At 35.5% G+C, this 230,686-nt stretch carries 195 protein-coding genes, 1 tRNA gene and 1 pseudogene (2 of these 197 cut by a window edge); 120 read left to right on the top strand and 77 right to left on the bottom strand.

Translation table 11 applies throughout. From position 1 onward, the window contains the following. Positions 1-872: the 3' portion of an MFS transporter gene (locus ABD745_RS14555; RefSeq protein ID WP_344831339.1), read on the top strand. 292 nt of this gene lie to the left of the window's left edge; only the last 872 of its 1,164 coding nucleotides appear in the window; its start codon lies off the left edge, out of view; its stop codon occupies positions 870-872. A gap of 132 nt (positions 873-1,004) precedes the next feature. Here ABD745_RS14555 and ABD745_RS14550 read toward each other — a convergent pair whose 3' ends face one another. Beyond that, the gene (locus ABD745_RS14550) at positions 1,005-1,601 is read right to left on the bottom strand and encodes an FMN-dependent NADH-azoreductase (RefSeq protein WP_344831337.1); all 597 of its coding nucleotides are present in this window, start codon (positions 1,599-1,601) and stop codon (positions 1,005-1,007) included. A 92-nt stretch (positions 1,602-1,693) separates the two neighbouring features. Between ABD745_RS14550 and ABD745_RS14545 the strand changes: the two genes are divergently transcribed. From ABD745_RS14545 to ABD745_RS14505, 9 genes are all read left to right on the top strand, one after another. After that, the gene (locus ABD745_RS14545; RefSeq protein WP_344831335.1) at positions 1,694-2,065 is read left to right on the top strand and encodes a winged helix-turn-helix transcriptional regulator; all 372 of its coding nucleotides are present in this window, start codon (positions 1,694-1,696) and stop codon (positions 2,063-2,065) included. A 517-nt stretch (positions 2,066-2,582) separates the two neighbouring features. Then, positions 2,583-3,311 carry a pirin family protein gene (locus ABD745_RS14540; RefSeq protein ID WP_344831332.1) on the top strand — a complete coding sequence of 243 codons (729 nt, stop codon included), beginning with the start codon at positions 2,583-2,585 and terminating at the stop codon, positions 3,309-3,311. A gap of 176 nt (positions 3,312-3,487) precedes the next feature. Beyond that, on the top strand, positions 3,488-4,039 hold the full coding sequence (locus ABD745_RS14535; protein ID WP_344831330.1) for an NADPH-dependent FMN reductase: 552 nt from the start codon (positions 3,488-3,490) through the stop codon (positions 4,037-4,039). 209 nt (positions 4,040-4,248) lie between these two features. After that, complete coding sequence (gene purM, locus ABD745_RS14530; protein WP_344831328.1) at positions 4,249-5,241, top strand: phosphoribosylformylglycinamidine cyclo-ligase; 993 nt, start codon at positions 4,249-4,251, stop codon at positions 5,239-5,241. Positions 5,242-5,317: 76 nt separating this feature from the next. Next, positions 5,318-5,881: a phosphoribosylglycinamide formyltransferase gene (gene purN, locus ABD745_RS14525; protein ID WP_344831325.1), complete on the top strand. Its 564-nt coding sequence runs from the start codon at positions 5,318-5,320 to the stop codon at positions 5,879-5,881. A 398-nt stretch (positions 5,882-6,279) separates the two neighbouring features. Then, positions 6,280-7,797 carry a bifunctional phosphoribosylaminoimidazolecarboxamide formyltransferase/IMP cyclohydrolase gene (purH, locus tag ABD745_RS14520; protein ID WP_344831323.1) on the top strand — a complete coding sequence of 506 codons (1,518 nt, stop codon included), beginning with the start codon at positions 6,280-6,282 and terminating at the stop codon, positions 7,795-7,797. 127 nt (positions 7,798-7,924) lie between these two features. Beyond that, positions 7,925-9,163 carry a phosphoribosylamine--glycine ligase gene (purD, locus tag ABD745_RS14515; RefSeq protein WP_344831321.1) on the top strand — a complete coding sequence of 413 codons (1,239 nt, stop codon included), beginning with the start codon at positions 7,925-7,927 and terminating at the stop codon, positions 9,161-9,163. 223 nt (positions 9,164-9,386) lie between these two features. Continuing rightward, complete coding sequence (guaA, locus tag ABD745_RS14510; RefSeq protein ID WP_344831318.1) at positions 9,387-10,916, top strand: glutamine-hydrolyzing GMP synthase; 1,530 nt, start codon at positions 9,387-9,389, stop codon at positions 10,914-10,916. Between the two features lie 427 nt (positions 10,917-11,343). Next, the gene (locus ABD745_RS14505; RefSeq protein WP_344831314.1) at positions 11,344-12,843 is read left to right on the top strand and encodes a carbon-nitrogen hydrolase family protein; all 1,500 of its coding nucleotides are present in this window, start codon (positions 11,344-11,346) and stop codon (positions 12,841-12,843) included. 57 nt (positions 12,844-12,900) lie between these two features. On the opposite strand, the gene ABD745_RS14500 is transcribed toward ABD745_RS14505, so the two are convergent. Continuing rightward, positions 12,901-13,056, bottom strand: coding sequence for a bacteriocin-like protein (locus tag ABD745_RS14500; protein ID WP_344831309.1), 156 nt, complete (start codon positions 13,054-13,056; stop codon positions 12,901-12,903). A 153-nt stretch (positions 13,057-13,209) separates the two neighbouring features. On the opposite strand from ABD745_RS14500, the gene ABD745_RS14495 reads away from it, so the two are divergent. After that, complete coding sequence (locus tag ABD745_RS14495) at positions 13,210-14,859, top strand: ABC1 kinase family protein (RefSeq protein WP_344831305.1); 1,650 nt, start codon at positions 13,210-13,212, stop codon at positions 14,857-14,859. Between the two features lie 296 nt (positions 14,860-15,155). Beyond that, entirely contained in the window at positions 15,156-16,508 is a 1,353-nt protein-coding gene (locus ABD745_RS14490; protein WP_344831300.1) for a DEAD/DEAH box helicase, read from the top strand. A 60-nt stretch (positions 16,509-16,568) separates the two neighbouring features. Here ABD745_RS14490 and ABD745_RS14485 read toward each other — a convergent pair whose 3' ends face one another. The 4 genes from ABD745_RS14485 to ABD745_RS14470 form a co-directional block, all read right to left on the bottom strand. Beyond that, complete coding sequence (locus ABD745_RS14485; protein ID WP_344831295.1) at positions 16,569-17,225, bottom strand: GDSL-type esterase/lipase family protein; 657 nt, start codon at positions 17,223-17,225, stop codon at positions 16,569-16,571. A 77-nt stretch (positions 17,226-17,302) separates the two neighbouring features. Further along, the gene (locus ABD745_RS14480) at positions 17,303-17,764 is read right to left on the bottom strand and encodes a lipocalin-like domain-containing protein (protein ID WP_344831293.1); all 462 of its coding nucleotides are present in this window, start codon (positions 17,762-17,764) and stop codon (positions 17,303-17,305) included. Positions 17,765-18,012: 248 nt separating this feature from the next. Continuing rightward, positions 18,013-19,176, bottom strand: coding sequence for an iron-containing alcohol dehydrogenase (locus ABD745_RS14475; protein WP_344831291.1), 1,164 nt, complete (start codon positions 19,174-19,176; stop codon positions 18,013-18,015). 306 nt (positions 19,177-19,482) lie between these two features. Continuing rightward, the gene (locus tag ABD745_RS14470) at positions 19,483-19,884 is read right to left on the bottom strand and encodes a winged helix-turn-helix transcriptional regulator (protein WP_344831288.1); all 402 of its coding nucleotides are present in this window, start codon (positions 19,882-19,884) and stop codon (positions 19,483-19,485) included. 100 nt (positions 19,885-19,984) lie between these two features. Between ABD745_RS14470 and lpdA the strand changes: the two genes are divergently transcribed. Beyond that, positions 19,985-21,385, top strand: a complete 1,401-nt coding sequence (gene lpdA / locus ABD745_RS14465) for a dihydrolipoyl dehydrogenase (RefSeq protein WP_344831285.1) — start codon at positions 19,985-19,987, stop codon at positions 21,383-21,385. Positions 21,386-21,434: 49 nt separating this feature from the next. Here lpdA and ABD745_RS14460 read toward each other — a convergent pair whose 3' ends face one another. Genes ABD745_RS14460 through ABD745_RS14445 form a run of 4 tightly spaced genes read right to left on the bottom strand, consistent with a single transcriptional unit; the run spans position 21,435 to position 23,703 of the window. Continuing rightward, the gene (locus tag ABD745_RS14460) at positions 21,435-22,037 is read right to left on the bottom strand and encodes a hypothetical protein (RefSeq protein WP_344831283.1); all 603 of its coding nucleotides are present in this window, start codon (positions 22,035-22,037) and stop codon (positions 21,435-21,437) included. A 32-nt stretch (positions 22,038-22,069) separates the two neighbouring features. Further along, positions 22,070-22,474 carry a hypothetical protein gene (locus ABD745_RS14455; RefSeq protein WP_344831280.1) on the bottom strand — a complete coding sequence of 135 codons (405 nt, stop codon included), beginning with the start codon at positions 22,472-22,474 and terminating at the stop codon, positions 22,070-22,072. A gap of 53 nt (positions 22,475-22,527) precedes the next feature. Next, positions 22,528-23,193 (bottom strand): hypothetical protein, encoded by a 666-nt coding sequence (locus tag ABD745_RS14450; protein ID WP_344831278.1) that lies wholly within the window; start codon positions 23,191-23,193, stop codon positions 22,528-22,530. A gap of 60 nt (positions 23,194-23,253) precedes the next feature. Continuing rightward, positions 23,254-23,703 (bottom strand): SLATT domain-containing protein, encoded by a 450-nt coding sequence (locus ABD745_RS14445; protein ID WP_344831276.1) that lies wholly within the window; start codon positions 23,701-23,703, stop codon positions 23,254-23,256. Between the two features lie 118 nt (positions 23,704-23,821). On the opposite strand from ABD745_RS14445, the gene ABD745_RS14440 reads away from it, so the two are divergent. Further along, positions 23,822-26,356, top strand: a complete 2,535-nt coding sequence (locus ABD745_RS14440; RefSeq protein WP_344831275.1) for a phosphoenolpyruvate carboxylase — start codon at positions 23,822-23,824, stop codon at positions 26,354-26,356. Between the two features lie 151 nt (positions 26,357-26,507). On the opposite strand, the gene ABD745_RS14435 is transcribed toward ABD745_RS14440, so the two are convergent. Beyond that, on the bottom strand, positions 26,508-28,115 hold the full coding sequence (locus ABD745_RS14435) for a S8/S53 family peptidase (protein WP_344831273.1): 1,608 nt from the start codon (positions 28,113-28,115) through the stop codon (positions 26,508-26,510). Positions 28,116-28,201: 86 nt separating this feature from the next. On the opposite strand from ABD745_RS14435, the gene ABD745_RS14430 reads away from it, so the two are divergent. The 3 genes from ABD745_RS14430 to ABD745_RS14420 all read left to right on the top strand — a co-directional run bounded on the left by ABD745_RS14430 (position 28,202) and on the right by ABD745_RS14420 (position 31,304). Then, on the top strand, positions 28,202-29,329 hold the full coding sequence (locus ABD745_RS14430) for a DegT/DnrJ/EryC1/StrS family aminotransferase (protein WP_344831271.1): 1,128 nt from the start codon (positions 28,202-28,204) through the stop codon (positions 29,327-29,329). Positions 29,330-29,796: 467 nt separating this feature from the next. Continuing rightward, positions 29,797-30,819, top strand: coding sequence for a UDP-glucose 4-epimerase GalE (gene galE / locus ABD745_RS14425; RefSeq protein ID WP_344831269.1), 1,023 nt, complete (start codon positions 29,797-29,799; stop codon positions 30,817-30,819). Between the two features lie 32 nt (positions 30,820-30,851). Next, on the top strand, positions 30,852-31,304 hold the full coding sequence (locus ABD745_RS14420; protein WP_047398369.1) for an adenylyltransferase/cytidyltransferase family protein: 453 nt from the start codon (positions 30,852-30,854) through the stop codon (positions 31,302-31,304). A 49-nt stretch (positions 31,305-31,353) separates the two neighbouring features. On the opposite strand, the gene ABD745_RS14415 is transcribed toward ABD745_RS14420, so the two are convergent. The 5 genes from ABD745_RS14415 to pnuC all read right to left on the bottom strand — a co-directional run bounded on the left by ABD745_RS14415 (position 31,354) and on the right by pnuC (position 37,284). Continuing rightward, entirely contained in the window at positions 31,354-33,870 is a 2,517-nt protein-coding gene (locus ABD745_RS14415; protein WP_344831266.1) for a TonB-dependent receptor domain-containing protein, read from the bottom strand. Between the two features lie 168 nt (positions 33,871-34,038). Beyond that, positions 34,039-35,064, bottom strand: coding sequence for an endolytic transglycosylase MltG (mltG, locus tag ABD745_RS14410; protein WP_344831263.1), 1,026 nt, complete (start codon positions 35,062-35,064; stop codon positions 34,039-34,041). Positions 35,065-35,093: 29 nt separating this feature from the next. Then, on the bottom strand, positions 35,094-35,861 hold the full coding sequence (gene dapF, locus ABD745_RS14405) for a diaminopimelate epimerase (protein WP_344831261.1): 768 nt from the start codon (positions 35,859-35,861) through the stop codon (positions 35,094-35,096). Between the two features lie 104 nt (positions 35,862-35,965). After that, positions 35,966-36,610 (bottom strand): hypothetical protein, encoded by a 645-nt coding sequence (locus ABD745_RS14400; RefSeq protein ID WP_344831259.1) that lies wholly within the window; start codon positions 36,608-36,610, stop codon positions 35,966-35,968. Positions 36,611-36,615: 5 nt separating this feature from the next. Continuing rightward, entirely contained in the window at positions 36,616-37,284 is a 669-nt protein-coding gene (gene pnuC, locus ABD745_RS14395) for a nicotinamide riboside transporter PnuC (RefSeq protein WP_344831257.1), read from the bottom strand. Positions 37,285-37,448: 164 nt separating this feature from the next. Here pnuC and ABD745_RS14390 point away from each other — a divergent pair, with 164 nt between their 5' ends. The 6 genes from ABD745_RS14390 (at position 37,449) to ABD745_RS14365 (ending at position 44,124) form a co-directional block, all read left to right on the top strand. Then, the gene (locus tag ABD745_RS14390; protein WP_052185923.1) at positions 37,449-38,969 is read left to right on the top strand and encodes an amino acid permease; all 1,521 of its coding nucleotides are present in this window, start codon (positions 37,449-37,451) and stop codon (positions 38,967-38,969) included. Positions 38,970-39,031: 62 nt separating this feature from the next. After that, a complete protein-coding gene (locus ABD745_RS14385; RefSeq protein ID WP_344831254.1) occupies positions 39,032-40,045 on the top strand; it encodes a WD40/YVTN/BNR-like repeat-containing protein in 1,014 nt (337 codons plus the stop codon). A gap of 3 nt (positions 40,046-40,048) precedes the next feature. Beyond that, the gene (locus ABD745_RS14380; protein ID WP_344831251.1) at positions 40,049-40,447 is read left to right on the top strand and encodes a hypothetical protein; all 399 of its coding nucleotides are present in this window, start codon (positions 40,049-40,051) and stop codon (positions 40,445-40,447) included. A gap of 96 nt (positions 40,448-40,543) precedes the next feature. After that, entirely contained in the window at positions 40,544-41,455 is a 912-nt protein-coding gene (locus ABD745_RS14375; RefSeq protein ID WP_344831248.1) for a sialate O-acetylesterase, read from the top strand. Positions 41,456-41,544: 89 nt separating this feature from the next. Next, a complete protein-coding gene (hemN, locus tag ABD745_RS14370) occupies positions 41,545-42,903 on the top strand; it encodes an oxygen-independent coproporphyrinogen III oxidase (protein ID WP_344831245.1) in 1,359 nt (452 codons plus the stop codon). A gap of 3 nt (positions 42,904-42,906) precedes the next feature. Then, positions 42,907-44,124, top strand: coding sequence for a hypothetical protein (locus tag ABD745_RS14365; protein WP_344831242.1), 1,218 nt, complete (start codon positions 42,907-42,909; stop codon positions 44,122-44,124). Between the two features lie 18 nt (positions 44,125-44,142). Here the strand turns inward: ABD745_RS14365 and ABD745_RS14360 are convergent, their stop codons facing one another. Beyond that, on the bottom strand, positions 44,143-45,504 hold the full coding sequence (locus tag ABD745_RS14360) for a PQQ-dependent sugar dehydrogenase (protein WP_344831239.1): 1,362 nt from the start codon (positions 45,502-45,504) through the stop codon (positions 44,143-44,145). A 215-nt stretch (positions 45,505-45,719) separates the two neighbouring features. Between ABD745_RS14360 and secD the strand changes: the two genes are divergently transcribed. The 6 genes from secD (at position 45,720) to ABD745_RS14330 (ending at position 52,876) form a co-directional block, all read left to right on the top strand. After that, positions 45,720-48,629 carry a protein translocase subunit SecD gene (secD, locus tag ABD745_RS14355; RefSeq protein WP_344831236.1) on the top strand — a complete coding sequence of 970 codons (2,910 nt, stop codon included), beginning with the start codon at positions 45,720-45,722 and terminating at the stop codon, positions 48,627-48,629. Between the two features lie 220 nt (positions 48,630-48,849). Next, positions 48,850-50,082 carry a TCR/Tet family MFS transporter gene (locus tag ABD745_RS14350; RefSeq protein ID WP_344831232.1) on the top strand — a complete coding sequence of 411 codons (1,233 nt, stop codon included), beginning with the start codon at positions 48,850-48,852 and terminating at the stop codon, positions 50,080-50,082. A 488-nt stretch (positions 50,083-50,570) separates the two neighbouring features. Further along, positions 50,571-50,906, top strand: coding sequence for a Sec-independent protein translocase subunit TatA/TatB (locus ABD745_RS14345; RefSeq protein WP_344831230.1), 336 nt, complete (start codon positions 50,571-50,573; stop codon positions 50,904-50,906). A gap of 1 nt (position 50,907) precedes the next feature. Beyond that, a complete protein-coding gene (locus ABD745_RS14340; protein ID WP_344831226.1) occupies positions 50,908-51,474 on the top strand; it encodes a phosphatase PAP2 family protein in 567 nt (188 codons plus the stop codon). After that, the gene (locus ABD745_RS14335; RefSeq protein WP_344831223.1) at positions 51,471-52,286 is read left to right on the top strand and encodes a tetratricopeptide repeat protein; all 816 of its coding nucleotides are present in this window, start codon (positions 51,471-51,473) and stop codon (positions 52,284-52,286) included. Before ABD745_RS14340 ends, ABD745_RS14335 begins: the two co-directional genes overlap by 4 nt. A 125-nt stretch (positions 52,287-52,411) precedes the next feature. After that, complete coding sequence (locus ABD745_RS14330; protein WP_344831221.1) at positions 52,412-52,876, top strand: tRNA (cytidine(34)-2'-O)-methyltransferase; 465 nt, start codon at positions 52,412-52,414, stop codon at positions 52,874-52,876. A 2-nt stretch (positions 52,877-52,878) separates the two neighbouring features. Here the strand turns inward: ABD745_RS14330 and ABD745_RS14325 are convergent, their stop codons facing one another. Then, a complete protein-coding gene (locus ABD745_RS14325) occupies positions 52,879-53,352 on the bottom strand; it encodes a 23S rRNA (pseudouridine(1915)-N(3))-methyltransferase RlmH (RefSeq protein WP_344831218.1) in 474 nt (157 codons plus the stop codon). 125 nt (positions 53,353-53,477) lie between these two features. Between ABD745_RS14325 and ABD745_RS14320 the strand changes: the two genes are divergently transcribed. Together ABD745_RS14320 and ABD745_RS14315 are read left to right on the top strand one after the other, a co-directional pair. Next, entirely contained in the window at positions 53,478-54,500 is a 1,023-nt protein-coding gene (locus ABD745_RS14320) for a DUF4421 family protein (RefSeq protein ID WP_344831214.1), read from the top strand. A 3-nt stretch (positions 54,501-54,503) separates the two neighbouring features. Beyond that, on the top strand, positions 54,504-55,517 hold the full coding sequence (locus ABD745_RS14315) for a YihY/virulence factor BrkB family protein (protein WP_344831210.1): 1,014 nt from the start codon (positions 54,504-54,506) through the stop codon (positions 55,515-55,517). On the opposite strand, the gene nhaA is transcribed toward ABD745_RS14315, so the two are convergent. The 3 genes from nhaA to ABD745_RS14300 form a co-directional block, all read right to left on the bottom strand. Next, entirely contained in the window at positions 55,514-56,692 is a 1,179-nt protein-coding gene (gene nhaA / locus ABD745_RS14310; RefSeq protein WP_344831207.1) for a Na+/H+ antiporter NhaA, read from the bottom strand. The genes ABD745_RS14315 and nhaA overlap by 4 nt on opposite strands. A 3-nt stretch (positions 56,693-56,695) precedes the next feature. Continuing rightward, entirely contained in the window at positions 56,696-58,906 is a 2,211-nt protein-coding gene (locus tag ABD745_RS14305; protein ID WP_344831205.1) for a RelA/SpoT family protein, read from the bottom strand. Between the two features lie 116 nt (positions 58,907-59,022). After that, positions 59,023-59,388 (bottom strand): hypothetical protein, encoded by a 366-nt coding sequence (locus ABD745_RS14300; protein ID WP_344831202.1) that lies wholly within the window; start codon positions 59,386-59,388, stop codon positions 59,023-59,025. Positions 59,389-59,649: 261 nt separating this feature from the next. Here ABD745_RS14300 and ABD745_RS14295 point away from each other — a divergent pair, with 261 nt between their 5' ends. Beyond that, complete coding sequence (locus tag ABD745_RS14295; RefSeq protein ID WP_344831200.1) at positions 59,650-60,909, top strand: photosystem II stability/assembly factor-like protein; 1,260 nt, start codon at positions 59,650-59,652, stop codon at positions 60,907-60,909. Positions 60,910-60,949: 40 nt separating this feature from the next. Here ABD745_RS14295 and acs read toward each other — a convergent pair whose 3' ends face one another. From acs to ABD745_RS14250, 9 genes are all read right to left on the bottom strand, one after another. Then, on the bottom strand, positions 60,950-62,857 hold the full coding sequence (acs, locus tag ABD745_RS14290; RefSeq protein ID WP_344831197.1) for an acetate--CoA ligase: 1,908 nt from the start codon (positions 62,855-62,857) through the stop codon (positions 60,950-60,952). Positions 62,858-62,916: 59 nt separating this feature from the next. After that, entirely contained in the window at positions 62,917-64,803 is a 1,887-nt protein-coding gene (locus ABD745_RS14285) for an AMP-binding protein (protein ID WP_344831194.1), read from the bottom strand. A 109-nt stretch (positions 64,804-64,912) separates the two neighbouring features. Next, a complete protein-coding gene (locus ABD745_RS14280; protein ID WP_344831192.1) occupies positions 64,913-65,275 on the bottom strand; it encodes a response regulator transcription factor in 363 nt (120 codons plus the stop codon). 8 nt (positions 65,276-65,283) lie between these two features. Continuing rightward, positions 65,284-67,983, bottom strand: a complete 2,700-nt coding sequence (locus ABD745_RS14275; protein ID WP_344832323.1) for an ATP-binding protein — start codon at positions 67,981-67,983, stop codon at positions 65,284-65,286. Continuing rightward, the gene (locus ABD745_RS14270; RefSeq protein WP_344831187.1) at positions 67,976-68,170 is read right to left on the bottom strand and encodes a hypothetical protein; all 195 of its coding nucleotides are present in this window, start codon (positions 68,168-68,170) and stop codon (positions 67,976-67,978) included. Before ABD745_RS14270 ends, ABD745_RS14275 begins: the two co-directional genes overlap by 8 nt. Positions 68,171-68,231: 61 nt before the next feature. Beyond that, positions 68,232-68,459 (bottom strand): DUF6814 family protein, encoded by a 228-nt coding sequence (locus tag ABD745_RS14265; protein ID WP_047398396.1) that lies wholly within the window; start codon positions 68,457-68,459, stop codon positions 68,232-68,234. A gap of 43 nt (positions 68,460-68,502) precedes the next feature. Continuing rightward, positions 68,503-70,083 (bottom strand): MFS transporter, encoded by a 1,581-nt coding sequence (locus ABD745_RS14260; RefSeq protein WP_344831179.1) that lies wholly within the window; start codon positions 70,081-70,083, stop codon positions 68,503-68,505. Positions 70,084-70,134: 51 nt separating this feature from the next. Further along, complete coding sequence (locus tag ABD745_RS14255) at positions 70,135-71,514, bottom strand: porin (RefSeq protein ID WP_344831174.1); 1,380 nt, start codon at positions 71,512-71,514, stop codon at positions 70,135-70,137. A gap of 250 nt (positions 71,515-71,764) precedes the next feature. After that, on the bottom strand, positions 71,765-72,181 hold the full coding sequence (locus ABD745_RS14250) for an IS1/IS1595 family N-terminal zinc-binding domain-containing protein (RefSeq protein ID WP_344831171.1): 417 nt from the start codon (positions 72,179-72,181) through the stop codon (positions 71,765-71,767). 160 nt (positions 72,182-72,341) lie between these two features. On the opposite strand from ABD745_RS14250, the gene ABD745_RS14245 reads away from it, so the two are divergent. From ABD745_RS14245 to argH, 8 genes are all read left to right on the top strand, one after another. Continuing rightward, entirely contained in the window at positions 72,342-72,941 is a 600-nt protein-coding gene (locus ABD745_RS14245; RefSeq protein ID WP_344831169.1) for a GNAT family N-acetyltransferase, read from the top strand. Then, positions 72,913-74,106 (top strand): argininosuccinate synthase, encoded by a 1,194-nt coding sequence (argG, locus tag ABD745_RS14240; RefSeq protein WP_344831167.1) that lies wholly within the window; start codon positions 72,913-72,915, stop codon positions 74,104-74,106. Before ABD745_RS14245 ends, argG begins: the two co-directional genes overlap by 29 nt. A 129-nt stretch (positions 74,107-74,235) precedes the next feature. Next, positions 74,236-75,210, top strand: coding sequence for an N-acetyl-gamma-glutamyl-phosphate reductase (gene argC / locus ABD745_RS14235; protein ID WP_344831164.1), 975 nt, complete (start codon positions 74,236-74,238; stop codon positions 75,208-75,210). 262 nt (positions 75,211-75,472) lie between these two features. Beyond that, positions 75,473-76,612, top strand: coding sequence for an aspartate aminotransferase family protein (locus ABD745_RS14230; RefSeq protein ID WP_344831162.1), 1,140 nt, complete (start codon positions 75,473-75,475; stop codon positions 76,610-76,612). Positions 76,613-76,626: 14 nt separating this feature from the next. Beyond that, on the top strand, positions 76,627-77,583 hold the full coding sequence (locus ABD745_RS14225) for an N-acetylornithine carbamoyltransferase (protein ID WP_344831160.1): 957 nt from the start codon (positions 76,627-76,629) through the stop codon (positions 77,581-77,583). 54 nt (positions 77,584-77,637) lie between these two features. Beyond that, positions 77,638-78,432, top strand: coding sequence for an acetylglutamate kinase (argB, locus tag ABD745_RS14220; protein WP_344831157.1), 795 nt, complete (start codon positions 77,638-77,640; stop codon positions 78,430-78,432). Beyond that, on the top strand, positions 78,407-79,489 hold the full coding sequence (locus ABD745_RS14215; protein WP_344831154.1) for a M20 family metallo-hydrolase: 1,083 nt from the start codon (positions 78,407-78,409) through the stop codon (positions 79,487-79,489). The genes argB and ABD745_RS14215 overlap by 26 nt, the downstream gene beginning before the upstream one ends. A 249-nt stretch (positions 79,490-79,738) precedes the next feature. After that, positions 79,739-81,043 (top strand): argininosuccinate lyase, encoded by a 1,305-nt coding sequence (gene argH, locus ABD745_RS14210; RefSeq protein ID WP_344831151.1) that lies wholly within the window; start codon positions 79,739-79,741, stop codon positions 81,041-81,043. Positions 81,044-81,203: 160 nt separating this feature from the next. On the opposite strand, the gene ABD745_RS14205 is transcribed toward argH, so the two are convergent. Continuing rightward, positions 81,204-81,665: an Lrp/AsnC family transcriptional regulator gene (locus tag ABD745_RS14205; protein ID WP_081986772.1), complete on the bottom strand. Its 462-nt coding sequence runs from the start codon at positions 81,663-81,665 to the stop codon at positions 81,204-81,206. Between the two features lie 250 nt (positions 81,666-81,915). Between ABD745_RS14205 and ABD745_RS14200 the strand changes: the two genes are divergently transcribed. From ABD745_RS14200 to ABD745_RS14175, 6 genes are all read left to right on the top strand, one after another. Continuing rightward, the gene (locus tag ABD745_RS14200) at positions 81,916-82,806 is read left to right on the top strand and encodes an aspartate carbamoyltransferase catalytic subunit (RefSeq protein WP_344831146.1); all 891 of its coding nucleotides are present in this window, start codon (positions 81,916-81,918) and stop codon (positions 82,804-82,806) included. A gap of 161 nt (positions 82,807-82,967) precedes the next feature. Continuing rightward, positions 82,968-84,053 carry a carbamoyl phosphate synthase small subunit gene (locus ABD745_RS14195; RefSeq protein ID WP_344831143.1) on the top strand — a complete coding sequence of 362 codons (1,086 nt, stop codon included), beginning with the start codon at positions 82,968-82,970 and terminating at the stop codon, positions 84,051-84,053. 33 nt (positions 84,054-84,086) lie between these two features. After that, positions 84,087-84,533: an IS200/IS605 family transposase gene (tnpA, locus tag ABD745_RS14190; RefSeq protein WP_344831141.1), complete on the top strand. Its 447-nt coding sequence runs from the start codon at positions 84,087-84,089 to the stop codon at positions 84,531-84,533. A gap of 181 nt (positions 84,534-84,714) precedes the next feature. Then, a complete protein-coding gene (carB, locus tag ABD745_RS14185) occupies positions 84,715-87,894 on the top strand; it encodes a carbamoyl-phosphate synthase large subunit (protein ID WP_344831138.1) in 3,180 nt (1,059 codons plus the stop codon). A 157-nt stretch (positions 87,895-88,051) separates the two neighbouring features. Then, on the top strand, positions 88,052-88,606 hold the full coding sequence (locus ABD745_RS14180) for a hypothetical protein (protein WP_344831135.1): 555 nt from the start codon (positions 88,052-88,054) through the stop codon (positions 88,604-88,606). Positions 88,607-88,609: 3 nt separating this feature from the next. Continuing rightward, the gene (locus ABD745_RS14175) at positions 88,610-89,050 is read left to right on the top strand and encodes an SRPBCC family protein (RefSeq protein WP_344831132.1); all 441 of its coding nucleotides are present in this window, start codon (positions 88,610-88,612) and stop codon (positions 89,048-89,050) included. An 82-nt stretch (positions 89,051-89,132) separates the two neighbouring features. On the opposite strand, the gene ABD745_RS14170 is transcribed toward ABD745_RS14175, so the two are convergent. From ABD745_RS14170 to ABD745_RS14130, 9 genes are all read right to left on the bottom strand, one after another. Next, positions 89,133-89,600 (bottom strand): hypothetical protein, encoded by a 468-nt coding sequence (locus ABD745_RS14170; protein WP_344831129.1) that lies wholly within the window; start codon positions 89,598-89,600, stop codon positions 89,133-89,135. Between the two features lie 130 nt (positions 89,601-89,730). Then, positions 89,731-90,513, bottom strand: coding sequence for an L-fucose dehydrogenase (locus tag ABD745_RS14165; RefSeq protein WP_344831126.1), 783 nt, complete (start codon positions 90,511-90,513; stop codon positions 89,731-89,733). 202 nt (positions 90,514-90,715) lie between these two features. Continuing rightward, a complete protein-coding gene (locus tag ABD745_RS14160) occupies positions 90,716-91,540 on the bottom strand; it encodes an amidohydrolase family protein (protein WP_344831121.1) in 825 nt (274 codons plus the stop codon). A gap of 27 nt (positions 91,541-91,567) precedes the next feature. Beyond that, the gene (locus tag ABD745_RS14155; protein WP_344831116.1) at positions 91,568-91,897 is read right to left on the bottom strand and encodes an L-rhamnose mutarotase; all 330 of its coding nucleotides are present in this window, start codon (positions 91,895-91,897) and stop codon (positions 91,568-91,570) included. Then, positions 91,894-92,745, bottom strand: a complete 852-nt coding sequence (locus ABD745_RS14150; RefSeq protein WP_344831111.1) for a fumarylacetoacetate hydrolase family protein — start codon at positions 92,743-92,745, stop codon at positions 91,894-91,896. The genes ABD745_RS14155 and ABD745_RS14150 overlap by 4 nt, the downstream gene beginning before the upstream one ends. Before the next feature lie 159 nt (positions 92,746-92,904). After that, positions 92,905-93,669, bottom strand: coding sequence for an SDR family NAD(P)-dependent oxidoreductase (locus tag ABD745_RS14145; protein ID WP_344831108.1), 765 nt, complete (start codon positions 93,667-93,669; stop codon positions 92,905-92,907). A gap of 274 nt (positions 93,670-93,943) precedes the next feature. Then, a complete protein-coding gene (locus ABD745_RS14140) occupies positions 93,944-95,584 on the bottom strand; it encodes a UxaA family hydrolase (protein ID WP_344831104.1) in 1,641 nt (546 codons plus the stop codon). Positions 95,585-95,719: 135 nt separating this feature from the next. Next, positions 95,720-96,997 carry an L-fucose:H+ symporter permease gene (gene fucP, locus ABD745_RS14135; RefSeq protein WP_344831101.1) on the bottom strand — a complete coding sequence of 426 codons (1,278 nt, stop codon included), beginning with the start codon at positions 96,995-96,997 and terminating at the stop codon, positions 95,720-95,722. Between the two features lie 411 nt (positions 96,998-97,408). Beyond that, positions 97,409-98,257, bottom strand: a complete 849-nt coding sequence (locus ABD745_RS14130) for a hypothetical protein (protein WP_344831097.1) — start codon at positions 98,255-98,257, stop codon at positions 97,409-97,411. Between the two features lie 122 nt (positions 98,258-98,379). On the opposite strand from ABD745_RS14130, the gene ABD745_RS14125 reads away from it, so the two are divergent. From ABD745_RS14125 to ABD745_RS14095, 7 genes are all read left to right on the top strand, one after another. Further along, the gene (locus ABD745_RS14125) at positions 98,380-99,531 is read left to right on the top strand and encodes an ABC transporter ATP-binding protein (protein ID WP_344831095.1); all 1,152 of its coding nucleotides are present in this window, start codon (positions 98,380-98,382) and stop codon (positions 99,529-99,531) included. Positions 99,532-99,554: 23 nt separating this feature from the next. Continuing rightward, positions 99,555-101,432, top strand: a complete 1,878-nt coding sequence (locus tag ABD745_RS14120) for a hypothetical protein (protein WP_344831092.1) — start codon at positions 99,555-99,557, stop codon at positions 101,430-101,432. 67 nt (positions 101,433-101,499) lie between these two features. Beyond that, positions 101,500-102,009 carry a methylated-DNA--[protein]-cysteine S-methyltransferase gene (locus tag ABD745_RS14115; RefSeq protein ID WP_344831088.1) on the top strand — a complete coding sequence of 170 codons (510 nt, stop codon included), beginning with the start codon at positions 101,500-101,502 and terminating at the stop codon, positions 102,007-102,009. Positions 102,010-102,037: 28 nt separating this feature from the next. Next, a complete protein-coding gene (locus ABD745_RS14110) occupies positions 102,038-102,643 on the top strand; it encodes a DUF2911 domain-containing protein (protein ID WP_344831084.1) in 606 nt (201 codons plus the stop codon). Between the two features lie 3 nt (positions 102,644-102,646). Further along, positions 102,647-103,171, top strand: a complete 525-nt coding sequence (locus ABD745_RS14105; RefSeq protein WP_344831082.1) for a GNAT family N-acetyltransferase — start codon at positions 102,647-102,649, stop codon at positions 103,169-103,171. Position 103,172: 1 nt separating this feature from the next. Continuing rightward, positions 103,173-103,541 carry a cupin domain-containing protein gene (locus ABD745_RS14100; protein WP_344831078.1) on the top strand — a complete coding sequence of 123 codons (369 nt, stop codon included), beginning with the start codon at positions 103,173-103,175 and terminating at the stop codon, positions 103,539-103,541. A gap of 2 nt (positions 103,542-103,543) precedes the next feature. Continuing rightward, positions 103,544-103,774 (top strand): hypothetical protein, encoded by a 231-nt coding sequence (locus ABD745_RS14095; RefSeq protein ID WP_344831076.1) that lies wholly within the window; start codon positions 103,544-103,546, stop codon positions 103,772-103,774. A 49-nt stretch (positions 103,775-103,823) separates the two neighbouring features. Here the strand turns inward: ABD745_RS14095 and ABD745_RS14090 are convergent, their stop codons facing one another. Together ABD745_RS14090 and ABD745_RS14085 are read right to left on the bottom strand one after the other, a co-directional pair. Continuing rightward, positions 103,824-104,567: a dienelactone hydrolase family protein gene (locus ABD745_RS14090; protein ID WP_344831073.1), complete on the bottom strand. Its 744-nt coding sequence runs from the start codon at positions 104,565-104,567 to the stop codon at positions 103,824-103,826. Positions 104,568-104,892: 325 nt separating this feature from the next. Continuing rightward, positions 104,893-105,321 (bottom strand): type I restriction enzyme HsdR N-terminal domain-containing protein, encoded by a 429-nt coding sequence (locus tag ABD745_RS14085; protein ID WP_259130840.1) that lies wholly within the window; start codon positions 105,319-105,321, stop codon positions 104,893-104,895. A gap of 7 nt (positions 105,322-105,328) precedes the next feature. On the opposite strand from ABD745_RS14085, the gene holA reads away from it, so the two are divergent. From holA to ABD745_RS14035, 10 genes and pseudogenes are all read left to right on the top strand, one after another. After that, positions 105,329-106,366, top strand: a complete 1,038-nt coding sequence (gene holA, locus ABD745_RS14080; protein WP_344831066.1) for a DNA polymerase III subunit delta — start codon at positions 105,329-105,331, stop codon at positions 106,364-106,366. Positions 106,367-106,525: 159 nt separating this feature from the next. Further along, on the top strand, positions 106,526-107,467 hold the full coding sequence (gene trxB, locus ABD745_RS14075) for a thioredoxin-disulfide reductase (RefSeq protein ID WP_344831061.1): 942 nt from the start codon (positions 106,526-106,528) through the stop codon (positions 107,465-107,467). A gap of 219 nt (positions 107,468-107,686) precedes the next feature. After that, positions 107,687-107,771 (top strand) — tRNA-Ser (locus ABD745_RS14070). Between the two features lie 770 nt (positions 107,772-108,541). Then, positions 108,542-109,315 (top strand): SDR family oxidoreductase, encoded by a 774-nt coding sequence (locus ABD745_RS14065; RefSeq protein WP_344831058.1) that lies wholly within the window; start codon positions 108,542-108,544, stop codon positions 109,313-109,315. 10 nt (positions 109,316-109,325) lie between these two features. After that, positions 109,326-109,760, top strand: coding sequence for a DUF2147 domain-containing protein (locus ABD745_RS14060; RefSeq protein WP_344831055.1), 435 nt, complete (start codon positions 109,326-109,328; stop codon positions 109,758-109,760). 222 nt (positions 109,761-109,982) lie between these two features. Further along, a complete protein-coding gene (locus tag ABD745_RS14055; protein WP_344831053.1) occupies positions 109,983-110,339 on the top strand; it encodes a hypothetical protein in 357 nt (118 codons plus the stop codon). A 7-nt stretch (positions 110,340-110,346) separates the two neighbouring features. Then, complete coding sequence (locus ABD745_RS14050; protein WP_425549800.1) at positions 110,347-111,255, top strand: helix-turn-helix domain-containing protein; 909 nt, start codon at positions 110,347-110,349, stop codon at positions 111,253-111,255. Between the two features lie 211 nt (positions 111,256-111,466). Continuing rightward, positions 111,467-111,619: pseudogene (locus ABD745_RS14045) on the top strand (aldo/keto reductase); the annotation flags it as partial. An 89-nt stretch (positions 111,620-111,708) separates the two neighbouring features. Continuing rightward, entirely contained in the window at positions 111,709-112,278 is a 570-nt protein-coding gene (locus ABD745_RS14040; RefSeq protein WP_344831046.1) for a Crp/Fnr family transcriptional regulator, read from the top strand. A 78-nt stretch (positions 112,279-112,356) separates the two neighbouring features. Continuing rightward, positions 112,357-113,217, top strand: coding sequence for an SDR family oxidoreductase (locus tag ABD745_RS14035; RefSeq protein WP_344831044.1), 861 nt, complete (start codon positions 112,357-112,359; stop codon positions 113,215-113,217). Positions 113,218-114,227: 1,010 nt separating this feature from the next. On the opposite strand, the gene ABD745_RS14030 is transcribed toward ABD745_RS14035, so the two are convergent. From ABD745_RS14030 to ABD745_RS14010, 5 genes are all read right to left on the bottom strand, one after another. Continuing rightward, positions 114,228-114,767, bottom strand: coding sequence for a hypothetical protein (locus ABD745_RS14030; RefSeq protein ID WP_344831042.1), 540 nt, complete (start codon positions 114,765-114,767; stop codon positions 114,228-114,230). A gap of 71 nt (positions 114,768-114,838) precedes the next feature. Beyond that, positions 114,839-116,269, bottom strand: a complete 1,431-nt coding sequence (locus tag ABD745_RS14025; RefSeq protein WP_344831040.1) for a hypothetical protein — start codon at positions 116,267-116,269, stop codon at positions 114,839-114,841. 299 nt (positions 116,270-116,568) lie between these two features. After that, positions 116,569-118,137: a tetratricopeptide repeat protein gene (locus tag ABD745_RS14020; RefSeq protein ID WP_344831037.1), complete on the bottom strand. Its 1,569-nt coding sequence runs from the start codon at positions 118,135-118,137 to the stop codon at positions 116,569-116,571. Positions 118,138-118,477: 340 nt separating this feature from the next. Further along, complete coding sequence (locus tag ABD745_RS14015; protein ID WP_344831035.1) at positions 118,478-119,107, bottom strand: response regulator transcription factor; 630 nt, start codon at positions 119,105-119,107, stop codon at positions 118,478-118,480. Then, the gene (locus ABD745_RS14010; RefSeq protein ID WP_344831032.1) at positions 119,100-121,103 is read right to left on the bottom strand and encodes a tetratricopeptide repeat-containing sensor histidine kinase; all 2,004 of its coding nucleotides are present in this window, start codon (positions 121,101-121,103) and stop codon (positions 119,100-119,102) included. Before ABD745_RS14010 ends, ABD745_RS14015 begins: the two co-directional genes overlap by 8 nt. 319 nt (positions 121,104-121,422) lie before the next feature. On the opposite strand from ABD745_RS14010, the gene ABD745_RS14005 reads away from it, so the two are divergent. From ABD745_RS14005 to ABD745_RS13980, 6 genes are all read left to right on the top strand, one after another. Continuing rightward, complete coding sequence (locus ABD745_RS14005) at positions 121,423-122,049, top strand: carboxypeptidase-like regulatory domain-containing protein (protein WP_344831029.1); 627 nt, start codon at positions 121,423-121,425, stop codon at positions 122,047-122,049. A 21-nt stretch (positions 122,050-122,070) separates the two neighbouring features. Next, a complete protein-coding gene (locus ABD745_RS14000) occupies positions 122,071-122,868 on the top strand; it encodes a hypothetical protein (protein WP_344831026.1) in 798 nt (265 codons plus the stop codon). 220 nt (positions 122,869-123,088) lie between these two features. Continuing rightward, entirely contained in the window at positions 123,089-124,279 is a 1,191-nt protein-coding gene (locus ABD745_RS13995; protein ID WP_344831023.1) for a serine hydrolase domain-containing protein, read from the top strand. A gap of 33 nt (positions 124,280-124,312) precedes the next feature. After that, positions 124,313-124,816 (top strand): RidA family protein, encoded by a 504-nt coding sequence (locus ABD745_RS13990; RefSeq protein ID WP_344831021.1) that lies wholly within the window; start codon positions 124,313-124,315, stop codon positions 124,814-124,816. A 191-nt stretch (positions 124,817-125,007) separates the two neighbouring features. Then, positions 125,008-126,009, top strand: a complete 1,002-nt coding sequence (locus ABD745_RS13985) for an alpha/beta fold hydrolase (RefSeq protein WP_344831019.1) — start codon at positions 125,008-125,010, stop codon at positions 126,007-126,009. 127 nt (positions 126,010-126,136) lie between these two features. Further along, complete coding sequence (locus ABD745_RS13980) at positions 126,137-127,468, top strand: hypothetical protein (protein WP_344831017.1); 1,332 nt, start codon at positions 126,137-126,139, stop codon at positions 127,466-127,468. A gap of 300 nt (positions 127,469-127,768) precedes the next feature. Here ABD745_RS13980 and ABD745_RS13975 read toward each other — a convergent pair whose 3' ends face one another. Continuing rightward, positions 127,769-128,374, bottom strand: coding sequence for an FMN-dependent NADH-azoreductase (locus ABD745_RS13975; protein WP_344831014.1), 606 nt, complete (start codon positions 128,372-128,374; stop codon positions 127,769-127,771). Between the two features lie 96 nt (positions 128,375-128,470). On the opposite strand from ABD745_RS13975, the gene ABD745_RS13970 reads away from it, so the two are divergent. After that, complete coding sequence (locus tag ABD745_RS13970; RefSeq protein WP_344831012.1) at positions 128,471-128,839, top strand: winged helix-turn-helix transcriptional regulator; 369 nt, start codon at positions 128,471-128,473, stop codon at positions 128,837-128,839. Between the two features lie 177 nt (positions 128,840-129,016). Here the strand turns inward: ABD745_RS13970 and ABD745_RS13965 are convergent, their stop codons facing one another. Beyond that, positions 129,017-130,312, bottom strand: coding sequence for a tyrosine-type recombinase/integrase (locus tag ABD745_RS13965; protein ID WP_344831010.1), 1,296 nt, complete (start codon positions 130,310-130,312; stop codon positions 129,017-129,019). Between the two features lie 318 nt (positions 130,313-130,630). On the opposite strand from ABD745_RS13965, the gene ABD745_RS13960 reads away from it, so the two are divergent. The 3 genes from ABD745_RS13960 (at position 130,631) to ABD745_RS13950 (ending at position 132,264) form a co-directional block, all read left to right on the top strand. Then, a complete protein-coding gene (locus ABD745_RS13960) occupies positions 130,631-131,008 on the top strand; it encodes a hypothetical protein (RefSeq protein WP_344831008.1) in 378 nt (125 codons plus the stop codon). Positions 131,009-131,498: 490 nt separating this feature from the next. Then, a complete protein-coding gene (locus ABD745_RS13955) occupies positions 131,499-131,948 on the top strand; it encodes a helix-turn-helix domain-containing protein (protein WP_344831006.1) in 450 nt (149 codons plus the stop codon). Continuing rightward, complete coding sequence (locus tag ABD745_RS13950) at positions 131,929-132,264, top strand: helix-turn-helix domain-containing protein (RefSeq protein ID WP_344831003.1); 336 nt, start codon at positions 131,929-131,931, stop codon at positions 132,262-132,264. The genes ABD745_RS13955 and ABD745_RS13950 overlap by 20 nt, the downstream gene beginning before the upstream one ends. A 274-nt stretch (positions 132,265-132,538) precedes the next feature. Here the strand turns inward: ABD745_RS13950 and ABD745_RS13945 are convergent, their stop codons facing one another. From ABD745_RS13945 to ABD745_RS13920, 6 genes are all read right to left on the bottom strand, one after another. Continuing rightward, positions 132,539-133,642 carry a metallophosphoesterase gene (locus ABD745_RS13945; protein ID WP_344831002.1) on the bottom strand — a complete coding sequence of 368 codons (1,104 nt, stop codon included), beginning with the start codon at positions 133,640-133,642 and terminating at the stop codon, positions 132,539-132,541. Positions 133,643-133,657: 15 nt separating this feature from the next. Beyond that, positions 133,658-135,391 carry a RagB/SusD family nutrient uptake outer membrane protein gene (locus tag ABD745_RS13940; protein ID WP_344831000.1) on the bottom strand — a complete coding sequence of 578 codons (1,734 nt, stop codon included), beginning with the start codon at positions 135,389-135,391 and terminating at the stop codon, positions 133,658-133,660. A 10-nt stretch (positions 135,392-135,401) separates the two neighbouring features. Next, on the bottom strand, positions 135,402-136,154 hold the full coding sequence (locus ABD745_RS13935; RefSeq protein ID WP_344830997.1) for a SusC/RagA family TonB-linked outer membrane protein: 753 nt from the start codon (positions 136,152-136,154) through the stop codon (positions 135,402-135,404). After that, positions 136,151-138,523, bottom strand: coding sequence for a SusC/RagA family TonB-linked outer membrane protein (locus ABD745_RS13930; protein ID WP_344830994.1), 2,373 nt, complete (start codon positions 138,521-138,523; stop codon positions 136,151-136,153). Before ABD745_RS13930 ends, ABD745_RS13935 begins: the two co-directional genes overlap by 4 nt. Before the next feature lie 90 nt (positions 138,524-138,613). Further along, complete coding sequence (locus ABD745_RS13925) at positions 138,614-139,441, bottom strand: FecR family protein (protein ID WP_344830992.1); 828 nt, start codon at positions 139,439-139,441, stop codon at positions 138,614-138,616. A gap of 83 nt (positions 139,442-139,524) precedes the next feature. Next, entirely contained in the window at positions 139,525-140,013 is a 489-nt protein-coding gene (locus tag ABD745_RS13920) for an RNA polymerase sigma factor (protein ID WP_344830988.1), read from the bottom strand. Positions 140,014-140,249: 236 nt separating this feature from the next. On the opposite strand from ABD745_RS13920, the gene ABD745_RS13915 reads away from it, so the two are divergent. The 8 genes from ABD745_RS13915 (at position 140,250) to ABD745_RS13880 (ending at position 147,160) form a co-directional block, all read left to right on the top strand. Next, positions 140,250-141,548, top strand: a complete 1,299-nt coding sequence (locus tag ABD745_RS13915) for a T9SS type A sorting domain-containing protein (RefSeq protein ID WP_344830984.1) — start codon at positions 140,250-140,252, stop codon at positions 141,546-141,548. A gap of 329 nt (positions 141,549-141,877) precedes the next feature. Beyond that, entirely contained in the window at positions 141,878-142,432 is a 555-nt protein-coding gene (locus ABD745_RS13910) for a TetR/AcrR family transcriptional regulator (protein WP_344830980.1), read from the top strand. A gap of 77 nt (positions 142,433-142,509) precedes the next feature. Beyond that, complete coding sequence (locus ABD745_RS13905) at positions 142,510-142,863, top strand: DoxX family protein (protein WP_344830976.1); 354 nt, start codon at positions 142,510-142,512, stop codon at positions 142,861-142,863. After that, positions 142,864-143,289 carry a hypothetical protein gene (locus tag ABD745_RS13900; RefSeq protein WP_344830973.1) on the top strand — a complete coding sequence of 142 codons (426 nt, stop codon included), beginning with the start codon at positions 142,864-142,866 and terminating at the stop codon, positions 143,287-143,289. A 20-nt stretch (positions 143,290-143,309) separates the two neighbouring features. Beyond that, positions 143,310-144,683 (top strand): aldehyde dehydrogenase family protein, encoded by a 1,374-nt coding sequence (locus ABD745_RS13895; protein WP_344830967.1) that lies wholly within the window; start codon positions 143,310-143,312, stop codon positions 144,681-144,683. Between the two features lie 10 nt (positions 144,684-144,693). Continuing rightward, positions 144,694-145,362, top strand: coding sequence for a potassium channel family protein (locus ABD745_RS13890; protein ID WP_344830964.1), 669 nt, complete (start codon positions 144,694-144,696; stop codon positions 145,360-145,362). 7 nt (positions 145,363-145,369) lie between these two features. After that, positions 145,370-146,386, top strand: coding sequence for a bestrophin family protein (locus tag ABD745_RS13885; RefSeq protein ID WP_344830961.1), 1,017 nt, complete (start codon positions 145,370-145,372; stop codon positions 146,384-146,386). A gap of 39 nt (positions 146,387-146,425) precedes the next feature. Continuing rightward, positions 146,426-147,160 carry a hypothetical protein gene (locus ABD745_RS13880; RefSeq protein ID WP_344830957.1) on the top strand — a complete coding sequence of 245 codons (735 nt, stop codon included), beginning with the start codon at positions 146,426-146,428 and terminating at the stop codon, positions 147,158-147,160. 221 nt (positions 147,161-147,381) lie between these two features. Here the strand turns inward: ABD745_RS13880 and ABD745_RS13875 are convergent, their stop codons facing one another. Further along, positions 147,382-147,999: an RNA polymerase sigma factor gene (locus ABD745_RS13875; protein WP_344830954.1), complete on the bottom strand. Its 618-nt coding sequence runs from the start codon at positions 147,997-147,999 to the stop codon at positions 147,382-147,384. A gap of 244 nt (positions 148,000-148,243) precedes the next feature. Here ABD745_RS13875 and ABD745_RS13870 point away from each other — a divergent pair, with 244 nt between their 5' ends. The 17 genes from ABD745_RS13870 to ABD745_RS13790 all read left to right on the top strand — a co-directional run bounded on the left by ABD745_RS13870 (position 148,244) and on the right by ABD745_RS13790 (position 170,681). Further along, the gene (locus tag ABD745_RS13870; RefSeq protein WP_344830949.1) at positions 148,244-149,191 is read left to right on the top strand and encodes a FecR family protein; all 948 of its coding nucleotides are present in this window, start codon (positions 148,244-148,246) and stop codon (positions 149,189-149,191) included. A gap of 57 nt (positions 149,192-149,248) precedes the next feature. After that, positions 149,249-152,533: a TonB-dependent receptor gene (locus tag ABD745_RS13865; RefSeq protein ID WP_344830946.1), complete on the top strand. Its 3,285-nt coding sequence runs from the start codon at positions 149,249-149,251 to the stop codon at positions 152,531-152,533. A gap of 297 nt (positions 152,534-152,830) precedes the next feature. Then, positions 152,831-154,144, top strand: a complete 1,314-nt coding sequence (locus tag ABD745_RS13860; protein WP_344830943.1) for a hypothetical protein — start codon at positions 152,831-152,833, stop codon at positions 154,142-154,144. A 76-nt stretch (positions 154,145-154,220) separates the two neighbouring features. Beyond that, the gene (locus tag ABD745_RS13855) at positions 154,221-155,138 is read left to right on the top strand and encodes a T9SS-dependent choice-of-anchor J family protein (protein ID WP_344830938.1); all 918 of its coding nucleotides are present in this window, start codon (positions 154,221-154,223) and stop codon (positions 155,136-155,138) included. A gap of 179 nt (positions 155,139-155,317) precedes the next feature. Continuing rightward, positions 155,318-156,058, top strand: coding sequence for a hypothetical protein (locus ABD745_RS13850; protein ID WP_344830936.1), 741 nt, complete (start codon positions 155,318-155,320; stop codon positions 156,056-156,058). Between the two features lie 4 nt (positions 156,059-156,062). After that, a complete protein-coding gene (locus tag ABD745_RS13845; RefSeq protein ID WP_344830935.1) occupies positions 156,063-157,424 on the top strand; it encodes a S41 family peptidase in 1,362 nt (453 codons plus the stop codon). A gap of 12 nt (positions 157,425-157,436) precedes the next feature. Beyond that, the gene (locus tag ABD745_RS13840; protein ID WP_344830934.1) at positions 157,437-157,697 is read left to right on the top strand and encodes a hypothetical protein; all 261 of its coding nucleotides are present in this window, start codon (positions 157,437-157,439) and stop codon (positions 157,695-157,697) included. A 347-nt stretch (positions 157,698-158,044) separates the two neighbouring features. After that, entirely contained in the window at positions 158,045-159,217 is a 1,173-nt protein-coding gene (locus ABD745_RS13835) for a TolC family protein (RefSeq protein WP_344830932.1), read from the top strand. Between the two features lie 2 nt (positions 159,218-159,219). Then, positions 159,220-160,146 carry an efflux RND transporter periplasmic adaptor subunit gene (locus ABD745_RS13830; RefSeq protein WP_344830930.1) on the top strand — a complete coding sequence of 309 codons (927 nt, stop codon included), beginning with the start codon at positions 159,220-159,222 and terminating at the stop codon, positions 160,144-160,146. Between the two features lie 4 nt (positions 160,147-160,150). Continuing rightward, positions 160,151-163,189: an efflux RND transporter permease subunit gene (locus tag ABD745_RS13825; protein WP_344830928.1), complete on the top strand. Its 3,039-nt coding sequence runs from the start codon at positions 160,151-160,153 to the stop codon at positions 163,187-163,189. Positions 163,190-163,295: 106 nt separating this feature from the next. After that, positions 163,296-163,724, top strand: a complete 429-nt coding sequence (locus ABD745_RS13820; protein WP_344830923.1) for a PepSY-like domain-containing protein — start codon at positions 163,296-163,298, stop codon at positions 163,722-163,724. A gap of 149 nt (positions 163,725-163,873) precedes the next feature. Then, entirely contained in the window at positions 163,874-164,458 is a 585-nt protein-coding gene (locus ABD745_RS13815) for an HD domain-containing protein (RefSeq protein WP_344830920.1), read from the top strand. Positions 164,459-164,613: 155 nt separating this feature from the next. Continuing rightward, on the top strand, positions 164,614-165,669 hold the full coding sequence (locus ABD745_RS13810; RefSeq protein ID WP_344830918.1) for a 3-oxoacyl-ACP synthase III family protein: 1,056 nt from the start codon (positions 164,614-164,616) through the stop codon (positions 165,667-165,669). Positions 165,670-166,005: 336 nt separating this feature from the next. After that, on the top strand, positions 166,006-166,989 hold the full coding sequence (locus ABD745_RS13805) for an L-histidine N(alpha)-methyltransferase (RefSeq protein ID WP_344830916.1): 984 nt from the start codon (positions 166,006-166,008) through the stop codon (positions 166,987-166,989). 15 nt (positions 166,990-167,004) lie between these two features. Then, complete coding sequence (gene egtB / locus ABD745_RS13800; RefSeq protein WP_344830914.1) at positions 167,005-168,192, top strand: ergothioneine biosynthesis protein EgtB; 1,188 nt, start codon at positions 167,005-167,007, stop codon at positions 168,190-168,192. A 6-nt stretch (positions 168,193-168,198) separates the two neighbouring features. Beyond that, entirely contained in the window at positions 168,199-169,119 is a 921-nt protein-coding gene (locus tag ABD745_RS13795; protein ID WP_344830912.1) for an ABC transporter ATP-binding protein, read from the top strand. Next, on the top strand, positions 169,116-170,681 hold the full coding sequence (locus ABD745_RS13790) for an ABC transporter permease/substrate-binding protein (protein ID WP_344830910.1): 1,566 nt from the start codon (positions 169,116-169,118) through the stop codon (positions 170,679-170,681). Before ABD745_RS13795 ends, ABD745_RS13790 begins: the two co-directional genes overlap by 4 nt. Positions 170,682-170,773: 92 nt before the next feature. Here the strand turns inward: ABD745_RS13790 and ABD745_RS13785 are convergent, their stop codons facing one another. Further along, positions 170,774-171,913: a serine hydrolase domain-containing protein gene (locus tag ABD745_RS13785; RefSeq protein ID WP_344830907.1), complete on the bottom strand. Its 1,140-nt coding sequence runs from the start codon at positions 171,911-171,913 to the stop codon at positions 170,774-170,776. A gap of 232 nt (positions 171,914-172,145) precedes the next feature. Between ABD745_RS13785 and ABD745_RS13780 the strand changes: the two genes are divergently transcribed. The 5 genes from ABD745_RS13780 to ABD745_RS13760 all read left to right on the top strand — a co-directional run bounded on the left by ABD745_RS13780 (position 172,146) and on the right by ABD745_RS13760 (position 179,423). After that, positions 172,146-172,688: a flavin reductase family protein gene (locus ABD745_RS13780; RefSeq protein ID WP_344830904.1), complete on the top strand. Its 543-nt coding sequence runs from the start codon at positions 172,146-172,148 to the stop codon at positions 172,686-172,688. Between the two features lie 79 nt (positions 172,689-172,767). Beyond that, positions 172,768-173,541, top strand: coding sequence for an exodeoxyribonuclease III (gene xth / locus ABD745_RS13775; protein WP_344830901.1), 774 nt, complete (start codon positions 172,768-172,770; stop codon positions 173,539-173,541). Between the two features lie 495 nt (positions 173,542-174,036). After that, the gene (locus ABD745_RS13770; RefSeq protein WP_344830898.1) at positions 174,037-176,958 is read left to right on the top strand and encodes a SusC/RagA family TonB-linked outer membrane protein; all 2,922 of its coding nucleotides are present in this window, start codon (positions 174,037-174,039) and stop codon (positions 176,956-176,958) included. A 12-nt stretch (positions 176,959-176,970) separates the two neighbouring features. Further along, a complete protein-coding gene (locus ABD745_RS13765) occupies positions 176,971-178,509 on the top strand; it encodes a RagB/SusD family nutrient uptake outer membrane protein (protein WP_344830895.1) in 1,539 nt (512 codons plus the stop codon). 308 nt (positions 178,510-178,817) lie between these two features. Beyond that, positions 178,818-179,423: a DNA-3-methyladenine glycosylase gene (locus tag ABD745_RS13760; protein WP_344830892.1), complete on the top strand. Its 606-nt coding sequence runs from the start codon at positions 178,818-178,820 to the stop codon at positions 179,421-179,423. A gap of 115 nt (positions 179,424-179,538) precedes the next feature. On the opposite strand, the gene ABD745_RS13755 is transcribed toward ABD745_RS13760, so the two are convergent. From ABD745_RS13755 to ABD745_RS13745, 3 genes are all read right to left on the bottom strand, one after another. Then, positions 179,539-179,808 carry a heme oxygenase gene (locus ABD745_RS13755; RefSeq protein ID WP_344830890.1) on the bottom strand — a complete coding sequence of 90 codons (270 nt, stop codon included), beginning with the start codon at positions 179,806-179,808 and terminating at the stop codon, positions 179,539-179,541. A gap of 130 nt (positions 179,809-179,938) precedes the next feature. After that, a complete protein-coding gene (locus tag ABD745_RS13750) occupies positions 179,939-180,154 on the bottom strand; it encodes a CsbD family protein (protein ID WP_344830888.1) in 216 nt (71 codons plus the stop codon). A gap of 105 nt (positions 180,155-180,259) precedes the next feature. Continuing rightward, positions 180,260-180,820: a helix-turn-helix domain-containing protein gene (locus tag ABD745_RS13745; RefSeq protein WP_344830887.1), complete on the bottom strand. Its 561-nt coding sequence runs from the start codon at positions 180,818-180,820 to the stop codon at positions 180,260-180,262. A 167-nt stretch (positions 180,821-180,987) separates the two neighbouring features. On the opposite strand from ABD745_RS13745, the gene ABD745_RS13740 reads away from it, so the two are divergent. From ABD745_RS13740 to ABD745_RS13730, 3 genes are read left to right on the top strand one after another with little or no spacing between them, the layout of a single operon-like run. After that, positions 180,988-181,119 (top strand): hypothetical protein, encoded by a 132-nt coding sequence (locus ABD745_RS13740; protein ID WP_344830885.1) that lies wholly within the window; start codon positions 180,988-180,990, stop codon positions 181,117-181,119. Next, entirely contained in the window at positions 181,120-182,148 is a 1,029-nt protein-coding gene (locus ABD745_RS13735; protein WP_344830883.1) for a glycoside hydrolase family 130 protein, read from the top strand. 26 nt (positions 182,149-182,174) lie between these two features. Then, positions 182,175-184,442, top strand: a complete 2,268-nt coding sequence (locus tag ABD745_RS13730; protein WP_344830882.1) for a glycosyltransferase — start codon at positions 182,175-182,177, stop codon at positions 184,440-184,442. 95 nt (positions 184,443-184,537) lie between these two features. On the opposite strand, the gene ABD745_RS13725 is transcribed toward ABD745_RS13730, so the two are convergent. Continuing rightward, positions 184,538-186,673, bottom strand: coding sequence for a catalase (locus ABD745_RS13725; RefSeq protein ID WP_344830880.1), 2,136 nt, complete (start codon positions 186,671-186,673; stop codon positions 184,538-184,540). Positions 186,674-187,043: 370 nt separating this feature from the next. On the opposite strand from ABD745_RS13725, the gene ABD745_RS13720 reads away from it, so the two are divergent. Both ABD745_RS13720 and ABD745_RS13715 read left to right on the top strand, forming a co-directional pair. Then, complete coding sequence (locus ABD745_RS13720; protein WP_344830878.1) at positions 187,044-187,703, top strand: DUF6766 family protein; 660 nt, start codon at positions 187,044-187,046, stop codon at positions 187,701-187,703. Between the two features lie 108 nt (positions 187,704-187,811). Continuing rightward, complete coding sequence (locus ABD745_RS13715) at positions 187,812-188,081, top strand: heme oxygenase (protein WP_344830876.1); 270 nt, start codon at positions 187,812-187,814, stop codon at positions 188,079-188,081. A 292-nt stretch (positions 188,082-188,373) separates the two neighbouring features. Here ABD745_RS13715 and ABD745_RS13710 read toward each other — a convergent pair whose 3' ends face one another. Genes ABD745_RS13710 through ABD745_RS13675 form a run of 8 tightly spaced genes read right to left on the bottom strand, consistent with a single transcriptional unit; the run spans position 188,374 to position 206,167 of the window. Further along, the gene (locus ABD745_RS13710; RefSeq protein ID WP_344830873.1) at positions 188,374-188,928 is read right to left on the bottom strand and encodes a hypothetical protein; all 555 of its coding nucleotides are present in this window, start codon (positions 188,926-188,928) and stop codon (positions 188,374-188,376) included. Next, positions 188,925-190,154, bottom strand: coding sequence for a condensation domain-containing protein (locus tag ABD745_RS13705; protein WP_344830870.1), 1,230 nt, complete (start codon positions 190,152-190,154; stop codon positions 188,925-188,927). The genes ABD745_RS13710 and ABD745_RS13705 overlap by 4 nt, the downstream gene beginning before the upstream one ends. 17 nt (positions 190,155-190,171) lie before the next feature. Then, a complete protein-coding gene (locus ABD745_RS13700) occupies positions 190,172-191,440 on the bottom strand; it encodes a condensation domain-containing protein (protein WP_344830867.1) in 1,269 nt (422 codons plus the stop codon). 4 nt (positions 191,441-191,444) lie between these two features. Then, positions 191,445-193,841, bottom strand: coding sequence for a glycosyltransferase (locus tag ABD745_RS13695; protein ID WP_344830864.1), 2,397 nt, complete (start codon positions 193,839-193,841; stop codon positions 191,445-191,447). Next, positions 193,834-194,625: an alpha/beta fold hydrolase gene (locus tag ABD745_RS13690; RefSeq protein ID WP_344830861.1), complete on the bottom strand. Its 792-nt coding sequence runs from the start codon at positions 194,623-194,625 to the stop codon at positions 193,834-193,836. The genes ABD745_RS13695 and ABD745_RS13690 overlap by 8 nt, the downstream gene beginning before the upstream one ends. Next, positions 194,616-194,915: a phosphopantetheine-binding protein gene (locus tag ABD745_RS13685; RefSeq protein WP_047400786.1), complete on the bottom strand. Its 300-nt coding sequence runs from the start codon at positions 194,913-194,915 to the stop codon at positions 194,616-194,618. The genes ABD745_RS13690 and ABD745_RS13685 overlap by 10 nt, the downstream gene beginning before the upstream one ends. Further along, positions 194,903-199,138 carry a type I polyketide synthase gene (locus ABD745_RS13680; protein WP_344830859.1) on the bottom strand — a complete coding sequence of 1,412 codons (4,236 nt, stop codon included), beginning with the start codon at positions 199,136-199,138 and terminating at the stop codon, positions 194,903-194,905. Before ABD745_RS13680 ends, ABD745_RS13685 begins: the two co-directional genes overlap by 13 nt. A gap of 18 nt (positions 199,139-199,156) precedes the next feature. Continuing rightward, complete coding sequence (locus ABD745_RS13675; protein WP_344830856.1) at positions 199,157-206,167, bottom strand: SDR family NAD(P)-dependent oxidoreductase; 7,011 nt, start codon at positions 206,165-206,167, stop codon at positions 199,157-199,159. Positions 206,168-206,819: 652 nt separating this feature from the next. On the opposite strand from ABD745_RS13675, the gene ABD745_RS13670 reads away from it, so the two are divergent. The 4 genes from ABD745_RS13670 (at position 206,820) to ABD745_RS13655 (ending at position 210,975) form a co-directional block, all read left to right on the top strand. After that, the gene (locus tag ABD745_RS13670) at positions 206,820-208,235 is read left to right on the top strand and encodes an aldehyde dehydrogenase family protein (protein WP_344830851.1); all 1,416 of its coding nucleotides are present in this window, start codon (positions 206,820-206,822) and stop codon (positions 208,233-208,235) included. Positions 208,236-208,295: 60 nt separating this feature from the next. After that, on the top strand, positions 208,296-209,111 hold the full coding sequence (locus ABD745_RS13665; protein ID WP_344830844.1) for a helix-turn-helix domain-containing protein: 816 nt from the start codon (positions 208,296-208,298) through the stop codon (positions 209,109-209,111). 183 nt (positions 209,112-209,294) lie between these two features. Further along, a complete protein-coding gene (locus ABD745_RS13660) occupies positions 209,295-210,125 on the top strand; it encodes an alpha/beta fold hydrolase (RefSeq protein WP_344830840.1) in 831 nt (276 codons plus the stop codon). Positions 210,126-210,186: 61 nt separating this feature from the next. After that, positions 210,187-210,975 carry an SDR family oxidoreductase gene (locus tag ABD745_RS13655; protein WP_344830836.1) on the top strand — a complete coding sequence of 263 codons (789 nt, stop codon included), beginning with the start codon at positions 210,187-210,189 and terminating at the stop codon, positions 210,973-210,975. A 252-nt stretch (positions 210,976-211,227) separates the two neighbouring features. Here ABD745_RS13655 and ABD745_RS13650 read toward each other — a convergent pair whose 3' ends face one another. From ABD745_RS13650 to ABD745_RS13625, 6 genes are all read right to left on the bottom strand, one after another. After that, positions 211,228-212,646 carry a sugar MFS transporter gene (locus tag ABD745_RS13650; RefSeq protein WP_344830833.1) on the bottom strand — a complete coding sequence of 473 codons (1,419 nt, stop codon included), beginning with the start codon at positions 212,644-212,646 and terminating at the stop codon, positions 211,228-211,230. Positions 212,647-212,859: 213 nt separating this feature from the next. After that, positions 212,860-215,319, bottom strand: a complete 2,460-nt coding sequence (locus ABD745_RS13645; RefSeq protein ID WP_344830828.1) for a glycoside hydrolase family 3 C-terminal domain-containing protein — start codon at positions 215,317-215,319, stop codon at positions 212,860-212,862. 13 nt (positions 215,320-215,332) lie between these two features. Then, positions 215,333-216,361, bottom strand: coding sequence for a nucleoside hydrolase (locus ABD745_RS13640; RefSeq protein ID WP_344830823.1), 1,029 nt, complete (start codon positions 216,359-216,361; stop codon positions 215,333-215,335). Positions 216,362-216,554: 193 nt separating this feature from the next. Then, positions 216,555-217,433 carry an alpha/beta hydrolase gene (locus tag ABD745_RS13635; protein ID WP_344830820.1) on the bottom strand — a complete coding sequence of 293 codons (879 nt, stop codon included), beginning with the start codon at positions 217,431-217,433 and terminating at the stop codon, positions 216,555-216,557. Between the two features lie 438 nt (positions 217,434-217,871). Beyond that, on the bottom strand, positions 217,872-220,163 hold the full coding sequence (locus tag ABD745_RS13630; RefSeq protein WP_344830817.1) for a glycoside hydrolase family 3 protein: 2,292 nt from the start codon (positions 220,161-220,163) through the stop codon (positions 217,872-217,874). An 11-nt stretch (positions 220,164-220,174) separates the two neighbouring features. Further along, positions 220,175-222,445 (bottom strand): TonB-dependent receptor, encoded by a 2,271-nt coding sequence (locus ABD745_RS13625; protein ID WP_344830815.1) that lies wholly within the window; start codon positions 222,443-222,445, stop codon positions 220,175-220,177. Positions 222,446-223,053: 608 nt separating this feature from the next. Between ABD745_RS13625 and ABD745_RS13620 the strand changes: the two genes are divergently transcribed. Both ABD745_RS13620 and ABD745_RS13615 read left to right on the top strand, forming a co-directional pair. Further along, positions 223,054-223,803 (top strand): NUDIX hydrolase, encoded by a 750-nt coding sequence (locus tag ABD745_RS13620; protein WP_344830812.1) that lies wholly within the window; start codon positions 223,054-223,056, stop codon positions 223,801-223,803. 1 nt (position 223,804) lies between these two features. Further along, positions 223,805-224,266, top strand: coding sequence for an NUDIX hydrolase (locus ABD745_RS13615; protein WP_344830809.1), 462 nt, complete (start codon positions 223,805-223,807; stop codon positions 224,264-224,266). A 6-nt stretch (positions 224,267-224,272) separates the two neighbouring features. On the opposite strand, the gene ABD745_RS13610 is transcribed toward ABD745_RS13615, so the two are convergent. After that, positions 224,273-224,506: a hypothetical protein gene (locus ABD745_RS13610; protein WP_344830807.1), complete on the bottom strand. Its 234-nt coding sequence runs from the start codon at positions 224,504-224,506 to the stop codon at positions 224,273-224,275. A gap of 159 nt (positions 224,507-224,665) precedes the next feature. Between ABD745_RS13610 and ABD745_RS13605 the strand changes: the two genes are divergently transcribed. The 5 genes from ABD745_RS13605 (at position 224,666) to ABD745_RS13585 (ending at position 229,515) form a co-directional block, all read left to right on the top strand. After that, entirely contained in the window at positions 224,666-227,557 is a 2,892-nt protein-coding gene (locus tag ABD745_RS13605) for an AsmA-like C-terminal region-containing protein (RefSeq protein ID WP_344830805.1), read from the top strand. 14 nt (positions 227,558-227,571) lie between these two features. Continuing rightward, positions 227,572-228,183 carry an alpha-ketoglutarate-dependent dioxygenase AlkB family protein gene (locus ABD745_RS13600; protein ID WP_344830802.1) on the top strand — a complete coding sequence of 204 codons (612 nt, stop codon included), beginning with the start codon at positions 227,572-227,574 and terminating at the stop codon, positions 228,181-228,183. Positions 228,184-228,311: 128 nt separating this feature from the next. Continuing rightward, positions 228,312-228,530, top strand: coding sequence for a hypothetical protein (locus tag ABD745_RS13595; protein WP_047400810.1), 219 nt, complete (start codon positions 228,312-228,314; stop codon positions 228,528-228,530). A 337-nt stretch (positions 228,531-228,867) separates the two neighbouring features. Next, positions 228,868-229,095, top strand: coding sequence for a glutathione synthase (locus ABD745_RS13590; protein WP_344830797.1), 228 nt, complete (start codon positions 228,868-228,870; stop codon positions 229,093-229,095). 96 nt (positions 229,096-229,191) lie between these two features. Next, complete coding sequence (locus ABD745_RS13585; RefSeq protein ID WP_344830795.1) at positions 229,192-229,515, top strand: winged helix-turn-helix transcriptional regulator; 324 nt, start codon at positions 229,192-229,194, stop codon at positions 229,513-229,515. A gap of 5 nt (positions 229,516-229,520) precedes the next feature. Here the strand turns inward: ABD745_RS13585 and ABD745_RS13580 are convergent, their stop codons facing one another. Then, positions 229,521-229,979 (bottom strand): VOC family protein, encoded by a 459-nt coding sequence (locus tag ABD745_RS13580; RefSeq protein WP_344830792.1) that lies wholly within the window; start codon positions 229,977-229,979, stop codon positions 229,521-229,523. Positions 229,980-230,145: 166 nt separating this feature from the next. Between ABD745_RS13580 and ABD745_RS13575 the strand changes: the two genes are divergently transcribed. Then, positions 230,146-230,686 carry the 5' portion of an SDR family oxidoreductase gene (locus ABD745_RS13575; RefSeq protein WP_344830789.1) on the top strand. 461 nt of this gene lie beyond the right edge of the window, so 541 of the gene's 1,002 nt are visible here — the first part of the coding sequence; its start codon is at positions 230,146-230,148; the stop codon falls past the right edge of the window.

Genomic DNA, 230,686 nt, shown 5'->3' with positions numbered 1-230,686 from the left:
ATGATAAATCGTTACTGTTTCCAATATTAATGATTTTAGTAGCGTTCACAGGCTCAGGTTTTGGACTAGCCATTACGACTTTGAATCCTTTAGCAGCAAGTTTATTTGAAAAAAATAAATCCTTCGCAATTTTAATACTGCAATTTTTGGTAGGCTTGGGAACTTCAACTTCTCCAATGATGATGAATTTAATTGGAAATGTAGAAAACTGGATGTACGTTCCGGCAAGTATCTTTGTTTTGGTTTCAATAATTTTTATTCTCTTTTTATTTTTAAAACTGGAAAAAGGAACATTTTTCGAGCTTCCCAAACATTTTAAAATTCCTTCAAAATTATGGATCTTCTTTATCGCGATCGTTTTGTACGGCTTTATTGAAGGTACTTTCGGGAGTTTTGGAGCGATAATTCTTAAAAATCAAGGATTAGATAATAAAGCGAGTTTAGGATTATCACTATTCTGGGGCGGAATAGCTTTAAACCGTCTGCTTTTTGGGATTTTCTCAAAAAATAATGATCTGTCTTACTTATTTCTGTTTTCACCTTTAATCGTCGCGGGATTACTTTTACTATTATTATTGTATCCAAATGTCAGTCTAATTGTATTAATGATGTTCTTGATAGGGTTTTTCATGGGAAGTATATTTCCGGGATCTATCGGTTGGGGAACGGTGGAATTTCCGACCTTGTCCGTTTTAGTATCCGGATTTTTAATGGCAGCAAACCAAATCGGAACTGGAATTATCACCAATGTTTTAGGAAATTTTTCTAATCAAACCAATATTATTTTTCAGTTTTTAATCATTTGTATGGTTCTCATTTGCGTTTTACTTTTTTATTTAAAGCGAAATTCTAAAATAAAAGAAGCCTTTTAAAATAATAAAAGCGGATCAATTTGAATCCGCTTTTTAATTTACTATAATCAGATTGGCTTTAGTTTAGCCCAAACTTAATATTCTTAACAATTTAATTTAATCTTAATGGTTAAGTTTCATCATTAATTTCAATTAAACTAATTCTTCAATTTGCGCCACCGTTTTCGCTAAATTTTCATCTTTCAATTGAGGAACCATCATTCCCTGAGATTTGAAAACTTCCACATCAGTAATTCCGATGAAGGCGAATAAAGTTTTTAAATAGTGCTCCATATTTTCGATTAGCCCGTTTTCATAAACGCCGCCTATTGCAAAATTTAAGTATAATTTTTTGCCATGAATTAGACCTTTTGGAGTTCCGTCAGCATAAGAAAATGTTTTTCCGCCAACCGCAATACTGTCTATCCATGATTTTAGCGTTGATGGAAAAGTGAAGTTATAAAAAGGAACACCGATCACGATAATATCAGCTTCCTCAATTTGTTTTAAAGATTCTTCCGAATATTTTCCAGCTTCCTTCTCTTGCTCATTTTTTTCTTCATCCGGAACTCTTGAAGCACTAAAATGATGAATTTCCAAATGCGGAATCGGGTTTGCTGCCAAATCACGGGTAACAACTTTGCTGTCAGGATTTTTTTCTAACAATTGATTGATAACAGCTTGGGAAAGTTTGTTGCTTATAGAATTTTCTCCACTGATACTGGTTTGAATATTTAAAATGTTTGCCATTTTGTTTTAACTTTTTTTGTTTTTTATTACTGACAAAATTATTGTAAATTTACTTTCTAAAGTATAGTAGTTACCTAAAGGAAAGTGAAAAAATGGAAAAACAACACAATCATAAAGACTGTATGCAGGCATTGAAGCCTGTCCGCGACACCTTAGATGTTATCAATGGGAAATGGAAACTACAGATAATCATCTCTTTAAATCACGGGAATAAACGTTTCACAGAGATTGAAAGAAGCATTCCGAAGTTGACATCCAAAGTTTTAGCCAAGGAATTAAGGGAACTCGAGCAAAATGGGTTAGTTGAAAGAATAGTCAAAGACACTTATCCCGTAAGCATTGAATATTTCCCTACTGCACACACAAAAACACTTGGTCCAGTCGTAGAATCCCTGAAAGATTGGGGCGAAAATCACCGTAAACATATTTTCGGAAGCCCTGAAGAGGTCGAGAAAAACGAGTAAATATATAAGCAGCTATTCCTGAATTAAAGCATAATATTTGTCATTCAGAACGAAGCGTAGCGGAGTGAAGAATCTCATGTCTCATTACTAATTATTCTTTTTTCGGAGCTGTTTCCCGCTTTCCGCTATATCTTTTTCGCCAACGCTTTTTTTAAGCCAATTCAGAAAAAGGATGCCGCTGCAATCGCGGCTAGCATATTTGTCGTCTTTTTTAATAATACACGGTAACCACTCACTTTGTCATTCCGTAGGAATCTCAACAATCATTATTACAAATAAACTTTACAAAATAAGTTTAGATTCCACGCTCAACTCCGTTCCGCTCTGAATGACAAAGACACCGTTTATTTTGCTGAGTGAAACGCCTTTGCGAACTTAAAAAACATGCGAATTGTCTTAAACTCTTTTCGTCCCTTGCGTTTAAAACAAGCATCAAAAGTCTCTTCACCTTTCTTATCCTACGTCAACATTTTCCCAGTCTGCAAGACGTAAATTTGTACTATAAATAATTAACAATATGAAAACAGTATATCATAAAGCAGATACAAGAGGACATGCAGATCATGGCTGGTTAAATAGCTACCATACATTCAGTTTTGCGAATTATCAGAATCATGAAAGAACGCATTTCGGAGTGTTGAGAGTGTTAAATGACGACACCGTTTCTCAGGGAATGGGTTTCGGAACGCATCCTCACAAAAACATGGAAATCATTTCAATTCCGTTAGAAGGCGATTTGGAACATAAAGACTCGATGGGAACGACTGCTGTTATCAAAAAAGGAGAGATTCAGGTGATGAGTGCGGGAACCGGTGTAATGCACAGCGAATACAACAAAAATAAAGATGAAGCTGTAAAATTTTTGCAAATCTGGGTTTTCCCGAAAGAAGAGAACGTTGAACCGAGATACGACCAAAAAAGTATCAAAGAAGGCGAAAAAATCAATGGATTTCAACAGATTTTATCTCCAAACAAAAATGACGACGGAGTTTGGATTCATCAGGATGCTTGGTTTAATTTAGCTAATTTCACGAAAGGAAACGGCAAAAATTATACGCTTAACAAAAAAGGAAACGGCGTTTATGCTTTTGTATTAAAAGGAAGCGCAAAAGTTGGCGACAGAATTTTAAATGAAAGAGACGGATTAGGAATCTGGGATACTCAAAGTTTCAATATTGAAGCGGTTGAAGACACAGAAATCCTTTTAATGGAAGTCCCAATGGAATTACCCGCATATTTAAAATAATAAGTAAAATATTTCGCAGCATAAAAGATTCCCCCTTCTCTGGAGAGGTGGCGAAAATTCAGAAAAAATTTTTGACGGGGTGGTTTAAAAGATAAACATTAGCAAAAAAACTCCGATCTTTGCATCAAAAATTAAGAGAAAAATAAAACAACAATACTTAAACAGATAAAAATATAATGAAAATTTTAGCAGTAGCAGGAAGTAATTCTGATGCATCAATCAATAGACAATTGGTAACTTATGCCACAACATTATTCGAAAACGCAGAAGTTGAAATCGTTGACATGAATGATTTTGAAATGCCAATTTACAAACATCAAAGAGAAGTAGAAAGTGGAATTCCACAGCAGGCAGAAGATTTCGCATCAAAAATTGATAATGCGGATGTACTTTTGGTTGCTCTTTCTGAGCATAATGGGACGTATTCCACAGCATTTAAAAATGTGTTCGACTGGACTTCAAGAATAAAGCCCAGAGCAGTATGGAACGAAGTTCCGATGTTATTGATGGCTACAGCTCCGGGAGCAAGAGGTGGATTAGGTGTTTTAGAAGCTGCAACAAAGCGTTTTCCTCTTCACGGAGGAAATATCGTTGATACTTTTACGCTTCCTTTCTTCAATGATAATTTTGACAAAGTCGCTCAAAAGATCTCTAACGAAGAAAAAGACAGTGAGTTAAGAGAAAAAATTAAGAAGATTTCGGCTATTGAATCTATCCTTGAAAAATAGGTTTGAATATTAATATAAAATTAATATCTTTGCAAAAAGAAAAAAGATGAAAATTCAGACCACTTTTAAAGAATGTTTCTCAGAGAAAGGGAATATTGTGGACTCTGAAATTCTGAGATAAAATAACGGCCGATAATCTACCAAGATTGTCGGCTTTTTTGTTTTCTTAATTTGAATAAAAAGTTTGAAATAAATTTCTAAAAGTAGACATGAGCAACACGTACAAATCAGCAGGAGTAGACAAAGAGGAAGGATACAAAACCGTTGACAAGATCAAGAAAGCGGTTGGGGAAACTCACAATTCCAATGTATTGAATCATTTGGGAAGTTTTGGGGCTTTCTATGAGATCGGAGGATACAAAAATCCTGTTTTGGTTTCAGGAACCGATGGTGTGGGAACGAAGCTGAAAGTGGCTTTAGATTCAAAAAAATACGATTCTATCGGGGTAGATTGCTTCGCGATGTGTGCGAATGACATTCTTTGTCATGGTGCAAAACCATTGTTCTTTTTAGATTATCTGGCTTGCGGAAAATTAGATTCTGAAATTGCTGCTGAGATCGTTTTAGGAATGGTTGAGGCTTGCAAAGACAACAACTGTGCATTGATCGGTGGAGAAACTGCAGAAATGCCGGGAATGTACCAGCCGGGAGATTATGATGTTGCAGGATTCTGTGTAGGAATCGTTGAAAAAGATCAGATTATTGATGGTTCTAAAATCAAACCTGGTGATAAAATTATTGCTCTTCCAAGTTCAGGATTCCATTCAAACGGATTTTCTTTGGTAAGAAAAGTATTCCCGAATTTTGAAGAAGAATTCGAAGGAAAGCCTTTATACGAAACACTTTTGGTTCCGACTAGATTATATTATAAAGATATTCACAAAGTGATTGAAGAAGTACAGGTTGCTGGTATTGCTCACATTACGGGTGGTGGTTTATATGAAAATATTCCAAGAATTATCGGTGACGGACTTTGTGCGACTATCGATGCTTCGAAAATCAAAATTCCAAGCATTATGTTGGAATTGGAAAAAAGAGGTGGTGTAGCTCGTGAAGAAATGTTCGGAACATTCAATATGGGTGTCGGAATGATCGTTGTCGTTGACGCAGAACATGCTGAAAAAGTATTACATCTTCTTGATGACGCTTACGAGATCGGAGAAATCACGGAAGGAAGCGAAAAGATAAATTTATCAATATAACAATTTATCGATGTACCAGTGTACCAATTAAATCCATTGTTACATTGTTAAACTGATACATTGTTACATTAATTTTATGAAAAACTTAGTTATACTGGTTTCAGGTTCAGGATCTAATCTTCAGAGAATTATCGATACCATTAATAATGGAGAAATCCAGAATGCAAAAGTATCTTTAGTTGTTGCAGACAGAGAATGTTTCGGGCTGGAAAGAGCAAAAAATCATAACATAGATAATGTTCTGATTCCTAGAGGAAAAAATTTCAGCAGTGAATTGAGTAAAATAATCCCTGAAAATACAGATTTAATCGTACTGGCGGGATTTTTATCCATATTAAAACCTGAATTTTGTGAAAATTGGAACGGAAAAATAATCAATATCCATCCGGCTTTGCTTCCAAAATATGGAGGAAAAGGGATGTGGGGACATCATGTTCATAATGCGGTTATTGAAGCTAAAGAAAAAGAAAGTGGAGCAACTGTACATTTTGTAACTTCAGGAATTGATGAAGGGGAAGCCATTCTTCAAAAATCATTTGAAGTTACAGAAGATGATACTCCCGAAACCGTAGCGGAAAAAGTTCATTTAATTGAATACGAGATTTTTCCTATAGCTATCAATAAAGTATTAGGAAACTAATTAAACATACAGATTGTCATTCCGCAGGAATCTAAGCACAGTTTTTATCTTTTTAAAAATGATAAAAAAGGTGAACAATTAAACAGTTAGTATTAGAGATGTCATGCTGAGCTTGTCGAAGCATCTCTTTAATCAATAAAAAGACACACTTAGATTGATCAAAAATATTTCGAAAAACAAGGAAAAATCTAAGTAAAATAAAATAATCGGAGGTGAAAGAACCGGTTAACAGTTTGAAATAGCTGTAAAAAGTAAATGAAAAGTAAAAGTTCTTATGCTAAAAAGAGTCCCGAACGGATGCTTTAAATCAGAATAGGATGAAATCCTACCGTATTGATGCATTAAGAACGATTTAAACAAGCATAGGAGAAGATCCTATGAAAAAAATCGAAAGTAAAATGAGTAAAAAGAGAGTTTTAATCAGTGTTTCTGACAAAAGCGGATTGATTGAATTTGCACAGTTTTTGGAAGCCCATAATTATGAATTAATTTCTACAGGAGGGACGTTCAAACATTTGAAAGATGCTGGTTTAAATCCAATTCAGATTGATGAGGTTACCAATTTCCCTGAAATGTTGGATGGTAGAGTGAAAACTTTACACCCGAAAGTTCATGGAGGATTATTGGCTGTTCGTTCAAACGAAGAGCACATGAACACGGTTCAGGAGCACGGAATTGATTTGATCGACATGGTTATCGTGAATCTTTATCCTTTCTTTGAAAATGTAAACAAAGACATTTCTCTTCACGAAAAGGTAGAATTTATTGACATCGGAGGTCCTTCAATGCTTCGTTCTGCAGCTAAAAACTTTGATTCTGTTACGGTAATTACTGATGTTGAAGATTATGCAACAGTAAAAATCGAAATGGAGCAAAACGGTGACACCTACATCGAAACGCGTAAAAAGTTGGCAGGAAAAGTATTCAACCTTACTTCTGCTTATGACGGAGCTATTTCAAGAATGCTTTTAGAAGAAGATTATCCGACTTATTTGAATGCTTCTTACAAAAAAGTTTCTGACTTAAGATATGGTGAAAACCCTCATCAGACGGCAGCTTATTACGTTTCTACTTTCGAAAATGGAGCGATGAAAGATTTCGAACAATTGGGAGGTAAAGAATTGTCTTTCAACAATCTTCGCGATATGGATCTTTGCTGGAAAGTAGTAAACGAATTCAAAGAAGAAATGGCTTGTTGTGCAGTAAAGCATTCTACACCTTGTGGCGTTGCGATCGGAACTTCGGCTTTGGAAACATATCAGAAAACTTTCGAGTGTGATCCGGTTTCTATCTTTGGCGGAATTGTTGCTACCAACTACAAGGTTGACGCGGCAACAGCTGAAGAATTAAACAAAACTTTCCTGGAAATTGTAATGGCTCCTGATTTTGATGAGGATGCTTTAGAAATTTTAAGAAAAAAGAAAAATTTAAGAATTATAAAAATCGTTAACCCTGTTTCTGACAAACAGACTTGGGTGAAGGTTGACGGTGGAATTTTAGTTCAGGATAACGACAGTATCTTCTCTGATGATATTAAAGTTGTTACTGAAACGCAACCGACCGAAGAGCAGAAAAAAGCATTGCTTTTCTCTCAGAGAGTAGTGAAATACGTTAAATCAAACGCAATTGTTGTTTCAAACGGTATCCAAGCTTTCGGAATCGGAGGCGGACAGGTAAACAGAATCTGGGCAACTCAGCAGGCTATCGAAAGAGCAAAAGAAAAATTCACGGGAGATTTAGTGTTGGCTTCTGACGCGTTTTTCCCTTTCCGTGACGTAGTTGATTTCTGCGCTCAGGAAGGTATCACAGCGATTATCCAGCCGGGAGGAAGTGTGAAAGATCAGGACAGCATCGATGCAGCAAACGAGCACAAAATTCCGATGATGTTTACTGGAATCAGACATTTTTTCCACTAAAAGATTAAGAGATTCAGAAATTTAGCAATTAAGAGACTACTGATGCTAATTTCTTAATTCCTTAATCTCTCAATTTTTTAATTTTAAATTATATATTTGTAAAATAGACTTGTTAATTAAATAAAATATGAGAATATTAATCATAGGTGAAGGTGGAAGAGAGTCAGCTTTGGCTGCAAAGCTTCAGAACGACTCGAGAGTTTCTAAAATGTTTTTTGCAAACGGAAACGCAACTACCGATGTAATAGGGAAAAATGTTCATTTATCAGAGATTAAAGAACTTAGAGATTTTGCTATTAAAGAAAAGGTAGATTTAACTATCGTAGGTCCTGAAGCACCGCTTGTAGCTGGTTTGAAGGATGAATTTAAGAAGCACGACCTTAAAGTTTTCGGTCCGACTCAAAAAGTAGCCAGCCTGGAAGGAAGTAAGGCTTTCTCTAAGAAATTTATGCAGACCTATGATATCAAAACGGCAAAAGCTGTGGTATTTGATTCATATAACGAAGCTAAAGCATATGTTCAGACTCAGGAATTTCCTTTAGTAGTGAAAGCTAGCGGTTTAGCTGGTGGAAAAGGTGTTGTAATTTGCGATACTCTGGAAGAAGCTGAAGCTACCATCCACGATTTCATGATTCGCAGAATTTATGGAGATGCGGGAATTCGTTTAGTTATCGAAGAATTTTTACAAGGTTTTGAAGCTTCAATTATTGCTTTCTCAAACGGCGAAAAGTTATTCCCTTGTGTTGCTGCTAAAGATTATAAAAAAGCTGGGAACGGTGATACAGGACCAAATACAGGAGGTATGGGTTCAGTGGCACCAAGCCCGGAATTTACAGCAGAACATCAGGCAGATTTCGAGAAAAATATTCTAGAACCTACTATTGCAGGTCTTAAAGGGGAAGGTTTCAGCTTTAAAGGAATCATTTTCTTCGGATTAATGGTCACTAAAAACGGAACTTATCTTCTTGAATATAACATGAGATTCGGTGATCCTGAAACTCAGGTGTTGATGGCTTTAATGGAAAATAATCTATTAGACGTTATTAATGACTGTATGGAAGGAAGAGACATTGAGCTTAAATTTAAAGACGAAAAAGCGGTTTGTCTTGTAATGTGTTCGGGAGGTTATCCAAGAAACATTGAGACAGGTTTTGAAATCGTTGGCGAAGACAAAATGAAGCACAGCAAACTTTTGTATGCCGGAGCTATCAAAAAAGGTGACAAAGTAGTTTCAAACGGTGGTAGAGTTCTAAACATCGTAGCTACGGGAGCAACTTACGAAGATGCCCGCAAGAAAGTTTACGAAGATGCAAGTCACGTGCATTTCGATTACGGCTTCTACAGAGAAGACATCGGAAAGTTTTAAAATAAAATCACAAAAAAAGATTTGGAGCAATTTCCAAGTCTTTTTTTGTAAAGATTTCATCAATAGGATCAGGCTTTGCCCGATTAAAAAAGTTGGAATATAGAACTCGGCTTTAGCCAAAACTTAATTAAGAGTTATATTGAGCCCTGAAGGGGGCGAAACTATAATAGCTCCGGGTGAAACCCGGATAAAATAATTCAACAATAATTTATCAATTCAAAAAATGAACAACGGTATTATCATATTAGATTTCGGATCTCAGTACAACCAGCTTATCGGAAGAAGAATCCGTGAGATGGGTGTATATTCTGAAATTTTGCCTTTCAATACACCATTAGAAACTATTTTAGAAAAACAGCCGAGAGGAATTATCCTTTCCGGTGGACCAAGTTCTGTGAATGCAGAAAATGCTCATTTAGTTAAAAAAGAATTATACGAGCAGGGAATTCCGGTTTTAGGAATTTGCTACGGAATGCAGTTGACAGCACATCTTTTGGGTGGAAAAGTTCATAAAGGCGTAAAAGGTGAATATGGAAAAGCTCATTTAGATATCATTAAAGAAAGCTCTTTGTTAAAAGGAGTTACAAACAATTCTATTGTGTGGATGAGCCACTTTGACGAGGTTGGGGAATTGCCTGCAGGTTTTGAATTAAATGCAAAATCTGGTGTAATCGCTTCGATTTCAAATGAGGATAAAAAAATATATTGTGTACAGTTCCACCCGGAAGTTTCTCACACAGAAGAAGGTGGAAAAATGTTGGAGAATTTCGTTTTTGGAATTTGTAATGCAGAGAAAAACTGGAAACTGACCAATTATATTGATAAAACAATCACAGAAATCCGTGAAAGAGTAGGTGATCAAAAAGTGATCCTTGGACTTTCAGGAGGTGTAGATTCTTCTGTGGCAGCGGTTTTAATTCACAGAGCAATCGGCGATCAGTTGCAATGTATCTTTGTTGATACCGGTTTATTGAGAAAAGATGAAGGCAAAAAAGTAATGGATAATTATGGAGAACATTTCCATATGAACATTAAACTGGTTGATGCTTCTGAAAGATTTTTATCAAAATTAGCAGGAGTTGATGATCCTGAAGCAAAAAGAAAGATCATAGGAAATGAATTTATTCACGTTTTTGACGAAGAATCTCATAAAATTGAAGGGGCAAAATTCTTAGCTCAGGGAACAATCTATCCGGATGTTATTGAAAGTCAGTCTGTAAACGGACCATCTGCAGTAATCAAATCTCACCACAACGTTGGTGGGCTTCCTGAAGAAATGGAGTTTGAATTATTAGAGCCTTTAAGAGAATTATTTAAAGATGAAGTAAGAAAAGTAGGAGAAGAATTGGGTATTCCTCATCATTTGGTACACAGACATCCTTTCCCTGGTCCTGGTTTGGGAATCAGAATTTTAGGAGCTGTTGATGCTGATAAAGTTAGAATTTTGCAAGAAGCTGATGATATTTTCATCGAAGAACTGTATAAAAATGATTTGTACGAAAAAGTTTCTCAGGCTTTCGTGGTACTTCTTCCGGTAAAATCAGTCGGAGTGATGGGCGATGAAAGAACTTACGAATACACAGCGGTAGTTCGTTCTGCAAACACCATCGACTTCATGACAGCAACTTGGAGCAGACTTCCTTATGAGTTTTTAGATACTGTTTCAAGCAGAATCATCAACGAAGTAAGAGGGATCAACAGAGTAGCTTATGATATTTCAAGCAAACCACCTGCAACAATCGAGTGGGAATAATTTTGACTTGAATTTTAAATATAAATCCTGCCTTTGGGTGGGATTTTTGTTTTAAGCTTAAAATTGCTTTAATGAAAATACAATCAGTAAAATATTTATACAAATTAATAAACAATAAATAGCTTTAAACATCCAGCGCTTATGAAAAATAAGATAGTTTAATATCATTGACAACATTAAATAAAAATAAACAAAACTTTTTGCATCACCAATATTGATATTTGAATTAAATAATAAATTCAAATTATGTGAAACATTAATTGATGAATCAGCATAGAAAATTCTTAAGGCAAAAATAATTGTAATACTTATAGTTTGAATTAACGCGTAGATTTTCATTTGTTATAAGAAATTTTTAATAAAATCTTTAATTGTATTAAATCGGATTTGTTTAAATTTTCCCTAAATTTAAGTAAAATTACTTCAAATGCAAATAGAAACGAGAACCCTTACGGTTCAGGATTACGATGGATTGGTAGAAACGATGAGGCGTGCTTATCCTCAAATGTCGGAATACGTATGGTCTAAAAAAAGCATCGAAAAATTAACCAAAATATTTCCTAAAGGCCAGATCTGTATAACAGTAGACGGAAAATTGGCTGCAGTTGCGCTTTCCATTATTGTGAATTATGACGAATTTGGAGACGATCATACCTACAGTGATATTACAGGAAATTATACTTTTAATACCCATTTATCAACCGGAAATGTCTTATATGGAATTGAAGTTTTTGTCGATCCCGAATTTCGCGAACTGAGATTAGGAAGAAGATTGTATGATGCACGAAAAGAGCTTTGTGAATTATTAAATCTGAGATCAATAGTTTTAGGCGGAAGGATCCCGAATTACCATAAACACAGTGAATTATCACCAAGAGAATATATCCGAAGAGTAAGAGATAAGGAAATTTACGATCCTGTTTTATCTTTTCAATTGTCTAATAACTTCTTGCCAATCAGAGTTTTAAAAAAGTATTTGCCGGAAGATGAATCTTCCAAAGAAAATGCGGTTTTGCTTCAATGGAATAATATTTATTACAGCAAAAAGCCAAACACAATGCAGGACAGTATCATTCGTTTGGGATTGGTTCAATGGCAGATGAGACATTTTAAGGATATTGACGCTTTCTACGAACAGGTTGAGTTTTTTGTTGATGTAATGGGAGATTATAAAGCGGATTTCGTTCTTTTCCCTGAATTATTCAATACACCTTTATTGGCGCCGTTCAACAAACTTTCTGAGAGAGACAGTATGATTGAGTTGGCAAAATTATCGGAAGAAATTAAGATGAAAATCTCCGATTTGGCAATCAGTTATAATGTCAATATTATTTCCGGAAGTATACCGGTTTTTGAAAATAATGATTTGTATAATGTAAGTTATCTTCTTCACAGAGACGGAAGAGTCGATGAATACCGAAAAATTCACATCACGCCAAACGAGAAAAAATACTACGGAATGAAAGGCGGAAACGAGATCAGGGTTTTCGACACAGATTGTGGGAAAATCGGTCTTGTCATTTGCTATGATGTTGAATTTCCGGAACTTCCAAGGATTTTAGCAGATCAGGGAATGAAAATTCTTTTTGTTCCTTATTTAACTGATACTCAGAATGCTTACATGAGAGTTCGTCATTGTGCAGCAGCGAGAGCGATCGAAAACGAATGTTATGTTGCCATTGCGGGTTGTGTAGGAAATCTTCCGGGTGTTAATAATATGGATATTCAGTTTGGTCAGGCTGCAGTTTTCACGCCTTCTGATTTTGCGTTTCCATCGAATGCAGTGAAAGGAGAAGCAACCCCAAACACAGAAATGACCTTAATTGTCGATGTAGATTTAAATTTATTAAAGGATCTTCACCATAACGGCTCAGTCCAGGTGATGAAAGACCGAAGAAGAGATTTGTACGAAACGTATCTAAAATAAAAAAACGGAATGCAAGACTGCATTCCGTTTCTATTTTGTTGTTTTTTAACTTAAATATTAAGCTAATTGCGGACAAAGTACAGCAGGACAAATTAATCCCGGACATCTTGGTCTGCCGTCGTCCGGACAGCATTTGTATGAACAATTTCTGATAATTCCGGCTCCTGAAATACTTTTCATTTGCTCTCTTGAGATTTTCTTTAAATTTTTCATTTTAATAATTTTAGAGGTTAGTTTTAGTATTTGGTAATTGTAAAGTTAAAAAAATCCTGCTAATAAAATTTGATCTTAAAAAGTTTTGATATAAATTAATCTGAACATTAATAGGAATAATTTTTGAATTAAATTGCACTTACATTTCAAGATATGTTTGACAAGCAGCAAAGAAAACTGAAAAGATCCGCCAAACTGATTTCCGTGTTGAGTAAATACGGTTTTAAAGATATGTTGGCGAGAATGAACAGCGGAAATAAACAGGTAGAAATTCCCAATAATTCTGATGAAATTGTTTCGAAAGGAACAGTTTATGAAAGAATACGGTTGGTTTTGGAAGAGCTGGGACCTACTTTTGTGAAGCTTGGTCAGACCTTCAGCAACAGGGAAGACCTTCTTCCGCCGGAACTCATTCAGGAACTGCAGAAATTACAGGATAAAGTGGACGTGGTAGAAATGAATGTTGAGGAGATCATAGAAAATGAATTTGATATTTCCATTAAAGAACATTTTCTTGATATTCAGAAAGATCCATTGGCTACAGCTTCGATAGCGCAGGTTTATAAAGCCACTTTGCTCGATGGAAATGAGGTGATTTTAAAAATTAAAAAACCTGATGTTCAGACTGTTATTGAAGATGATTTATTATTAATTAAAGATCTTGAAAAACTTGTTTCGTCATACTCGGAAATAGGAGAGAAGCTGAATCTGAAACAGGCGATTTCGACTTTTGAAAAATCTTTGTTAGAAGAGGTTTCCCTGATTAATGAAAAGGAAAATATTCTGCAATTCAGAAGAAATTTTAAAGATAGCAAAGAAACATATGTTCCGAACGTTTACGGAGAATTTTCCAATAATAATGTTCTTTGCATGGAATTTATTGACGGAATAAAAGTTATTGATAAACCGTCACTTTTAGAAAATAATATTGATCCGGTAAATGTTTCAGAGGTTGGTTTGAGGCTTTTCGTTTCACAGATTTTAGATTACGGTTTCTTTCATGCAGATCCGCATGCGGGAAATATTTTAGTGAAAAAAGATGGAAAAGTTGTTTTTATTGATTTTGGTGCGGTAGGGAAAATTCCGCCGAACGATAAAGAAGTCCTTGAAAATTTAATTATAAGTTTCGTTGCCAAAAATCCTCACAAGATTGTAAGATACCTCAAAAAAATGGCAATCAGCTATCAGATCCCTGATGAAAGGAGGTTTGAAAACGATGTAGATGACATTCTGAATTTTGTTCACAGTTCTTCGTTAAAGGAGATTGATCCTCATTTAATTATAAACAAAATGAAAGATGTTTTGAAAGATAATCGACTTAATATGCCCGATTATTTTTATCTTTTGTTTAAAGGAATTGGCTTAATAGAGGGAGTCGGACGAACCATAAATCCAGATTTGGATATCGTAAAAAGTCTCAGTCCTTACACGAAAAAAATATTCACCAAAAAGATCAACCCAAAGAATCTTTTAAAAACCGGAATGGACAGAATGATGAATTTCACAGATAATGTGGATGAAATCCCGAAAGAATTGCGTTCTGTTTTACAAAAATTAGATGAAAATAAATTTACTATTTCAAGTGAAATTAAAAATATTGATAAGACGAATCAAATTATAAAATCCAGTATTGTTAATCTTATTTTAGCAATGATTTTAGGGGCAAATATTATTGCAACTGCCATTGTTTTTGTTTCTGAAGCGGGACCGAGAATTGGCGAAATGTCTGTGGTTGCAGTGTTGGGATTTGTTTTTTCGATATTACTGATGATTATACTTTTGTTGAGAATTACCCGAAAATAATTTATTTGTGAAGATTTCGCAAAGAAAAAATAAGCACAAAGTTTGTCATTTAGTAGGAATTTCTACAATATTTAAAGCTTGGCTGAGATTATTTTTATAAAGTGTGAGATGCTTCGACAGGCTCAGCATGACATTCTTAATCTAACTTTTAGAAGCTAATTTTTAACGGTGTCATGCTGAGCCTGTCGAAGCATCCGATTAAACTCAAAACTGAAAATTTTAAACTGAAAATTTTCACATCAGAGAGCATCTTTAACTTAAATTTTACAAATAAATTAATTGCCTATCTTTGCAAAATGGAAAAACTCACTTTTGCAGATTTTGACCTTCCGGTTAAAGTTCTTGATGTTTTAGCGGATCTGAATTTATTTGAACCTACACCGATTCAGGAAAAGAGTATCGGACCGATCCTTTCCGGGAGAGATGTAATGGGAATTGCACAGACCGGAACCGGGAAAACATTAGCTTATCTTCTGCCTGTTCTTAAAACCTGGAAATATAATAAAAGCGGAAATCCTACCGTTTTAATATTGGTTCCTACAAGGGAACTGGTAGTTCAGGTATCTGAAATTGTTGAGAAATTAACGGAAAATATTACTGCAAGAGTTATCGGAATTTATGGTGGAAAGAATATCAATACGCAAAAACTGTTGTTTAATAACGGCTGCGATATTTTGGTAGGAACTCCGGGTAGAGTAATGGATCTGGCGATTGATAATGCCATTTCCCTGAAAGAAGTTCAGAAACTGATCATTGATGAGTTTGATGAGATGCTTAATTTAGGTTTCAGACCGCAATTAACTCACATTTTTGAAATGATGAAAGATAAGAGACAGAATATTCTTTTCTCTGCAACCATGACAGACGCAGTAGACGAAATGCTGGATCAGTATTTTGCAGGTCCCATCGAAATTTCATTGGCAAAATCAGGAACTCCGCTTGAAAAAATTGAGCAGAGAGGTTATAAGGTAGAGAATTTCAATACGAAAATCAATTTGCTGGAGCATTTGCTGAAAAATGATACGGATATGTCTAAAGTGTTGATTTTTAATAATAATAAAAAACATGCAGATTTATTATTTACAAAAATTGATGAGCTTTTTCCCGGACAGTTTGACGTTATTCACTCTAATAAATCTCAAAATTACAGGTTAAAAGCTATGAAAAGCTTTGAGAACGAGGAGATTAGAGGTTTGATAACGACGGATGTTATGGCAAGAGGGCTTGATATTTCGAATATTACACACGTTATCAACTTTGAAACACCTGAAGTTCCTGAACAGTATATTCACAGAATCGGTAGAACGGGTAGAGCTGATAAAGACGGTAAAGCTGTTACTTTTGTAACGAAAAAAGAAGAAACTTTGATTCTTGACATCGAATTGCTGATGGATAGAGATTTGAAATACGTTGATTTCCCTGAAGAAGTGAAAATTAATCCTAAAAAGATTGCTTCTGAAGAAGATACGATCATAATGAAAAATCCAGCACAAGTAAAATTGAATGACGGTGGAGGAGCTTTCCATGAGAAAAAAGATAAAAATAAGAAGGAAAACTGGGGTGGACCTTCAAAAAGAAAAGCACCGAAAAAATTCGGGGCAAACAGAGCCCAACAAAAAGCAATTTCAAAGTCTAAAAGAAAGAAATAAAATAATAAAACTCCCGAATTTTCGGGAGTTTTTGTTTATAATAAGAATTTTTTTGCTAATTTATTTCATATAAGGATTCATCACAGAAGTCCAGAGTTGATAACCTTCCGGAGTCATATGAAGCATATCTTCTACAAAAAGATCTTTTCTTACATTTCCATTTGAATCCTGCATCACTTTTGTAATATCGATGAATTCTGCATTTGGTTCTTTTTTCATAAAAGCTGCAATTTGTTTGTTCGCTTCTTTCATTTGTGGCCAAAGCTTTTCGCGACTTGGAGAATATTTTATAGAAATATAATCAACTTCGATATTCGGGAATTTCTGACGGATCTTTTTGTAAAATGTTTTAAACCTGCCAACCACAACTTCAGCTTTTAATTGATGATTATCTGCAAAATCGTTTTCACCGCAGTAGACAATGATTTGTTTTGGCTGATAAGGATTTAAAAGATCATTAGCGTAAAAGTTAAGATCAGTAAGTCTTGAACCTCCAAAACCTCTGTTAATGATTGTTTTATCGGGGAAATAATTGGCAACATCCGTCCATTTTGTAAAAGATGAGCTTCCAACCAAAAGAATAGCATCTTTTTTTGGAGCAGTTTCCTGATCTAATTTTTTGAAATTCTGAATGTCCTGCCAGAACATGGGTTCTTTTTCCTGTGAAAAGAAAAGGGCAAAAGTCAGCAATAAAAATGCTGATAACATCTTCTTCATTGTTTTAATAATTTTTAGTTAGTATTAAAATTTTTCTTTTTCATAAAAAACTCCCGAAAAATTCGAGAGTTTATTTTTTATCTTTTATAAGAAACATATTCTGCATCTGGAACCAGATCTCCATTTTGATCGATATTGTCATACATTTGTTTTATCCTCATTTCTGAACTTGTAAGAATCACAATCTGATATTTTCTTGGACTGTCATTATTATAATTAATGACTAAATTTTTGGTATCAGTATCGTAGCTGTAAGTTCCTGAACTAAAACCATTTACATTACAACTGGCGCCCACTCCGGAATAAGAAGTAAAAGCCGTGGAATAATCTGTACCAAAATATGTATTGTTTTTAGCTTCACATCCTGTTGGAGTATATGTACTAATTACTGTTTTATCATCTTTTCCAGAGATAACTTCTCTTTTACTGATCTTCCAATCACCTTTCATCATATCCATTTCATAACCCTGGATATCATCATCTGAACAAGAAGTAAGCGCTAACGCTGAAAAGGCAAATAAAAGTAATTGTTTTTTCATTTTCACAAATTTAAGAATATGCTAAAATATAAATAAATTTGAAATATTTATAATGAAATTAAACTTTTTTAAACGAATGTTTGTAAATAAATGAATTTTACTTAGGGGATGGAAGATAATTGTGGAAAGAACTTAAAATTATAGATTTAAAATTGAAATTATTTAAAGATTATTATGATTAAACTTTAATAATCACAGCTTAAATCATAAAAGCAGTCTTTAGCTTTTAGCTCCCATCTCCAGTTTTATTAATAACTCATTTCAACAATCTTATAAGCGTCTTGTGGAGTCAGTTTTTTGTATTCTCCTAAACCTAGCCAATTCCTTTCTGTAAAGGCTTTTTCAACTCTTTCTGCGGTTCCCTTGTAGTCTTCCGTATATTCTGAAAGCTTAGTCTGAATATGTAAGCTATGGAAAAATTCTTCTAATTTTTTAATTCCTGCTTCGGCTTTTTCTTCAACAGTTCCGTCTTTTATTCCCCAAACTCGTTCCGCATATTGAGCTAATTTTCCTTTTTTAGACTCAAAATTATAACGGTAATGAGACGGAGCGATTACAGCCAATGTTCTTGCATGATCAATTCCGAAATAAGCCGTTAATTCGTGTCCCATTGCATGAACTGCCCAATCTGTAATGACTCCTTTCTGAATTAAGCCATTCAAAGCCATTGTACAGCACCACATGAAATTTCCTGCAGCATCATAATCAAAATCATCTGCCAAAACTTTCGGAGCAGTTTCCTGTAAGCTGATTAAAATACTTTCTGCGATTCTTTCCTGAAGATCAGCTGAAGAAGGTGCCGTCATATATTGTTCTAAAACGTGAGTGTAAGCATCTGTTAGTCCGTTTACGATCTGTCTTGGAGGAATTGATCTTACTACCTCCGGATCTAAAACCGAAAACTGTGGGAAAAGCCCAGGACCGCCTGCAGATAATTTTTCATTCGTTTCTCTTCTTGAAATTACATATCCCGAATTCATTTCAGAACCCGTTGCGGGTAATGTCAGAACACTTCCGAAAGGCATTCCTTCTCCTTCAAAAGTTCTTACAGGTTTTTTCAGGATTTCCCAAGGTTCGCCTGCGTAATTTGCCGCTGCAGAAAGGAATTTTGTTCCGTCAATCACAGAACCGCCGCCGACAGCCAGAAGGAAAGTAATGTTTTTTTCTTTGATGAAACTTAAAGCATTAATCAGTACTTCATATTCAGGATTGGCAGGAACTCCACCGAATTCGAATAATTCATGATCTTTCAAAGCTTCTTTCACCTGATCGTAAACGCCGTTGTTTTTGATGCTTCCGCCACCGTAAATCATTAAAACTTTGGCATCTTGTGGGATTTCCTTTGAAATTTTAGCGATTTCACCTTTCCCGAAAAGTATTTTTGTCGGATTTTTAAACTCGAAATTAAGCATTGTTCTTAAATTTATTTTATCCAAATTTACGGAATGCAAAGTGAAAATTGAGTTAAGGAAGTTTTAAAATTATTATGATTGATTTTTATTAAAACTATCAGGTTTTTACTTCTCATTGCGAGGAGCGAAGCGACGAAGCAATCTCATTATGATATTAAAACCATATAATGTTCAACCCATCAAGTTAACCACAGCGTTTGTCATTCCGTAGGAATCTAAACGATAATTTTTACAATTCAATCTCTAAAAATAAGTCCGGATTCCTATGGAATGACAAACGCTGTGTAAATTTTTTTAAATTTAAAATCAATTAGAAAGATACGCCTTTGCTTTTTTAATAAATTTCTCCTTATCCTTTTTAATATCACCAATCAATTTCTTCCTGTCATCGGGAATCGTCAGATATTTATCTCCCCAAAGATTAATTTCAACAATTAATGGGATGAGATCAATCCCTTTTTCTGTAAGAAAGTAAAGGAATTTCAGCTTATTATCAGGATGATTTTTTTTATCGATAATTCCGTTTTCCAGTAGATTGTGAAGTCTGGAAGCTAAAATATTCGTCGCAATCTTTTCATTGGCTTTCAGAAAATCTCCGTATGTACATTCCTTTTTAATCATCAGATCACGTATAATCAACAATGACCATTTATCACCCCACATTTCCAGGGAACAACTGATAGGGCAGTCTGATCTTTTTTTATTCATAGTATCAATATCTAAAATATTGCTTGTAAAATGAAAGTTTTTGTTTTAATTTTACTTGCAAAATAAAAGTAAATTTAATCATAAAAAATTAATAAATCAAATGGAAAATTATGACATAGCTGTAATCGGCTCAGGACCTGGCGGATATGTTGCTGCGATCAGAGCGGCACAACTTGGGTACAAAACTGCAATCATCGAAAAATACGATACCTTGGGAGGAACCTGCACCAATGTTGGCTGTATTCCTACAAAGGCTTTGCTGGATAGTACCCATCACTTTTCTGAAGCTCAATATAAATTTAACGAACACGGAATTAAATTGAGTGAAGTTGAACTCGATTTTCAACAGATGTACAAAAGAAAATCAGAAGTGGTCGCAAAAAATACTGCCGGACTCGATTTTTTAATGAATAAAAATAAAATCACCCGGTTGAAAGGAACGGCAAGCTTCGTCAATAATTCTACCATAAAAATTGTCAGTGAAAATGAAACAATTGACGTTACAGCAAAACATTATATCATCGCAACAGGCTCAAAACCATCCACAATTCCCGGAGTTGAAATCGATAAACAGAGAATCATCACATCAACTGAAGCATTATCTCTAAAAGAACAGCCAAAATCAATGATAATCATCGGTGGAGGAGTGATCGGTGTTGAAATGGCGTCAATTTTCAACCGTATCGGAACTCAGGTGACAATTTTAGAATATGCTGATAATCTGATTTCTACAATGGATAATGAATTAGGAAAGAGTCTTCAAAAAATACTTAAAAAAGAAGGAATTGATATTCGTTTAAACCAAGGTGTTTACAAAGCTGAAAATTTAGGATCTTCTGCTAAAGTTTTGTTTAAAGATAAAAACGGTACAGAAAACGAACTGGAAGCTGAATATGTTTTGGTAGCAGTTGGAAGAAAAGCCTTCACAAAAGGTCTGGGCTTGGAAAATACCGGAGTTGAATTGGATGAAAGAGGATTTATTAAAGTTCATGAAAATAATCAGACTGCAGTTTCCAATATTTTTGCAATCGGTGACGTGATTGGCGGTGCAATGTTGGCTCATAAAGCCGAAGAGGAAGGCGTTTTGGTGGCAGAAACGATCAACGGACAAAAACATCACATTCATTACGACAGAATTCCTTCTGTGGTTTACACTTGGCCCGAAGTTGCATCTGTAGGTCATTCCGAAGAATATTTAAAGAAAAATAATATTCCTTACAATGTCGGAAAATTTCCGTTTTCTGCGAGTGCAAGAGCGAGAGCGTCGATGGATATGGATGGTTTTTCAAAAGTTTTGGTTGATCCGAAATATGGTGAAGTTCTCGGCGTTCACGTAATTGGAGCCAGAGCCGCCGATTTGATTGCTCAGGGAGTAATTGCTCAGGAATATGAGATTACGGCAGAAGATATGTTCAGAATTTCTTACGCACACCCGACGTATTCTGAAACATTGAAAGATGCTTATTTAATCGCTTCCGGGCAAGGTGCGATAAATATTTAAGATTTGTTTAAAAATAAAGAAACCGCCCTGAAATGGGCGGTTTTATTTTTTATGGAGTGATGCAATCTTCACTTTTGAAATAAATTCCGTTGCTCTTTGCTTCGAGTTTTCCGGTTTTTCTGTTGATTTTGATAGAAAATGATTCTTTGATCAACGGACAGTTTTTTATTTTTGAAAGATATAATGAAATATTTTTGTCTTCAATTTTATATGAACTGCTTAATTTGTTTGTTGTGTCAACGATGTAGCCAAAAGTATTTGCAATCAAAATCGCTTCAGGAAGATTATCTATAAATCCGATAAAATCTCTCAACTGCTTTTCATTCGAAAAATATTTAGACTGATTATTTTCACAGGCAATGAGGTATAAAAAACAGTTTTCTCCTAAACATTTTTGAAAGAAACCTTTCTCCGGCGCCGGATCATTAATTGTCATAAACTTTGGCATTTGACTTTCGTAAATGATCGCTTTATCAGGATCGGGATTATTGCGGAGGACAGACCAATAATCAAATTTTTTGTCGGGAATAATGAAAGGATAGAGTAGTTCGGTATTGTCGAGGATCTCAGGAATTTTTTTGAAATCAGAAGGAATAGTTTTCTGACTGAAAACTAAACCGGATAATAATAAGGTCGGAAATAATAATTTCATTCTTTTGTTTTGCAAATTTAGCAAAGTAAAATTTATTGGAATATAATTTTATACGATCCATTTTCCTCTTTTACGTCTATACCTACCCCTGTAAACGTTAATTTATTGATTTGATAACCGTCACAGCCTCCTTTAAATTCCGACGACTGGATTGAAAAATTAAAGTTTTTTATATTAGAGCTAAAAGTATAATTTTTTGTACCATTATAAGCTCCCACGTTTTCTAAAATGACCATATCATCATTAGTTTTTGTGAGCTGTATTCCGGTTTGATTTTCTTCCTTAACCGAATAAGTTGTAAGCGTTCCGTTCGTGATTAAATTTTCATCATTAGAATCAACGAATTTAAAAGCAATAGGTTGAGGAGCATTATAGCAATCTTCACCACAAGCTGTGAAAAGAAAAGCTATTACAAGGAATATGAATATTTTTTTCATGGGATTAATTTCTGTGATGTGTAAAATTAATCATTAAATTTTTGTATTCAAAATTATAATAAACTTGAATTATTGTAACGGGACCTAAATATTTTTAAAACCTGGGCAAGCTGATAATCTGTAATGTCAAAATCATCAATCTGTATTTCTGTTTTTTCGTTGTTATGAAAAAAATATAAATAATTAATTTCAGGTTTGTAGTCATGTTTGGATTCACGACTTACTAAATGTTTTACAATAATTTTTTCAAGCTGGATTTCACCCCACAAATATCTTGGATTGTCTTTTATTTGAATACCTTTCCCATTAATTGAGATGATAATTTTAGATATTTTTTTAATTTCTAAAATAATTTTTATTATAAAATAAATTGTAAATGCTGATAATAATACAACTACAAATATCGACATAAAATTAAATTTGATAATAATACAAGAAAGAAAAAATATTCCCAGAATCACAAAAATACTATAGATGAAAATAGCGATAATCCTTCCTGAACGTGAATATTTAATAATAACTTCATCGGGAAGTGTGCTTTCGTCATATTCAATTTTATCACTTTTGTGAATATTATATTCTTTATAAATAAAAACTCCATTGATAAATGCACCAATGAAAAAGATAATAGAAAGAAAAATAAGGTATTGGAGTAAATACACTCCTATCAAGAAAGCTAAAATTCCTAAAATTGCATAAAAGATAATTCCGAATCTCATTTGTATTTTAATTTTTGCGAATATACATTTTAAACTCAATTTGAAGTATCAAAGAAAATATTATTTTTTAACCTCTTTCGCCTTATCAATATCTGTACTTATAAGATCTCTGGCATAAGAAGTAGCCTTTTGATATTTTTCTAAAAATGTGGCTTTAAATTCATCATTAATCCCTCCTGATTTCATAAATTCATATACGATCTCAGCCCTAATAGCTCTGAGTTCAAATAAGACAAGCTTATAGGTATTTTTCTTATTGTCAACCTGAAATAAAGTATCAAATGCTGTAACTGCAGTCGTTACAGCTCCTAAAATCAAAATAATTTTAGCTTCACTGAGATCATTAATTTCTGACATTCCTGCTAAAACAGTAATTATTCCTGCAAAAATAATTTGAGTAATTCTGATAAAATAGAACAGCAAGATATAATGATCGGCTTTTCTTTCAATTCTGTTAATTTCCTTTTGTATCTGAAGATAAAAAGGATCTGTGATAGAGTCTTCTTTCATGATATAATTAGTTTTACATAAAATTATATAATTAATTTCAGGAAAGTATATTAAATCTTTAATTAATTTTTAAAGTAACAAGGTTTGAATTAAAACCAAAATCCCCTACATTTGTTATATGATACACGACCAACGCGCAGAAAAATTCAGGCAGATCGTGGAAAATAAATTCCAGATCTACAATTCATTATTTATGAGCCTGCCTTATGATAAAATGACGAATATAGGGATGTTGCTTCCTTTCCTTTGTGAAGAAAGCAAAGTCGGTTACGAAGCAGGAAAAACACCTGAAGAAATCGTTGAAGAATTCTTTAAAAATCATACCGATTTACAGACCGAAGAGCAGAAAACCGAACTGCTTTTCAAAATCATACAATATATTGAAAGACAGGTGGTTTTGTTTGACAGTATCGAAGATGCTGCATTTCCGAATATTCACTCCGAAAGTGACAACGGAACGGTAACCAATATGTATGAACGTTCATTACAGGATCATAAACTGGAAAAAATTCGTGAAAAACTGAAGGATTTTGCTGTGAAAATTGTTTTTACGGCACACCCGACGCAGTTTTATCCGAATTCGGTGCAGAGAATCCTTCATGATCTTAGAAATGCGATTACAACAGATTCTATCACTAATATCGATATGTTGTTGCAGCAGTTGGGAAAAACCCCGTTTGTCAACAAAGAGAAACCAACTCCGATTGATGAAGCATTGAGTATTATTTATTATCTGAGATATGTGTATTATGATACGATTGGTGAGCTTTTCACCAAAATAAAAACAACTTTCGGGAATGATCATTTTCATTTGCATGAAGACCTGATTCAATTAGGCTTCTGGCCCGGAGGTGACCGCGACGGAAATCCTTTTGTGACGGCAGATGTTACAAAAAGAGTAGCGGAAGAACTTCATTCTGCGATTTTAAAGGCTTACTATAATAACCTTAAATCTGTACGAAGAAGATTAAGTTTCAGAGGAGTTTCCGATGTGTTGACGAAGCTGAGCAATGAGTTGTATTCTGCTATTTTCAGAAATGAAAAAATTACAGCAGAAGATATTATTAGCAGACTTGAAGAAGCAGAAAAAATATTGGTAGAACAGCACAATTCGTTATTTCTTGATCTTTTAGTGAATTTCAAAGATCGTGTGAAGATTTTCGGAACTCATTTTGCGACGTTGGATGTGCGACAGGACAGCAGAATTCATCAGCAGGTTATTGATGAGGTTTTTGCTAAAGTTCTTGGAAATACTGAAGCAACTCAGGAAGATAAATTCAATCAGCTAATTCAAATTTCAGAGAAAGTTAATCCTGACGACTTTGAAGATATTATTAGAGATACTTTATTGACGGTTTCTCAAGTCTCAGAAATCCAACAGTTGAACGGATACAGAGGAATGAACCGTTATATTATTTCTAATTCCGATGCGGTAAAAGATGTGATGAATGTGTATGCGTTTTTCAAGGTCTGCGGTTATCAGGATGAAGAGATCAATATGGATATTGTTCCGCTTTTCGAAACGATGGAAGGTCTTGCCAATGCCGAAAATGTGATGAGTGAACTGTATCAAAATCCGATCTACAAAAAGCATCTTTTAAAAAGAGGAAACCAGCAGACGATTATGCTTGGTTTCTCAGATGGAACAAAAGACGGCGGTTATCTGAAAGCCAACTGGGAAATTTATAAAGCAAAAGAACTTTTAACGAAACTTTCCGAGCAAAATGGAATTAAAGTCGTGTTCTTCGACGGTAGAGGCGGTCCGCCTGCAAGAGGTGGTGGAAAAACCCATGATTTCTATGCATCACAAGGAAAAACAATTGCCAATAACAAAATTGAATTAACGATTCAGGGACAGACAATCACAAGTATTTTCGGGAATAAAGAACAGGCAAAATACAACTTCGAACAGCTTCTGACAGCCGGAGTTGAAAACGATGTTTTCAAAAATTCTAAAAAGGATTTAACCGAAAAGGAAAGAGAATTAATCATCGAATTAGCAGATATCAGCTATAAAAAATATTCAGACTTAAAAGCGCATCCAATGTTCGTTCCCTATTTGCAGGAAATGAGTACGTTGGAATATTATGGTAAAACCAATATCGGAAGCCGTCCGTCGAAAAGAGGTGGTGGAAGTGAATTGAAATTTGAAGATTTAAGAGCAATTCCTTTCGTTGGTTCTTGGTCGCAGTTGAAGCAAAACGTTCCCGGATTTTTCGGTTTCGGTTTTGCGATGCAGCAGATGAAAGAACAGGGAAGATTTGATGAAGTGAGAGAATTATACAAAGGTTCGGATTTCTTTAAAACCTTGGTTTTAAACTCGATGATGAGTATGAATAAATCCTATTTTCCATTAACGTATTACATTAAAAATAATCCGAAGTTCGGTGAATTCTGGAATGTGCTTTTCGACGAATTTAATCTTTCAAAAAACATTATGCTTGAATTAACAGGCTTCAAAATGCTTCAGGAAGAAGATCCTTTATCAAGAAAATCGGTGAAAATTCGTGAAAGAATTGTGCTGCCGTTATTGAGTATTCAGCAATATGCGTTAATGAAAATTCAGAAAGGTGAAGGGAATAAAGAAGCGTATGGAAAACTTGTGACGCGTTCTTTGTTTGGAAATATTAATGCGAGTAGAAATTCGGCGTAAAATGAATTATGAAAGAACTTCTTCTTGCCATTTCTATTCTAATACTAAATACTAACTGCTTTTATTAGCTATTAATTTGTAGCATTGTCATGCTGAGCTTGTCGAAGCATCTATAAAAACAAAAAACCTCTCAACTTGAGAGGTTTTTTGTTTATTCTTTTATAAATTTCTCATAATAAAATTTCTCCTTCGTCTGAATTTTCAGATAATAAACTCCTTTCGCAAAATCTTCAACTTTCACAGATTTTTGATGAGTAGCTTTCGTAATTAATCTTCCTAAATTATCATAAACTTCCAAAGATAAAACGTCACTTTCAGAAGCAATATTCAAAATATTTTTGACAGGATTCGGGAAAATGGCAACATTGTTTTTCTTGACTAATTCAGAAGTACTCAGAACATTATTGTAAAAACTTCCGAAATTAAGGATTCCAAAACCCATTTGATCGGTATGATTAGGATATAGCGATGCGGTTTGTCTTAATTTATCCCTCATCAAATCGCGGTTCATGGTAGAAAAAGCCTGAATAAGACAGGCAACTCCTCCTGCAGCAATCGGTGTTGCAATAGATGTTCCGTTCACAACCGTGGTTGCATTGTTGTAAACTGAAATGGTTGCAGTTCCTCTTGTACTTCCATCCGGTTTTATAGCCCCCGCAGAATTCGGTCCATAGGAAGAAAAATTTGATGAAATTCCCGCAGAGTCTACAGATCCGATCGTGAAAACTTTTGTATTATCAGCTGGAGTGAGTAGATAATGCCACGGTTGAACACCGGAATTTCCGGCAGCAAATAAGGTGAAGATTCCTTTATTAACGGCAATTTCAGCTCCTCTTGCAATAAAAGAGGTTGATCCGTTTAAATTGGCATAGGTATAATTGTATTTAGGATCATCAAAAGTGGCATATCCTAAAGATGTTGTAATCATATCAACTCCTTTTCTGTCGGCTTCTTCTGCAGCTTCGATCCAGTATAGCTCTTCTTCAGGGATTTCTACAGTAGCATTTTCGCTTCGGTAAAGATAAAAATCGGCATCCGGTGCGGCTCCGACAAAAGTATCCTGAATGTAACCTCCGATTGCTCCCAAAACTACAGCACCATGATTATTTAAGCCGGTATTGTAAATATCTGTTCCTTTTGTTACAAAATCATAGCCTCCTTTAATATGTCCGTTTGTCCATAATCTTGAAAAAGCAGAACCTGTATTTACATTGGGAAATCCCGTATCAATCACCGCAATTGTCACTCCGGTTCCTGTATAGCCTGCCAAATGAAGCGGACGAAGATTAATCTGGTCAATCTGTGCAGAACCGGATCCGTAATCAAAGGTTGTTAAAATTTTATTAGTTGAATTTGTTGAATCCTCCCATTTATTAACATTTTTAATTTTCGTTCCTCCGGAAGAATTTTTAGCAAAACTTTCCACAGACTGCACATAAGTCTGAGTCTGAAGCGTCGCAATCTGAGCCGGAGTGGCATTAACAGCAACACCATTGAGCCATTTCGAATAATCCGTAACGGTAAATCCTAAACTTTGAATATTGGTAATATAAGATTGTTCGATAGGAGCGTCCTGATCATTAAGAGCAATTCCTAATGAAGTTCTGCGGTTGAGGGACTTTTGAGACAGTTCAGACAAAGGGTTTGCATAAAATGCAGCCTTGTTTGGTTTGTCTTTAAAAAATACAAAAACAAGCGATGTCTGTGCAAAACTCACAGAGTAACCCGCTAAGAGACAAAAGAGTAAAGTTTTTTTCATGTATTTATTTTGTATAAAGATAAAACAAAATCAATAAAATTTTTGATAGGATTTTAAATTCCTTATTTTTACAAAAATATTTATTTATGAAAAAGATTCAAATGGTTGACTTACAAAGTCAGTATTACAAGATAAAGAATGAAGTAGATAATGCGGTTTTAAATGTAATGGATTCAGCGGCTTTTATCAACGGCCCGGAAGTAAAGTCTTTCCAGAATGAATTGGAGTCTTATTTAGAGGTTAAACACGTTATTCCCTGTGCAAACGGTACAGATGCACTTCAGATTGCTTTAATGGCTCTTGATTTGAAAGAGGGAGACGAAATTATTACAGCAGATTTTACCTTTGCAGCAACGGTAGAAGTTATTCATTTATTGAAGCTTAAGTCTGTTTTGGTAGATGTTGATTATGATACTTTTACCATTTCGACTGAAGCAATCAAAAAAGCGATCACTCCGAAAACAAAAGCGATCATTCCTGTACATATTTTCGGACAGTGTGCAAATATGGAGGAAATTTTAAAAATTGCTGAACAGCATAATTTATATGTAATCGAAGACAATGCACAGGCAATCGGTTCTGAATATACATTCTCAGACGGAACTGTAAAACAGGCAGGTACGATGTCTACTGTAGGTACAACTTCTTTCTTTCCATCGAAAAACTTAGGTTGTTATGGTGACGGAGGAGCTATTTTTACCAATAATGATGAGTTGGCTCACCGTTTAAGAGGAATTGTAAACCACGGAATGTACGAAAGATATTATCATGATGAGGTGGGTGTAAATTCAAGATTAGACAGCATTCAGGCTGCGGTTTTGAGAAAGAAACTTCCGAATCTGGATAATTATAATGAAGCAAGAAAAAAAGCAGCAGATTATTACGATGAAGCTTTTGCCGGACACGAAAATATCTTAACTCCGAAAAGAGCAAAATATTCCAGTCACGTTTTTCACCAATATACTTTGAGAATTCTGAACGGAAAACGTAATGAATTACAGAAATTTTTAACTGAAAAAGAAATTCCTGCCATGATTTATTATCCTGTAGCTTTGAGAAAACAAAAAGCTTATTATCAGGAAAGTAATGATGCAGATTTTGTAAATACAGATAAACTTCTGGATCAGGTGATTTCTCTTCCGATGCACACAGAATTGGATGATGAACAGTTGAAGTATATTACGGATGCTGTGTTGGAGTTTATGGGAAAATAAGGAATGAAAAAGAAAGTTTTCAAATATGGATTTGTTTATTGGGTGATAATTTTATTAAACATTTTTTTATTTACTTCATTCTTAATAGGGCTTTATAATAGACTAGAGACAAACAATTTTGATTATTTTTTAGACGCAATATCATTTATTACGATTTCTTTGATTAGTGTTTTGTCTCTGATATCTTTAATATTGCTAATTGTAAAAAATAAACATTCGATTATTGTTTTTTCAGCAGTTCTATTCTTAATACTACTGATAATTTCAGTTTTTGTCTTTTATTCAGTTTTTATTTTAGGAGATTTTGGTGAGAACATATCAGATCTTTATACAGTACCAATGGTGTATATAATTATTTTCGGTTTTTTATTTATTATATATAGATTTAAATATAGAGAAAATACTTATGAACTTGAAATAGAAGACATAGGAATACATAATGATTAAAAAAAACAATAATTAAAAAAATGGCAATACTCGTAACGGGAGGTTTAGGATATATTGGTTCGCACACGGTTGTAGAACTTTTAAATAACGATTTTGAAGTTGTTATCGTAGATGATTTATCTAATTCGGAAAGATTTATTTTAAAAAATATTGAGGAAATTACGGGAAAGAAACCTGTTTTTTATCCTTTTGATTTAAAAAGAAAAGAGCTTCTGACACAGGTTTTTGATGCACATTCTATTGATGGCTGTATCAACTTTGCTGCATTTAAAGCAGTTGGAGAAAGTCAGGTAAAGCCTGTTGATTATTATGAGAATAATTTGTTTTCATTAATCAATATTTTGCAGGAATTTAAAGAAAGAGGACTTTCAAATTTTATTTTCAGTTCATCTTGTACGGTTTACGGACAGGCGGATAAAATGCCAATTGATGAAAATACTCCTCTAAAAATGCCGGAAAGTGTTTACGGAAAGACAAAACAAATGGGAGAAGAAATCTTAATTGATTTCGCAAAAGCTTATCACCGGAAAATTTCGTTATTGAGATATTTTAACCCGATTGGGGCACATCCATCCGCAAAAATTGGAGAATTACCAATCGGAGTTCCGAATAATTTAGTACCTTACGTGATGCAAACTGCAGCAGGAATTCGCGAAAAGCTGAATATTTGGGGTAATGATTATCCGACGCAGGATGGAACGGCAGTTCGTGATTATATTTACGTTGTAGATCTTGCAAAGGCTCATGTTGCAGCCTTAAAAAAATTAATGGAAAGTAATTCCGATGAGGCTGAGATTAATATTTATAATCTTGGAACAGGAAAGGGTTCTTCGGTTTTAGAAGTCGTAAAAGCTTTTGAACTCGCAAATAACGTAGAAGTTCCTTATCAGATCTGTGACAGGAGAGAAGGTGATATTACAATCGCTTATGCTAATGTTGACAAAGCGGAAAAAGAGCTTAACTGGAAGTCTGAGACTTCATTAGAAGAGGCTTTGAGAACGGTTTGGCAATGGCAGAAATATTTAGAAATAAGAAACGCTTAAAAAATTAAGTCATAAAAAAAGAATTTATTGATATGAAAACACAAAGAATAGGCATTACGTTTTCGTCGTTCGATTTATTACATGCCGGTCACATCAAAATGCTGGAAGAAGCAAAGACGGTTTGTGATTACCTTATTGTTGGTCTGCAGATTGATCCTTCCCATGATCGTCCTAATAAGAATAAACCAACTCAGACAATTGTAGAAAGATATATTCAGTTGAGAGCGGTAAATGCTGTTGACGAGATTATTCCTTATTATACGGAAGAAGATTTGGAAGATATCTTGAAGTCTTTCGTAATCGATGTAAGGATTATTGGAGATGATTATATGGACAAAGATTTTACGGGTAAAAGATACTGCGAAGAAAAAGGAATTGAAATCTTTTATAACAAAAGAGATCACAGGTTTTCTTCCAGCGATCTCAGAAAAAGGATCTATGAAGCCGAACTAGCAAAAAGTTTAAAAGCTGAAACAGTAAAATAAAAAAATCCCGAAAATTATTTTCGGGATTTTTTGTTTGTATTTTGTAGGATTACATTGGCCCTTGCTGGTCGTCTCCTGAATCATTTGCATTGATGTCTTTTTTCTTCTTAGGCTGCTCAATTTTTTCACCCTGTTTGAATCTGTAGGTGAAAGATAGTGCAAACTGTCTTGGTTGCCATTGCATGTAAGATTCTCTGTCGAAATCGGCTGTTTTTGTAAGACTTCTCATTGCTCTGGTATTGAAGATATCCTGGATATTGAAACTTAGTGTTCCGTTACCGTTCATGATTGTTTTTGAAGCTCCAAAATTAATGGAATACATATCTTTTCTATCTTGGTTTTGAGATTTTTGCGCTCCTCTATAATTTCCTTGCAACTGGAAGCTAAACGTTTTGTCGATTTTAAAAGTTGTACTCAGTCTTGCTCTTGTAGAAAATCCTGAACCTTCAAAGGACAATGGTTTAGCCACCACATCAGGATCAGAATAAATTCCTGTTGTTTTATATCCGAATAAATCAACATTTCCTAATAATTTCAGCCATTTTGTAGCATCCCAGTTAAAGTTCAAATCCATCCCATAACGATCATCCGTTCCTAAATTAACTGGTTTTGTATGGAAAGCTCCGGCATTATCAGTAAAAACTACCATTTTTACATCATCTGTAGAATGTCTGAAATATAAAGTAGGGTTGATGGTAAATTTATTTTTAGAGATACTGTACCCGAATTCATAAGAATCTACATAAGAAGGATTCAGATCAATATTTCCATCAAAAATATTCTGATTATCTGTATAGCTTGGATTAGGAATAAGGAAAAAAGATCTCGGACGGTCGATTCTTCTTGAATAGTTAACCAAAAACTGATTGTCTTTCGCAATTTCATAGCTTAAGAAAACACTTGGAAATAAGTTATTGTAATTCTTGGTTTTATCAATGGAATGATTAGTAGATGAAGGATTTAAATTCTGATATTTAATATCTACCTGAGAGTTTTCATCTCTCAAACCGATCTGATACCCTAATTTACCTATTTTACTTTTAAACTGAATATATCCTGCATTGAATGTTTCTTTATAGATAGCGTTATAGGTAAAATCTGGTAAAAAGAAATAATCTGCAGTACTGGTATACCTTTGGAAAACATCATTATCATAAATATTTTGATTGATGTCTAATCTGTATCCTGCTTCTAATTTAGAATTTTCACCGATAGGAAGTTCATAATCAGCTTTTCCTATCAGCGTTTTATTTACAGTATTCTGATCGATAAGGTTTTGCAAAGTGAAATTATTATTTTCTGTCTGCAAAACATCAGTATCATTATATGATCTGCTTCTTTGTAAACTTAATGATAAGGATAAGTTCTGTCCTTTATCATCAAATTTGTGATCTAAACCAAAATCTCCCTGAAAAGCAAGATTATTATTAGACCCGATATTTTGTCTGTTTGTTAAAGAAGTACTTCCATTTTGATAAAGATAATTGTACAATACATTTCCGTCATTCTCACTGTCAAATGTTCTTACGGTTGCCGATGCATTTACTGAAGTTTTATCAGAGATGTCATATACTAAACCTGTAGAAGCGTTATAATTGTCATTCTTACTTTTAGTAATAGACTCTTGATCTGCTTTTAGTCTGTCTGTAGGATTTACAGCATTAAAATAAGTAGCATTATTTCTCTGAGTATTCTTAGACTCTCTGTAGCCACCGCCACCATTTAAAAACCATGTAAGATTTCCTTTTCTCCAGCTTAAATTTGTATTAAGGTTGGTTTGGGGTAAATATCCTAAAGTTCCCGTAACACTTCCGTTAAAACCTGTTTTTTTACTTTTCTTTAAAATAATATTCAGAATACCTGCAGTTCCACCTGCTTCAAATTTTGAAGACGGATTGGTAATTACTTCGATTCTTTCGATCTGATCTGCAGGAATACTTTGCAAAGCATTGGCTCCATCATCAATTCCCAGAAGGGCAGAAGGTTTTCCGTTGATCAAAAACTTTACATTAGAACTTCCTCTCATAGAAACCGTACCATCAGTCTCTACAGAAACAGAAGGTACATTGGCAAGTACATCCTGAAGATTACCTCCTTTACTTACAATATCTTGAGAAGGATCATAAGTTCTTTTATCCAGTTCTACTTTATAAGGTTTTGTAGAGGGTGCAGTGATTACAACTCCCTGAATATCTCCCGTTTTTATATTGGTAGCACTTTTTTCAGGCTCGATAGACAAAGCTCCGATATTTCCGGCGGCTGTAATTTGTTTATTGATAACACTTTTTTGATAATCAATTGCTTCTACAGTAATATCATAAGCTCCGGGAGCAAGATCTAATTTGTATTGACCTTTTTCGTCGGTAAGAGTGGCATCGCTGAATAATTTGTTTGCCTTGTTACTGAACGTAACCGAAGCATAAGGAACAGGCTGATTGTTCTTGTTAACAACCGACCCGGAAATACCTACTTTGTCTTGTGCAAAAGCAAATGCTGCTGCCGAAAGCACAAAAGTAAGTCCTAAGGTTTTTTTTGTAAAAATGTTAATGATTTCCGTCTGATTCATAAGGAATTTTTTTATGTAAAATCGTGAAAGATTCTTCTTAATATTGCGAAATTGTTAATTGTAATAATTTCTTAATATTAAGGTTGTTTATTATTTGTAAATGTATATGTCGCTTTAAAAAGCTAAATGTTAATTATTAAATTGTTAAAATAAAGTTAAATTTATTTACTATTTTATATTTTTAGAATTTAGCCAGTCCTGATATGCTTTTGCATTAATTGCGTGTTGTTCTGCACTTGCTGTAAATTTGTGATATCCAAATCTTGCAGGATCTGCGCACATAAAGATATAATCGTTCTTTTCAGCATTTAAAACGGCATCTACAGAATTTTTATCTACGATGCAGATTGGTCCCGGAGGAATACCTTTATTAGCATAAGTATTGTAAGGCGATGGAGTAGACAAATGTTTATAAAAAACTCTTTTAATTTGTTCCTTAAAATTTGTCTGTTTATTGATTGCATAAATTACAGTCGGGTCAGATTGAAGTTTCATTCCTTTTCTGTAACGGTTCAGATATAATCCGGCAATCGTCTTCATTTCATCTTTTTTTCCACCTGATTCTTTATAAACAATAGAAGCCAAAGCATAAATCTGATCTCTCGTTAAGCCAGATTGCTGTTCTTGTGCTTTTCTCTCGCTGTTCCAGAATTCATTATACTGATCATCAAATTTTTTGAAAAATTCTTTCGGAGTTACCGTCCAGAAAAAATTATAAGTATCAATGAAGAAATATTTTTTCAGATCTTCTGCATTATTGTAGCCTTTTTCGGTTGCAATTACATTAAGATCATTCACGAATTTTAAAGAATCCAGTTCTGTTTTTTTAGAAACTTTACCGATCATCTGATAAATATCTCCAAAATCACCAATTCTAAAGCTGTTTTCGCTTTGATTTCCGGCTTTAATCATATTTACCAAATTGGAGTTTCCCAATCCTTTTTGAAAATGATAACGTCCCGCTTTGAAATATTTTTCAAGATCTTTCTCTTTGGCTACAGCTTCGAAAGATTCTTTATTGTCAACATATTTTGCCGCAGAATCCAGAATCTGTTTAAAATTCGCATTGTGAGGAATCAAAACATATCCATCTTTTCCGATGTTGTTTCCGTAATATTTTTTATAAAATCTAAAACCAAAAAATCCGCCTACTACAAAAACAAGTAAGATGATAATGAGAATAGCTTTTTTCATTTAAATGTCGATTAAAAGTTTTTTGTTTTTTAAATAAGATCTAATTTACCTCTAAAAACCTGTTTTGCAGGACCTTCAAGCCAAATATTTTGGAAAGAATCTCCGCTTTTTTCAGCATATACTTTAAGATTTCCGCCTAAAGTTTTAACTTTTACAGAGATTAGATTATTATTTTGCAGAAAAGTTAAAGCGGAAGCTGTAACTCCTGTTCCGCAGCTGAAAGTTTCGTCCTCAACGCCTCGTTCATAGGTTCTTACGAAAATTTCGTCATCCGTAATTTTTTCAACAAAGTTTACATTGATTCCTTTTTCTATATAATTTTCAGAATTTCTGATACCATTTCCTTCTGCAAAAACGTTATAATTCACCAAATCCTCAACATATTTTACATAATGTGGCGAACCGGTATTCATAACAGAGTCTTCTCCATCGTTGGAAATGGTTTCTACATCGATCATTTTTAATTTTACGATTCCGTTGTGGATTTCTGCATCATGTTCACCGTCAATTGCGATGAACTTACATTTATTTTCAAAAATATCAAGAAAAAAAGCAAAAGCGACCAGACATCTTCCTCCATTTCCGCACATCGTACTTTCTCCGCCATCAGAATTGTAATACACCATTTTAAAATCATACTTGTCATCATTTTCTAATAAAATAAGACCATCTGCACCGATTCCAAAACGTCTGTCGCACAATTTTTCGATAATGTCTTTTTCTTTAGGAAACTGAAGATCACGGTTGTCGATCATTACAAAATCGTTTCCTGTTCCTTGATATTTATAAAATTCCATATTTTTTGATCTAATATTTTGTCTAAAATTGAACATGCAAAATTACTATAATTAAAACAAAAAACGAACAGTGTTAACTGTTCGTTTCGTTATTTATAATCGTTTTATCTAAATCCGCCTCCAGTGCTTCTCGTTGGCTGTGGAGCAGTTTGCTGAGGCTGTGGAGAACTCTGCTGTGGTTGAGGAGAACTATTTCTAAAGCCGCCGCTGTTCGAATTGCTGCTGTTGCTTGAAGAATTATTTCTGAACCCGCTGTTAGAGTTGCTATTACTCGATGAGTTATTCCTGAAACCTCCGTTATTATTTTGAGGTCTTGGTGTATTTTGCTGTTGGTTTCTAAAGCCGTTGTTTGGTCTCTGGCTTCCTTGATTGTTTTGATTATTCGGTCTGAAACCACCGTTTGAATTTCCGTTATTGAAACCATTACCTCTGAAGCCGTTGTTTGGTCTCTGTGAAGTAGTTTCTCCGCTGGATCTTCTTTCTACATACACCTTTCTTCTGGAATTGTTATAATTCTGATAATAATAAGGCATGCCGTTGTCATAGTAATAATTCATATTATTCCTATAATAATATCCGTCATTTCCCCAATATCCGCCACCTCCATAATATCCCTGAGGTGCATAATAATATCCGTTGTCATAGTAAGGATCGCCGTATGAATCTGCATACGGATCTGAATAAACGGTACAAGCTGTCAAACTTGTGATAGCTATAATACCAAATGCTATTTTTAATAAATTTTTCATGACTTTTATAAACTTTTTTTCTTAAAACTTTTTTTCCAACTGGCGTATCCCTGGATCGCCATTATAGTAAATACCAAATATTGAACCGAAGTGATTCCTAGACCCTTATAAATCATCATAGGCATACAGATAAAATCTCCGGTGATCCAGAAAATCCAGTTCTCGATGCGTCTTTTCGCCATAAACCACATGCCCACTAAAAATATGGAAGTCGTTATCACATCCAGCCAATTTCCCCAATCAAGATGATATAAACCGAGGTTTGTGCCTTCCATAGAAAACTGATTGTCAATATAAGGTTTATAGTAATAAATTACGGTTACCAAAATCAAACTTAATAAAAAAAGCAAAATTCCGTATATCCATTCTTTTTTTGATGCCCACATTACATCAACATGAATATGGTCTTCAGAACTTTTTGCCCACAAAATCCATCCGTAAACACTCATCACCGTATAATAAACATTAATCATACAATCTCCCAGCAATCCGAAATTGAAAAGAATGTAAACATATATTAAAGTAGAAACAATTCCGGTAGGATAAAGCCAGATATTTTTTTTAATAGAAAAATAAACACTCAGAATTCCGAAGATAGCAGCGAAAGATTCTAAGAAAATTTGGAGCGTTGTGTAGCTTTCGTAGGGTTTTACGAAAAGATCGTATAAATTCATGTGATCAAAAATAAACAAAAAAACAGACACTTAAAAATGATTTAAATAATATGGAAATCAGAATTTTAAGTTTTAATATTTAAAATTAATGTTGAAAGTTTATTAATAAACGTAAAGGTCCGTAAAATTTTTATATTTTCGTAAATCTTTAAATAAAATGAAATATGTCTAAAATTTGGACCAAAAAACCCATGAGTGCTTTTGAGAATGACATGAAAAGCAGTCAGCTCAAAAGAGTACTTGGTAAATGGAGTCTTACAGCTATCGGAATCGGAGCAATTATCGGTGGAGGAATTTTTGTACTTACAGGTACAGGAGCTTATTATCATGCAGGGCCTGCGTTGGCTCTTTCTTTCATCATTGCCGGAGTTGCGTGTGTATTTGCAGCGTTATGTTATTCAGAATTTGCATCCATTTTGCCCGTAGAAGGTTCTGCTTATGCGTATGCATATGGAACTGTAGGTGAAATTTTTGCATGGATCATAGGTTGGGGGCTTATCCTCGAATATGCGATGGGATCCATGACCGTGGCAGTTTCCTGGTCCGGATATTTTAATAAACTTCTCAAGATGTTCGGTCTTCATCTGCCGGATTATCTTACTTCAGATCCTGCAAGTTACACTGGAGAAGGTTTTTCAATGAATTTGCCTGCTTTTGTAATCGTGCTTGTAGTAATTTCTATTCTTATCAAAGGAACTAAAGAAGCTGCAAAAGCAAATAACCTTATTGTAATCATGAAAGTTTCTGCGGTAATATTTGTAATCGTTGCCGGTGCTTTCTTTATTAATGCTGAAAACTGGAATCCTTTTATCCCAGTAGCTACAATGGTGAAAGAAGGTGATAATATGAAAGAAGCCTATGGAATTCAGGGGATTATATCAGGAGCTGCAGCAATTTTCTTTGCGTATGTAGGTTTCGATGCGGTTTCTACACAGGCCGGAGAAGCTATTAATCCTAAAAAAGATGTTCCTTTTGCGATTATCGTTTCTCTTTTGGTATGTACGGCATTATATATATTAGTGTCTTTAGTACTTACTGGAATGATGAATTATAAAGATTTTGATCCTCATGGAAATTATCCGGATGCAATTAAAGCTCCTGTAGCATATGCATTTGAAATTGCAGGACAAGGTTGGGCAGGATATATCATTACGATTGCAGCAACAATCGGTTTGATTTCTGTATTAATGGTAATGATCATGGGACAGTCAAGAATTTTCCTTGGAATGTCTAAAGACGGTCTTATTCCTAAAATGTTTAGCGATGTACATCCTGTAAGAAAAACTCCGGCAAAAAGTTTAATGCTTTTAGGGATTTTAATTGCAACGGTGGCTGCATTTACACCAATTAGCAAATTAGCGGATATGACCAGTTTCGGAACGTTGTTCGCGTTTACAATGGTTTGTGTGGCGGTTTGGATTTTAAGAAAAAAAGAACCTAATTTACCAAGAACATTCAAAGTTCCTGCATTACCTGTTATTGCAACTTTAGGAATCTGTATTAACGTTTATCTGATCTGGAACTTAAGCCATGAAGCAAAATATCTTTCATTGGCATGGCTTGCTTTAGGAGTTGTCATTTATTTCACATACAGTCTTAGAAATAGTAAACTTCACAAAGTTGGTTACGGAGAAACTTTCAAGGCAGAGCAAGAGCCTTTACAAAAAACAGATTTAGATTTATAATTAATTTAATATAAATTCAAAAAATCCACAGAGAAGTCTGTGGATTTTTTATTTTTGTGAGTATGAAAAAGATTTTACCATTTTTATTTTCTTTCCTGGGAGTATTTTCCTTTTCTCAAAAGATTGAAAGTCTTGAAACAATATTCAATGATAAAATAAGCATTCGTGCTTTAGAAATCTACGATAATAAAGTCTGGTACAGCGGAACAGATTCTAAGTTTGGTTTTGTTGACTTAAAAAATCCTAAAAATCAGAAGCAGATTAAATTATCAGAAAAGAAATTGCAGTTTCGAACTTTGGCGCAGGATAAAAACTCTTTTTACACCATCAATATTGAAAGTCCGGCAGAATTTTTTAAGATTAATAAAAAAGATTTGAAATCCGAGATTGTTTTTAAAGATACTGTAAAAACGGCTTTTTACGACGCTCTTCATTTTGTTAATGATAAATTGGCTTATACTTTCAGTGATGCCGATAAAGATAATAAATTGAAATTGGCTGTTTTCAAAAATGGAAAATGGAGTATGATTACAAATGATGTTAAACTAAATGAAGGTGAAGCTGCATTTGCTGCAAGTAATACCAATATTTCTTCAACAAAAAATAACTTATGGATTGCAACGGGAGGAAAAGCATCGAGAATTTTAAAATTAAATTTTAAGACGAATAAATTTGAGATTTTTGATACGCCATTTATCCAGGGAGAATCTTCTCAGGGAATATATTCTATCGATTTTCCGGATGATAAATTCGGGGTTGCTGTCGGAGGAGACTATACGAAACAAGATGCAAACGTCAACAATATTGCAACAACTAATGATGGCGGTGAAACATGGCAGATTCAGGCTTCCGGGCAAAATGGGGGTTATACGACCTGTGTGAAAATCAAACCAAATTCCAAAGGAAAAGAAATGATTTCTGTTGGGGATAGACACATCAGTTATTCCTCAGATTTTGGAAAAACATGGAAGAAAATCTCTGATGAAAAAGGATTTTTTATTTGTAAATGGATTGATGGAAACACGGTTGTTTTTGCAGGAAATGGTAAAATTTCTGTGATGAGACTAAAGTTTTAGATCATGGAGACTGCAAAAAAATATAATTTAATTTTTCATGTTTCAGAAATTGACGGTCTTACCAGAAGACCGAGTATTGGTGTAAGTAATATTAATGGAAGCTCTTTAAACCATGAAATTGCAAGTTTTTTAGAAACTAACGGATTAGAACTTATTGAACATATTAAAAGTGAAATTAATTCATTAGATTATGGTTTTGAGTTTAAAGGTTACAATATTTGGGGTTATCATGATGCAGAATCTATGGAAATAAGAAATTTTCCACCTAATAAATCCGTTGCAATATTTAATACAGGAGGGAAAGAAGTTGAAATACCACTTGAAGATTTCTTACAAATCTTAGAGGAATGGAAAACTTTTGTTGAATCTGTTCCAAAACCTCATTGGCTGGATCGGCGATAGTTTAAATTCAATTTTCAAATCTCAATCATAGAACATATCTTTCCAAATAATATTCATTACAACTTTCTTCCGTTTAATTTTGACTAAAATTTCCGCATGAGCAAATTAAAGATATTCTTCCTTTTATTAATTCCAACTTTATTTTATACTCAAAAGATTCGTGTATTTATTTTGGCTGGACAATCTAATATGAATGGTTTTGGTTTTAATAAAGATCTTCCGAATGATTTAAAATCTTTTAAAGACGTCTATATTTTTCAGGGAAATTCTGTTCCTGACGGAGATTTGAACGGTGGAACAGGAAAATGGGACATTCTGAAACCCGGAAACGGAACAGGTTTTAAGACAGACGGAAAAACAAATACGCTTTCAGACAGATTCGGTTTAGAGTTATCTTTCGCGAAAAAGATGAAAGAACTTTTCCCCAATGATAAAATTGCTCTAATAAAATATGCAAGAGAAGGAACTTCCATCGACAGTGCTGCAAGAGGAAATTTCGGTTGTTGGGATTCTGATTTCAACGGAACAAACGGATTGAATCAATATGATAATTTTCTGAAAACCGTAAAAAATGCTTTATCAGAAACAGATATTGATAAAGATGGGAAAAAAGATATCATTGTACCTTCCGGAATTCTTTGGATGCAGGGTGAGGGTGATGCAAGCTATACAGAAGAAATTGCCAATAAATATTATGATCATTTGAAAGTTTTAATGAATCAGATGAGAGCAGCAATGTTGACGGATCATCTTCCCGTTGTGATCGGAAAAATTTCAGATTCGGGAAAGGATCCTTCAGGCAGAGTCTGGAAAATGGGAGAGTTGATACAATATGCTCAGGAGAAATTTGTAAAGAATGATAAAAGTACCGCAATTGTTCGCTCAACCAAAAATTATGGTTATGGTAATGATCCATGGCATTATAACAGTGCAGGTTACATAGATCTGGGGCAAAAATTTGCCGATGAGGTATTTAGACTCATTATAAATTTCGAAAAAAGACCCTAATATATTTCATGATTCAAAATCCATAAGATATATTTAATTTTGCATTATGAATTTTGATTGAGAAGTTCATGTTAAAATTTAAACCGAAAATGAATTCTTTAATAGATAAATATAATATTCCAGGTCCCCGTTATACCTCTTATCCTACAGTTCCTTATTGGGACGAAAGTTCTTTTTCTCCGGAACTGTGGAAGCAGAGTGTCATCAGGACTTTTAAGGAGACGAATGGAGATGAGGGAATTTCTATTTATATTCACCTGCCTTTTTGCGAAGCCTTATGTACGTTTTGCGCATGTCATAAGCGTATTACAAAACAGCACAGTGTAGAAATTCCGTATCTGGAAAGTGTGTTGAAAGAGTGGCAGCTGTATCTTCAGTTATTTGATGAAAAGCCGAAATTAAAAGAGCTTCACTTAGGTGGAGGAACTCCGACTTTCTTTTCTCCGAAAAATTTGAAAACCTTGCTGGAAGGTATTTTCGAAACAGTTGATATTGCAGATCATCAGGAATTTTCTTTTGAAGGTCATCCCAATAATACATCTAAAGAACATCTTCAGACATTGTATGATTTAGGTTTCAGAAGGGTAAGTTTTGGAGTTCAGGATTATGATCCGAAAGTTCAGAAAGCAATCAACAGAATTCAGTCTTTCGAAAAAGTGAAAGAAGTGACGGAATGGGCGAAAGAAATTGGCTACAGAGGAATCAGCCATGATTTGGTGTTCGGACTTCCGCATCAATCCTGGGAAGCGATGGAAAATACCATCCGTAAAACAATGGAATTAAAACCGGATCGTTTGGCATTTTATTCTTACGCTCACGTTCCTTGGGTAAAAGGTGTCGGACAGAGAGGTTTTGATGAAAACGACCTTCCAAGCGGTGAAGAAAAGCGCCGTCTGTATGAAGATGGTAAAAAACTTTTGGAAGAATTAGGTTATATCGAGGTCGGAATGGATCATTTTTCTTTGGAACACGATGATTTGTACCAATCTTTAATTCAAAAAAAATTACACAGAAATTTCATGGGCTACACTTCAAGCAAAACCCAATTGATGGTTGGTTTGGGAATGTCCGCAATTTCAGATTCTTGGTATGCTTTTGCACAAAACGTGAAAACAGTGGAAGAGTATCAGAAAATAGTTGAAGAAGGTGAAATTCCTGTTGTAAAAGGTCATATTTTAAATGAAGAAGATTTGACGGTAAGGAGACATATTCTGAATTTAATGTGTCAATTAGAAACTACTTTTGATACTGATAATTCTTTCCCTGAACTGGAAAATGCATTCGAAATGCTGAAGGAAATGGAAAAAGATGAATTGGTTGAAATTCATGATAATCAGATAAAAATAACGGAAAAAGGAAGAGCATTTACAAGAAATGTAGCTATGGTTTTTGATCTTAGAATGATGAGGAACAAACCTGAGACGAGAATTTTCTCAATGACGATCTAGCCCATGAGCAGGAAAGTTCTTTTGATTGTACTTTACCTTTATACGCTGGTTTTTAGTGTTTTAAAAACGATAAGGTTTCCCAATGATTGGTCGGAAGCACATTGGATGCTCGATTACAGATTTGGATTTATCAAAAGAGGACTTGCCGGAGAAATTTTCGGATGGTTTTTTCAGAAAAATGAGTTTGCTATTTTAATTCTTTCCGGCTTAATATTGCTTTTGTTGTATGTTTTGATTTTCAGAATTGCTGTAAAAGAAACTTTTAAACAAGAAAATAGCTTTTACAGGATATTATTTTTTCTGATCTTTTTTCTGTCGCAATATGTTATATTTTCTGCGCATCTGATTGGATATTTAGATCATGTTATCTTTTTACTGACGATTTTAGTTATTTATTTAATTAAAAAAAAGAAGATATTTTTGTCTTCAATCATAGCAACGATCAGCATTTTTATTCATGAAATTTCTTTTTTTCTGATGATACCGATAAGCTGTTTTGCTTTGATTGTTGCCGAAATTCCGGATGAAAAATTTTCATTTAAAAATATTTTTTCGATGAATTTTTTAAAGAAGCTGGTCTTATTTTTATTATTACCTTTTTTAGCTTCGGTTTCAGTTTCTGCCTATCAGGAAATTAATGGAGAAAATTATTTTTCTACGATATTTGATTATTTAAAGCAAATTTCTTTTGTTTCTGAAAAAACTGCAGATTCTGTGTCTTCGGCGTATACCAAAAGTTTCAGCTATTATTTTAAAGAAGAAAGCGGGAATTTTATTCAAAGATTATTTATTTCCAAAGGAACTGTTTTATACGGAATTCCCATTCTTTTTTCTTTATGGATGATTTTTAAAGAATTCAGATTCAGACAAAATTTTCAGTTATTTTTTGTATTGGTAATCATTTCATTTATCCCGTTGTTACTTCATGCAATTGCTTATGATACCTATAGAATCTGGTCTTTTCCTTTTATGATCTTATTTTTGGGTTTTTGGATTTTAAGTTCAAAATTTTCTATAAAAAAAGAAGAGATGAGAAAATTATCAATTTTAGAATTGGTATTTTTTATTATTTCGTTTTTATTGGTTGCTTTAATTCCAAATATTCTGTTTGATAATGAAGTTGAAAGATTTTCTCTAATTACGAGATTAATAATAATAGTACCACTATTTATAATATTATATTTTTTAAAAAAGCCCCAATCAAAATTGACTGAGGCTTAAAAAAACTGTTTGAAATATTTATTTAATAATTAATTTCTTACTGTATGTTTTTAGATTTCCTGAATTTAAGTTGATAAAATAAGCTCCGGCAGGAATTCCTGAAATATCTATGCTGTTATCGTTTCCGATTTTTGCCTGTTCTAGAACTTTTCGCCCTTCAAAACTGATGATTTCAATAGAAGTGTTTTTGTCTTTTAAACCTTCAATGAAAACCTTTTTCGAAGCAGGATTAGGATATACTTTTATCTGCGTTGAAAGATCGTTTTCCTGAGTTCCTAAAGTCGTTGTTGTAACTCTGAAAATTTTGCCGCTATTTACCGCTGCAACAAATAATTCATTTAGATTATTCACTCCGAATGTTGAAAAATTATTTCCTGCAAACGCTGAAGTCCATGTAATTGAATCGTCGGGATTTAAACTTCCAATTTGGGTAGAACAATAATCTGCAAAAATATATCTTCCCTGCAGAGCTGGAAATTGTGTGCCTCTGTAAATATAACCTCCTGTAATCGAGCATTTTCCTCCTGAATGATCATACGCTGCAATCGGGAAGGTCATTGTAGATTGTGCAGAGCAACCTGCTGTATTATAAGCATTGTTTCCCTCATAACATCGCCATCCATAATTGATTCCTGCCTGTGTTAACGGCATTCTGTTAATCTCTTCGATCTGTCCCTGACCGACATCTGCGATCATCACATTTCCGGAAGCTGTATCAAAATTAAATTTCCACGCGTTTCTCAATCCGTAAGCCCAGACTTCATCGGCTCCGTCAACGCCTACAAAAGGATTTCCCGGAGGAATATTATAGGGTCCGGTAGAATTGATGTCAAGCCTTAATAATTTCCCTAAAAGAGAATTTTTGTTCTGGGCATTATTATTCGGATCACCGCCACTTCCGCCATCGCCTGTTACAATCCACAAATAACCATCAGGAGCAAAGTGAATACTTCCGCCATTATGATTGTCAAATGGTTTTGCCTGATTTAAAATAATTTTTTCAGTCGTAGCATCTGCAACATCGGGATTAGAACTTCTGGTGTATCTCGCCACAGTGATGTCGCCATCCAGGTCGTTATAATATACAAAAAAATACCCGTTTGTAGAGTATTGCGGATGGAAAGCAAGACCTAAAAGTCCTCTTTCACCACCATAAGTGATTTTTGAGCTGATGTTTAAAAAATTAGTAGAGTTTACTGTTCCATTGGGTTGTACGATTTTAATGATTCCGTTTTGTTGAACGACAAACATTCTGTTGTCATTCGCATTTACAATTTCGACAGGTGCGGTAAATCCTGTAGCAAATTCTTCCAGACTAATACTTTGGGCATTAATAATGAAGGAAGAAAAAAGACTTGCGCAAAAAAGTAGTTTTTTCATAATATTTTGATATCTAGTGTATTAAATCTGAATGAAAATTTCATACCAATCGAGATTTGAAATATTCATTAAAATATCATGAAAAAATTATTAAATCTTAAATAAAAATAAGAAGACCGATATATCTGAAAATAAACGATTTCTGTTGTTAATAATTCATAAAATTCAATAAAATGATTATATTTGCCGACTTAATTTAACGTAGTTATAACAAAATGCAAGGAAAAGGACTTATTACAATTGTTGCTATTGTACTAGGGTTGATTTGCTTAAACGAGCTATTACCAACATGGTACGCCAGCAAAATTGAAAAGCAGGCAACTGCTATTGCAGGAGACAATCCGGAGAAGTATCAGAAAGAAATTGCAAAACTTTCTAAGGATACGCTGAATCTAGGATTCACAAAACTTTATTACACTAAAGCCAAAGACAAGGAAATGAAACTTGGTCTTGACTTGAAAGGAGGGATCAACGTCCTTTTGGAGATCAACCAGAGAGACTTGGTGAATGATTTGACAAATTATTCTACAAACCCGATTCTTATTGAGGCTTTAAACAAAACTGATGAAGTTCAGAAGAATTCTACAAAATCTTATATCGACAATTTCTTCGACCAGTTCGAGGCAATTAACAAAGCTAAAGGTACAAACCTTAAGTTGGCAGATCCGGAACTTTTCGGAAACACTACACTTACAGAGGTGAAGTACAATACTCCTGATGATCAGGTGAAAAGCATTGTTAAAAGAAAAATCGATGCATCTGTAGGAACAGCTTTTGAGGTAATCAGAACGAGAATCGATAAAATGGGTGCTGTGCAGCCAAACGTTCAGAGAGTACCGGGTACTGCAAGAATTTCTGTGGAGATGCCGGGTATGAAGGACATCGATAAAGTGAAGAAGATGCTTCAGACTTCTGCAAAACTTCAATTCTGGGAAGTACAACAAGTTCCTGAAATGGCGCCATATTTCCAGACTTTAACGTCTATGGTTGCTGTAAAAGGTGATTCTATGGGAGTTGCGAAAAACGTAAACTTCATGAATCTTTTACACATTGACAAATTAAGAACGAATGGTGTTGCGAACGTAAAACTTTCTGATACTGCTGCTGTAAACAAGATATTGAACAGCAAAGTAGGGCAGTCTTTACGTCCGGCTAACATTAAATATACACAATTCATGTGGGGTTACAAGCCTGAAGCTACAGATGCTGAAAGTTTAGTATTGTATGCAATCAGAGGTAACATTAACCAAAAAGCTCCTGTAGACGGTGCTGTTGAAACTGCTAATATCAGCTATGATGAGTTGAGCAGAGTAGTAGTAGACATGCAGATGGATTCTAAAGGTGCTAAAGAATGGAAAACTTTAACAGAGAAAAATGTTGGTAAACCAGTTGCAGTAACATTGGACGGAAGAGTTTATACTGCTCCGAACGTTGTAAATGCTATTCCTAACGGTAGAACTCAAATTTCCGGTAACTTCTCTCAGGAAGAAGCTAAAGAATTGGTAGACGTTTTAGGAGCGGGTAAATTACCTGCAGGTGCAAAAGTGGTTCAGGCTACTGTAGTAGGACCTTCATTAGGACAAGAGTCTATTGATGCGGGGGTGATGTCTTTTGGTATCGCATTCTTACTGATTATAGTTTATATCATTTTCTATTACGGTGGTGCAGGTGTTTACGCTGTAATTGCAATGATCATCAACTTATTCTATATCTTCGGAATTATGGATTCTGTTGATGCAACTCTTACACTTCCCGGTATCGCGGGTATCGTTCTTACAATGGCGATGGCGGTGGATACGAACGTAATTATTTACGAAAGGACCAAGGAAGAATTATTTGCAGGAAAAAGTATTTTAGAAGCTTATAGAGATGGTTTCAAACATGCCTTGAGTGCAATTGTTGATGGTCACTTAACGACGTTATTAACGGCAGGAGTACTTTTCCTTTTCGGAACAGGACCAATTAAAGGTTTCGCTTTAACTTTAGGAATCGGTATCTTGATGACGTTCTTTACTTCAGTATTGATTTCAAGAGCTATGATCTTCTCTAGATTGAATAAAGGGAAACACCTTTCTGTTTGGACTGGTGCTACGAAAAATCTTTTCAGAAACACATGGATCGACTTCATTGGAAAAAGAAAATATGCTTACATCATTTCTGGTATTCTTACTGTAGTTTCTATCGCATCTATTGCAATCCACGGATTCAAATACGGTATCGACTTTACAGGAGGTAGAAATTATGTGGTAAGATTTGATAAAGCGGTTAATGCTGAAGATATCGAAGGTAAATTGGTTACAATTTTCAAAACTGAAGATGGTAAAAACTCTTCTGTTGAAGCTAAAACTTTCGGAAATGATAATCAATTGAAAATCTCTACGGATTATCTTATCGATGACGAATCTTTAAAAGCTGACCAGACTGTTGAGCAGAAATTATACGAAGGTTTAAAAACAAGTCTTCCTGCAAATACGACAATAAAAGACTTCAAAGCTCCTGAAAAAGGACACGTAGGAATTATCTCTTCTGAAAAAGTAGGGCCTACTGTTGCAGATGATATTAAAACTCACGGTATTCTGGCTGTAGTTGCAGCTTTAGGAGGTATCTTTATCTATATCTTAATCAGATTTAGAAAATGGCAGTTCTCTCTTGGTGCTGTAGCAGCGTTGTTCCACGATGCGGTTATCATTTTGGGAGCCTATTCATTGCTTCACAAATTTATGCCGTTCAATATGGAAATCAACCAGGATTTCGTTGCAGCGATCTTAACGGTACTAGGTTATTCGATCAATGATACGGTAATTATCTTCGACAGAATTAGAGAATATCTAAGAGAGAAGAAATCATTAACATTGGCGGGATTATTTGATGACTCTATTTCCAGTACATTGGGTAGAACGTTCAACACGTCATTTACTACAATTCTGGTAATTTTAGCGATCTTCATTTTCGGTGGAGATAACTTAAGAGGATTCATGTTTGCGATGTTAATCGGTATCGGATTCGGTACTTATTCATCAATCTTTATTGCATCTGCTATTGCCTATGACTTCCTTAAAACAGGAAAAGAAGATGAAGTACATGGTAAAACAACTTCCAACAAAGAAGTTCTTACTTCAAAATAATTTATACTACAATAAATAAGAGAAAAGCCTTTCAATTTTGAAAGGCTTTTTTTGTTCAATCTAATTGTAAGACTACTATATTCATGATTTTAAAATTCACTATTATTCATTAATAATTTTTCAGGATTTATTTCATCATCAAAAATTACTTATTATCAATTGCTCATTATTAATAATTTAGAATCATTATTTTTCTTGATTTGATTACTTTTGCACAGTTATGGAAAACTCAAGAAAAAAAGCTGCGATCGGCTTCATTTTTATTACATTACTAATTGATATTACGGGATGGGGAATCATCATTCCGGTAGTTCCTAAATTAATTGAAGAACTTATTCATAGTGACATAAGTGAAGCTGCAAAATATGGTGGTTGGTTGGGTTTTGCTTATGCATTTACACAATTTATTTTTTCACCGGTTGTTGGAAATCTAAGTGATAAATATGGCAGAAGACCTATTATTCTGATCTCTCTTTTCGGATTTGCGGTGGATTATATTTTCCTTGCACTGGCTCCTACGATTTGGTGGCTGTTTTTAGGAAGAGTTATCGCAGGAATTACAGGAGCGAGCGTCACAACAGCTAGTGCCTACATAGCAGATATTTCTACAGATGAAGACCGGGCGAAAAATTTTGGTTTAATTGGTGCAGCTTTCGGATTAGGATTTATCATTGGACCGGTTTTGGGCGGGCTGTTGGGACATTATGGTTCAAGAGTTCCGTTTTATGCGGCAGCAGGATTATGTTTGTTAAATTTTCTTTACGGATATTTCATTCTTCCGGAAAGTTTAGATAAGGATAAGAGAAGAGAATTCAATTGGAAACGTGCAAATCCTGTCGGATCATTCAAATTTTTAGGGAAACACCCTGAAATTTCAGGATTGATAGTTTCATTAATTTTAATTTATATCGCAGGACACGCCGTACAAAGTAACTGGAGTTTTTTTACCATGTATAAATTTAATTGGAATGAAAGAATGGTAGGAATTTCTTTGGGTGTTGTAGGATTGCTTGTAGGATTAGTTCAGGGTGGTTTAATCAGATGGACGACACCAAGATTAGGTGAACAGAAAAGCATCTATTACGGATTGGCCCTTTACGCAGTCGGGATGTTATTGTTTGCTTTTGCTACACAGGGGTGGATGATGTTTGCTTTTTTAGTTCCTTATTGTTTAGGAGGAATTTGTGGACCAGCTTTACAATCTGTGATTACGAAAAGTGTTCCTTCAAATGAACAGGGAGAATTGCAAGGTGCATTAACGAGTTTGATGAGTGCAACCTCAATTATCGGACCTCCAATGATGACCAATTTATTTTACTTTTTCACACATGATGAAGCTCCGTTCAAGTTTTCGGGAGCGCCGTTCTTCTTAGCATTTATTTTAATGGCCATAAGTGTAGTTATTACTTATTTCAATTTTCAGAGAAAAAACAGTGAAAAAGAAGAAATTTAATTCAAATAGTACAAAGAGTGAATCATATTTTTGATTATTGTAAAAGCTTCAAATATGTATTATTAAGATTTTTATTGGATGGTTTTCCGGTTTACAAAATGATCCGGATGTACTTTTATTATCTTTCTCAGTAACTCCCTGGATTGATACGCCACAAAGCTGAAAAATTTTAAAGAATTGCATAAAATTAAAAATCCGAACTGGCATTTTCTGACTGGAAAGAAAAGTGAGATTTTAAACTGGTACGTCAGTCTTATTTTGCGGAAGAAGATCTTGATTTTACCCGTTACAGTACAGAATTTCTTCATACGGAGCATATTATTTTAGCAGATCGAAACAGGAAAATAAGAGGAATCTACAAGGGAACTCTGCAGACAGATATACAACAGCTTATCAAATTAAGAAAGAATAAAAAAGAGAAAACTTAATATTTTATTAAAACTCAATATTTCACATTCAGTTTCACATATCTTTTGTAATTTTACAAAATGGAATTAAGCATTGGAGAAATGGCATTGATCGCTGTGGCGATCGTTGTATTATTCGGACCGGATAAACTTCCTCAGATTGCACGTGACTTAGGCGCAGGTGTAAGAAAAATGCGTGGAGCGGTGGAAGACATCAAAACGGAGATCATGAAAGAGACAGATAATCCTGTTTCTGAAATAAAACGTGAGATTGAAAAAGTAAAAGATGCCGCAAAAGATTTTAATCCTATGAAAGATCTCGATAAAGATATTTTGACAGAATCTAAAGCTGCAAATGAACCTTCAACGCCAAAACCTTCTGAAGACGAAACATATCAAGGACCTGTAAGCAGATAAAATGGAGGAAATCATTCAGGAAGACAGGAAGCTGTTTTTGTTTCTCAATAATTTGGGCGACACACCTTTTGATCAGTTTTGGATGCTTATTTCCAGTACCTGGATCTGGGTTCCGCTTTATATTATTTTCTGTTATTTTCTATATAAAAATTATAAACTAAGATCTTTAGTTTTTATCTTAGTATTTGTTGCGATCGGAGTTACAGTTTCAGATCAGGTGGCAAGTATTTTCAAACACGGTGTTGAAAGGTTAAGACCATGTCACGACCCTTTATTAGAGCATCACATGAGAATAGTGAAGTGTGGCGGACAGTTCGGTTTTTACTCTGCACATGCCTCTAATACATTCTTTTTGGCAACTTATTTAACTATTTTATTAAAAGGTAAGCTTAAATGGTTTCCTTATGTTATATTTGTATGGGCTGCAGTGGTATCATACAGCCGCATATATTTAGGTGTGCATTTCCCGATAGATATTTTGGTGGGGGCGTTTGTTGGAACTTTATTGGGAGTGATTTTTGGTGCACTCGCAAAAAAAGTAATCAATAAACAAAATATAACTTCATGAAACACTCTTTATTATCTCTTGCATTAGCTTTTTCTTCATTAAATTTTTATGCTCAGGACAAAAAAATTGCTGAAGACTGTTTTCAAAAAGCAGATTATAAATGCGCAGAAGAGCAATATTCAAAATTAGCTCAAACTGAAAAAATTCAAAAATTACAGTCCGAATATTATAATAATTTAGGAACAGCTCAAAGAAGATTGGGAAAAACCACTTCTGCTTTTAAATCTTATGAATCCGCATTAAAAGCAAACCCGATGTCGGCTGCTGTTTACGCCAATTTAGGTTCTATTCACGGACAAAAAGGGAATAAGCAGGCAGCCATAACTTATCTTAATCAAGGGCTTCAGTTAGAGCCTGAAAATGCAGATATGTATCTTACCCGTGCTAAAGTTTATGAAAATTTGGGCAAAAAAGATTTAGCTGCGAAAGATTTAAATCAAATATTAACTTTTGCTCCGGATAATATCTATGCAAGAACGGGTTTAGCGAATCTTAAAAAGAATAGTGGAGATCTGGAAGGTGCTTTAAAAGATTATAATCAGTTGATTTCTGAAAAACCCGAATCTCTTTTATATAGTGGAAGAGGGGATGTCTATTTTAAATTAAAGAAAAATAAAGAAGCTCTTGCCGATGTAAACAAAGCCATAGCCATAGATCCGAAATTCGCGCAGGCCCATGTAAACAAAGCATTAATCTTATTTGAAACCGCAAAACCAAAAGAAGCATGTGCAAGTTTGGATAAAGCAGTGAGTTTGGGATACGAAAAACCTTTGCTTTTGGAGCAATATGCTAAATGTGAAATTAAAAAATAACTTTTTCAGAAAAAGTTATTTGGATTCGGTGTGGCGGCTTTGCCGCCACACCGAATCCAAATAATTAATTAATCATTATAATAAGATTTTCAGAGAAAATCAATTAAAAACAATATAAATTATTCATGTTAAATGTTGTTCTTGTAGAACCCGAAATACCAAACAATACAGGAAATATCGGAAGATTATGTGTAGGAACCGAAAGTAAACTGCACTTAATTCACCCGTTTGGATTTGTAATTGATGATAAAAATCTTAAACGTTCAGGATTGGATTATTGGGTACATCTTGATGTCACTGAATATGCCAATGTTGAAGAATGGATAAAAATAATTCCTGATATGTCCCGTGTTTTCTTAATGAGTTCACATGCCCAAAAATCTTATTTGGAAACAGATTTTCAGGATGGAGACTGGTTGGTTTTCGGAAAGGAAAGTGTAGGTTTGAGTAAAGAAGTTTTAGATCGTTTTGAAAATCATTTAACCATTCCCATGTCTAGATTAATCCGAAGTTTTAATATTGCCAATTCCGTTGCTTTTGTGGTAGGAGAAGCAAAAAGACAGATTAATAATTTAATAGTTAAAAAATAATTTTAATCGTTATGATAAGGTTTTCCCTGTAAAATCTGATCTGCACGGTACAATTGTTCAACGATAAACAACCGGATCATCTGGTGGGTAAATGTCATTTTAGATAATGACATTTTTTCGTTGGCCCTGGTGTAAATTTCTTCTGAAAACCCATAAGCTCCACCAATCAAAAGATGAATTTTTTTCACTGAAGAATTCATCCAGCTGTCTATTTTTTGAGCAAATTCTCTGCTGGTAAACTGTTTTCCTTTTTCATCAAGAATGAGTACAAGATCAGTTCTGTCAATTTGATTCAGGAATAGTTTTGCTTCTTCTTTTTTCAAAAGATCAGAGGATAGATTTTTTGCATTTTTGACGTCAGGAATTTCAATAATTTCAAAATTCCAGTGTTTCGGAAGTCGTTTCAGATAATAATTGATTAAAGAAGTGATTTCTTTATCGTCCGTTTTACCAATACAAAGCAAATTAATCTGCATTTTCTGTCTTTAAATATTTTCAGCGTCAAAGATATTCATTAATTAAGGAAAGTCATAATCTGTAGAGTTTTTAGAATATTTACAAGTTTAAAAAATTCCTTACTTTTGTAGGAACACCAAATTCGATGAAAGCAAAAATCCTTTCTAGTATTTTTTTATGTTTCTCATTAATTTCTTACACTCAGGAGATTAATGATGATCAGGTGAAAAAATACATCGAAGAAGATAAAAATAAAATTTCGGTTGTTACGGGATTAAGTTATCTCCATAATACCTTTGGTTTATTATATCAGGATAAAATTTTTCGATTAAAACCGAATGATGCTTTTTATACAGAATTTTTCTTACGATATAGATGGCTGGACGTAAGTTTTTCTTTTGCTCCGAAACTCACAAGAATCAACAATGATGATCCGGAAAAAGGAAAGTCAAAATATTTCAACTTTGGATTTACTTTTTTTCTTAGTCCGAAAATTAGACAATATGTTTATTTTAGTCAGGTGAAAGGTTTGTATTTTCAGGATACAAAAGAATTTATGCGTTTGTTGTATGGAAATGATTATAACCAGGAAGGCTATCTGCAGTTTCCGGATGCAAAATATCGTTCTTTTAAAGGAGAAACGAGCTATTTGTGGCTAGGAAATAAAACAGATTACAGAAGCTTTAACAATATGACTTATCAACCGTTGAAAGATGTTTTTATAGTAAGTACAGGTTTGTTTTATCAGTGTAATATTCTTAGTGACCTTAATAAAACGATTTATCAGGGCGAAATTTTTAACGAAACTCAGGGTGATTCGCCATCGAAAGATATAAGAATTGCTTTAAGGTCGGGTGGAGGATTGCAGAAAAAAATTAAAAATAATTGGTACGCAATAGTGGAAGTTTATCCTGAATTTTATTATTCAAAATTGATAGATGAGGATTTTCATGAATTTAATGTCGGATTATATTCTAATGCAAGAATAGGATATGACAATGGTAAATGGTTTTTCGGAGGTGGTACTCAGTTGAACTGGATCAACAGTTCCGATGAAAACTTTTACTCAACAACGCAATGGTTGTTCAGGGTTGGAATTGGTTTCCGGTTTAATTCTCCTACATTTGTAAACAGAAAATTTGATAAAATAGATAATATTTTAAAGTAAAAAATGGGTATAAAGCTTCCTAGGTTTATCTTGAAAGTTCAAGAATTTTTTGATGATATACATATTCCTGTATTGGGAATTTCGCTTTGGCAGATGTTTCAGATCTACATCAGAGGGATTTTTAAGGGAAAAATAGGTCGGAAAGCTGCCGCAATTTCATGGAGTTTTACCATTAGTTTGTTTCCTTTTCTTCTTTTCCTTTTATCTGTTTTGCCTTATATGCCGCACTACGACAAGCTGCAGTTTTATATTTTTGAAGTGTTGATCCACAATGTTTTCCCTGCAAAAATGGAAAATGATGTAAGAGGCTATATTAAAACAAATATCATTCCCAATATGAAGGGAATCAGTAATTTAACGATCGTTTTGGCTTTGGTTTTTGCAACAAACGGGACATTTTCGCTAATCAATGGATTTAATGAAAATACAGACGAAAAAATGACCGATGTCAAAGAATTTATTCTTTCGTTTTTTATCACCATAGGATTTATTACGATTGTATTTTTATCACTTTTTGGAGTATACTATTCTGAGGTTGTTTTGAAATTATTTACTCCCGTTTACGACGTTTCCTGGCTCGTGAATAATCTTTCCAAAATTATTGGATTCGTTTCTTTTCCAATCTTTTACTTCATATTATTAACTTTGTTTTATTGGTTGGGAACAGTGAGGATTGCAAGATTTAGACAGGCAATTCCCGGCGCAATTTTAACAACTGTTTTGTTTGTAGTAACAACTTATGGTTTCGCTATCTATGTTAAAAATATTGCCCGATATAACGTTCTTTACGGATCGATCGGAAGTATGATTCTTTTGATGGTTTGGGTAAATGTGAACGTTTATCTCCTTCTTTTCGGTAATGAACTGAATATGGCGCTTAGAAAGCTGAGAATTGAAAAACTACTATCGGACGAACTTAAAAAAGAAGCAAAAAGTTACCATTCACAAAGCTCTGAACCCAATTTAGAAAGTGATGACGAGCATAAATGGAAATTTAATGACGATAAAAAAAATTAGTTTTCTTCTTCAGCTATATGATTTTTAGAACTGATATTTAAAATCACAAAACCTAAAACTGCAGCCAAAAACGAAGCAATAAGAATTGCAAATTTTGCTTCATCCTGAATCTGAATTTCTCCTTTAAAAGAAAGAAGTGCAATGAAAATCGACATTGTAAAACCGATTCCCGCCAAAAATCCCACACCCAACATTTGTGTCCATGAACTGTTTTGAGGTAATGAGCTTATTTTTAATTTGATGGCAAGTAAAGAGAATAAATTGATTCCAAGTAATTTTCCCAAAACCAAACCTCCGATAATTCCCAATCCTAAAGTACTGGTCAGCCCTGAAATCATTTCACTATTAAAAGTAATATTGGTATTCGTTAAAGCAAAAATTGGCATAATTAAAAAACTTACCGGGAAATGAAGCTTATGTTCCAATTTTTCTAAAGGTGAAATTTCTACATTCGAAATATTGGTCGGAATCGAAAATGCCAGTAAAACTCCTGCAATTGTGGCATGAATTCCCGAATGATGAAGGAAATACCACAAAAATAATCCCGGAATAAGGTAGAAAATAATTTTCGTTACTTTTAAGAAATTTAATAAAAATAATAAGGCTGTAACTGCAAAAGACAGTAATAAATACATCCAGTGAATTTGATCTGTATAAAATATTGCGATGACTAAAATAGCTCCTAAATCATCAACAATAGCCAAAGCAGCAAGGAAAATTTTAATAGAATTCGGAATCTTTTTTCCCAGCATAGAAATTATAGCTAAAGAAAACGCAATATCCGTTGCCATCGGAATGCCCCAACCATTTCCGTATTTCGTTCCAAAATTAAAAATGGTATAAATAACCGCCGGGACAAGCATTCCGCCAATTGCTGCGAAAATAGGAAGTGAAGCATTTTTGAAGGAAGACAGCTCGCCTTCTACCATTTCTCTTTTGATTTCCAGACCGACCAAAAGAAAGAAAACAGCCATTAAGCCGTCATTTATCCATATACTTACAGGATATTTTAAATGAAATATTTCTGCTCCGATTTCTTTATTCAAAAAGTTCTGAAAACTTTCAGCCAAAAATGAATTTGCGATTAATAAAGATATCAAAACACAGAAAATCAGAATAATTCCCGAAGACTGATTACTTTTGAAAAACTTTTTAAAATATAATGTTAAATTCATGTTTTAAGATTGTATCCTTCTTACTCTCGACACGCCATTAATCTCGCTGATTTTTTTAAATGTTTGCTCCAATTGACTTTTATTTTTCACCTCAAGGATTATATTTCCGGTAAAAATTCCGTCATTGGATTCAATTGACATACTTTTCATATCCATTCCCATCGAACCACTGATTACGGTTGTAATATCATTGATCATTCCCATTCTGTCGAGTCCTTCAATCTCTATTTTCACTCTGTTTTTGAAGCTTTCCGCATTCACCCACTTTGCAGGGATTACTCGATAATCGTATTGTGCACGAAGATTAATAGCATTCGGACAGTTGTCACTGTGAACTTTAATTCCGTCTGAAATGGTGATAAATCCGAAAATTTTATCCCCGGGAATTACTGTACAACATTTTGCATAGCTGTAATTCAGCTTTTCTTCATCTTTTCCAAAGACAATCATGTCCAAATTCTGCTCCTTTGGTTCTACATAAACCGTATTTTTTGTAGGAGACTTTCTGAATCTTGAAAGTAAATTATTAAATACATTTTTACTTTCAATATATTTTCTTAAACTGCTTGCATCCAGTTCGTTATTTTGGAATTTTAAGAATAGTTCCTGTGAACTTTTAAGATTGAAGAATTTTTGCAGTTTATTGATTTCCTCATCATTAAAATTAATTTTTGCATGGCGGAGCTTTCTTTGAAGAATTTCTTTGCCGTCTTCTACCAACTGATTTTTTTGAGAGTTTAAATAACTCTTGATCTTCGACTTAGCTTTGGAAGTTACAACAAATTCCAGCCAGTCGGATTTTGGTTTCTGGTTTTGGGAAGAAAGGATATCAATCTGATCACCATTTTGAAGAACATACGAAATCGGAACCAATTTACCATTGATTTTTGCGCCTAAACATTTCATTCCCAAATCGGAGTGAACAGAAAATGCAAAATCAAGGGCAGTTGCATTTGTCGGCAAAATTTTAATTTCGCCTTTTGGTGTAAATACGAAAACTTCTTTTGAGTATAAATTAAGTTTAATATTATCCAAAAGTTCAGACGTAGAAAGGTTTTGCTGCTGTTCCAGAACGTCACGGATTTCTGTTACCCAGTTTTCAAAATTCCTGTCATCGGAACTCTGTTTGTATCCTTCTTTATATTTGTAATGTGCTGCAACACCTTTTTCTGCGATTTCATCCATTCTTTCGGAACGGATCTGTACTTCGATCCATTTTTTGTCGGGACCAAGAACGGTCAAATGCAGACTTTCATACCCTGTAGAACGGGGTTGAGTGATCCAGTCCCGCATTCTGGATGGGTTACTGTGATAAACATCCGTTACGATTGAATAAATTTTCCAGGCAAGAAATTTTTCGTTCTTAGCATCTGATTTATAGATGATTCTGATCGCATAATTATCGAAAACCTCTTCAAAAGAGACGCCTTGTTTCAGCATTTTCCTGTAAATAGAAGAAATAGCTTTCGCACGACCTTTGATTTTAAAGTTTAATCCTTCTTCATTTAATTTCTCGGAAACTTCTGTTTTAAACTCTTCGATATATCTTTCACGGTTTTCTTTGGCAAGTTCTAGTTTTTCCGTGATTTCATTGTAAATATCAGGATTGTTGTATTTTAAAGATAAATCTTCAAGCTCGGATTTGATATTGTACAAACCTAAACGGTGCGCCATCGGAGCATAAATATAAACCGTTTCGGAAGCAATTTTTTTCTGCTTGTCCGGTGCCATACTTTCCAGTGTACGCATATTGTGTAAACGGTCTGCAATCTTAATTAAAATAACCCTGAAGTCCTCAGAAAGAGTAAGTAACAGTTTTCTGTAGTTTTCAGATTGTACAGAAATATTCTGGTGATTCATGATGGAGATTTTCGTCAGTCCATTCACTATATTGGCTATTTTTTCACCAAAAATTTTCTTCAGATCTTCATAAGTATAATCGGAATCTTCAATTACGTCATGCAAAAGGGCACAGGCAATAGATGTTGCTCCCAAACCAATTTCCGTTGCTACAATTTTGGCAACAGCAATAGGATGGTAGATGTAAGGTTCACCAGATTTTCTTCTTTGATCTTTGTGGGCGTCTAATGCGATATCAAAAGCCTTTCGGATAAGTTTGTTATTTTCCTCATCCAAAGTCCGGTATGTGTTAGAGATCAGATCTTTATATCTTGCAAGGATCTCTTTATTTTCCTGTTCTAAGTCGTAACTCATTTGTGTAAAAGCCTATATTTAGACGAAAATACGAAATTTTTCGCACTTTTCAAATAGTAAAAAATCCGTAGAATGCTCTACGGATTTTCGGTTATTAATTTTTATTCTCAATTTGTTTAGAATTTCACTTCAGAATCCATGCCGGCTGTAGAAGCTTTAATCCTGACATCAGGACTGTTATGGATTTCTGCTTTGCATCTTGCATCAATGTAACTTTTTAGGCTATCGTAATGGGCTTGTTCAATGCTCATATTTTCAAACATAAATGTTTTTAAAACAGAGTTTTGGTTAAAAATACTTTGTGCATTTTCTGCCTGGTTATTATCTTTTACAGAGACACTTGCCAGATATTGGGTGTTGTGTTTTCCGTTATCAAGATATACAATGTAATCTGAATTTTCAAAACCCGAACTTTCAAGATCGGCTTCTAATTTTTTATAATCGCTGTTTAGTTCAAATAATCCAGCTAATATATTTGACATAAGCAATATGTTTTTAATTTGTACTTAAAGATAATAAATATATTTCAAATATTTTAATAAAATTTCATTAAATATGTTAAATTAATATTTTATCTATAATATTAAGTTAAAATTTTTGAGAATGTCTATTGAACGGTCGTTTGATTTAATGTTAAATTTTAATGTGAATGTCATTTCGATTTATAAAATAAAGTTGATTGTAAAGTATTGTGTAATCATTTAAAATAATTCAAATTTGTGATTGAAAAAAATTATAAAGCCATGAAAAAAATTATACTTGTTTTTTCTCTTATTACTTCACTTTTACAGGCGCAATATACCTGGTCTATTTTTTCATATCCACCTTCAAACGGTACAGGAAGATATGATGATGTATTTTTCCTGAACGAAAATGTAGGTTGGGCAGCAAAAGGTGGTAACGGAGCCGTTTTTAAAACAACAAATGGAGGAGCGAACTGGACACAGCAAACCGTAAGCTCTGCCACCAATCAATATTATAGAAATATAGAATTTCTGAATGAAAATGTCGGTTTTTTGGGTACTTTAAATAATAATTTTTATAAAACTGTTGACGGCGGAAATTCATGGCAACGGGTAGATAATATCTCACCTTATCCTCAAGCAATCTGTGGTTTGGACTGTGTTGGAACTTCTACTGTTTATGGTTGTGGAGCGTGGTTTTATCCTGCTTATATCATAAAATCTACAGACAGTGGAAATACTTGGCAATATATTGATATGTCGGGTTATGCAAATGCTCTGGTTGAAATTACTTTTATTAATGAAAATGTAGGTTTTGCAGCCGGAAATGATGATAATGGAGCGGTTATTTTAAAAACAACAGACGGAGGAGTTAATTGGACGAAAATTTATAACAGTAATATTGAAAACGAATATGTCTGGAAAATGCAGCTTTTGGATAATAATAAAATTTTCTGCTCGATAGAATCAGAAGTTCCTAATACGGGGAAATTATTGAAATCGTTAAACGGAGGCTTTACCTGGGAAACTAAGGATTTTCCTGATCATTATGTACAGGCTGTTGGCTTTACATCTACAACTCACGGCTGGATGGGCGGTCATAATACCGGATTTTATGAAACTTTCGACGGTGGAGATACCTGGACAAATACTGGAGTCGGAGGTTCTTTAAACAGGATTTTTATTCTTAATAATAATTTGGCGTATGCTGCAGGAACAAATGTTTATAAAATGACAACAGGAAGTTTGGCGACTCATGAAATTTCTACTGAACAGCAAGAAAGAAAGTTAAAAATAGAAGTTGTACCGAATCCTGTGAAAGATAAACTTAATCTGAATGTTTATTTTACCCATTCGGATCACATTATTATCGGTTTGTATGATGCTTCAGGGAAATTTATTAAAAATATTCTGAAAGATGATGTGAGTGATAAGGGTATGAAAAAATATTCATTGGAATTTAATTATCCAAAAGGAAATTATCTGCTTGATGCACATTCTAATTTGGGAAGACAATCGATTAAAATAATTAAGAATTAATAAATAAAAAGCGCAGAAATTTCTGCGCTTTTATTATGTTTTAGATTCTTTCATTTTTAATTTCCTCAACAATCTCAGGATTTAATAAAGTAGAAATATCTCCAAAATTACTGAAATCGCCTTCCGCAATTTTTCTCAAAATTCTACGCATAATTTTTCCTGACCGTGTCTTCGGAAGCCCGGAAACAAACTGAATTTTATCCAGCTTTGCAATCGGTCCGATCTGATCTGAAATCAACTGATTGATCTCTTTTTTAAGATTCTCCTTTTGACGGCCTTCTCCGGTTTCTTTTAAAATTACAAATCCATACAGTGCATTTCCTTTAATATCATGAGGATAACCAACAATTGCGGATTCTGCTACGGCAGGATGTTCGTTGATGCTGTCTTCAATTGGTGCCGTTCCTAAATTGTGTCCGGAAACGATAATCACATCATCTACACGACCCGTAATTCTGTAATATCCGACTTCATCTCTCAAAGCGCCGTCACCCGTGAAATATTTTCCGGGAAAAGCAGAGAAGTACGTTTCTTTATATCTTTGGTGGTCTCCCCAGATTGTTCTTGCAATTCCCGGCCACGGAAAACGGATACAAAGATTTCCTGTAACCTGATTTCCGGTAATTTCATTACGTTTGTCGTCCATTAAGACAGGCTGGATTCCCGGTAAAGGCAGGGTAGCGTAAGTTGGTTTTGTCGGTGTTACGAAAGGAAGCGGTGAAATCATAATTCCTCCTGTCTCAGTTTGCCACCAAGTATCAACAATAGGGCATTTTTTCTTTCCGACATGATCGTTGAACCAATGCCAAGCTTCATCATTAATGGGTTCACCAACGGAACCAATGACTTTTAATGTGCTCAAATCATGCTTATCAACCCATTCCGCACTTTCTTTCGCTAATGAACGAATGGCAGTCGGAGCAGTGTAGAATTGAGTAATTTTATGTTTTTCAATAACTTCCCAAAATCTGTCAGGTTCGGGATAAGTAGGAACTCCTTCAAAAATTACGGTAGTTGCGCCGTTCAAAAGTGGTCCGTAAAGAATATAGGAGTGACCTGTAATCCATCCGATATCGGCAGTACACCAATAAATGTCATTTTCTTTATAATTGAATACATTTTTAAAAGTATAAGCCGTATAAACCATATAACCGGCAGAAGTATGAAGCATCCCTTTCGGTTTTCCAGTTGAACCTGAAGTATATAAAATAAAAAGCGGATCTTCTGCATCCATAATAATGGTAACGAAATCAGGAGAAGCTTTTTCATATAAATCGGCTAACCAATGATCTCTTCCGTCCTTCATTTTGATCTCGTTGTGCGTTCTTTTTACTACCAAAACATTATCAACGGTCGGAGTTTTTTCCAGTGCTTCATCAACGATGCTTTTTAGGTCTAAAACCTTGCTTCCTCGATAACTTCCGTCTGAAGTAATCACCATTTTAGCCTCACAGTCATTCACTCTTGAAGCAACGGCAGAAGCTGAAAATCCTGCAAAAATAACGGAATGAACAGCTCCCAATTTAGCGCAGGCCAACATCGTAATTGCCAATTCAGGAATCATTGGAAGGTAGATACAAACTCTGTCGCCTTTTTCGATACCCATGTCTTTTAAAACATTGGCAGTTTTGTTGACTCTCGTATATAATTCGTTGTAAGAAATATGCTGTGCCTCTTCTTTCGGATCGTTCGGTTCCCAGATGATGGCGGTTTTGTCACCTCTTACAGCTAAGTGTCTGTCTAGGCAGTTTTTAGTTATATTTAATTTTGCATTTTTAAACCAGGTGATTTTGGCTTCATTCATATCATATTTTACGACCTTGCTCCATCTTTGATACCACACGAAGTTTTGATCGGCAATCTTATCCCAGAATTTCTTAGGATTTTTGATAGATTTTTTATACTCTTCAAAATAATGCGGTAGATCTTCTATTAAGTAATTTCTCATATCCCGTTCGTTTTTGAAATTTGAATTTTTGTTATTTAAATTTATGTTTAATTTCTCGTTTAAGCCCTATAATCCTCAATTTTTTGTTGAATTTCTTCAATGATTTTTTCATCGTCAATTGTTGACGGAATCTGAAATTCTTTTCCGCCCAATAAGGTTCTGATCAGCTTTCTTAAAATTTTTCCGGAACGTGTTTTGGGTAAACGTTTTACGGTCATTACATTTTTAAGACAGGCAACTGCACCGATTTTTTCACGAACCATTTTCACGATATCTTTTTCTAAATCTTCATTGGAAATTGTCGATCCATTCTTCAAAACTACTGAAGCAAAAGGGATCTGTCCTTTTAAATCATCATCTATCCCAACAACTGCACATTCTGCAACATCGGGATGGGATGAAACGATTTCTTCCATTTCCGAAGTCGAAAGCCGGTGTCCTGCAACGTTAATCACGTCATCCACTCTTCCGGTAATGAAAATATAGCCGTCTTCATCTTTTATCGCGCCGTCTCCGGAGAAATAATAGCCTTTGTATTGTGATAAATAACTGTTTTGAAAACGTTCATTATCATTCCAGATTCCGAGTAAAGCTCCCGGCGGAAGCGGAAGTTTGATGATTAAATAACCTTCCTGATGCGCATCCAGTTCATAGCCGTTTTCATCAAAAATTTTAATATCGTAACCCGGAATCGGTTTCCCCGCAGAAGCTCTTTTTATTTTATAATTTTCATCAAAAGTCATTAAACCCAACATCGGCCAGCCGGATTCTGTCTGCCACCAATGATCGATCGCAGGAACTCCGATGTGTTCTTCAAACCAATCCAGCGTCGCAACATCACATCTTTCGCCTGCTAAAAATTGTTTTTTGAAATGGCTTAAATCATATTTTTTTATCAATTCTCCGTTAGGATCTTCTTTTTTAATAGCCCGAATCGCTGTTGGAGCCGTAAACATTGCCGAAACTTTATATTCTGAAATAATTCTCCAAAAAGTTCCTGCATCGGGAGTCATAATAGGTTTTCCTTCAAAAATAATGGTTGTATTTCTGTTAATTAATGGTCCGTAAACCGAAAAACTATGACCGACCGCCCAGCCAAAATCAGACGCTGCCCAATACGTTTCTCCCTGCTCAATCCCATAAATATATTTCATGGAAAATTTCAAAGCAGTGGCATAACCTCCTGTATCTCGTGTAATTCCTTTTGGTTTTCCCGTAGTTCCTGATGTGTAAAGCAAATAGAGTGGATGGGTCGATTCAACCGAAACACAGTCAACAGGTTCTGATTTTTGAACCAATTCTTCATAATCAATCAATCCATCGAACATTTCATGTTGATTATCAACTAATTTTCTGTTGAAAACGATAATGTTATCGACTTTATCCTGAGCAAGTTCAATCGCTTTTTCAACCAATGGCAAATACGGAATTCTTTTTGCGATTTCCACTCCGGCTGTTGCTGTAATTAAAGCTTTTGGCTTGCAGTCATCGATTCTCACAACCAATTCATTTGGCGCAAAACCACCGAAAACGACATTGTGAATTACTCCGATTCTCGCACAAGCCAACATTGCAAAAAGTGTCTGCGGAATCATCGGCATATAAATAACGGCCGTGTCACCTTTTTTCAAGCCTAAAGAAACCAAACCTCCCGCTAATTTTGAAATTTCTTCTTTCGCCTGACTGAAAGTATAAGTTTTCTTTTGATGGGTAACAGGAGAGTCGTAAACAATCGCAACCTGTTCTCCAAAGCCGTCTTCAATATGTTTGTCAATGCATAAATAGCACATGTTCAGCTTTCCGTCAGAAAACCATTGGGTGTAATCATTGTCATCTTTTGAAAGAATCTGTGCAGGGAATTCAAACCATTTGATTTCCTGAGCCTGTTCCTTCCAGAAATTCTCTTTGTCTTCTATGCTTTGTTCAAATAAATTCTCTGTTTTCATAGTAATTTTCTTTCTTTTTAAACACTAATTGTACAAATTTTTTCACTAATAACACGAATATTAATTGTGATATTAGTGTAGTTTATTAGTGAGATTTGTGTTTAAATAATTATTCAAACATTTCTTCAATCTGCTGCATCAGTTTTTTAATTGAATACGGTTTTGTTACATACGCATCAGCTCCCATTTCTAAGCCTTTTTCAATATCTCTCGGATTGTTTTTGGCACTTAGAAAAATGACTTTTGTATTTTTTAGTTTTTCGTCTTGTTTGATGATTTCCAGTGTGCTGTAACCGTCAAGATTCGGCATCATAATATCAAGCAAAATCACATCGGGAATCATGGTTTTTAAAAATTCCAACACCTCGGTTCCGTCTCTTGCGATGAATACGTCATAGCCGTTTTTCTTGAAACTGTATTCCAGCGACATTAATATTTTGTGTTCATCATCTGCAATAATTATCTTTTTCATAGGGTGTCTTAAATTTGTTCAACTTCATTTTTATTCTCTTTTATTTTTTCGGGAAGGGTAATGGTGAAAGTTACGCCTAATCCGCTGTTTTCTGCTTTTATGGTTCCGCCCTGAGCTTCTATTATTTTCTTTGAAATCGCCAATCCGAGCCCGCTTCCTGTCGGTTTTAAAATATTTTGATTTTTTGACTGGTAAAATTTATCGAAAATCATTTCCAGATCTTCTGCGGGAATATGTTTTCCGGTATTGAAGATTTTAATAATTAATTGGTTTTCTTTTTCAGATAATTTAGTCTGAATTGTTCCCTGCTCGTCAGTGAATTTTAAAGCATTTCCTAAAATATTCTGAAACAGCTGAATCATCCTCGCTTCGTCATATTCAAATAAATACTGGTTAAGAAGATTGACTTCACTTAAATGAATATTTTTCTGCTGAATCAGGTGCAGAAGTGGGTTTAATGCTTTTTTATAGGTTTCAATAATATTATTTTGTTGAATATGTAAAGCAATTTCGCCATGCTGAAGCTTATCCAGATACAAAATATCATTGATAATCTCGCTTAATCTATCCGATTCTGTAATGATATTGTTCAAAAATTCTTTTTTGATATCCAAAGGAATATCATCGTCATCTGCCAGAATTTCCCCAGCCGAACGAATCGCAGTGATTGGTGTTCTTAATTCATGCGCAACAGAATCCAGAAAATCGTCTTTTTGTCGGTCTTTTATAATTAAACTTTGATTGGCAGTTCTCAGATCATTTGACAGTTTTTGAAGTTCCTGCGATTGTTCTGTCAGCTTTTTATTTAGTATAATATTTTCTTTAGATTCTTCTAAAATGTTTAAAACTTCCTTTAAAGATATTTTGTCTTCTTTGGTTACACCTTCGATTAAAATTTTTGCTGAAGCCGTCCCAATTCTTCCTGCCAGTAGGTTTTCGGAGAATTTGATAAATCTGGAATCGGCTGTTTCTGTCTGGGAATCAATATTGTATTTTAAATTAAAAATCCGCAATGCCTGTTCGGTTTTTGTTTTGCCTAAAAATCTTTCCAGAATATTTTTAATGTCTGAAACATAAGCTGTTCCGCGCCAGATGAAAGCTTTTTCATGATTTTGAATATATTTGTCAATATCAACATATAATTCTGCGAAATTTCTTTCACGATAATTTCCTTTTACACTGACAGAAATGATGGCAAATAAGCCTGTGTTCACCAATATCGACCAAAAGAAAATCTGTGGAATTCTTCCCAGAAAAGAAATTTTGAAGAAATCAAAAGAGTCATACATTTCTCGTAAAATCCCTTTAAGTTCCTGATTGTAAGAGAAGTAATATTGAGGAATAATTAATCCGAAATAACAAATGACTAATCCTGCCAATAATCCGATTACTGCGCCTTTAAAAGTTCCTCTTCTCCAGAATATTGCGCCGAAAAATGCAGGTGCTAACTGCCCAATGACAACAAAGGAAATTAATCCGACAGAATCCAATGAAGTTTTAAGAATGAAATACTTATAAAAGACAAATGCCATAATCACCAATGCGAAAATGCTGAATTTTCTGATATTTGTGATGTTTCGAGTGTTCTGTACTTCATTTTCAGATTTAAATTTGCCCAACAAGCCATAAGGAATAATTAAATTATTGGAAAGCATGATGGATAAAGTAATTGCCGAAATGATAATCATTGAAATAGATGAACTTAATCCCCCAAGAAAAACGAAAACTGTTATCCAGGTATTGTTAAAATGTTGCGGAATTAAAATAGAGTAGAACTCAGGATTTACATTTTGTCCATTAAAAATCAATCTTCCGCCCCATGCAATCGGAAAGATAAATATAGTGAAAATCAATAAGTAAAGCGGAAAAAACCAGATTGCTGTTTTGATATGCTTTTCCTGTCTGTTCTCGATAATCGCAGTATGAAACTGTCTCGGAAGAATACAGATCGCCGTTGCTGAAATCAAGCAAAGAACCATCCAGTTCATAGCTCCTTCAGTTCCATTGAATGTATTTTTTTGTTTAAAATCTTCAAACTTGCTTGCCTTTTCGTAAATATCTGAAAATCCGTTAAAAACAAAATAAATAACAAATATTCCCAAAATAATAATGAAAAAAAGTTTCAGGAAACTTTCCAAAGCAATTGCTGAGATAATTCCCAGACGCTTTTCTGATGCATCGACATATTTTGTACCGTAATAAGATGCAAATAAGGCAATTAACACAACCACAAAAGTTGCGTTATCAGTCAGGATATTTTGTGACATTGATGTTTCTGTCACTAGGTGAAAAGTCTCAGAAATAGCCTTGATCTGTAAACCAATATAAGGAACAATCGCCAAAAGACAGACGATCGTAATAATAGCGCTGAAACTTCGGCTGTTACCGTATCTTAACGAAATAAAATCTGCAACGCTGCTTATTTTATTCACTCTTGCGATTCTTACAATTCGGGTATTGATGTAAATCCATGCGGGGATTACCATGATGGGACCGATGTAGATCGGGAGATAATTGAGCCCGCTTGTTGCTGCAACTCCGATGCTTCCGTAGTACGTCCATGCTGTGCAGTACACCGCTAAAGACAAGGCATAAATGTAAGGGTTGTTGATCCAAAGCTTGCTCTTTTTCTTCTCCGCCAGATGAGCGACTAAGAATAAAAGTGCCAGATAAAACAAAACCACAAAAAATAATGCGAAACTACTCATCATATTTTTTTACGATTACAAAAGAGATAATGATGGAAACCATCCAGACAGCGAAAATATAAATCAGAATCATCGGATAGCCGAACACTTCTTTTTCACTGTTGAACAACAATGAAACAGGAATGCTGAATGCAATAAGAATTCCGATGCTCAGGATAATTAGCTTTTGTTCGTGTCTTTTTTTCATAATGATATAAAAGATAATTGACGGACAGATTCATCCGCCAATTATCACTAACATATTTTATTTAAACTTTATCGTCAGAATACTCTCCTGTTAAAGAATAGTAGCCGAAAATTGCCATTCCGCCTGAGATAATCGGCATCAGTACAAATAGAATGATAATACCGAATACAAGGTCTTCCTGCTTTCCTGAGGTAATTTTTGGAATTCCCAAAACGGTTATCCCGAAATATCCTACAACCAAAGCAACTGCAATCCAAAGAATGCCTAATATTTTTTTTAGTCCGTTCATTTTAGTAGATTTAAAATTAATAAAAATTTAAGTGATTGAGTGTTTAATCGTGAATATTATTGTTCTTATTTTTAAGATAAAATAATCCGATCAGTAAACAGACTGCGGCAACTCCAATCGGATACCAAAGTCCTTCCAGATACCAGGTTGTGTGTCCTGCTTCTTTTCCGGCTGTAACTAAGTACGTCGCCACTGCGGGAAGCAATCCTCCAAATACTCCGTTTCCGATGTGATAAGGCAGAGACATTGATGTGTAACGGATTCTCACCGGGAACATTTCGACTAAGAACGCTGCAATCGGACCGTAAACCATGGTTACAAAAATCACCTGAATGAAAACTAAAAATATCAGATACCATTTTGTATGGTCTTCTAATTTTATGGTTTGAGAAACTTTCGGTTCTTCCGCTTTTCCGTCTTTCATTACAGGACCGGCTGGAGACCAGTGAACCACACTGTCTTTTTTAATTAAAGTTCCGTCTGTGTACAATATTTCTTTGTGGAATGTCACCAAACTGTCGGTTGCAATATCTTTATGGATTTTTGCGGTTCTTTTTTCTGTAATTCCGTTGGCTGCTACTGTTTTGTTTTCAAGACTTACACTTTTAAACATAGAGTCGTAAATTGGTCTGTATGCTAAAATTGCGATCAGCATCCCCGTCATCATCACGGCTTTTCGACCAATTTTATCTGATAACCAACCAAAGAAGACGAAGAAAGGTGTTCCAAAAAGTAATGCTGTTGCCATTAATTTGTCTACCTGTGCAGATTCTACATTCATTACTTTTTGTAAGAAACTCATCGCGTAGAATTGTCCTGTATACCAAATTACACCTTGTCCCATCGCAGCTCCGAACAATGCCAGTAAGACAAATTTGAAGTTGAATTTGTTCCCGAAACTTTCTTTTAAAGGGTTTTTTGAAGTTTTTCCTTCGCTTTTAGCCTTTGCAAAAAGCGGAGACTCTTTCATGTTTTTTCTGATGATATAGGAAACTCCAACCATTAAAATCGATATCCAGAAAGGGATTCTCCATCCCCAATTATCGAATTCTTCTGCGGAAAGTGTACTTTTTGTAATTAAAATCACAATTAATGAAATGAAAAGTCCCGCTGTTGCTGTCGTCTGAATCCAGGAAGTCCAGTAACCTCTTCGGTGTGGCTGTGCATATTCCGCAACATAAGTCGCAGCACCTCCATATTCGCCTCCGAGAGCCAAACCTTGTAATAATCTTAAAATTAAAACTAAAACCGGAGCCATAAATCCGATGGTTTCATAACTTGGGATACATCCGATGAGGAATGTTGAAAATCCCATAATTAATAAAGTAACCAAAAACGTATATTTTCTTCCGATAAGATCCCCTAATCTTCCGAAGAATAATGCTCCGAAAGGCCTTACTACAAATCCGGCTGCGAAAGTTGCTAGGGTAGATAGAAACGCTGCAGTAGGATTATCTGAAGGGAAAAATTTTGTTGCTAAAACGATGGCTAAACTTCCGAAAATATAGAAGTCGTACCATTCTATTAATGTACCGAGTGACGAGGCAGTGATAACGCTCCAGATAGTGCGGTTTTTCTGCTTTTCGGTCATATTCTCGTAGCTTATTTGATTGTTATCGCTCATATTGCTTTAATTTTGATGTTAGTTAAAATTGATATTGAGTTTTCTGAGTTTTTATAAATAAATTTGAAATTGCACAATAAATTCTCCTTTTGATGATGGGCTTTCCGTCGGGCTTGTATAAACTGGTCTTGTTGAATATTGTGTTGTAATTTTTGCGTGATGACCATCTATAAACCAGTTGGCTCCGACATCAAATTGTGATGAAGATTTCTCAAATGCTTCAAAACTTTTGTGGGTATACGCTGCAAATGGCTGAATTCTGATTTTCGGTTTTTCTGACTGACTTGGTAACAATAAACCAGCCTGTGCGTAGATAATATTACCTGTCCCTATCGTTGGCTGTAGATTTCCTGCTCCTGCGATGGCTTTGTTGCCAATGAAATTTGGATCGGATGAAGCAATATTCATGATTCCTAAATTTCTGATGTAATTGGGTCCGAATTGATAGTTGTAATACCCTGCGTAAGCCGAAACTGCCATTTTATTTTTAGCATTTCCTAACGGAATATCAGCAAAAGCATCAACTGCAACGAGTGTAATATCATGTTTTTCGATAGTTGAGTTCACAGAAGTTCTCGTTCCGTCTTTTTGGTGATAAAAACCAGCTCCCAAATTGAAAACTTTTTTAGTCCCCAAATAAGAGCCCACTTTGAAAGGAAGTGTATTCGATTCTTCATCCAAAAACTGATATTCTACATAGCCTGCTTTTGAAAAATTAGGATTTCCGTTATTGTCTACTGCTATAGCTTTTGCCGGATCTGTTACATTTACCGGAACTAAATCTGTTGCAAAAGGTTTGTTTAAGCTAAAACGATATTCCAGTTTCCCGTATTTTCCTTTCGCGAACATTCCCAATTGTCTTGCAAACTGGTCAGAATTATCTATTAAAGGCCATGTGAAAATAGGAGAGTCAACTGTTAAGAAATTCAATGTTGAAGCCATTGTCATACGGGAAAGTCCCATGTAATAGTGCAGCCCGGCTCCTAAAGATAAGCTGAATTTCCCTGCTTCTCCGGGTAAAATAACAGCATACTCATTCCATGCATCATGAAAAAACATCTGTGGTTTTTTGCCGTTTCCATAGCCTCCGGTACCCGAAGTTCCTGAACCGCCACCGTTGATAAAGGTTTGATTGTTAATTCCAAAATGAGCAAGGATCATATATCTTTTGGAGATTTGTGCATATGCTAAAACACGCAATCTACGGTTTCCTAAGCTCCAGGAATTGTCAGTTGGTTCTCCGCCGACCATACTTCCGGGATTCATATCTGTGTTTCTTAACCAGAACTGATCCCATAAAATAAATCTGACGTATTTGTCGCCTTGTTGATTAAGGTTAACTTTTAGCCCGCTTCCGTAATCGGGAGAGCCTTGTGAATATAAAGAATTACTGATTAAAGCTAATCCAATAAATGTGAGTATTTTCTTCATAAATTATCAATTTTTGGCTTCGTTTTTTGTGAAAGCCAAATTGTAATTAATAATTTAGTTATAAAAATTTAATATATATTATTGGTAGGTTTATAGTTATGAGTTTTAAGTGATGAATTATGAGTTTCTGGCAGTATTGAATTTTTGTGTAAAATATATATTAATATTTTGATTAATAATATGTTATATGTTTAATATGAATATTAGCTAAACTCATGATTCATCACTTAAACCTCATAACTCCAAAAGCCTATTTTTTGAATCGTTCCCATTTAATCAGCATATATTTATCTGCAAACTGAGTAATAATTAATCCTGAATTTTTAATATTTTCTTCTTTAGCAATATATTCAATCAGTTCATTTTGTTTTAAAATTTTATAAACCGGATGGAATTCCGAATGAGGAGGTCGTATGATATTGTATTTCTTAATCCATGAACTTATGGTAACATGAGAAACTCCTATAATTCTCTCTATTTCACGGAAACTCAATCCCTCAAGATATAATTGTAAAGCTTTTGTCACGTAATAATCATCAATCTGTTTTCCAAGCTTTTTTACGGTAAAATAATAGTTGCAGTCTTTGCAGTGAAAACGTTGTTTTTCGTTAACTATTCCACTTTTTACGATTTTATTGCTGTTGCATTTTGGACAGTTATTTTCCATAACTATATATTTTTAGCAAATGTATAATAATTTAGCAAAATATTAATTTAACTTAAAGATAAAATTACCTGTGTATTAATTTAATTCAATAAAAATATCTTTTTAATTTGGTTTTTAAAGTTATTATACTTTAAATTTGCCAAAAAATTCAGATAAATAAATGGAAATACAAATTTCCTCATGCGAACATTTAATGTATGTGAGTGAAATACAGCAGGAAATGTATGATTCTGCACAGCGAAGAGGAACGGGGATCGCAAAACGTTCCATAGAATATTTAAGCAAAAAGATTTCAGAAGGCAATGCTGTTGTCGCCACTGAAAACGGGGAATGGGTGGGTTTCTGTTATATAGAAACGTGGTCCCACGGACAGTTTGTAGCCAACTCAGGATTGATTGTTTCTCCAAAATTCAGGAATGGAGGTATTGCGACTATGATCAAAGACAGAGTGTTTGCATTGTCGAGAGAGAAATTCCCAAATGCAAAAATATTCGGTCTGACGACGGGACTTGCTGTAATGAAAATTAACAGTGACTTAGGTTATAAGCCAGTAATTTATTCTGAATTAACTCAGGATGATGAGTTTTGGAATGGTTGCAAAAGTTGTGTGAACTATGAAATTTTGATGAAAAAAGAACGTAAAAACTGTCTTTGTACAGCAATGCTTTTCGTTCCTGAAAATAATAAAGTAAATGAGGTTGTAAACAATCAGCCCGAAAATCAATATAATAATGAGCAAGAAAGTAGTCTTAGCGTTTAGCGGAGGTTTAGATACCTCTTACTGTGCCAAATATTTGAGTGAAACACTTGGATATGAGGTGTATGCAGTCACTGTAAATACCGGAGGTTTTTCTCAAGAAGAAGAAAAAGAATTGAAGAAAAAAGCTTTTAATCTTGGGGTAAAAGAATACAGGTGCGTTGATGCTCAGAAAGATTATTATAATTCTTGCGTAAAATATTTGATCTTTGGAAATGTTTTGAAAAACAATACATACCCTTTGTCTGTAAGTGCTGAACGTACGATTCAGGCGCAGGAAATTGCAAAATATGCCATTGAAATCAATGCTGATGCAATCGCCCACGGAAGTACAGGAGCAGGGAATGATCAGGTTCGTTTCGACTTGATTTTTCAGGTAATGTGCACGAATGTAGAAATTATTACGCCAATTCGTGATCTATCTTTATCCCGTGAAGAAGAAATTGAGTTTTTGAAAAACCATGGTTATGAAATGGAATTTCAAAAAGCGCAATATTCTGTGAATAAAGGACTTTGGGGAACTTCAGTTGGCGGAAAAGAAACATTGACATCAAGAAATTATCTTCCCGAAGAAGCTTTTCCTTCTCAAATTAAAGAAACTCAGCCTTCAGAATTGGAAATTGAGTTTAAAAATGGTGAGGTTGTAGCCGTAAACGGAGAAAATTTTGAGCATTCTGTTTATGCGATTCAGAAAATTGAAGAATTAGCATCTGCTTATGGAATCGGTCGTGATATCCACGTTGGGGATACGATTGTTGGAATTAAAGGAAGAGTTGGTTTTGAAGCGGCAGCGGCATCAGTAATTATAAAAGCGCACCATTTGTTGGAAAAGCATACGCTTTCAAAATATCAGCAGATGATGAAATCCCAATTGTCTGATTGGTACGGAAACTGGCTTCACGAAGCGCTTTTCCTAGATCCTGTGATGAGGAATATCGAGTCTTTCTTAAATGATTCTCAAAAAACAGTGAGCGGAAAAGTATTTGTAACGCTTCATCCATACAGATTTATTTTAAACGGAATTGAATCTAAACATGATCTGATGTCTGATAAATTCGGAAGCTACGGCGAAGCAAACAGAGCTTGGACGGGAGAAGATGTGAAAGGTTACACAAAAATCGTAAGCAATTCTTTAAATATATATCATCAGATAAATTCAGCATTATGATGATAAACCCGAAGGGTTCAATATGAATAGCCGTAGGTGAAACCTATGGATTATTAAATCAACAAGCAATCAGAACCCGATAGGGTTCAATAATAATATTTGCGGTTGAACTCCGTGAAAACCAATAAAATGATTAATATTAAAAAAACAGCAGGAATCATCGGTGCCAACGGCTACACAGGAAGCGAACTGGTTCGTCTGCTGGCTTTTCATCCCAATGTGTCTTTGAGTTTTTTATATAGTCGTTCAAATTCGGGGACAAAAATTTCAGATTTGTACCCGGATTTAACGACGGTTTGTGAAATGGTTTTAACGGATCAGCCTGAAGAGGTAGATATTTTATTTTTATGTCTTCCTCACAAAGAAAGTCAGAATTGGTTAGCTCAAAATGGGGTAAAAGATGAAACGTTGGTCATCGATTTAGGAAATGATTTTCGCTTAGACGGAAATTTCGCAAACAGAAATTTTATCTACGGTTTACCTGAAATCAACAAAAAACAACTTTCAGGAGCGAAAAGTATTGCAAATCCGGGATGTTTTGCAACAGCTATTCAACTGGCTCTGCTTCCATTGGCTGAAAAAGGTTTGTTGGATGAGGTTTATACAACGGGAATTACAGGTTCAACAGGTGCAGGTCAGTCTTTGCAGCCAACGACACATTTTACCTGGAGGAATGATAATATTTCAGCTTATAAAACCTTGACACATCAACATGTGGATGAGATTTTACAGCAGTTAGTTTCTTTTAATACGAATGAAATCAGCCTGAATTTTGTTCCATGGAGAGGGGATTTTGCGAGAGGAATTTTCACGAGTTCCACGGTGAAAACAGATGTAGAACTTTCAGATATTCATCAATTGTTTAAGGATTTTTATGCAGATGAACCTTTTGTAAAGGTAAGTGAGAAAGCAATTGATTTAAAGCAGGTTGTCAATACCAATCGCTGTGTGATTCATATAGAAAAGAGTGGAAATGTTGCAGTTATTCACTCAGCGATTGACAATTTGTTGAAAGGAGCTTCCGGACAAGCAGTTCAAAATATGAATATTGCAATGGGCTGGGAAGAAAATTCAGGATTAAATTTAAAACCAATTGCGTTTTAAAAAAACTTTAAAAGACAATTGTCAAATAGTCAATCGTGAATTTTTAAAACGCAATTTAAAGTGACTTAGGAAACGGAGGTGTTAAGAAATTTTGAAGAATTTCCGTTAAAAAATTTCTCTTGTTTGAGTGGCGGGTCAAAAAACTCTTTATAATACGAAATTTTACTTTCCGCCCGAGTTTAGAAATTTTAGCTGGAGTTTCCAGTCTTGAACTTTTGTTTCTTTTGTTTCAAGACAAAAGAAATTAATTAAAATAAAAAAAATGAATTTATTCAACGTATATCCATTATTTAACATCAATCCAGTAAAAGCTCAGGGATCATTTCTCTGGGACGATAAAGGAGAAAAATATCTTGATTTTTACGGAGGTCATGCCGTGATTTCTATCGGGCACAACCATCCGCACTATCAGACTCAATTAAAAAACCAATTAGATAAAATATCTTTCTATTCAAACTCGGTTCAGAATGAATTGCAGACTGAACTGGCTGAAAAATTAGGAAAACTTTCAGGCTTGGAAGATTATAATTTATTTTTATGTAATTCAGGAGCTGAAGCAAATGAAAATGCTTTAAAACTGGCTTCTTTCCACAACGGAAAAAGTAAAGTGTTATATTTCTCAGGCTCGTTTCACGGAAGAACTTCGGCGGCAGTTTCGGTGACAGACAATCCTAAAATCGTAGCTCCGGTAAACTATGACGAAAGATTCATCAAATCTGAATGGAATAACATCGAACAGCTTGAAGCAGTTTTTGAAAAACAAGGAAGTGAAATTTCATCTGTAATCATTGAAGGAATTCAGGGAGTTGGAGGAATTATGATTCCAACGGTTGGATTTTTAACTAAAATCAAAGAATTATGTGAGAAATATGATGCTGTTTTGATTTTAGATGAAGTTCAGTCAGGATACGGAAGAAGCGGACATTTCTTCGCACATCAGGAATTTGGAATTGAAGCAGACATTATCACAACAGCAAAAGGAATGGGGAACGGTTTTCCAATCGGCGGTGTTTTAATTCATCCTAAGTTTCAGGCAAGTAATGGTTTGCTGGGTACAACTTTCGGAGGGAATCATTTAGCTTGTGTCGCTGCGATTGCTGTATTGGATGTGATGAAAGATGAAAATCTCATCGAAAATGCTCACAAAATGGGCGAGTATATTGAAAATGAAATTAAAGATTTTCCACATATTAAAACCATCCGAAGGAAAGGTTTGATGATTGGAATCGAACTCGACAGGGACTGCTCGGAAGTGAGGAATAACCTGCTGTACAATCATCATATTTTCACAGGAAACTCTAATGATAAGGCTGTGTTGAGGATTCTTCCGGCGCTTAACATTAAAAAAGAAGAAACCGATTTGTTTATCGGTGCTTTGAAAACTGTTTTAGAAAATCTTTAAAATCAAAAATCAAAATGAAAAAATTCACCTCTGTAAGTGACGTTGAAAACTTACAGGAAATTATAAAAAAAGCTTTACAAATTAAAGAAAATCCTCTTTCGGAAACCGAGAAAGGAAAAGGAAAAACAATTGGACTTGTATTTTTAAATTCAAGCTTGAGAACTCGTTTGAGCAGTCAGATTGCAGCGCAAAATTTAGGATTAAATGTGTTGACGTTAAACGCAGCTCAAGAAGCATGGAATTTAGAATTCGCAGACGGGGCTGTAATGAACGGTGATACGGTAGAGCATATCAAAGATGCCATTGAAGTATTAAATCAATATTGTGACATCATCGCCGTTCGTTGTTTTGCAGGAATGAAAAGCAAGGAAGATGATGTTAACGAAAGCATTTTAAGCCAGTTCGAGCAACATGCAAAAGTTCCCATTATTTCATTGGAGTCGGCTACACGTCACCCTTTGCAAAGTTTGGCAGATTGCATCACAATTACTGAAAACTGGAAAGAAGAACGTAAACCAAAAGTGGTTTTAACCTGGGCTCCACATATCAAACCGATTGCTCATGCGGTTGGAAACTCTTTCGCAGAGTGGATGCAGGAAATGGATGTAGATTTAGTGATCACCAATCCAGAAGGCTATGATTTAGACAAAAACTTTACAAAAAACGTGAAAGTAATCCATAATCAGGATGAAGCGTTGAAAGATGCAGATTTTATTTATGTGAAAAACTGGTCGTCTTTTGATGACTATGCAGCAATGCCTGAAGTGAAAGAAAACTGGATGCTAACAAACGAAAAATTGGAAAATACCAATCAGGCAAAAGTAATGCACTGTCTTCCGGTTCGTCGTAATGTAGAATTGAGTGATGAGGTAATGGATGGTGGAAATTCCATTATTTATCAACAGGCAAAAAACCGGATTTTCTCTGCACAAGCTGTTTTCTCTGAAATTTTAGATGAATTGAATTCTTAATAACTAAACCTCATAGGTTTCAAAAACCTATGAGGTTTTCAAAAAAGGTTTGCAATGAAAAATAAATTATACATCATAAAAATCGGCGGAGCATTAATCGATGATGAGGAACTATTGAATGAATTTCTAGAACAGTTTTCTGACATTAAAGAAAGAAAAATTCTTGTTCATGGAGGTGGAAAATTAGCAACTACATTGGCTGATAAATTAGGCGTTGAACAAAAGATAGTCAACGGACGAAGAATCACAGATAAAGATACGTTGGATATTGTGGCTATGGTCTATGCGGGAGGAATCAACAAAAATATTGTGGCAAAACTTCAGCAGAAAAAATGCAAAGCAATCGGATTTTCGGGAGCTGATGCAAATTTAATTAAAGCTAAAAAGAGAGAACATGCAGAAATAGATTTCGGGTTTGTGGGCGATATCGAGAAGAAAAGCGTGAACAAGAAATTAATTTCAAAATTAATTAAACTTCATCTCGTTCCGGTATTTTCAGCAATCACTCATGACAAAAAAGGAAATTTGTTTAATACCAATGCTGATACAATTGCTTCGGTAATCGCTCAGGCGCTGTCTTCAAAATATGATGTTGAATTGTTGTATTGTTTCGATAAAGAAGGTGTTTTGGAAGATGTCGGAAATCCTGAATCTGTCATCAAAAATATTTCCGAAGAGGAATTTTCTGTTTTAAAAAATGAAGGAAAGCTTCATAAAGGAATTCTTCCAAAACTGGAAAACGCTCTTGGAGCAGTAAAAAATAATGTAAATAAGGTATTCTTAATTAAAGAAACCGAACTAAAAAACCATATAGAGAACCATCATGCAGGAACTGAAATCTGTTTATAGTAAAGAAGAATTACTGAATAACGCAGTGGATTTGTTGAAAAAACTGATTGAAATTCCGTCATTCAGCAAAGATGAATATAATACATCTGTGGAGATTGAAAACTTTTTTAAAAAGAACAATATTCCTACAAAACGTTTTAAAAATAACATTTGGGCAGTAAATAAAAACTTTGATGTTTTTAAACCATCGATTTTGCTGAATACGCATCACGACACGGTAAAACCGAATAAAGCTTACACTCTAGACCCGTTTTTGCCGGTTGAGAAAGACGGAAAATTGTTCGGATTGGGAAGTAATGATGCTGGAGCTTCTCTGGTCTCGATGGCTCAGGTTTTTTTACATTTTTATGATAAAGAAGATTTGCAATATAATTTAGTGATTGCTTTGACGGCAGAGGAGGAGATTTCAGGGTTTGACGGAATTGAAGCTTTATTTCCCCAACTGCCAAATATCGAGCTTGCCATTGTAGGAGAACCAACGCAGATGAATCTGGCAATCGCGGAAAAAGGACTTTTGGTAATTGACGGGGAAATGAAAGGCACTCCTTCTCACGCCGCTCATCCGAACAACGATAACTCGATTGTAAAATGTATGGAAGATTTGCAGAATATCTTAAACTTTAAATTTCCAAAAATTTCCGATTATTTGGGTGAAGTTAAGGTTACGCTGTCTGGAATTCATGCCGGAGTTCAGCATAATGTAGTTCCGGAATCTTGTACTTTTACTTTAGATGTGAGAGTTACGGATGAATATTCTAATGAAGAAGCGTTTGAAATCATCCAGTCGCAGATGAAATCAAGGTTAACAGCGAGGTCTTTCAGGCTAAATTCTTCAAAAATTGAAATGGATCATCCATTTGTACAGGCAGGTCTGGAAATCGGGAGGACAACTTACGGTTCGCCAACTTCATCCGATCAGGCGATTATTCCTTGTACATCGGTAAAGCTCGGTCCCGGAGACAGCACACGCTCTCACACCGCAGATGAATACATCTATATAAAGGAAATAGAAGAGGGGATTGCTATTTACATCCAGATCCTTGAGAAGGTTCTATAAATTGACCTAGGAAACGGAGGCGTTAAGAAAATTGAAATTTAATCCGTTAAAAAATTCCCACTGTTTGAAGCGCGACACTAATTTTGAACTGAAGAACAAATATTGAATTCGCGCAAGTTTTGGGGATTTTAGTATTTAATTTTAATTTTTAGCCGGAGTTTCCAGTCTTGAATTTTTGTTTCTTTTGTTTGACTACGTCGAATCTTCGATTTCAAGACAAAAGAAAATTATAAAATAAAAAATAATTTTATGAAAAAAATATGGCAAAAAGACGATAATGCCACCAATATATTAGTCAATAAATTCACAGTCGGAAAAGATCTCGATTTTGATGAACGTTTAGCAAAATATGATGTTAAAGGTTCAATGGCGCACTGTAAAATGTTGGCAGAAGTGGGAATTATTTCCAATGAAGAATCAGAGCAGATGTTGTCTGTTTTGGAAGAAATTTTGAAAGATATCGAAAACGGAACTTTTGAAATTGATAAAACTGCGGAAGATATTCATTCGCAGGTTGAATCTATTTTAATTGAAAAATTGGGCGATACAGGAAAGAAAATTCATACGGCTCGTTCAAGAAATGATCAGGTTTTATTGAATATTAAACTGTATTTACTGGATGAAATCCGTGAGATCACAACTTTGACGGATGAATTTTTTCAAATATTAATCAAACTGGCGGATCAGCATAAAAATGTTCTTCTTCCGGGATATACCCATTTACAAATTGCAATGCCTTCATCGTTCGGATTGTGGTTTGGAGCTTATGCCGAAGCGTTGTTGGATGATGTTGAAATGCTTTTCTCGGTTAAAAATATCATTAATAAAAATCCATTGGGTTCAGCGGCGGGTTATGGTTCGTCTTTCCCGATTGACCGTGAGAGTACGACGTATAATTTAGGTTTTCAGTCGATGAATTATAATTCGGTTTATGCTCAGATGACGCGTGGAAAGTCGGAGAAAATGTTGTCGATGGCAATGGCAACTTTAGCAGGAACTTTAGGTAAGTTTTCGTACGATGTTTGTCTGTATTTAAGCCAGAATTTTGATTTTATAAGTTTTCCAAAGGAATTTACAACGGGAAGCAGTATCATGCCTCACAAAAAAAATCCTGATATTTTTGAACTGGTTCGTGCCCGTTGCAACAGAATTCAGTCTTTGCCGAATGAGTTTATTTTATTGACGAATAATCTGCCTTCAGGATATCACAGAGATATGCAGTTGACAAAGGAAATTCTTTTCCCGGCAATCGATTCCTTGAAAGAATGTCTTGAAATATTAAGCTATACCTTACCGAATATTCAGGTGAAAGAAGGGATTCTGGAAGATGAAAAGTATAAATATCTTTTCAGCGTAGAGAAAATCAATGAAGAAGTGAAAAACGGAAGTTCTTTCCGTGATGCGTATGTAAAAGTAGGGCAGGAAATTGAGAATAATGAGTTTGATTTTGAGATAAAAAATCTTAATCATACCCATCAGGGAAGTATAGGGAATTTATGTTTAGATAAAATAGAATATCAGTTTAATAAATTGAAAAATAAATTGTTGGGGTGATATTTTAAACTTAAAACTTTCTTAGATGCTTCGACAGAGCTCAGCATGACATCTCTAATACTATCTGTTTTATTAGCGATTTATTTGTAGCGGTGTCATGCTGAGCTCTGTCGAAGCATCTTTAAACTATTAAACAAAATGTTTTGATTTAAATAAAAAATTATCCCAAATCAATCTTAAACTTAGTAGATTTTTTAACTTCATGCAGTACAATTGAACTGTGATATTGCCCGATATTAGGAATGTTTGAAATCACGTTAACCGTAAAATCATTATAAGAATTAATATCTTTTGCAATGATTTTCAGCATATAGTCATATTCACCGGAAAGACTGATGATTTCCTGAACTTCATCGTGTTGCATTATATTTTTCTCGAAAGTTTCAAGAACTTTTTTAGATTGTTCTTTCAGACGGACATTGCAGTAAACAACAATATTTAAACCCAGTTTTTCACGGTTCAAAAGACCTACATATTTCTCAATAATTCCCTGTTTTTCCAGCTGTTTAATGCGTTCATAGGTTGGAGTAAACGTAAGACCTATCTTTTCTGAAATTTCTTTCACAGAATAGGTAGAGTCTTCCTGAATGATACTGAGAATCATTTTGTCTTTTAAATCCATAGAATATAGAATAAGATTGAATTCTAACAAAAATAGTATTTAAAAATGAAAATAAGGACAGATTAATATTTTTTAATCCAAATCAAATTTTGATTTTGTCAATTCGTGGAAATGTTATATCTTTGCACCTAATGAATAACACAGTATTTATATCATTAGAATTACCGGGCGTAGACGCCCTTTACGATATTTATTTATTTTAAGCGAAGATATTTTCTTCGCTTTTTTTTTGTGAAAAAATTAAGATATTATGTTTACGATTACAGAACTAAGCACCGAGAGAATCAACAGTATAGTGACAGAAGCAATCGCTTTTGCAAACGGAAAAACTGCCAGAATTGAAGGAGAAGTTTTTTGCTCAAATCTTTTCTTCGAAGACAGTACGAGAACGAAAACCAGTTTTGATATTGCCGAAAGAAAATTAGGTTTACAGGTAGTTCCTTTTGATGCGGCAAACAGTTCCGTGAATAAAGGTGAAAGTTTATACGATACAGTAAAAACGATTGAAAGCTTAGGAGTAAATCTTGTCGTGATCAGAGATAAGAAAGACCGATATTTTGATGAATTAAAAAATATTAAAATTCCTATGATTAACGGAGGAGACGGAACGGGAAACCATCCATCTCAATGTATGCTGGATTTAATGACGATTTATCAGGAATTCGGAAAATTTGAAGGGTTAAAAGTGGGAATTGTAGGAGATGTAAAACACAGTCGTGTTGCCAATTCAAATGCAGAAGCATTAAGGAGATTAGGTGCAAAAGTATATTTTTCAGGACCTGAACAATGGTTTGATGAAGGTGCTTTAATCAACGGGACTTACCTGTCTGTAGATGAAATGATTAAAGATGTTGATGTATTGATGTTATTAAGAATTCAACACGAAAGACACGATTCAAAAATGAGTTTCTCAGCTTCGGAATACCACAGAAAATACGGTTTGACGAAAGAAAGAGAAAAAGCAATGAAAAAAGAAGCTATTATCATGCATCCTGCCCCAATCAACAGAGGAGTGGAAATTGATACAGACTTGGTAGAATGTGAACGTTCAAGAGTTTTCAAACAAATGCAAAACGGCGTTTTCGCAAGAATGGCAATACTTAAAGAAGCCTTGGAAAAAGAAGGACATACTTTTAAGTAAAAAATAGCCAAGATAAAAGTAAAAGATGGAGAGCCCTGAAAGGGCGACCTGTTAATAGCCATGGATGAAATCCATGGAAATAAATAGAAAGAATAAGAAATAAAATAACAGAATGCAGAAGTCTAACTTCTAATTTCTAAATCTAATATCTAATTTAAAAAATGAAGAAAAAGTTAATACTGGAGTCCGGTGAAGTGTTTCATGGAGAAGGTTTCGGAACAGAACTGGAAACTGCAGGAGAAGTGGTTTTCAATACCGGAATGACAGGATATCAGGAACTGATTTCTGATCCGTCTTATTGCGGTCAGATTGTTTGTATGACCTATCCGCTTATCGGAAACTATGGGATTAATAGAGATGATTATGAGAGTATCGAGCCGGCTATCAAAGGTCTTATCGTAAAAGAAATTTGTGATTTGCCATCCAATTTCCGTACTCAGATTACTTTAGATGAATTATTTAAAAAGAAAAACCTTTCAGGAATTTCAGGAATCGATACCAGAAGACTGACAAGAATTCTTCGTAATTCCGGAGTGGTGAAAGGAAAAATCGTAAACGCAGATACTGATAATGATTCAGTAGTTTCAGAATTAAAATCAACAACTTTCCCAACCAATCAGGTAGAGCAGGTTTCTACAAAAACCCCTTATGCAAACCCAGGAAGAGGTTTCAAGGTTGTGTTAGTAGATTTTGGATCTAAATTAGGAATTATCAGGGAGTTGTCTCAAAGAAGTTGTGACATCATCGTAGTTTCACAAGATACAACGGCAGAAGAAATTTTATTGATGGATCCGGACGGAATCATGTTGTCAAACGGTCCTGGAGATCCGGAAGATAACCAACATGCGTTGGAAATGATCCGCGGATTATTAGGAAAAGTTCCAATCTTCGGAATCTGTTTGGGACACCAGTTGATCGGATTGGCTTGTGGAGCGAAAACTTTTAAGTTAAAATTCGGTCACAGAGGAGGAAACCACCCTGTTTTGGATTTAGAGAAAAATAAAGTGGCAATTACTTCTCAAAACCACGGTTATGCAGTTGATCAGGAAAGTTTGAAAGGAACAGATTTAATTGAAACGCACATCGCATTGAACGACAGAACAAACGAAGGTTTGAAACATAAAATTCACCCTTGTTTCTCTGTTCAGTATCACCCGGAAGCTAGTCCAGGTCCAGAAGATGCGAACTACTTATTTGATGATTTCATTCACTTGATGGAGGATTTTAAGAATAAGAAGAATCAGTAATTTGTAAGATTATTTAAATAGATAGAAATATAAATGTCAACCTTTCGCCAAATATATTATCAGATTGTATTTAGTACGAAGCACAGAAAACCAGTGTTGAATATTGAATATGAAGATCAATTATATAAATACATTTGGGGAATTGTTAAGAATAAAAATTGCACACTTTATAGAATTAATGGAATGCCGGATCATATTCATTTATTTACAGATCTGCATCCATCAGTTTCCTTAAGCAGTTTTGTAAAAGATATTAAGGTTTCAAGCAACTTATGGATAAAGCAAAGCGGCTTATTTCCTGATTTTGAAGAATGGCAAACCGGTTACGACGCGTTCACTTATTCAGAAAGAGAAAAGGATATGATCATCAATTATATTAAAAACCAAAAAGAACATCATAAAAATGAATCCTTTGAGGATGAATATAAAAATTTGCTAAAATCTCATAGAGTTGAATTTGATGAAAAATATCTGTGGTAAATAATGTTCAACCCATTTCATGGGTTGTCGGAATGTGATAATTATCCAATCCATAGGTTTCACCTACGGCTATTAAAATTCAGCCACTTCGTGGCTGCCCAAAATAGAAAAAAAAGAACCATGAAATGGTTCAACAATAATAGCCACGGATGAAATCCATGGAATAATAAAAAAGAAAAAAATGAAAAGAAACGACATAAAAACAATTTTAGTAATCGGTTCAGGACCTATCATCATTGGTCAGGCGGCGGAATTTGATTACGCAGGAACGCAGGCTTGTCTGTCTTTGAGAGAAGAAGGCTACAAGGTAATTTTGATCAATTCAAACCCTGCAACGATTATGACGGATGTTGAAATCGCTGATAAAGTATATATCGAGCCGATTTCACTTCAATTTGTGAGTCACATCATCAGAAAAGAGCGTCCGGATGCACTTTTACCTACACTTGGTGGACAAACAGGTCTGAACATGGCGGTAGAATTGGAAAAATCAGGAATTCTTGAAGAATGTAAAGTTGAGGTTCTTGGAACAACGCTTTCTGCGATCAACAGAGCGGAAGACAGAGATCTTTTCCGTGAATTGATGAGAGAATTGAACGAACCGGTTCCTGAATCTGATATTGTAACGACAGTAGAAGGAGCAATTGATTTCGCAAATGAAATCGGTTATCCGGTGATTGTTCGTCCTGCCTTCACGATGGGTGGAACAGGGGGTGGAATCGCTGCAACGGAAGCTGAATTGAAAGAAATTGCAGAATTAGGTCTGAAATACAGCCCTGTTACTCAATGTCTTATCGAAAAATCAATCGCAGGTTTCAAAGAAATTGAATACGAAGTAATGCGTGATGCAAACGACAACGCGATTGTGGTTTGTAACATGGAAAATATAGATCCGGTTGGGGTTCACACAGGTGATTCGATTGTTGTGGCTCCTTCTCAGACACTTTCTGACAGAGAATATCAGATGCTGAGAAATGCTTCTTTAAAAATCATCAGAGCATTAGGAATTGAAGGAGGATGTAACGTACAGTTGGCTTTAGACCCGCATTCATTCGAATATTATATCATTGAGGTTAACCCGAGAGTTTCCCGTTCATCGGCTTTGGCAAGTAAGGCAACAGGATACCCGATCGCTAAAATTGCTGCAAAAATCGCGGTAGGATTAACTTTAGATGAAATCATGAACCCGGTTACAGGTAAAACTTACGCTTGTTTTGAACCAGCTTTGGATTATGTGGTAACTAAATTCCCAAGATTCCCATTCGATAAATTCGAAACGGCGGACAGAAGATTATCAACACAGATGAAAGCGACGGGAGAAGTAATGGCAATCGGAAGAAATTTTGAGGAGTCTTTACAAAAAGCCATCCGTTCTCTTGAAACAGGAATCAGGCATATCGGCTTAAAAACTAAGCAGGCTGCAGCTCTTACAGCAGAAGAGATCGAAAGAAGAATCAGAGTTTGTGATGACGAAAGATTATTCATTATCGGAGATGCTTTAAGAAGAGGGTACGACTGGGAACAGATTGTAGAATGGAGTAAAATTGATAAATTCTTCATCTGGAAAATCAAGAAATTAATTGATTTCGAAAAAGTTATCGCTGATAATAAATTTGACTTAGAAACTTTAATTCAGGCTAAAAAATTAGGTTTTGCAGATGTGAATATCGCAGTTCTTTGGGAGGTAAAAGAACGCGAAGTTTTCAACTTCAGAAAAGAAAACGGAGTAATGCCGGTTTACAAAATGGTAGACACTTGCGCCGCAGAATTTGAAAGTGAAACACCATATTTCTACGGAACTTACGAAGAAGAGAACGAAAGTGTAGTTTCGGATAAGCAAAAAGTGATCGTTTTAGGTTCAGGACCAATCAGAATCGGGCAGGGCGTTGAGTTTGACTACGCGACAGTTCACTCGGTTTGGGCGATCAAAGAGATGGGTTATGAAGCAATTATCATCAACAATAACCCGGAAACGGTTTCTACAGACTTCTCGATTTCAGATAAATTATACTTCGAGCCTTTAACTGAAGAAGATGTAATGAACATTATCGATCTTGAAAAACCAATGGGAGTTGTGGTTCAGTTCGGAGGTCAGACAGCGATCAATTTAGCTGATAAATTGGCTGCTCACGGAGTTCAGATTTTGGGAACTTCTCTTGAAGATCTTGACAGAGCTGAAAACAGAGACAAATTTGAAAAAGCCCTTCAGGAACTTGGGATTCCTCAGCCTTTAGGAAAAACATCAACTTCAAAAGAAGAAGCGATAAAAATTGCCAACGAAATCGGTTATCCGGTGTTGGTTCGCCCAAGCTACGTTTTAGGAGGTAGAGCAATGGAAATTGTGTACACAGAAAGCGAATTGGCTCATTATATGGAATTTGCGGTAGAAGCAAGCCCGGATCAGCCGGTTTTGATCGACCGATATATCACAGGAAAAGAGGTTGAAGTAGACGCAATCTGCGATGGCGAAACGGTAATCATTCCTGGAATTATGGAGCATATCGAAAGAGCCGGAGTTCACTCAGGAGATTCAATTGCAGTGTATCCGCCACAGAATGTTTCTCAGGCAGAAATCGATACTTTGGTAGATTATACTGAAAGATTAGCTAAAGGATTGAATGTGATTGGATTAATGAATATTCAATACGTTCTTTTTGAAGGAAATGTGTTTGTGATCGAGGTAAATCCACGTTCATCAAGAACGGTTCCTTTCTTATCTAAAATTACGGAAGTTCCGATGGCAAACTTGGCAACGAAAGCTATTTTAGGTCAAAAACTGAAAGATTTAGGCTACAAAAACGGATTGGTTCCTAAGAAAGAAGGAGTCTTTGTAAAAGTTCCTGTCTTCTCATTCTCAAAACTAACGAAAGTTGACATCTCTCTGGGACCAGAAATGAAGTCTACGGGAGAGGTTATGGGGAAAGATACGACACTTGAAAAAGCTCTTTACAAAGGATTAATCGCCGCAGGAAGAAAAGTTCCGATGCACGGATCAATTTTGTTCACGGTAGCTGATAAACACAAGCAGGAAGCTGCAGATTTAGCTGCAAGATTCCATGAGGTTGGTTTCAGAATCTGGGCAACAGAAGGAACGGCAAAATTCTTCGGAGAACAGGGAATTCCTTGCAAAATCGGATACAAAATCGGAGAGGAAAGTGTAAACCTGATCGATTTGATTCAAAAAGGAAAAGTTCAGTACGTTGTCAACACTATGACGAAAGGAAAACAGTCCGAAAGAGACGGTTTCCAGATCAGAAGAATGAGCGTTGAAAACGGTGTACCTTGTCTGACATCAATGGATACGGTTGAAGCAATTCTGAAAGTTATCGAAAGTATGAGCTTCAAAATGGAGACGATGTAATTTTCGGATTAAAATATTTTTAAGCCTCGTAAGTTTTCTTGCGAGGTTTTTTTTGTTGATTTTTAGAAATTTTGTAGAAATTAGAAATATTAAATGTAAGTTTAATTCTGTTTTAGCGAATTTTCAAAAATGCATCAAATTATACTGAATTAAACCTATGATAATTACTTTAGAAAATATTAATGCTTTCTTTCAAGAATATCCGGTAAAGAACATTAAATGTGATCATAAGATTTTAACTGATTATGAGAAAATTTTTGAGGTCTTTGATGGAAGCTTTGGATATTTAAGTTACCTTGAATTTAAATCTAATGATAATTCAACAATATTTTTGGGATCGTACCCATTCAATGGTACCGATTTGTGGAAATGTAAAAAATGTGGAAAACTTAAATTCTTTTATACGGAAACAGGAGGTCATTTTCCAAAAATGATTGCTATTGATGTTGATTTTGACAAAAATTATAAATCAGATCCTTTTGTAAAACTTGTTTCAATTAATAAAGACAAATTAAGTGATTTTATAGAGAAATTTAATTTCAATGAATTAAAAAATCCAAAAAATATTCAAAAATTTGATGGTGTGAAAATTATAGATAAAGATATTAAATATATCTTTGGTTATCATGAATATGGTAATACTGTAACTTTTAATATTGTCGCTGATAGAAATACTCTTAGAAAATTATTTAAATTTGAAAAATCTAATTAAAATATGTCAACACAAAATTTTTCATACACCTTTACAACTTCAAAATCTCACGAAGAAGTTTTCAATATTTTAATTGATCCTAAAAAATGGTGGATAGGTTTTCATAGCGAAACTATAACCGGAAATTCTGAAAAATTGAATGATGAATTTACTTTCAGCGCAGGAAATGGAGCACACAATTCTGTTCAAAAATTAGTAGAATTAATTCCTAATAAAAAAATAAGTTGGGAAGTTGTCGATAGTAATCTGACATTTCTGAAAATACCAAACGAATGGACGGGAACTAAGATTAATTTTGATATTTCTACTGAAGAAAATCAAACAAAAGTTACATCCACTCACAACGGTTTGACTCCACAATTTGAATGCTATGAAGGATGTTCAAATGCATGGTCGCAATATCTGGAAAATTTAACAAAAGAATTGAAATTTATTGAGTTTTAACAGAAAGCATCATGTCAAAACAAATTTTTGGTGTCGTAGCTTTTTTGTTCATGACTTCTTGTGTTGGATATTTTAATGAAAATTATTTGACGAGAGAATAGATTAAAACACCGATACCGGCATATGCAACAACAGTAATGATATCAGCTATGGGTTGTGAAAAGCGTTTTTCAGCAATTTTCTCACCATTGATCTGGTTCTTATGGAATTTCAGAATTTTTTTAGGATTATGAACCGGATGTGCAACCAGACTGTCACTTTCCCATTTGTCAACTATTATTTTATAAGTCTTACCATCAACGTCAATTCTAACATTTTTATTAGGTGCAAGTTTCTCCTGAATATTGACAGGCATTTGTTGTGAATTCAGACTTTGGGATGCAGCAGCTGTTGTACTTTTCGCCTGCATAGGAGTATTATCAGCAAGAGTTGCAACTTTTTTAGATTCCTGTTTATTGTCGGTTGTTGTATCCGCTTGTTTTTTAACCTGGTAGGTATAGCAACTCACAAGACAAAATGATATAAGGATGAGATAAAGATTCTTTTGCATTAGTCAAATTTAAGAATTAAATGGAATATTCAGTATTTCTTTTGAAAAATTCTGTGTTTAAAAATTTATTCCTACTGAAAAAAAGCAATCGGTATTGATTCTTAAAAATCTTAGTCATCAATTCTCTAATTTAACCCAAACTCCTGTCCAAATGTACATATCCACCGTCTACATGAATTAGTTGCCCCGTTGTATGAGAAGATCTTTCCGATAAAAGAAACGCTGCCACGTTAGCAATTTCCTCAGAGGTCGTCATGCGGTTTTCCAAAGGGATTTTTGAAGTAATACTTTTTAGTTTTTCATCCGGGTTTTCGAATGTAGAAATCCACGATTGATAAAGCGGTGTCCATGCTTCAGCGACAATAATTGCATTGACACGAATACTGTACGGTAAAAGTTCAACCGCCCATTCTCTTGTAAGGGCATTTCTTGCACCATTTGCAGCGGCATAACCTGACGTTCCTCCTTGTCCGGTTTCTGCGGTCTTGCTGCCGATATTTACAATAGAACCTTTGCTTTCCTTAAGATAGGGAAGTGCGTGATGCACCAAAAGATAATAATGCACTACATTTTTATGATATGATTCAAGAAACCCTTCATACGAACCATTTTCAAGACCTATTCCATCGTTTACACCGGCGTTATTGACAATACCATCAATTTTTCCGTATTTTTTTACAACTTCATTGATGGCTTTTTTGCATTCATCGGGTTGGGAAAGTTCAGCGGTAACAAAGTCGGCTTTTCCTCCAAGATCCTGAATTTCCTGAATTGCTTTTTTGTTATCGTCTTCATTTCTGCCAATGATTATCGGTAATGCATTTTCTTCCGCTAAGATTTTCGCAATGGCGTTTCCGATGCCTTTTGCACCGCCGCTTACGATGATTATTTTATGGTCAAGATTTAGGTTCATAATTTTGGGTTATGTTTTTTTAACGCAAAGAGCGCAAAGATTTTTTTTAATATTGTTCTGCATATTTTTCGTTCGCAAAGGCGTTTCACTCAGCAAAGAACACGAAATGTTTTTAAAACTTATGTACTCTTATTAGCGCTCTAATGATAAACTTAAAACAGCTAATGTGTTAATCTTTTGTCACTTTTGCGGTAATAAAAAATTATAAATTGTAAAATTTCACTGCATTTCCGGAGAAAAAAAGTTTCTGTTCTTCTTTTGAAAACTGTGTCAAATATTTTAAAATCAATTCCAGCCATAAAGTATAATTTCCTCCTAATAACATGACTGGCCAGTCACTTCCGAAAACGGTACGATTAATTCCGAATTGTGAAAAAACGAAATCCAAAATTTCAAAAATTGTTTTTTCATTAATATTATTCCAGTTTCCCTGTGTCAAAAGTCCCGAAATTTTGCAATAAATGTTAGGGTTTTTGGCAAGTTCTGAAATGTTAGCTTTCCAGTCCTTTAAATCATTGATTTTAAGATCAGGTTTTCCGCAATGATCCAGAATAAAAGGTTGATCGGGCAATTTTTCCGAAAGTTTCACTGCGTCAGAAAGCTGATCCTGTCTCAGCAAAATATCGAAAGTATAACCAAATTGATGCAGTTTAGCAATTCCGTTGAGTACATTTTTCTGCAGTAAAAAACCGATTTCTTCTCCTTCAGCGATATGTCGGAAGCCTTTAATCAGCTTTTCAGACTGATAATTGTGAAGTGACTGTTCAAGTTTGTCAGAAGCTAAATCAATCCAACCGACAATACCTTTAATAAAAGGGTTTTCTTTAGCTAAATTGACTAAAAAAGCTGTTTCTTTATCACTTTGATCGGCTTGCACAGCAATGCAACCTTCAATGCTATTTTCATTTAAATATAAAGAAAAATCTTCCGGAAGAAAATCTTTCCGGATCGCGGTCATATCTTTCGTAATCCAGGCATCCCGAACCGGATCAAATTTCCAAAAATGTATGTGAGAATCAATAATCATTTTTAACAATTTTCTCTAAAATAAAATTTATAATGAAAATATTTTGTCCATCAACTGCCACTTTTCTCCCGGCTTAGAATTGGGTAACTGTTGTTGAAATTTCCACATCAATTCTTCCCATTCCTGAACTTTCAAATTGTTTTTATCGGCTTCATTTTTAGCTTCAAAAGAAAAATTTTCGTCTGCTTCCACCATCATAAATAATCGGTTTTGAACACGATAAATCTCCATATTTACAATTCCCGAATCCAAAATACTTTGCTTTACTTCACACCAAACGTTTTGGTGATACTTCTCGTATTCCGTAATTAATTCAGGATTATCGATCAAATCGAGGGCTAGACAAAATTTTTTCATTCTCCGTAAGCTTTTACTTTTTGGGTGCTGCTTCCTAAGCCGTCAATTCCCAATTCCACCACATCTCCCGGTTTCAGATACCAAGGCTCAGGTTTTTGCCCCAAACCGACACCAGCGGGCGTTCCTGTACTGATAACATCTCCCGGAAGCAAAGTCATAAACTGACTGATATAGCTTACCATAAAAGGCACATTAAAAATCAGGTTGGAAGTATTTCCGTCTTGTAAAATTTGTCCGTTGACTTTAAGCCATAAACGTAAATTATGAACATCTTCAATTTCGTCAGGCGTCGCAATGAAAGGTCCGATTGGCGCAAAAGTATCACAGCTTTTTCCTTTTACCCACTGTCCGTTTCTTTCCAGCTGAAAGGCTCTTTCACTATAATCGTTGTGTAAAACGTATCCAGCAACGTGTTCAAGCGCATTTTCCTCAGTTACATAACTTGCTTTTTTTCCTATAACGATACCCAATTCAACTTCCCAGTCGGTTTTTGTACTTGTTTTTGGAATAACCAAATCATCATTAGGACCTACAATTGCAGTGGTAGCCTTAAAAAATAAAATCGGTTCCTGCGGAATCGGAGCGTTGGTTTCAGCGGCGTGATCTTTATAGTTTAATCCGACACAGATGATCTTGGATGGTCTAGCTAAAGGCGCACCCAGTCTTTCATCAGCAGAAATTTTGGGTAGATTCTGAGCATTTATTTCAGCTTTCAAATTTTCTATGGCATCACCGGAAAAAAAGTTTTCATCATAATCTTTTACCAAATGAGAAACATCATATCTTTTATCGTCAATAATGACTCCCGGTTTTTCTTGTCCCGGTTTTCCGAATTTTATTAATTTCATTTTTTATTAATTTAATGTCCTAAATTATTTTTAACGCAAAGAGCGCAAAGGTTTCTTTGACTACTAACTGTTTTTAAGTTCGCAAAGGCGTTTCACTTAACTAAGATCACAGAGTTTTTCATAATTAAGTTGTTCAAGATTAAAAAAATATTTAATATTTTAATTATTCAAAGTGGTAAAACCTCCGTCGATAGGGTAATCTACACCCGTGATGAATGATGCTTCATCACTACATAAATACAACGCTAAAGAAGCAACTTCTTCAGGTTGAGCCATTCTTCCGATTGGTTGAGTTTTCGACAGCTTTTCAAACATTTCTTCGATGTTGTCGGGATAATTATTCTTTAAAAATCCATCCACGAAAGGCGTATGTACACGAGCCGGAGAAATGGAATTACAACGAATATTTTCATTGATATAATCTTTCGCAACACTCATGGTCATTGCTTTTACGGCACCTTTAGCCGTGCTGTACGCAAAACGGTCGGGAATTCCGACCAATGCGGCAATGGAAGCCATATTAATGATCACACCGCCTCCTGATTTTCTAATCTGCGGGATGGCTGCGAACAGACAATTGTAAACTCCTTTAATATTGACATTATAAATTCTGTCAAAATCTTCTTCTGAAGTCGTGTCTGCTTTTCCGATGTGCGCAATTCCTGCATTATTTACAAGAATATTAATTGCTCCGATTTGATCGAAAACTGCCAAAACATCTTTCTGTTTTGATACATCACAAGCATGCATGATCGCATTTCCGTCGGAAGATTGTATTTTTTCCAAAGTTTCCTGTCCGTTTTGTTCTGTTATTTCAAGAATATGAACGTCTGCACCATTGGCTGCAAGCTGAACCGCAATGGCTTGCCCGATTCCGCTTCCTCCTCCTGTTACGACTGCTTTTTTATTTTTTAATGAAAACATTTTTATGTTAATTATTAGATTTTATTTATATTTTTTAACGCAAAGGGCGCAAAGATTTTTGACAACTAACTGTTTTTAAGTTCGCAAAAGCGTTTGACTACGTCGAATCTTCGATTTCACTCAGCAAAGGCTTGCAGTTGACGATTAATCCTAATGCAATTATGATTTTATTATTTTCAAGCTTAATGCGACTTGTCGCAACCTTCGCTTCCTAAACTTTTCATTATTATATATTAATCTTTGCGTTGAAAATTTATTCAAAGATTATAAACTTTTAAAGACTAACACCTCTTTTCCAAGGGATAAAATCATCCTGATTCAATGCTACAGCTTTAGGAATGATATTTCCACTGGCAACATCAATACAGAAATCTAAAATATCTTCACCCATTTGCTGAATGGTTTTTTCGCCACGCACGACCGCACCCGTATCGATATCGATAATATCCGCCATTTTTGTTGCTAAAGCCGTATTGGTAGCCACTTTGATGACAGGGCATACCGGATTTCCTGTTGGTGTACCAAGACCGGTCGTAAACAGAATTAAAGTGGCTCCCGAAGCGGCTTTTCCCGTGGTAGCTTCTACATCATTTCCAGGTGTGCAAACCAAACTCAATCCAGGTTTTGTTGCAGGTTCTGTATAATCTAAAACATCTACAACAGGGGCGGAACCTCCTTTTTTTGCGGCACCTGCAGATTTTATGGCATCTGTGATCAGTCCATCTTTAATGTTTCCCGGTGACGGATTCATGTAAAATCCTGAGCCGACTGCATGGGCAAGTTCATCATATTCTGTCATCAGCTTGATGAATTTTTCTGCTGTTGGTTTATCTACGGCACGGTCTATTAATTCCTGTTCGACACCACACAATTCCGGGAACTCGGCTAGTAGAACTTTAGCACCCAAAACTGAAAGAATATCGGCGAGATGTCCCACAGCCGGATTTGCTGAAATACCGCTAAAACCATCGCTTCCCCCACATTTAACGCCAACACAAAGTTTGCTTATCGGTGCATCTTCACGTTCAATTTTATTTATTTCTAAAAGTCCTTTCAGGGTTTCAAAAATGGCGTTTTTGATCATCGCTTCTTCACTTACCGCTTTTTGCTGTTCAAAAACGAGTAAAGGTTTATCAAAATCAGGATTTCGATTGTATAAATCTCTTTTAAAATTATCAATCTGAAGATGTTGACAGCCCAAACTCAACAAAGTGATTCCTGCAACATTAGGATGATCTGCATAAGCTGCCAAAAGTTTGCTGAGCGTATCTGCATCCTGCCTTGTTCCGCCGCAACCACCAGTGTGATTGAGAAATTTAATGCCATCTACATTTTTAAAAACTCTGTCTTTTGCAGGAATATTTGAAGGTGAAAAATTTAGATCATCCAAATTTTCTCCTTTAGAAATGGCTTCTACCAGTTGATGGGTGTAGTCTTTGTATTTTGCATCCACTGCATACCCTAAATTGTCATAAAGCGATTCTTTAATAATATCAAGATTACGGTTTTCACAAAAAACGGTTGGGATGAAAAGCCAGTAATTTGCCGTACCCACGTCGCCGTTTGAGCGATGATATCCTTTAAAAGTTTTATGTAAAAATCTTGACACATCGGGTTTTGTCCAGTGATAGTCAACATCGCGGTAATAGTAAGGTTCGGCAGCGTGTTTTGTGTTATCTGTCGTCATTCGGGTTCCCGCTGCGAGATCGTACTGTACTTTGCCTACCAAAACGCCATACATAAAGATTTCATCGCCCTGTTTCATATCATTCATAAAGAATTTATGTTTAGCAGGGATTGCTTCTAAAGTGGTGTAGGTAACTCCTTCGAAAATAATTTCGGTTTCTGCCGGAATATCCTGCAAAGCGACCAAAACATTATCTTTTTGATTTATTTTTAAAATTAAATTGCTCATTTCTAGTTTTAAAATTGGATTTTTTTGTGAAATGCTTTTTTAACGCAAAGAGCACAAAGATTTTTTTAACTACTAATTGTTTTTAAGTTCGCAAAGGCGTTTCACTTAGCTAAGTCCTCAAAGATTTTTACATATTTATTGCAAGGATTTCTTATTTCTGAATCTTAATGAAAATAAAAATACGATGATAAAACAGACTAAAGGTACGATATAAGAAAAATGGATGTTCCCTGAAACATCTGTGATTTTACTTGCGATCGGGGGTATAATTGCCCCTCCGACAATAGACATTATTAATAAACTTGAGGCAGGTTTTGTTTCTGTACCAGCTCCTTCAATTCCTAAGGCAAAAATAGTTGGAAACATGATTGACATAAAAAATGTAAGCGCAACCAATGCATATAGTGTTGAAATTCCTGACCCCGCAATAACCCAAATGCTGAGAACGATACTGATCACACTATAAATGCTCAACAGTTTTTGCGGTGAAATATATCTCATGAAAAAAGTTCCTGCAAAACGGCCAATCATAAATAAAAATCCTGCTACACCCGCATAATATTTAGCTTCCTGACCTTTCATGTTGATTGCATCTTCAGCAAACACAAGAAGAAAACTGAAAACATAAATTTGAGCACCGATGTAAAAAAACTGTGCAAGAACGCCCCATCCGACATTCTTTACACCTAAAACCTGTAGGAAATTTTTTGTTGATTTTTCTTTGCTTTCCGTTACTTCCGGCAGTTTTACCAGTAAAAATAAAAACATAACCAGCAGGATGATCAGTCCCAATATGATGTAAGGTCCTTTTACAAGCGAAGTTTCGGCGTGAATGTAGGCTAGTTTTGCTGCCTGATCAAGTCCGGCGAGTTCTTCCTGTGATTTTGGTTCTTCACTCAGAATGAAAATTCCGCCAACAATGGGAGCAATTGAAGCTGCCAAACCATTAAAAGACTGGGCGAAGTTTAATCTTTGTGTTGCTTTTTCTGGTGCGCCCAAAACGGTAATATAAGGATTTGCTGCCGTTTCCAGAATAGCAAGACCGCATGACAATACAAAAAGAGCCCCGAGAAAAAACGGGTAACTAATGGTATTAGCTGCCGGAACAAACAAAAAACATCCGGCCGCAAAAAAGAACAAACCTACTAAAATTCCGGTTTTGTAACCATATTTCTGAATAATCATTCCGGCAGGGATTGCCAGTAAAAAGTACGCTGCAAAAACAGATGAATCTACCAATGATGCCTGAAAATGGTTGAGTTGAAAGGCACTTCGCAGGTGTTTAATCAATATTGGATCCAGATTATGGATAAATCCCCAGAAGAAAAACAAACTCGTTATTAGGACCAGAGGAAAGTAGTAATTTTTCTTTTTTGAAGAAGAAAAGGAGTTTCCGGATTGGGTATTGTTCATTGATTTGGTTTGTTTACTAAATTGTTTCTTTTTTATAAATTTAAAATGGAGAGGTTAATCGATTGCGCTTTGTTTTTAATTCAAAATTTATCGGATGCTCTTCAAAACTTAAACTTTTTCTGACTTTTAAAAGTATAATAATTTTTCGAATAAAAAATTCTTAGTACAGGATAGTACAAGATAGTTTAATTATTCTTGAGATGTATTAATGATTTGTTATTGTGTCCTTTAAATTTTTTTTAATAATCTAAAAATTCTCTTAAAATATTTTCAGCATTATCTTTTAGAATTTCATGGATATTTTTAATATTTTAATAAATTTATTTCAAATTCAGGTTTCACCAAAAGGTCTTTGAGGACGGCAATTGAACTCAATGATGGAGTGAATGTAATTTTTTAAACAGATGACTTTTAATTGATTTTGTAATAGGGCTCAGAAAAATATTTACTAGGCTTTATATAAACCACATTTCTTTCTGCATCAAAAATCCAGTTGAATCTTCTCAGCAAATCAGCTCCGAAATAATTTCGCTTTTGAATTTTAATGTCTCCGACAAAAAATCCCGCCGTCACATCTTTCAAGACAAAATTGCCAACCTTCATAAAAGGTAAAATCCCCTGTTTGGTAATAACACTTTGTCCTGCCGAGTTTTTCATGGTTTTTTCACCGGTTATTTTCAATTTTTTGTCTAAATCTTTTCCGTCTGCAAACTCATTACTGTAAATCAATCCGCCTGAATACCCCGATTGCATTAGAAAATAAACTTCCTGTTGCTGATCTTCAATTACATTATCTGCAACGATATAAAGCTGCCCGTTTTCTGAAAATAAAGGGATTGATTGATAATCTTTTAAATCAGGCATTTTGTCATAGATCACAAATTGATTATTATCATAATCGATTTTAAAAATTTTCCCTTTGAAAATTCCGGTTCCGATTTTTCCGTCGGCTTCATGACCTGTCAATTCATTATCAAAAAAACGGATGTTTTCGTACTTTTTATTTCCTATTTTTATAGTGTTTTTATCACTTATTTCATCTTTAAAAATAATGTGGTCTGCTTTTCTGATCCTTTCGGGAGAAATTGAAGCATCTTCCATCGCAATCTGGAACATGAGATCCAGAGAATCTTTATCATTCACCAAAGTTTTCACAATGATATTGTTGTGTTTTGTGATTCTGAAAGGGATGGTTTCCTGTGCTTTAACAGTAGAAAATGAGAAATAAAGAAGAATAAAAAAAATTGTTTTATTGAGCATTTTGTTTAATTAGCAGTGAAAGCTAAATGTAAGAAAAATTTGCTTCCATTTTTTGTTAAAATAATTTTGAAATCATTCAAAATGTATATCTTTAAAAACTAATAAATAATTTTGAAAACCAAATGACGAAACATCAACAGAGAGTCGGTGAGGTATATCATTTTTTCGACAACAAAGACACTGTTTTAGGATTCAGAAAGTTGCTTGATTGTGCGATGGATACTCAGGATATGGAAATTTATAAAGAAGCCATTGAGTTGACCGACTGGAAAGAGCAATTTCCGACTTACACCGAAGAACTTATAGAAAAATCGAGAAATCTGCTTCAAAAAATCGAGAAAATTCCGGTAAAGGAACATTCTTTGGAAAAATCTGTACTTCGGGCAAGAAATATTTTAAAATCTTACGGAAGTAATCGTTTTTCATTAGGTCCGGTTTCCATGGAAATCAATAAAGGGCAGGTTTACGGATTGGTAGGAGAGAACGGAAACGGGAAAACTACACTTCTTAGAATTTTAGCCAAAGAAATTTCTTATAATGAAGGCAATTTGCATTATTCCTTTAATGAAGATCCGAAAAATGATTATGAGCTTCGCACAAAATTGATTTATATTCCGCAACGAACTGCAAAATGGTATGGAAGTCTGAAAGATAATTTAAAATTTGTCCTTTCAAATTACGGCGTAAAAGCAGAAGAAAACGAAACAAGAACATTAATGATGATTGCCCGTCTCGGACTTTGGAATTACAAACATCTGAAATGGAGCGAGCTTTCTTCCGGCTACAAAATGCGTTTTGAACTGGCGAGAACTCTTTTAAGAAAACCAGAAATTTTATTATTGGATGAACCGTTGGCAAATCTTGATGTTTTGGCGCAACAGGTGATTCTGGAGGATTTAAAATCAATTGCAAATTCTGTGAATAATCCGATTGCCTTGATTTTGAGTTCACAACAATTATATGAAGTTGAAAAAGTTTCAGACAAAGTAATTTTCCTGAAAAACGGACAGTACAAAGATAATTCGGAACTAAAAAATGATGAAAACGACGGTTTAATTATAGAAATTGACACATCGAATTCGAGAGAAGAATTATTGAAAGTTTTCGAAAATTTCAATCTGGAAAAACTGAACTTCAACGGAGGTGTTTATGTTGCTTATTTCTCCACAGACACAGAGTTTTTTGATGTGATGGCTGCTTTAGGAACTGCAAAAACAAACATCATTTATATCCGTAATATTTCATCTTCAACGAGAAGATTCTTTGTAAGTTAAAAATTTTCTTTAATTCGAAAAAAATGCAAAAAATATATAAATTCAATCAATATTTACTCGAAAAATATCCTACGGTTTGGAACACAAAAATTGTGTGGATGCTTTTGGCGAGTGTAGTTATTCATATTTTATTTTTCATCATTGGGTATATTTCCCACGCCGATCCGGTTTCTCTTCAGAAATTTGACGTAAGAGATGATTATTTTGAAGACGGAATGATTTTTATTCATCTCATTATTTCCGTTCTGATGATTGTAGGCTGGCTGATTATGATGTTTAAAAACAATGCTTTCAAGAACTTTTATCCTTCTTCGAAAGGAAAGTTATTCTTACAGTTTTTGCAGTATTTTGTAATTGTTTTTGCGTCTACAACTTTCTTTTTTTCTTATATGGCAGGTTTTAAGATGTTTATTAAAAATAAATATCCCGACAAACAAATGGCTCAAAATGTAGAGTTAATCAACAAAACATATCCTTTCTTTTCGCAGGAATTAGAAAATTATACGTTGGATAATAAGACATTTCCCAAATTCTACAATCTGTTTTGCGAAACTGATATGGAGGAGATTGATCGAAGCAAAAAGTATTTTGTGTATTATGACAGGGTGTATCAGTATTACACATTGTATTCCAAAACAGTTTATCAAAAGAATAAATATGGTGATTATTTATTCCCGGATAATGAGTCTGAACATGATCTTGCGTATGATGAGACCAAAGAAAATTCTAAAATTTATTATTTTAAAAAAGATGTTGTTGATGTATCGCCATATATTAAAACGACAGGTTTATCTTATTATAATTTTTCAAGCGTATTTTATCAGAATGATCTTACAGAAAAGGGATATTTAAGGAGAAATCATTATAATGATGATTATATTAATTCTGATAAAGAATCTCACAAAAAAGACAGATTTGAAGTCAATAGACAGACAACGGAATTATTAAATAAAAAAAATCCGGCAGAAATTGAAAAATTAATGAATCATTTTATTAAAATTTCAAAAAAATTCGGAATTAAGAATAATCTGGATGCAAAAGAATGGGCAAAAATGGTCTATGCTCCCGAAAATTTTGAAGTTCGTTATTTTATTAAAAAGTATAAAAATAGTATTAATGAAGAGTATGATCCTCGTAGAAACGGAGATGATAACAACGATTATGCCTATACAGAAGAGGCCATGACGGCAGATTCAGCGGTTGCTGTTGTCGACGGAGAAGTTGTAAATAAGGATGCTGTGACAATAAAAGAATTCAATCCGGATATAAACAAACAGCTTTCTCCGGATGATTATTTCAGAGATAATCTTACAGACTATTACTACAACACAGATGATCTGAGAAACTTCCTTGGAAATGTTGATATCGTAAAATCAACAGATTTTTTCTCAGAAAATATTCATATTTACCTTTGGATTGCATTTTTTCTGTCAACGTTTATCTTTAGTTTCAGAATTACAGGATTAAAATCGCTTTTGTTCAGTGTAATAAGTGCGGGAGTTTTGTTTTTAGCTGTTATTCTGATTACAGTTTTGTATTCCGTTTCGGGTGGAAGGGGAAGTGAAGAGTTTTTTGTTTCCTATTTGGTGTTTTTTATCGGATTGTTTATTTTAATGATTCCTGTATTAATGATGAAAAAAGTTAGAAAACTCATTTCTTCAATTTTCATTAATATTTCTATAAATGGTTTTGTGCTTTTTATCCTTCTGATCGTTTTTATCATCAACTTACATCAGGAGAAATATTGCCGTGAAATTTACAGTAACGGAAAATATGGTGATTGCGAAACTCTTGTAAAAATGCTGGATCTTAATTTAAGTTATATTATTTTGATTATCGGTTTTGTCTTTATGTATCTGTACACGTCTGTTCTTCAAAAATGGAAAGCGATGCCACAGTAAATTTGTAAAAAAATGAATATATTTAAATCTCGTAAGGAAACTTATGAGATTTATTATTTTAAATAAAATGGAAATACACTGCAAAACCATACAAACGCCGCTCGGAGAAATGTTCGCCTGTGCTACAGACGAAGGAATTTGTCTTTTAGAATTCACCGACAGAAAAAATATGGAAAAACAATTTAAGTCTTTATCTAAAAGCTTAAATGCCGAAATCGTTGAAAAAGATCACCATCATTTTATTCAGCTTGAAAATGAATTGAAAGAATATTTTGAAGGTCAAAGAGAAAAATTTGAAGTTCCGTTATTTGTGAAAGGAACAGAATTTCAGGAAAAAGTATGGCAGCTTTTAAGAGAAATTCCGATGGGTGAGATCAGAACTTACAAGCAGCAATCCGAATTTTTAGGAAACCCAAAAGCAATTCGTGCGGTAGGAACAGCAAACGGAATCAATAAAATTGCTATTTTAATTCCCTGTCATCGCGTTATCGGCTCAAACGGCGAATTGGTAGGCTATGCAGGAGGAATCTGGAGAAAACAAAAATTATTGGAATTGGAGAAGGCTATTCTGTTTTGATTTTGTAATTTTAAACAAAAATTTACACGTGAAAAAGTTACTATTTGCAGTTTGCATATCAGCTTCAGTTTTCAGTTTTGCTCAGGATTATTCGGTACCGGCAGCGAGCCCGCGTCAGAAAGTAGAGCAGCAGTTTTCAATGTCTAAAATCTCTGTGGATTACGGAAGACCGGGAGTGAAAGGACGTAAAATCTTCGGAGAATTAGTACCTTACGGGCAGGTTTGGAGAGCGGGAGCAAACTCATCTACAAAAATTACTTTCGGACAATCTGTAAACTTTGGAGGGAAAGTAGTTCCTGCAGGAACTTACGGACTGTTTATCGTACCAACAGAAAAAGAATGGAAAGTAATCCTGAACAAAGATTTCCAACAGTGGGGAGCTTATACCTATGATGCAAAGCAGGATGTCGTAGATGTTACAGTTCCTGTTAACAAATTAGCAGATAAGCAGGAATGGTTTGAAATTACATTAAACCCAACAGGCGAAAATACAGGAAATTTGGTAATTAAATGGGATATGGTTCAGGCTGAGGTAGCTTTAAAGCCTTCAAGCCCGGACGCAGTAACCAAAATTGCTGATAAATTAAAAGAGATAAAAAAAATCGAATCTGACGCTGCAAAAACAAAAAGCTAGGAAATGAACTTTTCTATTCAAACTATTTTAGAAAATCAAGAATACCAATTAACCCCCTTACAGCAAGGGGATTTTGAGCCTTTATACGAATTGGCATCCGATCCGAAAGTCTGGGAACAGCATCCCAACAAAGACCGTTATCAGAGAGAAGTTTTTGAAAACTTTTTCAAAGGTGCGATGGAAAGTAAGGGTGCTTTTAAAATTGTTGAAAAAGCTACCGGAGATATTTTGGGAAGTACCCGTTTTTATGATTTTGACGAAAATAAAAACAGTATTTTCATAGGATATACTTTTTACGGAACAAAATCCTGGGGAAAAGGGATTAATCCGCAGATCAAAAAAATTATGCTCGACTATATTTTTCAGTTTGTGGATACTGTTCATTTTCATATCGGAAAAGAGAATTTCCGTTCACAAATTGCAATGGAAAGACTTGGAGGACAGAAAATTGCTGAAGAAGAAGTTGCTTATTTCGGCGAACCGACAAGGACCAATTTTGTGTATGAAATAAAAAAAGAAAATCATTGATATGAAAAAATATAAAATCCAGAAATCACCATTTGTAGTTCCCACAACAGATGGAAAACTGATCGAAGAGCATTGGGGAAATTCAACCCAAAACTCAAATATTTCAATCGCCCACATGGTCGCACCACCGGATTGGAGTGAGCCACATCAGACTCCAGAATTTGACGAATTTACATTAATAATTTCAGGGAAAAAGCAATTTGAAATCGACGGAGAAGTTGTGATTCTTGAAAAAGGACAAAGTATTTTGATTGAAAAAGGAGCGAGAGTGCGTTACAGCAACCCATTTTCAGAACCGTGTGAATATATTGCGATCTGCCTTCCTGCGTTTTCTATGGAATTGGTGAATAGGGAAGAAGAAATAATTTAAATATGGCATTACAAATTTGTCCAAAGTGTAAAGAAAATTCTTTTACCTGGTTTATCAACGGAAAAACACATTTAACGAGTTGGAGTTGTTTTAATTGCGATTATGAAGCGAAGGAAAATGAAGCTGATGAATGTATCTGTGAAAATTGCGAGAAGAAAACAAAAACGAAGTTGAAAGATAAAGAAACAGAATATTTTTGGTGTTCCAATTGCAATACAACAAGCGAATTATAAAGAAAACGACCTCAATTTTTATGGAGGTCGTTCTTTTATATGAATTTAATTATTTCAAAATCTCTTTTAAAAATAAAAGTGTGTGATTCCACGCTCTTTTTGCCATCACTTCATTATAATCCGGTGATTTTGGATCAGTAAAAGTGTGTTTTGAATGTGCATAGGTAATGATTTGCCAATCTGCATTTCCGTCATTCATTTCTTTGATCAGATTATTATAATCTTCCGGAGTTACTCCTTTGTCATCGGCAGGATTTTCAACTAGAATTTTAGTCGATATCGGATTGTTTTTTCTGGTTTGATCTTTCCCGATACTTCCATGAATCGAAACTACGCCTACAACAGGTAAGCTTCCTCTTGCAGATTCCAAAGCTCCGGTTCCTCCGAAACAATATCCGATCACGGCAATTTTATTAGAAATCGCTCCGTTTTTCTTCAACTGTTCTAAAGCCAGCGAAATCCTTTTCTGGTAAGCATCATAATTTTTCTTGTAATATCCAGCAATTTTCCCTGCAGAATCTGCATCTGTCGGAATATTTCCTTCACCATAAATATCGGCAATAAAAGCAATATAACCCTGTTTTTCAAGTTCAGCTGCGGCAGTTTTTGCTTCATCATCAATACCTTTCCATGCAGGTAAAATCAAAACTCCCGGAAGTTTTTTCCCTGCGTTAGACGTTACCAGACCATTCAGTTTCTGCGAACCATCCTGATAAGAAACTGTTTTAAGATTCTGACTGAAAACTGTTCCTGAAGTCATTAAAAATGCTGATAATAAGATTGAACGTATCATGTTTTGTAATTTAATTTTTATTAGGAGCTGTTTCCCGCTTTCTGCTGTATCTTTTTTGTTACGGTCTCCGCTTCGCTCCGACCGCAACAAAAAAGGATGTCGCTACAATCGGGGCTAGATATTTGCCGGATTTTAAAATTTCATTATAAAATCAACAATCTCTTTGTCATTGCTTAGGAATCTGGGCAATAGTATTCAAGATTATATTAATAATTCGCGCTTAGATTCCTAAGCAAATGACAAAGACTATATTTATTTGTAAGCAAGACAAAAAAATCTTCATCTAAATTAATAAAAATAACTTAGAATCAGGATTTATAAAATCTTAAGGTTTGTAAAACTGGTATTGTTCGTTTTCGTAATATGCATTAATGTGTTGTAAACCATTTGTTAAAATGATCTCTTTTGCCCCGATTACTGAGTTGTATCTTGCGGTTTGTTCGAATGTTTTTTCAGATAATTTAATTTGTGGAGCTTTGCATTCAATTAAAATAATAGGCTCTGTTTTTTCTGTAATTAAAAGGTCAATTCTCTTCGTTAAACCGTTTAAAACGATCTTTTTTTCTGTAATTAAGGCAGATGTAGAGTAGGACTTCACGGTGAGATAATAGTGAATCCAATGTTGGCGCACCCATTCTTCAGGGGTGAGCAAAAGGTAAGTTTTACGAACTAAATCATAAATAAAAAACTTATCTTTGTCTCTCTTGAATTTAAAATCAAAAGTTTCCTGAAAATTCAGTTTTGGAAGTTCCATTTATAAGATGAAAGAATTAGATTTAATCCTCAAAAATATTAAAAATAAAGAAGTTTTACCGATTTATTTTTTCCACGGAGAAGAACCTTACTTTATTGATCTTGCTGTAAAAGCTCTTGAACACGACTTTTTGAATGAAGATGAAAAAGCTTTCAATCAAACCGTTGTTTACGGAAAAGATACCACTTATCAGGAAATTCTTTCGTTGGCGAGACAATTTCCGATGATGGGAGATAAGCAGGTTCTCATTGTAAAAGAAGCGCAGGATTTAAAATTAAACGACCCCGAAACTAAGGCTCTGGAAGCGTATGTTGAAAATCCCGTTCCATCAACAGTGTTGGTTTTTGCTCACAAGCACAAAAAACTGGACAGCAGAAAAAAAGTTACAAAATCTTTAGACAAATCAAATGCATTGTTTTTGAGTGAATCTATCAGGGAAAATAACCTTCCGAAATGGATCGCCGATGAATGCATTAAATTAAGCATAAAAACAGCCCCGAATATCTCTCATTTATTGGCAGAATATCTTGGAAATGATCTTTCCAGAATTGCTAATGAGCTGAATAAATTAAAAATAATTCTTAAACCCGGTGAACTTCTGGACGGGAAAATCATCGAAGATCACATCGGAATCAGCAAAGAATATAATGTTTTCGAATTGCAGAAAGCTTTAGGAACAAAAAATGCAGATGCTGCTTTTAAAATTGCTCATTTTATGGGTAAAAACCCCAAGAATAATCCGTTTGTAATGATGTTATCGAGTTTGTATAACTATTTTTCCAATGTGATCATTTATAACACGATGATTGGGCAACCGCCACAAGTTATTGCTTCTCAAATGGGTGTAAATCCTTATTTTATTAAAGATTATGCCGAAAGTGCAAGGTTGTATCCTTTAAAACATGCTACAAGAGTAATCTCTATTTTAAGGGAATTTGATATGAAAGGAAAAGGGTTAGGAGCCGTAAACATGAATGAAGCTGAATTAATTAAGGAACTGGTTTACAAAATTATTAATGTTGATAAAATAAAAATGAAAGTGTAAAACTTGAAATTTTAAAAGATTTTATCTATCGATTTTTAATTTATCATCGACAATTCGCATATTTGATATTGACAAGTATCATTAAAATAACTTTAATTACAGATTAAAAATTCCGAAATTAGCAGTCGGAAATTTTTAAATCTTTTTGAAAAGCAAATTATGGAGCAAAACATTTTAGATTGTGTAATCGTTGGATCTGGACCTTCTGGTTTCACAGCGGCAATTTATGCAGCAAGAGCAGACTTAAAACCTGAATTATATACAGGTTTGGAGCCGGGCGGACAATTGACTACAACTACTGAAGTCGATAACTTTCCAGGGTATCCTGCAGGAATTACAGGTCCTGAAATGATGATGGATTTGCAAAAACAAGCCGAAAGATTCGATACAAAAGTGCATTACGAAATGATCACTAAGGTTGAATTTTCTAAAGAAGTTGGAGGTGTTCACAAATTATATGCAGGAAATAAAGAAATTTTTGCTAAAACAGTTATTATTTCTACTGGGGCCACTGCAAAATATCTGGGTCTAGACGATGAGAAGAAATATAATGGAGGAGGAGTTTCTGCATGTGCGACTTGCGACGGTTTTTTCTACAGGGGAAAAGATGTTGTTGTAGTCGGAGCTGGTGATACGGCGGCAGAAGAGGCAACTTACCTTGCAAAACTGGTGAATAAAGTAACCATGTTGGTGAGAAAAGGAGAGTTCAGAGCTTCAAAAGCGATGATTCACAGGGTTGAAAATACACCAAATATTGAGGTTAAATTTCATCATGAATTGATCGGAATTGAAGGTGAAAACCACTTAGTAGAAAGAGCGGTTGTTATCAACAATCAGACTCAGGAAAAATCTACTGTTGACGTACACGGAATTTTCATCGCTATCGGTCACAAACCAAATACAGATATTTTCGTCGATCAAATCGACTTAGACGAAAACGGATATATTGAAACTGAAAAAGGTTCTGCAAGAACGAATCTTCCTGGAGTTTTCGCGGCAGGAGATGTTCAGGATCATATTTACAGACAGGCAATTACAGCTGCAGGAAGCGGTTGTATGGCAGCGATGGATGCTGAAAAGTATCTTGCAGAATTACATTAATTTTTATTTGATTCAAAATATTAAACGCGTCTTTCGGGATGCGTTTTTTTATTTCCTAACTTGGATTTTCTAGAATTGATCAAGGTTTTTGAAAAATAATGAATCTGATTTTTAGCTGATTATTAATTTATGTTAAAATTTATATTAAAAAGATTTTGTCAGAATTTAAAAACGTTCTATATTTGCACCACTGAAAACAACGATACAATCGAAGTTTTTGGAGAGATGGCAGAGTGGTCGATTGCGATAGTCTTGAAAACTATTGACTGTAACAGGTCCGGGGGTTCGAATCCCTCTCTCTCCGCAACTATACAATAGAGAATCTCTCTAAAGCGTGGAAAAAGCTGATAAAGCCTGCAATTATAAAAATTGCAGGCTTTTCTTTTTTTTGCAGGAATCGCTAAAATTTACATAAATATCTATAATCTTCGTGGCAGAATCGTGGCACTTTTTGGTTTTCAAAAAAAGTGCCACGGAATTCAGTGTAATATGTTGTATATCAATATGTAGAACCGTGATACGACTTGACTTAAGAGCAATTTAGTTAGACATTTATAAATCTTTAAAATGTTTAATTATGTTAGGAGCAAGCTATGGACTGAATTTCTTTTTGAAAAGTCCAAAAAAAGAACAGTTCAAGTCAGATATGTTTATCTGAGAGTTACAGTAGATGGAGTTCCTAAAGAGACTTCTACCAAAATGAAATGGGATGCCCGCAGATGGGATCAAGAAGCAGGAAGAGCAGGAGATGCAAGGACGCTTAATTTTTATCTTGAAGCATTAATCACGAAAAATGTCTACTCATGATATAATTCATTTAAGTGACAAAGTTACCCTTGCAGTACAATCAGGACAAGATGTAATGCTGCTTAACATGTTAATTGATTAAATAATTGATTATGCTGCAGACGGACTCGAACTGATGATTATTTATTAGATATTATTAAATCTCAGTTGACTTCATAAAAACAGGCAAATATTCCTTTTTACTACAACTTCGCGACTTTTGGATACATCTGCTCAGAGACATTGGCCGAACTTTGCATCAACAATATTAAGAATAATATGGATTTAATGAACAGCACCATCCTGATTACAGGAGGAACCAGCGGTATAGGCTTGGAACTTGTCGGGCAGCTTACCGAGCAGGGATCAACGATCATCGTTACCGGACGTAAACAGGAAGCCTTAAATGATACTAAAAGACGTTTCCCAAAAATACACGTATTTCGGAGCGATGTAAGTGATCCGAAAGATATTGAGCGCCTGTATAAAGAGGTGACACAACAATTTCCTGATCTGAATATGATTATCAACAATGCAGGTGAAATGCGGTTGCTTGACGTTCAGGACGCCGGCAAGGATCTGGAAAACATAACCCGTGAGATCGATATTAATCTTACGGGAACGATACGGATGGTTCATCAGTTTTTGCCGCACCTGATCAAAAAGCGTTCGGCGGCAATTGTGAACGTTTCCTCTGCCATTGCTTTCATGCCTTACTCCACTGCTCCGGTTTATAGCGCTTCAAAAGCCGGAGTTCATGCTTATTCCCAGGCCTTGCGCCTGCAATTGAACAAAAGCAGTGTCAAGGTATTCGAACTGGTTCCTCCGGGGGTGAATACCAATCTTCAGAATGATTGGGTGCTGCCACCGAATCCAAGCCAAATGATGGATGTGGATAAACTGGTCGCTGTAACCATCAAGGGCCTTTTGAACGACACGCCCGAGATTAAACCATTCCTGGTGAAGGTGATAAAATTTCTAAGCAGGCTGATGCCTGACCAATTGATGAAGCTAGGGCACAGGGAATTCGAAAAATTTAAAAATTTAAATAATCAACAATAAACAATCAGATATGAAAAAATCAATTTTAGCAGTGTTTGCGCTGTTGTTATCATTGGCGTCCTTTGCGCAGAAACTCTCTGCGGACCAGATTACAGGTGTTTGGAAATGTGATGATTACAAAATCGAGGTGTTCAGGGCAGGCAATACTTACTCGGCCAAGCTCTTATGGTCGAAAGAGATGTTCGAAGCAGATGGTAAAACGCCAAAAAAAGACATTAAAAATCCTAATGAAAAGCTCCGTAGCAGACCCATACAAGGTCTTACGCACATCACCAGCCTTGTCTACAAGGACGGTGAATACTTAGATGGTAAGTTGTATAGCGTACAGGATGGAAACACCTATAGCCTGAAAGGAAAACTGACGGGCCCCAATGACCTGGAAACCCGTGGCTACAAAGGTATACCACTGGTGGGAAAATCATTTAAATGGAAAAGAGTTCAGTAATTAATTATAAAAGCAATGCTTATGAAAGATAATAAAGACAATTTGTCGAGGTTTTGGTTCGTCGTTTCCAATGTTTTTCCCCCTATAGGATTTTTCCTATATTTCAGACACAGAAAGGTATATCCGAATAAAGCCAAAAGGGCTTTAATAAGCGCCATGATCGGCGTGCCGATAGCCATACTAGGAGGTTACATCATGAACACTTTTGTCCTTAATTAAATTATGATAAGAAACATTATTTCAGCAGTGCTGCTGCTCATTTCGGTAACGCTCAGTTTTAAACATGCCTGGGATACCATATACTACAAAAGTAATCCGGAGTCCGTTAAAATGATGGAAAGTTTAGGGATCAGCGAAACGTTCATTCCATATCTGGCTGTGGCATCTATAGCGGTTGGCGTACTTTTGCTCATTCCAAGTACCTTTTTTCTGGGCAATATGTTAAATGCTATCCTTGTCGTAATGATCATGGGGCTTGCGCTGCGAGCCGGAAACTACCGCATCGCGTTGATGGAGATCCCGTTTTTAATTCTGCCATTAGCAATAATCTGGCTGAAATATCCGTTCAAATTTAAATAAATGCAGTATGTTAAACAGCAAACCTTACCGGATCAGTTCCATAACGGAAATACATCGTTTGATGGGACTTCCTAAACCGTATCATCCGCTGATCAGCATCATTGACCTGAAAGGCCTGAAAAATGATACGGGTATAGACGCGGTAATATTCGACCTGTACGTGATATCAATGAAAAGAGGATGTGACGGCTTACATTACGGGCAACAGAAATACGATTTTGACGAAGGACTGATGGCCTTTATGTCTCCCGGCCAGATCCTGCGTGGTGAAGAGAACGGTGTACCTCCGGATCTGGACGGCTGGATGCTTTTCATACACCCTGACTTTCTCTGGAACACATCACTTGCTACCAAGATCAGGCGATACGAATACTTTAGCTATGCTACCAATGAAGCGCTGTTCCTCTCGGATAAAGAGGAGATAGTGATCAATGACTTGGTAAAAAATATCAAAACTGAATATCATTCCAATATTGATAGGTTCAGTCAGGACATTATTATCTCAAACCTGGAGACTTTGTTGAATTACGCCGAACGTTTTTATCAGCGCCAGTTCATCACCCGAAAGATAACTAACCATCAGATCTTAAACCAGGTGGAAGAGCTCTTAACGACATACTTAAACAACGAAGCACTGCTTTGCGAAGGATTGCCAACCGTACAGTACTTTGCCGATGCATTGAACATATCCGCTAAGTATTTAAGCAGCCTGTTAAAACAACTGACCGGCCAGACGATGCAGCAGATGATCCATGAAAAGCTGATCGGCAAGGCCAAAGAAAAATTGTCTACGACGCGGATGTCGGTAAGTGAAATCGCCTATCAGCTTGGTTTTGAGCATCCCCAGTCGTTCAATAAATTATTTAAGAGTAAGACCAAACAAAGCCCATTGGATTTCCGGCAGTCATTCAACTAAAATGCTCATGCAGCTTTTACATAAGATGGCACGAAAGCGGGCATTTCACCGTCATCGTACAGAAAGTTTAATAGAACATTACTAACTGAAAATCATGAAAAACAACGAAATTATTATCGGAACCAGAACTCCTAATCCTTTGATTGCAAGAAAGCCAGATTACGGAACCACGTGCCTGACGGGCTAGGGTTTCTGGGGAGAACCTAAAGACCGGAATGGTGCTATCAAATTGCTAAAGCAAGCTGTAGAACTGGGTGTCAACTTTTTCGATACAGCAGACTTCTACGGACCAGGCGCTACCAATAGACTGCTTGCTAGCCGAAGCGGTTTACCCCTATCCGGACGATATCATTATTGCCGCTAAAGACTAGTTGGTAAAATCAGTTGTCTCAATCACTTCATTTTTTACCATATGGTAATTTAGTGCTTTACGCTATATATTATCTTTACATAATGGAAGCGATGATAAATCTTATCCTGCAATTTGGTGACCTGAACAAACAGCAGATCGAATTTTTGCTGAGTAAGGTAGAAATGCTCGAATTCAAAAAACACGATTATCTGTCGGAAGCCGGTAAGGTTCCCCGTTACGTGGCATTCGTGTTGGAAGGCGTGTTCCGTTTTTGTTATTATAATAACAAGAGTGAAGAGATCACCAATTATTTTGTGGACGAAGGCAATTTTGTAGTCGATAACGAAAAGTTCGAATCGCAGATCGCGGCCTCGGAATACGTACAGGCCGTTACCGACTGCAAGGTGCTTGTTTTTAATAAAAAGGATTGGGACGATATATCGAACACCATTGTGGGCTGGGAAATGATGAAGGCAAAAATGGTAAAAAAATGTCTTACGCTTGCTATGGAGCGTCGCAGTCCATTGGTTTCAGAAGACGCCACGACGCGTTACCTGTCGTTTATTGAAGCTTTCCCCAATCTCATCAACCGGATCCCACTTTCCTACGTGGCCTCGTACCTGGGCGTCACCCAACAATCGTTAAGCCGTATACGCCGTAATATTCATTAATGTCACTTTTTACCATTTGGTAAATGTTGTTCTGTTGGTATTTTCAATATTTGCATATTCATTTAAATAATAATAAAGATGAGCAAAAAGATTGTATTAATAACCGGAACAAATAGTGGTTTTGGCTGGCTTACCGCCCACAGCGTAGCTACTTTAGGACACAAGGTATATGCCACGATGCGTGATACTCAGAGCCGTAATGCCGATAAAGCGGCAGCGCTTTCGGCTGTAGAGAACGTAACCGTTTTGGATGTTACCCTGACAGACGATGAAAGCGTAAAACAGGCCGTTGACATCATTTTGGCTAAAGAAGGCACGATTGATGTGCTGGTGAACAACGCTGGTTACGGCATGACCGGTGTTGCGGAGAGCTTTACTACGGCTGATGTGCATACTACGTTTGATATCAACGTTTATGCCCCTTGGCGACTGATCAAACAGGTGCTGCCCGCCATGCGCAAGCAGTCCGACGGACTTATCATTAATGTGACCAGCGGCTTTGGGCGGGTGTCGTTCCCGTTCGCCACCATGTATGCTGCCTCGAAATTTGCGCTGGAAGGAATAAGCGAGGGCCTTCACTACGAGGTAAAGCGTTTAGGCATTGATGTGGCTATCGTGGAGCCGGGCGCTTTCCCTACTGAGATGCAGCAAAAGAACAATCCAGCATCTGATCAAGGCGTATTTGAGGGGTACGGTGCCATTGCCGATATCCCCAACAAAATGGTGGCCGCATTGGGTGGAGAAATGCAGGCTAAAAACCCTGATCCGCAGGACGTTGCCGATGCGATTGTAAAACTTATCGGCACCCCAAAAGGCACCCGGCCTTTACGCACGGTGGTTGACCCGATAACCGGCCAATACATTGAAGCCGCCAATCAGGCCGTAGCCGAACAATTTGCCAAAGGATTGACTGTGTTTGGGATGGGTGAGCTATTGTAGGTAGAGCAGATTTTAATAAACGGCAGTGGCGTGAGCTACTGCCGCTTTTGTTTGTGGTTATTGGAAGATCACAGGCAAAATAATTATGGAATTTGGTTATGACCGTATTTAAGGCGCTGAAGTCATTAAATACTGAGGTTCTTAGTCTACCAATCTTAAAGGTAAAGCCCTTTTCGTATTGGCAATAATATAATTTTGTATGCCAAAATATTTAAGTAATGGTTCATTTAAGTCTATCATTACCTATTTTTTATTAGAAATATGATTCGTCAAAATCAATCTGCCTTATGGATTAATAATTGTCAATATTAAAATTTAAAGAAACATTTTTTTTAACTGCTATGAATAATGTTTTTTAAATTAATCATAGTCAAAATTTTTTATCCCAAAGATTTCTGTAAGTAATACTTGATCGGATCACTATATCTTCTTCGAAAAAGACATACAGATATTTTTTTTGCCAGAAATAGCTTTTTCCCAGATAAAAGATGAGCTCTTCATCATAACGATCACTGAGGCAGGCCAATTCTATGCCCTCAAGGATATCCTTCCTTGTTCTACCGCTTAAACTATTGTAAATCATATGCTCTTTATCAAGTTATTTTTTCTGGTGCTTATTTAAGACTTTTGAGAATTCCATAGTCTGAATATTTTTCTTTTTGCTAAGGCTATGTGTTAATATTATTTACCCGTGAAAACCTTCCGATGCGGAAGGTTAGCGGGAACAAAAAGTCTGTCCAATAGGGAACTGTGTTTATAGAATCGTCATCAGCTGTTGTATATACCGTATCTCCTTTTTGGGTAGTGGCATATTGTAGTGGCATATTATTATCTTCCAGCTTGATCTGGAATGTAAAGGTTTATTTTATAAGAGTGGTTTTAAATAAGCTTTTTTTGATTTTATTCTTGTAGTTGTAATATCAATTGCGGTATGATATTAACCTACTTGCCGCGTAAAACATATAAATTTGTTATGTAATAATAAGATGATAACCAGTATTTTAAAATCCTTAAGGCTTCCAGAAAGACCATTTGCTGCCATTAAAAACAGCTAAACGTTTTGCGCCCGTCTTGTTGATATAAACCATCATTCCCGGAGAAGGATTGGGAATAGTTTCAACATCCTGCACAATTGGTAAAACCATTGATTTGGTTGTAGATTCTAAAACCAAAACACCGTTTGCCGTACTTGATGCTGCTCCGATTATTACTTTTTCACCAGATGTTTCTGGCACCTGTGCCGCCGTTGGCTGAGTTGCTAAAGCAGTTGTTACATCTGCATCCTGACCGCTAAGATCTATCCATGCTCCATTGTAATATTTTATACGGCCTTTGGTGGTATCCGATGCATCAAGAACCATAGTTCCTTCTGTAGGAGCAGCAGGCAATGTTCTGACATAGGGCAAAATGATTCCCTTATTTTGGTTAGGTGCAAAATCTAATAAAACAGAAGTTTTTACAGTTGATGTACCAGTAGCATCTCCCATGATAATCTGGGCGTTCGCAAATGTTGTAATTCCTATAATGATTGCTGATATTATCTTTTTCATGTTATTTTATTTTTCTGATAAAGGAGAAAGTTTTAATGATAATTAATCCGGAAATTTTCTATTTAAATTAATTACGGACAAGCTGCAGTACTGAAACAGCTCCATGCAGTTCCGTCGTATAATTTCAAACACTTGGCAGTGGTATCGTATACCATCATTCCTTCTTGCGGAGACGCTAAAGCATTCACCTGAACTGTTGTTAATCTGGAAATTACAAATCCTTTGCTATTGGATTCTAAAACCATGTGAGCTGATTTTCTGCTTGCCGGCCAGCTTCCGTTATTGGGACTGGCTTTTTGTAATTGCGAAATACCCAATTTACTGTCTGCACCCGTCGCACCGGTATTCGCATCATTATAACATACACATCTTTGTATAAAATAAGCATTGGTTTGTGGATAATAGGTGTCCCCAAATATAGGAGATGAAGTAGACACGAAATTGTTGGTAGAACCATTCGTTCCCTGTGCTTTGATTTCAAATTTAAACGTTTCATCAGGTTCATAAATAAGATCATTAACAGATGTAATATTAATGGCTATTCCATCCTCGTCATTATTCGGACTTGAATAGCCGGGAGTTACTCCGCCATCATAATTTCCTGCAGGTATTGTTACCGTATAGATACTGCTGCCTGCTGTGTGAGCGACAACCGGTGTACCATTTGAATTCGCAACCCCCGTCACCGTAATATCACTGTCTGAGGCGAAAGCTGTACCATTTGCAGGATCTATTAACTGAAAAGCCACCGTAGTTGCCGCCGTTACAGCACCACTGATTCTCATAAATAAATTTCCATTGCTCGTACCTTCACAAGATGACAAGGCATTAGAAAATTTTAAGTCAATAAGTGGATTTAGGGTAATTTTGATATCATCCAGTAAATTTCCTGCTCCGGGATTAGTTGTATTGAGAGCTCTAAAACCTACCCTGTAAACACCTGAAGTACCTGTAAAAGTATAACTTCCGGTGTTAGTTGACCACGCACCCGTACTGGAAGGTAAAGCGGTTTGTCTTATTGTAGCAATATTTGTCTGGTTTTGATCTTCAATAACCATTGCTGCACGCTCCGATGTATCCAATCTGGCTCTGTGTCTAAAATTGAAGCTGATGATATCTCCATTTGCCAAATACATATTTTGATAAATCATAGAGCTCACAAAAGCATTCAGTTCAACAAAATTGCTTCCCTCAGCAGCCGGTACACTACCAAAACCGGTTCCCCAAATTTCGATAGGATGACAGTCCCCGGAAAAGCCAGCAACACAAGCACCCACTTGCGTTGGATGTGAAGTGTACCATGGAGAAGTAACCGTAGATCCGGCATCAAATGTAGCACCAAAACCGAAGTTGGCATCAGATTGGGAATTTGTTGAATTTGCAACACCAAATTCAAGACCGGGATTTACGATAACCCTGGTCTGTGCAAAACTAGTATGCTGAAAACCAAAACTTAAGAAGAAAGTAAGAAAAAATGAAAATGAAGTGAAATAATTTGTCATTGCATTTATTTTTTTTAAACTGATTGTAAGAGGATTTAATGAAGAGCAAATATTGGCTCGCTAGTCAATACGAGTTGCCGATAAAAATTAAAATATGGGACGATCTAAAAGCTTAGTAATAGACTTTTATCATTATTTGTAAAATTGTTTGGTTGTTAGTACGGCAAACTTACAGCTGTTTACAGAATCCTGCAAATAGTTAAATTACCATTTTCTAGAATTTGGTATTCTTCCGACATGTAAAATGTTGATTATTAGGGTATATTAATCTTTTGTAAATGTGTTATTTACTGTATTTCTTATGTATCTGTGGTATAGCTTTCTTTCAGATGGATGATAAAGGCAGATGGTGTCATGCCTATAATTTTTTTGAAAACGGGTGAAAATTTACTGGATGAAGAAAATCCGGCTTCTTCTGCCAGCAAGGATATCTTATAATTTCTAAATTTCGGATCTTTCCTAAGTTTAGAGACTATATAGTGAACCCTTAAATCATTAATATAAGTGCTGAAGTCTTTTCTTTTATGAATCTGTAATACAAAAGACAAATATTTTATATTGGTTTTACAATATGCGGCAAGGTAGGGCAGTGAAATATTACTATTTTTATATGCGTTTGAATCTTCAAATTCCTTTAGTTTTAAAAGTATCTTTTCCACGGTTCCGAGTGAAACCGTAAACTTTTCGGAAACTATATTGATGTCTTTTTCATCAGAACTATTTAAAACGATGGAGTACCTATTTTCATTTTCCAGCAAAAGGTTCTCTTTATTGTCCAGGTCATTTAACAATTGCTGAAATTTTTTAATTTCCCTTTTTTGTATAATTCGATAACTTATAAAAAATATAGCGGCAACAATCATTAGCAGTAAAGTAACAATAATGATTATTGAATTAGTCTTTTTTATTTCTATATTTTCTGCGTCAATTTTAGTGTATGATGTATTAATGAAATTTTGTCCATTGTTTTGAAGTGTATTTTTTATGGTTTCGCGCTTTTCTTTTGTTTTTACCAGATCATCTATATTTTTTGTCAAAGCATAATATTTCTCTGAGGTTTCGTAAATTTCATTTTTTAAGGAAAGATATTTAGATCCGTCAGCAATTCTCATTGCAATATCAAGGTGTTCTTTAGCTTTTTGTAGTTTATTTTTCTTAAGATAAATCAGTGCAATTCCATTATGTATAAGCCCTAAAAGATAATTTTCCGGAAGATTTTCTGATAATTGAAGGGCATTTTCGTAATGTTCAAATGCTTTGTCAAGATTTCCCAGGTTATAGTAATTGTAGCCTAAAAGCTGCTCGTTATTAATGAGTGGAAAAGAGTTATTTGATGGAACTTTAGCTAAATAAATTTTAGCCGTTTTAATTTGTGCAATAGATTTTTTGTAGTTCTTTTGCTCTATTTGATAATAGGCCAATTCCTGCATCAGGAGTGCCATTATATTATTGCTGACATTCGGATCGTTAATATCTTTTGTGGTTTTAATTCCTAATTCTATGTAATTTTTTGATTTGTCAAATAGTTTTAGATATCGATAGTGTGTCGCTAAAAAACCATAAATTTTCGCTTTCCAAATGGCATTGTCGGTGTTTTCAATAATACTTTGCGATTGTAAAGCAAAATCTAACGATTTTTCAAATTCGCCGGACTGGTCATATAAAGTAGCAGAAAGCATTAAGCTTTTGATCTGTAATAGAGGTGTTTCAGAAACTTCATAAAGAGAATCGGCTACCATAACAGCTTTATTAAAATCTTTTTGCGAAGTCTCTAGGAATGTCCTATTATATATTGCATTGAATGCTTTAATGTCCTGACCGTAAAAAATGGAGAAGAATAAAGAGAAAAATATTGTGAGAGCTTTCATAAATTCTTTTATGCTGCAAATATAAAATAACGAATATTTATGACCTATTAATACTATATTAATTGCTATAGTGTTAGAGTTAATTTATTATTTCTTGTAGTATTAGTACAGGTTAAATTGTTTATCTCATCAATAATCGGATAATTTTGAAAGCAGGGTGAGGAGGAGATAAATAAGATAAATGTGCAGGCTTATGAGTTAGATCTACTTCGAAAACATATAGCTTATTATACTCCTCCTTGGTACGCCCGAAATACTGGCAGTGGATTAGTGGGGAACTTAAATTATCCGTTTGCTAGTACGGAAAACCAACTATACCAAAGATGATGAACCAATAGAATTATAGCAGTTGCTGCTGGTGGGCGGCCGCTATCATTTCGGCAACATTCTTGACTTCAAACTTTTGGATCAGGTTCCTTCGGTGGGTATCCACTGTAAGAGGACTTAAAAACAGTTCCTGGGCGATATTCTGACTGGTTTTTCCCTGCGCTAGAAGCGATAGAATCTGCTTTTCCCTTCTGGTGAGTTGTGGAGTACCGCGCAACTGGTTTTTGGTCGGTCGGCTGATAATTTCCACTACTTCCATACTATAACAGATATTTCCCTTTACGGCCTCCGTAATACACTGGCGAAGCTCCTCAAGCGAGCTGTTTTTTAGAAGATAGCCACTGGCGCCGTTCTGGATGGTCTGCATAATAATGCTCCGTTCGGTATGGTTGCTGAGAATGAGTATCGTTGTATCCGAGAATTCTTTTTTGACCATCTGGCAAAGTTCCATACCGCCAATATCTGGTAAGGTAACATCCAAGAGGACAAGATCAACGGGGTTCCCGCTTAAATAAGAAAGAAGCTGCTTCCCGGTTGAAAAGCCGGCTACAATCTCCAGATTGTCTTCATTTTTAAGCAGGGTTTTAAGCCCTTCGATAACGATGGGGTGGTCATCTACTATGACAGTAAGCAGTTTATTCATCAGTACTTGTTTTAAGTTCAATGTTTATACTCGTTCCTTCGCCTGGAGCAGAATGCACTTCAAATTTTCCTTGCAGGAATGCTATTCGGTTGCGAAGGTTATCCAGACCCATTCCTTTCTTACCGGAAAGTGAGGTCATATCGAAGCCTCTCCCGTTATCTTCAAAGGTGACAAAAATGGTATTTTCATTTTGGCTGCACTGCAAGATAAGGTTGTCCGCATGGGCATGCTTGATCGCGTTTGATATCAGTTCCTGCACAATGCGGTAAATGTTGAGCTGTACGTTCATCGCAATGTTTTTTTGGATGCCGAACATTTCTGAAGTAATCAGGAGTCCATCACGCATATAGAATTCGCACAGGTCTTTTAACGCGGTTTCAAGGCCAAACTTTAATAATGTCTCGGGTACCATATTGCGGGCAATCCGGCGCAGTTCGGTGACGGAAGTGTCCAACTGTCCGATAATACGGTGAAGGTCTTTATCATCGGAGATGCCGGGCTGGGTATCTGTCCAGCCTGAAAGCCCTATTTTAACTCCTGATAGCATTCCGCCGAGACCATCATGCAGATCCCTTGCAACCCGTTCCCTTTCAAGCTCTTCACCTTCAAGCATCGCTTTGGTGATCTTGAGCTGGTTCTTCCTTTCCATTTCACTAAGTTGCTGCCTGTAATTAATCTCTCTTTGCTGTGCCAGCTTCCGCCTGCTACGGGCAGTAAGAAGTACAAAAACAAGCAAAAGAAGAAGAAAAAGGCATCCCATGCCCAAGATAAGCTTATACAGGCTGTCATTGCGGGCGCTAAGCTGTGCCTGTCTGTTCTCAGATTGCAGGGTCTGTATTTTTTGCTGGCTTTTCGCGCTACTGTACCTGGTCTCCAGCTCATTAATCTTTACCTTGGTTTGGTCACTGCTTATACTGTCACTGGTCTGGCTGTATTTGCTCAGCCAATGATAAGCCTCTTTATAATCCCCTAACTTTTCATTTATTTTGGACAGTTCGGAATAAATCGTTGCCCTGTCATTGATTTTGGCGGTCAAAGTCCCTTCTTTCACAATATCCAGTAATATCTGCCGGGCCTTTCCATATTCTTTCTGCTGTTGATAGACATCATATCGGCGGAAAAAAAACTGTTGGTAGAGTTGCTTCTGGTTATACTTTTTAGCCAATGCAATACCTTTGTCTATACTGCCGAGTGCTTTATCATAAGATTTGATGGTGGAGTAGTATAGGGCTTCGTTATTATAATACAGCGGATAGTTCAAGGAGGAAGGATATGGTTTTAGTAGCTTTTGTGCTTTTTCCAGCAGCAAACGAGCTTTTTCCGTTTGATTGTCGTATGAATAGATGCTTACCCCAGTAAGATAAGAAAACAGCAGGTCAGTGGAACCAGGGTCTTTTTTTTCTAAAAGGCTTATAGCTTTTTCATTGTATGAAGCTGCTTTTGAAAACTGGTAGTTGTTCATAAGAATAGTTGCAAGCTGGGTATAATAGTAAGCCACGCGGCTCGGGTCACCTGCTTTTTCAGCAATAGGGATGGACTTTTCCAACGTTATTTTCGTAATAAAATCATACCCCATTTTGTCCATGTTCATCAGAGCATAGTTGTACCACGATGCAGCCCGCTTTACATAGGCCTTTTTAGTGCTGAAGCGGGAAAGTGCTTCTTCAGCTTTTTTAAAAGCAACGGATGCCTTCGGTTTGTTCCAGTTGAAGTAATACTGTCCCTGATAGAAAAGAACAAGTGCCTTTAAATAACTGTCGTTTTTTGCAGCCGCCATTCCCGCATCCAGATATGCTCTACTCTTCAGGGTATCCTTGAATTTCCAATATTCAACCAATAGAAAATTGGTATTCGCTCTTGAGCTGTCTGGAATCTTTTTTTGCAGAATATGCTGCAGACTGTCGAGATAATGCTTCTCATTAAGGGGAACCTGTTGTTGGCAGGAAGATTTAAATGAGATCAAAATACATATCAGGAATAGAAAAGCTTTTGTCATTGTTAAAAAAAATATTTATCATTGGCTGCGGATCAAATTATTCAATTTAAACCCTTCAACCAAAGTAATTATACGTGTAAATATCCGATATAATTGTCAAGCAATTTACATTCGGTCACAAACTACCTTTAAAAATACCTAAAAACCAGTAGAAAAAAAACGATAATAATCGGTATTTCTTTGCGTTGTCACATGCAATAGCTTTGTTGCTACACCTTAATTATAATATTATGAAAACATTATCCTTTAAAGATTCTTCTCGGATAAATACTACCCGAGAAACATTTAACAGTGTTGAGTTATTAATCCTTAGATCAGTATGATGAAGCTAAAAAAAAATATTGTTGCATTTATCTTTGCAATATCATTAACAAGTGTAGCATCTGGCCAGTACAAGGAGCCTGAAAAAAAAGATAAGGTAGAGGTTTTCCGTCCGGAAGTGGCATTTGACTCCCTACAGGCTAAAAAAATGCTGGCAAAAGGTACAGCGACGATAAAGGGGATCGCCTTTACTAAACCTAAAAATAATTTAGGCTTTAAATCTGGTCAGCGTATTTATGCTAACAAGATCAAGGTAATTCTTTTTCCTGTAACCCCTTATTTTGAGGCTTGGTATCAACTTAGAAAAGACAAGGAAAGCCTTAGAAAGAGGCGATATGTGTATCTCTCGGACCAAGCCTACAGATACAGGCTTGAAGCAGTTACCAACAGTGACGGGGAATTCACTTTTCCCGAGATGAAGCCGGGAAAATATTTTCTGCAGGGATTTCTTGGCTATACACACTACGGCACCTATAATCAATATACAGGCAGTGGTTATAACGGCTATGGTGGGCGGACAGATTATTACCAACAGAAAGATTATTCTGTGGACCATGAAGACAGGATAGAAGAATTTGTCGAGGTAAAGGAAAACGGTGAAATCGTTAAAGTCAGGCTCCATTAGATTACAAAAATATCTTATATCATGATAATAGATAAAAAAATCACCGGGCTACTGTTCCTTGTATTATTGCTCTCAGGAATTGAGGTACATGCCCAACTCAGTGGTATATTTCAAAAAGCAAAAGATAAAGTCACAAAAACCATAGAAAAACAGATTGACAAAAATACCAATTCAGAAGGAGCGAAAGCCGCAGATAAATCAGGAAACCGCAGTAGCACTGTAGTGACTGGTGATTCGTTGGTTTTCGCCGAAGATTTTTCTGCATTTCAACCGGGGACTACTGCTACAAGCTTCAAAACCAATGGAGCGGCTACTATTACAACGGTAGAAGGTCAGAAAGGGAAATGGTTGGACGTAAAGGATAAGGAGATTTACAAATTTTCCAATCCGCTCAACTATCCCCGCCGGTTTACCTTATCTTTTGACATTATCGCAAAAGCAGAACAGATAAAAGATATTGCGCCATTGTCGTTTGGTTTTGCCAGCGATAACAGTGTCCGTCAATATGCAAGCAATATCGGGACTTATGTGCAACTGCACTACTACGATACTAATCAGGTTAATATAGGCAGCAGTAAGCCGGAAAAATTTGTAAATACGACCTTTGATCTTGAGGCATGGATCAATCGTCCGATGCATATCGTCCTGTCGGTTGATGGGGAACGGATGGCGGTATATCTCAATGATGTAAAGCTAGCCGATACGGTTCTCTTCAGCCCTACAGTGGCTAAAAATTTCTATATAACGGCACCGTGGCGATATGCTAATGATTCAAGAATACTGGTAAGTAATTTCAAAGTTTCAGGATTTAAGGAATAAACTAAATAGTATCCGCAGTCTGGCAACTTATGGTAATCCATTGATGGTCATTGAAAAGGATGGCATATCTTTGTAATCTCATATGCTTTCCGTTCGATGTGAGCAATATTTACATGTGCAGCAAAGGATATGAGCGATTTGTTAACGAAGGGCATGTGTCATGATATATTTAAGCGATACTATTGCTTGTACCCAATATTTTTAATTTAATATATAATAAATGAATAATTACAAGTGGATACTTCTGTTTTGCATTGGAACATTAGTTTTTACTCCAACCGTTTTTGCACAAAGTAATCCTGGGAATATGGATATTGACAGCCTGATCGGTAAAAAGATGTCCGAAAGCGGGATTGTCGGACTCGGTGCAGCCATTATTATCGATAAAAAAGTTGTCTGGAAAAAAGGGTACGGATTTTCCGATAAACAAACCGGTGAAGCTTTTACAACATCAACTTTGATGAATATTGCGTCGGTTTCTAAAACCATAACCGGTGCCTGTCTCATGAAAGCAGTAGAGCAGGGGAAACTTTCCTTGGATGAGGATATTAACAACTATCTTCCCTTCAAAATTCACAACCCTTATTTTCCGGAAGAAAAAATAACCCTCCGAAATCTTTCTACCCATACTTCTGGCCTTACCGATCGGTATCCTTTCTATACCGATAGCCTTTACTTTAAGGGTAAAGATTCGCCACAGGAATTGGGTGATTTCCTGAAGAACTATTTTATTCCCGGTGGTAAGTACTATTCCAAAGAAAATTTTCTGAACCATAAACCAGGAACATTCCGTGAATATTCCAATATTGGGGCCGGACTTGCAGGGTATATCGTTGAAGTAAGGACAGGTCAAAAATTAAACGAATACAGTAAAAAGTACCTGTTTGGTCCATTAAATATGAAAGATACCGGCTGGTTTATCTCTGAGATAAACCTGAAAAAGCATACAAAGCTTTATGAAAAGCAAGGTGATGAAGTCCAGCAAATACTTTTATACGGCTGTACTACTTATCCCGACGGAGGAGTACGAACCTCTGTAGACAATTTAAGCAATTTCTTTATCTGTCTGTTAAGCGACGGGAAATTTAAAAACAGGCAGGTGTTAGAAGTTAAAACTGTTAGAGAAATGCTCAGGTTCCAGTTTGATGATGCCAACAAACCTGAAAATGTCAAGCCACAATCCCTGAATTCAGGGATTTTCTGGGCGACCAAGATGGGTGGTACCAGGATCGGACATAATGGATCAGATCCAGGGGTAAGGGTTTTTATGCTTTCTGATCTAAAGAAGCAAGTTGCGGTCATCCTTTTCATGAATACTTCGTTGAGTGAAAAAGAAGAGAATAAATTCTTTGAGATCTATGAAGATCTTTATCAATATGGCATTAAACTTAAGGATAGACGAAAACTGTGAGATTAATTATAACTGAAATAATATACAATCACGATGAAGCAAATATATAAGCAGATGATTAATTATTCTCTGTTGCTGTTTATGCTGGCTAATAGCAGTTGCAAAAATACTAACAGTGAAAATACTACTGTTGATAAGCATGAAAAGAAGCCGCTAACAATAGCTAAAGAGAAGTGGCATTGGGGAGGCGGCAAAGATCAAAATACAACAGCGGGATATGCTCAGGTTGTTAAATCCGGGAAGGTAATTTACATTTCAGGCGTTCCTACCAATGACCTGAGCCCAAAAGGGGTCAGCGAGGTTTATGAAAGGCTTAATCAATGTCTGAAAGCGTTTGGCGCTTCTTCAAAGAATGTTGTTAAAGAAACACTTTACACGACAGATATTGAAACTATGAAAAAGTATAACAGTACCAGAAAATCCTTTTATAAAGGCGATTTTCCTGCTGCAAGCTGGGTTCAGGTAAACAGGTTGTATGAGCCGGATGCGAAGTTGGAAATCGAACTAATTGCACATCTTGAAGAAGATGAGGAATAAAAACGTATATAATGGTCATTCCTTTGCAATGGTTTGAAAGTTTATCATAAGCTGCTAACCATTACCAACAATCAATTACGCGTTAAAAATATTGGAAAACTTTCTCCGGTATTATGAAGAAATGGAAAATTCGACTCTGTCAGAAATCAATACCAAAATACACACACAATTTGTAATAAAAACAAATACATATGAAGGCTTTTCTCAAATGGATCAAACGGATAGGATTAGGCTTAGTTACATTGATTATATTATTGCTTATTGCAGGATTTATCTTTGAAAGGATATCCCGGAATGATGCTGAAAAAATCAAACCTGACGGTAATTTTGTGGAAGTTGACAATCACCGGTTGCATTATTACAAAAAAGGAAATGGAGGACCAACTGTTGTTTTTGAAACGGCATTCGATCCGGCCGGACATCTGCAATGGTACCATATTCAACAAGAATTACCCTCTTCTTATACAAGTTTTTCATATGACAGGTCAGGAATATTATGGAGTGAACGCGGTCAGAATCCAAAATCAGGTGAAAAGATGGCTGAAGAACTGCATCTCTTGCTCGAAAAATCTAACGTACCCAAGCCTTATATTCTGGTTGGACATTCGTTTGGAGGAACACTTGTTCGGTTTTTCATCAATCAGTATCCTCAAGATGTTGCAGGCGTAATATTGGTGGATAGTCAATGTCCTGATGATAAAAAATATCTATCACCGGAACTGTTCAAAATGGTCAATCAGGGGTTGCCAGGTAGTTTTTTGAAGTTTGCCAATACTTTTGGGCTTGCCAGATTAATGTTTAAAAGTATGTTTCCCGCTGAAAAACGATATAAATATCAAAATTCCATCATGCCCGCTTTGCTTTACAAAAGTGCAGATGCGGTGTTGGAAGAACAGGGTCACATGAGTTCTGTAAAAAAAGAAGCGGCAAAAATAAAGTCTTTCGGTAATATCCCTCTTTTGGTACTGACCGCTGCAGATCCAAAGCGTTACGATTCTTCTATTAAAGACAAAAAATTAAAACTTGAAATGATCAATGCGTGGTATAAAATGCAAAAATATTTTTTACTTCTTTCAACAGACAGCAAACAAATTCTAGTTCCCAATAGTGGTCATTATATCAATCAGGATAATCCAAAAGTAGTTGAAAACGCAATCAATGAAATGGTGGGTAAAATATTGCATCAAAAATAAGTTGCGATTTGTACAGGGTTCAAGGTTAGAAATTTTATTAAGCTTTTATACATTAGTGAAAATATCAACTTCAATTACCCGCTTTCGTCAAGCCTAAACGTTATAGGTAATTTTTAAAAGTAATCATATGATTAAAAGATTTTACATCACGATATTGTTTTTAATGTTCATTCAATTATCGTTTGGGCAGGAAATTTCAATTTTTCATGACAGCATTTCAACTAATTTCAATGAAATAAAAATTGAGGCAGACAAACATCAACAACTATGGAGAAAAAATTTATATGGACCGATGCTATTAGTCAATCCTGATTCGAGGCAAATATTTGCAAACTTTCCCGATAGCGCTGGTATTTTCAAGCAAAACGGCAAGATTTATTCCGGAATTTTACCTGCCGAAATTAATATTGCGAACACGGCTGTCAATTGGAACGGCAGACGTTGGGCTATGATTATGCTTCCATTGCCGATCAATAAACAGGACAGAATAAATTTGCTTGCCCACGAGTTGTTTCACGTAAGTCAGCCATTATTAGGTTTCCAGCTATTTAACGTTGAAAACAATCACCTTGATCAAAAGGATGGTAGAATTTATTTGCGTTTAGAACTGGAAGCATTAAAGAAGGCGTTACAAACAAACAATAAAATTGAACGAAAAACGCATCTTACTAATGCCTTTACTTTTAAGAAATACAGATATTTGCTTTATCCCGGAGCAGACACTACCGAAAACTTATTAGAACTAAATGAAGGGATTGCTGAATACACGGGTTCAATAATTAGCGGGAGAAATAAAAAGCAATTATCCAAACACTTTGTGCAAAGCATAAATTCTTTTTTGAGCAATCCTACATTTGTCCGTTCATTTGCTTATCAAACAATTCCTGTCTACGGTTACTTACTTGATAATACAAAAAAAGGATGGAACAGAGAAATAACAATTAAAACAAACCTGGCTGAGTACCTTATAAAAGCATTTGATATAACAGTACCAAATGATTTAAGGAAAACGACTGCCTTAATTTTAAATCAATACAACGGAAAGGCAATTATTTCAGAAGAAGAAGCAAGAGAAAAAAAAACAAAAAAACTGATTGCTGAGTACAAAAATAAATTTATTGCCCAACCCCATTTTGAGCTTATATTTGAGAAAATGAATGTATCATTTGATCCAAGAAATATTATACCCATTGAAGGCAAGGGAACAGTCTATCCAAATATTAGAGTTACCGATAAATGGGGAATACTTACCGTTGAGAATGGAGCGTTAATGAGCTCTAAATGGGACAAGATTTTAGTCACCAGTCCTTTGAAAACGGAGAATAAAACTATAAGCGGAGAGGGTTGGGTACTAGAGCTTAATGATGGATACTCTGTGACAAAAGATGAAGTAACGGGCAACTATAAACTGAAAACTGACAAAAAAATAGAAACTACGCATAACGGATTAGCAAATTAACAGAAACGGAATACGGCTTCGGTTTGAAAGCGTAACGAGAGCAGTCATTTTCCCTGAAATAAACACAATCTCATTAGAAATTAAAAATATATTTAATATCTTGACTTCATTAAAAGAATTTTTTTAAAGTCTACATTTTATTGTATTAATTATTTCTTATAAATTTACTTGTAATACGATTAGTTTCAATTTTATATTAGCTTAATGTGGTATATCAATGATTATGATTTTAATATAAATATTCCTCAATATTTTTTTACCTCAAGCTAGATAATTTTATAACCTTGCATGTTGTTAATTTTATTTAATTACGATACTATTGATCCCATTCTGTAATGCTTCTTCCTCTCCGATAATTGCCTGTCCTTCCGAACGAAAAATGTCAATTACATTTATGCCGATAAGTTCAAGGAAGAAACGAGTGTAATTAGTTGCAAAGTCATACTTCTTTAATTCGCCTTCTGAATAAATACCGCCAGAGGAAGTAGCAATATAAGCTTGTTTATGTTTTAATAGACCTTCTGGTAACAATCCTTTTCCCGTATAGCGGAAAGTAATACCGGATCTGGCAATACTGTCGAAATAGGCTTTTAAAGTTGAAGTTATCGTAAAATTATACATAGGCGCTTCAATAACTATAATATCAGCTTCCTGTAATTGGTAAATAGCAAGATCAGAGTGTCTTATGGACATGTTTTGTATGGAAGAACGATCATGCGGACTTGTAAAAAATGAATTGATATGCTGCTCGTCCAGATGCGGAATTTGGATTTTTGTAAGGTCATATTCCTGAACTCTACTATCAGGGTATTTTTCAGTTATTTTTCTAACAATTTCTTTTCCTAGTTTTCTGCTAGATGACTTTTCTATTTTCGGGCTTGAACTGATGTGAAGAATTTTTTTCATTTTATTATTTATGCAACAAAATTACATATCTTAGCTAATAAAATATTAGTACTAAACTAAAGGTTAGTACTAATATTCAGGTTACTAAATTATTTCATGATGGTTAAAAAGCAGCAGATAATATATTCGGAGGTAGAATGTGCTAAAAACTTAGCTGCAGTTGAAGATGCTTTGTATGTACTAGGTGGTAAATGGAAACTGAGGATTGTTATTGCATTGGTAAGCGGGCATACACGATTCAATGAAATACAGAGAACGGTCATAGGGATTTCTGCAAGAGTGCTATCAAGTGAGCTAAAGTCCTTAGAAATAAATGGTTTGGTAAAACGGACCGTGGCTGCGGATAGTACTCCAGTTATTGTAGAATATGTTCCTACCGCATATGCAGAATCGCTCAAAAATTTAGTGTCAGTTTTGGGTGATTGGGGAAGAAATCATAAAAGTAGAATTCAAAAAGGGGAGTAAATTAATATCCGATATTTTTTCAAATAACTTAAAACCATTTTCAACCGGCATATTGACGTCCAGAAATACCAATGCAGGAGCTGTTTCCCTTATAACTACAAGGGTTTCATTTACGGATTCTGCCTGCCCAACTATTTTGACATCCGGGCAATATTTGGATAAATTTTGTAATAAAAATTACAAATTACAATATTTGTTGGTTTTATAATTTGAGGTTATAAAAAATTGTTCGTTGTGGTTTTCAGAGTTTCTATCCTTATACATTTTATCAAAGTAGTTACTCAGTGATAATATTCTTTCCTTATTTATTGGGTTTATGTACTGGAGAAACATTTGTTCGGTACTGTGTCCTGTTGCTTCCATTAACAGGGCAGTGGGGATTCTTCCATAAAAATTAGTTGCAAAACTTCGCCTTCCGACATGGCTTGTTAAGGCAGTCCATTTTTGTATTTCTTTATATTTTGTTCTATACCCTTCACGTTTGCCTACTTTAACCAGCTGAGTTAAATCAGCCATTTGCGCAACTTTTTTGATATCCTCATTATAGTGCGTCAGACTCATCGGTTTAGGAAAGGAATGATTGTTTCCCCGAATTACATTCAGCACGGTAGGATGCAGAGGCAGCAGTATTTCTTTTTTGGTTTTTTGTTGAGTAAAAAAAAGGCATTCGCAATTATCAACCTTTGTAATTTTGTCAGCTGAAAACCTCATGAAATCTGAAACCCTCTGTCCTGTATAACAGCTTATCAGCAACCAGTCTTTAGCTCTTTGAAGATCTTTTGGAACTTTTGTATGCTTTATTTTTAAAATTTCTTGTTCGCTGAGGGTAAGAATTTCTTTTTGTTGTCTTTCTCTTCTTATTTCCAATTCCCGAACGTGAGTTGGTATTCCTCTTCTTTCGGCGAAATTGAGAATTGTTTTTATAAAGTGTATCGTTCTGTAGATGGTATTTTCACTATACTCTTCTTTTTTTCCAAAGCTCAAAAACTGATTAATGATCTGCATATCTGTTTCCTGAGTATAAAGTCTTTCTGTCAAATGACCTTCAAACCGTTGGATAAGATTAAAGAAAACTTTATATCTTTTATAGGTCGAATTACAAATTAACCCTTTTTTTATCGTGATATAATAGTCAATAAGATTCAGTAAACAATTTTCCGAATAGCAGTTTTTTTTAATGGAACAGATTTTTTGTACTTGCTTAGACAGCGAGCGTTGTGTAATTGTAGTTTTAGTCGCCTTGCTTTTTAAGTATTCGGTCAACGATATTTTCAACTCATCCAGCTTGTTGTTTATCTTTTTGTGATTTTTAAGGTAGATGTTCTTCGGTCGTTGTTTTTCTTTATCCCATTCTTTTTCATCAATATACAGAGGTAAACGAAATATAAAGTCTATTTTTTTATTTTCATCTATTAATTTCAGGTTGATATTTTTACCTGTATTATTTTTTGTAAGGAAAAAGAAAAATGTCATTGTTGAATTTTTAATGAGTTAATATTCAACGAATTTAACATAAAAAAAGTAGTCCTATGTAGACTACTTTTCGATGTAAAAGTATACAAATTTTATCAAAAAACAAATACATTTAAGCATTTGTTCTACAAATACATGCACGTAATTATCCCACTACTTCGTGAAGTTTTGTAAAACCCTAATATAACGGCTGTTTTTTACAAACGTTTATTCTGTCATTTAAGGGTCAAATGATTAATATCTGAAAGTAGTCTACATAGGACTACCTTTTAAATCTAACACATAATAATCTAGATATTAATTGAAATACTTAAAGTCATGAAAAATATTTATTCATACGTGATGTACTGTTGCCTTTTAACCATTCTTGTTTCAGGCAGCATTTTGACAGGTAATAGGTTAAAATCGTCATTAAAGGATTTTAGTGCCAATTACAGCTATGCAGGAATTTCCATGAAAGAAAATAAAAATCTGCAAAATGATTCTCTCATAGAAAAAAAAGAAATAGGCAGCCACAGGGTTTATATTAAAAGTAAAGATGCTAAAGGAAAGAAAGCTAATGCGTTTCCCTCTCCTTCGGATTTAAATAGGGCACAGGCGGTATCTATCGACAAATATGTGCCGTTTTTATTCGTTTTTGCAATTATTTTTATTATTTATTATGTAAGGAATAATGAGAAGAAAAATAATTCATAACCTAAAAGAGCAGGAAAGATAAAAATGAAAGACTCATTTAAACTTGACAATAACAAGCGAATCAGAATTTACATCATGATCATACTGTTTTTGCTCTGTACAAATATGTTGTTGCTATCTCTCTCTTTGTTCCTTCCTTTTAAGAAATCATACAAAGCTGTCTTTATAATGCTCCTTTCAGTCATAATGTTCTTTTTATGCCTAAAACTTTGGAAGTGCAGATTCTTTGAAATAGAAAATTCCGGAATGGTTTGCAGTATCAAATTATATTCTCCTTTAAGAAAGGGATGGATTAATCCGATTATTGAATTTCCTATAAATGTATTGGATGATTTTTCATTGATAAACAATCAATTTTATATACAATTAAAAAGACATGACGGACTCCATACAAAAGTGAGGTTAAATGTTTTGGGATTGACCAAAAGCCAGAAGCAGCAATTAAGGATATATTTTAATAAAATAGTAAAGAAAACTGAAACATCAAATTATGAATATTGATTTAAAAAACATCCACATCGGATCTCTTATCTATACAAGAAGTCAAGAACTGAATATTTCAATAGAAAGAAGCTGCAGCTTTCTCAAATGTTCTGAGGGCGAAATTGAGACTATGTATAAGTCAGCAAGTCTGGACACTGCCTTTTTATTACGATGGTCCAAGCTTCTCGAGTATGACTTCTTTAGAATATACACACAGCATTTGATTCTCTACTCACCGCCCAGTGCACTTTCCGAAAATCTACTGCAAAAAAAAACTGCCCTTCCTTATTTTCGCAAGAATATTTATACCCGGGAAATCATCGACTTTATATTAGAACTGCTTAATAACGGTCATAAAACAAAGCTTCAAATAAGAGAAGAGTATGGAATTCCTAAAAGTACGCTTCATAGATGGATTGATAAATACAATACTGCAAATGAAAGAACAGCCAAATAAACCACCGAATTACAAGAAGATTTATACGGATATAATTAATATGAAATTTCCTGAAAAAAAGGTAGAATGTGATCAATTGCTGTCTAAGAAAAAGTTATCGGTATTTGATATTTTAGAACTAAATAACAGGATTTTTGGAAAACCGAATGACATCCAGGAAAAAAACAATCAGAAGCATCGGAACTACACCAAAGGTGATATTATAGAAATCTTAAAGTATCAAAAATACAACTATCTAAATAATACTCAGCTCGCTTTGCACTTCAAACTAAGCAGAAATACGGTGACACGTTGGAAGAGATTATTTAAGTTTTAAAAATATGTTTTAAAAATATGGTTTTACATGTCCATTTGTGTCATGATACTGGGGAATTTTCCTCGATGAAAATAAAAAGAGTGGATGTTTACCTTATCTGAGTTAGGCGTTCTTTAAGTTAATCAATAAGAAAAATAGGTAAGACACTTTTTTTAAGTGCTACTAAGCCATCCAAATCTTGTAAAAAAGAGTTTGCATTTTATCCGTGAAAAGTCAAAAAAGGAGACTACATTATAGTTGTCTCCTTTCTATTCTATATCATTTAATTCTCATATCACTCTGAAAGTTTAAAAGTAAACTCGTTTCTAGGATCCGTTTTATAGGCATTTTTTTGAGTAACCGGTGAAATACCGAAAAGAGGCGAGTACGTTTTCACTTTTACGGTTTTATTATCCGGATAGAATTCAATAATTCTTAGCCAGCCATCACCTCCGTTACCATCACGGTGACCTCCGCCTTCACTCTGCATATCAAAAAGCATCTGATTCACGTTCTTCCCATAATTATTAGAATCTACGCGGAAGCCTTCACCGGAGATATGACCACTTAACACCAACTCAAGGTTTTGAGACGGCTGTATCAGCTTTTGCCATATCTGTTCTCCGTTATTAGACTCCGGAAGTGCAATGGTTTTGGATTTTTGAGGCACATTGTTTACCAAAAAAGGCTCGTACATGAACCATGAATTCTCTTTATCCGTTCTCTTGTCTTTCTCATTCAGGAAGGCATGAGTGATTAAAATCGATTTATGGTTTTTATATTGAGGCATATCCAACACTTTTTTAGCCCATTCCAACGTTTTATTTCTCGGCGCAAATTCAAGGCTTAGAAATAAATAGTCCTGACCATTTAATCCTTTAAGTTCCAAAACAGAATTTTCCATGCTTGGAGCACCGGCATCATTAAAAAAGTTTTGTGCTAAATATTTCTGATTTAAACTGTTAAAATTAGATGGGAAAAACTCATTATAACGGGAAAATCTTCTGCCTTCGCTATTGATACTGAAGTCATGATTTCCCGTTGCAGCTATGTAAGGTACTTTTCCATTCAGCCTTCCCAAGATTGATTGTATAGATTTCCACTGGTCATCTGCACTTTGATCTCCATCATATCCTTGATTAAGAATATTATTATGTTCCACCAAATCTCCAACCTGGCAAACCATTTTAATATTAAGTGGAGAGATATTATCCTCAATCCATCTTACCATCAGATCCAAAATCGGTTGATTTCTGTTCCATTTCACATAGTTTTGTGTGTCCGGGATCAGAACGATGCTCCATGATTTTTCATTGTCTAATTTTGGAGCCTGAAATTTTTCCTGCCCAAAAACCACTGCAGACAGCAGCAACAGAAATAGTGATATATTCTTCTTCATATATTCTTTTTATAATTAATATCCTGGGTTTTGTTTTAAATTAGGGTTCGCATCCATTTCCGATTGTGGGATTGGCCAATATTCATCTTTATTGATTTTATAAACCACTTGCTGTGTTGAAAAATAGGTTGCAGCTTGTGAAGGATTATAAATAGGATTTGCACTTTCATCAAAGCCTGTTATTGCTGATTTTGACCAGTTGTTTGCATTACGGTTTAAGTATAAATATCCGTTCATTACATTATTTGCAATGCCCCAACGTCTTATGTCGTACCATCTTAGTCCGTCATTTGCCAATTCTACTTTTCTTTCATATCGAAGGGCTTTTCTCAATTGAGCTTGTGACATTCCGGGATTTAAAGGTGGCATTTTTGCACGTGTTCTGATCTGGTTGATCGCATCATAAACAGAATTATCCAGCTGATTCAACTCAATTTTTGCTTCTGCATAGATCAACATCAATTCCGGTAATCTGAAAATTCCGACACCTAAATCTGAATTTCCGCTTACTGAGGTAGAATTAAAGTCAGCAATATCAACCACTTTTCTCCAAAGGTAACCACTGAAAGAGCGATAAGCATTGGTCGCATCAGCATTGGCAACCTGTGTTGGTGCTCCGGGTGACCAGTAATTATTTACTTTTACGAAAGATGTATTAGGCTCAAATTGGTATCCAAGATATCTTGAATGCGGACGTACAGCATACATATCAAGACGCGGATCTCTGTTTTTAAACGGATTTGTTTCATCATACAGTGGAGATTCCAATATTGATAAACCATCTGTCATTTCATAAGAATCAATAAGATTTTGAGTAGGTCCCCAATAGCAAACTCCTTTACCCAAACGAGATGCTGCATAATATTGCTGATTATGAAGATATCCCGGTACATTAATGTTGTATTCAGCAACCCAGATCCATTCCTTACTGCTTGCAAAACCACTGTGTCCGAAAATATTACTAGGATCCGGCTCTCCCACGGTGTGATCTTTACCGGCAAAATTCACAGAAGCATTAAATGGTGTCAAACTATAAACCCCTGCCGCTGCGTCTAAAGCCTGTTTTGAAGTAACTGCCGCTGCTGCATATTGTTTAGAATAAAGTTCAACTCTGGCTTTTAACATTAAAGCTGCTATACGGGATGCACGCACATTTCCGAACTGTGATTGTGATATAGGAAGTTGAGGGGCAACCGCTCCAAGTTCGTCAATAATAAATTGCTGAATTTCTGCAACAGGTGTTCTTGCAACATTAGCATTTTCAAGCGTAACTGCTGATTTTATCAATGGAACATCTCCGTAAAGCTCGATCAATTGAGAATAGGCGTAAGCACGGATAAATCTTAATTCCGAGCCAAGCTCAGCCTTTTGCGCTTCGGTAAGTCCTGAAATTCCATTCAGTTTATCGAGGACGGCGTGACATCTTGCAATGGTCTGATAATGAACTTCCCAAGGTTTTATTGCCAATGCATTGGTCGTAGTAAGAGAACTCGTGATAGGGGATGTATAATTGGTTCCCGGTCTTGCATATCCGATATCCGTAATATTATCCATCACGTGCCACATCGGCGTACTGGCAGCATCCAAAGTGCTTAAATTTCTATACGCTGCAAAAAGTCCCATTTTTCCTTCCTCATAAGATGCAGGGAAAGTCCCGGATGTTGGTCCGTTAAGCGGCTCTAAATCCATATCGGAGCTTGAGCACGAAGTGATTACGGCCAATAAAAATATTTTTAAAAAGTTTTTCATTTTTTTATCATTAAAATTTAACATCAATACCGAATGAGTATGTTTTTACTTGTGGATAATAGTTTCCGCCTCCCAGAGCAACGCCGTCAGAACTTGCTGCATTGTAGTTGATTTCCGGGTCATATCCTTCGTAGAATTTTGTAGAAGTGAATAGGTTTTGTGCATTTAAGTAGATGTAAATGCTCTGCAGGAATGTATTATCTGTAAAAGATTTAGGCAATTCATATCCGATCTGTACATTTTTAAGACGCATATACGCTGCACTTCTCATCCACATGGTCGAGTTTTGTGTATTGTTTGTAGAGGTCAGAGAAACACGTGGAAACTGAGCGTTTGGATTTTCCGGTGTCCAGTAATCAAGTTGCCAAGGTTTCACAGCACTTGAATTTACGGCAGGAATTACGTAATGTGAATCCAGATAACCATCAACTTTTCCAACACCCTGTATCAAAGCTGATAATCTGAAGCCTTTATAAGAAAAATCCATATTAAAACCATAGGTATATCTAGGAATTGTGCTTCCGATAATGGTTCTGTCGGCATCTGTGATTTTTCCGTCCCCGATCGGGTTTCCATTAGCATCAAAAGCTCCTGCAATATCCTTGTATCTGATATCTCCGGGCTTCAAAGTTCCGAATTGTGTTGGTCCTGCATCGATTTCAGCCTGATTTTGGTATAATCCATCAGCGATAAATCCATAAATAGAATTCACTGATGAACCAACCTGCTGACGAAGAATTGTTCCTGAAGACTGACCTTTCATGTCAAGAATTTATTATTGACATCAGAAAGATTGAAACCTAGACTCATTTTAAAATCTCCCCATCTTTCATTATACTGCGCACCGATTTCCCAACCTTTGTTGCTTACAGTGGCAGCGTTTTGAACGGGTGCCTGTAAACCGGTAAGCTGAGATGTATTTAGCCTTAAAAGAATCCCGTCGGTTTTTTTATCGTAAATATCAAAAGTAAGGTCTAATTTTTTCCATAAAGATACATCAACCCCAAGACCTGACATGGTGGTTTCTTCCCACTTCAAATCAGGATTAGACATGATTAACTGCTGGATCGTCTGATACACGACTCCGTTCATAGAAGTACTTCCCAATGATAATGGTTCTGAAAACGGATAAAAAGAAGAACTGATATTCTGATTTCCTAATTTACCCCAAGATCCCCTAAATTTTAATTGGCTGATCGTTCCTCTTAAACCTTCGAAAAAGTTTTCTTTTGAAACCACCCACCCAGCAGAAAACGATGGAAAAACTGCCCAACGGTTTTTGCCGATAAACCTTGAAGTACCGTCATATCTTACGTTAGCTTCAAATAAATATTTCTGATCAAAATTATAATTGAATCTCCCAAAAGCGGAAACTAGCAGCCATTCGTATTCTGATCCTGCATTATCTTTAGTCTCATTATCTGCGCCGGCGTCCAATTGTTCGTAATTGTCGTATAGAAAATCTCTTCTGTATCCGGATAATATTTTTTCGTTATAAGTTTCTCTTGAAGCTCCGGCAAGAAGCTCAAAACTGTGTTTGCCAAATTCTTTTTTTGCATTCGCCTGAAACTGATAGGTTCCGTAAAACTGACGTCTTGCAGATTCTGTAAGTTCTGTAAAGGTGTTGGCAGAACCGGCTTCAGTTCCGTCTTCGTAGTAGGTGGGGACGCTTTTTCTGAAAAGGTGGATGTTGGTCGTGTGATAACGCGGAGCTACAAGACCTTTTAATGTCAACCAGTCTGTAGGATTGTAAGAAATGTTCATATTTCCTATAAATTCTAAGTCGTTTTGGGTACGGTTTCCACCATTTTCGATAAAGCCAACCGGATTGATTTTTACCCATCCGTCGGAATAGTTATTACCATAATAAATTGGAATATTGGTAGGCATTCTGCCAAGATAATTCCAGATGGTAGGTTCATCGGCAATCTGTTTTCTGTCTTTGTTGACAAATGACATATCCAGCCTGATATTCCATTGATCATTCGGTGTGATATCCATATTATTACGGAAAGTAAACCTCGTAAAGTCGGTATTTTTAATAATACCTTCCTGTTTTGAATAGCCAAATGACGGCGATACGCTTATAATTCCGGATTTTGCCGATAACGAGAAATAATGATCCTGCAAGAACCCGCTTCCCTGAAGGATCGCTTTTTGCCAGTCATAATTGCTTGGGTCTTTTTTGTATGCTTCGTTAAAAGCATTGATGGCTTCATCACTGTAGATCTTTGTCCCGTTGTCATTCATGCTGGCATCATTAAATACCTTCATATAAGTAAGACCATCGGTAACTTTTGGTATTGCCGTAGCTCTCTGCCATCCTGTGTACACCCGGTATTGAGCGGTCAATTTGTTTCCCTTAGCACGTTTTGTCGTTACAAGAATAACTCCGCCGGCTGCTCTGGAACCATAAATTGCAGCAGAAGCAGCATCTTTAAGAACGGAAATAGACTCAATCATGTTGACATCAATATCATTGATATTTCCTGCAACACCATCAATAATAAAAAGAGGATTGCTGTCGGAGCCTCCAAAACTGTTGATCCCTCTGATTCTAATGTTTCCGGCATCACCGCCTGGCGCACCAGTTTGTGTAGTCACCGTAACACCGGGTGCAAGCCCCTGTAAAGCATTTCCGGCTGAAAGTATTGGCTGTCCGTTTGCTGATGAACCTTTCACCACAGATACAGATCCTGTTATGATCGATTTTTTTTGTGTACCGTAACCAACAACCACTACTTCTTCAATTTTTTTCTCCTGTTGGTTTATAGTGTCATTTTGAGGTTTTATCTTATTTTCAGTGAAAGAATTATTAGAAATTAATTTTCTAAGTGTTACAATATTGTTTTGGATTTGATAATCTAAAGGAACAGTCTTTTTTAGATAATCTAAGCTTTGCTTTAATGATGAATAATTAATTTTACTTTCATCTACCCAGATATTTTTAAAATCTGAGGCAGAATAAAAGAATTTAGTATTGGTAGATTTTCCTAATTTTTTAAGTATTTTAACTAATGATACCTGCCCCTGATTGTTTGTGACAGGCGTGCTGGCCTGGGTTTGCGCATAATTTAGCACAGGAAGTCCCATAGCAGCGAGTAAAGCAATAGAAATTGCAGTTTTTTTCATAAATTTGAAGAGTTAATTTATTATTCTTTAGCGAGTTTTTGAATTAATTACAAGCACTGATAACGCCACATTATTGGTGCTGTTTTATTTTTAATAGAGGGTTATTTCATTTTCATTTTTAAAAACAGTTTTTAGGTTAAAGGGATAATTTATAATGGAAAGAATTTCTTTTAAGTTTCCTGAGAACGAGCCTGATACTTCGTTTTTAGCAATTTTTTTCGGATAGGTGATTTTGGCTCCGTATGTATTTTCTATTTCAGCTATCGCATCCTCAAAGGTTGTATTTTCAAAAGTGAAAGTTTTTACAGCAGTGACCGCATAATAATGAAAATCACTTTTTGTCGGAGACGTGCTCCAGTTTTCATTCGGTAGGAGATAGGTTAGCTTGCCGTTGTGATCTATTTTTACTTTTCCTTCAAACAGTTTTACCTTTTTTTCTTCTGATTTCTGATCAACTGAGAATTTTGTTCCCAAAACCTCAACACTGAAACCACCTGCATCTACTATAAAAGGTCTGGATTTATCCTTTGCAATCGAGAAAAAGCCTTTTCCCAGAAATTTTACATTTCTGTATTTCTTTCCAAAATCTTTATTGATGGATAATTTACTGTAAGGTTCCAGGGTGATAACGCTATTATCGGATAATCTGAACGTTTTAGAAGATTCATTAGTTTGTAATACGATTACTGACAAACTGTTTTTCGTTTCTTTTGGCGTAAAATCTTTATAAAAGAACAGAATTCCGAATAAAGGAACCAAAACAGCCGCCGTCATCCAATAATATTTTCGCTTATTATTTTGCTTAATTCTCCCGTCTATTCCTCTCCATATTCTGGAATCGGTTGCAGAATCCATTTCCTGTTTTTCTTCGGAGACGGTTTTCCAAATTTTTTCAAAATGTTTTTGAGAATCTTTCATACAATTATAATTACGCGGTTATATAAAAATATCCACCCCGAAGAGATGGATTTAATGATTTGTTTATACTGGTTAATATTTAATTAAAACAGATTTAAGTTTGCCTTTATGTATCTAATGACTTTATTGACTTGCTTTTCTACAGCCGTTTTTGAGATATTATTTTCTTTTGCGATCTGAGAATAGCTTATTTTCTCTAATTTATTTTTATAAAAAAAAGTCTTGCTTCTTTCAGGAAGGTTTTCCAGAAGGTTTTGTATTTTTCGTAATTGCTCTTCTTTAAATTCAGTATCATTTTTTTCCGAATCGGCTTCATCTTTGATAAAACTTTCATCCGAAAAAGAGAAGATCATTTTGTTTTTTCTGTAAAAATTAGCAACTTCCTGTTGAGCTGTTTTGAAGATGACCGCTTCTAAAGTCTGGGGATTTTTAAGAGACGAAGAATGTTTCCAGAGATGTACAAAAATCTCCTGCACAACGTCTTCCACATCTTCCATATTGGAAATAAACTTTTTGACAAAAAAGTATACCTGATGTTTGTAATCTAAATATATTTTTTTAAAATATTCCATTATAAAGCACGACACGGTTTCAATGCATCGGCAAAAGTAATCAATTCGTATTGCGTTAATATCAAGTATATATTAAATTTGACTTAGGTTTATTTAATATAAAGAGTTTTGTGCTGGTTTCAAAGAGAGCTTATAAATTTCGTTAATTTTGAAAAAGAATTTCGTAATTTCTTACACATGTAAGTTTCAGAAATGATATAAACTGTGCAATTTTAAGTTCACAAAATTTTCTTACTATGAAAAAAGTTTACTTACTTTCAGCCTGCTTGTTTTTAAGCATTCTGAATGCTCAAACCAGTCTAAGAGTTCTTAGCGGTTGGGGAACACGTCTTTATGATATTAATAACAATGGAAATGCTGTACATTCCGGAGGCTATTATAGCTACTCTGCAAATGTAAGTACACCCATAGAAGCTACTGCCGATGCAACAAACCGGTTAAATAACGGAGAAAATATAGCCGGAAGTATGCCTTTTACAGCAGCGGACGGTTCTGCCTTGAGCCAGGCTGCTTATCGAAAAAATGGAGTTTGGACAGCTATTGGTTATTTTTCCGGAGATATACCGGGAAACAGCTGGTTTGGGGATGCAAAAGGAATTTCAACAAACAGTGTGTATGTAACCGGGCAAATGACATCTGGTAATGCAGGGAGCAGCTATCCTTATATTTATAATACAGAAACCAATACACTCACCAAACTTACCGGTGATCTGCTTTACACCAATGGTCGCGGTGCTGATGTAAATAATAATGGAGTAGTGGCAGGCTGGATAGATCGGGAAGATATTTTCGGAACAGGAACTTTTCGGGTGCCCGCATATTTTGATCAGAATGGTGGTTTACATTATATTGATTTCAGTACCCCGGAATATGGAGAAGCCAATGATGTGAATAACGTCGGACAGGTGGTAGGTTACAAAGGGAGTAAAGCTTTTATTTACGATATCAATACCAATATCTATCAAGCCTTTGATGCTCCTGCAGGATATACTGATGCCGTATTTGTATCAGTATCAGATAATGGTACTGCTGTAGGATATTGCGGAATGATCGGAGATAGAGAGGTGATTATTTATCACCCATCTTTGGGAGCTAATCCCATTTTACTTACTGATCTTTTAAGTTCTCAAAATATTCCCGTTACTACATTTGACGCAAAACTAGGCACAGGAATGGGAATATCATCTGACGGTAAATATATTTGCGGGTTTGATAATACCATTCCCCCAATATTTGCTGCAGGATGGATCGTTAAATTAGACAATTCGATACTTTCTACAAACAATATTAAAAATAATAGTCTCAAATTTAATATTTATCCAAACCCTGTACAGGATTTTCTCAATATTTCAAGCGGAAAAATAATAAAAGCAGTGTCTATATATGATGTAAACGGCAAAGTAGTCATAAGAGATCAGGAAATCCATAAAATAAATGCTAAAATTGATGTTTCTATGCTAAGTACAGGTGTTTATCTTGGAAGCGCAACCTTGGATGAAGGAATAATTAAAACTTTTAAGATCATTAAAAAATAAGGTGGTCATATCCTTTAATGTACCAACTATAAATAGTAATTAAATCTTCCTTTTAAATCATAGGTATCCAAAATTAATTCTGTGACAGTAGGTAATATTTTTCTGAATAATGATTTAAAATTTTTATTAGATTATTGATACTATTTAAGTTAGTACTTCTGATATAATTATCTTTAAATTCAATGGTGAAAATGCAGTATAAGAACGATGATATTTTGTAGTTTTCCGATTAAAAATTGTATTGATTAGCCGATTAAAAAGATTGATATTATTAACGTAATGACGGACAAAATTTATTTTATTAAATTTGGGCACATAATTATGTTAAATTGAAAAGGATACAAATCTTAAAAGCGGGGCTGAAGCTTTTCGTCATTCATGGACTTCATGCAGTTACCATTGCACAGATTGCTGCCGAAGCAAATGTAGGTATAGGCACGGTATACAGACATTTTAAAAGTAAAGAAGATATTGTTCAGCAAATCTGGATTATGCAAAAAACTGAAGAATCAACCTACATCTTTAAAAATTATACACCGGAGGGGAATATTCGAAATCAGTTTAATTTTCTCTGGGAAAGGGTTATAGGTTATTTTCTGGAGCATCCCCTTGAGTTTCAATTCTCCTATCAATTTGCTGCGTCGCCGATTTTGACCAAGGAGATTCATGAGATAGCGATGAAGGATTTTTTAAAATTTGACGAATTATTTGAGTCGGGTATAAAAGAAAATTTGTTCAAACCACTGACAGCAAGACGTCTTAGGCTTTTTACTTTCAGTACGATCAACGGCTGGATCTTATGGGCACTTGATGAAAAAATGGAAATTAATACTAAAATAATCAATATGTTTCTGGAGATGTCATGGGACGCCATCACAAAATAATATTTTTTACATAAAAACTGACGGAATATTCCGTCAGTTTTTGTACATTCGTTTAACAAAAAAACATATTAAAAACGATGGTGCTAAAAATTATCAATTCATTATTGATCCTTATTGCTGTATTTATGGGGCTAAAGCAGGGATATGCCATGCTTTCGGGTAAGCCTGAAATGGTGGAAATGTTCAGCAAATGGAATTTTAATAAAACCGGATTATCCATAAATGGAAGTATTACAATATTAGCTTCTTTATTGATTCTTTTTCCCAAAACCTTTGTTTGGGGAAATTTCCTTATGGCAGCTGGGATTTTACTTATTATCTGTTTTCATCTTTTAGATAAAGACTTAAAAGGGGTTCTCATTGAGCTGCCTTTTTTATTATTAAATATGATAATAATCTATCTGCAGTATCCTTTAAAAAACATAGTATAAATGAAAATTTCAGTATTTATAGTACTTACAGCCGGTTTACTTAGTTTCACAGCTTGTGGACAAAAACCTGTTTCAGATAAAAGAACCGAACAAAAAAATAATAAAATGAATACGGATAAATTAACGAACGATATCGTAAAGCAAGCTTTTGAGGCATGGCAAAAAGGAGATAGCAAGACATTTTTGTCGTTATTCATAGCAGAGCCAAAATTATATGATGACGGGAATCCAAGAGATTTCCAAAAATTTGTAAAGGATGCTTGCGGTCATGAACGTTTTACAACAATTGACAAAGTGGAAAATGAAGGAAAAGATATCTATGGCAATTTTCATACGGAAAGCTGGGGAGACTTTAGAACGTATTTTAAATTTCATATTGAAGACGATGGGAAGATTTCACGTCTGGACATAGGTCAGGCCAATTAAATATAATAAAACACAAAATTATGAATACCTACCAATCTATTTTTGATACACAAAAAGAATTCTTCTATACAGATACCACTAAAACATATGAATGGCGTATAGACCAGCTCGACAGACTTGAAAAAATGCTTACTGAAAATCAGGAAGAATTTTGTCAGGCTTTAAAAACCGATTTTAATAAACCTCCTTTTGAACAGCTTTTTGAAATTACAGTGCCATTAGGCAATATAAAATATTACAAGGAAAATCTGGAAAAATTAATGACTCCGGAGCAGGTTTCAATACCTCAGGGATTAGAAGAAACGGGGAATAAAGGAATTATTTACAAAGAACCTTTCGGGGTAACATTGGTTATCGGTCCTTTCAATGCACCTGTTTTATTGTTGCTGGATCCGGCAATTGCTGCACTGGCAGCAGGAAATCCTGTGATTCTTAAACCTGCCAATACAACACCTACTGTTGCTGCACTTTTTGAAGAGCTTATTCCAAAATATTTTGAAACTGAAGCTGTGAATGTAGTAACGGGTGGGAGGGAACAAATTACAGAATTATTGCAATTGCCATTTGATTTTATCTTTTTTACAGGAAGTTCTGCTGTCGGAAAAGTTATAATGCGCGCTGCCGCTGAAAATCTCACTCCTGTTATTCTGGAACTTGGAGGGCAAAATCCCACTGTTGTAGACGAAACCGCTAATCTTGATATTGCGGCCGACCGTATTATTTGGGGGCATATGGCAATATCCGGTCAATGGTGTATTGCTCCGGGGTATGTCTATGTACACGAAAGTATTGCTGATGAATTTATAGATAAATTAAAAAAGGCAACCATAAAAATGTATGGTGAAGATCCAAGTCAAAGCCCTGATTTTGCAAGGATGATCAGTGAACATGATGCGGAAAGAGTTTCATCCTACATTATTCCCGAAAAAGTAGTGTTGGGAGGACGTTTTAATGTTAAAGACAGATATGTAGAACCAACAATCCTTTATCCGAGTACGTGGGAAGACCCTGCCATGCAGCAGGAGATTTTCGGTCCGGTGTTCCCGGTATTGGTATATAATGACCTAAAAGAAATTGTTGAAATTATTAAACGTAAACCTAAATCTTTGGCAGCTTATTTTTTCAGTAAAAATCAAAAAAATATTGATTATTTTCTGAATGCTGTCTCATTTGGAGGTGGCTGTATCAACCAGACTAATTTACATTGCTGGATAGACAGCCTGCCTTTTGGTGGAGTAGGATATGCTGGAATGGGAAAATATTACGGAAAAGCAGGTTTTGATGCATTGAGCAATACCAAGGCAATGCTTATCGGAAATCCTGATCTTGAATTGGACGTGTTTCCGCCATATGCAGGTAAAGATATTGCTAAAAATCTGAGCGTTTTTGGATAGTAGTTGAATGATGAGTGAATCGATAATTGTTAAATTAGAAAAAAGAAAGTATGAATTATTGCTTTTTGCTTTAGCTCAGCACTTGTTTATAGGTATTTTCCTGACCGATCTTGATTTTTACACACGGGTGATCTGGCCTGTCAATATGTTATTGTTAGGACTGGGAAGCATTTTTATGTTTACAGGAAAACACAGCTGGAGACATTGGTTCCGTAATATTCATTTTATTGTTGTGCTTTTGCTTCCTGTTGGTATACCTTTTTTTAAAGATATACCCTGGTATTTTACCTTTCTCAATATAAATTATGTAATATTTTTTACTTTCCTGTTTTTAGAATTGCTGCGTTTCCTGTTAAGACCGGGATATATCAACAGCGATATCATTTCAGCTTCTGTTTGTGGTTATTTTTTGCTTATAGAAATCTCAACATTTTTACTGCAGACTTTTGAGTATCATAATCCTGATTCTTTTAAAGGGATTGATACTTCTTCTCCTGCTGGTATTTTTATAGATCTGGTATATTTTTGTTCTATAACCTTTACAAGTATTGGCTTTGGAGATATTACTCCCAATACCCATACAACCAAATTAATCACTGCTTTTATCGGTATAGGAGGGCAATTTTATACCGTAGTGCTGGTAGGAATTTTAATCAGCAAATTTTCATCAAAAAATTAATTTTAATATGAATATAAGTTCTCACTATAAGCTTTATCATTTCATTCCTTGGACAAGGGTGAAAATTTATAAAATGCTTATTTTAAGCATTATTCCGACAGTCCTTTTTTATTTTCTGGGATGGAAATGGCTGGCAATTCCCTGGGTTCCAGTGGCATTGCTGGGAACAGCAACGGCTTTCATCTCGGGGTTTAAAAATACACAAACCTACAACAGGATGTGGGAGGCACGTCAGGTATATGGAGCGATTATTAACAACAGCAGAAGTTTTGGGATTTTAATAAAGGATTTTATACGCTCTGAAGACAAGGTTCTTGAAAAACAGCTCCATCAGGAAATTATTTACCGTCATTTTGCATGGCTTACTGCTTTGCGTTTCCAGCTCCGTGAAACAAAAAGCTGGGAAAACATAAAAACAAAAAGCTATAACAAGGAATATCTTGATTATTATAAAGTCCCGGAATGGGAAAGCAGTTTAGATGAAGAATTGAAACCATTTTTATCAGAAGAAGAATACCGATATATTTTATCTACAAAAAACCGTGCAACACAGATCATTGCCTTACAATCTTCACAATTAAGAAAATTAAACGAAGAAGAAAAAATTTCAGGATTTAATTACGGTTTGATAGAAAGTCACCTTAAAGAATTATATGACCAGCAGGGAAAATGCGAACGTATCAAAAACTTTCCTTATCCCAGACAGTTCTCAAGTATCAACTTGTATTTTACCAATGCTTTATGTCTTTTATTACCTCTCGGTTTTATTGGGGAATTTTCTAAAATGACAGAAAAATTCGGCGAAAATATCATTTGGCTTGTCATACCCTTCAGTGTATTGTTGGGTTGGGTATTTTTAGTTTTAGAACAGATAGGCGAAAGTACAGAAAATCCGTTTGAAGGAAATGCCAATGATATTCCCATTACGCAAATCAGCAGGAATATTGAGATCGATCTTCGTGAAATGCTGGGAGAAAAAGAATTACCACCTGCTCTACAAGCAGTCAATAACATTTTAATGTAAAACAGAAATACACAAATTCAGGATAAAAAAACAGAAATTATGAGTATAGAATCCGTTAGAAAATGGTATCCAAAGGCTTTAACGTCTATTGATACTGTTAATCGTTTATTAGATACAATTGAAAAGCATTTAGGGCTAAAACCTGATCAGCTGATGCATGCCGACAGTATGTGCTGTGATGATGTGAATGCCATACAGTATCCTCCAAGAGCTTATGAAATGCTTGGTCCGTTTCATTTGGGCGGGCTGGACGGCTTTCCCTTTGCCGGTATTACAGGAATGAATGCTTTTGCACATCATGTTCCGGAAGATGGAGCCGTAATTATATTTTATGCTCCTCATATCGGAATTACGAAAGATGGAAGCATAGGAGAAATAAGCAGAATAGGGCAGAATAGCAATTCAGCCTGTTGTGGTGCAGCAAAAGGAGCATTGGGAAAACTGGCAGCGGGGCAGATTATAGAAGGGAATATTACTTCACTTGATTTTCAGATGAATACCATCGAACAGATTTTCCTTCACAACAAAGACAGAATATTAAGTGCTGACAATCAAATTTTCGAGGCTACGGAAGTGATGTATGAAGCTATTGACGACAGGATAGAAGTTCTTGTAAAAGAAACGAATTATCCTTGTAAGTATGTAATTCTGGTTGGAGGTATCTTTATTAATGGAGATAAAGATATGGGATCGTTCTGCCAGTACAAAAAGTTCGAATACATTAATCTTGAATCAGGTCAAAGAAAAAGTCTGATGACAGAATATTATGAATAACTAAAGCAATCATTAAAAGATAATTTATTAATTTTTTTGATAAATCACTTTTTTTGAAAATTGAAAAAGAGAGTTAATAGCTCTCTTTTTTTAATTCAACCAAACGATTTTTAATACGTTCAATGGCTAACAGACTTAATGAAACTGAATATTTCAATTATTTATAAAATCTTCGAATGTTGGTTAAGTATATCGTTTCCTCATTACTTTAAAAGAAACAATTATTTGGTCAGGATTTCCATTAAAATCAACAGAGAAATAAGCTTTTTGGAGGATTGATAATCTGGATTAAGCTTTTCACGTATTTCACCTAAGGTCTTGCTTAGTTTGTTGCTGACCGTTTTACTGCTCAATCCAAGCGCTTTTGCTGTTTCTTCAACAGACATGTTTTTCCGGATTCTCATGTCAAAAACTTCTCGTTCGGTAACGGAAAGCTGGGAAACCACCTCATCAATCATCTTAAACAACGCCGAAATGTCATTTTCTTCAAGAATCTCAAAATATTCTGTGTCTGTTATTTCTATCGGAATGTCGGATGCATCAATGCTTATAGTTGCCGAATTTTTTTTAGAACTATTATAAAAATCAATAATCCTGTAATGGAGGTAACGCAACAGATAACCTTTTGCGCTTTCCGATTCGTCGGTCTGTATTGAGTTGGTATCTTCAAGGATTTTAATCCAGAGATTTTGTAAAATTTCTTCTGCAACTTCTTTATTCCTCGTTCTCCCGAAAACAAAACCGTATAGGCTGTCCCAATATCTTTCGTACAGCAGCATGAAAGCAGGCCTGTCTCCTGATTTTATTTTATTCAATAAAGTGTGATCTGTCGGTTTCATAATTACACCGCAAAATTACCTAATGTAAAATTAACTTTTTATGAACTTTCGTCAATCTAACATTAATTATTTCTAAAAGAAAGCACCTCAATATGAAGCTAATGTTGATAAAGTGCCAAAAACTGACGAAAATGTTAACAACTTGATTTTAATATGAATAAGATGTTAAGATTGGCTTGGGGAAGTTTTTAATTTTCGCAGTCTTATCAATAGTAACAGTGAGAATTTAGAACTGAATATTTTTATGAAGAACCTAAAATATAAAAAAGTTGAAGCATTTGTTTTCAGACTTTGGGAGCGGGAAGTTTCCGGAGAAAAGATCTCCCCGAAAGAAACTGAAATTTTGGAAAAATGGAAAATCCACGTTGAAAAAGATTTAAATGAAACCGGTTCTAAAGAATCTAAGGAAAGAATTTTATTCGCTTTAGAGCCTTATTTTGCTCAACCAACAGCGGGTCATCACAATATTGGCTTTAAAAAATATATTTATCAGGTGGCGGCAGTTATTCTGTTATTACTGTCATTCGGAGGAATTTTTACATACTATACTTTCTTTAAACCGGATGTGTATATTGCAGAATCTGTCAACAGGAAAGTTTATCTGGCAGACGGTTCGGTAATAAATTTATTTCCGGGTGCAGAGCTTATGGTAGAAAAATCCTTTCCTGCAGATACCAGGATTGTTGGTCTAAAAGGAGATGCCATATTTTCCGTAGCCAAATCCAAAATACATCCTTTTATTGTAAACGCAGACGGATTCAGTACGAAAGTATTGGGAACGGTTTTTAAAATTTCACAGTCAGGGAATGATAAAGCGGTTGATCTTTATGAAGGTAAGGTAGCTGTTTCATCTGACGGAGTTCCTGTTTATTTTCTTAAACCTCATCAAAAATGGACCAATTTCGGGGTTCCTAGGACGGCAGCTGTTCTTTCAATCTCACCTGAAAAAAATTCCGGCAAAAACGTTTCGGCTTTATTGTCTTTAAGTTTCAATGATGTTTCCCTGGAAGAAGTTGTAGAGGTTTTACAGAAAAATTATCAGATCAGTATTAAATATCCTAAAGAAGTTTCAGGCAAGAAAATAACGGCAGACTTTACAGGAGGCAGTACCGATGAAAATATAGATGCGCTTGCATTCATACTGGATCTGGAAGTAAAAAAGGAGAACAACATCTATATCCTGAAAAAATAAATCAGCAAACATTAAATCAAAAGAATAAACCAGAAAAATTTTAATTAAAAAAAGAGGATGAAAAGTTTGAAGTGTAGTTTTACAATCGCGGCGTTGTTTTTTAGTGTAACAGCAGCAGAGGCACAGGAATTAGTACAAAAAGTATCATTTTCTGTTCCGGCAAGTAGACCGTTGATTGACGTTTTGGAAGATTTTGCAGGTAAAACAGGATCAAGACTGGCTTATTCAAAATCAGATATTAAAGAATTAAAGGTAAAAGATATAAAGTGCGAAAATATTTCCGTGAGCAATTGTCTGAATACTATTACGGCAGGCCTTCCGATTATTTTCCGCCTCCGTGGAGATCTTATTTCAATAAAATATGAAGGCTCGAATGTTTCAGTATTGGGAAACGGACGAATTTCCGGAAAAATCGTTGATGAAGTCGGAAATCTGGTTATTGGCGCTCAAGTAACAATTGCCGGAAAAATATTGGTAACAGATAATAATGGTGATTTTGTAGTGGATCTGCCTTCAGGAACTTATACACTTAGTGTTAAGGCAACAAAGTTCAATCCTTTAAGAGTTGAAAAATTAACTGTAAAAAACAACGAAACGAGTAATATTTCATTTGCGATGAAGCAGGTTTCCGATAAAATAACAAATATTAAAGAGATTGTTATTACAGGGACCCGCAAATCAGATACCCAGGCAGGATTATTGGCCCAACAGAAAAAAGCGGCACAAATGAGTGACGGTATTTCTGCCGAACAGATTTCCAAAACACCAGACAGCGACGTTGGCGGAACATTAAAAAGAGTAACGGGAGTCACAACGATCGATAATAAATATGTGGTTGTCCGCTCAATGGGGGAACGCTGGAACACCGCTGCTATGGACGGGATCAGTCTGCCGAGTACAGAAGCCTATAACCAGAATTTTTCATTTGATATTATCCCGACCTCAATGGTAGAAAGCGTGGTTGTAAGCAAAACGGCGACCCCCGATATGAATGCCAGCTTCGCAGGTGGATATGTGGAAGTAAAGACAAAAGATATTCCCAATGAAAATTTTACGACGGTTACTTTGGGAACTTCTTATAATGATATTTCCACTTTTAAAGAATTTCTGACCCGTCAGCGAGGAAGATATGACTATTTCGGGTATGACGACGGAACAAGGGATTTCCCGATGGGTCTCAAAGCAATAAATTGGGAGAACCCTGAGTTTTTCGAGCAGTCGAAACAGTTTACCAATGATAATTTTACCAATTACGCGACGAAGGCAGATATGGGATCCAATATGCAGTTGGCTTTGGGGAGAACTTTTAAACTTAAAAATAATAATAAATGGGGTTTTGCAGGAGCTTTGGTTGTAAAGAACGAACAAAATAAGCTTCAGATCGATCATACAGGAAGAGGAAACTGGCTGGACACTACACAACTCATCAACGATTGGCAGGAAACCGGAGCTGCACCTGTTAAATTTTATAATTTTAAAAATCAGGGAGCTTCTTATACCTATAATTCCACGGTGGCGGGAATGATGAATTTTGGGTTGCAGTTGGGGAAAAACAGATTTTCATTCCGTAATTCTTATACTCATATTTATGACAATACAGTTACAAGAATTACAGGCTGGAACGAATATTCAGGAGGAAGCGGATTGCCGGGAAATGCAGAGCTAGCCTATAATTATTTTTACAACGGAATCATCCCCAACAACGATCCGGAACAGATAAAAACATTAGACAGACCTTATACTGATAACGCAAATTATCCAATTTATCAGACTCTTTTACAAAATAAGCTGGAAGGAAACCATAAAATAGGAAATATAGACATCGATTGGTTTTTAGCAAGAACAGGTGTAGCATCTGACACCAAAGATTACACACTGCATCAAACCTTTTATAATTTCATTGGAAATGAAACAATAGCGTATCATCAGATAAATAATTCATCCAGTGATTTTGCAAGAGGATATATAGAAAACAGACAGACAGATTACAATTACGGGGCATCCTTCAAATGGAATATGGATGCAGGAAATTTTAAAAATGATATTAAAGTAGGATATGCAGGAGCATCAAAAGCTAATACGAATATTCAGCAGAAATTTTTGTTGAGAACAGATGAAACCAATGGTGCCCCTAAAATTAGAGCACTGGATGGAGCACTTTCTGATTGGCTGGATGGTTCATATTACGTTCCCGGTGGGATAGGATGGCAGACAAGACCGCTTTATAGTGACGAAAAATACGAAGGTGAGGTAGATCAGCACGCAGGATTTATCATGTTTGATAATCGATGGAATAAACTCAGGTTGGTTTGGGGATTAAGAGCGGAATATTTTAGATATAATTTAATTTCTCAGCAGATAGACCCGGATGATCAGCAGAATCTATTCAAAACCGCTGTAGAAGACAAGCCGTGGCAATTTATGCCTTCCGCCAACTTTACCTACAGCCCAACGAATAAAATTAACCTGAGACTGGCATACAACAAAATGGTGATCCGGCCGCAGTTTAACGAAAGAACAGGTTTGCCGTATTTCGATCCCATTGCCAACGGATTGATTCATAACACAGAAATGGTATCATCCATAGTGAATAATTATGATTTTAAGTTGGAATGGTTTCCCGGATTAGGAGAAATATTCTCAGCAGGATTATATTATAAAAACATCGACAAGCCCATTGAAAGGGAAGGAAATATTTCCAACGAAGGAAACCTGCATCTTTACAATGGAAATTCTAAAAACGCAAAACTGAAAGGCTTTGAGGCTGAAGTGAGAAAAAATTTAGGCTTCATAGCAACAGATTCTTTTCTTGAAAAGCTTTTTATCAGCGGAAATTTTACGTTTAACGATACTAAGGTAATTGCTTTTAAAGACAAGACAAAAACGACAGATGCAGACGAAACATATGAGGTGGAAAGACCACTTTACGGGCAGACTCCCTATGCTTATAATCTGGGTCTAATGTATGACGGAGAACGTTTAGGATTAAGCTTTTTATACAACGCAAAAGGCGATCAGTACATCACTGTAGGGTACGGATACAACGGGGAAGAGATACAAAGGCCATATGCCGTTGCGGATGCACAGATTTCGTATAAATTTCTTAGGAACAGGAATTTAGAAGTGAAATTTAATGCAAGAAACCTTTTCAACAGAGTAAAAGAGTTTTACAATAATTACAATTCTTATTCGGTGTCGAAAGGTGGGGCTTCGCAGACAGAAAGGGAAATGCTGGAACTTTTGCCGGGAGCTACCGATAAGTATGATAAAAATATCGATAAGATCCTGTTTCGTGCTTACAGCGGAAGAATATTTGGCTTAAATGTAAACTATACTTTTTAAAACATTATAAAAAATAGAAAAGAGCTCATGGCAACGTACAGGTTCCGGTACCCTGAGATGAATCAAAAATAATACTGATGATGCGCAGCACAGTATGATTCCGAAAAAAACCGATGTTGGTACTTTCCCGAATATCAGCAGAAACAAAACCGGGAACTCTTCACTACAGCTCCTCATGCAATGCAGAGTAACTATTAACCAAATCGCAGAAATACAGAGGCGGGTATTTCTAAATATTAAAAAAACAGTCGGGCTTGAAACAACAAACAAAAGGCCTGATCATCAAAACTTTTAACAATGAGAAAATTAACTTTAATCGCAGCAGCTGCATTATCCCTTACTGCTTGTCAAAATGATTCTTTAGCAGATTCTTCAAATGCTTTTGATATGAAGTCTACTTCTGCGGAATATATTACAGCTGCAGGTCTTCCTGTAACTACTGTGAATGCAGATATTACTTCTAACACTACTTGGAGCGGAGTAATAGAGCTTGATGGTAATATCTCAGTAAGAGATGGTGCCGTACTTACGATCCAACCGGGAACATTCATCAAAGCTAAGCCAAACGCAGCTGGAGAAGGTAGAGGTGTTTTAATCATAACAAAAACAGGTAGAATTAATGCTACAGGTACAGAAACTCAGCCTATTATCTTTACAAGCTACAGATTATTAGATGGTAATGAAGATACTACTGCAGTTCCGGGAGATTTCGGAGGAGTAATGTTATTAGGTGATGCTCCTACAAATGTACCTACAACAACTGTTGTTGAAGGGCTTCCTCAGAATTCTCAATTCTATTTCGGAGGTACGAATTCTGGTCATACTGCCGGAACAATGAAATATGTTCGTATTGAGTTCGCAGGTTACGATTTCGTAGGTGCTAACTCCGGTAACGAAATTAACGGATTAACAGTTGCCGGTGTTGGAAGTGGTACTACTTTGGATCATATCCAGGTTTCTTACGGTCAGGATGATTCTTTTGAATTCTTCGGAGGTACTGTAAACGCTACAAACTTAGTGTCTTTTGCAGCTGAAGATGATAATTTCGACTTCGACAACGGATATACAGGTACAATTACTTGTGCTCTTGCCTTAGCAGACTTAAATTCATCACACACGGTAAGCGGTGGAGTTTCTGATACAAACGGTATTGAGCTTGATAACAATGCCGGAGGTACATCTACTGCATTGCTTACTCACCCTGTTATCAACAATCTTACAATCGTTGGAACGCGTACTAATTCTACTTTATCTTCGCCACTTTCAGGACCTGTTTATGAAAACGGTATCCACATCAGAAGAAATGGTAGATTAACTTTAAATGACGCTGTAATTACAGGATATCCTACAGGAATTAAAGTAGAAGGTTCAGGTTCTGAATTATCTTCTGCATCTACGTACAGTTCAATTAAAGTACATGGGTTTACAACTTCTGTTACAGGTTTAGGTACTGCAGGAATTCCTGCTGCGAACTTAGTGGTTTCGGCAACTGCTGATGCTTTCGGAATGTCTCAGCCATTCTTTAACAATGGAGGATGGAATGTGTCACCAAGAAACTGTGGAGATTTCCAGGGTACTTGGACAAAATATGATTTCTCAATTGTAGAATAATCTTACTTAAGATGCAGGGATGGTAACATTGCCATTCCTGCTTTTATTTCAAACTAAAATTTTAATAATTGGTATTATGAAAAAATTAATTTTATTTTCTATTCTGTTTTTATCAAAAGCAATATTTGCACAATTTCCTGTATGGAGCAATTCTTTTGATACACCGGCTTCTTTACAGGGATGGACTTTCCATGACCTGAACAGTAACGGAAACGGATGGGTTCAGGGACAGAATATTTACCACAACGGAACTGCTTTAGCGTATGGAAATGCAGGGGTTCTCCGTCATTCTATTAATTTGGTTCCTTCAGGTAATGCAACCAGTTTTGGAACAGAAAACGATTGGATCATTTCACCCGAGATCGATCTTACAAATGCGGGCGGAACCATTACACTGGCGGGCTATATCGGGAGACAAAGATCTACCCATACAAGTGTAAGCAGAGATATCTATATTTTCGTGAGCACTCCTCAAAAGCAGGTGCCCGAGCTGTCTGATTTCCAGCAACTGGCAACCGATGCACAAAATGCGGGCGGAGCAACCTATAAATTCAGTGCTACCACGACAACGTTGCCGTCTGATCTTACCCAATTCGCTGAATCTCTGGTCAATATTTCGGCTTTTGCAGGAAAAAAGATCTACATCGGCTTATGGTCAAACAGAATAACATCCGGTGGAGCAGCAAATTCTCAGAATATCAATATTGATGAGATCGCTATTTTTTCATCAGTATTAAAAACAAATGATGTAAAATCAGTTAAGAACTTAACCAAAATAATGGAAAATCCTGTAACAAATTCTTTACAGTTACAGCTTAATCCTGGTTTAAAAGAAAATACAACAACAGTTACTGTTTATAATTTGGCAGGACAAAAAGTTGTGATGACCAAATATTCAAAAAATATTAATGTAACTGCATTATCAACAGGGACTTATATTGCTGAGGTTTCCGATGGAAACACAACAGAAAGATTGAAATTTATCAAGAAATAATTTTTCTTAAAATAAACACTGATTTTGAAAAATAACCATGAAAACTTTTTATATAATAATAGGTTTTTAAACTTAAAATTATTATTCAGAAACATATCCAAATGAGTTTTTATAATTTAATTGCCCTGCTCTGGGGTAGGGCAGTTTTTAAGTTAAATTTTATAATTTAAATAATATCGATGAAAAATATCATAGCACTGCTACTGTTTACCATACTTTTTTCCTGTACCGATAATAATATGATGCAGCCGTACGACAAAGCGCAAAAAGCCGCTGAAATCAATGTGAAAGGCTATTCCAATCCGGATGTGTTGCAATTGAGGCTTAACGGCTCTCCGGTTGCTATCAACGGGAATACCTCTTATACGAATAAAATAGAAACTCAGATCAATTTTGTGCTCGATGAGGGTGAAACCAATGAGCTTGGGATTTACAATACTCAGACAGGAGCTCAAATTGTAAAATATACGATCAACTACAGTAATTTTAATGATTATAAAAACCTTAGTTTTTTCAATCTTCCCGGAATTTTCCTGAAAACTTATGCCGTAAAACCACAAGTGAACCTTGGAAAAGTAGGATTTGAATTTATTTTTCCGAATCTGGGCGAATTTTCGGGGGCACCACTTACAGGGGTTAAAGGTGTCCTGAAAAGGGAAAACGGGGTTGTACTGGCAGAATTTGACAATATTGGAAAAGACAATTTTACGACGGTAAAAATCTATAATTTTTTCAGTGCTACAGCTCCGGTTTATTTAGAATTGTACAAGCCGGGCACTACCGAACCTTATACGGGATCCAATCCAATTCAGGTTAAGATAAAGCAGGATATTGGAGCTAATATGATTGTTATTCAGGAGAAAATGGAGAATGGAGTATGGGTAGTAAAAGGAGATATAGACGTTGCCGATTATCTATAAAATAATGAAAAAAATAAACAGTTTTTTTAAATATCACTTATTGCTGATTATTTTAATTGGTATTACTATCATTTCATGCAGGGATGCAGATGATGGCTTACCGGATTTCCCGGAAGGAAGCACGGAATCCAAGAATCTCTGGGTTCAGGACAGTATGAGACGATATTACTATTGGGCAGATCAGATGCCTGCAAAACCAGATTATCATCTTCCGGTAAAAGATTTTTTTAAAAGTTTATTATCACCACAAGACCGTTTTTCTTATATTGTTGACACTAATGATTCTTCCACCTATCCACGTTCTGTTCGGGGGATGTATGGTTTTGACTATACGGTTTTACAGCTCGCAAACGGCGAAATAGTTACCGTTATAAAGCTTGTCCTTACCAATTCTCCGGCCATGAATGCAGGGTTAAAAAGGGGAATGATGATTAAAAAAATAAACGGAACAGCGATTACCGCTTCCAATGCAGAGCAGTTAACGTCTTCACTTCCTAATCAAACGGTTATTGATCTTACGGTTGGAGACTGGCAGAATAATACGGTTGTTAACGAAAAAAACATCACCATATATTACGGATATTCTCTTGAACAGCCTATTAACTCTAAGATTTTTGAACAAGCCGGTAAAAAAACGGGCTACCTCTACATTTATGATTTTCCCGACGGGATGACACAGACTTTGAATCAGAAATTCAGTGAGTTTAAAGTCGCCGGAATTCAGGAATTAATCCTCGATCTTCGTTACAATTACGGTGGATCGGTTTCATCAGCTGCTGCTTTATGCTCGTTAATTCCTTCCGGAATATCAGCCGGTTCACAATTTATAACGTTTAAAGGAAATAAAAACGGGGGAGAAGTAAAGCGTACATTTTCACAACAGATTGCGTACGATCCCAATGCACTTGATTTTAATACCCTTCATGCCAATTCATTAGGTTTAAATAAAATATATATTCTTACTTCCGGCAGTACAGCTTCAGCTTCGGAAATTGTTATTAATAATTTAAAACCTTATATACAGGTTGTCCAGATTGGAGAAAAAACGTTGGGAAAAGATATGGCGGGCTTTGCGATTGAAGACAAACGGAAGCCTAAAAAGATTTCGTGGCAGATTCATCCGGTTATTTATAAAGTTTTCAATGCGAATGGTGAAGGAGGGTACAGCAACGGGATTGCGCCACATATTTTGGTGGATGAGTATAGTTCATTACCTCTTTTACCCCTCGGCGATTCTTCGGAAACCCTTCTTTCATCGGCTTTACATAAGATTTATTCAAAATCATCCAACGGTGGATCAATTTCAGGTCAGAAGGTGAAAATTTTATTTCAGAGTGATAATCCTTTTGCGGGAATTGCAAGATAAGTTTTAATTAAAATGCAGGGAATAGAGCCTAAAATTCATAACAGCCTGACAGAGCGTATGGATTCTTACCGTTATTTAATTGAGAAAATGGAAGAACATGATGCTGAGTCTTTTGAAATCATATCACGGGCTTCTGAGTTACAGGATCTGTATGAAAATTATATAAGCAACAAAAAGAAACTGGAGAAAAGTATAAAAGATTACAAACAGTTTCATGATGATTTGCGTAAGATGCTAACTGCGAAATTGCGCAAATTAAAAAGGAAATCATAGAAATAATGAATAAACGGAACAGGTAGATTTTATAGATGAGGTTTCTTTTAATCTAAAATCAAATTTTTAAAGTTAAACAATTATATTTTCTTCATTCATTATCACGATAAAAAATAGGCAGAAAAAACGAAAAATGAAATTTCTGTTTTAGTAGGAAAAGCAATACCGTTTGAATGTATGTTCTGGAAATATAAATCAGTAATTCAGAATTTCTACAAAATCAGGCATCATCTTTACCTGATAATTAATAGAATATGGTTACTTTTTGTACATATCTCATTCGTGGTTTATTATTTTTTATTTTGATTTTCAGTTGTTTAAAAATAGATGCCCAATCAAAAAACACATTGTCTTATTTTCTCGAAACAGCAAAAACGAACAGTCCGGTTTTGAACGATTTCAATAATCAGGTAATTTCAAGCCGAATCGATAGTTTAAAGTTAAGATCAACTTACGGATTCATTGTTACAGGCGAAGGAACTGCGGGATATTCCCCCAATATAAAAGGTTGGGGATACGACAACGCTCTGACAAACGGACAATCTCTTTTTGCTGGTGTAAGAATTGTCAAAGAATTTATCAGCCGTAATAATCTTACTACTCGTCTTGCTGGAATTAATGCAAGTATATCTCAGATTTTAGCACAGAAAAATATAAGTCTTCAAACGCTTAATAAACAGATTACCGATCAATATATTACGACTTACGCGAGTCAGCAGCAATATAATGTAAGCAAGGAAATTATTTATTTGCTGAATCAGGAAGATATTATTTTAAAAAAATTAACACAAGCTGCAGTTTTCAAGCAAACGGATTATCTAACTTTTAAAGTGACGCTTCAGCAAAACGAATTGACGTTACAACAACAAAAAGCTGATTGGCAGAACAATTATGCTTTACTCAATTACTTGTCTGGAATTGTAGATGATACTTTCGAGCCTGTTGAAGCTCCCTCTTTTCAGGAAATTCTTATTCCCGTTTCTTTTAACAAAAGTATGTATCAAAAAGCATTTCAGGCAGATAGTTTAAAACTTGCCAATGATGCCAAAGTCATCCAATATGATTATAAACCAAAAATCACGGCATTTTCGGATAGCGGTTATCAGTCTTCATTTATAGCAATTCCTTATAAAAATTTTGGATTGAGTGTCGGAGTTGGAGTTACAATTCCGATTTATGATGGTCATCAGAAAAAAATGTTGTTGCAGCAAAATCAATTATCTCTTCAAACCCGTCAGAAATATCTTGAGCAAACCCAAAGACAATATCAACAGATGATTTTCCAGATTAACAGTCAGATTGAGCAGTATAATAAGATAATTAATACCGCCAATGAACAAACGACTTATGCCAAAACTTTGGTCGAAGCCAATGCCAAACAGCTTCCGACGGGAGATGTAAGAATGGTGGATTTTATTCTGTCAATCAATAATTTATTGAGTCTTAAAGGAAATATTATTCAGTACAACACAACATTATTCAGCCTGAAAAACCAATTGCAATATTTAATCATTCAATAATTATGAAAAAAATAATATCACTCATCATAGTCTCTCTTATTGTTTTCAGTTGTAATAAAAATGAAGAAAATGCTCCTGCAGATACATCTACAACAGATGCAAAACCCAAAACATTGGTTACGGTAGCATATCCGTCTGATACGGCACAACTCAACAATACAATAACACTGAATGCAACGGCAGCTTATCTGTTAAAATCTGATGTAAAAGCCAACAGCACAGGTTATATCACAAAAATGACCATCAAACTGGCAGACCGTGTCGGAAAGGGTTCGGTACTTTTCGGATTGCAGACCAAAGAAGCAAGAGCGTTGGGAAATACCATCAATAAATTAGATAAATCTTTCCGTTTCTACGGAGTAACGACAGTAACGAGTCCTGCAACAGGTTATGTTGCAATGCTCAATCATCAAATAGGAGATTATGTACAGGATGGGGAAGTTTTGGCAACGATTACTGATGCAAGCAGTTTTGGTTTTGTAGTTGATGTTCCTTATGAATATCTTCAAATTATAAAAAGTAAAGGTTCTTTACCGATTACTTTGCCCGACAATACAGTTTTGCAGGGAAGAATTGCAAAAGTAATGCCTTCTGTTGATGCCACTTCTCAAACCGTAAAAGTGTTATTACAAGTCCCCACTAACAATATTCCGGAGAATCTGATTGGGACGATTAGCTTTTCCAAAACTTCCGCTTATGGACTTTCTGTGCCTAAAATGGCAGTTTTGAGTGATGAAACTCAGTCTTCTTTTTGGGTGATGAAATTAATCAATGATGCGACAGCCGTAAAAACAGACATCACAAAAGGGGTGGAAACGGATAAATATATTCAGATAAAATCCGGCAATTTGACAACGAAAGACAGAGTGATTGTCTCAGGAAATTTCGGATTGAGTGATACTGCAGCTGTGAAAATACAAAAGCCTTAAGTTTATGAAAAAATCATTTTTTGTAACCTATAAAAGTCCTTTGCTGGTATTAATTTTCCTCATATTGGTAAGCGGAATTTATTCTTACACCAAAATTCAGTCGGCTTTATTTCCACAGATAACTTTTCCGAAAATAAAAATAATTGCTGATGCAGGGCAACAACCTGTGAATCAAATGACGGTCGGTGTGACCAAAGTGTTGGAAGATGCGGTGAAAAGAGTTCCTGATCTGCAGGTTTTAAAAAGTACAACCAGCCGGGGAAGTTGCGAAATTTCCGCTTTTATGGACTGGAATGTGAACGTCGATTTAGCCAAACAGCAGATAGAAAGCAGTGTTAATGAAGTGAGAAATCAATTGCCTCCGGATATTAATATTTCCGTTGAAAAAATGAATCCGTCGATTCTTCCGGTAATGGGATATTCGTTGAATTCAACTTCAAAAGATCCGATTGAGCTGAAACAATTGGCGCTTTACACAATAAAACCATTTCTTTCACAAGTTGCGGGAGTAAGTGAAGTGCGAATTATCGGCGGACAGGATAAGGAATTTCGTGTGGTAATGAATCAGGCGATAATGGCAAGATTGGGAATTACCCCGGCTTCAGTTGAACAGGCAATTAATAATTCCAACTTCATTAAATCAAATGGTTATTCTTCAGATTTCCGCTATCTCTATTTAACGCTTACTGATGCTCAAATTCGTAATGAAGGTCAGTTGAAAAACCTTGTCGTGAGCAATAATGGAAGCCGAATCGTTTTGTTGAGTGATATTGCCCAAATCAATGTTCACAACGCAAAACAATATATTAAAGTCAATGCCAACGGACAGGAAAGTATCCTGATTGCAATCATACAGCAACCCAATGCAAATGTGGTTGATTTAAGCAATGCAATGGAAGCAAAAATTGCAGAACTCCAAAAAACCTTACCGAAAGATATGATCTTAAAACCGTATTACGTTCAGGCAGATTTTGTAAATGATTCTATTAAAAGTGTAACAGATGCTTTATGGATTGGGTTGGTTTTAGCGATTATCGTTGCAATTATTTTCCTTCGTTCGTGGAAGGCGAGTGCAGTTATTTTACTCACGATTCCGATTACATTAAGTCTTACAATACTTGTTCTCTATACGATGGGACAGACATTTAATATTATGACTTTGGGAGCAATCGCGGCTGCCATAGGATTAATCATTGATGATGCGATTGTTGTGGTCGAACAAATCCATAGAACTCACGAGGAACATCCTGAAGAATCTTCAAAGACTTTAGTACAAAAAGCGATTAATTATCTTTTGAAAGCAATGGTTGGTTCGTCACTCAGTACCATTGTGATTTTTTTACCTTTTATGTTAATGAGTGGAGTCGCAGGAGCTTATTTCAAGGTAATGACAGACACGATGATTATTACGCTGGTCTGTTCATTTTTTGCAACCTGGATATTATTGCCAATCGTTTATTTACTCTTGTCATCAGGAAAGAAAAAAGAAAAAAATCTTCAGCATCACGATGCAAAAGAAAGAAAATGGGTAGGTTTTTTTATCAGAAGACCATTATTCAGTTATGCTTTTATTTTAATGCTGATTGTTTTAACAGCGATTATTCTTCCCAATATCAGTACCGGATTTTTACCTGATATGGATGAAGGAAGTATTGTTTTAGACTATAATTCGCCTCCGGGAACCTCACTCGAAGAAACCGACAGAGAACTGAAAGAAGTTGAGAAAATTATCACTTCAACACCCGAAGTTCAGGCGTACAGCCGGAGAACAGGAACTCAAATGGGATTCTTCATTACGGAACCTAATCGAGGAGATTATTTAATTCAGTTAAAGAAAAACAGAAGCAAAACAACAAATGAAGTTACCGACGATATCCGTGCAAGAATTGATGCTTCAGGCTTGCCGTTAACCGTAGATTTTGGACAGGTAATTACCGATATGCTCGGTGATTTAATGAGCAGTGTTCAGCCAATTGAAATTAAAGTTTTCGGGACAGATCAGAAAGTTATTGAAGATTATTCTCAAAAAATAGCCGGGATTGTAGAAAAAGTAAATGGTACAGCCGATGTTTTTGATGGAATTGTGATTGCAGGGCCATCAATGGTTGTTACTCCGAAGCTGCCTGTTTTAGCACAATATAATATTTCGTTACCCGATTTTCAGAATCAGTTGCAGGCAAATCTGGATGGAAATGTTGCCGGAAATATCTTTGATAATGTCCAATACACGCCGATACGATTATTATACAACGAAAAAAGTAATCAGTCTTTAAGCGATATCAGCAACAATATGATTGCTTTGCCCAACGGAACTTTGAAACCTCTGAGCGAGTTTGCAACTGTAAGCGTTGTAACCGGTTCTGCCGAAGTCAACAGGGAAGATTTACAGACTTTGGGAATTGTCACAGCAAGGCTGGATAACGGAAATCTGGGTGGAACCATTCAGGAAATTCAGAATCAAATCAACAAGAAAATAAAATTGCCAACCGGATATTCTGTGGTTTATGGCGGTGCGTATGCCGAGCAGCAGCAGTCTTTTAAAGAGTTACTGATTATTTTGATAGTTTCCAGCTTACTGGTTTTTTCTGTGATGCTGTTTTTATTCAGGAATGTTTTAGTTGCTTTAATCATTTTATTGGTGTCAGTTTTGGGACTTTCGGGAGGCATCTTACTATTGTATTTGACAAACACTCCTTTGAATGTCGGAAGTTACACAGGACTTATTATGATGGTAGGAATTATCGGGGAAAACGCCATTTTCACGTACCTGCAATTCTACGAAAGTTTAGCAGCGAAAACCAAAGAAGAAGCTGTTATTTATGCTATAAGTACAAGGCTTCGACCAAAATTAATGACCGCTTTGGGAGCCATTATTGCCTTAACGCCTTTGGCATTGGGAATCGGAACAGGGGCTCAAATGCATCAGCCTTTGGCGATTGCTGTTATAGGAGGATTCATTGTTGCTTTGCCGCTTTTACTCATCGTTTTGCCGACATTGCTCAACAAAATCAATTTAAAACAGGAAGAAATAAGCAATCAATAAATTATTAATGAAAACAATCATTCATCATTGCAAGTGAATTTAAAAATTCAAAATTTCTTCTAAATCGTTCCTGATTATTGTATAGCAAATTAAAGATTTAATTAAAATGAAAAAATTAGCATTTCTATTAATAATGATCATTACGGTAGTTTTTGTTAATGCACAAAAAGTTCAGCAAAAGAATGTCCCTGTATCTGTTCAGAAAGGTTTTAAAAAACAATTTCCGACGGTGAAAGATGCAAAATGGGAAAAAGAAGACGATAATTACGAAGCAGGATTCAAAGCAAACGGAATAGAAACCTCTGTAGTAATCAACCCTTCAGGCAATATTCTTGAAACAGAAACAGAAATGAAAAGCAACTCTCTTTCTGCACCTATCAAAACATATATCGCTAAAAATTATCCGAATCAAAAAATAAAAGAAGCTGCTAAAATTACTGACGCAAAAGGTACTGTCACTTATGAAGCAGAAATAAGCGGTAAAGATCTGATTTTTGATAATAAAGGAACATTTTTAAAGGAAACCAAAGACTAAACTTAAAATATAGGATCAGTCTGTTATAAATAACATTGTTATTTTCTTCATTGGCTTTTGCAAAGATGGTTGTTGTGACAATATCTTCAGAAGTCGGATTGATGCATTGGTTACAGTTATAAATTTTAATTAAAAAGTCAACGGTGGTCATGAATAATTTAATAGAAGCTGTAAGCAGTTATGTGATATTATTTCTTTCAGAAAATCTTTCGGAAAATCTTTCTTTTCACAGCATTGGTCATACCTATGATGTTGTGGGTGCTGCACGCGAAATTGGCGTACAAAGTAATCTTTCGGAAGAGGAAATGACTGTTTTGCAGGTAGCTGCATGGTTTCACGATTGTGGTTATGCAAATGTGTATATCGGTCATGAAGAAGAAAGTAAAAAGATAGCGAAGAGTTTTTTACAAAATTATGGATATCAAAGAGATTTTATTGAAGCTGTTTTAAGCTGTATCGATTCCACAAAGTATCCTCCGAAACCTTCTTCTTTACTGGAAAAAGTGATTTGTGACGCCGATATGTATCATTTGACACGTCCCAATTATCCAAAATATGAGAAATCATTAAGGCAGGAATTCGAAAAATATCTTGGACTGATCTATACTGATGAAGAATGGCTGAAAAAGAACTGTAATTTCTTTAAAGATCATGAATATTATACAGATTACGGTCAAAAAGTATTAAGCAAATTCAAAAAAATCAATATTCAATTAATGAATTGTTCCGAATAAATCACTAAAAAAATAGTAATCTGTTTTTTCATAATAGTTTTGGCTTGCGGAAAAATGACTGGCAATAAGCTTAATAAACAAATTCAGGAATTTTCTGTTTTGTGATTTTAAAAGAATGCCTAACTTTTAGCATAATTTTTGCAAAATTTATTCCTATGAATATTAAGATAATAGGTTCCGGTAGTTATATGCCGGAGCAGATCATTACCAACCAACATTTCGGTAATCATGTTTTTTTAGATGAAGTCGGCAATAAACTAAAGTATCCAGAATCAGTTGTTGGTAAATTCAAGGATATTACTGGCATTGAAGAGCGCAGATATGCTGATCCTCAATTAACAGCTTCAGATTTGGCATTTTTTGCGGCTGAAAGGGCTATCGCTGATGCCGGAATCGATAAGGAGACTCTGGATTATATTATCATGTGCCATAATTATGGTGATGTTGAGTTTGGCAAAATTCAATCTGATACGGTGCCAAGTCTTGCATCAAGGGTTAAAAATAAATTGGGTATTAGAAACCCGTACTGTGTAGCATATGATCTCTTATTTGGCTGTCCCGGATGGAATGAGGGTATTATACAGGCAAATTCTTTTATAAAATCAGGAATGGCAAAACGATGTTTGGTGATAGGAGCCGAAACTCTGTCGCGTGTTATTGATAAATTTGACAGGGATTCGATGATTTATGCTGATGGTGCAGGAGCAGTAGTAGTTGAGCCAACTGAAGACAGCAGCGGATTACTGTCTTATGAAAGTGCAACCTATGCGCTTGAAGAATATGAATATCTGTATTTTGGTAAATCCTACAATGAAGAGCTGGATCCTGATGTGCGTTATATTAAAATGAAAGGAAGGAAAATTTATGAATTTGCTCTTACGAAAGTTCCTTTAGCTATGCAATCCTGCCTTAAAAAAGGAAATATAAAGATTGAATCCTTAAAAAAAATACTTATTCACCAAGCCAATGAAAAAATGGACGAAGCGATTGTCAGTCGTTTTTATGAACTCTATCATATGGTACCTCCGGAAGATATCATGCCAATGTCTATCCATAAATTTGGAAATAGCAGTGTAGCAACTATACCGACGCTGTATGACCTGATCATGAAGGGTAAAATAGAGAGACACAAATTTTGCAAAGGCGACATACTCCTCTTTGCATCTGTAGGTGCAGGAATGAATATAAATGCATTTGTATATAAAGTATAAATCAAAGTTGTGATTTAACTGAAAATAGCTAAGATTATTTTATTTTGAAGGGTTGTATCATTTACAAAAAAAATGATCAACCCATTTTTTTACACTGGAAATTAAGTTAACTTTCTGATCTCTTTTATAGAACAGTCAATATCTTTTTGAAAGGTTAATTGCTTGTGATTACTTTCCGGTATAACCAAAAGCGTATCATTAAAATTTAAGAAAACTCAGCCCAAAATAAAAAGTATTTTTAAATTAGAGGGAATTGTAGAAGTACATTTTAATGGAAAGTAATGACAACGGCGGCAAGATAGTTGTAGTTCTCTAAAAACCAAAAAAATATTACATATGAATTCACAGTTGGATACAGAGCTTCAGACGGAAACTGTCACTATGGATGTTTTTCGATCTGACGTCTTAGAAGGATTAAACAATAGTCCGAAAAAACTATTTTCAAAATATTTTTATGATAAAACAGGGGATAAGATTTTTCAGCAGATCATGAATATGCCGGAATATTATTTGACCCATTGTGAGCTTGACATATTTAAAAATAAAACGAAGGAATTAGCAGATAGTATTTTAAGTAACGACATCCCTTTTGATCTGATTGAATTGGGAGCCGGTGATGCAATGAAATCATCCTACCTTTTGAAACATCTGGTAGATAAAGGTGTCGATTTTACCTATATGCCTATTGATATTTCAGGAAATATTCTTTCAGTGCTTAACGAGAAATTCAGAGATGAACTTCCGTCGTTAAAAATTATTTCTTTGGAAGGAGATTATTTTGATATGCTCGATAAAGCAACTTCCATTTCGAAAAGACGCAAAGTAGTTCTTTTCTTAGGCGGAAATATCGGCAATATGGATTTGGAAGAATCTAATCATTTCTGCCGGGAACTTAGCAGAAAGCTTAGTCCCGGTGATCTTTTGCTGATAGGTTTTGATTTAAAGAAAAATCCGCACACAATTTTGAATGCATACAATGATGCTGCAGGTATTACGGCTTCATTTAATCTGAATCTTCTTGTAAGAATCAATCGTGAACTGAATGCCGATTTTGATGTTAGCCGGTTTCAGCATTATCAAACTTACGACCCGGTTTCAGGTGCGTGTAAAAGTTATCTTGTAAGTCTTGCAAAACAGCATGTGCATATTGGCAGTACTGTTGTTAAATTCGAAGAAAATGAGCTCATTGATATGGAAGTTTCTCAAAAATTTTCTCAGGAAGATATCAGTAAATTAGCAAAAGATTCATCATTCCATATTCTCAATGAAATTAAAGATTCCAAAAGCTGGTTTGTGGATTCTGTATGGCAAGTTGTTTAATTAAAAATAATTCTCATGAAACCAAACATAATTACTGAAGAAATTCCGGTTATAAACTGGGCGAAAAGTTACTCAGAGATTAGAAATCATTCGGTTGAGATCTGCGAACCTTTAGAAATTGAGGATTACGTAGTACAGCCCATTGTAGATGTGAGTCCGCCGAAATGGCATCTTGGTCACACGACCTGGTTTTTTGAAACCTTTATTTTGGAACCTAATTTTCCGGGATACAAAGTTTTTAATCCTCAATATAATTTTGTTTTCAATAGCTATTACGAAACAATCGGAGTCAGAGTAATCCGTACTGACAGAGGAAATTTAAGTCGTCCGTCTGTTTCAGATATTTACAAATACAGAAAATATGTTGATGAACAAATGGGTTCTTTTCTTCAAAGCGAATTTTTAACGGAAGAAATAAAACCTTTTCTGGAACTCGGTCTCAATCACGAGCAGCAGCATCAGGAATTGTTATTGACAGATATTAAATATATTTTAGGTCATAATCCGCTTTTTCCGCCGTATAAAAATGAATTTGTTTCTAAAAAAGAACATTCCGGAAATATAAAAATGATGAGGTTTTCGGAAGGTGTTTATGAAATTGGTTTTAGCGGAGAAGGCTTCTGTTTTGATAATGAATTAGGGAGACATAAAGTTTATCTCAATGCATTCGAAATTGCTGATCGATTAGTTTCCAATCAGGAATATCTTGAATTTATGGAAGCTGGCGGATACGAAGATTTCAGACATTGGCATGCCGAAGGTTGGGACTGGGTGAAACAGAATCAAGCAAAGTCTCCTTTATATTGGCATTTTATCGATGGAAAATGGATGAATTATACTTTAAACGGTTTGCAGGAATTAGATCTTGGTAGCGCCGTTTGTCACATTAATTTTTATGAAGCTTCCGCCTTTGCATCATGGAAAGGAATGCGTTTGCCAACCGAGGCAGAATGGGAAGTCGCCTCCGACAATTTCGATTGGGGAAACCGTTGGGAATGGACAAATTCTGCCTATCTGCCTTATCCCGATTTTAAGAAAGAAGCCGGTGCAGTCGGAGAATACAACGGAAAATTTATGGTCAATCAAATGGTTTTACGTGGCGCTTCTGAAGCAACACCTTCTGGTCACAGCAGAAATACCTATCGCAATTTTTTCCAGACCGGTTTGAAATGGCAGTTCACAGGAATCAGATTAGCTAAATAACTGCCAATGATTACAATAGAATCGGTTTCAAAGAATTTTAACGGAAAACCTGCGGTTGACAATATTTCTTTTCAGGCTCATGATAAAGAAATATTGGTGCTTCTGGGAACCAGCGGTTGCGGAAAAACGACAACCCTGAAAATGATCAATCGCTTAATAGAAGCCGATTCGGGAAATATTTTAATTGATGGAAAAAATATCCGTGATCAGAAAATAGAGGATTTAAGAATGGGAATTGGCTTTGTCATGCAGCATTCAGGATTATTTCCGCACTATACGATCAGGCAAAACATTGCTATTGTTCCGGAATTACTAAAATGGGACAAAAAAAAGACAGAGAACAAAACCGAAGAGCTTCTACATAAACTTCATCTTTCCGAAGACGTGCTTTCCCGTTTTCCGAGCGAATTGAGCGGTGGTCAGCAACAGCGTGTCGGCATCGCAAGAGCTTTGATCGCCGATTCACCGATTTTGTTGATGGATGAGCCTTTCGGGGCATTAGACAATATCACTAAAGCGGATATTCATTCAGAATTTAAATCATTGGAAGAACTTAAAAATAAAACCATTATTTTAGTCACCCACGATGTTCAGGAAGCCTTTGAATTGGGACATCGGATCTGTTTAATGGATAAAGGGAAAATCATTCAGACAGGAACTCCAAAAGAGATGCTTTATCATCCGGAAAATGATGATTTTGTGAAAGATTTTTTCGCCGAAAACCGATTGTTATTGGAATATAAAGTGGCTACTTTAAAAGATATTAATGATTTTAATTCAGAAAACTTATTTGATGAATTTAATTTTACAGAAAACACCAATATTTGGAATGCCTTACAAAAATTAAGTTCAGATCATAAAAATACAGCATATTACGAAAACCTGATCAGGGCATTCAATGACTATAGAAAATTACAGATCGTATGACACAGCAAAGTCTTTGGCAATTTATCGTTGAGCAGCAGGAAAAGCTGTTAATTCAGATTGTACAGCATCTCGGGCTGACCTTTTTGTCTTTGCTTTTGGCGATTATTGTGGGCGTACCTTTAGGAATTCTGATTGCCCGAAAACGTAAGCTTTCAAGCTCTGTTCTTGGTGTTGCCGGGATTTTGCAGACGATTCCGAGTATCGCTTTGCTCGGGTTTATGATTCCCGCTTTTGGAATTGGTGCGACACCCGCCATCGTCGCATTGCTGATCTACGCGCTTTTACCCATCATTCGAAATACGTATACAGGAATTACAGAGGTAAATCCGACCGTTATTGAATCCGCAAAAGCCATGGGAATGAATAAAAGTCAGCTTCTTTTTAAAGTTGAACTTCCTTTGGCGATGCCCGTTATCATTGCAGGAATACGAACGGCAGCCGTGATTAATGTTGGTGTGGCAACATTGGCATCTTTTGTTGCAGCAGGTGGTTTGGGTGAATTTATCTTCGGCGGAATTTCCCTGAATAACACCAATATGATTTTGGCAGGCGCAATTCCCGCAGCATTATTGGCTGTTTTGTTGGATCAGTCGATTGCCGTTTTACAAAAATCAGGGTATAAGTTATTTCAAAAATTAAAATATATTATTCCTGCTATATTAATTATTCTTGGAGTTGTTTATGTGTTGACTTCTGTTTCGGACAATAAAATTAAAGCTGGTTTTACCCCGGAATTTATGGGAAGACAGGACGGCGATCTCGGTCTGCGTTCCGTGTATGGATTGAATGCAAATCCTAAAGTTGTCAATGATGCCGTGATGTACAAAGCGGTTTATGAAGGCGAGCTTGATCTGATCAGCGGATATTCTACCGACGGAAGAATCAAAGCTTTTGATCTGTACGTTTTGGATGATGATCAGAAAATATTTCCGCCCTATTTTGCAGCTCCGATTATTAAGACTAGAACATTGGAAAAATTTCCCGAACTGGAAGAAACATTGAATGTATTGGCAGGAAAATTCAACGATTCGATCATGACCGATTTAAATTACAAATCCGATTATTTTCATCAGACGCCAGAGAAAATTGCCAAAGATTTTTTAATTAAAAATAATTTATACAAAAATCCACGGAACGGAAATTCAGGAACAATAAAAATAGGTTCAAAGATTTTTGGTGAGCAATACATTCTCACAGAAATGTACAAAATGCTGATTGAAGGCTACACCAATTATAAAGTAGAAACAAAAACAGGTCTGGGAGGAACCAAAATCTGTTTTGATGCTTTGATGAATGACGCCATCGATTTTTATCCCGAATATACAGGAACCGGACTTTTAGTATTATTAAGACCTACCGAACAGACCATTAAAACTGTTTCTCAAAGTGCTGAGGAAACCTATGAATATGTCAATTCAGAATTTAAAAAACAGTATGGAATTCAATGGTTGAAACCGCTTGGATTTAATAATTCTTACGCACTAATGATGCGTAAAAAACAGGCACATGAACTGAAAATAAAAAGTATTTCTGACCTCAAAAAATATCTGGATTCAAAATAAAAAAACAATAAATTTTAAATTATTAGATGTTTTTAATTTCAATCTTTTTAGATATATTCCTTTTCCTTTTGCATATCGATTTAGTGGTCATATCATTCTACATTTGTTATTTTGGTCAATTCTTCAATCATTAATTTTACCTGAAGTGGTCTTTGTTTTTTGTCTACATCCAATCGGTTATATAATCCTGTCTTTACAATTACCATCTTTTTTTCAGGGATCATAATAATAAACTGCCCTAGAAATCCGTAGAAAAAACGGCATTTTATTTCACTTTCATCATCTGCCCATATGGTATAGCAAAAAGCATCGTTTGCTGCTGTCGGGGTAAGCAGTTTTTTGCAATATTCTTTGCTGATGAGTTGCATGCCATTCCAGTTGCCATTCTGCATTATAAGCTGACCGATTTTTGCAAAATCTCTGGGAGTGGCATGAATGCAGCAGAAAGCTTTTTCCATTCCTTTTTCGTCGGTGCTCCATTTAGCCGGGAATTCCATGCCTAATGGTTTCCAGAGTTTTTCTGAAAGATATATTGCGAGCTCTTTACCGGTAGCTTTTTTCAGAGCAAGACCTAAAAGTTGGGCAGCAACGCTTTGATATTCGTATTTCTGTCCCGGCATTTCTTTTATTTCTACACCAAATGCCTGTTCCGCAAGATCATTTACAAAATATTGTTTAGAGTTTTCTGCGAAAGGGTGGTGGTATTCTTCTTTCCAGTCCATTCCTGCTTCCATAGTCATTAGATGCCGAAAGGTGAGGTGTTTTCCGTACTGACTGTTTTTATATTGAGGAAACACAGAAGATATCAACTGGTCTTCAGATTGCAGATAACCATCGTCAATGGCACAACCGACTAAAATGGCAAGGATACCTTTTGCCATTGAGAAAGAATTCATGAGTGAAGAAGGGCTGTGATCTTTCCAGTATTGTTCATATATTAATTTATTGTCTTGTATTACAACCAATGATGAAGCCCTTGTTTTTTTGAGATCTTTTAAAAGTTTTTCCGAAAGTGTTTGTGTATTATACTCAATATCTTTCTCCCATGATTTGGGATGAAGACTCGGAACAATATGAGAAGGGAACTTTTCTTCATCATCTGTGGAAGGCGTTAAGGAACCTTTTTTTAGATTAATTCCAATAGCTTTAAAAATATATCCATAACCTGAAATATAAATAGAAACAGCTATTGCTGAAATTCCGGCTAATACAATAGGTAATTTATTTTTCATGCTGCTATTTAATTTTCGGTTAAGATTTTACTTCAAATATGAATGTCTATTATTCGTAAAGTTTGTATTATCAATTGTAATAAAAGGTCTATTATTGGCCTTTGAATAATAGAAAATTATCATTCAAAGGGTATGCCGTGCATTTAGTAAAGCTTATAAATAAACGAAAATAAACGATGAAAATGAGTTGTATTTATAAACAATATGGTACCAAAATAGTATTATTTTGACTATGAAAAAATATAGTAAAAAACAATATCCTATAGAAAATGCCCGTCATTTTTTAGAACCCAGCCCAACTGTTCTTGTAACATCTGAATATAGGGAAGAAAAAAACATAATGACAATGGGATGGTATACCGTATTGGAATTTGTCCCGTCGTTAATCGGGTGTATGATTTCCAGATCAAATCACAGTTTTAAGCTGATTAAAAAAAGTAAAGAATGTGTTATAAATATACCCACACTGGAATTGGCGAAAACAGTAGTCGCTATAGGAAACTGCAGTGGTTCGGAAGTCAATAAATTTAATGAGTTTGATTTGAGCACGGCAGACGCAGAACTGGTGAAGGCTCCATTGCTGGAAAATTGCTATGCTAATTTTGAATGCAAACTTTATGATGATAAACTTATAAACAATTACAATTTTTTTATTTTTGAAATTGTGAAAGCCCACGTTGCACCGTCACCTAAATATCCTAAAACGATTCATTACAGAGGAGACAGTCATTTTATGGAATCCGGTAAGAATTTAATTATCCCGTCTGCCAAATAAATAGGAAATTTTTTGTCATAAATAAGCCAGTATTGTGGAATAGTTATTGACTGATAATCGAATAATATCTATAGCAAGCATGAAAATAGCAACTTATAATGTAAATGGTATTAACGGTCGTTTGCCTGTTTTGCTTCAATGGTTAAAAGAAGCAAAACCTGATATTGTCTGTCTTCAGGAATTGAAGGCTCCACAAGACCGTTTTCCTATAAAAGAAATAAATGATGCCGGTTATCAGGCAATTTGGAGCGGGCAAAAAAGTTGGAACGGGGTTGCCATACTTACAAAAGATCTGGAAATTGTTGAAGTTCAAAGATCTTTACCCGGTGATTCTGAAGATATGCAAAGCCGTTATATTGAAGCTATTATTGATAAGATGGTGATTTGCTGTATTTATTTACCTAACGGAAATCCTTTTCCCGGACCAAAATTCGATTATAAACTAGATTGGATCAAACGTTTTAAAAGAAGAGCCAATCAGCTCATCAAAATGGGGCTTCCGGCTATTTTAATTGGTGATTTTAATATTATTCCGACAGAAATGGATGTTTATAAACCTGAACGATGGGAAAATGATGCATTATTTAGAACTGAAGTTAGAAAAGCATATCAGGATTTACTAAAAAAAGGTTGGCTGGATTCTATCCGTACACTTTATCCTGATGAGAAAATGTATACATTTTGGGATTATTTGTATAAAGCTCATGAACGAAATGCGGGAATAAGGCTGGATCATATTTTACTAAGTCCTTATTTGGCTCCTGAATTAAAATCGGGTGGAGTTGATAAAGAGGTTCGAGGTTGGGATAAAAGCAGTGATCATGCCCCGGTTTGGGTTCAATTAAAAAGATAAAAGAACTGGATTTGTTTTTTTTAATATAAAATATTCATTTTCTAATACATCGATTAATTAGCATATTAACTGACAGATACAAATTTACCACATTATTGTATCCTTATTAGCGAACTCAATAATTCTGAGCCAGCCGTCACCACCGTTACCTTCACAATGATCACCGGCTTCACCCTGCACATCAAAAAGCATCCGATTCACATTTTCCCATACATTACATCTATTCGAAAATCTTCACCAGAGATGTCATTGGAATTTACCATATCATGACAAATCCTTTTAAATTAAAATATTTAAAAAAATTAATTATTCATATTTACTTCTCTGAAAAGAGAATAATACAGGTTACCACAGGATAGTAGAATTTTTCTATAAGTATATTTTTATTAAGACAAACAAGTGTGAAATATATCAATGATATAAATAACATTTTTCTTAAGCTTTGATTTTCTGTTTAAGAATAAGAATAATTTTTAAATAATTAATAATCACTAAATGAAAAAATCTATATTGACTCTTGGTCTTTTAGCCGGTGCCACAGGTTTTATTTTTGCGCAAGAGAAGCAAACAACAGCTACGGTGAAAGATAGCATAAAACGAAATCCTAATGATAAAACTAAAGATATCGAGGAAATAGTTATTATTGCTTACGGGACACAAAAAAGAGGAGAGGTTACCGGTTCTGTCGGCAGAGTAGATGCGCAAAGCTTCAAAGATCGCCCCATTGCGAGAGTAGATCAGGCATTAACAGGTCAGATTGCCGGAGTAAAAACACGGGCAACTTCTGGAAAACCGGGAGAACCCTTGGAAATAAGAGTACGTGGTACTGCTTCCATATCAGCGAGCAATTCTCCTGTTTATGTAGTGGATGGAATGGTGGTAGATGATATGGCAAATATTTCGCCTGATGATGTGCAATCGATTGAAGTACTAAAAGATGCCGCTTCCACAGCGATGTATGGATCGAGAGGTTCTAATGGTGTGGTTATAATAACTACAAAAAAAGGAACAACGGGAAAACCTTCATTTAGTTTTTCCCAATATTATGGAGTCCAGACGATCGAGAAAAAACTGGATATTATGACCAGTGCAGAGTGGATCGATTATGCTACCGAAGCCATTAATAAAAAATGGGTTGCTTTAGCCCCTGGTAATTCCGCGTCGGATAGTTATGCAGTCAGAGCAAATTACTTCGGTTTAGCCAATACCACAGATTATAATCTTGCCAATATCAACTTTATGATTGATCCTAGATGGGGTACCAATCAGGTTGATAATATTGACTGGCAGGACGCATTTTACCGTCCGGCAGCAATTCAGAGTTATCAATTAGCGGTACGAGGCGGGAATAAAAATGTGAAGTATATGATTTCGGGAGCGTATTTTGATCAGGAAGGTCTGGCAATTAATACAGGTTTTAACAGATTTAATTTAAATGCAGTTATCGATGTCAATATTTCAGACAAATGGAAAGCCGGAATTGCGTTGCGACCAAGTTATTCGAAAAGTTATGGAGCCACAGTAGACGGAAAAGACAATCTTGCCCATAAAATGCTTTCCATGGTTCCTGTTGCAGAGTTAAGTGCAGGTCTCTACACTAATTTCTGGAAAAATACAAGATACAGATGGGCAGGTTCTACGCAAAGTCCGATCGGACTAATGGAAAATACAACCAATGATACAAATGAATTTCGTTTACTGTCGAGTTTGTATGTGTCTTATGACATTTTACCTAATTTAAATCTGAAAATTTCCGGTGGTGCAACGAATAATTTTAATATCAATAATGGTTATACACCAACTTTTGATTTAATCACGAATATTCCCGGGCAGGTAAGTATCGCGAGCCGAAGAACAGTTAATTATAACAGATATTTGGGTGAAGGCTTGCTAAGTTATAAAACAACTTTTGGAGAATCTCACAGCGTAAATGCTATTGCAGGTTATAGTGCAGAAAATTACAGGACAACCACTCAGTATAACCGAAACAAAGGTTTCCCGAATGATGATTTAAAAACATTCAACTTTACACAATCTGCATCGGTGCTTAATTCAGAATATACCGCTTCAGAATGGATGTTGATTTCTATGTTTGGCCGTGTTAATTATGATTATAAAAAGAAATATATGTTGTCGGCAAGTATCCGTAGAGACGGTTCTTCCAGATTTGGATGGAATAATCTTTGGGGAACATTTGCCGCATTCGGAGCTGGTTGGAAGGTAGACAAAGAAGATTTCTTAAAAGATGTAAAATGGCTGAATAATCTTAAGCTAAGATACAGTTGGGGAGAAAATGGGAACAATTCTATTGGTGATTACAGGGCATTTGGAACACTTTCGGGAGGAAATTATTCTTTTGGAGGAAGCTTATCGAATGGCTTAATCCCAAACACAATTGCGAATCCTAATCTTACTTGGGAAAAAACGCAATCGTCTGATTTCGGTTTCGAATTAGGTTTATTTAACAGAATTGATTTTACGGCAGATTATTATATCAAAAAAACTAATGATCTTCTCCTGGAGCAGCCAATACCTTCTATAACAGGTTATACTACTATGTGGAAAAATGTTGGTTCAGTTCAGAATAGAGGTTTGGAGTTAGAATTAAGCACAAAAAATTTAATCGGGGAATTCAAATGGAATACTTCGGCTAATATTGCTTTTAATAATAATAAAGTGTTGCAGTTAGGTACCGACAATGCGCCAATTTACACAGGTTTTAGCAATAGTACAAATATTATACAAGTAGGGCAGGAGCTGAATTCATTTTATCTTTATGAGGCAACTGGAGTATTATCTTCGGCAGACATCAATAATGCAAGTGTTGCTAAGACAAGCGGTGCGATTGCAGGAGACGTTAAATATAGAGATATAAATGGGGATGGTGTTATCAATGAAAATGACCGTCATATCATCGGAGGTCCTACTCCTGATTATTATTGGGGATTTACCAATACATTTTCCTATAAAAACTTTGATCTTTCTGTGTTTTTCCAAGGTCAGAAAGGGGGTTACAGCTACGCATTATTAGGTCGTGCAATTGACCGTCCTGGTATGGGAACCACAACCAATGTAATGGGCAACTGGGCAAACCGCTGGCGTTCCGATGAAGACCCGGGAGATGGAAAAACTCCCAGATTAGACGGAACAACGGGAAGTCTTTTGGATACAAGATGGTTGTATGATGCAACTTACATTCAGCTTAAAAATGTGACATTGGGATATAATTTTTCTCAGGATTTGGCAAATAAACTTAAAATTTCCAACCTGAGAATTTACGTCAGTTTAGAAAATGTCTGGAGAAAAGACCATTATTACGGTGGTTATAACCCGGAATCCGTACAGTCAGATGGTACTGATTATGGTGCATATCCTAATGCGAAGGTTTATATGATGGGCCTAAACTTTAACTTTTAAAATTTAAAAAAAATGAAAACAACTTACACAAGAAATACCTCTCTTTTACAAATAAATAGTAAAACTTTAAAAAATATATTAATTGGAGGAATATTAACATTAGGAACGCTTAGCTGTGAAAAAGATTTGATGCTGGAACCGGAAAATAATATTACACAAACCTCTTTTTACACTACGGAACTTCAGATCAATCAGGCATTGTCAGGCGTTTATTCTGCTATGGTGAATTCTTCATCCAGAGGTGGTTTTGATGTTAATTTTTATTTATTGGCATCAGAAGTTCGCTCTAATAATTTTAATGCGATTTCACAAAACGGAAACAGAGATTATTATGCGATCAACCGTTTTCAGGATACTTCTTCAACGGAAGAAATGGAAATTCTTTGGGAAGATGCTTATCAATTGATTTCTTATGCTAATAATATTTTAGCAAGAATAGATGACGTTCCTTTTGCAGATAATGCAACTAAAGAGCAGTACCGCTCTGAAACCCGTTTTTTAAGAGCATATGCTTACTTTGAACTCATGCGTAATTTTGGAAAAGTTCCTCTGGTAGATCATCCGGTGAGTCCCGAAGAAGCTGCAACTATTCAGAGAACAGATTTGGTGACGCTTTACAATTTTATAACTTCAGAAATTGAAGCATCTGTAGATGGATTGAAAAACACTTATGACGCAAAAAATAAGGGAAGGATAACAAAATCGGCTGCTCATGCAATGTTAGGTAGGATTTACCTTACAGGAAACGGCTATCCTCTCAACAATGCATCTTACTTAGCAAAAGCAAAAGACCATTTACTTACGGTAATTCAGGGAGAAGGTCAGTTCGTTACATTTGCCGCAAATTATGCAGATTTGTTTAAAAGCGCGAACGATAACAAATACCATATTTTCGAAATCCAGCATATCAGCGGTGGTCTGTCGCAAGGTTCTTATTTACCAAGTTATGTTTCGCCCACTTTTGGGAGTGCTGATCCTTTGTATAACGCGCAAGGCAGTTTGTTTAGTTCTGCCGAATTAGGTGTTTCCCAATCGTTGATTAATGCTTACGAACCGGGAGATCTAAGACGTCCTTTAACCATTAAAACCCAATTCATAGCACAAAACGGACAGCCTGATAACGCTAATTATTTCGTGAAATTTCGTGAACCGGGATTGGTAATCACCAACCGTTATGACTGGCCGATTAATTTCCCGATTATCCGATATGAAGATGTTCTTTTAATGTATGCAGAAGTTTTAAATAATCAAGGTAATACCAGTGCTGCTGTTCCGTATGTAAATAGAATTCGTCAAAGAGCAGGCTTGGCGCCACTTTCTACATCTATATCAAGCAGCGACTTTACTACGGCGCTCCGCAAGGAAAGAAGGGTGGAGTTTGCAGGTGAAGGGGTTTACTGGCATGATTTGGTGCGTTGGAATATCGCAACAAGTGTTATTAATCAGGCTGCAGCAGATCTTAATTATAATTTTACCATTACAACCAATGATTATCTGTATCAAATTCCTTTATCTCAAGTTCAGGTAGCGGGGTATGAACAAAATCCTTAAAAGGTATCTCTATTTTAGTTTTACAGTTAATGGATTTCGCTTTTATATAAGGGAAATCATCTATCAAAAAGAGCTGCATAAATTTTGCAGCTCTTTTTGATTCTAGGGGTATCTATTAATCTTTTGTGTATTTTAAGAATAGTAATTTCTCGGGAATTTTATATATCTGAGTTCGATAATCCAAAAGCTAAAATATTAATTCAATCTGCAAAGGATTATTGTGAGTGATTATATTAAAATATTTTTGCAGAGTAAAAATTGAAAGTGAATTTTTGAATTGTAAATTTGCTATGAATAAAAAAAATAGTTTGAAACTTCCAGTATCATATTACCTCAATCAGGATGTACTTTTTCTGGCTAAAGATCTTTTGGGAAAAATCCTTTTCACAGATATAGACGGTAAAATAACGGGCGGAATTATTGTGGAAACAGAGGCCTATTCTGGCGAGATCGATAAAGCCTCTCACGCGTATGGTGGAAGGCGCACCAAGAGAACCGAAACTCTTTATAGTCAGGGAGGTTTAAGTTATGTATATCTATGTTATGGCATTCATCATCTTTTCAATATTGTGACTTCCGGAGAAAATGAACCGCATGGTATTTTGATAAGAGCTGTTGAACCATTTATCGGCAGGGAAATAATGGAATTGAGAAGAAGTATGCCCTCCGGCAAAGCTGCTATTTCGTCCGGTCCGGGTTCTTTAGCCAAGGCTTTGGGAATTGATGCTGCTTTTAACAAAAAAGATTTAACAGGAGAAGAAATCTGGATTGAAGATCATCATATCAGATATTCGCCTGATGAAATTGCAGAAGTACCAAGAGTAGGAGTAGCCTATGCTCAGGAGCATGCATTTTTGCCGTGGCGATTTTTTGTAAAAGGAAACAGATATGTAAGCAAGCCCAATAATTTTTAATCAAAATAAAGGAAATCCTTTTTCCTGACAATGAATTTTAATATAAAATTCGGCATAAGAAATAGTTAGATCTTTAAGTGAAAATCTGCGAATTGAAAATTGTATAATTAAGATGCTATATCATATCAGAATCTTCCAAATTGGTTATAAAATGATGATCGACAGTATTTTCGGAAGTATTGCATAAATCGATCAACTGATCATTATCGTGATTTTCAAAATTGAAATCATCAGAAACATCAATAGCGTATTCGGTAACTTTTTCTGTATTAATCATATCAATTGCCATCAAATCATTAAGTGAATCGAGTATGTCATTTTCTCTGATAAGAGGCATTTTTTGTGCAATGGAATCTTTAAATCTATATAGCTTAATTGTTTTCATAATCTCTAAATTTTTACTTATTTCAAAAGTCATTTTAAAATAAAAAAGAACAGGGACTTAATAGCTCCTGCCCCTTGTTTACTAAAATCTTTAAAACATATGTACTATTTCTCAGATTTTAATAAGATAATTATGAAAATTGAGTGTTATTAAGGATCTTAATAACTTCTTCACGGTTTTTACTTAGTTTATTTTCTATTCTTCCCAGCAATTCATTTTCTTTTCCTTTTTCAAACACGAGGTCTGAATCTTTTAGTTGTGAAAACTCTTCTTTAAGCTGTCGGCATTGTTCTTTCCAGTTTCCTGTGATTTTAAAATTCTGACCTTTATCATGATTTGCATCCATAAGTAGAATATTAACGTAATAGAATTATTACTATTCAAAGATGCTTTTTTACACCGTTACGGATGCTATATATTTCAGGAATAAATTTGCATATATCACACTTTTCTAAAGATCTTCTAAATTCTTGAAACGTTTTTGCTTTAGCTGTCTGTAAAATGAGGGGGAAAGCCCGGTTATTTTTTTAAACTGATTAGAGAGATGCGCAACGCTGCTGTAATTGAGTTTGTAGGAGATTTCAGTAAGGTTGAGCTCATCATATAAAAGCAGTTCTTTTACTTTTTCCACTTTGTTGATGATGATAAAATGCTGTAAGGTTATCCCTTTTACTTCAGAAAATGTATTGGCAAGATAAGTGTAATCATAGCCAAGTTTTTCGCTGATATAATCGGAGAAATTTTCTTTAGGGAGAGATTCGGAATAATGAATCATTTCTGTGACGGCATTTTTTATTTTTTCTATCAGGATGCTTTTTTTATCATCTAATAGTTCAAGCCCTGTCTTGAGGAGATTTTCTTTTAAAATTTGCCTTTGTTCGATGCTGATATCATCTAATATTTCCACCAAACCAAGATCTACTACGGCATTTCTGATATTCAGCTTCTCCAGTTCCTGATGAACAACCATTTTGCAGCGCAGGCTTACCATATATTTTATATACAACTTCATAATCCTTACTGTATTTATAGCCTGTTAATCAATATTCTAACACGTGCTTCCTCAAAGTTAGAGCTTTAAATCGTAAATAACTATGATTTATGTAACAAATTGAAAGACTATTACAAAGGTTTATTTTTTTAATAAATGATCTTTACTTACAATAAAAAATATTTACAATGGCAAAAGAGAAAGACGGGAAGAAAAAAACAGACAAAACACCTCCCTCAAAATCAGTAAAAGAGAAGAGGGAAGATAAACAAAATAAAAGAAAAGATAAAGAAAATGAAAGCCGAAATGCTTCATCCTAAATGGTATCAATAAAAAAAGAAGGAATTTTACTCAGTAAAACCGAACTGAGTTTTGAAAGCGAAGGTGTTTTAAATCCTGCCGTAATTAAAGAAAACGGAAAAATACATTTATTTTATCGGGCGGTAGCCAAAGGTAATTTTTCAAGTATCGGATATTGCTTATTATCAGATCCGTTAACGCTAGAAAAACGATTGGATCTTCCGATTCTCGTTCCTGAATTTGATTACGAAAAACATGGAGTAGAAGATCCCCGGATCGTAAAAATAGATGATTTATTTTATCTTACTTATACCAGTTACAACGGAGTCAATGCATTGGGTACATTAGCTACTTCCAAAGACCTTAAATCCTGGAAAAAAACAGGTATTCTTGTACCGCAGATTCCTTATGAAGAGTTTAAAATCTTATCAGAATTCCAAGGTGCGGTACCCGAAAAATATCAGCGGTATAATAAATTCCAGATGAGTCATAATGATAGTGATCCCATTTTTTTATGGGACAAAAATCTGATTTTTTTTCCAAGAAGAATAAATGAAAAATTATATTTTCTTCATCGGATAAGACCAGATATTCAGATTGTAAGTGTAGAAAATATTGAAGATCTGACTCCGGCTTTTTGGAAAGATTACTTTTTGCATTTTAATGATCATATTGTTTTATCTCCAAAATATGATCACGAATTCAGTTATATCGGAGCGGGATGTCCGCCAATTGAAACGGAATATGGCTGGCTGATGATTTATCATGGCGTTCACGATTCTATTGATGGCTATGTTTACAGTGCATGTGCAGCTTTATTGGATCTTGAAAACCCTGAAAAAGAAATTGCAAGACTTTCTTATCCGCTTTTCAGGCCTGAGGAAAAATGGGAACTGAAAGGAGAAGTTAATAACGTTTGTTTCCCGACAGGAGCTGTGGTAGAAAATGATACATTGTATATTTATTACGGTGCTGCAGACGAAAGAATCGCTGTTGCATCTTTAAGTATTTCCAGGTTATTGAAAGAGATGATGACTAGTGCAGTATAATGATGATTCAATAAATGAAACTAAAAATGAATAAAAACATTAATTCAGACGTGGAGGATAAAGCAAAAAGAAGATCTGTCAAAATTCAAAAAAGCACTATTTATAATAAAAATGAGATCGTCTTTATCAGTACTTTTCCTCCAAAGGTATGCGGAATTGCCACTTATACACAGGATTTAATTAAATCCTTTCAGTCCAAATTCGGAGAATCGTTCGGTGCAATTATCTGTCCGGTGGAAACAGAAGAGGAAAGCTATAAGTACGAAGAAAATATTGAGTATAGCTTAAATACTTCCGATGCGGTTTCTTATCTGGAATTGGCTACACAGATCAATAAAAATGATAATATCCGACTTGTAATGCTTCAGCATGAGTTTGGCTTTTTTAATGAAACCAGAAATGGACTGCATCTTTTTCTCAGAAACTTAAAAAAAGATCTTATCATCACTTTTCATACTGTTTTACCAAAACCTGATAAAGAATTAAAGGAAAAAGTAAAAGATATCGCTGATTTTTCAAAATCTATAATTGTGATGACAAGTATTTCTGCAGACATCTTATCAAACGATTATGATATTCCCTTAGATAAAATCACGGTGATTCCACACGGAACACATCTTCTGCCTTTCACAGACAAAATTGCATTGAAAGAAAAATATGGACTTAAGGACAAAAAAGTTCTTTCAACATTCGGATTATTAGGTTCCGGAAAAAATATTGAAACAACTCTAAAAGCTTTACCGGAAATTATTGATAACAATCCTGAAACTATTTTTTTAATTCTTGGAAAAACACATCCTGGAATTATCAAAAGTGAAGGTGAAAAGTATCGTGAATTTTTGGAAAGTATTATCAGTAAACTTCACTTGGAAAACCACATCCGTTTTATTAATGAATATTTGCCTTTGGGTGAATTACTAGAGTATTTACAGCTTACCGATATCTATCTTTTTACTTCAAAAGACAGGAATCAGGCGGTTAGCGGTACTTTTTCTTATGCTATCAGTTGCGGATGTCCTATTGTTTCTACCCCGATTCCACACGCTTTGGAAGTTTTAAAAGAAGATACCGGAATTATCATTGATTTCGAAGCTCCCGAACAATTGTCTGCTGCCGTAAACACCTTATTGGAAAATGAAAATAAGCGGGAAAAATTACGCTCAAAATCATTAGAAAAAATGGCTCCGACAGCTTGGGAAAATTCTTCTATTTTACATGCCCATTTATTTCAGAAATTTAGAAATGACAAAATAGAACTCAATTATACTTTACCGAAAATCAACCTCGATCATATCGAAAATATGACAACTAATTTCGGAATGATTCAGTTTTCTAAAATCAGCAAACCGGATATCGATTCAGGATATACTCTGGATGACAATGCGCGTGCAATGATCGCTATTTGCAGACATTATGAAATGAGCAAAGACAAATCAAATCTGGAATTAATTTCAATTTATTTAAAATTCATCAAATTTTGCCAGCATAATGACGGAAGTTTCCTGAATTATGTAGATGAACATCAGAAATTTACCAACCAAAACTATGAAACCAATCTTGAAGATTCCAACGGAAGAGCAATTTGGGCTTTGGGTTATTTGATTTCATTAAAAGAGATTTTGCCGCAGGAATTTTCTGAAACAGCGGAGAAAATCATTCAGAAAAATCTTATCTGGGCAGAAAAAATTCATTCTACAAGAGCTATGGCTTTTATTATAAAAGGATTGTATTATCAAAATTCAGAAAAAAATATTCCATTATTAAAAGAATTAGCGAATCGTCTTGTAAAAATGTATCAACATGAAAAGCATGATGACTGGCATTGGTTTGAAAGCTATCTTACTTACGGAAACAGCTTATTACCGGAAGCTTTGCTGTGCGCTTGGATCGTAACTAAAGATGAGGTTCACAAACAAATTGCCGAAGAATCCTTCCATTTTCTGCTGTCCAAAATTGTGATTGATGGCAATATAAAAGTGATCTCTAATAAAGGCTGGCTGCAAAAAGAAAACACAGGAAACACAGCACCAATTGGTGGAGAACAGCCTATTGATGTTGCTTATACCATTTTAGCATTATCTGCATTTTACAAGGCTTTTAATGATGAAAAATATTTACAGATGATGCAGAATTCTTTCAATTGGTTTTTAGGAAAAAATCACTTAAATCAAATTATTTATAATCCGGTAACCGGAGGTTGTTATGATGGGCTTGAGGAAAAAAATGTAAACCTTAATCAGGGTGCAGAATCTACAGTCAGTTATCTGATGGCAAGACTTTGTTTTGATAAATAACTGATATTCAATTTCAATTAATTAAACTTATATATAAAAAGGCAGAAGATATTTTTTACTTCTGCCTTTTATTATTTTAATGTTTTAACTGATTTCTATGCTGGATTATTTCTATCCTTTTCCAATTCCCAAACACGGTGACTGGCTACAGCTTTAATGAAGGCATCATCAGAATTATTATTGTCTGAGGTAATAATTGCCGGATCTTCGTGTTTTTTACTTTTAACGTTGCTTGCATTATAAATTTCATCAGTTTCTTTTCCGAAGTAGATTGCTTTACAGTGTTTATAAGCCTCATTTACAAACAAAAGTGTTCCCGGTTTGTTATCTTCATTCAACAAGGTTTCTGCAGACTTTTTACCACTGGAAATATACAGAGCATCGAAGCAGACACTTGCTGTACTTGTAAGAGAATGTTTCGGCTCAAAAGTCGTTCCGTCATCCGCTTTTACAGGCGCAAGACTTCCCGCAATGACCTGTACTACAGCTCCTTCTTTTTCAAGTTTCGATTTCAGAGTATTTACGTCTTTTGCATTTACACCATTTTCCATAATAAAACCAATGACACGGCTTTTTATGGTGTCTTTCACCGTATTTTTCATACTTAAAGCTTCAGAACTTTTAGTTGAAGGTTCTTTTTCAGGGCTTTGCAATGTTTTTGGATCGGCATCTGCAGGAATACTTCCGTTAGGTTGTTTTAGTTTAGTAACATCAACCCCCACTTTTTTAGCAACCAATGCCGCTAAATCTTTATTGATAAAAGCTAACTGTCCAACAACTCTTTCACGGATTGCAGGAATCGTTACTTTTGACAATTCAAAAATAAGTGCATTTTGAAGGTGTGTTTTTTCAGGTTCCGATTGGCTGTTGTAAAATAATTTTGCCTGAGAATAATGATCCACAAAACTTTGGCTTCTCGCTCTGATTTTTTGTCCATCCACTCTTTCTTCCTGTGAAGTAAAACCACCGTCTTTCATCATCGCCTGAAACGGACAGCCGCCACCAATTGTATTAGGTTCATAGCTTACTTTTCCTTTTACGATCTGTTGTCGCATATGTCCGTCTCGCTGGTTGTTATGAGCGGTATTGATGGATTTGTTAATTGGTATTTCATGGAAATTCGGTGATCCCAATCTTGATAATTGGGTATCTGTATAAGAAAACAGTCTCCCTTGTAAAAGCGGATCATTTGTAAAATCAATACCTGGAACCAAATGTCCCGGATGGAAAGCAATCTGTTCCGTTTCTGCAAAAAAGTTATCCGGATTTCTGTTAAGCGTTAAAGTTCCGACCAATTCTACAGGTACTTCTTCTTCGGGAATCAGTTTTGTAGGATCGAGTAAATCAAAATCAAATTTGTGCTCATCTTCTTCAGGAATAATTTGTACACCAAAATCCCATTCCGGAAAAGCACCGTTTTCAATAGCTTCCCAAAGATCTCTTCTGTGAAAATCCGAATCTTTTCCCGAAATTTTAGTGGCTTCATCCCAAGCTACGGAATGAACGCCCAATTTTGGCTTAAAATGAAATTTTACAAAGTGCATTTTCCCTTCCTCATTAATGAATTTAAAGGTATGAACACCAAATCCTTCCATCATTCTGTAACTTCTCGGAATTGCCCTGTCACTCATCGCCCACATTATCATATGCATACTTTCCGGCATTAGTGAAATAAAATCCCAAAATGTATCGTGTGCAGATGCAGCCTGTGGAATGGCATTATCCGGTTCAGGTTTTACAGCGTGAACCAGATCAGGAAACTTCATCGCATCCTGAATGAAAAATACAGGAATATTATTTCCTACAAGATCATAATTTCCTTCTTCTGTGTAGAATTTAATAGCAAAACCTCGTACATCTCTCGCAAGATCTGTACTTCCTGCACTTCCTGCAACGGTAGAAAAACGCACAAAAACAGGCGTCTCTTTTCCTTCTTCTGATAAGAATTTTGCTTTGGTATATTTTGCCAGACTTTTATTGATCCTAAAAGTCCCGTGTGCGCCTGAACCACGTGCGTGTACGATTCTTTCCGGAATTCTTTCGTGATCGAAATGAGTAATTTTTTCTCTCAGAATAAAATCCTCCAGTAAACTTGGTCCCCTTTCTCCTGATTTCAGTGAGTCCTGATTGTTGTTAATTTTTAATCCCTGATTAGTAGTTAAAGCCTGTTCGTTATTTTCCGTGGTAGAATGAGTTAGCTGTTCTAATTTTGGGTTAGAAGATTCTTTCATAATTATATTTATTTAGTGTATTGGTAATTATCCAATAATTAAGCCAAATTATTCTTTTATTTCAGATATATTATTGATATTGTAAATAAAAATCAAATTAAGGGCATAGTTATTGATTATTTAATAATATAAACTACAATATATTATTATGCTTGATAAAATTAATTATCTGAATAATGTAGTATGAATTACAAATCGTTAATAATAAGATGAATAGAATGAATTTCGATGATGTCGGAATTTATTTTTTATATTCAATTCAAAACTTGTTCGATCGTTTTTTCGATTGGGCCTTTATTGTATGGGGCAGAAATTTTTAGAAAGAATTAAAATCGTGTTTAAAGTTTAAAATCAACTGAAATAAATAGAAATGCAAACAAATAAAAATAATTTTTTCTATAGGAATGGATTAAGCCTTGTTGTATTGGGTTTATTTACTTTATTTCTTTTTTGTCAGCTGATAACCGGTTGGCATGTTAAAAATAATGAGCTTTCGGAAGTTAAATTACCATCTTTAACACTGATTCAATATATTTTAAGTCCACATTTTATGCAGGCAACTTTTGAAAATTGGGAAAGTGAATTCTTGCAAATGTGTATGTATGTTTTATTAACCGTATCTTTAAGGCAAAAAGGTTCAGCCGAATCAAAATCCCTGACTGAAAAAGAAGATGTAGATAAAGAACCGGAGGCTCATAAAAATGCGCCTTGGCCTGTTAAAAAAGGAGGTTTTATATTGTCTGTTTATAAACATTCTCTTTCTGTTTCATTAGGAATTTTATTTCTTTTGAGTTTTACATTTCATTTTATAGGAAGTTTAAACAATTATAACGAAGAACAGATTCAGAAACATTTGGCAAAATTAGACTGGAAGGACTATATTGTTAATTCCCAATTTTGGTTTGAATCTTTTCAGAACTGGCAAAGCGAATTTCTTGCCGTAGCATCTCTGGTCATACTTTCAATATGGTTCAGAGAAAAAGGATCTCCTCAATCAAAACCTGTGGATGCTCCTTATGACGAAAATTAGAAATAGTATTATGGTCATGAAAATCAATGTGTAACAAAGAAATATGAAGAATATTTCTATTTATTTTTTTTAAGATTAAAATTAATAAAGTTTTTAAAATGATTAATTATGGAAACGATCCGTCTATATAAATTTAAGGATTCAATCAGTAGGAAAATGCAATTTTTGAATAAAGAGTCTAATTTGGATGATTTAAGTGATTCAACGCAAACGAAATTCCTGGATGTGGAAATTGTCACAGAATATGTCATCAATATTTCCAATGACTTTATCTACGAAAATGTATCATACAGAGAACTGATACAATTGTGCAGTTCTGCAAAACAAACTATCGAACATTATTTCGTTAAGACCAATAACGATTTCGATTTGATATAAAATGAATTAAAAAAGAGTAGGAGATTTTACTTTAATAGTAATAATCAACTACTCCTTTAGAATACTGAATCTGAAATGTCATTTGGTTTTGACAAAAGCAGAGAGTGACTTGGTGTCAATGTTTGCCGTAAAATCTTGAGGTGTTAAATTCTTGAATCCTAAAATATTCCGAAATGAAAGTCGGACCTTTGGATAGAATCCTGAGTACTGAAACATGAATGCGAAATATTAAATGAAGAAAAATATGCTAAATTTTATTAAATCAGTAAACCGGAATTTGAGGGAATTTGTATCAATTTTCACTTAAATCAGATGATGCTGTCACTGAGTTTTTATGCAAATGTTTTCTCAGTTTTCTGATTGGAAGATAAGTAAATAAAACCGATAGCAAACCAGCAAGAACGCCGACCACGACAGCCATTGCAGTCGCATTAAGTCTATAATATTTCGAAAAATTGAATTGGGCAAGAATTAAGACAGACAATACCAATAAACCGGTAATAGCTCCATGTAAAATACTCAGTTTAGTCATCAGTTTTTTTTGATTGAGATTATCATCTATTTTAAATTCTATAGCTCCCTGTTCAGCTGCATCACTTACCCTTTTGATGATGTCGATCGTAAGAACAACGGGAAGAAATATCGCCATTGGAAGGGTAAGCCGGGCAAGATTCTGTGTTCCTTCGAAAAAATGGGTATAGCCCAATTCCTTAAAACTGGCATAAGCAATAATAAAATTAAAAAATACGTTCGGAAGGACGTAATAGATCGTCCGCTTTATTAAAAAGCGGTGGAGTGTGGTTTTTTTAATAGGTTTAGGCTGAGCTTTTTTTATTTTAAATTTCATGAAATCAACAGCTCAATAGCTTTATTTTTAATTTTAACAGCTTCTTCTTTCGGAAGAAAATTTTCATTAGACATAAACGTAAAATCCATTTCCTGATTATAAGTCGTTGTTACCAAAGTGTTGGAATTCAACCATGGAAAAGCAACCGTCGGACTGAAAATGGTCTCCACCTTAAAATTCTTATAATCGCTCGGAATATCAATTTTACCCATGTTGGATAAAGTAATATCATGCCCTCCTTTGCTTGATTTTAACATTAAAATCATACGTTCTACCACAGGATGCATGTTTTCACCCATCCACAGCAATTCTCTGGCTTGCGTTTTTTCTATCTTTTCTACCAAATCTTTTTTAATATGTTTGGCATGAGCCATCACATCCTGATTTCCTTTTTTTAATGAAAGTTCAACCGTCGGAGCAAATGCAAAGATATGATCTTGTTTAATTTCAGGGATAAAATGACGAACATCGACAGGACTGATCACTTTTCCTTTCGACTGATTGCCTTGTATTTCTTTAAAAGCCTGCATGAATGCCGAACACAGTAAAGCATGTACAGAAATGCCGTTTGCTTTACACTTTTCAGCTATTTTTTTGGATACCACTGCATCCAGTTTCCGGTGAATGGCGTAGTTTTTCCCAAGATTTCTGTTCTTACTTTTCCCCTGAAATAAAAAGAATAATTTTGCCATCATTAAATAAAATCTGGCTTTTCGTTTATTTTTCTTCAAGTTAAAACCTGCAGGAAGAAAATCATCAACCGAATTGAATGCCTGATAAGAATTTAATTCAATTGAAGCATCGTCCAATAGAGAAAGAAGTTCACGCATCAAAGTCACACCCGTTGTTCCGTCACAGATGCAGTGAGGCATTACCCAAAGAATTTCGGAAATAGTTGAACCTTTTACCCAAACCAATTGAGCCAGCGGTTTTTTCTCATCCTCAAATATGTGATACCATTCATTTGCGGATTCTGACAGCCAGTCTTCATTTGTTTTTCGTTCAACAATGCGAATCGGAATGGGTGCAATTTCTTTTTCTTCTATAAAAAAAGGATATTTTTCGTTTTTGCTATCAATCGAAGATCTTAATAGAAAATGTTTCTGCTGAATTTTTTGTAAAGCAATCTTAAAATTTTCCTCTGAAATCTCGCCATTAATTTTTACTGTAAATACACAATTTACAGGTGTTTTAGAATCAACATACATGATTCTTTCTACCATCATTAGTTTTCGCCTGCTCATCATGATACTGCCGAAGATTTTAATTGTTGTTTTATGGTCCTAATCATTTCACTACGAATCGCCAATGCTTCAATATAAGGCAAATAACCTTCGCTTCCCATGAAAGAAAAATCCATTTCTCCCCGGAAAGTTGAGGTAACCATTGTCGTTGTATTTCCCAAAGGTCCGATCACGGACGGACTGAAAATGCCTTCCAACGTGAATTCCCTGTATTCATGAGGAATCTGAATTCGCCCTAAGTTGGAGAACATACAATCGTTGGAAGATTTGCTGTTCTTCAATAATTTCGTGAAATTTTTCAGGGCATCATGTGCAGACTCCATAACCATCATGGTGATATACGGATTGAGCTTGGCTGTTTTTTTATCGACAGTTTCCTGCATCAGCTTTAGATTTTCCTCAAACCCCAATTTTTTATTTAACGAAACAACAATCATCAGTCCAAATGCAAAAATATGATCGTCCTTGATCTGGTTCGCAAAACGTCTGATATCAACCGGACAGGAAACTTTATTGAAAGCTTTTTCTCCTTTTACTTTTTTAAATGCCTGAAGTAAAGAGGCGCTTAGAAAGGTATTAACCGTTACTTCCTGAGATTTACAATAAGAAATTAATGCTTTACTTGTCTCTTTATCGAATTTCCAGTGAATTAAATAATCGTTTTGTCGGTCAGTCGGTTTTTTATTAACAGGAATACATTTAATGGCTGTTGCTGCCAATCGACCAATTACTTTTGCCTTAATTTTTTGTCCGAGACTGTTAAGAATTTCAAACGGAACAACATCCTGAATTCCTAAGATCGGATTTTCAACTCCAATTTCTGCCGATGGATTATCTAGTAATTTTAAAAATTCATATAGCAATGCCATTGCAGAGCCACCATCACATAAACAATGGTGAAATACAAACATCATGTCTGAAATTTCTTCTCCTTTGATCCAGACAAACCGGATGAGGGGCTGTTCTTTGTAATTGAACATTTTATACCACTCATTTTTAGATTCTTGCAACCAGTCGTTTTCTTCTTTTTTAGCTAAAATTCGAATCGGAATTTTTACTTTTTCTGAAACCTCAAACCAGGGAATATTCTTTTCGTCATGTTTGATAACCGCCTTTAACCACGGATGTTTCACCTGAAGCTGATTCAAAGCATGCTGAATACCTTTCAGGACAAATGTACCCTTCAACCTGAAAGGAATCACTGTGTTAAAAGGTTCTGTTCCGTCGCCCAATAACATGCGTTCACCAAATAACAGTCTTCTTTTCATAGGCTTAAACCGGAGCTAATGTTGATTGTTCTACAAAATTTTCCAATAATTCTACCGCGCGGTCGTTTCCACCTGCGTTGATTAAACTCGATTGAACTTCCTTTGCAGCATTTCTGTATGCCGGATTTTCCAATAATTCAAAAATAGTTTGTCGAAGCGCTTCAACACGCAATCTTTTATATCTGATGCTGATTCCGCAACCCGCTTTTTCAATAAGTTTGGCGATATGAAAATGGTCGTAAGCAATTGGAGTGATCAACATAGGTAAACCATTCGTGAAAGTATCATTAACGGTATTAAAACCGCCATGACAAATCACCGCATCCATGTGAGGCATTAACGCAGATTGAGGCACAAAACTACTCACAATAAAGTTTGAAGGCCATTCTTTAAAAATTTCCGGTGGAGTAGCGGCAATTACGGTTACAGGCTGATCTGCAAACGCTGCAATTACTTTTTCAAAAAACGATTTTCTGATGTCTACCAATAATGTTCCCAACGAAACAAATATTTTTGGAGTTGTGGATGCATTTAATTTATCCCAGTCAAAAGGTGCAGGGTTTGGCCTTCCTTTTACGGGACCTACAAATTTCATATGAGATGGGACTTCCTCAAAATCTGCAAATTTTTGAGAAGTAAAAATCAAATTCAAATGATGAGAATGAATGAAAATTCCGTCATCCTCAATTCCGACTTCTTGTTGAAGTTCTTTGATTAAATTTTGCTGCCATTCAAATATTTTCGGTGCACTGTTTTCTGTATCGCCCATTACATCGGGTGGTACAGGAGTTGTCGTTACACAAGGAATATTATTTTTGTGGGCAAAAAGCGCTCCTCCGAAAGTGATACAGTCATTGATGATCACATCAGGTTGCCAGTCTTTTGTAAGAGTTTCCAATCCGGGAATCATCATTTTAGCAAAAGGAACATAGGTTTCTTCCAACGCCAGTTTCATTACTTCAGGACCTGAACAGGCGGGACCATCATCCTGTCTTTTTAAAATTCTTGCAATTTCATCCTGATACGGAACTAAATCTTGTTCAGGGTAAAAATAACTTCCTCCTTCCGGAATATGTTTGTTGTCTAAAGGCGTAATTCCGAACCACTTTACTTCATGGCCACGGGCAATCAAACTCGCTCCAACGCTCAATGTCGGACTGATATGTCCAAAAAATGGGGGAACAACAAATAAAAATTTAGACTTCGGTTTTTCCATAGTTGATTTTGTGATGGCGTTTTCCAGTAAATTGGCTGCAGTGGCGCTTCCTCCGGCTTCGATGAAAGATTCGCGGACAGTTTCGGCAGCATTTTTATAGTCAGGATTCGTTAAAATATTTTGTACGGCTTCGTTTAAATGATGCGCTTTAAATCTGTTGAAATTAAGACGTTCACCTGCTCCGGTGCGCACTACACGTCCTGCAACATGCGACTGGTCGTACGCAATCGGAATCACCACCAACGGCAAACCGTTTGATAAAGCTTCAGAAACCGTATTGTGACCGCCGTGAGAAACAACGCCGTCAAGATGAGGCAGCAAATCCAATTGTGGAACTTGTTGATACACCATAAAATTTTCCGGCCACTGCTCGAAAAGTGCAGGATCTGAAACTACAACAACCGTTAAATTTTCATCTTTAAAGGCATCAACTACCTTTTGAAAAAATGCTTTTTTATGATCGTGATCGAAAGTCGTTCCGATACTTACTAAAATCTTTTTCCTTGAATTGCTATTGAATTTTTCCCAATCAAATTCAGAAGAGACACGGCGTTCCGTAAGAACAGGACCTGTAAATTGGTAGTTAGAAGTCAAATCCATTTCGCCAAAGAAATATTGTGAAGTTAAGACTAACGTCAATAAATCCGAACAATCCAACGCACGGTTTTCATCAACACCTAATTCCTGCTGTAAAGCGACGATTTGCTTTTCTTCCCACTCATGAACTTTCGGAAGCTCGCTCATTATTTTTATGGCAGCCGGAGCTGTTACTGTCGTAGCATAAGGCAGACCTAATTTTTTCGCCGCAATAGAAGCTGCAAATAACTGATGATCGCCGATCACCAAATCGGGTTGATATTCTTTTAACAAAGGGATAACTCCGTTATAGCAATGTCTGTTTAAAGGAATTAAAACATCTTCATAAAGAAATTTGATGCTGTCGATTCCGTAGACAACTTTTTTAGAAATAATATCGAGATAGTTTTCGCTTTCTCTTTTTTCATCATCCGTCTGGTCATATTGAATCAATAATAATTCTCCGCCATCCGGAAGTTTATTTTTTAAATTTTGGTCAAGACTTATCCATGCAACCTGATGTCCTCTTTCCAGAAGAGTAGAACCAATGCTTAATGTTGGGTTGACATGACCAGTTAAAGGTGGAACTATAAATACAAATTTAGCCATGGTTTTGAGATAAGGTTTTTAATGATTTTGATAAAAATTGAGCGATGGTTTCCGCAATCAAAACAGGTTCCTGAATTGGGATGTTGTGATCTCCGGGAATTAATTCCAAATCAGCTTTTCCGATTTGTTCATTCAGCCATTCTCCCGTCGGTCTGCAATTGGAATCTGCACCGTACATCAATAATGTAGAAGGTTTTAATTCAGAAAAATCAACTTCACTCAGAAAATACTTTTCCTTAATCATATCCGCTTTGATGCTGGTCTGATTAAATAAAAACTCATACATGCGATGGTTTTTTTCCATCTGTCTTTTGCCCATCTGTACTTTTGTGGTGTCGGTAAAATTGGCTACATAATGTTCCAGAAACTCTTTGCTGTATTCATCAATAATATTTCTGGCTTTTTCGTCCTGCGGATCGGGAGCTTCGATAACAACTAATTGATCGATGCGGTTTGAAGCTTTTAAAGCTGTTTTTAAAGCAATTAACCCTCCAAAACTATAGCCGACAAGATGCGCTTTTTCGATTTCCAAAACATCCATCAACGCCAACACATCGGAAGACATATTTTCTAAATCGTAACCGTCTGTAAAACGCTCGCTCATGCCGTGACTTTTCAAATCGTACATCATCACATGAAAATGTTTTGCCAGAATCGGAGCAATATTAAAATAATAAATGGAAAGGTTGCTGAACATACCGTGGATCAGCACCACAGTTTGTTCAGCCCCTTTGTTGAGTTCCTGAATATGAACCTTTTTATCGTTTACAGAGATTATTGGCATTCGTAGATGTAATTGATAATCATACTTAAATCAAGGTCGATCAACTGATCCAGATCCATTGAAGACAACCATCCTGTAAAATCGATCTGCTCGCCAAAATGTGCTTTAATTTTCTCGGAAAAAGAAACGATTTCGATGCTGTCCATTTCCAAATCTTTTGTAAAAGAACTTTCAGGCGTAATGTCCATTTCCTCTACAAATTCTTCACCGATTACTTCTGTGATAAAACCTTTTAAAAGAGTGAATAATTCTTCGTGATTTAATTTTGCTGTTGTGTTTATAGTGTCCATCCTATGATATAATTTTTATGTTTAATAGTTTTGATTTCTGTTTGATTGATCCATAGAGAATCATCTGTAATTTTCTCGACTTCGAAATTTTTCGGGTTTCCTTTCAGTCCTGTTCCGACGAATTTTCCGTAGGCTTCTTTGGCTACCCAGAATTTGGTGGTCCATTCTGCCTGATTTTTGTCTTTTAATAAGGCTAATTCGTTATCTGTAAAAACCAAATCGTAGAATCCTGAGCTTCGTTCTTCAATGATTTCCATATCAATTCCGACTGATTTTCCGCTTTTTGCAATTCCGACGGCATCTTTTCCTTTATGGGCCAAAGAAATGTGAATGTTTTCCGTAGAATCGCCGATCAGATAAGGTTTTCCGTACTCATCTTTACCAATTTCAAAAGTGATGGGAAAGCAAGGGTGATTTTTTTCTTTTTTAAGAAGGTTTCTTACCGCATCTTTCACCGCAACACGACTTACCATATAGCTTTTCCTCTTGTTCGGAAGCAATGTTTGATGATGCTGTTTTTCGGTTTGATTGAAATATCTTTTCAGAATAAAATCCCAAGATGCAACCCTCGAGTACGCCTGACGGAAGAAAAATACATCAGGAGCAATTTCCTCTGAAAGACGGTTGTGCAAAGGTGACATTGAAACATTCCACAACGCGGCATCGATTTCCAGACGGCGGTTTTGCCAGCCTGAAATTTTGCACCAGACTTTTCCGTTTTTGGTTAAAAGAATATCTCCGATTGCAAATTCATCATTCATTTCAGTCAGGCTGCAGGTACATTCGAAAATGCCGTCCTGATCGTGTAGATCTCCGAAAAATTCAATGTCTTTAATTTTTACCGGGAAGGCAATTCTGTCTTTTATTAAGGTTAATTGCAGCCAAAGTCCGAATAACTGTCCTGCATTATCTAATAGGGAACCTTTTCCGCCGTTTCCTTTGATTTTTCCGATAATTCCTTTCGTTCCAACCTTTGAAACTTCCATAATTCCCTGATATTTTTCACCGTGGAACATGTGCATTTCGTAGATTTCTTCGGGAGTTCTTTCGATGGGTAACATTTCTCCGATGGAAAGATTAAAGGTAGGATTCGATCTTGCTGTTGAGGTTAATAAAACTTCAGCGTTTGCAAAATTTTCAATATCCAAATAAGCATGATTGGTCGATTTCCATTCTCCTTTTACGGTTTTTTCGAAAGGTTTTGCCACATTCATCCATTGAAAAACGCTTACATTCATGATTTTATGAATCTGGCTTCCTTCAATTTCCTGTTGTGTGATTTCCGCCAGTTGCTCAAAAATCATCGTCATTGGGATCACAGGTTCCATATCGGCAACTTCCGCCCAGCCTTTTGGTTGTCTTAATAAACTGTGGTCGATAAGGTAAGGGTGGGTTTCCAACGTCACGTACAATGTTTTCTCAAAATTCTTGCTTATCGGAGCCTGAACTTTTGGTAAAACCACATTCGGAATTGAAACTTTCGGACGGTTTTGGAATAAGGTTAAAACCTCTTCCTGCATACGAATCATATCCGAAATATTATCCTGAAATGCCTGAACAAGAGGATGTCCTGATTTTGCTACCGTTGCAGAAATTTTTTCTTTTGGTGTGTCAATAGATTTCGCTAAAGCCTTAACTTCTTTAAAATCGCGGATGATCGGCGAACCTAATTCCAGTTTCATTCCTTTTCCTGATGATTTTTTTGATGAGGTCTGAATATCTAAAAAGTCTAATGCAACCGCTTTTCCTTCAACGAATAATGCGGCAACCACACGTTGAAACTGAGCTAGTGCAGAGCGCGTGGCAACGCTGGAAGCAATCGTACTGAATGTTTTTCCTTTTAAGGTGTCATCAATAAAACCGATTAATCCACCGGTTCCGACCTGAATGAAAAATCTTGCGCCTTCTTCGTATAGTTTATCCGTCAGTTCACGGAAACGAACAGGCTCAACAAGATGTTCCGCACTCAGTTTCCTGATAGCGTCCTGATCCGATGGATAAGGTTCCAAGGTTGTTGCAGACCACAACGGAATTTTCGTTTGCTGAAACTGTGCTTTTTCCATTCCTGCCAGAATCACATCTAGTTTATCAGCGATAAATGGTGAATGAAAACCTGATTGGAATGGCAATATCTGATGAAATATCTGTTTTGATTTTAATACAGGAACCAATTCATCCAACGCCGAATTACTTCCGCAAAGAATCACCTGATTCGGGCAATTGTCATTGGAAATATAAACGTTCGGAATTTCTTCAATTATGGGTTTTATGGTTTCAATTCCGGCTCCGATGGCAATGAATTTTGAATCCTTTAATTCAAAAGTTTTGGGATTTAAGACATCAATTAAAGCTTTTACAGAATTTACTTCCGCCAGTTCAGAAGAGTAGCCCGCAAGCCATTCTCCCAAACTGTGACCTGCATTCATATCAGGAATAATTCCCAGTCTTTTTAATGAATTATCGAGAATACTGCAGTTATTGAAAATGTTTAAAGCATCATTTAACAATCCTTCACCTTCCGTTTCAATCGGGGCATTGATATTAAAATAACGACTTACACTTTCCACTTCGCCTTTCGCAAGACCATCCAATCCTGGAAATACAAAAGCTACTTTTTCTCCATTCTGTAATAGAGGAGCGTTGGTGTACCAAATATCCTGTTTGTTGCGCCACGGATTGTTTTTAGCAACAATCTTAATGACTTTTTCAATTCTTACAGGAGTCGGATCGAACATTGCAATACGATAATTTCCTTCTCCTAAAGTAGTGTCATTATTTTGTAAAGCAGATAATAACTCTTCATGCGTTGGTCTGGCTAAGATGAGAACTTTATCTTTTTTAGGCATATCATAACCTTCCAGCACAACATGTGCATTGATTCCTCCGAATCCGAACGCATTGACAGCAGCCACTTTTGGTAACCCAGTTTTTGTCCAGTTTTTAGCTTCCTGTACAGGTTCGAATCTTGTATTCTGCATATCCGAAGTCGGATTTTCGCAGTATAAAGTCGGTGGCAACGTGTCATTGTGAAGCGCGAGACAGGTTTTTATCAACCCTGCAATTCCTGCAGCGGGCATGGCGTGACCGATATTCGATTTTACAGACCCGATTCCTGCGATTTTAGCATCTTCTTCTTTTCCAAAAAACTGAGCTAATGTCTGAAGTTCAGTTTTATCTCCAAGTGGAGTACCGGTTCCGTGAGCTTCAAGATAACCGATTTGGTTTTCGTCTAAATCTGCATTTGCCCAGGCTTGTTGTAAAGCCTTTAACTGACCTTTCACAGAAGGACTCATGACGCTTGTTCCATTTCCATCGCTGCTTACACCGATTCCTTTGATAACTGCGTAGATTTTATCCTGATCACGAATGGCATCTTCCAGTCTTTTTAAGACAACAAAACCGCAACCTTCGCCAATTAATAAACCATCTGCATCATTGCTGAAAGGCTTAATTTTTTGTTGATGGGATAAAGCTCCTAACTGTGCAAAAATACTCCAGAAAGCAGCGTTTTGTCCGGTGTGAACACCTCCGGCAATCATCATGTCAGATCTTCCTCTTTGAAGTTCCTGAACAGCATGGTCTACCGCAATTAAAGCACTTGCACAAGCGGCATCAACTGTAAAAGCGGCACCTCCCAAATTGAATCTGTTGGCAACCAAAGATGCAACAAGATTAGGGATTAATCCCATTGCGGTATCGGCTGCGAAACGTCCTTTTCTTTCCTGAAAAGCATGCTTTACCTTTTCAATATCTGCGGAAGAAACTTCGGGTAATAATTCCTTTAATAAAGAAGAAATTTGCTCTCCTGTTCTTACAATTTCGATGGCACGGGTTGCGCCGGGTCCGGTATAGTTTCCTTTTCCAATGATGATTCCTGTTTTTTCGAGCGAAATATTTTTCTTAAATATTCCGGCATCGTCTAAAGCTTTCTGAACTAAATCCAGGGTTAATAAATGATCGGGTTCAGTTCCTTCAACTGCCAATGGTAAAATTCCGAAAGCTGTAGGATCGAATTCATAATCAGAGATAAATCCACCACGTTGACAGTAAAAACGGTCAACCGGATTTGTGTTATTACTAAAATGAACAGGATCAATACGATCTGCAGGAGCTAATTGGGTAGAATCTACTTTATTGACAATATTCTGCCAGAAAGTGTTGGCATCCTGTGCCCCCGGAAAGACACAAGACAGACCAATTACAGCAACATCTGTTTTTTTCATACTTATCTTCTACATTGTTTACCAGTTACTTCCGGACATGATCAGTACCTGACTTTCTGTTCCGTATTTTATTTCATTAAGGAAAATTTCTTTGCCTTGTTCCAATGGAATTAAAGAAATGCCTCTTCTTTTATATTCTGTTTCCAGAGTTGGTGAAACCATTCCTGCTCCTTTCCACGGACCCCAGTTAATGGAAATTACTTTTCCTTTTAATTTTTTATTTAAAGCGTTTGCATAATCATCCAAAACAGAGTTTGCAGCAGCATAATCGGTTTGCCCTTTATTTCCATAAACCGAAGCAATGCTTGAGAATAACACCACAAACTGACAATCTGTGCGTAGTTTTTCTGCCAATACACGAAGCGGTTTTACTTTGGTATCGAAAACTCTTCCGAATGAGCTCGTTGTTTTCTGCTTGAATAATTTATCTTCCAAAAGACCTGCCCCATGAATAACACCGTCTAAACGGTTGTATTTTTCGTAGATATTGTTGATTAATTCAGATAAACCATCTTCATCACAAAGGTCTAATGATTTGTAAACCATTGTATTTCCCAATTGCTCCATATCACGGATTGTGCGTAGGATCTGATTGTTTTTGAAAACTTTTATCGTTTCTTTTTCGATTTCAGAAGGAGAAGTGAATTTTCCTGATTTTATAAGAAAACCTCTGATTTCTTCCTTCGTTTTCATTGCTTCCAATTCTTTTACATTAGATGCTTCATCTCTCGGATCAGCCGATCTTCCTACCAAAACATAAGTACAAGGATAGGCCTGTGACATGTGTTTTACCAATTCAGAAGTGATACCTTGCGCACCTCCAAGAACCAGGACAACAGATTCCTGATCCAGTTGGATTTGTGCTTCACTCAAACCTGTTGACAACGGTGATGGGATGATATTTACTTTATGTCTCTGATCGTTTTTGTAAATAACTTCAGAAGGATTATCGGTTGATAATATTTCTTTTAAAGCAATTTCTGCAATCTGATCGATTTGTTGAGGAGAACTCAGACTGATCAACCTGCAATTCGTCTGTTCAAACTCACGGGCTAAACTTTTGAAAAGTCCCGGATGTCCTTTGTAATGACGAAGAAGAGTAGTATCCGTCAATTCCTGAACATGAGCCGGAGTATCTGAGATCAGATAGATCCATTTTGCTTTATCAAGATCCATTTTTTTAATCATATCAACATGATCGATGATATTGTGCTTCACAGGAGATGAGAAAAGATCAAGAATAATTAATCCGTCAAAATTTGTAAGATCTTTATCGGTATCTACCAATTCTGCAATCGCACCATGCTTTTCAAGTTCATTTTTGATATCAATGGTTTGTTTGCTGTTGTCCTGAGTGATAGCAAAACGCTTTCCCTGAAGTGTTTCTGTGTTTTCATTTAAAGAAACATCAGTCGGTGTCAGATCAAAACGAAGACGTGATAACGGACTCTGTTCCATTTCAAGAGTTTTTGTCTCGTTCGTTTCGCCACTTATTTCATTAATCCAGGAAGCCAATCCTCTTAATGTTTTGATGGCTGCCAATTTTTCCATTAAATCATCAGCTTTTTCCAGATCCTGCCCAAATCCGATCTTTGTTTTAAGATCTCCGATAATTTCCATGCGTTTGATGGAATCGATACTTAAATCTGCTTCTAAATCAAGGTCTAAGCCTAACATTTCTTTCGGATAACCTGTTTTATCGCTTACAATATTTAAAATAGCTGCCTGAAGCTCTTCAAGAGAGAATGTTGATTGATTTTGTGTTGCTGAAGCTAAAGTTTCCGTTATATCAATTTTTTCTGAAACTGCGGAATTCCCTGTGTATTCTGTAAGCCATGAAACTAAACTATTTAAAGTTTTAATTGAAGCTAATTGCTCCATAATCGTATCTTCATTTGCACTGTTACTAGATAGAGTGCCTAATTCGTTTTTCAGCGTACCAATAATCTCAACTCTTTTAATGGAATCGATGCTTAGATCTGCTTCCAGATCCATTTCCATGCCCAGCATTTCTTGAGGATACCCTGTTTTATCACTTACAACTTGCAATAACAAAGTTTTAATATCCTTTGTCGGAGTTTGTTTTGTTGGAATGATAACAGATTTTTCGGCACCATCACCTTGTGGAGAAGATATAACAGAAGCTTGATTATTTGAATGTACAGGAACTGGTGAAGTATAAACAACAGGAGCCTGATTTACCTGAGGATTTTGTCCAAGGAAGGTAAGCATCACGTCGCGTTGCGCCTGTATCATTAATTTCATACTATCTAAATATTCCTGTAACATACGCTCAGTATTAGACTGGCTTTCAGTTACAGAGACCTGAGTATTATTTGTAAAGTTGTTCATTTGAATAGGATTTATGATTGGTAATGCGCCATTTGCAGGCAGTGAACCCGTCGTTGGATGAGCAGCTTGTCCGTTTACACGCCAGATCGCAGGACTTTTCTTATACAGTTCAGGCTGATCAATTTGAATTAATTTAGCATTACGACCATCGAAAAGTTTAGCGATATTGAAACATCGACCAGTACCCAAATATTGAGCAAGTGTTGAAAGAAGATGTGTCAGTTTGTTCGTGTTGTTGTCTTCAACAAACAATGTCAGCTGATCTTTTTCCAAACAGGATTTTGTTAATCCTGTCAATACTTTTCCGGGACCGACTTCGATGAATATTCTTGCGCCATCGTTGTACATCGCCTGAAGCTGTTCAACGAATCTTACAGGCTGTACCAAATGATCGGTTAGTCTTTCCTTTATCTCTGAAGCGTTTATCGGATAGATTTCTGCTGTCGTATTCGACCAAACCGGAATCTGCATTTCATTAAATGGAACGTCTTGTAAAACAATTTGATATAACCCCTTAGATTTCGCCAATAGCGGACTGTGGAATGCACATGCAACTTCTAGTTTTTTGGCAGAAATACGTTCCTGTTTAAGAACCTCCATCAATTTATTGATCGCTTCTGTATCTCCTGCAACCACACATTGAGTCGGAGCATTGTAATTTACGGGATAACAACCTTCAACCTGTGCTAGAATTGGCTGTAAGTTTTCTTTTGTTGCACTTACTGCGATCATAGAACCGGGATCTCCTCCTTCAACAGAATTCAAAATTGACTGCGCTCTTTGAATACTTAAATCAACCAGTTTTTCTTCTGCAAATACACCTGCAAAACATAAAGCAGGCAATTCACCATAACTGTGACCAGCCAACATATCAGGAACAATTCCGATGGATTGAAGGAATTTAGCCAATGCCAAATCAACAATTCCTAATAATGGCTGTGCTAAACGGGTATCTTTTATCGTTTCTTTCTGTTGTTTTAAAGTTGCTTCATCAAAAGTTTTCGAAGGGAAAATAACTTTCTCCAGTTCAGTATGAGAATCGATCAGTTTTCGCATTTCTGGGAAAGCAACAAATAAATCACGAGCCATGTTGATGCGCTGACTGCCTTGTCCAGGAAACAGGAATGCTACTTTACCTTCTTTTTTATTAACAGTGAAAGTGTCTTTGCTTTCAATTCCTGATAAAGCTAATTCTATGTTCATCATTAAATGCTCAGCTGTATCTGCAACAATGCTTAACTGAACCTGTTTTTCTGAACTTATAGCTAAACTGTAAGCGATATTCTTTAATGCAATACTGTCATTTACTTCAAGTAAAGATTTAATTTGATTTAATTGAATTTTAGCCTCATCATAAGTATCTCCACGGAATACAAATAATTCTGAAGGCCAAGACTGCAATACTGCAGAATCGTCTTCTTTAGGATGATTGGCGATGACAGTATGGAAATTAGTTCCCCCAAAACCAAATGCACTGATTCCCGCATAACGGTTTTTCTCGCTCCACAATCCACTTTCTGCATGAAAAGCAAAAGGACTTGTTTTCGCGTTATAATAAGCATTAGGTTTTTGAAGATGAAGGGTAGGAGGTTTTACACCATGATATACCGCTAAAGAAGCTTTAATTAATCCTGCCAGTCCTGCTGCACATTTTGTATGCCCGATCTGTGTTTTTACGGAACCTAAATGCGTCTGTCCCGGCAAGGCTCCCGAACGGCTGAATAAATTTGTTAATGCGCTCAATTCGGTTTTATCTCCTACTACAGTTCCTGTTCCGTGAGCTTCAACCAATCCAATCGATGCAGCACTGATTCCGGCTTGAGTATATGCTCTTTCTAGCGCACGAACCTGACCGATTTTTCTTGGTGCAGTAAGACCAAGAGCTTTTCCGTCACTTGAACCGCCAACACCTTTTATTACTGAATAAATTCGGTCACCATCTTTTACAGCATCTTCATATCTTTTTAAAACTAAAATGGCCACACCTTCTCCCAAAGCAATTCCGTCTGCTTCACTGTCGAATGTTGCACATCTTCCTTTTCTGGAAAGGGCGTGTGTACTGGAGAACATCAGGTAATCATTGATTCCGTTATGTAAATCAGCTCCACCAGCCAAAACCATGTCTGATTTGCCTAAAACAAGTTCCTGACAAGCCAGTTCAAGAGCTGCCAAAGAAGAAGCACAAGCTGCATCTACGGTATAATTCCTTCCGCCTAAGTCTAAACGGTTGGTAATTCTTCCTGCGATAACATTCGCCAAAATTCCTGGGAAAGAATCTTCTGTCGTATTTGGGAAGGCTTCTTTTACTTCTTCGTGAAGTTCTCCGAAAACCTGCTTATAAAACCCTCTGAAACTATAACTGTTGGCAAGATCATTTCCACCTTCAGCACCGATAATTACAGAAATATTTTCTCTGTTGATATGTTTTTCACCATATCCTGCATCTTCCATGGCACGTTTTGCAACCAATAAGGTTAATAACTGTGTAGGTTCAATCGCTGCAAGGGATTGTGGCGGAATACCAAATGCCAAAGGATCAAAATCAATTTTCGGAATAAATCCGCCCCATTTTGAATGAGATACATCGGATTCGTTGGAATCCGGTTTGTAATAAAGATCTTTATTCCATCTTTCATCGGGAACTTCTGTTATGCTGTCTTTTCCTAAAATAATATTACGCCAGTATTCTTCTAAATTTTTTGCGTCAGGGAAAATACATTCCATACCGACAATAGCAATATCTAAAGGCTTTTCTGTTGAGGTTGGCTCTTCTGACAATTCAGCCTCTTTAATATATTCATAATTGTTTATTGCAACATTTTGATGAAGTTCATCAAGTGTAATTACTTTGTTGTGCATTGTTGCCACCTGTCCGATCATGTACATTCCAAGATCCAGTTGATCTTCTTTAGGAATGCTTATTAATTGATCACCTTGACGTTCTACGCCTTTTGCAGCAATTCTTAAACGACCTACATTTAATTTTTCCAGTTTTTCCCAAACTTCTTTTTTGTCTGTTCCTGCTTCTAAAAGTTTTGCTTTTTCGGTATTAAAATATTGAGTAAATGCGGTGTCTAAACAACGTGTTTCGTGTCCTGGTGCGGTTTCTAGTAAAACGGTTTCCTTTGCCTGCATTGCCTGCAATTGGAATTCGTCCTGAATTGCTCCACAAGCAACTGCTTCTTCTGTGTACAGATAGGCAGTTCCCATTAATACACCCACTTTTACGCCTCTCGCAGCTAAAGGAGCTGCCATAATAGAAACAAAAGCTGTTGAAAAATCATTATGAATTCCTCCTGCAAAAAATACGCTGATATTTTCAGGATGATCTTCTTTTAAGATTCGTTCAATCTGTTTTTCCCAAAGAACCATGCTTGAAAGCGGACCAACATGACCTCCGCATTCACGTCCTTCAAATATGAAATTTGTAGCTCCTTCTTTTAAGAAAATATCTAACAGAGCGGGAGAGGGAACGTGAAGGAAAGTCTTAATTCCAGCTTTTTCAAATATTTTTGCCTGTGCGGGTCTTCCTCCGGCAATCAGAACTACGGGAGGTTTAGCTTCCAGTATATAAGATGTCTGCTCTTCTCTAAGTTCTTGAGGAGCAAATCCTAAGATTCCAGCTCCCCATGTTTTTTCGCCAGCTAGTTTTTTAGTTTCCATTACCAGAGCTTTGGCTTGTTCTCCTTTCAATAAAGATAAAGCGATAAAAGGTAAGGCTCCGGCTTCTGCTACAGCATTGGCGAATGAAGGAACATCACTCACTCGAGTCATTGGTCCCTGTGCAATTGGGTACCGTAAATTAAGGTCTTTTGCTAAAATATTGTCCTGATCAATTACCTGAAGAGCTTTCGCCTGTTTCAGATGACCATACATTGCTTCTTTGAATCCGAAAATTAATTTTTTCAGAGTTTTAAAATCCTCATAAAGATCAACAGCTAAAGAAATGTCCTGTCCCATAGGAATATAGCTCTTGCTGATATCAAGATCGTTAAAATATTGATGAAGATCTTCAGCATTGGTATTTTCAGGTAATGCCGGAGAATTTGGTCTTACTAAAACACGATGATTGGCAATAATCCTGGTTTCTGTTCCATTCAATTTTGAACATATATCTTTGATATCTTGAGGAACAGAACTCTCGGGAAATAATGCAAGTTGGCTGTCAAGGACAACACCTGTCGCTCCCAAAGATTTTGCAGCAGCAGCAGTATGAAGACCTATTCCGCCCTGTACCCAGACAGGAATATTCCGGATTTCTTTAATGATACGTTGAAACAATATAAATGTCGATTCATAGCCGACTGATCCACCCGCTTCATTTCCTTTTATGATGATACCTTCTGCTCCTGATTGCTGAGCTTTTCTGGCTTCTTCCAAACTGCTTATCTGATAAATGACAGGCAGATTGAGAGAAATAGTAATTGGCGTACCGAAAGAAACAATAGCAAATTTTACTTTTTCCGGTATTCGAAGCGATGTAACTTTATCGTTAGAAAAATATATTCCAAAGGAAGGAAGGTCTGTCTGTTCAAGCTGATTCAATGCTTCCTGAGCAATAGTTAAATCTATCCCTAGGCTTAGGATGGGAAATGCACCAGCCTGATGCAGTTTCAGCATTAGGTTGACATCCGGTTTTTCAAAAGGAGTTACTCCAAAAATGGTCAAGTTTTTCATTACATTCATATATTTAGTGATAGCTGGAAATTTCATAAAAAATGTTAAATTCTCCATATTGGGATTTAAATTTATTATGGCGGAATAAAAATAAATATATTTATTATATTATCAATAATAAATATATTTTAATAATTATTTTTTAATATAAATAATTAAATGTTAATTTATTATTAAAAATAAATGAACTATATCTTATTTTTTTAAAACAAGTCGGTACAATGGTGAGGATTATAATTATAATTGTTTATAATTAAGTAATATTGAGCAAATATATAAATAAAAATAAAATACTTCAATAATATGAGATTTATTTTTCAATATTAAAAAATGATAATATGGCGATGAACTCTTGAAATTCGAAAAAAATAATTATGTTAATTTAAGAAAAACAAGCAGTATGTTTTTTGTTAAAAAATGTAACCTGTTGGAATTATTGCATATATAGAAAAAATTCTATAAAAAGTGATTTATGAAGTAATTGTTATTATCAATATCATCCATGCGAAACATAATAAGACTAAACAATATTTTTAGTTTATATTTTTTTTAATTCTTACATAACTGAGCTTTTCTGCAAAGCAACATTGAGCTTTTTTACAAAGTCAATTATTTCTACTGAAGCTACCTTTGTTCTATTAAAATTAAAGAAATGAAAAAAGTAAATAGAATTTACATTAACGGCGAATTTGTAATGCCAAACGGAACAGAAACTTTTAATTTGGTTAATCCAGCCAACAATATAAAGATTGGAGAAGTGACTCTTGCCGATGAAATCGATACCCAAAAAGCAATCGCAGCAGCAAAAAAAGCTTTCAAAACATTTTCTAAAACTACCGCTTCAGAACGTATCCAATATCTGGAACAGCTAAAAAATGCAGTATTGAAAAGAGAACAGGATCTTACCGATATAATGATTGAAGAATATGGAGGAACTCATCAATTTGTAACATTAAGTAATAAACATACAGGAAGCTGGTTCGATAGTATGATAGAGGTGCTTCGGTATTTTGAATTTGAAAAAAATATTAATTCTTCCATCGTAAAATTACAACCTGTGGGAGTTGTAGGAATTATTACTCCATGGAATGCAAGCAACAGTTCAATCTGCAGTAAAGTTGCTGCTGCTGTTGCTGCAGGATGTACAGTAGTGATCAAACCCAGCGAAATGAGCAGTTTGCAAACACAGGTTCTGATGGAAGCTTTTCATGATGCAGGTCTGCCGAATGGAGTGATCAATTTTGTAACAGGTTTAGGAAATGTTGTAGGGACAGAATTAACCAATAATCCCGACGTTTCCAAAATTTCTTTTACAGGTTCTACAGCCGTAGGTAAATTAATTGCTAAAAACGCTGCCGATACGATGAAACGTGTAACACTGGAGTTGGGTGGAAAGTCTCCGAATATTATTTTAGACGATGCAGATTTACAAAAAGCGATACCAACAGCTGTTTACGGAGCTTATATGAATAGCGGACAAGCCTGCATTGCGCCAACAAGACTTTTAGTTCCTGAAGATAAATTACAAGAAGTGAATGCAATTGCAAAATCAGTTGCAGAAAAAATGGTGGTCGGATTACCGGAAAATGAAGATACAAATGTAGGTCCGATGGTAAGTGTGAAGCAGTTTGAGAGAGTTCAGAACTATATAAAATTAGGGCTGGAAGAGGGTGCAGTTTTATTGGCAGGAGGAGAAGGAAAACCCGAAGGTCTTGAAGCCGGAAATTTTGTAAAAGCTACCATTTTTACCAACGTCAGAAATGATATGCGCATCGCTCAGGAAGAGATTTTCGGTCCTGTATTATCCATTATTCCTTACAAAACAGAAGAGGAAGCGATTGAAATAGCGAATGATACTCCATATGGTTTGGCAGGTTACGTTAGTTCGGCAGATTATGATCATGCACTTCGAGTAGCATCACAGATTGATGCAGGAAGAATTTGTATCAACGGATTCAGTCATGATCCGATGGCGCCGTTTGGAGGATTTAAGCAATCCGGTATTGGAAGAGAATATGGTGCTTACGGATTACAGGCTTATCTTGAACCGAAAGCAGTTCTGAAATAATAATTTGTAAATTTGATAAAGCGCTGTCGCAGCAGATAGCGCTTTCTATTTTCCATCGCTATGAGTACAACAGAAAAATCAGATATCGTCTATTCCTGCTATCATGAGCTAAGCAGAAAAGGGGAGAACTTTGTTCCACTGCATACACTTTCGTATCAGCTGTCAGGAAGTTTTGTTTTGGAAGACGGCAAAGAAGAATATAAGGCAGAACCGGGAGATTTTAATTTAATCAGAAAAAATCAACTTGTAAAATTTGTAAAATTACCTCCCGAAAATGGAGTTTTTGAAAGCATGAATATTTATCTAAGTGAAGAAAACTTACTTAATTTTGCTAAAGAATATGACCTTTCTGCAGATCATTTTGTAGCTGTAAAGCCTCTTGTTCCTGTAGAAATGAATGTTTTGCTTCAAAACTATATTACTTCTTTACAGACTATTATCGAGAGCAGTCATCTGAATAATAAACCGCTTATCGATTTAAAAATAAAAGAGCTTCTATTGATTTTATTACAGACTCACCCTGAATTAAAAAATATTCTTTTCGACTTTTCCGAACCTCATAAAATTGATCTTGAAGCTTTTATGAATCAAAATTATCGGTATAATGTTAATTTAAACCGCTTTGCATATCTTACAGGAAGAAGTCTTGCTACATTTAAGCGGGATTTTGAGAAGGTTTTTCATACTTCACCACACAAATGGATTTTGCAAAAACGCCTGAATGAAGCTCATTTTCTTATCAAAGAAACAGAAAAATCGGCTTCAGATGTCTATATTGATCTTGGCTTTGAAGATCTTTCTCATTTTTCATACACTTTTAAAAAGCAGTTTGGTTACAGTCCGACAAGAATTAAAAAAGATGAAAAAGTGGAATAAATTAACGAATTTCTGACTTAATAACTTCTTTAACAAGAAGCAGTTTGAATTAGAATTTTTATTGTTTTAAGGGATTTGAAATTAAAAATTTCTAACTTTATAATTAAGTATAAGTTTTTAGGAAACTAATGTCTCAGATCATTTTAAATAACTCAAAAAACTAATCTCAAAACTCAAAAAACAATGGATACAGCACTAACCGCAGAAACTCAATTTGCAGAAATCAACAACAACAAAATTGCCTATCGAAAATTCGGAGACGGAGCGCCCTTATTCTTTGTCAATAGATTCAGAGGAATTATGGATACCTGGGATCCTTTATTTTTAGATTTTCTTTCAGATAAGCATATGGTCATACTTTTTGATTATCCGGGAATAGGAAGTTCGGAAGGAGAGTTGCCTTTGGATATTCTGGATGTTGCAAAAGTAGTTCCCCAGCTTGCAGATTATCTGGGAATAGAAAGATTCAATGTATTGGGATGGTCTTACGGCGGATTGGTTGCTCAGGCGGTAACTTTCCAAAATCAGGATCGTGTTTTGAAAACAATTTTAATAGGAACGAATCCTCCGGGAGAAAATGAAATCCCCATAGAACCCGTATTTTTTGAACATGCTCTGAAACCTGTGAATGATTTGGAGGATGAATATTATCTGTTTTTCGAACCTTCATCAGAAAGAAGCAGGCAAAAAGCGAAAGATTCCCACGACAGAATAGGGCAGAGGCTTAATAGTGATCTTATTCCTTCTACACCTGAAATTTTTCAAAGATATATTGCAGGATCGGGAACGATGAGAAAAGATAAGCTTAATTTTCGTGAAGGTTACAAGACTTTAAAGTCTCCCGTTTTGGTTATTTCCGGGGATCATGATATTAGTTTTGCTACAGAAAACTGGTTTCCGCTATTGAGAAATGCACCCACAATGCAGCATATTATATTAAATGATACCGGACATGGGCCTCAACATGAACATCCTGAATTAACGGCACGTTATATTAATGTTTTCTTAGGGTAAATCTTAAAATGTATTATCTAAATTTATTATTAAGAATTTTTGATCATTAAAAATAAAATTCATGAATATTCAACTTAATTCAAAAAATGCTTTGGTAGGAGCTGCAACGCAGGGAATAGGAGCGGGAATAGCCACAGAATTGGCAAAATGCGGAGCAAATGTCACAATAATGGCTCGGAATGAAGAAAAACTGAAAAATTTTATAGCCTCTCTGCCTGTTTTGCATGGAGACCAGAAACATCAATATCTCGTTGCTGATTTTTCAGATTTTGAAAACTATAAAAAAATTATAACTGAATATTTTAAAGATAATAATATAGATATTCTTGTCAACAATACAAACGGTCCTGATCCGGGAATGGCTTTGGACAAAGGTATTGATGATTATCAGAAAGCTTTTGACCTTCTTTTCAAAACGGTTTGCGAAACGACATCTTTGGCTTTACCTTATATGATCAGACAAAATAATGGACGTATCATCAATGTTTCGTCATTGTCTGTGAAAGAGCCGATCGCTAATCTTGCACTTTCAAATTCTATTCGTTCGGCGGTAATTGCCTGGTCGAAAACGCTTTCCATTGAAGTTGCAAAACATAATGTCACGATCAATAATATTCTCACGGGATATTTTGATACCGAAAGAATTAAAAATCTTATCAGTCACGAAGCTCAGCAAAGCAACAGATCAGAGGAAGAAATTAAAAAGGGCAGGGAAGACAAAATCCCAATGAAAAGGCTTGGAAAACCTGAAGAATACGGCCATCTTGTTTCTTTTCTGGCATCCGGATACGCTTCTTACATTACAGGAACAAGCATTCCTTTAGATGGCGGTTTGAATAATACATATTAAAGAAAAGCGGTTAAAATTTTTTAACCGCCTTTTTATATATTAACAGTTCTTTAAACTAATATCTAAGATCTTTTGTGTTGGTTTGATAGTGGAATTTTCATAAATCAGATTCTAAAAGATTTTCTGAGCATCTGGAAGTTTTTATTTTGAATTTTAGTAAGAGCATACAAGACTATGAATCAAGAGATATTTTTTTAATATAAAAACAAAAAACCCGCCCAAAAGCAGGTTTTTATATTTTAAAATCAAATTTTAATGTCCCGATTTCGCTCCTTCACCTTGTTTCACATGACCAAGATATTTAGTACAATACGCACCAAAAATCAAAATCACAAGATAGCAAAACACAGGAATCACAAAGGAATGCTGAACACCGAATTGATCTGCCAAATATCCCTGAAAAATAGGAATAATTGCACCTCCTAAAATCGCCATCACCACCAATGATGAACCCTGACTTGTATATTTTCCTAACCCTGAAATCGCCAATGTGTAAATATTAGAGAACATGATAGAATTAAAAATTCCGATTCCTAAAATGCTGTACATCGCAATTTCACCGTGATTCAACATTGCTGAAATCAGTAACAAAACATTGATTCCTGCAAAGATGGATAACGTTCTTGCCGGAGCAGATTTTCCGATAAAAAATGCAATGAAATTCAGAGCAATAAATACTAAAAAGAAACTGATCTGTGCAAAAGTCAAATCAACAATACTGAAAATCACAAGAAAAACAGCAGTTGCTGCTCCCAACATATATAAAGCTTTTTTTCCTTGACTAATTGAATGGTTCAATGAAATAGCTCCAAGGAAACGTCCGATCATCGCACCTCCCCAATACAGAGAAAGATAGTTTTTGCTTACTACTTCAGAAAGATTCATTACTTGTGGCTGCTCCAAAAAGCTGATGATAAAGCTTCCTACTGCCACTTCTCCACCTACATAACAGAACATCGCCAAAACTCCGAATTTCAGATGATTGTGTTGCAACGCTCCGAAACCTTTTACGATTTCTTCCCCTTTTACCTGAAAATCAGGAAGCTTCACTCTTGAAATTAATAATGCAACCAATAATAAGATTCCGGCAAAGATTAAGTAAGGAATTTTAGTAGCTGCCGCAGAAAAAGAACCATCCGGCGCAGAAAACAATTCGAAAATCAAATGTCCGCCCAAAACCGGCGCAATCGTTGTCCCGAATGCGTTGAAAGCCTGTGTCATATTCAGTCGGCTGGATGCAGAATCTTCCGGACCCAATAACGAAACGTAAGCATTGGCTGTGATCTGAAGAACTGTAAATCCAAGACCCAAAATGAACAAAGCCCCTAAAAATAAAGGATACGATGACATCGAAGCCGCAGGGTAAAATAAGACGCAACCTAATGCAGCAAGGAAAATTCCGAAAAGGATTCCTTTTTTGTAGCCCACTTTATCGATCGGGTCTCCATTGGTTGTAGAAATTAAAAAGTAAATTAAAGAACCTATGAAATAAGCTCCAAAGAAACAGAACTGCACCAACATCGACTGAAAAAATGTCAGGCTGAATAGCTGTTTGAGATAAGGAATAAGGATATCATTCATACAAGTGATGAATCCCCACATAAAAAATAAAAGTGTAATGGTAATCAACGGAACTGTGTAATTCCTCTTCGATTGTACTTCATTCGTCATAATCATTCATTTAAAAAGTGCCTAAAGATAGTCTGTTTTCCTGATAAAAACTCAAATTGAGATATTAAATTTATCATTACTTATCATATTATTTATTATTTAAATACATAAGTTTTTAACTCATTTAAAATGATTCGATAGCCTCAATGTGACATTTCTAAAAAAACATTTAGTATTAGAGATGTCACACTGAGCCCGTCGAGGTGTTTCATCTTACGGTTTCAAATCCTCAAACTTTTGATCTGCGGGAAGTATATGCTGAACTTTTTCAACCACCAATTCTTTTGGAACTGAGAATTCTGCCGTTTGTTTGATGTCTAAAGAAGATGCTCCAACAGAAATTTTATAATTTCCGGCTTCTGCAATCCAAGCCGATTTTGCGGTTTCAAATGAAGCCAAATCTTTCGGATTAAGAGTCAAAGTAATCGTTTGAGATTCTCCCGGTTTCAAATCTTTGGTTTTTGCGTACGCTTTCAACTCAGATTTTGGTTTGTCAATAGATTGATTCGGAGCAGAAAGGTATAATTCTACAATTTCTTTTCCGGCAACTTTTCCGGTATTTTTTACATCAACTGTAACTTCTAATTTGTTATTAAAAGTCTTAGAATTGGTTTTAATATTCGAATAAGCGAAATCTGTATAAGACTTACCATAACCGAATTCGTAAGAAGGTTTTACATTAAATGTATTGAAATAACGGTATCCAACATACACACCTTCCTGATACGTCACATCTTTCGGATTATCCGCAGGAATTCCAGGGAAATTCCTTGCAGAAGCGTGGTCTGTATAATTCACAGGGAAAGTCATCGTTAGTTTTCCTGAAGGATTTACTTTTCCTGAGATTACATCTGCAACAGAATGTCCGCCTTCCTGACCAGGTTGCCAAGCTAATAAAATGGCATCCACTTTATCTTTCCAGGAAGCCGTTTCAATTACACCTCCGATATTCAGGATTACAACCACTTTTTTCCCTTTTGAGTGGAAAGCTTTACAGATTTTATCCAGCATTTCGATTTCTTCTGTTGCCAGATTGAAATCATTATCCACAACTCTGTCTCCACCTTCCCCGGAATTTCTTCCTAAAGTCACGAAAGCAATTTCTGAAGTTTCTGCTTTTTTAGCGATGAATGTATCATCCATTTTCATTTCAGGAAGTCTTTCTGGCAATGCTAAAATTCCTCTTGCTTTTCTTCTTTCTTTTTCGGCTGCAACTTCTTTTTCAGCGTGAGGTTTATATAAATCAACCAGTTCTTTGTCTAATTTGTAGCCAGCTGCATTTAAACCTTCCAATAAAGAAACCGTGTGTTTGTTGTTCACGCTTCCACTTCCTGTTCCGCCTGTAATCCAAGCGTAAGATGTCACTCCGAATAAAGAAACTTCTTTCTGTTTGTTGGCAAAAGGCAAAGCATTTTTTTCATTTTTAAGCAAGACCATTCCTTCTGTTGCAGCATTTCTCGTCACTTCTGCGTGTTCAGCTAGATTTGGCTTGTCACTGTATTTGTACTGTGCGAAAGTCGGTGTTTTGAAAACATATTCCAAGATTCTTTTTACATTCAGATTCGCAACTTCCGGAGATAATTTCCCTGAGTTTAAAGCTTCCAGCAAGACTTTTTTCTGAGCAGGAATTCCGGGCATCAACAAGTCGTTTCCTGCATTCATCTGTTTTACAACGTCAGAAATTCCACCGCTTCTAATCGATTCAAATCCCGGAAAACCTCCAAACCAGTCGGTCATTACAATTCCTTTGAAACCCCATTCATTTCTCAAAATCTGAGTTAACAGATCTTTTGAATCTGAAGTATAAACGCCATTCACTTTGTTGTAAGACGACATTACTGTCCAGGGCTGAGATTCTTTAACGGTAATTTCAAAATTTCTCAGATATAATTCTCTCATCGCTCTTTCAGAAACGTGAGCATTGATGGTTAAACGGTTGGTTTCTTCGTTATTCGCAGCGAAATGTTTGATGGAAGTTCCCACACCTTGAGACTGGATTCCATTAACGATGGCTGCCGCAGTTTTCCCTGAAATTAATGGGTCTTCAGAATAATATTCGAAGTTTCTTCCGTTCAATGGATTTCTCTGGATGTTCAGAGCCGGCGCTAAAAGTACGTCAACACCGTATTCTTTCACTTCATTTCCCATTGCTTTTCCAACCTGCTCCAACAATGTTTTATTCCAGGTTGAAGCCAAAGCTGTCCCAACAGGAAAAGCCGTTGCATAATATGTTTTTGAATCATTATCTCTTGTCGGCTGAATTCTCAAACCTGCAGGTCCATCCGCAACAATCGTTGCAGGAATCCCGAAACGGTCGAAAGAATCCGTTCCACCGGCAGCTCCTGGAACCAAACCTTGTTTTGAATCTCCGACAGGACCTGTCAGCACTTCAATACCGGGCATTCCGGTTCCAATCAGAAGATTTACTTTTTCTTCGTTAGTCATTTGCTTGATGATGGCATCGATTCTTTTGTTCACCGAAAGACGTGTGTCTTCCCAAACATCTAATTTTCCGTTTTTGTTGGAATCTTTAAACGTTTTTCCGTCAACCGTTACTGTTGCATTTTTAGTCTGAGCATTCGCAAACGGCGATGCAGCCAATAAAGCCAGGAATAATCCTGAATATTTTGCTTTCTGAGAAAGTCCTATCAGCGTTGATATATTCTTTTTCATAATTCTATATTTTTTACTTTTTGTTATTGAATAATTTTAATTTTGAATAGAAATCTTCGAACATCAATCGAGTGTCGAGCTGCGTATAGACTCTAATGTTCCTTCCTTTCGAATTGTATTCGTAAAGTCCATTATCATTGATTTTCGGTGCATTTTTGATGACGTAAGAACTCGAAGATGGGTCTGCTTCAAATGAAGACTGTAAAGCTGTCAGCAAAACTAAAGGACTGTCACCCATAATGTAGGTTTCGCCGATTTTCAGATTGAATTTCTGAACCATTTCCATCAGGTCTTCAATCTTTTTAGTGAGATAAGCTCCGGTTTTTCCTTCAGGTTTTACTTTGGTTACGAGTTCGGCATAAGACATCAAAGTCTGTCGGTAAGCGTTTCTTGGAATTTGCCAGATATTTAAGTTGGATTCATTGAAAACAACCTGTGCTGCTTTGATGTCGATTCCAAGATTGTATTCTAAAGGCGTGTAACCTGGAGGAGGCGTTGCCAAATCGGGATATTCCGGACCGCCAATCCAAACGACAATAATTTTGTCTGCGATTTTTGGTTCCATTAAATAGGCACTTGCAACTTCCGTTAAACCTGCGCCACAAACCACGAACAAAGGATTTTTTTCATCCGCTTTCATTGCTTCTGCAACGATGGCTTTCGCACCTTCGGAAACATTAGGAGTTTTCAAATCTATCAATTGGTCATTTGAACCCTGGAAAACTGAAAATTTGTTTTTCAAATTCATTACTTCCAACGTTTCGTTGACTCTTTTTACAGCATTTTCTGCAGTAATATTTGATTTGTCAAACGGGTCGCCTGGTTTCAGATGTGAACCGATAATTCCTTTGATTTCTGCGGAAGGCGAAAGAATCTGATGAACGAGTTGAAACAATCCGTCTGGGTCGCCACCAAAATCGTTATCGACGATAACGCGATAGCGGGGTTTTACGTATTTATCCATTTCCGAAATCACGGCAGAAGACTGTGCGGACACAGCCATTGCCGCAAAAAAAGAAACTATATTAAAAATTGATTTCATTGTTTTGGTCTTGAATTAACCACAAAAGGCACAAAAGTTTTTTGACACATTATTCACATCATATTTAAGTTTAAAAACTTTGAAAACAAAAGAACACATCAGTCGAAAATCTTAGATTTTCATTTTTGTGAACTTTAAAAAGCATTATTTTTAACTTTAATCTTTTGTGACTTTTGTGGTTAAATTTTAAGGTTTATAAAAATTTGTGGAATTTCAGCCAATCCAAATACACATCCGACCATTTATCAACAGGAAGATTCTGTTTCCCCATTCCGAAACCGTGACCACCTTTTTCGTAGATGTGAAGTTCGGTTGGCTGTCCTGCTTCCATCCATTTGTTATATAATAAAACTGATTTTGGAGCCAGTTTTAATTGATCATCACTTGCAGCACAAATGAACAATGGTAAAGTCGTTGAAGGAATCTGAGTATCTAAAATCTCCTGACTTGGCCCGCCGTAAATCGAAGCTGCGAAGTTGGGTAACGTTGAAGCATCTTTGCTGTGAAGAAGGCTTTCCAAAATCACACTTGCGCCCGCTGAAAAACCGATAACACCCAATTTTTCAGGATTGATATTTAATTCTTTTGCGTGGGTTCTGATGTAGGAAATGGCCGTTTTGATGTCGTTTCCAGCCATTACTTTGATTGGAGCTGTTTTTGCCTCGAATGCTTTTCGGTCTTTGATGCCTTCCATCATTTCTTTTGCAGGATCGTTTGATTTTGTTTCCAGTAATCGGTATTTTAAAACGATTGCCGTGATTCCGTTTTCTGCTAGTTTTTTGGCAACATCAATTCCTTCTCTGTTGATGGATAAACTTTGAAAGCCACCACCCGGAGCGACAACGATAACTGTTCCGTTGGCTTTTGCTTTATCAGCTTCAAAAACTAACATTGATGGTTGTGAGACATTGAAAACAACTTCTGTTTTGAACAATTCATTAAATTGCTGCGCTTCTTTTTGTGTCCAGTTTTCTGTTCCCGGCGCTTTTCCTTTGTATAATGGAATTGATTTTTGAGCGTTGATGCTCGTTAATCCTGCAAGAAATAAACTTGCTATGATTAATTTTTTCATTTTGAATTGATTTTAAATTTTAACGCAAAGAGCGCTAAGTTTTTTTTGATTATTAAACTGTTTTTAAGTTCGCAAAGGCGTTCTACTTAGCAAAGACAAACAATTAGATAACAGTCTGTTTGTCATTCCGTAGGAATCTAAGCTCAGTATTTCAAATATCATTGTTGAGATTCCTACGGAATGACAAAAATGCTGTTGACTTTAACATCGAATCTCACGCAGCCCGACTTGAGTGGAGCTCTTTTTGTGATTGCGATTGCTGAAAAGTTCAACTTATTGATTCAGTTTCTTCGCAATGACAAAAAAGCGGGAACCCTTCGACTCCGCTCAGGATAAACTACAGGCGGAAATAGCTGCCCCAACAAATATTTGAAAGAAATGAGACCGAACCTAATGCCCGGTCTCAAGACATCAATTAACTAATTTTTTGATGAACTATTACTTATGATATTTTTGAGTTCTGACGTCTTTAATCACACCAGACCAGTTCATTCCATATCCGAAATCGTAGTTGTGACCTTCGGAATCTTTGTGTGTTTCCATATCATAAGGAACGTCTTCTTTCTGCTTTTCAACCGTCGCCATATTCGCAGGCATCTGAAGTGGAAGCAATCCAGAAGGTTCGTATTTTCCGGTCACAATATCCACAACTGCCTGATTGGATACATTGAAATTCATCAGAATTGCATCGGTGTGTATTTCAAATTCATTAAAAATCATCGGCTTGGAAGCTGTGATAGAAACGATAACTGGTTTTCCATTCATTGCTTTGTAAGCATTTTCTATGGCCAATAAATCTGTGAAATTGGTCGCTGTGGAAGTTTTGTTTTTGAACGTTCTGTCGTGTACATTTGGTGCAACAACTGGGTCTCCCGCTGCAATACTTTTTTCACGAGCTTCGGTTGCCGTGTACGTCTGATACTGAAGAGAAATCGGGACATAACCGTTTCCACCTTCTTTCGCGTCGATGTCGCTGTAACCACCTTCTTCACTGTGCGGACTTTTCACAAAAATCAAAGCGAAATCAGCTTTTGCAGGGTCGTCTGTGACGTTAAAATGTTTCTTCACTTTTTCGATATCGACAGGATATTCCAAAGATGGTCCGGTGTAAACTCCCCACCAGTTGAAGGTTGCAGGAGAATATCTTTTCGGAATGTAAACCGTTTTTCTTTCTTTAATCGGAAGAATATTGGCTTTGTTTTTCAACATCACGATAGATTTTACCTGAGCTTCGTAACCCGCTTTCATAAATTCAGGATTACCAACGATTTTCTTGGTTTCTTCAACGTTAACGTAAGGGTTTTCAAACAATCCGGTTCTGAAGAAATTTCTCAATAAACGAACAGCCGACTGCTCAAATTTTGCACGATACGCTTTTTCGCCGTGTTCTTTCACGCCCATTTGATAGGCTTCCAAAACAGGAGCTTTATCGTTGTTTCCTCCGAACTGGTCAACGCCGGCTTCCAACACTTTGTAATGACGTTCCGCGATGGATAATTTCTCTGCGCCCCAAGGTTTTCCGGCAAATCCTCCCGGAGATTTTGGTTCGTCTGCGGTGATTAACCAATCGGTGCAGACTACGCCGTCGTATTTGTATTTTCCACGGAGTAAATCGGTGATTAAGTATTTACTGTAACCGTTTCCAACGTTTTCTCCGTTTTTTGTATCTTGATTAAAACTAATCGTATAATAAGGCATTACCGCAGAAGCTTCTTTGGTTCCGCCATTTAATTTGAAAGCACCTTCCGTAAAAGGTTTTACGTGGTTCTGAAAATTATTTCCCGGATAAACCGCAAATTTTCCCATTGCCCAGTGACCGTCACGACCACCTTCCTCAGGTCCGCCTCCCGGCCAGTGTTTCACCATTGCATTTACACTTTTGTTTCCCCAACCGTTTTTACTTCCGATGGTTGTCTGGAAACCGTCGATGTAACCTCTCGCCATATCTGCCGTCAGTTCCGGGCTTTCACTGAAAACGTAAGCGATTCTATACCAGCGAGGTTCTGTTCCTAAATCGATTTGTGGAGATAAAGCGGTTGAAATTCCTAATGCTCTGTATTCCTGAGCGGCGATATTTCCGAATTTCTTCACCAATTCAGGGTCGAAAGTTGCACCCATTGCCAAACCGTCCGGCCAAAGAGAGATTTGTCCGCCTGCTCCTTCATTAAATTCTGCCGTTACGGTTGCAGAATGTCTCGGGTCTGTACTGTTGTTGGCAGGAATTCCTAATCCTAAACCTTCGATATAAGCCTGAATATTATTGCTCCATTTTGCAGCAATTTCCGGAGATTCTACTGTCGTTACCAAAACGTGACGAAGATTGTCTTCTTTCAGGAATTTCTTTTGCTGGTCTGTTAAATCAAAAGCTTTTGCACCGCTTTCTTTGTAAAACATTCCGTTGTATTTTCCTGCTCTGAAACCGTCTGCAGGAGCCGGAACCGATTGGTGACCACTGTACAACATTAATCCTGCAATCTGCTCAACGGACATTTTTGAAGCTAAATCTTTTGCTCTTTCGTCAACCGGAAGTCTCCAGTCTTCGTACTTGTCAAGCTTTCCGTTTTTGTTTAAATCTTTAAATTTATTTCCGCCAACTGTCAGAATTTTCACGCCTGAATCTGCAGAATACCCTAAAACCGGACCTTTGGAATTGGTTACAATCTGAATGTTTTGCGAAAATGCTGTTATTCCTAAAAATAAGGCTGCAATATTTAAAACTGTTCTTTTCATTGTTTTAAATTTTAGAAATTAAAGCTTACAGAAAACTGACCTGTTAATGGCATAATGTAAGTTCCCGTCAATAATTTTCCGTAGTATGGACTCGCATCGGTAATCAGTTCAGCACCATTGATGGTTCCGCTTGCTCCTCTTTGGTTCAGGAAGTTGATAACTGTTGCGCCAAGGTTGATGTTTTTATTAACCGTATAACTTACCCCACCAAAAGTTTCCCATCTTGGTGCGAAATATAAAGCGTTGGTAAGATTCGCGTATTGTTTTGAGAAATATCTGAAACTTGCCCAGAATCTCCACTTGTCAATCGTATAACTCGGGTCGATTTCCATCAACACTTTAGCAACTCCTAACACATTGTTGTCGTTGTAATCGTAAGCCGTTCCGAAAGCATTGAAATTGAATTTCTTATACACAGGATTCTGTAAAGTCAATAAATAATGCAGATTAAATCCTTTGAAAGGTTTTACCACAAAATCGGTTGTCCATCCAATAGTCTGAATATCGTAGTAGACCGTAACGTTTTGAGCCTGAGTTGTATTTGCTGGATTTACTAAGTTATATCTGTTCAGGTTGTTGTTCTTTTTTAGATAAGTCGCCTGAGAAATCAACTGGATGTAATCTGTGTTCCAGAAAACTCCCAAAGCTCCTAATGGACTTTTTATTTTATTGGTGTTCGGTTCAAAAGCCTGTGAATAACTTTCCAGTCTTCTGTTTTCTTCAGTATAAAGGAAATTTGCGATAACACCGAAGTTTTTACTGATGTTATAAGTTGCATTTAAACTTCCTGCAATCTGGAAAAAGCTTTGATTGATACTGTTAAATTGACTCGGGTCTGTGAAGTTGAAACCAACTGTTCTTGGCGTTAAAGAATACTCTCCGTCAATGATGTGATTTCTTAAATGTAACCCATAGCTTAAGTTGAAGTTATCTGAAACTTTCCACTCATCTGTTCCGTAAACTGAAAGTTTATTTTCTGTTCCGCTGTGGAATTCTCCTCCTGCATTGTAGTTATAAAAACCATCTGCATCTGTTGTCGGACCAATCAATCTTTGAGGTTGTGGTTCAACAGTCTGGAAGAAGAAAGACCTGTTTGAAGTGAATTTATCGATGTTATAATATTGTTCTAAAATACCAAATGTTACATTGTGATTCCCCAATTGTTTGTTCAATGAAAAACGTCCCGCAATATTGGTAATCGGTGTTTTTGGCGTGTGCATTGCCAGCTGAGTTCCGACTGCTCCCGTATAAGCTTGACCTGTTGAAGCAATCGTGTAACCCGAAGCCGCATCAGCATTGAAAATACTTAAAGGAATAATATTAGAAGACTTCGCCGTTGCAAAGTGTGCTCTGGTTGAAAATTTGAAATTCCAGCCGTTGTTTAGCAAATAATTACCGAAGATGTCGATGTTATGAGACGTATTTCTACTGTCGTTTCCATCCATATTTGCCCAATAAGTTTCACCGGAAAGGATGTCTTTCATTTTAATTTTTCCGTCTCTAACCACATAAGAATCTCTACCGATTCTGAAATTGTCGAGCTCGGTTACTTTACCTTCTGGCCCGTATTGGAAAACGGCATAATTGGTGATGCTGTAAGAATCTGCATATTTGTATTGAATCGAAATCTTTCCTTTATCATCATTGAAATATTTGGTAACACCCGCTCTGAAAATCTTTGTTTCATCAACATTTCTTGTAAAGCCAAGTTTGTAGGTACTTGGATCGAAGTTTGCAAATGCACCAACTGTGTATGTCCAGCCATTTTTAGAAATAGGACCTGAAGCGTTTACATCACCTTGCAGCCAACCGAAAGTACTTGTTGTGAACTTTCCTTTTAACTTAAAATCTTTAGTTCCGGTTTGAGAATAAGAGTTTACTGCAAAACCAAGGTCGCCCATTGTGTTGGCCAGCTGGTCCATTTTCAATAATCCGGTTTTTTCCAGGCCTACACTTTGCCTCCAGGTTTTGTTGGGAAGTTCCGGCCAGAAGAAGTAAACGGCAGGCAAGTCGTTTTCAAGAATGGTAATTCCGCCAACTGTTGATGGCAAACCGATATTCACGTCTCTTGGACTTGTGTTATTGGCTGCGTTCAACATTACGTTTCTGTTGTTATCTTCTTTTGAAGATGTGGTCACGGTTTTTACGCCTTCTTCAGTTTTTGTAGCTGATTTTACAGCGTCTTTTACAGCAAGACTGTCTGTTGTTTTCTCCTGACCAAAGGCTGTAGCAAAGGAAAGTATCAATCCTAATGCTGAAATTTTTAAAGTTGATTTTCTCATCGTACAATCAGTATAATTTCTTCTTTATAGTTTTAATATATTGTTTATCAGTGTTTTAATCTTTTTTTTATAGTTATATAAAGACATAGAAATACCCTGCATCCAAAATATTGATTGGATGAATCTTATTTAAATATTTATACCGGGTTGATTATGGTTAGCCGGCTTTCCTCAGCATTTGTAGTTTTGTGGCAATTTGTATTACAGAAACTTTTAATACATTTTGTTTCAGGCAATATCATTGAGCCTTAAAATCGAAATGATTTTTTGTCAGTACCAATTAAATTTCACTTTTTAAAAAAGGTGTTTTCAAATAAAATCAGATCAAAAAAGCATTTGTTTTCATTGTTTCTATATGAAGCATTACAATACTACATTATCTCTTTTGATTTACCAAAAAAAATATTAATAAAACTTAATATTGGTTTTAAATAATTGAATTTCAGTATATTAAATTTAATTATTTTATTAAAAAATCATTGATTCTACATGAAACAATGATAAAAATCATTCAAAAAAATCCCCAAAAACCAATTCAAGGAACCATATTTGTACTCACTCAAAAATTTTATCATTAAATTTGTAATTAATACATTTTCTACCAACAAATGGATTCCAAAGAATTAATTTTACAACGATCAGATGAGGCAAAAGAAATATTTATTCCTCATTTGTCTGCAGATCCTGTGATTTTCGGTTTTGATCAGAACGAGCTGAAAGTTCTTCTATTGAAAATGAATTACAGGAAACAATGGTTTTTACCCGGCGGATACGTTCGTAAAGACGAAGACCTTGATGATGCCGTTGTAAGAATTGTAAAAGACAGAGCCGGAATTACGGATGTTTACCTTGAAGAATTCGGAGTGTTTGGCAAGAAAAACAGAAGTGAATTTTATTTTGAAGATTTTGATGAAACGCTCTTTCACAAACAAAGATTCATAACGATAGGTTATTACGCATTATATAATCCGGATAGGTTCAATCTTACTACCGATGAATTCAGTGAGACTTGCGAGTGGGTTTATCTGAGTAAATTATCGGAAATTGAAATGGCAATGGATCACCGTGAAATTGTTGAAAAAGCTCTATTAACTTTAAGAGAAAAAATATCTCATAAACCAATAGGATACAATCTTTTACCGGAAAAATTTACACTTTCGGAATTACAGAAACTATATGAAGTCATTCTTGGAAAAGAGCTTAACAGAGGAAATTTTTACAGGAAGATTAAGAATTTGGGGATTCTGAAAAAATTAGACGAACGAAGAATGGGTGGGGCGCATAAAGCTCCTGATTTATATTCTTTTGATGAAGAGAACTATCTGAAAGCTTTGGAGAATGGCTTAAGCAGCTGGTAAAATGAAAATAAGCGCGGGAATTTTACTGTTTAAAAAAGAACAAGAAAAATTTTTTTATTTTCTGGTTCATCCGGGTGGGCCTTTCTGGAAGAATAAAAATATTGGTGCATGGTCAATTCCAAAAGGTGAAGCTTTGGAAGGAGAAGATTTGATAGACAGAGCTTTAATTGAATTTAATGAAGAAACTGGTAAAAAAGTTGATGGAGATTTTATTGAATTAAAACCAATAAAACAAAAAGGAGGTAAAACTGTTTTTGCATGGGCTTTGGAAGGTGATTTGGAAATGTCGGGTTTTCAGAGCAATATTATTTCTTTTGAATGGCCGCCGAAATCAGGAAAGACGATTGAAATTCCTGAAGTTGATCAATGGGAATGGTTTGTTTCAGAAGAAGCTAAAAGTAAAATAAATCCTGCACAGGCCGCATTTATTGTTGAACTTGAGGAATTGTTGAAATCAACATAATTTACATTATTTATCTTCTGATTCTTTTTTAAAACTCACAACTTCATAATTATCATCAGAACAATAATCTTTACAACTTTCATCAGTAAAAGATTCGGGAGCTTTTAAAAAGTCTTCGATAAATTTTGCGCTTTCATCTGTATTGGACGGAGTAATTATGATATGAAATAGTTTTAATACAGATTCATCTGCATTTTTCACAGCTTCTTTTTTGTGTTTTTTGGCTTCTTTAAAATTCATAATTTTTTTAATAGTAGTTTATGTTAATGAATAAACTATGCCATAAAGTATATTACTGATTTAATAATCAATATTGATGGTCATTCCCTGTGAAAAGTTTAACCGTAATGGCTTGATTTTAGATACCTGTTAATTTATTAATGTCAAAATTATCGGATCATGGAAAGGTTAAAAAAAATAGTTTTGAAAATTCTTAAATGGACAGGAATTTCGATAGCATCCATTCTTTTTTTGATGTTTATTATCCCGATTTTGTTTCCGGGAACGATTTCTGAACAAGTTAAAATATTTGCCAATAAACATCTTGCCGGAAAACTTGATTACAGAAAAACACATCTTACTTTTTTCAGACATTTTCCTTCGCTTACGGTTTCCGTAGACGATTTTTTGTTGAAAGGATCGAAACCTTTTCAGGAAGATACTTTATTGGCAGCGAAAGAAGTTGCAGTAGGAATTAATTTGAAAAATCTGATTTTTGACCGGCAAGTGAAAATCGACGAAATATATGTAACAGATGCTTATGCCAATGTTTTTGTGAACAGCGAAGGTGAAGCTAATTACAATGTTTATATTTATAAACCTTCTGGAAAACAGATAGATACAACGGAATCCGGAACTTCTATTAAACTGGATCTTATTAAATTAAAAAACTGGAATATCAAATATAATGATCATTCCGCCAGGGTTTTAGTTGATGCTAAAGGGCTAAATTATACAGGAAAAGGTGGTTTGAGTGAAGATATTTTTGATCTTACAACAGATCTTGATATTAACAAGCTCGATTTTAGCTTAAACAGAATCTATTACGCCAAACAAAAAACCTTACATGCAGATTTAATTACAAGAATCAATACAAATGCATTGACTTTTGTATTGAGGAAAAATGAATTAAGAATCAATGATTTGCCTTTGAAATTCACAGGTTTTATAAGTATTTTAAAAGACGGATATAATCTTGATATCAATGCAGCTTCTGAAAAAACAACCATTCGTGAAATGATTTCTGTGCTGCCTCCACAATATCTGGATTGGGCAAAAAATACCAAAATTGAAGGAAACAGCGATTTATTTTTCAGTTTGAAAGGAAGATTCAGTGAACCTAAAAATCTTAAACCAAGACTGAAAGCCCAATTACTTGTAAAAAATGGTTTTGTATCCAACGGAAAAGCTCCGGTTCCGATGAATAATCTTAATATGGATCTTAATGTGGATTTACCGTCGTTAGATACAGAGCAGCTAGGTCTTGATCTGAAGAATTTAAGCTTTAATCTTGGTCGGAACAATAATTTCAAAGCTGTTGTAAAAACGAAAGGTTTAAATGAAATGCAGATCAACGCCGACGTAAAAGGCGCTGTGAATTTACAGACCCTTGATCAGGCTTTGGGATTGGAAGATATTGACGCAAGAGGTTTAATGGATACGAATATTAAAGCAAACGGAATCTTTAGTTTAGATAAAAAATTATTCCCGAAAACAAATGGTTATCTCAATCTGAAAAATGGATGGTTAAAGACGAAATATTATCCAAATCCGATTCAGAATATCAATATTATTGCCAATATTATCAACACTGACGGTACTTTCAAGAGTTTAGGAGTGAAATTAGATCCATTCACATTTGATTTTGAAGGAAATCCTGTTTTCATCAATGCAGATCTGCAGAATTTTGAAGATGTTTTGTATAAAGTTCGTGCAAAAGGAGTTTTGAATGTCGGAAGAATTTATAAAGTTTTTGCTAAAAAAGGATTCGATGTAAGCGGGTTAATTATGGCAGATTTATCGTTGAATGGTCGGCAAAGCTACGCAACGACAGGTCAGTACAGCAAATTGGATAACAAAGGGAATTTAATTTTAAAAAATATAAAAGCCACAACAGAATATTTACCAAAATCTTTTTTCATAAAAGAAGGGAATTTCCAGTTTGAAAATGAAAAAATGTGGTTCAGGAAGTTTTTTGCGACGTATGGAAAATCAGATTTTGCTTTAAATGGTTATCTTTTAAATACCATTAATTATTTCATAGAAAGAAAAGGAACACTTCACGGGAAATTTGTTCTGAATTCCAATTATATTTTGATTGATGAATTTATGGCTCTGAAAAATGGCGACAATTCCGACAAATCAATAGAAGTTGAGTACGCAAAAGTTGAAAATCCGAAAAGCAGTGGAGTAGTAATTATTCCGAAAAACCTTGATGTTTCTTTGGAAGCCAATGCCAAAAAAGTTGAGTTTAAAGGTTTAGGTTTAAATCATTTAAAAGGACTTGCTTCGGTCAATTCCGGGCAGGTTTATCTTAAAAATACCTCTTTTGACATTATCGGAAGCCGTATGAATATTGATGCACGTTATCAGGATGAATCTCCGTTAACAGCCAATTATGATGTTGCTTTGAAAGTTCTTGATTTTGATGTTCAGAGAGCTTACAACGAAATTGATATGGTTCGTGAAATGGTAACAGCTGCAAAAAATGTAAAAGGAATCGTATCTTTGGATTATAAATTAAAAGGTGATTTTGATAAAAACATGAAACCTATTTATCCTTCTTTAGAAGGTGGAGGAGTTGTCAATCTTCGCGATGTTGAAGTTAAAAATTTGAAAATGCTTTCCGCAGTTGGTGATAACATTGGAGCAAAAGCTTTCGATAATCCTGATATGAAAGGCGTAAATATCGAAACTCATATTAAGAATAATCTGATTCACGTTGATAAATTTACCTTTAAAGTTTCTATTTTAAGACCAACAATCAGTGGAACGACAAGTTTTAACGGATTGCTCGATTTACGAATCAGGGTAGGAATTCTTCCCGGTGGATTGATTGGTTTTCCGGTGGTTGTAACAGGAACTCACGAAAAACCGAAAATTAAAATTTTCAGTAAAACCGGACAGGGAATTATTGACGCATTGTATAATAAGAAGACAAATAAAGTAATCCGGGAAGAAAGAAGAGCTGAGAAGAAAACAAGAAGACAACAGCGTAAAGAGAAACAAGCTCAGGAACAGAAAGCAGAAATGGCAGAAAAACAAATTAGTAAAGATCTTAAAGAAAAATAAAATTCAGGTAAAAAGTGAGTCAGTTAAGTTTATTTAATTCAGATGAATATTACCAGTTTCCGGAAGAATTGTTGGAATATACACCGCATTTTTTGTCTGAAAAAGAAGCTTCAAAGCTAGAAGAAAGATTATTGAATGAAACACCATGGAAGCAAAATACTCAGAAAATGTACGACAAAACGGTTCTCACTCCACGTTTGACGGCTTGGTACGGTAACAATAGTAAAGCTTATCATTTAGGTGGAAACGAATTCATTGTCAATCAATGGTCGCCGGAATTGCTAAACTTAAAACTCAAGATTGAAAAATTTTCCGGCTACAAGTTTAATTCTGTTTTACTCAATTTATATCGTGACGGAAATGATTCTGTTGCTTGGCATCGAGACAAAGAAAGCGAATTGGGAAATCGCCCTGTAATTGCTTCTTTAAGCTTGGGACAGACAAGAAATTTCGATTTCCGGAATGTTGACAATCATCAGAAAAAATACAGTTTGGCGTTAAAGAATGGCTCGTTACTGATTATGAAAGGTGATTTGCAGGTCAATTGGGAACATCGTATCGCAAAATCAACAAAGCAAATGAAACCGAGAATAAACCTCACATTTCGGCTTATCCGTGAATTATAGTATTCTCAATTTTCAATAAATGAGTTAATTTTTTCATTATTAAAAGAATGTTGAAAATTTAATTTTATTAATGATAAATTGGCAAAGAAATTGTGTATAAGTAATTGAAACTATTAAAAACAACAGCTATGATTTCTTATTACGATTTTAAAAATATGCCGGATCAGGCGCAATGCAGTTTCGTTATCAATGAAGGACGTATAATGAGTGAAAGAACCGTCAATACAGTAAAATATGTTCTTTATGAAGTTTCATACTTTACAGTTGAGATGATTTATAATACCTTAAATAATAAGACAGAAATAATTAATGTGTTTCAAAATAAAGGCGCATACGCAATCCAGTAAATATTTTTTTCGAACGAATCAAAATTTATCGCTATAAATAAAAAGAACAACTTTTATCAGGTTGTTCTTTTTTTATTTTAAGTATTTCCAAAAGATAAATTATTTATTTTAACTGCAATATCTAAAACAAAAAATCCCCAGAAAGATTCTGAGGATAAAAACTAATAACCATGAAAACTCAAATTAAACATGAGTTATTTTTCTATATTAAAATATTGTGCCATTAATCTTTCAACAAAAAAAAATTAAGGTTATTTAAGAATTTTTAAGAAAAAATAATAATATTCTGTCTTGGCACAGTTTCTTCTCTATCTATACAACTTAAAAATATAAGATCATGGCACACAAAAATTTTAGAAAAGAAGATTTTGTACAGGATGAATCAGGAGAATATAAAGTGGAATTTCAAAAAGGAAATATCGGTGAAGGTTCCGATCTCATTGTAGAAAGACAAAAAGAAGATGGTGAATACGAAACATTGCAGGCTGAAATCCACCGACACGGCGAAAGTATCTTTGTTTCCTGGAGCGAACCGTTCAATGGACGGGTAATTTTTGACGAATAAAATTTTCCCGCTTTATTTATAGAGTGGGGATTTTTTTATCAGGTTGCTGTCGTTATATTCATACATAATTTTTTTATTATTAAATTTGAGATTCTCATGCGAAAGGAAAACTCTACCAATTCTATCAACGAAAAAGCTCTGAAGGATTTTTGTAATGCTTCAAAGACTTTGACAATGATCAGCGGACGCTGGAAACTTTCTGTTTTGTTTAAATTGTTGGAAAATGATACACATTATTCGGATTTTAAAATCCTTTTGCCTGAAGTGAGTGACAGAACACTTTCTAAGCAATTACAGGAACTTCAGAATGATAATTTGATTTCAAAAGAAAAAAATAAAATTTCTTCCGTTTATTCATTGACAGAAAAAGGTCGAAAGCTTCATAAGATTTTAACTTTGCTTTCAGATTTTCCATGTTAAAAAAATTAACCGAAATCTACATTTTCCAGAAATTCAATAACCTCACCGTTCGGACTGTAAACGAGACTGTTTTTCACATATACACTTTTATATTTATTAATTAAATCCAGATGAAAAACTCCCTCACTTAGATCTTTTGCTCCATATTCAAGAGCTTTTTCCATTGCTTCTTCTGCATTCTTTACTGTAAAACAGATATGGAGCAAGGCATTTTCAACATATTCATCTTCTTCTTCGCGTTTTCTTCCCTGGGTTGGAATGTCTGAGTTTTTATCGCATATTTCAAGGTAATAATTAATTTTTTTGTTATGAAGCATCGCACATTTTTCTAAATTAAAGTCAGGTAAAGACCAATCATGAACAACCTCAAATCCTAGTTGGCGATAAAATAAAACGGTATTATCAAAATCCTGCGCTTTGATGGAGACATGATGAAACGCTGTAATATTTTCTGTTAATTCCATTGTAATTCTTTTATTCAAAGGTAAAATTCGTTGTAATGAAAAGAAACAACTTACAAAATTGTTAGTTGATGAAAATATTTCTATGTTTTTGAAATTAAAGTTTAAAATATTCTTTATGGCATAATAATAGGTTGATGGTAAGTAATTAACCAAAACCACTCACAAAATGAAATCAAATAATATAGTACAAAGCCTGAAAGGAAAAACAGTCGTCATCACCGGAGGAAGCAGTGGAGTAGGGAGAGCAACAGCTGAAGCATTCGCGTTGGAAGGCTGTAATATCGTAGTTGCAGCAAGAGGAAAAGAAGGGTTGGACGAAACGGTTGCTTTATGTAGAGATTTAGAGGTTTCCGCAATGGCTGTTCCTACAGATGTATCGATTGCAAGTGATGTTCAGAATCTTGCAAATAAAGCATTGCAATTCAACGGAAGAATCGATATTTGGGTGAATAATGCAGGAGTAATGGCAAGCGGAAAATTCGAAGAAATTCCGATGGATCTGAACGAGCAGGTCATTAAAACCAATCTTTTTGGCTATATGCATGGAGCTTACAGTGTTCTGCCGATTTTCAAAAAACAAAATGAAGGAATTTTAATTAATAATGTTTCGATTGGAGGTTTTATGCCTGCTCCTTATAGCGCAGTTTATTCTTCAACAAAATTCGGAATTCGCGGAATGATGGAATGTCTTCATGGCGAAATTTCAG

Source organism: Chryseobacterium ginsenosidimutans (assembly GCF_039536845.1).
Taxonomy (GTDB): Bacteria; Bacteroidota; Bacteroidia; order Flavobacteriales; family Weeksellaceae; genus Chryseobacterium; species Chryseobacterium ginsenosidimutans_B.
This window is presented reverse-complemented; position numbering and strand designations above follow the sequence as displayed.

Bases quoted from the DNA above. Each gene is read 5' to 3' on its own strand.
- ABD745_RS14550 (WP_344831337.1), bottom strand. From the start codon at position 1,601: ATGGCAAACATTTTAAATATTCAAACCAGTATCAGTGGAGAAAATTCT.
- ABD745_RS14545 (WP_344831335.1), top strand. From the start codon at position 1,694: ATGGAAAAACAACACAATCATAAAGACTGTATGCAGGCATTGAAGCCT.
- ABD745_RS14540 (WP_344831332.1), top strand. From the start codon at position 2,583: ATGAAAACAGTATATCATAAAGCAGATACAAGAGGACATGCAGATCAT.
- ABD745_RS14535 (WP_344831330.1), top strand. From the start codon at position 3,488: ATGAAAATTTTAGCAGTAGCAGGAAGTAATTCTGATGCATCAATCAAT.
- purM (WP_344831328.1), top strand. From the start codon at position 4,249: ATGAGCAACACGTACAAATCAGCAGGAGTAGACAAAGAGGAAGGATAC.
- purN (WP_344831325.1), top strand. From the start codon at position 5,318: ATGAAAAACTTAGTTATACTGGTTTCAGGTTCAGGATCTAATCTTCAG.
- purH (WP_344831323.1), top strand. From the start codon at position 6,280: ATGAGTAAAAAGAGAGTTTTAATCAGTGTTTCTGACAAAAGCGGATTG.
- purD (WP_344831321.1), top strand. From the start codon at position 7,925: ATGAGAATATTAATCATAGGTGAAGGTGGAAGAGAGTCAGCTTTGGCT.
- guaA (WP_344831318.1), top strand. From the start codon at position 9,387: ATGAACAACGGTATTATCATATTAGATTTCGGATCTCAGTACAACCAG.
- ABD745_RS14505 (WP_344831314.1), top strand. From the start codon at position 11,344: ATGCAAATAGAAACGAGAACCCTTACGGTTCAGGATTACGATGGATTG.
- ABD745_RS14500 (WP_344831309.1), bottom strand. From the start codon at position 13,056: ATGAAAAATTTAAAGAAAATCTCAAGAGAGCAAATGAAAAGTATTTCA.
- ABD745_RS14495 (WP_344831305.1), top strand. From the start codon at position 13,210: ATGTTTGACAAGCAGCAAAGAAAACTGAAAAGATCCGCCAAACTGATT.
- ABD745_RS14490 (WP_344831300.1), top strand. From the start codon at position 15,156: ATGGAAAAACTCACTTTTGCAGATTTTGACCTTCCGGTTAAAGTTCTT.
- ABD745_RS14485 (WP_344831295.1), bottom strand. From the start codon at position 17,225: ATGAAGAAGATGTTATCAGCATTTTTATTGCTGACTTTTGCCCTTTTC.
- ABD745_RS14480 (WP_344831293.1), bottom strand. From the start codon at position 17,764: ATGAAAAAACAATTACTTTTATTTGCCTTTTCAGCGTTAGCGCTTACT.
- ABD745_RS14475 (WP_344831291.1), bottom strand. From the start codon at position 19,176: ATGCTTAATTTCGAGTTTAAAAATCCGACAAAAATACTTTTCGGGAAA.
- ABD745_RS14470 (WP_344831288.1), bottom strand. From the start codon at position 19,884: ATGAATAAAAAAAGATCAGACTGCCCTATCAGTTGTTCCCTGGAAATG.
- lpdA (WP_344831285.1), top strand. From the start codon at position 19,985: ATGGAAAATTATGACATAGCTGTAATCGGCTCAGGACCTGGCGGATAT.
- ABD745_RS14460 (WP_344831283.1), bottom strand. From the start codon at position 22,037: ATGAAATTATTATTTCCGACCTTATTATTATCCGGTTTAGTTTTCAGT.
- ABD745_RS14455 (WP_344831280.1), bottom strand. From the start codon at position 22,474: ATGAAAAAAATATTCATATTCCTTGTAATAGCTTTTCTTTTCACAGCT.
- ABD745_RS14450 (WP_344831278.1), bottom strand. From the start codon at position 23,193: ATGAGATTCGGAATTATCTTTTATGCAATTTTAGGAATTTTAGCTTTC.
- ABD745_RS14445 (WP_344831276.1), bottom strand. From the start codon at position 23,703: ATGAAAGAAGACTCTATCACAGATCCTTTTTATCTTCAGATACAAAAG.
- ABD745_RS14440 (WP_344831275.1), top strand. From the start codon at position 23,822: ATGATACACGACCAACGCGCAGAAAAATTCAGGCAGATCGTGGAAAAT.
- ABD745_RS14435 (WP_344831273.1), bottom strand. From the start codon at position 28,115: ATGAAAAAAACTTTACTCTTTTGTCTCTTAGCGGGTTACTCTGTGAGT.
- ABD745_RS14430 (WP_344831271.1), top strand. From the start codon at position 28,202: ATGAAAAAGATTCAAATGGTTGACTTACAAAGTCAGTATTACAAGATA.
- galE (WP_344831269.1), top strand. From the start codon at position 29,797: ATGGCAATACTCGTAACGGGAGGTTTAGGATATATTGGTTCGCACACG.
- ABD745_RS14420 (WP_047398369.1), top strand. From the start codon at position 30,852: ATGAAAACACAAAGAATAGGCATTACGTTTTCGTCGTTCGATTTATTA.
- ABD745_RS14415 (WP_344831266.1), bottom strand. From the start codon at position 33,870: ATGAATCAGACGGAAATCATTAACATTTTTACAAAAAAAACCTTAGGA.
- mltG (WP_344831263.1), bottom strand. From the start codon at position 35,064: ATGAAAAAAGCTATTCTCATTATCATCTTACTTGTTTTTGTAGTAGGC.
- dapF (WP_344831261.1), bottom strand. From the start codon at position 35,861: ATGGAATTTTATAAATATCAAGGAACAGGAAACGATTTTGTAATGATC.
- ABD745_RS14400 (WP_344831259.1), bottom strand. From the start codon at position 36,610: ATGAAAAATTTATTAAAAATAGCATTTGGTATTATAGCTATCACAAGT.
- pnuC (WP_344831257.1), bottom strand. From the start codon at position 37,284: ATGAATTTATACGATCTTTTCGTAAAACCCTACGAAAGCTACACAACG.
- ABD745_RS14390 (WP_052185923.1), top strand. From the start codon at position 37,449: ATGTCTAAAATTTGGACCAAAAAACCCATGAGTGCTTTTGAGAATGAC.
- ABD745_RS14385 (WP_344831254.1), top strand. From the start codon at position 39,032: ATGAAAAAGATTTTACCATTTTTATTTTCTTTCCTGGGAGTATTTTCC.
- ABD745_RS14380 (WP_344831251.1), top strand. From the start codon at position 40,049: ATGGAGACTGCAAAAAAATATAATTTAATTTTTCATGTTTCAGAAATT.
- ABD745_RS14375 (WP_344831248.1), top strand. From the start codon at position 40,544: ATGAGCAAATTAAAGATATTCTTCCTTTTATTAATTCCAACTTTATTT.
- hemN (WP_344831245.1), top strand. From the start codon at position 41,545: ATGAATTCTTTAATAGATAAATATAATATTCCAGGTCCCCGTTATACC.
- ABD745_RS14365 (WP_344831242.1), top strand. From the start codon at position 42,907: ATGAGCAGGAAAGTTCTTTTGATTGTACTTTACCTTTATACGCTGGTT.
- ABD745_RS14360 (WP_344831239.1), bottom strand. From the start codon at position 45,504: ATGAAAAAACTACTTTTTTGCGCAAGTCTTTTTTCTTCCTTCATTATT.
- secD (WP_344831236.1), top strand. From the start codon at position 45,720: ATGCAAGGAAAAGGACTTATTACAATTGTTGCTATTGTACTAGGGTTG.
- ABD745_RS14350 (WP_344831232.1), top strand. From the start codon at position 48,850: ATGGAAAACTCAAGAAAAAAAGCTGCGATCGGCTTCATTTTTATTACA.
- ABD745_RS14345 (WP_344831230.1), top strand. From the start codon at position 50,571: ATGGAATTAAGCATTGGAGAAATGGCATTGATCGCTGTGGCGATCGTT.
- ABD745_RS14340 (WP_344831226.1), top strand. From the start codon at position 50,908: ATGGAGGAAATCATTCAGGAAGACAGGAAGCTGTTTTTGTTTCTCAAT.
- ABD745_RS14335 (WP_344831223.1), top strand. From the start codon at position 51,471: ATGAAACACTCTTTATTATCTCTTGCATTAGCTTTTTCTTCATTAAAT.
- ABD745_RS14330 (WP_344831221.1), top strand. From the start codon at position 52,412: ATGTTAAATGTTGTTCTTGTAGAACCCGAAATACCAAACAATACAGGA.
- ABD745_RS14325 (WP_344831218.1), bottom strand. From the start codon at position 53,352: ATGCAGATTAATTTGCTTTGTATTGGTAAAACGGACGATAAAGAAATC.
- ABD745_RS14320 (WP_344831214.1), top strand. From the start codon at position 53,478: ATGAAAGCAAAAATCCTTTCTAGTATTTTTTTATGTTTCTCATTAATT.
- ABD745_RS14315 (WP_344831210.1), top strand. From the start codon at position 54,504: ATGGGTATAAAGCTTCCTAGGTTTATCTTGAAAGTTCAAGAATTTTTT.
- nhaA (WP_344831207.1), bottom strand. From the start codon at position 56,692: ATGAATTTAACATTATATTTTAAAAAGTTTTTCAAAAGTAATCAGTCT.
- ABD745_RS14305 (WP_344831205.1), bottom strand. From the start codon at position 58,906: ATGAGTTACGACTTAGAACAGGAAAATAAAGAGATCCTTGCAAGATAT.
- ABD745_RS14300 (WP_344831202.1), bottom strand. From the start codon at position 59,388: ATGTCAAATATATTAGCTGGATTATTTGAACTAAACAGCGATTATAAA.
- ABD745_RS14295 (WP_344831200.1), top strand. From the start codon at position 59,650: ATGAAAAAAATTATACTTGTTTTTTCTCTTATTACTTCACTTTTACAG.
- acs (WP_344831197.1), bottom strand. From the start codon at position 62,857: ATGAGAAATTACTTAATAGAAGATCTACCGCATTATTTTGAAGAGTAT.
- ABD745_RS14285 (WP_344831194.1), bottom strand. From the start codon at position 64,803: ATGAAAACAGAGAATTTATTTGAACAAAGCATAGAAGACAAAGAGAAT.
- ABD745_RS14280 (WP_344831192.1), bottom strand. From the start codon at position 65,275: ATGAAAAAGATAATTATTGCAGATGATGAACACAAAATATTAATGTCG.
- ABD745_RS14275 (WP_344832323.1), bottom strand. From the start codon at position 67,983: ATGAGTAGTTTCGCATTATTTTTTGTGGTTTTGTTTTATCTGGCACTT.
- ABD745_RS14270 (WP_344831187.1), bottom strand. From the start codon at position 68,170: ATGAAAAAAAGACACGAACAAAAGCTAATTATCCTGAGCATCGGAATT.
- ABD745_RS14265 (WP_047398396.1), bottom strand. From the start codon at position 68,459: ATGAACGGACTAAAAAAAATATTAGGCATTCTTTGGATTGCAGTTGCT.
- ABD745_RS14260 (WP_344831179.1), bottom strand. From the start codon at position 70,083: ATGAGCGATAACAATCAAATAAGCTACGAGAATATGACCGAAAAGCAG.
- ABD745_RS14255 (WP_344831174.1), bottom strand. From the start codon at position 71,514: ATGAAGAAAATACTCACATTTATTGGATTAGCTTTAATCAGTAATTCT.
- ABD745_RS14250 (WP_344831171.1), bottom strand. From the start codon at position 72,181: ATGGAAAATAACTGTCCAAAATGCAACAGCAATAAAATCGTAAAAAGT.
- ABD745_RS14245 (WP_344831169.1), top strand. From the start codon at position 72,342: ATGGAAATACAAATTTCCTCATGCGAACATTTAATGTATGTGAGTGAA.
- argG (WP_344831167.1), top strand. From the start codon at position 72,913: ATGAGCAAGAAAGTAGTCTTAGCGTTTAGCGGAGGTTTAGATACCTCT.
- argC (WP_344831164.1), top strand. From the start codon at position 74,236: ATGATTAATATTAAAAAAACAGCAGGAATCATCGGTGCCAACGGCTAC.
- ABD745_RS14230 (WP_344831162.1), top strand. From the start codon at position 75,473: ATGAATTTATTCAACGTATATCCATTATTTAACATCAATCCAGTAAAA.
- ABD745_RS14225 (WP_344831160.1), top strand. From the start codon at position 76,627: ATGAAAAAATTCACCTCTGTAAGTGACGTTGAAAACTTACAGGAAATT.
- argB (WP_344831157.1), top strand. From the start codon at position 77,638: ATGAAAAATAAATTATACATCATAAAAATCGGCGGAGCATTAATCGAT.
- ABD745_RS14215 (WP_344831154.1), top strand. From the start codon at position 78,407: ATGCAGGAACTGAAATCTGTTTATAGTAAAGAAGAATTACTGAATAAC.
- argH (WP_344831151.1), top strand. From the start codon at position 79,739: ATGAAAAAAATATGGCAAAAAGACGATAATGCCACCAATATATTAGTC.
- ABD745_RS14205 (WP_081986772.1), bottom strand. From the start codon at position 81,665: ATGGATTTAAAAGACAAAATGATTCTCAGTATCATTCAGGAAGACTCT.
- ABD745_RS14200 (WP_344831146.1), top strand. From the start codon at position 81,916: ATGTTTACGATTACAGAACTAAGCACCGAGAGAATCAACAGTATAGTG.
- ABD745_RS14195 (WP_344831143.1), top strand. From the start codon at position 82,968: ATGAAGAAAAAGTTAATACTGGAGTCCGGTGAAGTGTTTCATGGAGAA.
- tnpA (WP_344831141.1), top strand. From the start codon at position 84,087: ATGTCAACCTTTCGCCAAATATATTATCAGATTGTATTTAGTACGAAG.
- carB (WP_344831138.1), top strand. From the start codon at position 84,715: ATGAAAAGAAACGACATAAAAACAATTTTAGTAATCGGTTCAGGACCT.
- ABD745_RS14180 (WP_344831135.1), top strand. From the start codon at position 88,052: ATGATAATTACTTTAGAAAATATTAATGCTTTCTTTCAAGAATATCCG.
- ABD745_RS14175 (WP_344831132.1), top strand. From the start codon at position 88,610: ATGTCAACACAAAATTTTTCATACACCTTTACAACTTCAAAATCTCAC.
- ABD745_RS14170 (WP_344831129.1), bottom strand. From the start codon at position 89,600: ATGCAAAAGAATCTTTATCTCATCCTTATATCATTTTGTCTTGTGAGT.
- ABD745_RS14165 (WP_344831126.1), bottom strand. From the start codon at position 90,513: ATGAACCTAAATCTTGACCATAAAATAATCATCGTAAGCGGCGGTGCA.
- ABD745_RS14160 (WP_344831121.1), bottom strand. From the start codon at position 91,540: ATGATTATTGATTCTCACATACATTTTTGGAAATTTGATCCGGTTCGG.
- ABD745_RS14155 (WP_344831116.1), bottom strand. From the start codon at position 91,897: ATGAAAAAATTTTGTCTAGCCCTCGATTTGATCGATAATCCTGAATTA.
- ABD745_RS14150 (WP_344831111.1), bottom strand. From the start codon at position 92,745: ATGAAATTAATAAAATTCGGAAAACCGGGACAAGAAAAACCGGGAGTC.
- ABD745_RS14145 (WP_344831108.1), bottom strand. From the start codon at position 93,669: ATGTTTTCATTAAAAAATAAAAAAGCAGTCGTAACAGGAGGAGGAAGC.
- ABD745_RS14140 (WP_344831104.1), bottom strand. From the start codon at position 95,584: ATGAGCAATTTAATTTTAAAAATAAATCAAAAAGATAATGTTTTGGTC.
- fucP (WP_344831101.1), bottom strand. From the start codon at position 96,997: ATGAACAATACCCAATCCGGAAACTCCTTTTCTTCTTCAAAAAAGAAA.
- ABD745_RS14130 (WP_344831097.1), bottom strand. From the start codon at position 98,257: ATGCTCAATAAAACAATTTTTTTTATTCTTCTTTATTTCTCATTTTCT.
- ABD745_RS14125 (WP_344831095.1), top strand. From the start codon at position 98,380: ATGACGAAACATCAACAGAGAGTCGGTGAGGTATATCATTTTTTCGAC.
- ABD745_RS14120 (WP_344831092.1), top strand. From the start codon at position 99,555: ATGCAAAAAATATATAAATTCAATCAATATTTACTCGAAAAATATCCT.
- ABD745_RS14115 (WP_344831088.1), top strand. From the start codon at position 101,500: ATGGAAATACACTGCAAAACCATACAAACGCCGCTCGGAGAAATGTTC.
- ABD745_RS14105 (WP_344831082.1), top strand. From the start codon at position 102,647: ATGAACTTTTCTATTCAAACTATTTTAGAAAATCAAGAATACCAATTA.
- ABD745_RS14100 (WP_344831078.1), top strand. From the start codon at position 103,173: ATGAAAAAATATAAAATCCAGAAATCACCATTTGTAGTTCCCACAACA.
- ABD745_RS14095 (WP_344831076.1), top strand. From the start codon at position 103,544: ATGGCATTACAAATTTGTCCAAAGTGTAAAGAAAATTCTTTTACCTGG.
- ABD745_RS14090 (WP_344831073.1), bottom strand. From the start codon at position 104,567: ATGATACGTTCAATCTTATTATCAGCATTTTTAATGACTTCAGGAACA.
- ABD745_RS14085 (WP_259130840.1), bottom strand. From the start codon at position 105,321: ATGGAACTTCCAAAACTGAATTTTCAGGAAACTTTTGATTTTAAATTC.
- holA (WP_344831066.1), top strand. From the start codon at position 105,329: ATGAAAGAATTAGATTTAATCCTCAAAAATATTAAAAATAAAGAAGTT.
- trxB (WP_344831061.1), top strand. From the start codon at position 106,526: ATGGAGCAAAACATTTTAGATTGTGTAATCGTTGGATCTGGACCTTCT.
- ABD745_RS14065 (WP_344831058.1), top strand. From the start codon at position 108,542: ATGAACAGCACCATCCTGATTACAGGAGGAACCAGCGGTATAGGCTTG.
- ABD745_RS14060 (WP_344831055.1), top strand. From the start codon at position 109,326: ATGAAAAAATCAATTTTAGCAGTGTTTGCGCTGTTGTTATCATTGGCG.
- ABD745_RS14055 (WP_344831053.1), top strand. From the start codon at position 109,983: ATGATAAGAAACATTATTTCAGCAGTGCTGCTGCTCATTTCGGTAACG.
- ABD745_RS14050 (WP_425549800.1), top strand. From the start codon at position 110,347: ATGTTAAACAGCAAACCTTACCGGATCAGTTCCATAACGGAAATACAT.
- ABD745_RS14040 (WP_344831046.1), top strand. From the start codon at position 111,709: ATGGAAGCGATGATAAATCTTATCCTGCAATTTGGTGACCTGAACAAA.
- ABD745_RS14035 (WP_344831044.1), top strand. From the start codon at position 112,357: ATGAGCAAAAAGATTGTATTAATAACCGGAACAAATAGTGGTTTTGGC.
- ABD745_RS14030 (WP_344831042.1), bottom strand. From the start codon at position 114,767: ATGAAAAAGATAATATCAGCAATCATTATAGGAATTACAACATTTGCG.
- ABD745_RS14025 (WP_344831040.1), bottom strand. From the start codon at position 116,269: ATGACAAATTATTTCACTTCATTTTCATTTTTTCTTACTTTCTTCTTA.
- ABD745_RS14020 (WP_344831037.1), bottom strand. From the start codon at position 118,137: ATGAAAGCTCTCACAATATTTTTCTCTTTATTCTTCTCCATTTTTTAC.
- ABD745_RS14015 (WP_344831035.1), bottom strand. From the start codon at position 119,107: ATGAATAAACTGCTTACTGTCATAGTAGATGACCACCCCATCGTTATC.
- ABD745_RS14010 (WP_344831032.1), bottom strand. From the start codon at position 121,103: ATGACAAAAGCTTTTCTATTCCTGATATGTATTTTGATCTCATTTAAA.
- ABD745_RS14005 (WP_344831029.1), top strand. From the start codon at position 121,423: ATGATGAAGCTAAAAAAAAATATTGTTGCATTTATCTTTGCAATATCA.
- ABD745_RS14000 (WP_344831026.1), top strand. From the start codon at position 122,071: ATGATAATAGATAAAAAAATCACCGGGCTACTGTTCCTTGTATTATTG.
- ABD745_RS13995 (WP_344831023.1), top strand. From the start codon at position 123,089: ATGAATAATTACAAGTGGATACTTCTGTTTTGCATTGGAACATTAGTT.
- ABD745_RS13990 (WP_344831021.1), top strand. From the start codon at position 124,313: ATGAAGCAAATATATAAGCAGATGATTAATTATTCTCTGTTGCTGTTT.
- ABD745_RS13985 (WP_344831019.1), top strand. From the start codon at position 125,008: ATGAAGGCTTTTCTCAAATGGATCAAACGGATAGGATTAGGCTTAGTT.
- ABD745_RS13980 (WP_344831017.1), top strand. From the start codon at position 126,137: ATGATTAAAAGATTTTACATCACGATATTGTTTTTAATGTTCATTCAA.
- ABD745_RS13975 (WP_344831014.1), bottom strand. From the start codon at position 128,374: ATGAAAAAAATTCTTCACATCAGTTCAAGCCCGAAAATAGAAAAGTCA.
- ABD745_RS13970 (WP_344831012.1), top strand. From the start codon at position 128,471: ATGATGGTTAAAAAGCAGCAGATAATATATTCGGAGGTAGAATGTGCT.
- ABD745_RS13965 (WP_344831010.1), bottom strand. From the start codon at position 130,312: ATGACATTTTTCTTTTTCCTTACAAAAAATAATACAGGTAAAAATATC.
- ABD745_RS13960 (WP_344831008.1), top strand. From the start codon at position 130,631: ATGAAAAATATTTATTCATACGTGATGTACTGTTGCCTTTTAACCATT.
- ABD745_RS13955 (WP_344831006.1), top strand. From the start codon at position 131,499: ATGAATATTGATTTAAAAAACATCCACATCGGATCTCTTATCTATACA.
- ABD745_RS13950 (WP_344831003.1), top strand. From the start codon at position 131,929: ATGAAAGAACAGCCAAATAAACCACCGAATTACAAGAAGATTTATACG.
- ABD745_RS13945 (WP_344831002.1), bottom strand. From the start codon at position 133,642: ATGAAGAAGAATATATCACTATTTCTGTTGCTGCTGTCTGCAGTGGTT.
- ABD745_RS13940 (WP_344831000.1), bottom strand. From the start codon at position 135,391: ATGAAAAACTTTTTAAAAATATTTTTATTGGCCGTAATCACTTCGTGC.
- ABD745_RS13935 (WP_344830997.1), bottom strand. From the start codon at position 136,154: ATGAAAGGTCAGTCTTCAGGAACAATTCTTCGTCAGCAGGTTGGTTCA.
- ABD745_RS13930 (WP_344830994.1), bottom strand. From the start codon at position 138,523: ATGAAAAAAACTGCAATTTCTATTGCTTTACTCGCTGCTATGGGACTT.
- ABD745_RS13925 (WP_344830992.1), bottom strand. From the start codon at position 139,441: ATGAAAGATTCTCAAAAACATTTTGAAAAAATTTGGAAAACCGTCTCC.
- ABD745_RS13920 (WP_344830988.1), bottom strand. From the start codon at position 140,013: ATGGAATATTTTAAAAAAATATATTTAGATTACAAACATCAGGTATAC.
- ABD745_RS13915 (WP_344830984.1), top strand. From the start codon at position 140,250: ATGAAAAAAGTTTACTTACTTTCAGCCTGCTTGTTTTTAAGCATTCTG.
- ABD745_RS13905 (WP_344830976.1), top strand. From the start codon at position 142,510: ATGGTGCTAAAAATTATCAATTCATTATTGATCCTTATTGCTGTATTT.
- ABD745_RS13900 (WP_344830973.1), top strand. From the start codon at position 142,864: ATGAAAATTTCAGTATTTATAGTACTTACAGCCGGTTTACTTAGTTTC.
- ABD745_RS13895 (WP_344830967.1), top strand. From the start codon at position 143,310: ATGAATACCTACCAATCTATTTTTGATACACAAAAAGAATTCTTCTAT.
- ABD745_RS13890 (WP_344830964.1), top strand. From the start codon at position 144,694: ATGAGTGAATCGATAATTGTTAAATTAGAAAAAAGAAAGTATGAATTA.
- ABD745_RS13885 (WP_344830961.1), top strand. From the start codon at position 145,370: ATGAATATAAGTTCTCACTATAAGCTTTATCATTTCATTCCTTGGACA.
- ABD745_RS13880 (WP_344830957.1), top strand. From the start codon at position 146,426: ATGAGTATAGAATCCGTTAGAAAATGGTATCCAAAGGCTTTAACGTCT.
- ABD745_RS13875 (WP_344830954.1), bottom strand. From the start codon at position 147,999: ATGAAACCGACAGATCACACTTTATTGAATAAAATAAAATCAGGAGAC.
- ABD745_RS13870 (WP_344830949.1), top strand. From the start codon at position 148,244: ATGAAGAACCTAAAATATAAAAAAGTTGAAGCATTTGTTTTCAGACTT.
- ABD745_RS13865 (WP_344830946.1), top strand. From the start codon at position 149,249: ATGAAAAGTTTGAAGTGTAGTTTTACAATCGCGGCGTTGTTTTTTAGT.
- ABD745_RS13860 (WP_344830943.1), top strand. From the start codon at position 152,831: ATGAGAAAATTAACTTTAATCGCAGCAGCTGCATTATCCCTTACTGCT.
- ABD745_RS13855 (WP_344830938.1), top strand. From the start codon at position 154,221: ATGAAAAAATTAATTTTATTTTCTATTCTGTTTTTATCAAAAGCAATA.
- ABD745_RS13850 (WP_344830936.1), top strand. From the start codon at position 155,318: ATGAAAAATATCATAGCACTGCTACTGTTTACCATACTTTTTTCCTGT.
- ABD745_RS13845 (WP_344830935.1), top strand. From the start codon at position 156,063: ATGAAAAAAATAAACAGTTTTTTTAAATATCACTTATTGCTGATTATT.
- ABD745_RS13840 (WP_344830934.1), top strand. From the start codon at position 157,437: ATGCAGGGAATAGAGCCTAAAATTCATAACAGCCTGACAGAGCGTATG.
- ABD745_RS13830 (WP_344830930.1), top strand. From the start codon at position 159,220: ATGAAAAAAATAATATCACTCATCATAGTCTCTCTTATTGTTTTCAGT.
- ABD745_RS13825 (WP_344830928.1), top strand. From the start codon at position 160,151: ATGAAAAAATCATTTTTTGTAACCTATAAAAGTCCTTTGCTGGTATTA.
- ABD745_RS13820 (WP_344830923.1), top strand. From the start codon at position 163,296: ATGAAAAAATTAGCATTTCTATTAATAATGATCATTACGGTAGTTTTT.
- ABD745_RS13815 (WP_344830920.1), top strand. From the start codon at position 163,874: ATGAATAATTTAATAGAAGCTGTAAGCAGTTATGTGATATTATTTCTT.
- ABD745_RS13810 (WP_344830918.1), top strand. From the start codon at position 164,614: ATGAATATTAAGATAATAGGTTCCGGTAGTTATATGCCGGAGCAGATC.
- ABD745_RS13805 (WP_344830916.1), top strand. From the start codon at position 166,006: ATGAATTCACAGTTGGATACAGAGCTTCAGACGGAAACTGTCACTATG.
- egtB (WP_344830914.1), top strand. From the start codon at position 167,005: ATGAAACCAAACATAATTACTGAAGAAATTCCGGTTATAAACTGGGCG.
- ABD745_RS13795 (WP_344830912.1), top strand. From the start codon at position 168,199: ATGATTACAATAGAATCGGTTTCAAAGAATTTTAACGGAAAACCTGCG.
- ABD745_RS13790 (WP_344830910.1), top strand. From the start codon at position 169,116: ATGACACAGCAAAGTCTTTGGCAATTTATCGTTGAGCAGCAGGAAAAG.
- ABD745_RS13785 (WP_344830907.1), bottom strand. From the start codon at position 171,913: ATGAAAAATAAATTACCTATTGTATTAGCCGGAATTTCAGCAATAGCT.
- ABD745_RS13780 (WP_344830904.1), top strand. From the start codon at position 172,146: ATGAAAAAATATAGTAAAAAACAATATCCTATAGAAAATGCCCGTCAT.
- xth (WP_344830901.1), top strand. From the start codon at position 172,768: ATGAAAATAGCAACTTATAATGTAAATGGTATTAACGGTCGTTTGCCT.
- ABD745_RS13770 (WP_344830898.1), top strand. From the start codon at position 174,037: ATGAAAAAATCTATATTGACTCTTGGTCTTTTAGCCGGTGCCACAGGT.
- ABD745_RS13765 (WP_344830895.1), top strand. From the start codon at position 176,971: ATGAAAACAACTTACACAAGAAATACCTCTCTTTTACAAATAAATAGT.
- ABD745_RS13755 (WP_344830890.1), bottom strand. From the start codon at position 179,808: ATGAAAACAATTAAGCTATATAGATTTAAAGATTCCATTGCACAAAAA.
- ABD745_RS13750 (WP_344830888.1), bottom strand. From the start codon at position 180,154: ATGGATGCAAATCATGATAAAGGTCAGAATTTTAAAATCACAGGAAAC.
- ABD745_RS13745 (WP_344830887.1), bottom strand. From the start codon at position 180,820: ATGAAGTTGTATATAAAATATATGGTAAGCCTGCGCTGCAAAATGGTT.
- ABD745_RS13740 (WP_344830885.1), top strand. From the start codon at position 180,988: ATGGCAAAAGAGAAAGACGGGAAGAAAAAAACAGACAAAACACCTCCC.
- ABD745_RS13735 (WP_344830883.1), top strand. From the start codon at position 181,120: ATGGTATCAATAAAAAAAGAAGGAATTTTACTCAGTAAAACCGAACTG.
- ABD745_RS13730 (WP_344830882.1), top strand. From the start codon at position 182,175: ATGAATAAAAACATTAATTCAGACGTGGAGGATAAAGCAAAAAGAAGA.
- ABD745_RS13725 (WP_344830880.1), bottom strand. From the start codon at position 186,673: ATGAAAGAATCTTCTAACCCAAAATTAGAACAGCTAACTCATTCTACC.
- ABD745_RS13720 (WP_344830878.1), top strand. From the start codon at position 187,044: ATGCAAACAAATAAAAATAATTTTTTCTATAGGAATGGATTAAGCCTT.
- ABD745_RS13715 (WP_344830876.1), top strand. From the start codon at position 187,812: ATGGAAACGATCCGTCTATATAAATTTAAGGATTCAATCAGTAGGAAA.
- ABD745_RS13710 (WP_344830873.1), bottom strand. From the start codon at position 188,928: ATGAAATTTAAAATAAAAAAAGCTCAGCCTAAACCTATTAAAAAAACC.
- ABD745_RS13705 (WP_344830870.1), bottom strand. From the start codon at position 190,154: ATGATGGTAGAAAGAATCATGTATGTTGATTCTAAAACACCTGTAAAT.
- ABD745_RS13700 (WP_344830867.1), bottom strand. From the start codon at position 191,440: ATGAAAAGAAGACTGTTATTTGGTGAACGCATGTTATTGGGCGACGGA.
- ABD745_RS13695 (WP_344830864.1), bottom strand. From the start codon at position 193,841: ATGGCTAAATTTGTATTTATAGTTCCACCTTTAACTGGTCATGTCAAC.
- ABD745_RS13690 (WP_344830861.1), bottom strand. From the start codon at position 194,625: ATGCCAATAATCTCTGTAAACGATAAAAAGGTTCATATTCAGGAACTC.
- ABD745_RS13685 (WP_047400786.1), bottom strand. From the start codon at position 194,915: ATGGACACTATAAACACAACAGCAAAATTAAATCACGAAGAATTATTC.
- ABD745_RS13680 (WP_344830859.1), bottom strand. From the start codon at position 199,138: ATGAAAAAAACAGATGTTGCTGTAATTGGTCTGTCTTGTGTCTTTCCG.
- ABD745_RS13675 (WP_344830856.1), bottom strand. From the start codon at position 206,167: ATGAAAAACTTGACCATTTTTGGAGTAACTCCTTTTGAAAAACCGGAT.
- ABD745_RS13670 (WP_344830851.1), top strand. From the start codon at position 206,820: ATGAAAAAAGTAAATAGAATTTACATTAACGGCGAATTTGTAATGCCA.
- ABD745_RS13665 (WP_344830844.1), top strand. From the start codon at position 208,296: ATGAGTACAACAGAAAAATCAGATATCGTCTATTCCTGCTATCATGAG.
- ABD745_RS13660 (WP_344830840.1), top strand. From the start codon at position 209,295: ATGGATACAGCACTAACCGCAGAAACTCAATTTGCAGAAATCAACAAC.
- ABD745_RS13655 (WP_344830836.1), top strand. From the start codon at position 210,187: ATGAATATTCAACTTAATTCAAAAAATGCTTTGGTAGGAGCTGCAACG.
- ABD745_RS13650 (WP_344830833.1), bottom strand. From the start codon at position 212,646: ATGACGAATGAAGTACAATCGAAGAGGAATTACACAGTTCCGTTGATT.
- ABD745_RS13645 (WP_344830828.1), bottom strand. From the start codon at position 215,319: ATGAAAAAGAATATATCAACGCTGATAGGACTTTCTCAGAAAGCAAAA.
- ABD745_RS13640 (WP_344830823.1), bottom strand. From the start codon at position 216,361: ATGAAATCAATTTTTAATATAGTTTCTTTTTTTGCGGCAATGGCTGTG.
- ABD745_RS13635 (WP_344830820.1), bottom strand. From the start codon at position 217,433: ATGAAAAAATTAATCATAGCAAGTTTATTTCTTGCAGGATTAACGAGC.
- ABD745_RS13630 (WP_344830817.1), bottom strand. From the start codon at position 220,163: ATGAAAAGAACAGTTTTAAATATTGCAGCCTTATTTTTAGGAATAACA.
- ABD745_RS13625 (WP_344830815.1), bottom strand. From the start codon at position 222,445: ATGAGAAAATCAACTTTAAAAATTTCAGCATTAGGATTGATACTTTCC.
- ABD745_RS13620 (WP_344830812.1), top strand. From the start codon at position 223,054: ATGGATTCCAAAGAATTAATTTTACAACGATCAGATGAGGCAAAAGAA.
- ABD745_RS13615 (WP_344830809.1), top strand. From the start codon at position 223,805: ATGAAAATAAGCGCGGGAATTTTACTGTTTAAAAAAGAACAAGAAAAA.
- ABD745_RS13610 (WP_344830807.1), bottom strand. From the start codon at position 224,506: ATGAATTTTAAAGAAGCCAAAAAACACAAAAAAGAAGCTGTGAAAAAT.
- ABD745_RS13605 (WP_344830805.1), top strand. From the start codon at position 224,666: ATGGAAAGGTTAAAAAAAATAGTTTTGAAAATTCTTAAATGGACAGGA.
- ABD745_RS13595 (WP_047400810.1), top strand. From the start codon at position 228,312: ATGATTTCTTATTACGATTTTAAAAATATGCCGGATCAGGCGCAATGC.
- ABD745_RS13590 (WP_344830797.1), top strand. From the start codon at position 228,868: ATGGCACACAAAAATTTTAGAAAAGAAGATTTTGTACAGGATGAATCA.
- ABD745_RS13585 (WP_344830795.1), top strand. From the start codon at position 229,192: ATGCGAAAGGAAAACTCTACCAATTCTATCAACGAAAAAGCTCTGAAG.
- ABD745_RS13580 (WP_344830792.1), bottom strand. From the start codon at position 229,979: ATGGAATTAACAGAAAATATTACAGCGTTTCATCATGTCTCCATCAAA.